The following is a 197,911-nucleotide window of genomic DNA, read 5'->3' as shown; positions in this document are numbered from 1 at the left end:
ACTTTGTGTAAAACTCCCCCGCCACTAGGGCGCCGCGGGGGCGGGCGTGGGGGCAATCGTCCACCGGCCCTATGCGGCCCTGCCATTCGCCCGTCTTTTGCGCTTCGGTTGAGGACAGATCGTAGCGGCCGATGCCGGCATGGGTGTCGATGACCCGAAACGCCTTGTCCTTCTGCTTCAGATATTCGATCAGCCGGCTGAGCACGGCATGCTTGACGACGTCGGCGAAGTTCCCGGCATGGTAGGCGTGGCGATAGTTCAATTGGAGCCCCTGCCCCAGCGCGGCGGTGGCGGCTGCGAGTTCGGATTTTCCGGCCGGCGGCCGCCGAAACGGAATGCCAGCGCCAGCCCGGCCAGGCCGGCCGCCATCAGGGAAAAACCGACCGGCCGCGCCCGGCGGTCGACCTCGCCGGCAGCCGAGCGCAGGACGAGGTCGACGGCCCGCATCGGAATGCCCTCGGCGTCGCCCGGACCGACGGTGAAGATGTAGGAACCGGGGGTAACGCTCGGGATCAGGCCGGCCTCGTCGCGAAAGATCCTGTCCGGCAGCTGTGGGCTGACCTGGCGCGGATTGTCGGAGTGATTGAACTGCAGCGTCGAGGCGAGCACCGTCCTGCCGCCGGTGGCGGCGGTCAGGGTCAGCACGGTGCGCTGCTGCGAGACGATGCGCTCGGCTCTTGCAGTAAGATCGACCAGCACGCGTAGCGGCCCGTCGCGTGCGCTCAGGGCCACCGTCACCGGCTTGAACCGGCCCTGGTCGTAAACCCGCCAGGTGCCGATCTCACGGCCGGAGAAATTGGTCATCGCCCAGGGATAGACGACGCCGATGCCGGTACCGATGAGCAGGATCAGAAGAAACAAAAAGCGCATGCGGACAATGCCCCGTTGATGCAACTACCTCGCATTGGCACCGTCGCGGATACGCTCCATCTCGTCCAGCAACATGTCGAGGCCTATATCGAAGGTCTTGTCAAAACCGGCTGTGCCGAAATATGCCCCGGCAGCCATGACGCCGGGGAAATCCCGCGCTAGCGCTTCATCGCTCACCGTGGTGACCGCCGAAGGCCCCTTGGCGTAGCCGGCCGTCTCGTCAAGGATCGCGCCCATCAGATAGTAGCTCGTGGCTCGGAACAACCGGGCGCTGAGTTCCAAACCGAAACCGCCGGCTTCGAACAGGCCGATCACGTGGTTCAGCTTGGCGAGACATGCCGGCGAATTCATGCGGTAGACCACAATGAACGGCGCAAAGGCGGGATGTTCGGTGGCGACCCGGCGGTATTCCTTCACGGCGACGTGGATCCGCTGGCGCCAAGGCATGCCGTCGTCAGGAATCTTGATCGAGCTGATCTGTCGATCGACCAGTGCCTCGTAAAGATGCGCCTGGGAGGGGAAATGATGGTAGATGCTCATCGCTTCGCAGCCGAGTTCTGCCGCCAGCTTGCGCATCGAAAAGCCGGAAAGCCCCTCCCTCTCGATTACCTCGAAAGCCGCATCCTCGATCATCTCGCGAGACAGCCGGCCGCGCGTTCGCTTTTTTTTGACTGATATGTCCATGGTGCCGCTTGACAACTTACGCTGTAAGGTTAATTTTCGACATTACCTTACATCGTAAGGCCAACAAAAACCAGAGGAGAACGCCATGAACAGCTTCCATATCGTTTTCATCCACGCCCTCTTCGCTTCATCATGCATCCTTGCTCGCCTCCACGGTCCACGCGCTGACCCTGACGCTGGCCTCCGCACCGGCCCGTGCCGACGACTATGACGCAACCATCAAGGACATCCAGTCGACCATGGGCGCTTGGAGCTCTATCTTCAACGGCATGCAGGTCGATTTCGACACGTTCAGGAGGGAGACGGGCGGGCAGTAATGCTTTCGTTTTTGGAGCGGGATGCGTTCAAACTGAATTCTCCATCCCGCTCTAACTGTTTGTGTGATCCGCCAGCACCTCATTGATAACCCGCCACGATTTTTCCGCCTCGCGCTGGTTGCCGTCATGTCCCGAAGCGACGATCAGCGCCTTCCAGAGCGCCCAGCCCCGAGCGCGCGCCCAGCTGTGCTCGTCAAGGGAAATGGCGTCGCGGAACGCCTGGCGGCTCTCGCCGTAAAATTCCGTCCATGCGATCACCAGGTCACAGGCAGGATCGCCGATAGCCGAACTGCCGAAATCGACGACCGCGCAGAGCTTGCCATCTTCGACGAGCAGATTGCCTGAGGCAACGTCGCCATGGACCCAGACCGGCGGCCCTTGCCATCGCGAGCCGAGCGCGGTCGCCCACACCGCCTCGGCGGTTGCCTTGTCGATGCGGCCGCCGAGCGCCGAAAGCGCGGCTCGGGTCTGGGCGTCGTAGACTGAAAGCTGGCCACCGCGGTGGAAATTATGCTGACCTGCCGGTGGTCCGCCAGCGGCGTCGATCCGGTAGAGCGCAACCAGAAAGCCGGCCAGCGAACGAGCGAATTCATTGAGATCGGCAATCAGCCCACCAGCCGCCGGCCGGCCGCGAAGCCAGCGATAGACGGACCAAGGCCATGGATAGCCTTCACCGGGCGCGCCTCTGGCCAGTGGCACCGGTATCGGCAGAGGCAAGTGAGGCGCGAGGCGAGGCAGCCAGCGATGCTCCTTCTCGACCTGGGCAACATAGGCGGCAGCGCTGGGCAGCCGCACCGACATTCGATCGCCCAGCCGGAAGGTGCGGTTGTCCCAGCCGCCAGGCTCGACCGGCTCTACCGGCAGGTCCGCCCATTCAGGGAACTGCGCGGCAATCAAGCGGCGAACAAGTGCGGCATCTATCGATATGCTTCGTGTTTGATCATCAGGCGGCATCGGGCTTGCTCAGGTCTTCTAAGCCTTGCGTTCCCAGCGCCGGTCCGGTGTTTGCTGCCAGTAGGTCACGGTGTGGCCGGCCTCCTTCATTGTCTTCCAGTGCGTGCGTGCCGCCTCTAGCTGGGCTGCATCGTGGCCGTCGAACAGGAACACGGCGCGCTGGTAGCCGCCAAGCTCCGGCGGCACCGCGCCATCGACCAGGAAGCGTATCTGCGCCTGGTTCGGATTGTCAGGTCCGACGGTCAGAAGCACCGGCTGCTCGGCGGGATGGGCTTCGCGGTCCGTTGCATGGGCCAGGAACGAATCGTCCCGGAAAGTCCACAGATGCTGGTCCAGCGCGTCGCGCCGTTCCTCGGTGCCGGTCTGCACCACGGCGCGCCAGCCGCGATCGATGCTGCGCTCCAGGAGGCCGGGCAGCGCGTCCTCCAGGGTCGATTCGGTCAGGTGATAGAACAGGATTTCGGCCATGACTTCAGTCTAAATCATTTGGCGCGCCGCTCATTGCTCGTAATGATCGCGCACCAATCGGTCGAGCAATCTGACGCCGAATCCGGAAGCCCATGACTGGTTGATCTCGTTGGAGGGCGAGCCCATCGCGGTGCCGGCAATGTCGAGATGCGCCCAGGGCGTGTCCTTGACGAAGCGCTGCAGGAACTGCGCGGCGATGATGGCGCCGCCATAACGGCCGCCAATATTCTTCATGTCGGCATTCTTGGACTCGATCAGCTTGTCGTATTCGGCGCCGAGCGGCATGCGCCACAACCGCTCCTGCGTCGCCTGACCGGCCGCCGTCAGCCGGTCCGCTAGCTCGTCATTATTAGAGAACAGGCCAGCATAATGCTGGCCGAGCGCGACCATGATGGCGCCGGTCAGCGTCGCCAGATTGATCATGAATTTCGGCTGGAAGCGGTCGTTGCAGTACCACAGCGCATCGGCCAGCACGAGGCGGCCCTCGGCGTCGGTGTTGAGCACTTCGATGGTCTGGCCAGACATCGAGGTGACGATGTCGCCCGGTCGTTGAGCGTGGCCGTCGACGGCGTTTTCGACCAGCCCGACAATGCCCACGACATTGACCTTCGCCTTGCGCGCGGCCAGCGCGTGCATCAGCCCGGTGACGGCAGCAGCGCCGCCCATGTCGCCCTTCATGTCCTCCATACCGGAGGCCGGCTTGATCGAATTGCCGCCGGTGTCGAAGGTGACTCCCTTGCCGACGAAGGCGACCGGGCTTTCCTTGGCCTTGCCGCCGTCCCACCGCATGACGGCGATGCGGGCGCCACGCGGCGAGCCCTGCGCTACGCCCAGCAGCGAACCCATGCCGAGCTTCTTCATCTCCTTCTCGGCCAGGATCTCGACCGTGACGCCGAGCGCCTCCAGTTGGGCGATGCGGGCGGCGAATTCCACCGGTCCCAACACATTGGCCGGTTCATTGACCAAATCGCGCGCCAGCAAGACGCCGTCGATCACCGCCGCTTCATCGGCAAAGGCCTTCTTTGCGGCCGCCGGATCGGCCGTGTGAATGGTCACCTTTACCGGCTTTTTTGGCTCACGCTTGCCGTCACCATTGTCCTTTTTGGTCTTGTACTTGTCGAAGGAATAGCTGCGCAGCAGGATGCCCGCGGCAAGCTGAACGGCTTGCCTGCCGCTGACGGCGGCGCCGGGAAGATCGAGCACGACGGCCACTTCGGTTGCCTTGCGAAAGGATGCGGCAATCGTGCCGCCGAGTTTCAGCCAGGCGTAGTCATCGAGATTGGAGCCCTTGCCGGCGCCGACCGCCACCAGCCGCTCGAGCGACGTCCCTTCCGGTGCCAGCACTTCGACCTGGCTGGCGAATTTGCCGGTGAAGTCGGCGACGGGAAAGGCCCGCTCGAGGGTCTTTGCCGGATCGCAGGCCCTGACCGCATCACCGAGGCCGCCCTCGTCGGCCGCCAGAACGAAAACGCTGCCCTTTTTGGGCGCGGCGAATTTGGCGAAGGCGATCGAGGGTCTCGAATTCATCATGTCCTGCTTTCGGGGAAATGCGTTGGATTATCGGGGAGAGGCGTTCGATTGGGCAGATCGGATCTAAGATGCCGTGTTATTGCGTCAGTGAGCGGCGGGTTGAAACAGCTCGATGACATTGCCGGATGGGTCTTCGAGCAGGGTCTGGGAACCGCCGACGCCCGTTATGATATCGTTGCGAAAGACAAGTCCAGCACTCTTGAGACGCGCAACCTCTTCTTTCAGGTCCGGCACCACCAGCAGGATGCGGTTCCAGCCTCCCGGCACCGGCTGCCGGCCGTCGGGCATCGCCCGAGCACCCGAACTGCCGGGTCCGCTTAGAAGGAGCCGTAACGCGCCGCGCGTGACGGAGGCAAAAGCCGGTCGCGCGTCCTGTTGGACGGCGAAGCCCAGATGTCCGCAATAGAAGTCGATCGAGGCGGCGACATCATCGACAATGTAGCGAATGCTGACTGGCGTCATGATCATTGACCTTTCGGTTCGAGCACGTTCCAACAAGGCGTGTCTATTGCGGGCGGAACAGTCGGCATAGTCCTGCTCATTATCGCCGCTTGATCCGCGCCGCTATCGCCCTAGCCTGAATGCGGGCATTGGCGAAACAACCGCGAATGCTCGGCCGCATGCCGGTAAACCACAGACCGGGCAATCGCGGGTCGGCTTCGCCGCCGTTGAAAAGCGGAACGCCCTTGCCGTCGAGAACGCCGAGCTTGCCGACCATCTGCTCCAGCCCGGTCCGGTAGCCGGTCGCTGAGATGACGATATCGGGCGTGATAAACCTGCCGTCGTTCAATATGATGCCGTCGCGAGTAAATTCTCGCAATGGCGGCACCACCACGATCATGCCTGCCTTGATGGCGCGAACCGCGCCGTCATCGGCTGCAATCGCAGTGTAGTCGGCGCTCAGACGGCTCGCACCTCCTATGGAGGCCGGCGGAAGCCCGAATTTCGTCAGGTCGCCGAAAACCAGGCGCTGGGTTGTCGCCATCACCGCATCGGCAATCCGTACCGGCAAGCGCGCCATGAAAGGCGAAAGCCTGTGGACGGCGATCTTGCAGATGCGTTTCGGCAGCAATGACGGACCATTGCGGGCCGACAGCCAGATGCTTTCGGCGTCTGCATCCGCAAGATGATTGAGGACGTCGAAACCCGAATTGCCGGCACCGACCACCAGCACCTTTTTGCCGGCATAGTCTTTCGCCTCGCCAAAATCTGCCGAATGGACGATCCGGCCGGCAAAATCCTTCATGCCTTTCCATGCGGGAATAAACGGCTGCCGGTCGCGCCCGGTGGCGACGACGACATGGCGCGCCGGACGGGATCCGGAATTGGTCTGTACGGTCCAGTGATCGCCATCGAACGTGATCTCTTCGACGGCAACGCCGAATGTGACAGGCAGCCGGTGCACTTGGCTGAAATCGTTCAGATGGCGAATGACGGCGGTTCTGTGCGGGAAGGCCGGGGTGCCTGCGGGATAGCCGATGCCGGGCAGCGTCGAGAGATCGCGATGCGTGTTGAGGTGCAGACGTTGGTGCCGCCGATGCCAGGGCTCGGCAAGCCGGCTCTCCTTTTCCAGGACGAGCGTCGGTACGCCGGCCTTCATCAGGGCGTGGGCGGCGGCAAGGCCGGCCGCGCCGGCGCCGATCACAATCGCGCCATCAAAGACCGCTTCCCAACCGGTTTGACTGCGCAATTTTTCCGCTTCCATGCTGGGGCTCAACAGATCCTGACCCGTCTTATCACGCCGCCGCGGCGGCGATCGGCGCGACATTTGGTCGTTTTGCCGCATTTGACAAGACTTTGGCCGAAATCGCTCCCATATGCGACATTGAACCATCCACGATTCGTCGCGGCACGGCCCCGCTTCCCGCCGCAACCTGTTGTTAACCAACAATGTTCGCCCTTTCTTATCCATTGCCGCCGACACTCCGGCCCAGCGGAATTTGCGATACGGAACCCAGATCGAACCGCCAAACTGAGCCAGTTGTGCAGCCGGCGCCGGACGACTACCTTATTCCAAGGCATGATGCCGTTCGAAACCGCCGAGAAAAGCCTTCATGAAGGTCGTTGAACGTTACATCATGCGCCGTGCTTTCGCGGTATTCGCGCTGGCGCTCGTTTGGACGCTGGCGATCGTCTGGACGACTCAGGTGCTCGCCCGCATCGACCTCGTCACCGATAGCGGTCAGTCGGCCCTCACCTTCTTCGAAGTCGCAGCGCTGATCGTCCCGTCGATCGTTCCGATCGTCGTGCCGTTCGCCCTAGTCGTCGCGGTCGCGCAGATCCTCAGCGTGATGAATTCGGATTCGGAGCTGGCCGTCATCAATGCCGCCGGCGCTTCACGCTGGACCATCGTCAGGCCGATCATGCTTCTGGCACTCGCAGCCAGCGTTTTTTCGTTTGCTGTCGACAATGGCGTCGACCCTTACGCACGCCAGAAGAACCGCGAGTTGATTGCTTCGTCGCGTGCCGACCTGTTGTCGTTGATCATCCAGGAAGGCACCTTCCGCAAGATCGATGATGGCCTGTTCCTGCAGGTTGGCGAACGGCTTCCCGACAATCGCCTCGGCGGCATCTTCGTCGCCGACTCGCGCGAAGAAGGCGTCAATCTCATCTATTATGCCAAGACCGGCAGCATCATCGAACGCGGCGACGAGAAGGTGCTGATGATGAATGACGGCGTCATCCATCGCAAAACCATGACCGGCGACCTCTCGGTAATCCGGTTCACCTCCTACGCCTTCGACTTGTCCGCTTTCTTGTCGGCGTCATCTGACATTCTGCTTTTGCCGAAGGACCGGACGACCCAGTACCTGCTCAATCCCAGTCCGAACGACAAGATGTACCAGCAAAAGCCGAACAGGTACCTGGCCGAGCTCAACCAGCGTTTTTCCGAGTGGTCCTATTCGCTCGTCTTTGCGCTGATCGCGCTTGCGGTCGCCGGAGATGCGCGCTCGCATCGCGAGGCGCGCGTGCACCCGCTGATCACGGCAATCGCGATCGCGCTGTTCGTGCGCTGGCTCGGGTTCTTTGCCGCCGGCAAGGCCGACAAGGTGCCGCAATATGCCTATATGGTCTACGGCGTCCCGATCGTGGCATCGGCGATCGCTATCTGGTTCATCGTTTCCAACCGGACGATGGAACTGCCGGTTGCTTGGGCCGATTGGATAACCAATCTTGCCGGCCGCTTCAATGACGGCTGGAGCGCCGTCAAGCTCCGCTTTGCCCGGCGTGGCGCATCCGGACAGGGAGCCGGCTGATGGGCTGGACTCTGGGTCGGTACTTCTTCTTTCGCTATGTGACGATCACCATCTGGTTCTTCATCGGCCTTTTGGCGCTGGTGTTCCTGATCGATTTCACCGAGCTTTCCGGCCGCACGACCGGCGTGCCGGGCTTCACCTACGCAACTGCGTTCGCCATTTCGGGGCTCCGGATGCCGATGATCATGCTGCAGACGGTGCCGTTCGTCGGCCTGTTCTCGGCGATGGCGACCCTGGTGTCGCTCAACCGCAAATATGAATTGGTCATCGCCCGTTCCGCCGGGGTTTCCGCATGGCAGTTCCTGCTGCCGTGCTGCATCGGGGCGCTGCTGTTTGGGGCCTTGTCGGTTGGCGTCATCAATCCGATAGCCGCGCACGCCTATTCCTGGTCCGAGCAGATCGAGACCCAGCTCCGTTCGGGCAAGTCGAACACCGTCTCGGCCGACGCCGCGCCCTGGATCAGGCAGAAAACCAGCTCCGGCGATACCATCATCGGCGCGCGCGCCATTCTCAATCAAGGCCTGGAGATGGCCGACGCGGTCTTCTTCAGTTTCAGCCCGCAAGGCGACATCATCGAGCGCAAGGATGCCGCGCACGCCTTTTTGCGGGACGGCTACTGGGAATTGCGGGACGTCAAGGTGTTCCGGGACGGCACCATCCAGTCGTTACCCAGCGATCGGCTGCCGACCGATCTCAAGCCGGAATTCGTGCAAGAGCGGTTGGCGCGCCCTGAGACCATCCCCTTCTACGATCTGCCCGGCAAGATCGAGGTGGCCCGCTCCTTCGGCCTCAAGGCAAATGCCTTCGCCATGCAGTTCGATTCCCTGATTGCGCTGCCCTTCCTGCTCGTCGCGATGACGCTGATTGCGGCAACGGTATCAATGCGATTTGCGAGGATGGGGCAGTCGGCGACGATGATTCTGGGTGGCATCGTGGCCGGCTTTCTGCTTTATGTCGTTTCGGTGCTGGTCAAGGCATTCGGCGTAGCGGGATTCGTACCCACTGCCGTAGCGGCTTGGGTCCCGGTTGTCGTGGCTATGTTCTTCGGGGTGACATTCCTGCTATACAAGGAAGACGGCTAGTGAGGGAGGCGGTTTTGCGCAGCCATAGGCACGCCGGTTTGGCACGCCTCTCTGCGGCGAGCGCCTTGGCATGCCTGCTTGCCGGCGCTGCCCCGGTTGCTCCGGTTTTCGCCCAGGACGTCAGTGAGCTGGCAACGAAGGTTCCGAGCGGCACGCAGATGCTGCTGGCAGCCGATACGCTGGTCTACGACAACGACAAGCAGACTGTGACGGCCGTCGGCGGCGTCCAGATCGACTATGGCGGCAACCGTCTCGTCGCCCAGCGGGTCGAATACAACCGCAACACCAAACGCCTCGTCGCCAGCGGCAATGTCGAGCTCGTCAACAGCGACGGCACCAAAATCTATTCGCAGCATGCCGACATCACCGACGATTTCGCCGACGGCTTCGTCAACGCGCTGCGTGTCGAGACCGTCGACAAGGCGTATTTCGCCGCCGAAAGCGCGGAGCGCATGGGCGGCGTGCTGACGACGTTCCACAATGGCGTCTACACCGCCTGCGAGCCGTGCGAGGACAAGCCCGACAAAGCGCCGACCTGGCGTATCAAGGCCAGGAAGATCATCTGGAACGGCGAGAAGAAGACGGTTCGCTTCGAGAATTCGAATTTCGAGTTCTTCGGCTTTCCACTGGCCTATCTGCCGGCTTTCGAGATCGCCGACCCGACGGTCAAGCGCAAGAGCGGCTTCCTGATCCCCGGCGTCGCCTACAAGAGCGATCTCGGCGTCGGTGTTAGAGTTCCCTATTATTTCGCGCTCTCGCCGACCTACGATCTAACTGTCACCGGCAGCGGCTATACCAGACAGGGTTTCCTCGGTGAGGCCGAGTGGAGGCAGCGCTTCAACAACGGTCAGTACAGCCTGAAGATTGCGGGCATCCGTCAAGAGAATCCCGATGCCTTCATCGACGACAATGGCCACAACGTCAGTTCGGGTACCGAGGGCGATCCGAACAGGTTCCGCGGCATGATGGGCACCCAAGGCCAGTTCGCCATCAACCCGCGCTGGGACTTCGGCTGGGACATCCTGCTGCAGAGCGACAAGAGTTTCTCGCGCACCTACGATATCGATGGCTTCAACGATAGCGTACACCGCTCCGAGGTGTACCTGACGGGGCTCAACGATCGCAATTATTTCGATGTGCGCGCCATGCACTTCGACGTTCAAGAAGACACCCTCGCTAGCGATCCGACCGCCCGCGCCGCCAAGCAGCCCTGGGTGCTGCCCTCGCTCGACTACGCCTATATCCCCGACATGCCGGTGGCCGGCGGGCAGCTGTCGTTCGACGTCAACGCGCGGATCATAGACCGCGACAGGCTCGATACGGCTCTTGCAGATTCGGGCATCCCTTCGTCCGTCAACAACGTCCGCGGCATCGACGGTCAATCCGGCCGCGTTACCGCTGAGGCCGAATGGAAGCGCACCTTCACCACCGATGGCGGGCTGCTGCTGACGCCGCTGCTGGCGCTGCGCGGCGACGCCGGCTATGTCAACGCCTCCTCGGCCTCGCTCGACGCCGTCAACCAGATGGCGACCAATCTCGGCGTTGACGACGACATGCGTTCGTCGCTTGCCCGCTACATGGCGACCGCCGGCCTTGAGATGCGCTGGCCGGTACTGTTCTCGATGACCAGTTCCAGCCATGTCTTCGAACCGATGGCGCAAGTGTTCATGCGTCCGAACGAGCAATATGTCGGCGGGCTGGCGGTCCCCAACGAGGACGCCCAGAGCTTCGTCTTCGACGCCACGACGCTGTTCGAGCGCGACAAATTCTCCGGCTATGACCGCATGGAAGGCGGCACGCGCGCCAATGTCGGGCTGCGCTATTCCGGCGCGTACGACAATGGCTGGAGCACCAATGCGGTGTTCGGCCAATCCTACCAACTCGGCGGCCAGAACTCGTTCGGCACGCCGGATCTGGTCAATGTCGGCGCCTATTCGGGTCTTGAAACCGCAACCTCCGACTATGTCGGCCTTGTCGGCTTCAATAGCCCCAGCGGATTTTCCGGCTCGGTCAGCGGCCGTTTCGACGAGCAAAGCTTCGAGGTCCGCCGCGCTGAGGTAAAGGCCGCCTTTTCAGGCCTGCCCGTATCGCTGAGCGCCAAATACGCCTTCATCCAGGCGCAGCCGCTCTATGGCTTCTCCACGGATCGCCATGAGATCACGCTCGGCGCCTCGACGCATCTTGCTGAGAATTGGCGCGTCTTTGGCACCGGCACGTATGATCTGGAGCAGAGCATCCTGGTCAAGGACGGGGTCGGCTTTGCCTATAGCGATTCGTGCTTTACCTATTTGATGACGTTTTCGGAAAGACGTGACCTGAACACCAAGGAAGTATCGCAGAACGTCGGCTTCAACCTGTCGTTCCGCACGCTCGGCGATTTCGGCTCGTCGCAACGCTCCATCGACACCATCCAATAAGGGGAGCAGCAGTCGGCAACGGGGCGGCTGGCGGACGACATTGTTTCGCCGCATAGAGCAGGCACGAATTTCCGCGGCCTGAACTGGGACAGGTTGGGCCGAATCGAGATGGAATTGGGATGCTTTCGATGAGGAAATACCTCTTTTCGGCAGGCTTCGCGCTGCTGGTGGCGGTCTCGATCACCGCAGTGACGCGGCCGGTTTTCGCCAGCGAGATCAAATACGTCGTCAACAATATACCGATCACCACCGGCGACATCCAGCATCGCGCGGCTTTCCTGCGCCTGCAGCACAAAAAGGGCGATGCCGGCCAGGAAATGATCGACCAGACGCTGCGCATGGCCGAAGCCAGGCGGCTCGGCATCCGCATCAGCGACGCGCAGGTCGATGCCGCTTATCAGCGTTTCGCCACGAGCAACAAGATGCCGCTCAAGCAGCTTGACGGCGCCATGGCGCAATCCGGCGTCTCCAAGGAGCATTTCAAGGAGTTTATCCGGGCGCAGATGGCCTGGAACCAGGCGCTGACCGCGCGTCACCGTTCTAGCGACGGCGGCGGCGCCATAAGCGAGCAGGACCTCGTCAAGCGCATGCTCGAGAAAGGCGGTAGCAAACCGAGTGCCACCGAGTACATGCTGCAGCAGGTCATTTTCGTGGTGCCGGCCGCCGAGCGAAGCGCGACGCTGGCCAAGCGCAAACGCGAAGCCGACGCCATGCGCGCCCGCTTCAACGGCTGCAACACCACGCGCGAATTCGCCAAGGGCCTGATGGATGTCACCGTTCGCGATCTCGGCCGGGTGCTGGCGCCGCAATTGCCGCTGGACTGGGCCGAGCAGATAAAAGCTACAAAGGTTGGCGGCGCCACCACGACGCGCGAAACCGACCGCGGCGTCGAATTCATCGGCATCTGCTCGTCGCGCGAGGTGTCAGACGACAAAGTCGCGCAGATGGTGTTCCAGAATGAAGGTTCGAGCGACAAGAACGCCGACGAGCTCTCGAAGAAATATGTCGAGGAGTTGCGGAAGAAAGCCCGCATCATCGAGCGCTGAAGTCGCGATAGCCGTGCCTCACGCAGAGCTTCCGCTGGCGCTGAGCGTCGGCGATCCGTCCGGTGTGGGGCCGGACATCGCCATCGCCGCTTGGCAGGCCCGCGATACCGCCGGCGTTCCGTCTTTCTATCTTCTTGCCGATCCGGCACTGATTGCCGCGCGGGCGCACAGGCTCGGCGCCGATATTGCGATGGCCGAGACAACGCCGGCGCTAGCGCCGGAGATGTTTTCGCGCGCGCTGCCGGTGGTGGCGCTTGCCGCCCGTTTCATCGACAGTCCCGGCCGCCCTGATCCAGCCAACGCCGCCGGCATCGTCGAGGCGATCGACCGCGCCGTCGCCGACTGCCTGGCCGGCCGCGCTGCCGCGGTCGTCACCTGCCCCATTGCCAAGAAGCCGCTCTACGATGCCGGCTTTCGCTTTCCCGGCCACACCGAATATCTGGCGCATCTGGCATCGCTTCATACCGGTACCGAGGTGACGCCGGTGATGCTGCTTGCCGGACCGGACCTGCGCACCGTGCCGGTCACCATCCACATCGCGCTGGCCGAGGTGCCGAAGGCGCTGACGACCGACCTGATCGTCACCACCGGCCGCATCACCGCCGCCGACCTTGCAAACCGCTTCGGAATTGCCAAGCCGCGGCTCGCCATTACCGGCCTCAACCCGCACGCCGGCGAAGGCGGCGCGATGGGCACCGAAGATGAGCGCATCGTACGCCCGGCGGTCGACAGGCTGAGGCAGGAAGGGATCGACGCCTTCGGGCCATTGCCCGCCGACACGCTGTTTCATGCTCGCGCCCGCGCCGGCTACGACGTGGCGCTCTGCATGTATCACGACCAGGCGCTGATCCCGGCCAAGGCGCTGGCGTTTGACGAGGCTGTCAACGTCACGCTCGGCCTGCCCTTCATCCGCACCTCGCCCGACCATGGCACCGCCTTCGACATCGCCGGCAAGGGCATCGCCCGCGCCGACAGTCTGATTGGCGCACTGAAGCTCGCTCGCCTACTTGCCGATACTGGGACAAAAACTGCAGGCCAATGAGCCCAATCCGATGATCCTAACCCAATGAGCCCAGCCCGATGAGCATAGACGGGCTGCCGCCGCTGCGTGAGGTGATCGAGCGCCATGGGCTGCAGGCGAAAAAGGCGCTCGGCCAGAATTTTCTGCTCGACCTTAACCTGACAAGCAAGATTGCGCGGACCGCCGGCGACCTGAGCGACGTTACGGTTATCGAGGTCGGTCCCGGTCCGGGCGGGCTGACTAGGGCCCTGCTCCTCAACGGCGCCCGGCGGGTCGTCGCGATCGAGCGCGACGAGCGCTGCCTGGCGGCCTTGGCCGAGATCGCGAACCACTATCCGGGTCGGCTCGAGATCGTGGCCGGCGATGCGCTGAAAACTGATTTTGCAGCGCTTGCCAAAGGAGTGCCGGGAAGCAGCGGGTCGGCGAAAATCGTCGCCAACCTGCCTTACAATATCGGCACCGAATTGCTGATCCGTTGGCTGACCGTCACCGAGTGGCCGCCTTTCTACACATCGATGACGCTGATGTTCCAGCGCGAGGTCGCCGAACGCATTGCAGCCAGCCCCGGCAGCGAGGCCTATGGCCGGCTCGGCGTGCTGGCAGGGTGGCGGACGGAGGCGAGGATTGCCTTCGACGTGCCGCCGCAGGCGTTCACGCCGCCACCCAAGGTGACGTCCTCGGTTGTGCATCTGGTGCCACGCGCCAGCCCCTTGCCGGCAGAGGTGAAACGGCTCAGCCGCGTCACCGAAGCGGCGTTCGGCCAGCGCCGGAAAATGCTGCGGCAGAGCGTGAAAAGCCTTGGCGGCGAGGCGCTGCTCACCCGCGCCGGCATCGATCCGACCAGGCGTGCGGAGACGCTCAGCGTCGAGGAATTCGTGCGGCTGACGAATGCGGTGTGAGGCTGTGATGCAGGAACTTGGAGTGGTCGCTCGGCTTTTCCCACTTATCGAGGCAGGCGAGAAAATATCCACCATACGCTGGCGCGAAATATCGATTTTGCCGGGCTATATGCGCTATGTTTGTGACGGCGATGCCAGCAGGATCGCGATTGTGTGGGTCACGCGCTGCACCGATCTGCGCCTGTCCGAGGCGGCAGCGTTCCTTGGAGAGAATCGGAATGGCCCCAAGAGGTCACGGGGATGCGAGAGCACTATCCGCAGATCGGACGGACCGACATTGTACAGATCATTGAACACTTGACACCCGCCCAGACAAAGCGTCGCCCCGACTACCCGCCTGAAGTCCGATAAAAGTGTGCTATCTGGTAAACTTCGATCGCACAGAGGAATGCCAGTCGTGACGCTGCAGGAGCCGACCAACACCCGCACGCTAGGTGGATCATGCCAGTGCGGTGCAGTCACCTATAAGGTGACGGACGAGTTCATATTTGCCGTGAATTGCCATTGCTCGATCTGCCGTCGCGCAACCGGCGCAGCGTTCAAGCCACTCGCAGGCATAGAGCGTGTCAAATTGCGCATCACGAGTGGGGAGGACAAAATCCAGATCGTCGACGGCAATAGCTGGCATGACGAGCGATGCAAGCTATGCGGGTCGTTCCTTTTTGCGGTTGGTCGTGACGGCGCGTTCGCCCACATCGCTATGGGGACCCTCGTCGACGACCCAAACATTCGCCCAAGCGCGCACATTTTCGTCGGCTCCAAGGCACCTTGGTTCACCATTACAGACGACCTGCCGCAATATGACGAAAATATTGTCGAAGACAGGAGCGAATTCACGGAAGCGTCGAGCTTCGTGTCGTTCCATCAGGAGAGCGATACCGCAAAGCCGCGTTGAACCCCCGGCCGTGCCATCATAGTCCCATACCAGCGCTCAACATTCGGAAATTCGGCAAGATCGACTTGATGCCGCTCGTGCCGCCATGCCCAGCCGAGAATAGCAAAATCGGCGATCGACAGCTCGCCCGAGAAATACTCGACCTCCGCCAGCCTCCGATCGGCGACTCCGTACAGGCGTCGGGTCTCTGCGCTATAGCGTGCCAGTCCGTAGCGGCGGTCCTGGTCGTCGGTCACGCCAAGAAAGTGGTGCACCTAGCCCGGCATCGGACCGAAACCACCCACCTGCCACATCAGCCATTCCAACACAGGGACTTGCGCGCTGAGTCTGGACGGCCAAAAGTGGCCGGTCTTCTGGCCTAGGTAAATTAGGATGGCACCCGACTCGAACACGCTGATCGGTCTACCGTCCGGTCCGGCGGGATCGACGATGGCGGGGATGCGATTGTTGGGGCTAATACGCAGAAACCCAGAGGCATGCTGTTCGCCCTTCGTGATGTCGACCACCTTCACCGTGTAGGGCAGCCCCATCTCCTCGAGCGCGACGCTGATCTTTCGGCCATTCGGTGTGTCAAAAGCCCCATAATTCAATCGGCATGCCAACTCTCTATCGCGTTTTATGCCGACGTTGATCGCTGGTACGAGGGCGTCTCTCTCGTCAACCAACATCGGCAAATGTCAATTATCCCGACAAGTGGACACTATCTTCGTGTGATCGCCACCGTCCCGAAAGACGCCGCAGGCCGGACGCTTACGATAAAGGTGCTCAATCCGTCTTCTCATCGAGCAGCCCCGAGACGAAATCGAACAAGCCCGGCCGGCGATCGCGTCTGAGCCGTTCGGCCGTGACGATGCCGCGCACCTCGGCGAAAGCGCGGTCAAGATCGTCGTTGACGATGACGAAATCATATTCCTTCCAGTGCTCGATCTCATTACGGGCGTTCTTGAGCCGCGTCTCGATTACCGCTTCCTGGTCCTCGGCGCGACGCTTCAGCCGCGCCTTCAATTCCTTCATCGACGGCGGCAGGATGAAGATCGAGACGATGTCGGCGCGCATCTTCTCCTTGAGCTGCTGAGCGCCTTGCCAATCGATGTCGAACAGCATGTCGCGGCCTTCTGCCAGCGCCTGTTCGGCCGGCTCGCGCGGCGTCGCGTAGCAATTGCCGTGCACCTCCGCCCATTCGAGCAGCGCATCGGAATCGCGCAGCCGCTCGAACTCGCGCATCGTGCGGAAGTGGTAATGGACACCCTCGATCTCGCTGCCGCGGCGTGGCCGCGTGGTGACCGAGACCGACAATTCCAGGCTGGAATCGCTCTCCAGCAGGTTGCGCGCGATCGTCGACTTGCCGGCGCCTGAGGGCGACGACAACACCAGCATCAGCCCGCGGCGCCGAATGCGGGAACCCACATCCCTAGTGGTCATGGGGCTTGGCAGTCATGTGGCTTGGCATCGGGATCATTCCAGATTCTGGACCTGTTCGCGAAACTGGTCGACGACCGCCTTCAGTTCCAGTCCGATGGCGGTGACCGCGGCAGCATTCGACTTGGAACACAGCGTATTCGATTCGCGGTTGAATTCCTGCGCCAGGAAATCGAGCTTGCGGCCGACGGCGCCACCGCCGGCGAGCAGCGCCCGGCCCGACGCCACGTGCGTCTTCAGCCGGTCGATCTCCTCGCGTATGTCGGCCTTGGTGGCCAGGAACGCCGCTTCCATATGCAGCCGGCTGGCATCCAGATTGGCTGATGCGTCCATCAGCAGCCGGATCTGCTCTGCAAGCCTTTCGCGGATCGTGGCCGGCTCGCGTGATGGATCGGCCTCGGCCCGCAGTGTCAGCGCCTCGATGGCATCGATATGGCCGGACAGCAGGGAACGAAGCGCCGCACCTTCGCCTTGGCGCGCCTGCTGCAGCCCGTCCAGTGCTGCTTCCAGCGCCGACAATATCGCGGTATCGAGCGCACTGCGCGCCTCTTCGGTTTCGATGGCTTCGGGAATGTCGAGCACGCCGCGCAGCGCAAGCAGTCCGTCGGCCGCCGCAGGCGCTACTCCGAACTGCTCCTGCAGCCGCTTGGCCAACCCCGCCAGATCCTTCAGGAAAGCCTCGTTGACCACGGGTTGCGCTTGCGCGCCGGCGGCGCGGCCAATGGTCAGCGTCATCTGGAAATTACCGCGCCCAAAACGCTTTTGCACCGTCTGCCTGACTGCCGGCTCCAGCCGGTCGAAACCTTGCGGCAGCCGCAGCCTGACCTCGACGCTCTTGCCGTTGACGGACTTGGCTTCCCAGGCAATCGAAGTGCCTTCGTGTTCGGCGACACTGCGCGCAAAACCGGTCATACTCTGCAAGTTCATGTTGCCGTGCGTCCCCTTGCCGAATGCCCCTCAAGCCGGAACGATTGCTCCGGACAGGATCATGTGAATTTCAATGCCATAGCAGCCCTTGCACATCCACCCGGACATGCACAGGGCCGACCTGATGGCGTCTGGCCCTACTGGGCGGCGGTAGCCCCCGCATCGTCAACGATGGCTCCCGCCGGCGTGTCGGCTCCGGTATTGGTTGCCCCGGCCTTGGCGGCGTCCTGCGCCTGCTTTTTCAGCAGTGCCCGGTAGCGAGCGACATTCTCGTTATGCTCATCGAGCGTCGCGGCAAAGACGTGGCCGCCGCTGCCGTCGGCGACGAAGTAAAGATCGCTGGTCTTCGACGGATTGGCGACTGCCTCCAGCGCCGCACGGCCGGGATTGGCGATCGGCGTCGGCGGCAAGCCGTTGATCAGATAGGTGTTGTAGGGCGTCGGCTTCTGGATGTCCGACTGATAGATCGGGCGGTCGATGGGTTTGCCCTTGCCGCCGAACAGGCCGTAGATGATGGTCGGGTCCGACTGCAGCCGCATACCCTTGGCCAGCCGGTTGAGGAAAACGGCCGCTACCCGCGAGCGTTCATCGCCCTTACCTGTCTCCTTCTCGACGATCGAGGCCAGGGTGACAAAATCCTCAATGTTGGCGATCGGCAGATCCGGCGCTCGGCGCTGCCAGACTTCGTCGACCAGTCTTTTCTGGTCGGCCAGAAGCTTGTCGACCATCTGCTGGCGTGTTGCGCCGCGGGTGAAGCGCAGCGTGTCGGTGGCGAGGCTGCCCTCGGGTGGAGTGGTCGACGGCATATCGCCGGCCAGTGCGTCCTGCTCAGCGATCCGTTGCAGTGCCTGCTCGACCGTCAGCCCCTCGGGGATGGTCAGCGAATACATCACCGACTTGCCGCTCTTCAGCAGTTCCATGATATCGTGCATCGAAGCCTGCGGCTTGATCTCGTATTCGCCAGCCTTCAGGGCGGAATCATTGCCGAAGGCGCGTACGCCAAGGCGGAAGATGCGGGCGTCGCTGATCAGCCCTCGCCGCTCAAGCTGGTCGGCGATCTCCTGGACGCCGCTATTCGGCTTGACCAGGAAAGTGTCGCCATTGGCCGACGGGCCCGGCTCGTTGAATTCCTGCTTGCCGAAATACAGCGCAACGCCTGCCGCCAGAACCATCAGCATCACCGAAGAGATGACGAAGTTCATGAACACGACGAACTGGCTGCGCGAGGCACGCGAGCGCTTCGGCGGCGGCGTGCCGGCCTCGGGCCGCAACGCCTCGCTGGCCGTCTTCGGCACGATCGGGCCGGGGGTTGCTGCCCGTTGCTCGAATTCCCCGTTATCGGCCGGATTTGTGTTCATAGCGCCCTACCAATTGATCTTGCGACGAATCCCCTCGGGCAGAGTAGGGGCGAATATGGCAAAATTGACGGCAGACGCAAACCGGCGGAGCGGTCAGCCATTGTAGCGCTGGAAGACGAGCGAGGCGTTGGTGCCACCGAAGCCGAAGGAGTTGGACAGCGCCACGTCGATCTGCCGGGCTCGCGGCTTGTGCGGCACAAGGTCAATCGCCGTTTCGCGCTCCGGATTGTCGAGATTGATGGTCGGCGGCGCGATGTTGTCGCGAATGGCGAGGATCGAAAAGATCGCCTCGGCAGCACCAGCCGCGCCCAGCAGGTGGCCAATCGACGATTTCGTCGACGACATCGATATCTTCGAGGCGGCGTTGCCGACCAGCCGCTCGACGGCGCCGAGTTCGATCGTATCGGCCATGGTCGAGGTGCCGTGGGCGTTGATGTAGTCGACATCGGCGGGCGTCAGCTTCGCCCGGTTCAGCGCCGCCGTCATGCAACGGAAAGCGCCGTCGCCGTCCTCGGCTGGCGCGGTGATGTGATAGGCGTCACCGGTCAGGCCGTAGCCGGTGACCTCGGCATAGATCTTGGCGCCGCGGGCCTTGGCGTGTTCGAGTTCCTCGAGCACGACAACACCGGCGCCCTCGCCCATGACGAAACCGTCGCGATCGCGATCATAGGGGCGCGAGGCCGTTTGCGGCGCGTCGTTGCGGTCGGTGGAGAGCGCGCGGCAAGCCGCGAACCCAGCGATCGAAAGCCTCGTCACCGGCGCTTCGGCGCCGCCTGCGACCATAACGTCGGCATCGCCCCATATGATCAGCCGGGCGGCATCGCCGATGGCGTGCGCACCGGTCGAGCAAGCGGTGACGACGGCATGGTTGGGGCCTTTCAGCCCATGCCGGATCGAGACCTGGCCGGACACGAGGTTGATGATTTGGCCGGGGATGAAGAACGGGCTGATGCGGCGCGGACCGCGTTCCTTGAGGATCATCGCATTCTCGGCGATGCCTTCGATGCCGCCGATGCCGGAACCGATCAGCACGCCGGTGGCGCACTGTTCCTCATGCGTCTTCGGCTGCCAGCCGGAATCCTTGAGCGCCTCGTCGGCGGCCGCGATCCCGTACAGGATGAAGTCGCCGATCTTGCGCAGTTCCTTCGGCTCGAGAACGGCTTCAGGATTGAAAGTGGCATTGGAGCCGTCACCGCGCGGAATGACGTGGGCGACCTTGCAGGCAAGGTCTTCCACCTCGAATTCGGTGATGCGCTTGGCTGCACTGCGGCCGGTCAGAAGCTCATTCCAGCTGTGCTCGAAGCCCATGCCGAACGGCGAAAGCAGCCCAAGGCCCGTGACGACGACACGCCTCATCGCAGGTCCTCCCCGGTGATGACTGCAAATAGCGTCAGGCCGAGGCCTTGTCGATGTATTTCACCGCATCGCCAACAGTCAGGATGGTCTCGGCCGCATCGTCGGGGATTTCGACGCCGAACTCTTCTTCGAACGCCATGACAAGTTCGACCGTGTCGAGGCTGTCCGCGCCCAGATCATCGATGAAGCTCGCCTGCTCCGTCACCTTGTCGGCATCGACGCCAAGGTGCTCGATGACAATCTTCTTGACGCGCTCTGCGGTGTCACTCATTTGGGCATCCTCGTCTTTTGGTTGTCTGTCTTCGTTAGCGGGCAGAATGCCGCTAATCAAGCTGAAAGATGGTCCTGCCGGAAACGCAGCGGAACAGGACCGGTTTTTGCCCGAACCGCCGGGTTGCGGGCGGCATTACACGAAAAATCCCGTGCATCCAAGACGGAATGAAGCGTTTTCCCAAGTGTTAGATCATTGCCATGCCGCCATTGACATGAACGGTCTGGCCGGTGACGTAGGCCGCCTCATTGGAAGCGAGGTAGGCGACGGCAGAGGCGACTTCGGCGCCCGTGCCCATGCGCCGCGTCGGGATCGCCGCCATGATCGCCTCTTTCTGCTTGTCGTTGAGCTTGTCGGTCATCGCCGATTCGATGAAGCCCGGGGCGACGCAGTTGACGGTTATATTGCGGGTGGCGATCTCCTGCGCCAGCGATTTGGAAAAGCCGATCATTCCGGCTTTGGAGGCGCAATAATTGGCCTGGCCGGGATTGCCGGTGACGCCGACCACTGAAGTGATGTTGATGATGCGGCCATGGCGGCGCCGCATCATCGGATGGGTAAGCTCGCGGGTCAGCCGGAACACGGCGGTCAAGTTGACCTCGATCACGCTATCCCAGTCGGCATCAGCCATGCGTACGAACAACCCGTCCTTCGTGATGCCGGCATTGTTGACGAGGATGTCGACGCCTTCGAGATCGGCCTCCGCCTTCTGGCCAAGCGCCTTGACCTCGTCGCGATTGGAAAGATTGGCCGGAAACAGCTTGACCCGGTCGCCCAGTTCGGCGGCCAGCGCCTCCAGTTTCTCGATACGCGTGCCGTGCAGGCCGACGATGGCGCCCTGGCCATGCAGCACGCGGGCGATCGCCTCGCCGATGCCCCCCGATGCGCCGGTGACGAGCGCCTTGCGGCCGGTCAATTCGAACATTTTTGTCTCCTGATCTGAGCGAACACCCTTCGCACGGAGCGGGGTCAAATCGCCAGTTGATTATGCAAGCGCCGCCAGCGCCGCCTCGACATCCGCCGCGGATCCGATTGCACTGGTGGCAATATCGCGGTTAATGCGCCGCGCCAGCCCCGACAGAACCTTGCCGGCGCCTACTTCATATAGCGTCGCAACGCCATTCGCGCCGAACCACTCCACCGTTTCGCGCCAGCGCACGCGCCCGATCACCTGTTCGACGAGGCGGCGGGCGATCTCGTCGGGATCGCTCGTCGGGGTCACCGTAACATTGGAGACCAGCGGCACGGCCGGTGCACTCTTCGTCACGGCGGCCAGTGCCTCCCGCATGATCTCGGCCGCCGGCTTCATCAATGCCGAATGGAAGGGCGCCGAAACCTGCAGCATGAGCGCCCGCTTGGCGCCCTTCTCCGTGCATAGCTTCGCCGCCAGTTCGACCGCCGACCTGGCGCCGGAGATTACCAGCTGGCCGCCGCCATTATCATTGGCGATCTGGCAAACCAAGGCTTGCGCGGGATCTTTGGCCGCGCCTTGGGCAGCCTCTGCGCAGGCGGCTTCGACGTCGGCTTGTTCCAGCCCGATGATCGCCGCCATGGCGCCCTCGCCGGCCGGTACCGCCGCCTGCATGGCGTTACCCCGGATGCGCAACAGTCGGGCGGCGTCGGCGACCGAAACGAAACCGGCGGCCGCAAGTGCCGAATATTCGCCAAGCGAGTGGCCGGCGACATAGGTGACCTTGCCTTTCAGGGAGAAGCCGCGCGCCTCCAACGCCCGGATTGCGGCAAGCGACACCGCCATCAGCGCCGGCTGGGCATTGGCGGTCAGCGTCAGCGTCTCTTCCGGGCCTTCCCAGATAAGCTTCGATAGATTTTCGCCGAGCGCATCATCGACTTCCTCGAAGATCCGCCGCGATTCAACAAAGGTATCGGCAAGGTCCTTGCCCATGCCGACAGCCTGGCTGCCCTGCCCCGGAAAGGTGAATGCGATGGCCATCGGCGGCTCCCAGCTGCTGGTTCTCGTTGCCTGTGACGCAAGGCGTGCGGCCAAGTCAAGTCCAACCTTGACCGCGCAACGTCGGCCGAGTGCCTGTTTCGGCAGGCTTTTTGGCGATCACTCATGATGAAAACCGCTCACGATTTGTTTGCTGGCTCTTCTTATTTCCGCCACAGGCGCTAGCTTTGCGTGACAGTTCGATGACAGTCGAGTGACGCTTTTGTTGCGGGCCGGGGAACTATCGCAGTGGCAAAGACCAAGAAGAGCGCAGCCGAGGCCGCGCCACAGTTTCTCGAAGGCGATCCGGCCACCGGCTATCTGCCAGGGCGCAAATGGCCTGTCATCCGCTATGGCTTCATCAGCCTGTTGGCCGCGGCCATCCTGGTGTTCGCTATCGAATTGATCGTGCGCGGCAACTTTGCCGGCACCATCGACTTCTTTCTGCAGCCCTTCAAACCCGGCTGGACCACAATCATCATTTTTGCGTTGATCCTCATAGGGCTCGACGCCGTGCTCGGCCGCAGCCATCAGAGCCTGATGATCCTCGCGCCGCTGACGTTGTCGCTGGCGTTCGTCGGCCACCAGAAGTCGCTCTATCTCGGCGATCCGCTCTATCCGACCGATTTCCTCTATTCCCGGCAGATCGTGGCGCTGATGCCGCTCCTGGTACGCGATCGCCCGGGAACCGCCATTGCCCTGGCGATCGGCATCGTCGGCGGGCTGTCGCTTCTCGTCTATGGCTGGCGGCTATGGCGCCGCCGCGTTCCGGCGCTCAGCCACAAGGGCCGCCTTGCCCGGCTGACGCTGACAGTGCCGCTGATCGCCTTCTTCGTCTCCATCATGGACTATGCCACTTTCTCATGGACGCGCGACCGGCTGCAGATCATCCCGATCATGTGGGACCAGAAGGAAAACTATGCCTCGAACGGTTTTGCGCTCGCATTCGCGCTGAACGTCCCGATGGCCCATGTCTCGGCGCCGCCCGGCTATTCCGGCAAGGCGATCGAAGCGATCGGCAAACCGCAGGTGACGGTCTCGGTACCCGCCGAGAAGCCCGACATCATCGTCGTCATGAGCGAATCCTTCTGGGATCCGACCAAGCTGCCCGGCGTCACCATCACGCCCGACCCTATCCCCAATGTGCGGGCACTGCGCACGGGCTACATGTTCTCGCCCGAATTCGGCGGCATGACGGCCAACATCGAGTTCGAGGCCCTGACCGGCTTTTCCAACGCCTTCCTGCCGGCGGGCAGTATTCCTTACCAGCAATATGTGCGGACACCGACCCCGTCACTGGCGACCTTCCTGAAAAGTCAGGGCTATCGGGCACGCGCCATCCACCCCGGCACCAACTGGTTCTGGAACCGGGGAGCCGTCTATGCCGATTTCGGCTTCAACGACTTCAAGTCCGAGGAGACGTTGCCGCCCATGCAAAAACGCGGACCGCTCGCGTCGGACGCGGCGATGACCGACGAGATCATCCACGAGGCCGATACCAGCGCCGAGCCGGTGTTCTTTTTCGCCGTCAGCCTGCAGAACCACGGGCCGTATGAGCCGTATCGCTATAACAATCCGACCCATAAGGTGCAGGCGCCGATCAGCCAATGGGCGCGTGAATCGCTGTTGAGCTACGCCGAAGGCTCTTCCGACGCGGACCGCGGCCTCGAGCGGCTGATCGAATGGGCGAAGAAACGCCAGCGGCCGACGGTCATCGCCTTCTTCGGCGACCATCTGCCGCCGCTTGGGCCGGTCTACGTCGAGACCGGTTTCATGAAGGACAATGTCGCGCCGCGCAAGGAGGCGGCCGACCAGATGCTGCTGCATCACCAGACGCCGCTGATCGTCTGGTCGAACCGCAGCGGCCCGGCCGAGGATCTCGGCGCCGTCAGCCCAGCCTTCCTGCCCTACCATATCCTGAAGACTGCCGGCATCAGTCATCCCTATTATACCGGCTTCCTCGGCCAGTTGCGGGAGCACTACCGCGTCATCGACCGCAATTTGCTGTTGGCACCGGCGGGCGACGCCACCCCCGATTGGTCGCGTCAGAAAGAGATCGACCCGGCAATCCGCGACTTCCGTCTGCTGCAGTACGACATGATGTTCGGCAAGCGCCATGCGGCGCCCGACTTCTTCCCCGAAACCACAGGCAAAGTGGCTGCGCACACGAGTTGAGCAGCGGCGGCGGAACGGCCGTTGGGCGACTGACGTCGTTCAGTTCGTCAAGTGCAGTTGCGAAATCGAGCTTCCGATTTTCAGGAAGACGCTTTCGAGCTGACTGACGTCGTTGGTCGGGTAATAATCCGACGGCGACGACGCGCAGGCCTCGTAGAGCTTGCGGTTGGCTGCGGTGTCGGCCTGCAGCAGTACTGTGAAGATCTGCACGTCCTGTTTCTTCAACGTGTTGCAGACATTGGTTGTCCAGTCGTCGACATTGCGCGCGGCCGCGGTCTGGTCGCTGGATCCGAACCGACCCGAAGCCAGGAACCCGTAAGAACCATAGTCCGACTTCTGTGGCGTATCCTTCGCGCCATAGACAACATTTTCGCCGTCGGTGAGCAGCAGCACCGTTTTGGTCGTGCCTGACGCCCTGAACGGCGCGCCGTCACTGTAGGGCGGTTCCGGCGAGAGTACCCGCATCCCCCATGACAACCCTTCCGAAACATTGGTCCCCGAGCCGTTCCATTCGATCATCTCACTGACGGCCTTACGCAATTTGTCGAAATCGTCGGTCAGCGGCACTATCGGCGTCGGACAGGCCCGGTTTGGGCCGATGGTCAGGGGGCCTTTCTTGTCGTTGATCAGCTTCATCGTCGAAACACTGTACTTCGCGATGTCGCCGGTGAGGCCGGGAAGCAGGGTGATAACCGTATCGTCGAGATAGGAATTATTGTAGCCGGTCGCCGAATTGCCATAGGAGCTGTTCGGATTTTTGGCGTTACCTGGATCGTCCGGCGCGAAATAAGGTACGAACAGGGTGTCCGGTTTGTTTTGGTCGGGCGGTCGGAAACATTGTTGGTTCCGGGCCGCGCCTCGACGCAGCCTCTCCATTCGACGCCCAATTGCTTGAACAGGTCCATATGGGTGATGCGCTTGCCGCCGACCAAGGGGAAATTGGCGCCATTGTTCGGCGATTTGCCGGCCATGTCGATCCAGGACGGATCGTAGTCCTCGCCCTTGACGTTGACCGCGGTGACGAACGGCACCACTGCGACACGTACGCTGCGTGTCGGCGACTTCGCGGCTTCGAGCATATCGATCAAGCCCGTCGCCGCCGTCCGCAATGCGCCGATGCGATCGTTGCTGGCCATCGACCCGGTATTGTCGAGCACCAGTACGACTTCGAGCTGATTGGTCGATTCGACGGCGCCAGCATCGACCGTGATGCGCTTGTCGTTGCCGAACAGGAAAGCGAAGTTCAAGTTGACGTCCGCCGCGGCGACAGCCTTTGTCTGGATGTAATTGAGGCCCCTTTCGACGGTAAGCGTCGCTTCGGCGTTCCTCAACTCGCTGTGGCCGGCGACATTGGTCTGGAAATAGCGGTCGAACATGTCCTTGCGCGTGGCCTCGATGTCGCCGAGATGCGAAGATGCAAGGTTCGCGGCATCGAGCGCGTTCTGCAAGCTGACCTTGGCCCTCATCAAGGTGGACACGTCCACGGCAAAGGCGACGGCCGTCAGAACCGCAGGCAACCCGAACGCCAGCATCAGGGCAAAGTTGCCGCTCTTCGAACGGCAGAACTTGTCGAACAGCATTTTACCCCCAAACCGCCTTGCTGGCGGCCGCGCGCGAACTGTTTCGTTTTGCATTCGCATGATGAACGGCGGGTTGCCACCACGCCCGCCGGCACGGGGAACTTCGCATGATGGTTAAGGTCAGGTTTCAGGAAATCCGTAAAACCTTGCCATCGAGGTCCGTTGTGCTCTGGAAGGTAGGGCGCTAGTCGAGCCGTTTGGCCTGTCGTTTGGCCTTGCTTTGCGGTCAAATTCCTGTATAGACGCCCGCAATCTGCCGGTCCTTGCTGGGGGCTGAACGGAGGGCCGGAGGTTTTCGAAACCTTCGCGTGGAGCCAGAAGCGCTTCCGCCTCCCGTGTCTCCGCTCTCGACCGTCTCGTCATGCTCCTTTCTTCCCCGTCTTCACAAGGATTGCGGGTCAGAGAAGTTGCAGAGGCTTTTGCCGCCGGGAACCGGGAGAGAAACGAAGAAAGGCACGAACACTATGGCTCTATACGAACATGTGTTTCTTGCCCGGCAGGACCTCTCGCAGCAGCAGGTCGATGCACTTGTCGAACAGTACAAGGGCGTCCTCACCGCGAATGGCGGGTCCGTCGGCCGGGTCGAGAACTGGGGACTGAAGTCCCTCACCTACCGGGTCAACAAGAACCGGAAGGCATATTATACACTCATGGACATCACCTGCCCGCCGGCCGCGCTCAATGAGATGGAGCGCCAGATGGGCCTGTCCGAGGACGTGCTGCGTTTCCTGACCATCAAGGTCGATGCGCATGAGGAAGGCCCGTCGGCAATGATGCAGAAGCGCGAAGAGCGCTCGGAACGCGGCGGCTTCGGCGACCGCGACCGTGGCGATCGTGGCCCGCGCTCATTCGGCGACCGCGATCGCGGTGACCGTGGTGATCGTCCGCCGCGCAGCTTCGGCGATGGCGGGGCCGATCGTGGCCCGCGCCGTCCGCGCGAAGGCTTTGAAGGAGCCGCAGAATAATGGTCGACATCAACCAGATCCCAACCCGGCGCCCCTTCCACCGTCGCCGCAAGACTTGCCCGTTCTCCGGCGCCAACGCGCCGAAGATCGACTACAAGGACGTGCGGCTTCTGCAGCGCTACATTTCCGAGCGCGGCAAGATCGTGCCGTCGCGCATTACCGCCGTCAGCCAGAAGAAGCAGCGCGAACTCGCCAAGGCGATCAAGCGCGCCCGCTTCCTCGGCCTGCTGCCCTACGTGGTCCGCTAAGACTGATTAGTTGACCATGATCTTATCCGAAAACCGGTTTTCACTTTTCGGGATCATGGTCTAGCCAGCGGGCGGTTCGCCGCCCGCTTTTTTCACCGGCCACGACGGGCGTAGCTGGATCGAACACCAAATCCCGGGTTGGATTTCGACAAGAGATCCTAACTGCCGCGACAGGCAGGACAGCGACACAGGCGGCGACGCCCCAGCTTCCTGACCTGTTCCAGACAATTCGGCGCCGATCCTGAGGATAGGCGCCCAACCGAAGGAACAAAACCATGGAAGTCATTCTTCTCGAACGCGTTTCCCGGCTCGGCCAGATGGGCGACACCGTCAGGGTCAAGGACGGGTTCGCCCGAAATTTCCTGCTGCCGCAGGGCAAGGCGCTGCGCGCCAACGAAGGTAACAAGAAGAAGTTCGAGGGACAGCGCGCCCAGCTCGAAGCTCGGAACCTGGAGCGCAAGTCCGAGGCCGCGCAGATTGCTGAAAAGCTCGACGGCAAGAGCTTCATCGCCGTGCGCTCGGCCGGCGAGACCGGTCAGCTCTATGGTTCGGTGTCGACGCGCGACATCGCCGAGCTGTTGACGGCGGAAGGTTTTTCGGTGAACCGCAACCAGATCCTTCTCAATCAGCCGATCAAGACCATCGGCGTCACCAACGTGGCGATCGCGCTGCACCCGGAAGTCGAGGTCACCATCACGCTCAACATTGCCCGCACGGCCGACGAAGCCGAGCGCCAGGCCAAGGGCGAAACGCTGACCACCGCCGAAGCCATCTACGGCGAAGACATCAACGACAATGCGCGGCCGGAAAATTTCTTCGATCCGAACGCGGAGTTCGAGGGCGGCGAAGACAACGGCTGATCGTTGTTCGCCGGCATTCGTCGGCTAATACCTATCTGGACCAATGCCCGGGCCTCGCACCCGGGCATTTTTATGCCAAATGGAACTTTTCGAACCCCTATATCTTGATGCAGAATAGGACAGCATGTCTGGCCGAGAGGGGACAATTGGTCATGAATATTCTGCTTAAGCGCGTTCTCGACCGCCTGGTCCGCACAGGCAATCTCAAGGTGACAGGGCCGCAAGGCTCGATGGTGACTTTTGGTGACGGCAGCGGCGAGCCGGTGCACATGCACATCAAGACAAGGCATGCCGAGCGCGCCATCACTTTCGATCCGATGCTGGCGGTGCCGGAAGCCTACATGGACGGTGAACTCGACATTATCGAGGGCGGCGTGCTGGGGGTGATGCGCATTGCGTTCCAGAACATGGGCAGCGGCGGCATCGATGCCACCTGGTCGAAGGCGATCGAGGGTCTTCGCCACGCCTTCCGGCGCCTGCAGCAGATCAACACGGCGTCGCGGGCGCGCCGCAACGTGCAGCGCCACTACGATCTGTCGGGCGACCTCTATCGCCTCTTCCTCGATGAAGACATGCAGTATTCCTGCGCCTATTTCGAGCAGCCGGACATGACGCTCGATGAGGCCCAGGCAGCCAAGAAGCGCCACATCGCCGCCAAGCTCAGGTTGAAAGCGGGCCAGACGGTACTCGACATCGGCTCCGGCTGGGGCGGGCTTGGCCTCTATCTCGCCAAGGCGTTCGACGTCGACGTGCAAGGCGTGACGCTGTCGACCGAGCAGCACGGCGTCGCCACCGACCGCGCGCACGCGCAAGGCCTGCAAAACCGGGTGCATTTCGACCTCAAGGACTATCGCGAGCTCAATGAGCGTTTCGACCGCATCGTCTCGGTCGGCATGTTCGAGCATGTCGGCGTCAATCATTTCCGTACCTTCTTCGACAAGTCGGCGACGCTGCTGAAGCCGGACGGTGTCATGCTGCTGCACACGATCGGCCGTTCCGGTGTGCCGTGGGCGACCAGCGCCTTCATTCGCAAATACATCTTCCCGGGCGGCTATATCCCGTCGCTCTCCGAAGTGATGCCGGCTATCGAAAAGTCGGGGCTCGTCGTCACCGACATCGAGGTTCTGCGGCTGCATTATGCCGAGACGCTGAAGCATTGGGGCGAGCGCTTTGCCGCCAACCGCGACAAGGCCAAGGCGATCTATGACGAGCGCTTCTGCCGCATGTGGGAGTTCTATCTTGCCGCCTCGGAAGCTGCCTTCCGATGGCAGGATCTGGTGATCTTCCAGATCCAGATTGCCAAGAAGAACGACACGCTGCCGGTGACGCGCGACTACATGGCCAGTTGCGAGAAGGCGCTGGAGATGCGCGATCTTGGACGTCGTGAAAAGGCTCCTGCCGCCAAGCCCACTCGCCGCCGCAAGGTGGCGGATCCGGAGTAGACTGCCGGCGATCGCGCCATTGCCGCTTGCCATTGCCGGCTGGCACGCTGAAAAAGGTCTCGTCAACGCGGGACCTTTTTTCATGACCTACCTCCTCTACGTCGCCGCCGCACTTGCCGAGATCGCCGGCTGCTTCTCGTTCTGGGCGTGGTGGCGGCTGGATAAGTCGCCGCTGTGGTTGGCGCCCGGTCTCGTCTCACTGGTGCTATTCGCGTGGCTGTTGGCGCTTGTCGACACCAGTGCGGTGGGCCGGGCCTATGCCGCCTATGGCGGCATCTACATTGCCGCCTCGCTGGTCTGGCTATGGTTGGCGGAAGGCGTGCACCCCGACAGTTGGGATCTTGCCGGTGCCACGATGTGCATCATTGGCGCCTCGGTCATCGTGCTCGCACCTCGGGCTGCGTAGACCATGGAACTGCCCGCCCCGCTTAGACAAGGCGTCGACCGCCTTCTCGAACAGGTGCCGTTGCCGATGATCAAGCAAGCGGCCAAGACGCTGTCGGACCGCTACCGCGCCGAGTTGCGCGATGGCCGCCTGCACATGGCCGAAGAAATGGCGGTTAAGGCCTATCTGGCAACGCGGCTTCCGGCGACCTATGCGGCCGTCCGTGCCAGCCTCGATGCGGTGGGCGAGTCTCGGCCCGACTATGCTCCGAAGACCTTGCTCGATGTCGGCGCCGGCCCTGGCACGGTGCTTTGGGCCACAATCGATCTCTGGCCCGATCTCGAACAGGCAGTGCTGCTCGAGGCCGGTGCCGCGGTGCGGCGGGTCGGCGAGGCGCTTGCCGCCGAGACAATCCATGCCAAGACCGCCTGGCTGACCGGCGACGTCACCATCGACCTGGTCGATCTGGAGCCGGCCGAGCTGGTGACTTCGGCCTATGTGCTGGATGAGATCGCGCCGGCATCGCTGGCAAAACTAATCGACCGGCTCTGGCAGCTGACCGCCGACACGCTGCTGGTCGTCGAGCCAGGCACGCCGGCCGGCTGGCAGCGCATCCTTGCCGTGCGGCGGCAGCTGATCGAGGCGGGGGCGCACGTGCTCGCGCCCTGCCCGCATGAGGCGCCCTGCCCACTTGTCGCTCCCGACTGGTGCCATTTCGCCCGCCGCGTCGCCCGCTCGCGCCTGCACCGTCTGGCCAAGGATGCCGAGGTGCCGTGGGAGGACGAAAAGTTCATCTTTGTCGCCGCTTCCCGTCATCCGGCCGCTCCGCCCCGCGCGCGGGTGATCGCACCGCCGAAATCGGGCTCCGGCAAGGTCTTGCTGAAGCTTTGCCAACAGGATGGTCATGCCGCCGAGCGACTGTTCACGAAGCGCGACGGCGAGACGTTCAAGGCCGCGCGGCGACTGGACTGGGGTGACGCCTTGCCGGAATGATCGGCAGCTATTTTCCTGTTTTGTTCTCGCCCAAGAACGGTTAGGCTCGCCATCTTGATTCGAGTCAATCGAGATTCTTTCCACCGAAGTATCTTGGCTGTGAATCGCGGGCATCAAAGTTGGTTGGTTGGGGACTGATGCAGATAAGTCATCACCGACTTGTCTCGTTCTGATATCGAGAGACCGGGATCAGGACCGGGGACATCATGGCAGAGGCAGCACGAAAATTCGGCGTGGCGGAAACACCGCTCTATCGCGAGGCGCCGAACAACATCGAGGCCGAGCAGGCGCTGCTCGGCGCCATACTGGTCAACAACGATGCGTTCTACCGCGTCTCCGACTTTCTGAAGCCTGGCCATTTCTACGAGCCGCTGCACAGGAAGATCTTCGAGGTCGCGGCCGAGCTCATCCGCATGGGCAAGATCGCGACGCCGATCACGCTGAAGACCTTCCTGCCGGCCGACGAGAAGGTCGGCGACATGACGGTGGCGCAATATGTCGTGCGGCTGGCGGTCGAGGCCGTCACCGTCGTCAACGCCACCGACTATGGCCGCGCCATCTACGATCTGGCCACGCGCCGCGCGCTGATCACCGTCGGCGAGGACATGGTCAACATCGCCTATGACGCGCCGGTCGACATGTCGCCCTCCGACCAGATCGAGGACGCCGAGCGGCGGCTGTTCGAACTGGCCGAGACCGGCCGCTACGACGGCGGCTTCGAGAGCTTCACCGACGCTGTCAAGACGGCGGTCGACATGGCCAATGCCGCCTATATGCGCGACGGGCATTTGTCGGGCGTCGCCACCGGCTTGCGCGACCTCGACCGTCGCATGGGCGGCCTGCAGTCGTCCGACTTGATCATCATTGCCGGCCGCCCCGGCATGGGTAAAACCTCGCTCGCCACCAACATCGCCTTCAATATCGCGGAGGCGTATGTCCCGGCGCAGCAGGCCGACGGCTCGTTCAAGGCGGCCAATGGCGGCGTCGTCGGCTTCTTTTCGCTCGAAATGTCATCCGAACAGCTCGCCACCCGCATTATTTCCGAACAGACCGAAATCCCGTCGTCGAAAATCCGCCGCGGCGAGATCAGCGAGATGGATTTCGAAAAGCTCGTCGCCTGTTCGCAGACCATGCAGAAAATCCCGCTGTTCATCGACCAGACCGGCGGTATTTCCATCGCTCAGCTGTCCGCCCGCGCGCGTCGCTTGAAGCGCCAGCGCGGCCTCGACGTCATCGTCATCGACTATATCCAGCTGATGCAGGGATCGAGCGCGAAATCATCGCAAAACCGCGTCCAGGAAATCACCGAGATCACCACCGGGCTCAAGGCACTGGCCAAGGAGCTGGCGGTGCCGATCATCGCGCTGTCGCAGCTGTCGCGCCAGGTCGAGAGCCGCGACGACAAGCGCCCGCAGCTTTCGGATCTGCGCGAATCGGGCTCCATCGAGCAGGACGCCGACGTGGTGCTGTTCGTCTACCGCGAGGAATATTATCTGAAGAACCGCGAGCCGAAGCCAGGTACCGACGAATACATCAAGTGGGAACACGAGATGAACGAGATGCGCGGCAAGGCCGAGGTAATCGTCGCCAAGCAGCGCCACGGCCCAACGGGATCGGTCAGCCTCGCCTTCCAGGGCGAGTTCACCCGCTTCTCGGACCTCGCGGAAGAGCATCATTTGCCGGATCGGTTCGAGTAGCTTGTTGGCCAACCGTCGCGTTCCGTCACACCCCCCTCTGGCCTGCCGGCCATCTCCCCCGCAAGGGGGGAGATCGGCAGTTTTGTCGCCGGCTCTCTTCTTGCGGCATCGGCGATTGGCGAAAGCATCAATGACAGCCAATCTCCCCCCTTGCGGGGGAGATGTCCGGCAGGACAGAGGGGGGTGGGCAGGATCGACGAGCCTTGGCAATTGGCAAGCGACGCGACGCTGATGGCCAAATCCCGTATCCAGTTCATCTGTCAGAATTGCGGTTCGGTGCATCAGCGTTGGGCCGGCAAATGTGATGCCTGCGGCGAGTGGAACACGCTGGTCGAGGAAGGCACGTCGGGCGGCATCGGCTCCGGCCCGGCCAACACCCGCAACGCCCGCAAGGGCCGCGCGGTGGTGCTGACCAGCCTCTCCGGCGACATCGAGGACGCCCCGCGCATCGTCTCCGGCATCGGCGAACTCGACCGCGCCACCGGCGGCGGCTTCGTGCGCGGCTCGGCGCTTTTGGTCGGCGGCGATCCCGGCATCGGCAAGTCGACGCTGCTCACCCAGGCTGCAGCCGCACTGGCGGCAAAGGGCCACCGCATCGTCTACGTCTCCGGTGAAGAAGCGGTCGCCCAGATCAGGCTGCGCGCCCAGCGGCTCGGCGTCGCCGACACCCCGGTCGAACTCGCCGCCGAGACCAACGTCGAGGACATCCTCGCCACCATTGCCGATGGCAAGCGGCCGGACCTGGTCATTCTCGATTCGATCCAGACGCTATGGACCGACATGGCCGATTCAGCGCCCGGCACGGTGACCCAGGTGCGTGCCGCCGCCCAAGCGATGATCCGCTATGCAAAATCCACAGGGGCGGCGATCGTTCTGGTCGGCCATGTCACCAAGGAGGGCCAGATCGCCGGCCCACGCGTCGTCGAGCACATGGTCGACGCGGTGCTCTATTTCGAGGGCGAAGGCGGCCACCACTACCGCATCCTGCGAACGGTCAAGAACCGCTTCGGGCCAACCGACGAGATCGGCGTCTTCGAAATGTCGGACAAGGGCTTGCGGGAAGTCGCCAACCCGTCCGAGCTTTTCCTCGGTGAACGTCACGCGAAGTCGCCGGGTGCCGCGGTTTTCGCCGGCATGGAAGGCACACGGCCGGTGCTGGTCGAGATCCAGGCGCTGGTAGCACCTTCGACGCTCGGCACGCCACGCCGCGCCGTCGTCGGCTGGGACGGCGCCCGGCTGTCGATGATCCTGGCGGTTCTGGAAGCCCATTGCGGCGTTCGCTTCGGCACGCACGACGTCTATCTCAACGTTGCCGGCGGCTACCGCATTTCAGAGCCGGCGGCCGACCTGGCGGTGGCGGCGGCACTGGTTTCCTCGCTCACCGGTCTTGCCCTTCCCGCCGATTGCGTCTATTTCGGCGAAATCAGCCTTTCGGGGGCGGTGAGGCCGGTTGCGCATGCGCAGCAGCGCCTCAAGGAAGCCGAAAAGCTGGGTTTCGGAAGCGCGGTTCTGCCCTTGGGCAGCGAGGAACTTGTTGGTGGTAATGGGGCCGGGGGGATCGGAGCCGGCGCTTTCCAGCCCACCGAGCTTGCCGATCTCGTGGCGCGCATAGCCGGCTCTCGGCGCAGCCGCGCCGACGAGCAAGACTGATGCGGCTCGTCGAGTCGTGAAAAAGAGATCGGAGCGGGGCGAAAAACATGCCGATTACGCTGCTTGACGGAATTCTCGTCGGCTTCACCCTGGTCTCGGCGATGCTCGCCATGGTTCGCGGCTTTTCGCGCGAGATCCTGTCGATCATCTCCTGGGCAGTTGCCGCTGCGGCGGCCTTCTTCTTCTACAAGCCGGTGCTGCCTTACATTCAGCCCTATATCGACAACGAAAAGGCAGCCATGGCGGCGGCCGCCGGTATCGTCTTCATTGTCGCGCTGATCGTCGTTTCCGTCATCACCATGAAGCTCGCCGACTGGATCATCGATTCCAGGATCGGCGCGCTCGATCGCACACTTGGCTTCCTCTATGGCGCGGCGCGCGGCATCCTGGTGGTCGCGGTCGCACTGCTGTTTTTCAATTGGCTGGCCGGCGCCAAAGCTCCAGGCTGGATTGCCAACGCCAAGTCAAAGCCGCTGCTCGAATCGATCGGTGCCAAGCTGGAAAGCCTGCTGCCCGAGGATCCGGAAAACGCCATCCTCAACAAGCTCAATCCGAATCGGCCGGCCACCGAGACGCCTCTGGCCCCCGACGCGCCTGCAGCGGAAGCACCTGCCGCCGGCGACGACGCCACTGCTCCGGCACCCGATGACAGCGACGCTCCGCCGGCCGACAATGCGCCCGCGACGCCGGCACCTGCAAACCCGGCGCCGGCAAACTGATTTCGGCAGACTTGCTCGCCTCGAGACTGTCGATCATGTGAACGTCGCACGACGTGCGTTGCTTTCGATGCGCTATGACCTTATATGGCGACTTTAGCGGAGCTTGAGCCCCCAATGGCAGCCTCAGTGGCAGACGCAGACGACGTGCTTTCCGCCGAAGCCGACGACCATTTCCACGACGAATGCGGCGTGTTCGGCATTTTCGGCCGGCAGGACGCCGCAGCCATCGTAACACTCGGCCTGCATGCGTTGCAGCATCGCGGCCAGGAAGCGGCCGGCATCGTTTCCTATGACGGCACCCAATTCCATGTCGAACGCCATGTCGGCCTGATCGGCGACACCTTCACCAAGCAGCGTGTCATCGACAGCCTGCAAGGCAACCGTGCCATCGGCCACACACGCTATGCCACCACCGGTGGCGCTGGCTTGCGCAACATCCAGCCTTTCTTCGCCGAACTTGCCGATGGCGGCTTTGCCGTCGCCCATAACGGCAATCTCACCAACGCCATGACCGTTCAGCGCGCCCTGCAGAAGCAGGGCGCCATCTTCTCTTCCACCTCCGACACCGAGACGCTCTTGCATCTGGTCGCCACCAGCAAGGAGCGCGACCTGAATTCGCGTTTCATCGATGCGGTGCGCCAGGTCGAAGGTGCCTTCTCGCTGGTGGCAATGACGTCCAAGAAGATGATCGGCTGCCGCGACCCGCTCGGTATCCGGCCGCTGGTGCTTGGCGATCTCGACGGCGCCTGGATTCTCGCCTCCGAAACCTGTGCGCTCGACATTATCGGGGCGCGTTTCGTGCGCGACCTGAAGCCCGGCGAAATGGTCGTCGTCACCAGCAAGGGAATCGAGAGCCTGTTCCCGTTCGAGCCGCAGAAGACCCGCTTCTGCATTTTCGAATATGTCTACTTCGCCCGGCCGGATTCTTCGGTCGAAGGCCGCAATGTCTACGAGGTACGCAAGCGCATCGGCGCCGAGCTGGCACTGGAGAGCCCGGTCGAGGCCGACATTGTCGTGCCGGTGCCGGATTCGGGCACACCGGCGGCGATCGGCTTTTCGCAGGCCGCGGGCATTCCGTTCGAGCTCGGCATCATCCGCAATCACTATGTCGGCCGCACCTTCATCCAGCCCGGCGATTCGATCCGCCACATGGGCGTCAAGCTCAAGCACAACGCCAATCGCCGCATGATCGAAGGCAAGCGTGTGGTGCTGGTCGACGATTCGATCGTACGCGGCACCACCAGCCAGAAGATCGTGCAGATGGTGCGCGATGCCGGCGCCAAGGAGGTGCATATGCGCATCGCCTCGCCGCCGACGCGCGCCTCGTGCTTTTACGGCGTCGACACACCGGAAAAGTCGAAGTTGCTGGCCTCGCGCATGTCGGTGGAGGAGATGGCCGAGTTCATCCGCGTCGATTCGCTCGGCTTCCTCTCGATCGACGGGCTCTACCGGGCCGTCGGCGAAGCCGGCCGCGACAACGAGCAGCCGCAATTCTGCGACGCCTGCTTCACCGGCCAGTATCCGACCCGGCTTGCCGATTTCGAAGGCTCCGACAATGTCCGCACGCTTTCGCTCTTGGCGGCGGGCGGGTCGTAAGGTTGCCGGATCGCCATTTGTCTTCGCCAGGTTACCCCCCTCTGCCCTGCCGGGCATCTCCCCCTCAAGGGGGGAGATCGGCTGAACTGTCGACTTTCGCCAATCGCGACGGTCGCAGAACAGGCGCTGAGCCTGATGAGGGCCAATCTCCCCCCTTGAGGGGGAGATGCCCGGCAAGGCAGAGGGGGGTGCTTCACGCCGACCTCATGGAAGTTCAAGCATGACCCTCGATCTCTCCGGCCGCGTTGCGGTCGTCACCGGCGCCTCGCGCGGTATCGGCTATTTCATCGCCAGGGAGCTTGCCGCAGCCGGTGCGCATGTGATTGCGGTTGCCCGCACCGTCGGCGGGCTGGAAGAGCTCGACGACCAGATCAAAGCAGGCGGCGGACAAGCGACGCTCGTCCCGCTCGATCTTGCCGACATGGCGGGGATCGACCGGCTGGGCGGCGCCATCCACGAGCGCTGGGGCAAGCTCGACATACTGGTCGCCAACGCCGCTGTGCTCGGCGTCATCGCCCCGATCGGCCATGTCGAGGCAAAGACCTTCGAGAAGGTGATGACCATCAACGTCACCGCAACATGGCGGCTGATCCGCTCGGTCGACCCGCTGCTGAGGCTTTCCGATGCCGGCCGCGCTATCGTGCTGAGCTCCAGCCTGGCCCACTCCGCACGCGCCTTCTGGGCGCCTTATGCGGCGTCGAAGGCGGCGGTCGAGGCCATGACGCGTTCGTGGGCCCATGAGACCGAAAACCTGCCGCTCAGGGTCAACGCCGCCGATCCCGGGGCAACGCGCACCGCGATGCGGGCGCAGGCCGTACCCGGCGAGTATCCGGAAACGCTGCCGCACCCTTCGGAGATCGCCAAGCGTATCGTGCCGTTGGCCAGCCCTGCGCTCAAGGAGACGGGGCTGATCTTCCAGGCCAAGCACAACCGCTTTGTCGCCTACCGGCAGCCGGAGTAAGCGGCCTTGCATCACGCGGCTGTGATGCCGTGGCTTAACGCCGCGCTTCGGCCCAGCTTTCGCCGCTTGGCCGGAGTTGCTAGGATCGCACCGACTCCCAAAACAAGCAGAGCGAGGAAACACCCATGGCGGCACCGAGCGTAGCGTTGGTCTGGTATCTGGTGATCGCCGGCCCGCAAGGCGGCATGGTCGTGCTGCCCAGCACCTTCGACACCCGCGAACAGTGCACCTCCGCCGTCACCGAATACCAGAAGCAGCCGACGCCGGCCGGCTGGTCGGTGCAGTGCGTGCCGAGTGCCTCGCCGTTCGCGGACGAGGGCGACGCCGAGGAGCCGTCGGCGCAGTAGGAGCGTCATCTCCTCCCTTGAGGGGGAGAGATTGGCACATCAGCGTCGCGCGCTTACCGTCAATTCGGGCTTCTGGCTGATGGTCTGGAGCACCACGCAGTAGCGCTCGGTCAACTTGATCAGCGCATCGATGCGCTCCTGCGGCTCGTCGGTGTCGAGGCCGAATGTCAGCCGGATGGCGCGGAAGCCAACAGGCGCATCCCTCGCCACGCCAAGCGTGCCGCGAAAGTCGAGATCGCCTTCGGCTTCCAATGTGGCGGCCCCAAGCTTGAATTCCAGCGCCGTGGCCACCGCCTTCAGCGTGACGCCGGCGCAAGCCACCAGCGCCTCCAGCAGCATGTCGCCGGAGCAGAGTTCGAGCCCGGTGCCGCCGGTCGCCGGATGCAGCCCGGCAATGGCGATCGCCCTGCCCGTCTCGACCTTGCAGGCGATCGATTGGTCGTCGATCGAGCCTTTGGCGCGGAGAGTAATCAGCGCGCGCGAGGCGTCGTCGCGATAGGCCTCCTTCAGCGGCGCCTGCATGGCCTTCAATGCAATCGCGTCCATTTCATTTCTCTCCCATAGTTGCCTGGCTTCGCTGCTTAACGGCGGTGTCGCCTGCCCCAAACGCAAGTCCCCGCTGGCGTAGCGCTTGGCAGGGTTTCGCCCGTATAGCCTGACGATACGGGGAGCATCCAACGCCTTCACACCCTCTCTCGCAACACATTCGTAAGGCCGCCGGACATATGGCCGATAACGCCATCCTGGAAACCCGCGAAAGGGCTTCGCCGGCAGCCTGTTCACCGGGGCTGCCGGTCTGCTGTTTCGATGCACGACGCCTCGATCAAGCTGACACTATGGTGTCAGGACGGGGCAGCGTAGGCTGGTGAAATGACGGAATCGCTGGACATGTCAGGCACAGTGGAAAGCGCCCGCGAACGTACCCTTGGCATCATCCTGGTCTCGGCGTCGGCGGCCGTCTTCGGCCTCACCGGCGTGCTGACCAAATCGATCCATTCCGACCCGCTGACCATCACCTGCTGGCGCGGCTTCGTCGGCTCGATCCTGATCAGCCTCTATGTGCTATGGCGCCGCCAGCGCTCCGGCGGTCGCGACAGCCTGCGGCTCGGCTGGCGCGGCTGGCTGCTGGCGATCGAGGGCGCGCTCGCCAGCATCGCCTTCATCTCGGCGTTCAAGTTCACCTTTGTCGCCAATGTCGCCATCATCTATGCCACCGCCCCCTTCGTCACCGCGCTGCTGGCCCTCCTGTTGGTCCGCGAACCGTTCCGGCTGCAGACGCTTGCTGCCGCTGCCGTGTCACTATGCGGGGTGGCGATCATGGTCTGGTCGGGCTTCGGCACCGGCCATCTGTTCGGCGACGGGCTGGCGCTGCTGATGACGATCGGCAGCGCCCTCTACATGATCATGGTGCGCACCTTCCGCGATACGCCGGTGGTGTGGGCGGGTGCGGTGTCGGCATTCCTTTTGTTCGTGCTCGGCTGGTTCGTCACCGATCCGCTGGCCGTCTCGGCCAGGGACGCATTGCTTCTAGCCAACTTCGGCTCCTCGTTCGCGCTTGCCTCGATCCTGTGGACGGAGGGCGCCCGGCTCATTCCGGCGGCCGAGTCTGGACTGCTTGGTTCGGCCGAAGTGCCATTCGCGATCCTGTTCGCCTTCCTGTTCCTGGCGGAGATCCCGCCGGCGGCCAGCATGGTCGGCGGCGCAATCGTGCTTTGCGCGGTGTTCGCTCACGCCGGCCGTGACTGGCTGATGGCCAGGCAGCGCGCAGCGGATGCATGACCAAAATCCTCGCCACGCCCGAGGGCGAGTTGGAGGTCCGATCACGCGAAATCCGTGCCTGAAAATAAATTTTGAAAAGTCATGGAACCATCATCGGGCTCAGGCATTATGGCTGCGACGGGCCACCCCCAAGTCCCCCCAAACCCCTCGGCCCGTCCTACTCAGAAGCCGACCGCAAGGTCGGCTTTTTCTTTGCTGACTCAACTGGCCAAGCCCAGGTTGCCGCTGAACAACGCGGCCAGATCCTGCGCCGGCCGGTCGGCATCCTCACGCAAGCGGATGGCGAATTCGGCGACCGGCACCGGCGGCAGATCAAGATCGCGCGGCGCCTCGACGATGCCGGAATGAGCGAAGCGCGCCGTCCTCAACGTCAAAGCGATGCCAGCGTGTACCGCCGTACGCAGGCCGGCAAGGCTGGCACTGCCGGCAGCAATGCGATAGCGGCGGCCGGCCGCATCCAGTGCACTGGTCGCTGCATCGCGAAACCCGCAATGGGGATCGAGCAGCGCCAAGGGCAATTCCTCTTGGCGGGTGGCCAAGCCGTTTTGTGAGCAAAGCCAGATCATTGGCTCTTTGAGCACGCCGACTTCGTCCCGCGTCGGCGCCTGTCGCATGGCAATGGCCAGATCAAGGGTGCCGGCTTGCAAAGCCTGCGCCAGTTCGGCGGAGCGGCCGACGCGCAATTCGATCCTGACGCGCGGATGGCTGACAGCGAAGGCCCTGAGAAGCTGCGGCAAGCCGCTGTCGGCGAAATCCTGCGTCGTGCCGATGGCGACGCGCCCATCGGCATGCGCCCCTTTGAGGGCCAGCCACGCCTCGCGGTGCGCAGCAAGAATGCGCCGCGCGTGGCCGACCAGATCCTCGCCTGCCGGCGTCAGGCCACGCCCTCGCCCCTGCGGCACCAGCAGCGGTTCGCCAACTATATCCTCCAGCCGCTGCATCTGCGCGGTCACCGCCGACGGCGAGCGGCCGACGATCGACGCCGCCTGCGCCAGCGAGCCGCTATCGACGAAAGCCAGGAAAGTTTTGAGAAGGTCGGGATCGAGCGCCTGCATAATTCGATAATATCTAAGTGTTTATCAAAAACAATTCGATTTTTCTGACTCAAGAACGATGGCATGATTTTCTCGACGGCGAAGAGACGCCGCTTGAAACCGAGGAGAAGAAACATGCCGATCATCAATGTCAGCGTTACCGGCAAGCCCGATGCCGCTTTGTCCGCCGCTATTGCCAAGGAGGTGACCGAACTGACGGCCACGCATCTGCGCAAGGACGCGACGATCACAGCTGTCGCGATTTCCTATCTCGACCCCGAGCACTGGTTCGCCGGCGGCAAGTCGCTGGCCGAGCACGGCGCCAACACGGCTTGGCTCGACATCAAGGTCGTCGACGGCACCAACACCAAGCTCGAACTGGAGGCCTATCTCCAGGCAATCTTTGCAGCATTCGGCCGGCTGCTAGGCAAGGTCCATGAGGAAAGCTATGCCCTCGTGCACGAAGTGCCGGCGGCCGCGTATGGCTTTGGCGGCAAGACGCAGGAATTCCGCTTCATCAGCGGGAGGATGAAGGCGGCGTAGCTGCGATTTGTGGAGAAGGCAGCCGAGCCCACTGATAGCAGGAGAGACGGAAAAATGAAGCCGCATTGACGTTGATCCAACTTCGGCTAGGTTCTCACCCGAAGCGGCCACTGAAGAGCCGCGACGTGAGATTGTTGGGAGATGCGGCGATGATCCTGACACTGGCGCTGCTTGCGGGTCTTGTCACGGCCTGGCTGCTGATCGGCGTGGTGGAGAAGTTCCGCCTCGGCCTGCGCTTGAGCCAGGCGCTGCTCTACGTGCCGTTCAAGCTCGCCTACCGGATCAACGACGAGCGAATCAAGATTGCCCGCAAGTCGGCGGCTCCGGTCATCTACGTCGTCTGGCATCAGTCGCGCCTCGAGCCGGCATTGATGCTGTCGCTGCTGCCGGAGGACACGCTGCACATTCTCGACCCGGCTTCGGCCAGATCGCCCTGGCTGGAACCATGGCGCGAGCTTGGCCGCACCATCGCCTTCAACGCCGAGCACGTCTTCGTCAGCCGCAGACTGGTGCGGGTGCTGAAGGGCAAGGGCCGGCTCGCGGTTTACCTTCCGAATGCGGTCGAGCCCGACGTCAAGTCGTTTCGATTGTTCCGCGCCATCACCCGTATCGCCATGCAGGCCGACGCTCGCATCGTGCCGATCTTCGTTGCCGGCGCGCGCAGCCTGCCGGCGTCGCTGACGCCGGCAGACAAGGCGCCGCGCCACTGGTTCCCGCAGCTGTCGATCAGCGCGCTGGAGCCGATGACCATCGCCGAGTTGGTGGCGCGGAACCCCAATCAGGCCTCCAATACCAATGCGCTGTTCGATCGCTTCGCCGAGGCCAGGCTTTTTGGCAGTGATCTCGACCGAGGGCTGTTCCTTGCCATGCGTGATGCCGCCGACCGTGTCGGCGCTTCGCACCCAATTATCGAAGACATCATCGGCGGTGCGCTGAGCTACCGGAAAATGTTTATCGGTGCCAGGGTTTTGGGCCGCCGCTTCGAGGCAATGACAGCGCCGAGCGAAGCGGTTGGGCTGCTCCTGCCCAACGCCAATGGCCTCGTGCTGGCGTTCGTCGGTGTTTTGTCGGCTGGGCGAGTGGCAGCAATGATCAACTATACCGCCGGCACAGCGAGCGTCACCGCCGCCATCCGCACGGCGGTGATCCGCACCGTGGTCTCCTCACGCGCCTTTGTCGAAAAGGCCAACCTCGCCGACATAGTCGAGGCGGTGGAAAAGGGCGGAGCCAAACTGCTCTGGCTGGAGGATGTTCGCGCAAGCGTGACCGCGCTGGACAAGCTCGCTGCCGCCTTGCTGTGGCGATGGCCGTTGCAGCGCCAGAATGCAGCCAAGCCGGCGGTGATCCTGTTCACCTCCGGCTCGGAAGGCACACCCAAGGCAGTTGTGCTGTCGCACCGGAACCTTCTTGCCAATGCCATGCAGGCCGAAGCCCGCATCACCATCTCGCCGGTCGACATCCTGCTCAACGTGCTGCCGGTGTTCCACTCGTTCGGCCTGACCGGTGGCACCATCCTGCCGCTGGTCACCGGCGTAAAACTGTTCCTCTACCCCTCACCGCTCCACTACAAGCTTATTCCGGAGGTGGCGCGCAAGGTCCGGCCAACGGTGATGTTCGGCACCGACACGTTCCTCGCCAACTATGCCCGCACCGCCAAGGACGGCGATTTTTCCAGCCTGCGCTTTGTCGTCGCCGGTGCCGAGGCGGTGAAGCCGGAGACGCGCCGGGTTTATCGCGAACGCTTCCAGGCCGAGATCATCGAAGGTTTTGGCTTGACCGAGGCCGCACCGGTGGTCGCCGTCAACACCGCCATCCACGGTCGCGACGGCACGGTCGGGCGGCTGCTGCCGGCCATGCGCATGAAACTCGAACCGGTCGAAGGCATTAGCGACGCCGGCCGGCTGTGGCTCGACGGGCCGAACCTGATGATGGGCTACATGACCGCCGATCGGCCGGGCGAGCTACTGCCGCTCGAAGGCTGGCACGACACCGGCGATATCGTCTCGGTCGATCGCGAAGGCTTCATCACCATTCGCGGCCGCGCCAAGCGCTTCGCCAAGATCGCCGGCGAGATGGTATCGCTTGGTGCGGTCGAGATGCTGGTGCAGTCGCTGTGGCCGGAAGAGCATCACGCCGTGGTGGCGGTGCCGGACAGACGGCGCGGCGAGCGCCTCGTCCTGGTCACCACCGCCGACAGTGCCAATCCCGACGAATTGCGCGAATTCGGCAAGAAGGCCGGGGCGGCCGAACTGATGGTACCGAACGACATCGTCAAGGTCGAGGAAATCCCGGTGCTGGGCTCGGGCAAGACCGACTATGTCTCGACAAGAAAGCTGGCGCTCGAGAGGCTGGGAGTGAGCGCTGCCGCCTGAGGTTTTCCAGACCTTTCCAAAACTCTAGAGGACCACTACCGATAACAGCAGAATGACGCCGACGGCCATCATCAGCAGGCCCGGCCAATTCTGTGACAAGCCGAGAAAACGGAGCCCGCGCCGCCGCGGCTCCAGAGTCGGACCTGGTGTTGCGAGATTGGGCCTCGGGCTATCCGGCGCGGTAGAGACAGCGGCCGGCTCACTGAGCCGCCCGCGCATGATGGCTGCAACCGCCATATATACGAGGCCGGCGACAGTCAGTAATGCGCCAATGAGGATGACAGCCATTTCTCGTATTCCGATGATTCTGGGCCCGATGCGGCCGCTTGCGCGACGTTGACGATCACGAGCAGTCGCTCAAACGGACCTACCGACACAAACGGTCAGGCGCCCAGCAAGTTCCGAAAACGTGGTTTTGAAGGGCGTTCCACAGCGCCGCGTGCGAAATTGGCACCAAATCTGTCAGCCGATGTCCGAGGACGGTACCTTCTCGCCTTCGCGCTTGGCGCGTCTGGAATAGGCGCGCACGCTGAATGGCAAAAACAGCAAATAGCCGGCAACCGAAGCCGTCAGCGTATACCAGGGATAGGTCATCAAAAGCAGGACGTAGAGGACGACTGCGAGGATGATCGGCAGCACTCTGTCGCCCGGTATCCTGACGCTCTTGCCGGAATAGACGGGCAGTCGGCTGACCAGCAGGAACGCCACCAATATTGTAAAGCCGGTGGCAATGAAGGCCGCCAGGCGGCTGGGTTCAAGGCCAAGCCTGAGGAAGAACAGATAGAGCGGCAGCATCACCAGCACCGCACCCGCCGGCGCCGGCACGCCAACGAAATATTCGGTTTGCCACTGCGGACGGTCGAGCTCTTCGTCGAGCACGTTGAAGCGGGCAAGCCTCATCCCACAGGCGATGGTAAACAGCAGCGCCGCGATCCAACCCGGCGAACCTGCCCTGTCGAGCAGAAAGGCATAAAGCACTAGCGCCGGTGCCACGCCGAAATTCACGATATCGGCCAGCGAATCCATCTGGGCGCCGAATTTGGAGGTCGCCTTCAGCATTCGCGCCAGGCGGCCGTCGATACCATCGAGGAAGGCGGCGAGCAGTACCATCACCACCGCCGGCTCGAAGCGGCCTTCGAAGCCGAAGCGGATGCCGGACAGGCCGGCGCAGATGGCAAGCACGGTGACCAGATTGGGCAGCACCATGCGCATCGGGATTTCACGGATGCGCGGGCCGCCGCCGCCATGCGCCTCGAATTTCTTGAACGGCGGGGCCACCGGTCAGGATATCCGCACGAGCGGCGTTGCGGCAACGCCGCCGAATTCCGCCAGCACCGTCTCACCGCCTACCGCCGTCTGGCCGACGGCAACGCGCGGCGTCGCCGTCGAGGGCAGGAATACGTCCACGCGCGAGCCAAAGCGGATCAGCCCGAAGCGCTCGCCGGTGCCGATGGCGCCGCCGGTCTCGGCCCAGCAGACGATCCGCCGCGCCACCAGGCCGGCGATCTGCACCGCAGCCACCGTGCCGTTGGGGCTCTCTATGACCAGCCCGTTGCGTTCGTTCTCGGTGCTTGCCTTGTCGAGTTCGGCGTTGAGGAATTTTCCTGGCCGATGCTCGATCCTGGAGATGCGGCCACGCACCGGGGCGCGGTTCACGTGGCAGGAAAAGACATTCATGAATACCGAGATGCGGGTCATTTCGCCGCCGCCGAGGCCAAGCTCGCGCGGCGGCACGGCCGGGCCGACGGCCGAGACGATGCCGTCCGCCGGGCTGACAACCAGCCGGTCGTCGATCGGCGTGACACGCTCGGGATCGCGGAAGAAATAAGCGCACCACGCGGTCAGAATGAGACCGATCCAGAACAGGGTCGAGGAGAAATAGCCAAGAAAAAGCGTCGCCGCGCCGAACGCAGCGATAAAGGGATAACCCTCGCGATGGATCGGAACGAACGCATTTTTGATCGTGTCAACGAGGCTCATGGGATGAGGGCAACCTTGGTTCCAAGTCCGGCCTCAATAGCGGAAACACCCCTTCGCCGCAACGCGACAATCAGGCGGTCGGGTGTTGGCGGTCGTGCCGCCTCAGGGGCGTCCTTGGCAGCATCCGGACTGCCGAAGTGGTCAACCGGAAATATGTTGATTGCGATTGTCGGCACGAAGCCCCCACGCCCGTCCTTGGCAAGACAGCGCCTCTCATCGGCCTTTCGGCCGTGACGATTTGCGCAAACCCGGAGGTTCTCGGCCCATGCAGAAATCAGCAGCCAGGCAAGCGCAAGTGGTGATGAACGGTCTGGCCTTTGGCGAGTCGCCTCGCTGGCACGATGGCCGGCTGTGGTTCTGCAACTGGGGCACAGGCCAGATCATCGCCATTGACGCCCTAGGCAACAGCGAGATCGCGCTCATCGTGCCGGCCACCCTGCCCTACTCCATCGACTGGCTGCCGGACGGGCGGCTGCTTGTCGTGTCCGGCCGCGAAGGGCTGATCCTCAGGCAGGAGGCTGACGGGACATTGGTCACCCATGCCGATCTGAGACATCTGTCGAAGAGCCCATGGAACGAGATCGTCGTCGACGGGCGCGGCAACATCTACGTCAATGGTGGTGGGCCGGCTCCGGCTTCCGGCCAGCATTTCGGCCCCGGCACCGTCGTGCTGGTTGCACCTGACGGCTCGGCTCGGCAGGTGGCTGAGAATCTCGCCTTCGCCAATGGCATGGCAGTGACGCCCGACAACAAGACGCTTGTCGTTGCCGAATCCCACGCCAACCGGCTGACCGCCTTCGACATCGCTGCCGATGGCCACCTTTCCAATCGGAGAGTCTGGGCCAATCTTGGCAACGGTTTTCCCGACGGCATCTGCCTCGATGCCGAAGGTGCCGCCTGGTACGCCGACGTTCCGAACAGGCATTGCGTGCGGGTGCGCGAGGGCGGCACAATGCTCGAAAGCGTCGACGTCGATCGCGGCTGTTTTGCCTGCATGCTCGGCGGCAGCGAGGGAAAAACGCTGTTCATCGTGGCCGCCGAATGGCGCGGCTTCGAACATATGATCAGCGATGCCCGTACCGGCCAGGTGCTCAGCATCGAGGCTACCGCGCCGGGAGCAGGCTGGCCATAGAGAGCTTACACCGCGGGAATCCGCTGGTAATTGGCGATATCGGCCCTGACGCCAAGTCGCGCAATGGTCTCCTGAGGATTGAAGCCGATGCGCTCATGCGCGGCCTTGATGATCGGCACGACCTTATCGACAGCGGCCTGCCCTTCCCATTCGACAATGGTCACGAGGTTGAACTCCCCCGGCCCCGAGAATTGCTCGAGCAGGAAATCCTGGACGAACCCTTGCTGCTGGCGCAGCAATTCATGCGTCATCCGGACCTTGGCAAGAATCTCCTCGCGAGCGTTGGCCGGAACGACAAACTTGTCCACCCGGAATACGCTGCCGCCACTAACTGCCTGATTTATCCCATTCATATCGATTGTCTCCGTTTTTGAACGACGCATCTTGCTACGATCCAAAACGGCCTACGATCTCAACTTAAGTTGAGGTCAAGCACGAATTTCAGCTCACCTCCGAGGTGCGGCGGCGGACGACGACGCCGAACTCGTCGCTTTCGCGGGCAATGCGCAGCCGCTCCTCGGCCTCGCTTGCCTCGCGCTGCCGGTCCCACATCGATGCATAAAGGCCGCGCTTGGCCATCAAGGCGGCATGGGTGCCGCGCTCGGCGATCTGGCCGTCCTGCAGGACGATGATCTCGTCGGCCGAAATCACTGTAGACAGTCGATGGGCGATGACGAGGGTGGTGCGGCCCTGGCTGACCAGGTCCAGTGCCGCCTGGATCTCCTGCTCGGTGTGGCTGTCCAGCGCCGAGGTCGCCTCGTCGAGCATCAGGATCGGCGGTGCCTTCAAGATGGTGCGGGCAATCGCCACCCGCTGCTTCTCACCGCCGGACAGTTTCAGCCCGCGCTCGCCCACCATTGAGCAATAGCCGTCGGGCAGCCGCTCGATGAACGGTCCGATCTGGGCCAGTTCTGCCGCCTTGCGCACATCCTCCTCGCTGGCGCCGATGCGGCCGTAGCGGATGTTGTAGGCGATGGTGTCGTTAAACAGCACCGTGTCCTGCGGCACCATGCCGATGGCGGCGCGCAAGCTCTCCTGCGTCACGTCGCGAATATCCTGGCCGTCGATCAGAATCTTGCCGCGCTGGATGTCGTAGAAGCGAAACAAAAGCCGCGAAATGGTCGACTTGCCGGCTCCGGAGGGGCCGACGATGGCCACCGTCTTGCCGGCCGGCACCTCGAAGCTGATGCCCTTCAGTATCTTGCGGTTGGGGTCGTAGGAAAAATGCACGTCACGAAACTCGACCTTACCGGCATCGACGACCAGTGGCTTGGCGCCCGCCCGATCGACGATCTCGCGCTTGACGTCGAGCAGATCGAACATGTTTTCGATGTCGGTCAGGCCCTGGCGAATTTCGCGGTAGATCATGCCGATGAAATTCAGCGGCACCGAAAGCTGCATGAGCATGGCGTTGACGAAGACGAAATCGCCGACGCTCTGCGTGCCTGCCTTCACCTCAAGCGCCGACAGCACCATGACGACGGTCATGCCGATGCCGAAGATCACGCCTTGGCCGAAGTTCAGCCAGCCAAGCGAGGTCCAGGTCCTGGTCGCCGCCACCTCATAGCGCGCCGTGGAACGGTCGAAGCGCTCGGCCTCCATGGCTTCGTTGTTGAAATATTTGACTGTTTCGTAGTTAAGCAGCGAATCGATCGCCTTCGTGCTGGCTTCATTATCGCTGTCGTTCATCTCTCGGCGGATCGAAATACGCCAATCGCTCGCCCTGACGGTGAACCACACATAGAGCCAGACCGTGACCGCGATCACCAGCACGTAAAGCCAGCCATAGGTGACGGCGAAGATGCCGGCGGTGAGCGCGAATTCGACGATCGTCGGCGCCGTCGCCAGCATGGTGAAGCGGACGATCGTCTCGATGCCCTTGGTGCCGCGCTCGATGACACGCGACAGGCCGCCGGTGCGCCGTTCGAGGTGGAAGCGCAGTGACAATTCATGCATGTGTACGAAGGTGCGGAAGGCGAGCCGGCGCACGGCATGCTGGCCGACCCGTGCAAACAGGGCGTCGCGCAACTGGTTGAAGCCGAGTTGCACCAGCCGCACGGCATTGTAGGCGACGACCAGCATGACCGGCGCCAGCAGGAAGGCCGGCAGCGGCGGCGGAGATTTGGCGTCGCCGGCCAGTGCGTCGGTCGCCCATTTGAAGAAATAGGGTCCGGCCACCAGGGTCAGCTTGGCGGCAACCAGCAGCACGGTTGCCCACACCACCCGCGCCCTCAGGTCGGCGCGGTCGGCCGGCCACATATAGGGCCAGAGATTGCGCAACGTTCTGAAGGTCGAGCCGGAATCGGCGGAAACGGTTTTCTCGGCCATTCTTGTTTACCTTTTTATATCTTAGCGGCCGGAGCAGCAGGAATCGACCAGCGCGGCCAGCGACGCGGAAACATCGGCGAGCGCAGCACGGTCGAGCTCATAGCGCGAGCGCTGGCGGTCAGGCTCGAAGCGGATAAGCCCGGCTTCGACCAGAATCTTCAAATGCTGGGAAACGGTGGACTGCGCCAGGTCGAGATGCTCGACGACCTCGCGACAGCAGCAGGAACGGCTTGCGGAAAGGTGTTTGAGAATTTCGATCCGCGCCGGATGCGAAAGGGCCGCGAGCCGGACAGCGACGGAGCGGCTATCCGGCGTACAGTTGGCCGGCGTGCAGTTGGCCGGCGCGTGTTCATCTGCCGCGCGGCGTCGGTCCGTTACGAGGGAGGATTCGGTCATCGTCCATCGGCGATAAACGATGACTGGCCCTGCCGCAAGCTATCCTGATGGGCAGAACGGCTACTCAGTCTTGACTGGCGCCGTCGTCATCTGGTCGCCCATTGCCTTGAGATCGGCGGGCTCGCCTTCTTTCGATTTCTCCGGCACCTTGAACACCTGCCCCGGCCAGATGCGGTTCGGATTGCTGATCTGGTCCTGGTTGGCGAGATAGATGGTCGAGTAGCGCATGCCCTGGCCATAGACCCGCCGCGAAATCCGCCACAGCGTGTCATGGCGGCGGATAATGACTGCGCCATCGGCATGTTCGAGCTTGGGGCCTACGGTCTCGGGAGCTTCGCCCGGAGGCGTCGCGACGGCCATTTCGGCCGGGGCCTCGGTGGCAGGAATGGGGGCAGTTGCGGGCGTTTCGGCGGCTGTCGCCGGTGCGGCTTCGGTGGCCGGAGCGTTCGGCTCGGCTGGTTTTACCTCGGCAGGCTTTGGCTCGGCGGGTGCGACGGCGGCAACCGCCTCGCCCGGCTCGCGTTCGAACGGCACGGCGGCACGAGCCACCACCGTCACCCCGTCGGCGTCGAGCGCGTCGACATGGATGGTGTAGGTGCCGACCGGGACGTCGCGTGTCGCTTCGACCAGGAAGTGGCGGTCGGGCGAGGTCTTCGCGTCGCCGAGCAGGATATCATTGGCATAGGCGCGCACCTTGCGGCCGGGATCGGCGACCCCGGCAACGAAAATCTTGTTGCCGTCGATTTCGACGGCTTCGACGACGACCTTGGGCTCCGCCGTGGAAGTAGCAGGCGCTGCCGGTGTGGCGGGCGCTGCCGGAGCCGGTGCGGCTTCAACAGCGGCCGGCGCGGCAGAAGCAGGCGCTGCTGGAACATCAGCCGCCGGGGCGGCCGGCGCTGCGGCAGCCGGCAATTCGGTGCCGGTGGCGGGTGGCTGAACGGCCGCCTGTTCGCCGGTTGGCGGCGAGGCGTCAGATTTTGCCTCAGGGGCGGGAACAGTGAGCAGTTCGGACGGCTTTCCCGGCTCCTCGACCATTGCCAGCACTTGACCGGTGGAATTCTGGGGAATCGAAACGACGGCGGTCTGCGCCGAGGCGGTCACGACATTGTCGGCCGTAGAGCGAAGCGTGATCGTATAGTCGCCGGGCTTCAGCGGATCGTCGAGAATAATGGCAAAGGCGCCGTCGGGACCGGCGACCGTCGAGCCGAGCACAGTCGAACCGTTGAGAATCTCGACCTTGGCGTTGGGCGCTGCATTGCCGGCGACGACGATCGAGCCGTTGCTTTCGACGCGCACGATGTCGAAGGTCGGCACGATCGCACCTGCAGCGGCCGGCGCGGCGGGCGTCGCCGCATCGGTGGACGCGGCGGGCGCAGACGGCAGCCGCCCCTCGGTTGCCGGAGCGACCGGTTTCGAAACCGGCGGCGTCAGCGCCGCGACTTCCGCAGGCGGGGTAGAATTGAGATACGGGTCGAGTGCGCCCGATACATAGGCGGTTCCCGCCGCAGCGACGGAGCCGCCAGCCGCGAACAAAAACGCCTTCAACGGATTAATTGCCATGTTTCCCTGCCCCTTAGCCACCTAATTTCGGTCTAGCCTGTTTTGCCAAAGCCGACAAGAAAAAGCCCGCTCCGGGGCTTGACCATGCCAATAGTCCCTATCACCAATCATAACATGAACACGATTCGATCTGTCTGCGTCTATTGCGGCTCGTCCCCGGGCCGAGATGAAACCTATATCAAGGCCGGACACCTGCTTGGCCGCTCGATCGCCAAGTCCGGCCTGCGTCTGATTTATGGCGGCGGCACTAAAGGTATCATGGGTGCCGTCGCTGAAGGGGCATTAAAGGCCGGCGGCAAGGTAACGGGCATAATTCCACGTTTTCTGATCAACCGGGAGGCGACCGAAACCGCGCTTGACCGGCTCGACGAGCTCGTCATCACCGACAACATGCACGAGCGCAAACACAGGATGTTCGAGAAATCCGACGCCTTTGTGGCGTTGCCCGGCGGCATCGGCACCGTCGAGGAGATCGTCGAGATCATGACTTGGGCGCAGCTCGGACATCATCGTAAGCCGATCGTCTTCGGCAACGTCGGAGGGTTCTGGGATCCGATGCTGGCGCTGCTCGACCACATGGCAACGGAAGGCTTCATCCACACCGCGCAGCGGGTCAAGCCGCTGGTGGTCGAGGACCCGGAAGCGATCGTAGCCGCCATCATGGTGGCGGGATCCTCCGTCGATGCACCGACGGAGGGCGTGCAGTCGGTGATTGATAAAATGTAGAGTGAGTAGGGAGTAGGGATAGACACGCGCGCCGGTTCGGAAGGTGTTGTACTTTACTATTCACTATTCACTATTAACTCCTTCATTAACTCCTTCCCTACTGCCTTCCTTAAGTCCGCGATGACCGCCCGCTTGTCCTGACGTCGCCAGGCGAGATGGATCGAGACGGTGCGTTCGAACCACGGCAGATCGCGAAACACGATCTGAGGCGGCGCGGCACTCCGCAGGCTGGCCTGCACCGTCGCCAGCCCAAGCCCGGCGCTGACCAAGCCCAACGACGTCAACGGATCGGTCGTCTCATAGGCTATGTCGGGCAGGAAACCGGCCTTCGCACAGGCGGCGAGAAATTGGCTGCGGTTGGTGTCGTCAGGCTGGCGCACCACCGTGATCCAGGTGCGTCCGTCCAGTTGCTGCGGCAGTATCTCCGCGATTTCGGCCAATGGATCGCTTTCCGGCATCGCCAGAACCAGAGGCTCGCGCATGATGAGCAAGGCGGCGATGTCGGGATCGTCGGCAGAAGGAGGCGTGTAGACGAGGCCCAGATCGAGCGATCGTTCGCGCAGCGCTTCGATCTGCGCGGCGGAACGCTGGCCCTTCAGTTGAAGATGAAATTCGGGCCGGTCGCGGCGAAACTGGCGCAGCATCCGAGCGACAAGCCCGGCATGGACCGCACCTTCGACATAGCCGATGGCGAGACGGCCGACCGTACCGCTGGCGAGATTGCGGCCGAGCTCCTCCAGCCGTCTTGCATGGGCCAGCAGCGCACGCGCCTCGGTAAGAAAGGCGCGGCCTTCGGGATTGAGATGAACACGCTGCCTCGCCCTCTCGAATAATGTGATGCCCAGTTGCTGCTCCAGCTGCATGATCTGGCGGCTGAGCGGCGACTGCGAGATGTGGAGCAATTCGGCGGCACGCCCGACATTGCCGGTTTCGGCCACCGTGATGAAATAGCGGAGCTGGCGCAGGTCGAACATTGTTGCTCCGATGCTCAAGTCCCGTGAGGTCTCAACTTTAGCTTAATCAGTCTTGGACTGTCTGGCCAGCCGAAGCGAATATTTTCGCCATTCCAACGGCCAACATCAGGAGATTCCGATGCAGTTCTTTGCCCTTCTTGTGCGCAACACCGAAAAGTTCACCGACGCCGATTTCGCGCCTCTGCTGCCCGGCGAGGCCGAGCAGCGCCGCACGCTCTATGCCGAAGGCGCCGTGCGTCAGGTGTGGAATCGAGGCGACATTCCCGGCAGCGGCATGATGTTCGAGGCCGGCAGCGATGCCGACGTGCGCAGCCATCTCGCAACCTTGCCGCTGGTCAAGGCCGGCATGATGGACATTGCCGCCGTCGTGCCGCTGCAGCCCTATCCAGGCTTCGGGCCGAAGCGCTGAGCGACCGTGAAAGAGGCGGCTGCCGGCATTAGGCCCGCCAGCCGCCTTTCTTCGTTACGCGGATCGAGCGGATGCGGCGACGGTCTTGCGCGCCGAAGAAAACATCGACCAGGAGTACATCGCCAGCGCCGCCCAGATCAGGCCGAAGGCGATGGCCTGAACGCTGCCGAAGGGTTCGCCGAAAATCAGCACCGCGATCAAAAAGACGATTGTCGGCGCGATATATTGCATGATGCCGATGGTGGAGAGGCGCAGCAGCCTGGCGCCGAACGCAAACAACAGCAGCGGCACGGCGGTGACCGGTCCGCAGCCGACCAGCAAGGCGGTGTCGTTCAAGGAGCTGGAGACGAAATGATCCTGTCCTGTGGCGATCAGGAAGACGATGTAGCCGAGCGCCGGCACCGACAGTAGCAGCACTTCGAGCAGGAAGCCCTGGCTTGGACCAATTGGCAGCGTCTTGCGGAAGAAGCCATAGGCGGCAAAGGAAAAGGCCAGCACCAGCGACACCCAGGGCAGCTTGCCAGCGTCGATGGTTAGCACCGCGACGGCGATTGCCGCGAGCACCACCGCCGCGATCTGCAGGCGGTCGAGCCGTTCGCCGAGCAGCAGCGCGCCGACAACGACGCTGACCAGCGGGTTGATGTAATAGCCAAGCGCGGTCTCGATCGTGCGGTCGACCGCGATCGCCCAGACATAGATGCCCCAGTTGACCGAGATCAGCGCCGCCGTCAGCAGCGCCATCGAAATGATGCGCGGCGAACGAACGGCCGCTTTGAAATCGGCAGTGCGGCCCGCCCAGACCAGGACGGCGGCCGCGATCGGCACCGACCAGACGATGCGGTGGGCGATGACTTCGGCCAGCGGCAGATGCGCGACAGCCTTCATGTAGAAGGGCAGCAGCCCCCAAAGCAGGTAGGCGCCGAGCGCCAGCAAGAAGCCGCGACGAGCTTTGGTATCGGCCTCGATTTGAAGTACTTGGGTAGCCATGGCCCAAGGCTATGCGCCAGCGGCCCCGGCAAGACCATCGCAAAGTTCTGATGGATCAATGGAGTCTCGCTGATGGTTCAAGAACCCGGAGTTTTCACCAGTTCATTGAAATGCGCGAAGCCCGCAGTCATTTGGTCTCGCCGGGCGCAGGCACCAATTCCATGAATTCCGCTCCAACGGTGTCGTGACGAAAGCCCGTCACGCATTCTGCCACCTCGATCGGAATATCGGCGATAAAGTCTATGGCGGCAGCACCTGCGTCCTCGCGATCCTGATCTGCGAAGCGCTCGCGGCGGATCTCCTCGAAACAGGATGGAAGGTTTCCTGTCGCTTCCAGGTTGCGCGCACCGTCTGCGCTGGTGTGTCGTATGCTCCAGACTTCGTGCCCGTCGCGCCACTGTTCGGCCCATTGCAGCATGACCGTATCGATATTGTGAACGACGACAATGTCCCTGCCCGTCGAAAGGTTAGCCAGGCGCTTCTCGTCCACCAGGTCCATGTTCACGTCGTTAAAAATGACGACAGACCAATTTTGACCAACCGTCACACCATTGTAGTCAAAATCAAAAACCTCGTCCGATTGTCCGCTCTGAGCCAGACCGAAAGCCAGCGCTGCCTTCGCGAGTGGCAGACCATTGAATGCGACCCAGCTTATCGTGAAGCCCATTTCCTCACTCCGCCGCGATCAGCCCGGCCATGTCGCGGTTCTTCATCAGCTTGTAGACGATCGAATCCATCAGCGCCTGGAACGAAGCATCGATGATGTTTTCGGAGACGCCGACCGTCCACCAGCGCGCACCGGTGCCGTCATGCGATTCGATCAGCACGCGGGTAATCGCCTCGGTGCCACCATTGAGGATACGCACCTTGAAGTCGGCCAGCTCAAGATCGGCGATCTCGCTCTGGAATTTGCCGAGATCCTTGCGCAGCGCAATGTCGAGCGCGTTGACCGGGCCATGGCCTTCGGCGACCGACATCTTCTCCTCGCCCTCGACCAGCACTTTCACAATCGCCTCCGAGACCGTCTTCAGCTGGCCGTTGGCGTCGAAGCGGCGCTCGACCATGCAGCGGAATGAAGTGACGCGGAAGAATTCCGGCACGCCATGCAGCATCTTGCGCGCCAGAAGCTCGAAGCTGGCGTCGGCGCCTTCGTAAGCGTAGCCCTCCGCCTCACGCTCCTTGACCACGGCGATCAGCGCGTCGAGGCGATGGTCGTCCCGGGGCATGTCGATGCCGCGCCGTTTCAGCTCGGCCATGAAATTCGCCTTGCCGCCTTGGTCCGAAACCATGACGCGGCGGCGGTTGCCGACAGTCTCTGGCGGCACATGCTCGTAGGTCGCCGGCTCCTTGGCCAGCGCCGAGGCATGGATGCCGGCCTTGGTAGCGAATGCGGAGGCGCCGACATAGGGGGCCTGCGCTTCCGGCGCACGGTTCAGCAACTCGTCGAAGGCGCGGGACAAGCGCGATATACCGGTCAACGCCTCCGCTGAAATGCCTGTTGCAAAGCGGCCGGCAAAGGCAGGCTTCAACGACAATGTCGGCACGATCGAGATCAGATTGGCGTTGCCGCAGCGCTCGCCTATGCCATTCAGCGTGCCCTGGATATGGCGCACGCCGGCCTCCACGGCGGCAAGCGAATTCGCCACCGCCTGGCCGGTGTCGTCATGGGCGTGGATGCCGAGATGGTCGCCCGGTATGCCGGCCGCGATCACCTTTTCGACGATGGCGCGCACCTCGGAGGGCTGCGTGCCGCCATTGGTGTCGCATAGAACCACCCAGCGCGCGCCGGCATCGTAGGCCGTCCTGGCGCAGGCCAGCGCATAATCGGGGTTGGCCTTGAAGCCATCGAAGAAATGCTCGCAGTCGACCATCGCCTCCTTGCCGGCACTGAGCGCCGCCTCGACCGAGGCCTTGATCGCCTCGAGGTTCTCCTCATTGGTGCAGCCGAGCGCGACGCGGACATGGTAGTCCCAGCTCTTGGCGACGAAGCAGATGGCATCCGACTTCGACTGGACCAGCGCGGTGAGGCCGGGGTCGTTCGAGGCCGACACTCCTGCCCGCTTGGTCATGCCGAAGGCGACGAACTTGGCATCGGCCGTGCGACGCTCGGCGAAAAAGGCGGTGTCGGTTGGATTGGCGCCAGGGTAACCGCCCTCGACGTAGTCGATGCCGAACTCGTCGAGCAGCTTGGCGATGGCGATCTTGTCCTCGACGGAAAAGTCGATACCCGGCGTCTGCTGACCATCGCGCAGCGTCGTGTCGAACAGATAAAGGCGCTCGCGAGCCATCGTCATTTCCCGGCAAACACGTCCGTTGCGCGGATCAGCCTGTCGAGGATGCCCGGCTCCGAATAGGCGTGGCCGGCACCTTCGATCAGATGGAAATCCGCTTTCGGCCACGCCTTGTGCAGCGCCCAGGCATAGCGCGCCGGGCACGGCATGTCGTAGCGGCCGTGAACGATGCTACCCGGTATATCCTTAAGCTTCCATGCATCACGCAGCAGCTGTCCCTCTTCCAGCCAGCCGGCATGGACGAAATAGTGGTTCTCGATGCGGGCGAAGGCCAGGGCATAATCATCCTGGCCGAAGGGACCGCTGGTTTCCGGTTCCGGCAGCAAAGTGATCGTCTCGCCCTCCCACAGGCTCCAGGCGCGAGCGGCCTCGACCTGCGCCACAGGATCGCTACCGACCAGCCGTTTGCGGTAGGCGGCCATCATGTCGCCGCGCTCAGCCTCCGGAATGGGCGCCAAAAACCGCTCCCATTTGTCGGGGAACATCTCCGAGACGCCGAACTGGTAGTACCATTCGAGTTCGGCGCGGGTCAGCGTGTAGATGCCGCGCACGACCAGTTCGCTGACCCGCTCGGGGTGTGTCTCGGCATAGGCCAGCGCCAGCGTCGAACCCCACGAGCCGCCGAACACCAGCCATTTGTCGAAGCCGCACATGTCGCGCAGCCGCTCTATGTCGGCGACCAGATGCCAGGTGGTGTTGGCTTCGAGCGAGGCATTGGGCGTCGATTTTCCACAGCCACGCTGGTCGAACAGGATGACATCGTACAGCGTCGGATCGAACAGCCGCCGGTGCTTTGGCGAAATGGTGCCGCCCGGTCCGCCATGCAGGAATACCGCCGGCTTGGCACCGCGGGTGCCGGAGCGCTCCCAATAGACCTGATGGCCATCGCCAACGTCTAGCATGCCGGACTCGAAAGCCTCGATCTCGGGATAGAGGGTGCGGAATTCGCTGCTCATAGTTTCAGGCCCTGGTGCGGCCAGTTGGCCGTCTCGTGATCGGGATGCTGGAAGGAGATGATTGACTCCTGTCGCGCGTAGAAATCCGGATCGTCGTGGATTGGCGCGTCGAAGATCGTCTCCACCCAAGGCAGCCTGGCGGCGTAGTTGACCTGGATCTGCGGCGCCAGATCGGAACGGTCGTCGAAGGCGCCGATGGCGATCTCGAGCGCGCCGGGCTGGCGGTAGGTCAGCGGCGTGCCGCAGCGGGCGCAGAAGCCGCGATCGATGTTGACCGACGACTGAAAATAACTCGGCTCCTCGCGCAGCCATTCGACGCCGTCGCTCGGCACTGTCACAAGCGCGCCGAAAAACGAGCCGAACTGTTTCTGGCACATGCGGCAATGACAGATCGAGGGGCGGCCGAGCGCGCCGTGGATGCGGAAGCGCACGGCGCCGCACTGGCAGCCGCCGGTACGAACGGTTTCGGTCATGATCTTTCCTCCGGCGGCCATTGTTCGGTGTCATGGTCGGGATGTTGGTAGGAGACGAGGTCGGCGAGATAGGAGGCAGACGAGACGTCGGCCATCGTTTCCTCACCGGGCAATTCGCGGACATGATCCACATAGGGGAGCTTGGCTTCGACACCCCATTGGATCGTCGGCGCGATCTCCTCGGGGTGGTCGAATGCGGCGATGGCGAGCGCCACGCCGTCGGGCGCTTCGAAGGTCAGCGGCGTGCCGCATTCGGCGCAGAAACCGCGCAACGCCGCATTGGACGAGCGGAAGCGTTTGGGCTCGCCGCGCGTCCAGTCGAGTCCTGCGCCCCGCACCGACACCAGCGGCAGGTAAAAATTGCCGCTCGCCTTCTGGCACATGCGGCAATGGCAGACGGAGGCATCGCCGAGCGCGCCTTCGACGCGGAAGCGCACTGCGCCGCACTGGCAGCCGCCCGTATACACCGGTCTGTTGTCAAGGCTCATCGCATTTTACTCCGGAGCATGGCAGACCGCCTCGACATTGTTGCCGTCGGGATCGAAGACGAAGGCGCCATAATAGTTCGGATGATAGTGCGGGCGCAGGCCCGGCCCGCCATTGTCCTTGCCGCCGGCGGCGATTGCCGCCGCGTGAAAGGCATCGACCTCGGCACGGCTGCGCGCCGTGAAAGCGACGTGTTGATGATCCTTCGGCTTGTCCTTGCCGGCATGCAGCCAAAACACTGGCCGGTCGCGGCCGTAGCCGCCGACCTTGGCGCCGCCGGTATATTCCTGCGGCACCATGTAGAGCAGCGAGGCACCAAGCGGCGCCATCGCCCTGTCGTAAAAAGCTTTCGACACGTCGAAATCCAAAACGGTGATGCCGAGATGATCGATCATCTTTTTACCTCCCAGGTGGTGATGCGTTCGCCGGTGACAGGGTCCTTGCCGTCCTTCAACTGGATGCCTTGCGCCAGCAACTCGTCGCGGATGCGGTCGGCCTCGGCCCAGTTCTTGGCGGCGATCAGCGCGAGGCGTTTGGCGATCGCTTTGGCAATGGCGTCTTCATCCACCTTGGCTGTTGCGACGTCGAAGCCGAGGAACAGCAGCGATGCCTTCAGCAAAGTGGCAGCATCGTTGCCTTCGGCGGCTGCGTTGCTGCTACCAGCGTCGAAATCAACAGCATCGCCAGCCAACTGGGTCAGCAACTGGAATGCGGGATAGGTGGCGAGGTCATCCGACAGCACTTCGATCACATCCGCCGGCACCGATTTTGCCGTTGGCGGCGCCAGATCGGCCGCTCGCTTCCATTTGCGCAGCGTATTCTCCGCCTCTTCCAGCTTGCGTACGGAAAAGTCGATCGGCTCGCGGTAATGCGTCATCAGCATCGCCAGCCTGAGCACCTCGCCCGGCCATTTGCGGCCGCCAAAAGTCTCCGTCTCCAGCAGTTCGGTGATCGAATAGAAATTGCCCAGGCTCTTGGACATCTTCTGGCCCTCGACCTGCAGGAAACCGTTGTGCATCCACACCTTGGCCATCGTTTCGGTGCCGTGGGCGCAACGTGACTGGGCGATCTCGTTCTCGTGGTGTGGAAAGATCAGGTCGAGACCACCGCCATGGATGTCGAACACCTCGCCGAGATAGGCGGCCGACATCGCCGAGCACTCGATGTGCCAGCCCGGCCGACCCCTGCCCCACGGACTCTCCCAGCCCGGTTCCTCGGGCGAAGACAATTTCCACAGCACGAAATCCTGCGGGTTCTTCTTGTGCGCATCGACGGCGACGCGGGCGCCTGCCTGCTGCTCGTCGAGATTGCGCTTCGACAACTGTCCGTAGTCCGGCATGGAAGCGGTGTCGAACAGGACTTCTCCAGCCGCGACATAGGCATGGCCGCGTTCGATCAAGCGTTGAATCAAGAGGATCATGTCGACCTTGCCGTCGGGCCTAGGCTCGACGAACTCGGTGGCGCGCGGCTCGACCGTCGGTTCCAGGCAACCGAGCGCCGCCACGTCCTTGTGGAACTGATCGGCGGTCTTTTCGGTGACCCGCCTGATCGCTTCGTTCAGCGACAGCTTGCCCAAGGCAATCTCGCCGCCGAAATCGCGCAGCGCGCGAGCGTTGATCTTGTCGTCGACGTCGGTGATGTTGCGGACGTAAGTGACATGCGCTTGCCCGTAGAGATGGCGCAGCAAACGGAACAGCACGTCGAAGACGATCACCGGTCGCGCATTGCCGATATGGGCGAAGTCGTAGACCGTCGGGCCGCAGACATACATGCGCACGTTGCGCGGATCGATCGGGAAGAAATCCTCCTTGCTCCGCGTTAGCGTGTTGTAGAGGCGCAGGCTCTTCGATGCGTCAGACATATGTGCGTTCCGGTGCGTTACTTTGTTTGAGCATGATCTTTTGGGATCGTGCTCTGGATGGAGTCGGTCACGCCGAGGCGCAAAATCGAGCTCCAGCCTGCTGGCCGGGGCGTTTGTCCAATCTGGGAGGAGATGAGGCGAAAACGTCCAGGACCAGCGCGAGGCTAGTCGATAATGCAAATGCCACAAATGGCGAAAGACGTTTTCATGGCCGGCTTTATCGCCTTGCCCGGTGTTGCCGTCAAGTCGCTACCTTCGCCAAAAATATCGTTGGCTCACAGGAAATGAGCCACTGAAACATTTTATTAAACAGATCGGCACTGTCATGAAACATTCGCCGGCTAGATCAGCAAGCGTCACGATTTGGTCGGATTCGGCCAGCAAACGCAGACACGAAGACGTTACCAGGGAAGAGAATAATGCCTAAGCAAGAATCCAACCGCGCCAAGCAACCGGCGCTCGCCAGCCATTACCGGGCGATCGGCCCGGCAGCAATCGTCGCAGCTCTTCTGCACACCGCGAAGAAGAAGAAACCGGCACAGAAGATCGTGTCGCCACGCGCTGCCTGAGAATGCCGTCGGGTGAAGATTGAGGCGCTCACGGTGTCCTGGAAATAGTAGCTTTCGCTAAAATAATGTCATTTGACTGTCGTTCGCGCCGGACTTCTGGCGCTTGACCTTCTCGGGCTCAGGCTCGACGACGCCCTTCTCCTGAATCTCCGGCCCGGTATTGGCGACCTTGTTGACGAGGTCGGAAACCGGGATCGCTTCGAAGAAATCGGGCCGGGTGGGTCTCAGCAGATCGGCCACATCACGCGGCTCGAGCGTGCGGCAATCCAGCCAGCGCGCGAAATCCTCGGGATGGATCACCACCGGCATGCGGTCGTGGATATGGGCAGTATCGGCATTGGCGTGGGCGGTCAGAATGGCGCCGGTGTCCATTTCCGAGCCACCCGGCTCGGCATACGTCTCAATCAGCCCGGCGAAGGCGACAAGCCCTCCATGCTTTGGCCGCACCCAATAGGGCTGCCCTCTTCTGCCAGCGGTTTGGTGCCATTCGTAGAATCCCGAAGCCGGTACCAGGGCGCGGCGATGGCGCATGGCAGCGCGAAACGACGGCTTTTCCGAAGCCCCCTCAGAACGCGCGTTGAACAGCAGCGGGAAGTTACGCGTATCCTTGACCCAGGCCGGGATCAGGCCCCAGCGCACCAGCATCGAGCGGCGGTCGGGCAGGTTCGAGCCCGGCGCCTGCGGCAATCCGGCGAGCGCCATCAGCACCGGCTGCGTCGGCGCGATATTGTAGCGGGGCGGAAACTCCTCCAACTCCGCCAGACCGAGAAGGGCGGCGGTCTGGTCCGGAGTGGCGGTCAAGGCAAAGCGTCCGCACATGAATTCAGCTCTCGAATGGGTGACATGTGAAAGTGACCATGGAACCTGCCTTTCGTAACCGCTAAAGCTGTTCGCCGACGGCCGGTCCACAACGGGCTATGCCAATCGAGCGATCGGGAACCCATGGAAGCACGTAAGATCATTCCGGCAGTCTCGGTCTGCGTCGTGCGCGAGAACACGGTGCTGCTGGTCAAGCGGGCCAGACCGCCCTCGCAGGGCCTTTATGCCTTTCCCGGTGGCAAGGTCGAAGCCGGCGAGACGCTGGAACAGGCAGCAAGGCGCGAATTGCTGGAAGAGACCGGATTGCAGGCGCGCAACTACCGGCCGCTGCGGGAAATCCACATCGACGGCAGCGGCGACGGGCATCCGGTCGACTACCGGCTGACGGTGTTTGGGGCCAACTATGCCGGCGGCGAGGCGGTGGCCAGTGACGACGCCGAAACCGCCGCCTTCTATACACTGGCCGAAATGACAGCGATGCAGCTTGCCGATGCAGTGTTTGATATCGCCGACGACCTGCTGGCCACCAGCAAGGGCGACGCGAACTGAGCTTGAGAATCGCCTTGCAGGCAACAAATTGTTTCAGCACAAGGGCTCATGAACCGCACATCACCGTTTCTCGCCGCCTGCCTCGCCGTTAGTGTGGTTGTCGGCTTGCGTCCTGCCATTGCCGCCGAGGCGCCGTTCGAGCCCGGGCTGTTGCGGCTGGCGGAAGTGCTCGGCTCGTTGCATTTCCTGCGCAATCTATGCGGCGAGAAGGGCGACCGGTGGCGGGCCGAGATGGAAAAACTGATCGCATCAGAAAATCCGAACCCTGAGCGGCGCGCCCGCTTCATCGCCAGCTTCAACCGCGGCTACCGATCCTTCGGCGGCAGTTATACGCAATGCACCGCCTCGGCGACGGAAGCCATCAGCCGCTACATGAAGGAAGGCGAGACGCTGTCTCGCGACATCGCCTCGCGCTACGGGAACTGACGGCGGCAGCTGCCGTTCCGGCAAAGCGGAATCAAGCGTCGGCGCTGTTGGCGGCGGACGCGTTCGACACTTCTCCGCTTGCCTCGGGTGAGGTCTTGGTGCAAACCTGATGTTGCACTTTTGCAACTATGTTAACGAAACGTTAGCGCGCAGATGTGAAATTAACTCAAACTGAAGGTTTCCGTCCCCTTGGCCGGCCTAATCGGCTAAGTTTGAAACGGATCGGACGCAGGTTTGCTTAATGCGACGGGTTTTGTAGAAAACGACCAAAAAAATGTCGCATTTACAAGTACTTACTTCGCCTGCGTGTAAAAGGGACAACTCAAGCTTGATCCCTATCCAACGGATCACCGCTTGAAAGGGTGGACATCGCAATGGAACATGGCGTCAACGACATCGACGCGCTGGTCAGGGAAGAAAAGCGCCTGACCGCCGTGGAAAGCCACAGCGAAGCCTGGGCGGAAGGATTGTCGGCGGGGATCGAGCCGGAAATCATCGCCGAGGCAGCCCTCGAAACGGCATTCGGCGAGATGCTGCGAACCAATGGCGAGACCTCGGCGCTTGCCCTGCTCGATCGCATGCGCGAAAAGGTGATTGCCGGGGCCTTCGAGCCCGAAAGGCTGCGGCACTGACCCCGGTTCTTTGACGACGGCGCGTCGCCGGACATCATGTCCGGGCACATCATGTCCGGGCACATGAGTGGGCCTGGAACCAGGGAGTAGCAGGCGGTGAATTTTTCGATATCAGGCAAGCCGCGCGGCCTGGTCCTCAGCATTTGGCTTATCGCCTCCTGCGCCACGATTCCCCTTGCACTGTTTCTTGCGAGCAGTCCCGCTCACGCCCTCAGCGAGATCAAGCGCGAAGACCTGCCTTCGCCGGTCACGCCGCCGCCCGACGGCGACATGTCGCCGCCCGGAAGTACCATGCCGATGCCCGGCCCGCTCGGCACGACGCCACCTGCAGCCAGCCAGCCGACTCCGTCCGACGAGCCAAGGCAAACCGAACCGAAAGGGCCAGCGGACGATGGCGGCATGGCCAATCCGCATGTCGATCCGGACGCGCCTGTGCCCGAAGTCGTTTACGACCTTGCCAAGTTACCGGAACCGGTCAGGCGCATGCACGATCTGATCGTCGAGGCGTGCAAAAGCGGCGACATCGAAAGACTGCGGCCGCTGATCGGCACGGGCGACATGATGACCCAATTGTCGCTGGGCGACATGGACGGCGACCCGATCGCCTTCCTGAAAGGCCTTTCGGGCGACACGGAGGGCCAGGAAATCCTCGCCATCCTGGAAGAGGTGCTCAATGCCGGCTATGTCCATGTCGATGCAGGCACGCCGCAGGATCTCTACGTCTGGCCGTATTTTTTCGCCCTGCCGCTGGACAAGCTCGATGCCAGGCAGCGGGTCGAGTTATTCAAGATCGTCACCGCCAGCGACTATGACAACATGAAGCAGTTCGGCGCCTACATCTTCTACCGCGTCGGCATCACGCCGACCGGGCAATGGACGTTCTTCGTCGCCGGGGATTGAGTGGTCTGGCCTGGCTCTTATCGAGGCAGGGAGCTTAGCCCGCCAGCGCCTCGGAAAACTCCACCGCCCTACCCTGGCCTGGCGTGACGATCTCGCCTTCCCACATCACGCGCCGGCCCCGAACGATAGTGCCGACCGGCCAGCCGGTCACCTGCCTGCCGTCATAAGGCGTCCAACCGGCCTTGGAGCCTTGCTGGGCGTTGGCGATGATCTCGCGGCGCTTCAGGTCGACGATGGTCAGATCGGCATCGTAGCCGGCGGCAATACGGCCTTTCCTGGCGATGCCGAAAATGCGTTGTGGGCCATGGCTGGTCAGGTCGACAAAGCGCTGCAACGTCAGCCGGCCGGCGTTGACATGATCCAGCATGATCGGCACCAAAGTCTGCACGCCGGTCATGCCTGACGGCGACGCCGGATAAGGTTTTGCCTTCTCGGCCAGCGTGTGCGGCGCATGGTCGGAGCCGAGGACATCGACAACGCCTTGCGCAATGCCCTGCCAGACCCCCTCGCGATGGCGCGCGGCGCGCACCGGCGGGTTCATCTGGATCAGCGTGCCTAACTGCGCATAGTCATCTGCGCTCAGCGTCAGATGATGCGGCGTCGCCTCGCAAGTCGCGACATCCTTGTGCTGTTCGAGGAAGCCTATCTCTTCGGCGGTCGAGATGTGCAGCACATGGATCCGGGCACGGACCTGGCGCGCGATGCGCACCAGGCGCTCGGTGCAGCGCAATGCGGCGATCTCGTCGCGCCACACCGGATGTGAGGACGGATCGCCCTCGATGCGCTCGCCGAGCCGCTCGCGCAGCCGGAACTCGTCCTCGGAGTGAAAGGCGGCGCGGCGGCGTGTGTTCCTCAGGATCGAGGCAACGCCTTCGTCGTCCTCGACCAGCAGGTCGCCGGTGGACGAGCCCATGAACACTTTTATGCCGGCCGCACCCGGCAGCCGCTCGAGATCGCCGGCGTCTTTTGCATTGTCGCGGGTCCCGCCGACCCAGAAGGCAAAGTCGCAATGCATGCGGCCGGTGGCTCGCCGCACCTTGTCGGCAAGAGTCGCCTCGCTGGTGGTCAGCGGATTGGTGTTCGGCATCTCGAAGACGGCGGTGACGCCGCCAAGCACCGCCGCCCGCGAGCCCGTCCCCAAATCTTCCTTGTGCTCCAGTCCCGGCTCGCGGAAATGCACCTGGCTATCGACGACGCCCGGCAGGATATGCAGTCCGCGGCAGTCGATTGTCTCGCCGGCCGACGCCTGGCGGAGATCGCCGATGGCAGCGACGCGCCCACCATTGATGCCGACGTCGCGAAAACCCTCGCCATCGTGGTTGACCACGGTGCCACCTGTCAGGATGAGATCGTAGATGGGGGCCATGCGGATCAGGTCTCTTGCGGGGGAAGTGCCAGCGGCTTACGTAATGGCCGACAGTTTTGCAAGATCAGGCTCGTTTTCCCACCATGCCCTTTGCCTCGCTCAGAGATCGCGCACTCCTTTCCGTGTCCGGGCCGGATGCCGAGCACTTCTTGCAGAACATCCTGACTACCGACCTCGACGTGCTCGGCAGCAGCGAAGCAAAGCCCGGCGCCCTGCTGACGCCGCAAGGCAAGGTCCTTTTCGACTTCCTGATCTCGCGCGCCGGCGAAAATGCTTTCCGCCTCGAGTGCCGTGCCGAGACCGCCGACGATTTCATGCGCCGGCTGACGCTCTACAAGTTGCGCGCCAAAGTCCAAATTTCCAAGCTGGATCAGCCGGTTGTGACCGTCCTATGGGAAAGCGCTTCAACTGCCTCGCAATTTGAATCAGCACCGTTTGCCGATGCGCGGTTCGTCGATGCTATCGTCAAGCGCTCCTATGATGGCACCGCAGAAGGCGGCGACCTTGCCGCATGGCAAGCCTTTCGCATCGCCCATGGCATTGCCGAAAGCGGCAGCGACTATCAGCTCGGCGATGCGTTTCCGCATGACGTGCTGCTCGACGAGATCGGCGGCGTCGGCTTCAAGAAGGGCTGCTATGTCGGCCAGGAGGTTGTCTCGCGCATGCAGCATCGCGGCACTGCCAGACGCCGGGTGTTGATCGTCTCGGCCGAACGCTCCCTGCCCGCCTCGGGCGCAGAGTTGACCGTGGAGGGGCGGCCGGTCGGCACGCTTGGCTCGACCGCCGGCACGACAGGCCTCGCCATTGCCCGCATCGACCGGGTCAAGGCAGCGTTGGACGCCGGCCTGCCGATCCTGGCTGACGATGTCGCCGTGTCGCTCACCATCCCGCCCTGGGCGAAATTCAGCTTTCCGCAGGAAGCCGTCGGCGCGGAGGAGGCCTGATGGCGGCCGATCGCGCCGGGGCGCCGCCGCGCGCCTGGCAACGCATGCTGTCCGGGCGACGGCTCGATCTCCTCGACCCCTCGCCGCTCGACATCGAGATCTCGGATATCGCTCACGGCCTTGCCCGCGTCGCGCGCTGGAACGGCCAGACCAGAGGCGAGCACGCCTTTTCGGTCGCCCAGCATTCGCTGCTCGTCGAAACGCTTGTCGGCGAGCTGATGCCGGATGCCGACGCCGATGCGCGGTTGGCGGCGCTGCTGCACGACGCGCCGGAATATGTCATCGGCGACATGATCTCGCCGTTCAAGTCCGTGATGGGCGGCAGCTACAGGGACTGCGAGATCAGGCTGCAGCGCGCCATCCATCTGCGCTTTTCGCTGCCAGCGGAACTCGACGCGGGACTGCGCAAGGAGATCAAGCGAGCGGATCAGATCGCCGCTTATTTCGAAGCGACGCTGCTTGCGGGTTTTTCAACGGCAGAGGCGACGGAGTTCTTCGGCCGGCCGCGCGGCTTCAATGCCGAGCGCTTCGATGTCACGCCGCGCTCGGTGACCTGGGCGCAGAATGCCTTTCTCAAACGGTTTGCGGCGATCGAGAAGTCGCGACGCCAGACTGCCGTTCCAGCCGGCTGAAAACGGTAAATTAACCGGCAAGGACAAGAGTGCCGTGGTTAACCACGGTCCATAGGCGCGCTACATGCCCGTTGCCGGTATCAAGGCAGGTTCGTCCGTCCGCCGACGACGGGTCAAAGGCGTTGGTCTGCCGCAACGGATTGAAGACGAACTGCGCGAACAGAACGAGCGTTTTTCGGCAGCGGTCGAGAACATGTCGCATGGCCTGTGCATGTTCGATGCCGATGAACGGATGATCATCTGCAATAGGAACTACATCAGCATCTTTCGCCTCGACGCCGAAGTGGTACGGCCCGGCATCCGGTTTTTCGACATCCTCCAGCACAGCGTGGACATCGGCATCGCCTCGCAAAGCGCTGAGCAACTCTATGCCATTCGCAAGCCCTATATCGACCAGGCAAAACCTTCCACCTATGAGGAAACGCTTGCAGACGGGCGTATCGTCAACATTTCGCACCGGCCGCTGGCGTCGGGCGGTTGGGTATCGATCTACGAGGATATCACCGAGCAACGGCGCGCCGAGCAGGAGTTGAAGGAGCAGCACCGCCGTTTCGACGCGGCACTTGCCAACATGTCGCAAGGACTTTTGATGTACGACGCGGACGGCAAGCTGATCGTGCGCAACGAACGTTTTCTGGAACTTTACCATGTCAGGCCGGCCGACCTCCCGCTTGGCATGAGCCACCGTGATGCCTTTAAGCGGCTGCTGGAACTGGGCATTTACACAAAGCTCGACCCCGACAGCGAAATTTCGCAAATCGAAGCCTGCCTGCGGGCGGGCAAAACACACGTAACGCATCGCCATCTTGCCGATGGCAGAACGCTGCTGGTTGCACGCCGGCCGATGAGCGGCGGCGGCTGGGTCGCGACATTCGACGACGTGACCGAGCGCAGGCGCGTGGAAGAGCGCATGACCCACCTTGCGCATCACGACACACTGACCAACCTGCCCAATCGCTCGATGCTTCGCGAACGGCTCGACCAAGCCCTTAGCGAGACGAAAGACGGATCGCTGGCGATATTCTCGCTCGACCTCGATCACTTCAAGGCGGTCAACGATACTTGGGGCCACCCTTCCGGCGACTGGCTGCTGAAATGCGTGGCCGAACGGCTGCAACGGTGCCTGCGCAATGAAACGGACGTTGTCGCTCGCTTCGGCGGCGATGAATTCGTCATAATCCAGTTCAATCTCAAAAGCCCGGGCGATGCGGAAAAACTGGCCAAACGCATCGTCGAGATCATCGGAAAGCCGTTTCGCGACAAGCGACATGACATGCGCGTCGGCATCAGTCTCGGCATCGCGCTGTTTCCGAATGACGGCAAGGACGCCGACACGCTGCTGAAAAATGCCGATATGGCGCTCTATCGGGCAAAGAGCGAAGGGCGCAACCTCTACCGCTTCTTCGAACCAGCCATGGATGCGATGGTGCGGGCACGCCGGGCACTCGAAATCGATCTCAGGGCAGCGCTGTCGCGCCGGGAATTCGAGCTGGATTTCCAGCCAATCATGAATATCGCCTCCGGCGAAATCGTCGGCGCCGAAGCTTTGATGCGCTGGCGTTCGCCGGTGCGCGGCCTGGTGCGGCCGGACGACTTCATTCCGGCCGCCGAGGAGACCGGGCTGATCGTGCCGCTTGGAGAATGGGCGCTGCGGAAAGCCTGCACGACCGCGGCAGGCTGGGCGCCTTTGCGCATCGCAGTCAATGTCTCCGCCGTGCAGATCAAAAGCGGCACCTTTGCCCGCAGCGTCATCTCGGCGCTGGCGTTCTCGGGGGTGCCGGCCAACCGGCTTGAACTGGAAATCACCGAAACGGTGCTGATGGACGAGAGCGATCTGGTGCTCAAGACACTGAGGCAGCTGCGCGATCTGGGTGTCCGCATAGCGCTGGACGATTTCGGCACCGGCTATTCCTCGCTGGGCTACCTCAGGCGCTTTCCCGTCGACAAGATCAAGATCGATCGCTCTTTCACCCGTGACATCGACAGTCGCGATACCGCGGCGATCGTGCGCACCATCATCGGGCTTGGCGCACAGCTGGGCATCACCGTCACCGCCGAGGGTGTCGAGACCGAAGCGCAGCTTGAATTCCTGCAAAAGGAGGGCTGCGTCGAGGCCCAGGGCTATTTGATCGGCGTGCCATCGAAAGCGTCGGACATCAACCGGCTGCTGAAGTCGAACGCGACGATCAGGCAATCCGGCTAAGTGCGACAGCCGGGCGAGCCAGTCATCGGCTCAGCCTGGACATCTGCCATCAATACAATGTCTGGATATACCTCGTCGAAGCGCGCGCAGGTCAGAGATGTCCGCTCAACGCCTCCACCATATCCTTGTTCGTCGCCACGGGAACGATCTCGAATTCGACCAGATCCGCCCATTCGATGACCCACCGCTGCAGGAGTGTGACGTCATCGGCCTCCACCAGCAGGAAGCAGCGGCTCATATCCGCTGCGATCCAGCTGTGGTGCACGAGCAGCGCGTCCGGCTTCAGGCGGCCCTGGTCGCGGAAACGGCGGTAGATCTTCTTACGGTCGCAGCCGCGAAAATCCTCGGTTACGAAGAACAGCATCTTTTTCCCCTCAATTCGGATGTCATCGGCCCGGCCGGTCCAATCGCTCCAGGAACCACTGCGTCAGCCGCACCCAGACCTCGTCTTTTTCGCCGGAGTCTTCCCAGCCGTGGTCGAGGTTGGGGTTATCGTTGACCTCGATGACGAAGACGCCGTCCCTGGTCTCCTTGAGGTCGACCCCGTAGAGGCCGTCGCCGATGCAGCGCGCCGCGCTCACCGCCGTCTCGACGACATGGGCCGGCGCTTCCTTCAGGGTGAAGGTCTTGATGCCGCCCTGGTCGGGCTTGCCGTTGGCCTTATGATTGACGATCTGCCAATGCTTCTTGGCCATCAGATAATGGACGGCAAACAAGGGTTGGCCGCCGAGGACACCGACGCGCCAATCATATTCCGTCGGAATGAATTTTTGCGCGATCAGGAGGTCGGAATCCTCCAGCCATTCGGTTGCGAGCGTCTTTAACTCTTCGAAGGTGCCGCATTTCTTGACGCCGCGCGAAAACGAGGAGTCCGGGATCTTCAGCACCAGGGGGAAGCCCAGCGTCTGCGCCGCAACTTCCAGATCCGAGATGCCGGCTATCATCACCGTCGGCGGCACCGGTACCTTGTTGTAGGTCATCAGCTCGTTGAGATAGACCTTATTGGTGCAGCGGATCATCGACAGCGGATCGTCGATGACCGGCATACCTTCCTGCTGGGCGCGGCGGGCAAAGCGGTAGGTGTGGTTGGAGATCGAGGTGGTCTCGCGGATGAACAGCGCGTCGTAGTTGGCGAGCTTGGCCAGATCCCGCTTGGTGATCGGCTCGATTTCGACGCCCATCTTTTCAGCGATCTTGGCCCAGTGGCGCAGCGACGAAATCTCCGACGGCGGCAGTTCCTCATGCGGATCGACCAGCGTGGCGAAAGTGTAGCGCGCCGGCGTGCGGCCCTTGGTGTCACGCCACTCGCGGTTGGTGTAGGTCTCCAGGCACTGGAGAAAGTGCGTTTCCTCGTCCTCGGTCATCCTGGCCAGGGGATGGAAGCCAATCTTGCGGATCGAGGCCCATTCGGCGCTGTCCCTGATGTGGACCTCAAGCGCCGGGGCACGGAACCAGTCGAACAGCAGTTTGGCGAAGCGGTCCCAGATCCTGGACGGTCCGATGCCGAAGAAGATGCAGACCTTCTGCGGGAAAGCGCCGCCCAGGTCCTTGCGGCACTTGTTGAGTGCGAGTTCGAGTTCCGGCAACGCGTGCTCATAGAGCTTGCGCTCCGACAGGTCGATCATCGTTTCGACCGTCGGGATGACCTTATGGCCGCGCGAACCGGCGAGCAGCGAGGCGTAATAGCCGCGGCTCTGGTAGCCGTAATTGTTCGACAGGTTGATGACCTTCGGCCGCTGCCCGCGAAACAGTGCCGGATGGGCAAGGTAGTCGCGATTGGTGATGATCTTGTGCGGCGTCGCCACTTGGTCGAGATCGTTCTGCCGGCCGGTAAGGATGACCCAGGTCATTGGCTGTCGCGCTTTCCGAGAGTGATGGCGGCGCGCAATCCGTCGCGGCCGAATTGCGCCATGTTCATGAAGATGCCGTAAGGCACGGGAATGTTGGCAGCATCGAGGATCGTCTCCTGCCGCTCGTCCTCGACCCAAGGGTCGTGGATCAGGATGTGATCGCCGTCGTCACCGATGGCCAATACCCAGTGCGGAACCTTTTTGCCGAACATCAGGAAGCCGCTGATCAGGACCAGTACCAGTTTTCCCTCTGCGATCGCGGTGCGAATGTCGTCAAGCCCGAATGAACGGTAATTCACCGGGATGCCGTAAAGTTCCGCGCGGCGGCGAAAGTCGACCTGCGCCAGCTCCATCACCCGGCGCTTGTCTTCGCTGCGCACCGATTGCAGGAAAAGCGCGCCATAGAAGGACACATAGATCTCAGCAGCAAGCCCGCTCTCATAGCCGGCGACGGCCAGCCCGAACGGCTCGCAGCCGCCGGGGCCGGACATCATGAAAACGGTCGTCGCCTCACGCCACAGCCGGATTTCCATCACCGGGTCCGGCACGAAGCCGGGGCCGAAGTAAGCCATCGCCATCATCAGGCAGCATGGTCCGCAAGTGAATTCGCAAGTCTGCTGATAAAACGGCACTTCGGTGGCGACCGGAATGTCGCCACGCAAGGTCTTTTCATAGCGCAGCGCCGTGGCGCCATCCTCGTAATAGTCCGGTTCGCGGCCGATCTTGCGGTAGCCGCTCCGCTCGTAGATCTGGATCGCGCGCGGGTTGTCCTCGCGGACTTCCAAACGAAGCATCATGCGGCCGTGCTCGAAAGCAGCGGTCTCGGCCTCTTCCAGCAGAAGGCGGCCAACGCCACGGCCGCCGAAAAATGGACCGACGGCGATCGAATAGAGCCGCGCGACGCCGCTGCCCTTGCGAAACAGCACGACTGCATAGCCGGCGACGCGGCCATCGCTTTCGCCAACCAGCAGTTCGGCGGTGTCGCGTTCGATCAGTTGGCGAAAGGAACGACGAGAAATGCGGTCGCTCGAGAAAACAGCTTTTTCGATGGCGGCGAGGTCATCGACGTCGGACGCGCGGGCCTTGCGAATCTCGGCAGGCATGCGGGCTCAGAAAACCTCGATTGGGTTGTGGAAACGACCCTAGTCTAAACATCGGTCACACCAGCCGAAGTGCCAGCATTAAGCAAGCGCTATCGCACCTCGATTAGGGCCGAATTGTGACAGTTTTGACAGCAGGCAGGTCGCGCAAAGGCTTTGAGCGACCTCCGTGTTTCGGCATCGGCGCGGCTCCGGAAAAATGAGATCCTGCTCAGCTTTGCAAGGCCGCCAGAAGCTGGCCATAGGCGCTCTTGGCCACCGCGGCCAGCCGCTCGCGCGGCAGCGAGCCGACGACGGCGCAGCCATAACCCTTGTCCAGCCAGTAGACAGCCGCAGGACCATCTTCTTCCGACCCATAGGTGCCCTTGGCCTTGGCAGCCGATTCGGCGGTGACGAAGAGCGAAATGCGCGCGCCCTTGTCGTCCTCGTAAAGCAGCATCGCGGCCTTGCCCTGGCCGGCAGGCAGCAGCCGGCCACCGACCAGTTGGAATCCCTGCGCTGCCAGATCCGGCGCGACGAGCTTCAAACCCACCTGGTTCGACAACCAGCTCTGCAAATGATCCTTGTCGCTTGCCGGCACTTCCACCGCATGCCGCTTTTCGGCGGCATAGATGACGTGGGCGGCGATCGCTTCTTCGGCAAGCTGGTCCTCGGCCGTATTTTCCAGGCCGAGGCCGCCGATGCCGGCAAGATAGCCGCCAGCACCGCCAATCACCAGCATGGCGGCAGCGGCGACCGCAAGCCACCAACGCGAGCGCGACGGCGCCGCTCTGACCACCGACGCCTCGCCAAGCACCACCTTGTTCAGCCGCACCGGTACGGGTTCGTCCAGCACGCCGTTAAAGGCTGCGCGCAATGCTGCCCGGTCGGCGGCGTAGCGTGCACTCTTGGCCTTCATCTCGGCATTGGCCTCGAGCCATGCCTCATAGGCCGTTCGCTCGTCGCCCGGCAACTCGCCATCGAGAGCCATGTGGATGTCGCGTTCGGAGAAATCGCGCCGGCTCATTTCTCGACGATCCTTATCGAGCGGCGGCGCGCGGTATCATCCAGCAGCGCTCGCAGTTCCTCACGCCCGCGCGCGATGCGCGACATCAAAGTGCCGGCGGGGACTCCAAGGATGTTGGCTGCTTCGGCATAGGAAAACCCTTCGATGGCGACCATCACAAGTGCCGCGCGCCGGTCCGGGCTGATCGCCTGCAGCGCGTCGATGATCTCGCGCGAGGCGATGCTCTCGACCTGCTCGGCGGGTGCTGCCTGCGCCTCGCTCGCCTCGAGCGGCAGCATCGCCGCCTCGCCGCGCCGGTTCACCTTGCGCATCTGGTCGATGAACAAATGATGCATGATCGTAAACAGCCACCTCCTGGGGCTTTCTCCTGTCTGCCAATTGTCGAGCCGCACAAGCGCCCGCTCGAGACAATCCTGGACGAGATCGTCGGCGGAATCGCGGTCGCGCAACAGCGAGCGTGCATAGCGGCGCAAACGCGGTATTTCACCAAGGATTGCTGCCTTCTTTTCGTCCATGACCGCTGGTTCTGGAGCCCCTGTCCGTGGTGATTGAACGCGCCTTTGCAGCGCGGCGCAAGCGGCCAGCGCGAAGCGGTCCGCCGCCCCGGTCACCCAAGCAACTGAATAACGCTGCCGATGCCAGCTTTATTCCCGGCCAAATTGAAATCGTCAGCTATTGCTCGTCTCGAGCTTTTCTTTCGCCGCCCTTGTCAGCAGCCGCTGATAAAACAAGCCGATGCCGATGAGCACCGCGCCGAGGCCGATGAAGGACAGCGCCCGCAACACGCCTTCCAGCTCCGACATATCGAAGACGAAGACCTTGAGCACGGCGACCGCGATCAGCGCCGCAGACGCTATGCGCAGCACCTGCGACTTCAGCCAGACACCGGCGGTGAGCAGCACCACGCCGATGGCCAACCAGAGCGCCGAATAGGTATAGGTCTCGACCTGGCCGAGGCCGCTCCACAGGCCGATGAACTCGCCCTTGAACAGCCTCCTGACCGACAGCGTGGCATAGACGAAGGCGAGCACCGCCGCCACAACCGCAAGCATGGCCGCATACCATTTCGGCCGCTTGTCGCGGGTATAGAGCGCCAGTGCGCCTGTCGCGACGGCCGGCAACAGATAGGCCAGGAACAGAAGGTTGAACACCGGAATGCCGCCGGTCGATTCATCCGTCAGCAGCGGGTTCAGCACCACAAAATGCCGGATGACGATGAAGGCGACCGAGAGCACCCCGGCAGCCATCGAGCCGTAACGCAGCACAGAGCTTGGCGAGCGCATGTCGATGGCGACCAGGATTGCACCGGCGCCGATGGCGATCAGCGTATAGATCGCCTGTTCGGCAAGTGTCATCGAGCCGCTGTCGATGACGCCACCATGCATGGCATGGCGCACCAGCATGGCAACGGCGAGCAGAGCAAACAGCGCGGCGCCGGCCTCCATGGCGAGGCGCGGCCGGCCATTGGTTGTGCGGGCGAGTTGCCAGGCGGCAAAGCCGAAGGCGAGCGCCGGCACGCCATATCCGAGCAGCAGCCAGTTGAACACGGGTGTTTTCGACAGGAACTCGGCACCGACGATGGTCGGGTCGAAGGCGGCACGGCCGAGCACTGCGATCACCGCACCGACCGAAATCCAGCCAAGCACCGGATAGCTACGCCAGCGCGTCGCCAGTGCCGGCACAACGGCGGCTGCTCCGAGCAGGACGGTTGTCCAGCCGGAGCCAAAGGCCATGTGCAGCATCAGCAGGCCGGCGATCGCCGCGCCGGCGAGCGCGAAGGAGACGGCAGCGCCGCCGGTCAGCGGCGGCGCTTCGCCGCGCGCTGTCCATTCGCCGCCGGCGACGAAGATCCCGACCAAAACGGCCGCTGCGGCCGCATAAGCAAGGTCACGGTCGAGATTGCCGAAGGTGAACCAGAGCGCCAGCAGGATGACCAGTGGCGCGACAGCGCTCCAGGCCGCCCATGTGGCGGCGCGCAGCCAGCCAGGAGCCGCAAAACGGCGCGCGGCCCAAAAGCCGGCGCCGATGAAGACCAGGCCCAGCGCGATGCCGATCCTGAGCATCAAGGCATCAGACGCCACAACCGGCACGCCATCGACACCGAGAGCGCCGCCCGAAAAATCGGCGGCGACCGTGGTCGGCGGAATGATGCCGAGATAGACCAGCACCGTCGCCAGCCCGGCGGCGTGCAGCAGTGCAAGCGCTCGCGGCCGGTAGAGCGCTATCGCCACCAGGGCTACGATAAGGGCTGCTCCCTGCAAGGCATCGCCGGCGGCGGCAAAGACCGGATCGACGAACAGGGCCAGCGCTGAAAGAGCGACGAAGAACCCCGGCGCGATCGACGGCCAGTCGAAGCCGGTGTCGGCGACCGCTTCGCTGCGACGGCCAAGCCAGACGAAGGCGAGCACGGCCAGTGTCACCGCGTCTATAAAGAGGATGACGGAAAGGTTCGTCCCCGGCGCTTCGGTCATGTAGAAGATGGTCCAGATGCCGGTGGCGACGAAGGCTGCGGCCATCAAGAGCCTCCAGTCGCGGATGCGGGCAATGACGCCGGTGGCGGCGAGCACGATCGCCAGATAGCCAAACAGCGCCCACGGATTGGGCGCCTGCGAGGCGACGAGTAGCGGCGTCACCATGGCGCCGAGCAGGCCGACGCCGGCCAGCGCCTGACCGTGGACCAGGCTTGCCGCGATCGTCGCCACCCCGATGGCGCCGAGCAGCGTGAAAGCGAGCGCCGGGCCGATGAAACCGTAAATGCTGTACGCGGCGTAGACGGTGCCGAAGAGGATGAAAGCGCCGGCCGCCGTCAGGATCGCCGGGATATAGGCACCGGCGGCACCTTGCACCGGCACCCTGAAGCCGGTGCGCCGGATGAACTCGCCGCCGGCGACCAGCACCAGCCCAAGTGCCGCCGCCATGGCAAGCCGCACGCGTGGCCCGAAAATGCCGGCCTCAATGGTGTAGCGGATGAGGAACAGGCCGCCCAGCGCCAACGCGATGCCACCAACCCATACCGCCCAGCGGGTACCGAGCGCCGTTTCGACGTCGGATTGGCGGGCGGCTTTCGCCGCTGCCGCCGGTTGCGCCGGCTCGGGTGCGGACGGCGCCGCGGTATCGGCTTCTGCCTCTGTGGCTGATGCGACCGCTGCGGTCTCGGCCCCTGGCGATGCGGCCATGTCGGCTGCCGCCGCCGGCGGGATTGCGCCATCCGCCGGTTTGCTGTCGTTTGCAGCCGGTTCCTTGGCTTGCGGCGGCAGGACAGGTACGCCCGAAAGCACGAGGCTGCGCAACGCGCCAAGCTCGCGCTCGATCAGGCCGATACGGCTCTGCTGGCGTGAAATGATGACGAACAGCGCGATGATGGCGACGAGGCCAATCAGGCTTTCAAACATGGCGGTTCCCCCAAACCAGGCCAGTCGTCACTGACATTCAATGTTCAGTGACATTCAAATGCGGCGGCCAGACGGCCGGTCCATTCAACGTGCCGCCAGATTGGCCGCCGGAAAGATCGAGCATGTTTCGGTGCCGAAAGCCAGCAGCTTGCCATTGGCATCCTTCAGCGCCGCTTCCGAAACCGCCAGCGTGCGGCCCTTGTGCACCACTTTGCCCTCGCACACCACCTCGCCGGTCCCTGGGGTGATCGGCCGCGTCAAATGATGTCGAGGCCGAGCAGCGAAACCCGACCGGGATAGGAGTTCCATTTCGCTCACCTGATGGCTTCGCCGATGGCGGTTTCCCCGGCAAATGCCTTGCCGCCCGCATAATGCTTGCGCAAGGCGGCGAGGAAGCCGGCGCGGGAGCCGGGTGGTTCGATACCGCGCGGCTCGTAGACATGGCGGGTCAAAAAGAAGCCGGTCAGCCGGAAGGCGTCGTCGATCGCCGCCGGATCGGCGCGCAGGCCCGAACCGCGCTGCAGGAAGGCAGGCAGCGCCAGCATCTTGTCGCGCCACGGCGCGCCCGCCGCCCGCGACACGGCGCGGCCGGATTTCGGCGAGACGTAGGCAAGGTCCTGCCTGGTGCCGGTCGCCGCACACTGGCTGAGATCGAGGCCGAAACCGAGTTCGTCGAGAACCAGCAGCTCGAAGCGGGCCACCAGCTCGCCGGCGGCATCGGCATCGTCGAGATGGGCGATCATGACCGCGAGCGTCTCATAGAGACCGCGATGGGCATCGCGCTCGGGCAGAAGACGCAAATGCGCGGCCATTGTCTGCAAGCCGTAAACGGCAACGGCGCTGTCCATCAGCCGGGCGGCGTTCATTTCGATGGCCTCGGCCTGGAAGGTGCCGAGATGTTCGTCGAGCCGCGCCCGCCACAACAGGTCGACGCGGTTGCCGGGCTGCAAGACCGGCTGCTGCTTGCGCGAACGGCCGCCGCGCACGAGACCGAGATGGCGGCCATGCGCACGTGTCATCACCTCGAGAATGGCGCTGGTTTCGCCATGCTTGCGGGTGCCGAGAATGATTCCCTCGTCGCGCCATTCCATGACCAGAGCTTGTCACCGGTTGCATGGCGAAATCAAGATGAGCGACGTATCCGCCGCAAGCCAAAACGGCCCGTAGCGTATCGCTACGGGCCGTTTTTGCGAGATCGTCGTTTGATCAGAACGAGCGCTGGAAGCGGAAGATGCCGCCGATTGCGTCGGCATCGTCGGCATCGAAATTGTCGTAATAATCGACTTCGGCGGTGATCGTGTAACCAGGAACGATGGTGTAGGCGACGTTGGCCGCAACGGCGAAGTCTTTGTCGTCGGTATAGGAGACCTGGGCGTTCAAAGAGGTCTTCTTGTTGACGGCATAGCTGCCGCCGCCCCAGACGGCAAAGTTGCCAGTCCACGGCTTGTAGAAGTTCTTTGCGACGTTGTCGTCGCTGCCGTAGCCCGCCATCACGAACAAGGTCAGGTCAGTAATCGGCTTGACGTCGAGGCGAGCTTTGCCGGCCCATTCTTCCGACGTGCTGTTATAGGCGCCGACGGCGGTGATCGCACCCCAGTCACCCTTGTATTTCACGCCGCCGACGACAAACGGAACGTAGCTGTCAATCGACTGGTCAGCGCCGGAGCCTGTTTCGACCGAGGCGACTGCCGTAAAGCCGTTACCGCCGTCGAAATAGTAACTGATCAGGTTGGTGTCCTTGGTGCCGTACGGGATGATGGTGTCCTGGACGACGTTGCCGGCGTAGCCGATGAACGAATCATAGACAGTTTCATCCTTGCCGACGCGGAAACCTCCAAGCTGGATCCAGGCGAAGTTCAGGGTAACCGCCTTGTTGTCCTGCACGCTGAAATCAACACCGCTCACGGTGTGTTTGGTATTGCCGAAGTTGAAACGGGTCTCGGTGTAGGTCTTCAACGTGCCGAGCTCGGTTTCCTGGCCGGTCCACGTCTTCAAATTGAAGCGGGCATTCTTGTTCCAGGTCTGCTGTTCGTCACCGTCCATAAGGTCGTGTGTCGTCGTGCCGTCGAAAACGCGGCCACCGTCGCCGAAGCTGGCGTCATAGCGGACATAGCCGCCGATGCGCAGGCAGGTTTCGGTGCCGGGGATATAGAAGTAGCCGGCGCCGTAGACGTCGCAGATCTTGACGTATTCGGCGGGTTCCGGCTCGGCGACCACAACAGCGTCGGCGGCGCGCGCGCCGGAGACCGCGACGAATGCCGCGGCTGAGCCGAGAAGAAGGCTCTTGATATTCATTTTCTGACCTCTCCAGTCAAAGTTAAAAATGGCTTTGGATTCATGGGTTGAACGGCTGAACGCCTCACCCACGTCGAAAAAGGCGCGCACCGCACCCCCTCTTCAGGCGGCGAACATACTCATCCGCATTCCAGTCTCAATGACGATTCCAAAAATAATCAATGTTTGCATAACAGAAGAAATCCATGTTGCACAAATATCACTTCATATTTTCTTCACGTTTGCTCCCGGCATAAACGAGACATTGTCACAATTGTACGAAACTATACTTATTCCATTAGCCGGCAAACCGGTCATAGTCCGGATGACATTCCTTTTACCTGTTATTTTTTGGAATAGACTTCTAACGTTGGCGGCGAAAATCAAGCCAACTTCGCCATCGCTGCGTTCTGTGCGGCAAGAACGACTTCCGCCACCAGATCCTGTTTGAGCATTTCAATGGGAATACGTCCGGCAAGGCCGGGCGCGGGGCCGACCAGCCACGACCAGGCACGCCGCGGATCGGGCATCGCGGATAACACTTCGTTGATACCCGGAGCCGGCCTGCCGTCGACGAACTGCGCCAGAGGAAATACATGTTTGCGGCCACCGGTGCGCAACGCAACGACCGTGCCGCTCCGCTGCCAGCGATGCAGGGTCGAGCGCGATATGCCGAGATTTTCCTGCAGGAAGGTCGACCCGGCGACCCGACCGGCCCAGTCCTCGACCCGCATCGCGTCGAGGTCGCCCGTTCCGGCCAGGGGTTGGATGTCTGCCCCTTGGCCTTCGTGCGCCGTCGACAGAGGCGTCCGGGTACGGCGTTCCGTCGCTTCGGCCGCCAATATCCGCACGAACCGCGACGCCATGCCGGGCAATCTTTCCTGCATGGTGTCGAGCGCCCTGATGTCGGTCGGCGCAAGCAGGGCGACGGCGGCGGCAACGGCCCCGGTGACCCTGCCCGCTGCGACGACCGCATCGCTGTTCGTCACCTTGCCTTGCCGCGCCAGCACGCGCTCGATCTCAACAGCGACGGCGTTTGCAAACTCGATCTGACGGATGGGGTCGATGCGATTCCAAGTCCCGGTCATGTCCTAATCTGGCTGTTTGCCCGCCTGTTCCGCTTTGCTCGGAAGCGGGTCTTTCGCACAGCCTATAGGCAGGGTGTATGACGGAGAGACGACAAACGGGAACCACGCACGGTCGCAGTGTCGGCAGGTGCTCCAGCCGATCTAACTGACCGATTTTGCATGAAATATCGGAAATTTCTCAGAACCCGCTCAGGATTTCGGGTCGCGCCGGTGCCAATAAGAAACGGGTCGACCGACGTGGTCCACGCATAGCCTTCCCGGAATGATTCGGCCGGCTGTTCAAGATGCAAGTCGACCGATTGGGCAGCCCGGCGACCTCTCATTGTCATCTGCCCGTGAGAGGACCGACATGACTTCTTTCCTGCACCTGGTGCGACAGCATCAGTTGGCTGCCTTCTTTTCGTTGGCGCTTGCCCTGAGCTGGTTTGCCTTCATCCCGTTCTACCTGTCGAATGGCGATACCATTCCCTGGTTTACCTTCGGCCCGATGGTCTCCGGATTCGTTGTCGCAGCCCTTTCCGGAGGCTGGGCTTCGGTCAAGGCCATTCTCGCTTCCGTGGTGAAGTGGCGGGTATCTCCGCTGTGGTATCTGGTGGCATTCGGCCTGCCATTCGGCACGCAGCTTGCCTCGATCCTGGTCAATCCGCTGTTCGGCTCGGCGACGCCGGTCTGGAGCAACATTCCTGCTGTCACTGAGATACTGCCGATCATCGCGCTGTATGCGGTCTTCAGCGGCCCGCTTGGCGAAGAGCCGGGATGGCGCGGCTTTGCGACACCGCGTCTGCTAGCCAGCCATTCGGCGCTGGCCGGAAGCCTGATCCTCGGCGCGATCTGGGCAATCTGGCATTTTCCGCTCGGCCTGGTCGGCGATCTCAGCGTCTACGGCACGATCAACGTCGTGCTGGCGGCAGTGGTGTTCACCTGGCTCTATCAGAACACCGGCAGTGTGCTTCTCGCCATTCTCATGCATGTCACTCATCAGAACAGCGTACGCTTCCTGGGCAAGGTGTTCATCGACGCCGACTATGTCCAGCAGCAATGGATCGGTGTTGCGATCTGGGCGGTGGCTGCGATCGCCATCGTTGCCCTCTACGGCACCGAGAGCTTCGTCCGCAGGTCGGCAACGCAGCCCGCCCTCGCTGGCACCGTCTAATTTGCGGCGCGCAAATCCAAAGCGCCGCTTTCGGAGGCGACAGACCTTGACCCAGCCCTCCAGCCGTAGGCCAATACAGGCACGGCTTCAGGGAGCGGGCCGTTTCGATGCCGGGTTCGGCCACTGACCAGGTTTTTCAGTTTGGCGGTTTCACGCTCGATCTGGGCAAAGGTACGCTCGGCCGGGCCGAACAGCCGGCCTTCCTGCGGCCGAAAGCCTACGCATTGCTGACGCATCTCGCCCGCCATATCGGCCGTGTGGTGCCGAAGTCGGAACTGATGGATGCGGTCTGGCCGGGTGTTTTCGTCACCGAGGATTCGCTGACGCAGTCGATTCGCGAGATCCGCAAGGTGCTCGGCGAGGAAACGATACGGACCGTATCGAAGCGCGGCTACATGCTGATGCCTGAAATCGAACCGGTGCCCGAACCCGGCGCACAGCCGATCGTGGCGGTGCTCAGGTTCCGCAATGACAGCGCCGATCCGGCCGACGAAGCAATCGTCGACCGTATTGCCGAAGACATTATCAACGGCCTCGCCCGCTTCGACACGCTGACGGGTCATGGCGCGCAATTCGAGCTTCTCGTTTGCCTCATATTCGCCCAGCGAATGGCCTGTCGTACGCTCGCGCATCGGCGCCGACTATCTCGTCGAGGGTTCGGTGCGGCGGCAGCAGACAGCATCGTGTGTGCGGTCAATCTGGTTGACGCAGCCAGCGCTTCCCAGCTCTGGGGCGATCGCTACCAGGCCAATTACGCCGGGCTGTCCGCAATCCAGCAGGAGATCGTCGAAAAGATCGTCGGCCGGCTGGTGGTTCGGGTGAACAATGCCGGCCTGCAACGTGCCTCGCGGCAGCCGGTAGCCAGCCTCGCCGCCCGTGAACTGGTGCTGCGCGGCGTCGCTTTGCTGCGCGATCCGGCGCAAAGCGAACTGAAAGAAGCGGCAGCGTTTTTCGAAGCGGCGATCGTCAGAGACCCGGCCTATGGCCTCGCTTACACCTATCTGGCGCTGTCGCATGTGCTTAACAGCGAATTCGGTCCCATCAGCGACGCCGTTCTGACGAAGGCCCGCGACCTGGCCGACCGGGGCATCGCATTGTCGCCGGACCAGGCAACGGCACACCGCATCCAGTCGCTGGTGCGGCTCAATATGCGTGAGCACGAGGCGGCCGAGCATCATTTGCGCATCGCGCTCGAGCTCAATCCGGGCGACGCGGACTGTATCGAGCAGATGGGGCATCTGTTGACGATGCGCGGCCGGCCGCTCGACGCGCTCGCCTGGCTGGTACGCGCCATCCGCATCAACCCGCTGCACCCTCATTGGTACCAGTACGATCGCGCGCTCGCGCTATACATGCTGGGCGAATACCGCACGGCTGCCGAGGCGCTGGAGCTGGCGACGCGACCGACGCCGTGGATCCGCACCCGGCTTGCCGCCTGTTACGCTCAGTTCGGTGATATGCAGGCGGCAAGGCGCCAGGCTGCGCTGATCAACGCCGACGGCTCCGATTTCTCGCCGCTCGACTATGCAAGAGCGGGCATCCCGTTCGAAAACGCCTCCGACGCCGAACATCTTGCCGACGGCGTGTCGCTGGCACTTGGGTATCGCTCAAAATCCTGAGGCGGCCAACAGGCCGCTCGGTGGATCGCCCAAACAGGCTCAGTGCGGAAATTCGAGCCCCATTTCGCGGTAGCGCTCAGGATCGTCGCCCCAGTTCTCGCGCACCTTGACGAACAGGAAGAGGTGCACCTTTTGCTCGAGTATGCCTGCGATTTCCATGCGCGCGGCCTGGCCGATGGCGCGGATCGTCTCGCCCTTATGGCCGAGCACGATCTTCTTCTGGCTGTCGCGCTCGACATAGATGGTCTGGTCGATGCGCACCGAGCCGTCCTTCTTCTCTTCCCATTTCTCGGTCTCGATGTGGGAGGAATAGGGCAGTTCCTGATGCAGCCTGAGATAGAGCTTTTCGCGGGTGATCTCGGCCGCGAGCTGGCGCATCGGCAGGTCGGAGATCTGGTCTTCCGGGTAGTACCAGGGTCCGGCCGGCAAGGCCTCGGCGAGATAGTCGAGCAGGTCCTTGCAGCCGGATCCGGTCAGCGCCGAAACCATGAAGGTGCGCTTGAACGGCACCCTTTCGTTGGCTGCCGCCGACAATGCCAGCAACGTCTCGTGCTTGACCCGATCGACCTTGTTGAGGATCAACACCATCGGCTGCCGGACATCCTTCAGCCGCTCGAGGATGGCGTCGGCATCGCCCCGGATACCGCGCTCTGCATCGATCAAGAGCAACACGATATCGGCGTCCTTGGCACCGCCCCAGGCTGTGGTCACCATCGCGGTGTCCAACCGGCGCTTCGGCTTGAATATGCCCGGCGTGTCGACGAAGACGATCTGCGCGTTGTTGTGGGTGGCAATGCCGCGCACGATGGCGCGCGTGGTCTGCACCTTGTGCGTCACGATCGATACCTTGGCGCCGACCAATTGGTTGACCAGCGTCGATTTCCCCGCATTGGGCGCGCCGATCAGCGCGACGAAGCCGGAGCGGGTAGCGGGAGCTTCTGTTGCCGGAGCTTCGGTGGCGGTCATGCGGCACTCCCTTGATTGAGCCAGACGCCTTCCCGCTGCAGAAGTGCCGCGGCTGCAGCTTGCTCCGCCTCGCGCTTGGAGCGCCCGCTGCCGGTCGCTGGCGGATAGGCGCCGACCTTGACGCTGACGGTGAACAGCGGATCGTGGTCCGGTCCCTCGCGGCTGTCGATTATGTAAACCGGCACCGCGCCTGCCGCCTGATGCGCCCATTCCTGAAGTTCGGTCTTCGCATCGCGGCGGGCGGCGTCGATGGCTTGTGAGCGCGGTTGCCAGTACCTGTGGATGAAGGCACGGGCCGCTTCCAACCCGCCGTCGAGATAGAGTACGGCGATGAGCGATTCCAGTGCGTCGGCGCGCAGATTGACGCGCTTGCGCCCATCGAGGCCGCGTACGTCCGAACCGGCGCGAATGAGTTCCGGCAGGCCGATCTCCTCGGCGATTTCCGCCAGGGCCTCGGCGTTGACCAGGGCGTTCAATCTGAGCGACAGCTCACCCTCGGCAGCGTCGGGAAATGCCGCCAGCAGCATATCGGCAACGACAAGGCCGAGAACGCGGTCGCCCAGGAATTCGAAGCGTTCGTAGTCGATGCCGGCATGACTGCCGCGAGCGCTGGCATGGGTCAGCGCCCGCTGCAGGCGTTGGTGGTCGCCAAAACTGTGGCCGGTGCGCTCCTTGAGCGCCTCGGCGAGCGCATCAGCGGTCAGCCGTTTTGTCGCCGCCATGGTCCTAATTGACGAAATGGAACAGGCGCGAGGCGCGCATCTGCGACGGCCATTTCCAGATTTCGAGCGGGCTGGCGCTGCCGCCGATCGAGAAGAAGATGAGGTTGGCGCGGCCGACCAAATTCTCTTCCGGCACGAAGCCGACGGTGAAGCGGCTGTCGGACGAGTTGTCGCGATTGTCGCCCATCATGAAATAGTGACCGGGCGGCACCTTGAACTCTTTGGTGTTGTCGCCGATCGAAGCCTGTGTCAGGTCGAGCGTGTCGTAGGTGACGCCGTTCGGCAGCGTCTCGCGATAGACATCGACCGGCCCGTTCTCCTCGGTGATGTCGTGGTTGTCGATCTGCCCGACCTTGACGCGTGGCACAGCGACGTCGTTGATGAAGAGCTGGCCATCCTTGACCTGGATCTTGTCGCCCGGCAGGCCGACGACGCGCTTGATGTAGTCGACGGAAGGGTCCGGCGGAAACTTGAACACCACCACGTCGCCGCGCTTCGGCTCGGAGCCCCAGATGCGGCCCGAAAAGATGTTCGGCCCGAACGGCAGCGAGTAGCGGGAGAAGCCGTAAGACCATTTGGTGACGAAGAGATAGTCGCCTTCGAGCAAAGTCGGCCGCATCGAACCGGACGGGATCGAGAACGGCTGGAACAGGAGCGTGCGGATGACCAGCGCAAGCAGCAGGGCCTGGACGATGACGCTGACGGTTTCGCCAAGTCCGCCGGATTTCTTCTGGGTTTTTTCAGCCACGCTCATGTCGTCCTCGATTGTGCGTTGGATGGTATAGAGTCTCGGCGCGCGCTGGGCAACGTCATGCCGGTCGTCAGATGCAATCAATGTGGCGCTTCTTCGACCGGCAACGCTTCAATGATCACAAAGGCTTGAGCGAGCGGAAAATCATCGGTGATGGTGAGGTGGATCACGGCGCGGTGCCCTTCAGGCAGGATTTCGTCCAGCCGCGCTGCCGCCCCGTTGGTCAGCGCCATGGTCGGCTTGCCGCTGGCCAGGTTGACGACGCCCATGTCGCGCCAGAACACACCCTGCGCCAGACCGGTGCCCAATGCCTTGGCGCAGGCCTCCTTGGCAGCGAAACGCTTGGCATAGGAGGCCGCACGCGCCGCGCGGTTTTCGGAGCGCGCCTGTTCGATCTCGGTGTAGATGCGTTGGATGAAGCGCTGGCCATGACGTTCCAGCGACTTCTCAATGCGTCTGATGTCGATGAGGTCGCTGCCGATACCGATAATCATTCGGCGGGAACTTCCGGCCCGGTTTTTCCGGTCTTTGCGGCTCTTTCGGCCAGGCGCTTGCGGCGCTGCTCGTGGAAAGTGACCATACCCCAGCGGGTAATGCCGTAAAACAGCAGGCCGAAAACCAAGCCAAGCGGTATTGCGCCAATGGTCATCGGCTTAAGCACCGGTCCCCACAACTGCGCAAAGGAAAGATTATGCAGCATGTCGCCGAGATGCGCGGGTGGGCCATGCGCCGGCAGGTGTTCATGCAGGATCAGCTTGCCGACCTCCCAGGAGGCGGCCCATAGCAGCGGAAAGGTCAGGGGATTGCCGAAGACCGTGCCGAGTGCTGCCGCCACCAGATTGCCGGCGATCAGCCAGCACAGCATGGCGGCAATGATGAAGTGGAAGCCAAGCGGGAAAAACGACGCGAATACGCCCGCCGCAACACCGGCGGCCACGGCATGCGGCGTGGCCCTAAGCCGCAGGATGCGCTTGGAAAAATACCGCAGCGAGCGCGAGAACGAGCGGCGCGGCCACAAATAAGTACGCACCCGCTCGAAAAAACCATCAGGCTTGCGCCGTCGAAAAAGCACTCTGTTCCTGTTCCTAGTTCCATCAATGGCTTCGCGCCGGCTTTTCCCAGCCGGGGCGCGACAGCCCTATGCTGCGCTTTGCGGTCACCGAAAGGCAACTACGACTTTGATATAGCGATGTGCTAGCCGAAGAACAACGAGGCCGACGGCATCCGCTCGGTCGCCACTGCGGCAGCCTTGGGTATCGCCATTCTGAACAGGGCATGATCGCGGCGAATTTGAGGAGCGCCACTCAGGAACGATACTCGCTGACCTCGACGAGGTTGCCGTCCGGGTCACGGAAATAGACCGACATCATCGGGCCACGGGCGCCGATACGCTCGACCGGGCCGACCTCTATGGCTACGCCGTTGGCCGCGAGGCTGGCGCATATCTCGGTGAGCGGCCGGGCGGCAACGAGACAGAAATCCCCAGAGCCGGGAGTCGGCGCCTTGGCCTTCGGCTCGAAGGTGCGCCCGACCTCATGCACATTGATCTTTTGCGTTCCAAACAGCAGCGCCGTTGGTCGGTCCGGCTCGTCGAGGCGCTTGAAGCCAAGCACGCGCTGATAGAAGGCGCAGCTATCGTCTACCGAACGAACTGTCAGCACGAAATGATCGATGCCGGTGATCACGGCGGCGGCTCCGTTATAAATTGCGGCTGCCCGGCTTGATCGCCGGTATGGCGGCAAGCTCGGGCGGCAGCCTGTCGGCCGGATAGGCCGGAACCTCGTATTCGGCGAGCGCGATCAGCGGCACGCCGACATCGGTCTTGCCGGCCGAGCGGTCGATAATGCATGCAGCGGCAACGACTTCGGCGCCAAGGCCGCGCAGGCAGTCGATGGTCTCGCGGATCGACAGGCCGGTGGTGACGATGTCCTCGACAATGACAACGCGCGACCCCTTGGCGATTTCGAAACGGCGGAGCCTGAATTCGCCCCCTTCCCGCTCGACCCAGATCGCCGGCGCACCAAGATGGCGCGAGGTCTCATAGGCCGGGATCAGCCCGCCGATCGCTGGGCCGACGACATAGTCGATCCTGCCGGGAACGCCAGCGCGGATCTTTTCGGCCAGCGCCTTGCACAAGCGCTCGGTCTTGTCGGCATGCATGAAAACGCGCGCCTTTTGCAAAAAGACCGGGCTGCGCAGGCCGGACGTCAGGATGAAATGCCCTTCGAGAACGGCGCCGGCCTCGCGGAAAATGCCCAGCACTTCATCGGTGTTCATCGTTCGCTCCATGCCCATGGTGAATGGTGAATGGTAGTGAGTAGTGAGTAGTGAGTAGTGAGTAGTGAGTAGTGAGAGCACCCTCTTTCACTATTCACTATTCACTATTCACTATTCACTATTCACCCATTCACGCGTCGCGCGTCGCTGACGCTCGAATTGTCCTTTAGCTGCGACAGCAGCCGGTTCAAGTGCTTCAGATCCCACACTTCGAGATCAATCAGCATTTCGGTGAAATCGGGCGCGGTGCGCACCATCGACAAGGTGTGGATGTTGGCGTCGTTGGATGCGACGACCTGCGCAATGTCGGCCAGCGAACCCGGTGCGTTGATGGCGGTGACCGAGACACGCGCCGGGAACCGCTCCTTGGTGCGCTCGTCAATATCCCAGCGCACGTCGATCCAGCGCTCAGGCTGGTCGTCAAAGGCCTGCAACGCCGGCGACTGGATCGGATAGATGGTGATGCCGGTTCCCGGCTGCACGATGCCGACGATGCGGTCGCCGGGCACTGCCCCCTCCGGCGCGAAGCGCACCGGCAGATCGCCGCGCACGCCGCGGATCGGCACCGCATCGTCACGCGGCTGGTTCTTGTCCTTGCGTGCGGCGCGGCCCGGAATCTGGAACAGCATGCCGGCGGCGTTGCGGATCTTCGACCAGCCCTCCTCGCGCTGCTTGGGCGCGACCAGCGTGACGCGCTCGTCCTTGTAGTCAGGAAATACCGCCTTCATGACGTCGCTGGAGGCGAGTTCGCCACGGCCGACCGAGGCCAGCACATCCTCGATGTCCTTGCGCGCCAGCCGGTGCAGCACCGGCTTCAGGTTTTCCTTGGTGAAGGTCTTGCCGGACCGTTCGAAGGCGCGCTCCAGAATGCGGATACCGAGACCCGAATATTGCTTGCGGATAGCGTTCTTGGTGGCACGGCGGATGGCCGAGCGCGCCTTGCCGGTAACGACCACCGATTCCCACGCCGCCGGCGGCACCTGCGCCTTCGAGCGGATGATCTCGACCTCGTCGCCGTTCTTCAGCTCCGTCATCAGCGGCATGATGCGGCCATTGACCTTGGCGCCGACGCAAGTGTCGCCGACATCGGTGTGGACGGCATAGGCAAAGTCAATCGGCGTGGCGCCGCGCGGCAGCGCGATCAGCATGCCTTTCGGGGTAAAGCAGAACACCTGGTCCTGAAACAGTTCCAGCTTGGTGTTTTCGAGGAAGTCCTCGGGATTGTCGCCTTCGGCAAGCTGCTCGATGGTGCGCCGCAGCCAGGCATAGGCATTGGTCTCCTTCGAGATCGCATGGACGGCACCATTCATCTTGCCGCCGGTATCTTTATAGATCGAATGAGCGGCGACACCGTATTCAGCGATCTTGTTCATCTGGTAGGTGCGGATCTGCAATTCGACGCGCTGGCGCGACGGGCCGACGATGGTGGTGTGGATCGAGCGGTAGTCGTTCTGCTTCGGTGTCGAGATATAGTCCTTGAAGCGTCCGGGCACCATCGACCAAGTGGTGTGGATGGCGCCGAGCGCGCGATAGCAGTCCTCGACCGTCTCGACAACGACGCGGAAGCCGAAAATGTCGGACAGTTGCTCGAACGACAGCGCCTTGGCTTCCATCTTGCGGAACACCGACCACGGCTTCTTCTGCCGGCTCTTGACCTCGGCCTTGATCGAATATTTGTCGAACAGTGTGGACAGTGCCTTCTCGATCTCGGACAGCACGCCCTTGTTGCGCTCGAAAATTTCGACGAGGCGCGCGGTGACGGCGCGGTAGGCTTCGGGATTGATGAAGCGGAAGGCGATCTCCTCCAACTCCTCGCGCATGCCTTGCATGCCCATGCGGCCGGCCAGCGGCGCGTAGATGTCCATCGTCTCTTCGGCAATGCGCAGGCGCTTGGCTTCCGGCACATGGTCGAGGGTGCGCATATTGTGCAGGCGGTCGGCGAGCTTGACCAGAAGCACGCGCACGTCTTCCGAGATCGCCAGCAACAGCTTGCGCAGGTTCTCCGCCTGCTCGGCCTTCTTCGAGACGAGGTCGAGCTTCTTCAGCTTGGTCAGTCCTTCGACCAGCTTGCCCATTTCCGGACCGAACAATTCGTCGATCTCGGCCCTGGTCGCCGTGGTGTCCTCGATCGTGTCGTGCAGCAAGGCAACGGCAATCGTCGCCTCGTCCATGTGCATTTCGGTGAGGATGGCGGCGACTTCGAGCGGATGCGAGAAATAGGGATCGCCGGAGGCGCGCTTCTGGTGGCCATGCTTCTGCATGGCGTAGACATAGGCCTTGTTGAGCAGCGCCTCGTTGACGTCAGGCTTGTAGCGCTGGACGCGCTCGACAAGCTCATACTGACGCATCATGGCGGGATCTCGCAATGCTGAAATGAATCATGCGCCGCACTGGCGTACGGCGCATGTCATAGATAGCCACGAAACTGCCGACGCGAAAGTGTCGGCAGTTGTTGCTAAGATCAATAATCGTCGCTTTTTTCCGGCGGTACCAGCCCTTCGATGCCGGCCAACAGGTCTTCTTCGGTCATGCGATCGAAGGTGACGTTGTCCTCGGCGTCGTCGGCATCGGTGGCCGCAACAGTGCTGCCGGTCTGGTCGGCAATCGCCTCACCATCGGCTTCCGGCTCGTCGACCTCGACATGCTTCTGCAGCGAATGGATGAGATCTTCCTTGAGGTCGTCCGGCGATAGCGTCTCGTCGGCGATTTCGCGGAGCGCAACGACCGGATTCTTGTCGTTGTCGCGAGGTACGGTAATCTGCGCGCCCTGGCTGATTTGACGGGCGCGGTGGCCGGCCAGGAGCACCAGCTCGAAGCGGTTGTCGACCTTGTCGATGCAATCTTCAACGGTTACGCGGGCCATGAGTTGCCCCTTTCATGCCTGGATTTGATGGAAAACAGGCGCGGTCCATAACCCGAACGCCGCCAAAATACAAGCTTTTATGGCGGTGCCCAGCTCTGACGCGGGCCGCCTGCGACGACGCAGCGCCGATCACAATTGCTTGCGGTGCCGCATGGTGCCTTGGATTGCCGTAAAACTGGCGTTATCTCGAACGATGAAGGCCAACAGGTCTATTATCAGACCGGCCGATAGTCGCCACGCATTTAGACGACCGCTTATTTCGAAAAAGGACATTTTTCCATGTTCGATCCTCGTGAAAAAATCGCTCTCTTTATCGACGGTGCCAATCTCTACGCCACCTCGCGCGCGCTGGGCTTTGACATCGACTACCGCAAACTTCTGTCGAGCTTCCAGAAACGCGGCTATCTGCTGCGCGCTTATTACTACACCGCGCTGGTCGAGGATCAGGAATACTCCTCGATTCGGCCGCTGATCGACTGGCTAGATTATAACGGCTTCAAGGTGGTGACCAAGCCAGCCAAGGAATTCACCGACTCGACCGGCCGCCGCAAGATCAAGGGCAATATGGATATCGAGCTGACCGTCGATGCGCTCGAGCTCGCCGATGTCGTCGACCATTATGTCATCTTCTCAGGTGACGGCGATTTCCGCACGCTGGTCGAGGCGCTGCAGCGGCGTGGGCGCAAGGTCTCGATCGTCTCGACCATGGCATCGCAGCCGCCGATGATCTCCGATGACCTGCGCCGCCAGGCCGACCATTTCATCGACTTGATGGCGCTCAAGAATGAAGTCGGCCGCGATCCGTCGGAGCGGCCGGTACGCCGGTCCGAGCCGGCCGAAGTCGACGAGGAAGACTATTGACGGTCGTTGCCTTGACCGCGCCCCTGGCCGCCTCTCCCGAACCCGATCGCGACTGCCCGCTTTGTCCGCGGCTGCACGACTTCATCGCCGAGTGGCGGCAGCGCGAGCCGTCCTGGTTCAACGCGCCAGTGCCGACCTTTTTGCCGCCGGAAGGCGAGGATGCGGTGCGCTTGCTGATCGTCGGGCTGGCGCCTGGCCTCCGCGGCGCGAACCGGACGGGGCGCCCCTTCACCGGCGATTTTGCCGGTGATCTGCTCTACAATACGCTGATCGCGCACGGCTTTGCGCGCGGCGAATTCAAAGCGCGACCAGATGACGGGCTGGAGCTTGTCGGTACGGCGATTACCAATGCGGTGCGCTGCGTGCCGCCGGAGAACAAGCCGGTTGGTGCCGAGATAGCCACCTGCCGGACGTTCCTGGTACCGACGATCGCCCGATTTCCAAACCTGCGCGCCGTGCTGGCGCTGGGCTCGATCGCGCACCAGTCGACCGTGCGGGCGCTCGGCCAGCGCGTCGCCGCCTATCCGTTCCAGCATGGTGGGCAGCAGCAGGCCAATGGCATCGCGCTGTTTTCCAGCTATCATTGCTCGCGCTACAACACCAATACGGGCGTACTGACGCAAGCCATGTTCGTCAACGTTTTCAGTCAGATAGAAGCTTTTCTGAAGACTGAGAGCCGGACGACGCCGCCGGCGCACAAGCCCTAGATTCGGGTGATCGCGAACAACCAGGCCAAGAGATCCAGCAACCATAGTAACAGTGCAAGCTGCAACGCGACGCGCAGGCGTTGGATGATCCGCCAATTGCTGGCCATGTCGGATTTGATGCGCAGCGCAAGCGCTCGGTGCATCCCATCCATGGTTGCGGGAGGATGCTGATCGACGAAATCCTGGAGCAGCTTCTCGGGATCGAAACGGAACGTATAGTTATAATATGGCCACACCATAATCGCGACCAGCAGTCCGATAAGAAAAAGCAATGTCAGCGCCAGCCAGTCCCAAGGTCCTATGCCATCCAGGAGCGCCCTGCCTCCAAGGAGAGAACTCGCGAACGCAGTTGCAAAAATCAGATTTCCAGCGCGCGTATTGAGACTTTCAACCACGCCCTGCTGGTGTTGGAGGCCACGCACCGCCTCCGCATAGACAAACGCCAGGCGGGGATCCCCACCGTCCGTCGCAGCAGGCGGGGCGTTGCTGTCATTGGCTGATGAAGGGCGCTCCGGCATCAAATGTACTTAGCACGGCGCCGCCTGCGATATGAATAGCCACCTTGGCGAAGGCTTCGTCGTTCCCGTCATCGCCCACTGAGGGTGCTCTCGCTGGACAGGAATAGCGTCAATCCGACGCCGTCGCTTCAGGCGCTGCGGCAAACAACGCGGCCAGCGTCGCCGGCCCGCCTTGGAGAACATTCAGGTCGACGTCGCCGCTGATGCCGTCGACGCGGCCCCGGTTGTGGTACTGCCAGTAAATCCAGTCGTCATGGCCTGGCCGCAGCGCCAGCGAACGCAGCCAGCGCGGGCGGCCGGCTACCTGCCCGGCATAGGCTTGCGCGGCCTCGTCGGTCACATAGAGGATCGCCGTCTTGCCGAACGCTGCTTCGACCGGGCCGAGGAAGGCTGAGAGTTCGGCGCTCAGCTGTTCGGGAGTTGGCCGCTGCGGGCAATTGCCGCCGAACTCGATGTCTACCACCGGCGGCAGCAAAGGCTGATCGCGCGGCACCACCGAGATGAAGTTGCGTGCCTGATCGGCACCCGGCCTGCAGAAGGTGAAGAAGTGATAGGCGCCGACGGCAAGGCCGGCGGCGCGGGCCGCACGCAAATTGGCGGCGAAGGCATCGTCGACATGGTCGCCGCCTTCCGTTGCCTTGATAACGGCGAAGGCGACATCGTCGGCTGCAACACGCCGCCAGTCGATCTGCCGCTGATGATGGGAAACGTCGATGCCCCTGACCGGATATTTGCCGCGATCCGGAGAAAATGTCTGGAAGTAGGTATAGCCGCCGGCCAGGACGAGGCCCACCAGGAGCAGACCGGCCGCGCCCCATGAGACGATCCGGTTTTTCAAACGAGACCTATCCCTATTGGTCCGCCCTGCCCTCCGCCATGGCTCCGGGCGTTCGTCGCTCGAAAAGCCAAATCACTGGCTTTTCGTCCGCTTCGCGGACCTCTGCTCACCCTCGCTCTTTCAGCAGCCGGCCCTTCTCGCGCGACCAGTCGCGCTGCTTTTCGGTCTCACGCTTGTCGTGCAGCTTCTTGCCACGGCCGACGGCGAGCAGCACCTTCGCCCGCCCTTGGTCGTTGAAATAGATCTTCAGCGGCACCAGCGTCATGCCTTCGCGGTCGACGCTCTGCGACAGCTTGGCCATCTCGCGCTTGTTGAGCAGGAGTTTGCGGCGTCGGCGCGGCTCGTGGTTGAAGCGGTTGGCCTGCAGATATTCCGGCAAATAGGAGTTGATCAGCCAAATCTCGCCGCCCTCGACCGAGGCATAGCTGTCCTGGATATTGGCCTGGCCCTGACGCAGCGACTTCACTTCCGTACCGGTCAGCACCAGGCCGGCCTCGATCGTGTCGAGCACCTCATAGGAAAACCGCGCCTTGCGGTTTTCCGCAACGGTCTTGTTGTTGGGATCGGCTTTTCTGACTTGATTCATGATGCGGAGAGGTGGCGCCTCATCCCTAATTTATCAAGCCGGCGTGCTTCATCGCCGCGTCGATCTTCTCGGCGGTCGACAGCTCGACCGTCATTAGCGGCGAGCGCAGCACGTTCTCGACCTTGCCCAGCTTCGACAGCGCATATTTCGCGCCGGAAACGCCGGGTTCCAGGAAAATTGCTTTGTGCAGCGGCAACAGACGGTCCTGCAGGTCGAGCGCCTTGGCGCTGTCGCCGGAAAGCGTTGCCTCCTGGAATTCGGCGCAGAGCCTGGGCGCGACATTTGCCGTCACCGAGATGCAGCCGACGCCGCCATGCGCGTTGAAGCCGAGGGCCGAGGCGTCCTCGCCGGAGAGCTGGATGAAATCCTTGCCGCAGGTGGCGCGCTGCTCCGAAACCCGCTCGACCTTGCCGGTGGCATCCTTGACGCCGACGATGTTCTTGAAGTCGTGCACCAATTGCCCCATCGTCTCCGGGCTCATGTCGACCACCGAGCGGGGCGGAATGTTGTAGATGATGATCGGCAGGCTGGTAGCCTTGGCGACGGCGGCGAAATGCGCGTAGAGGCCGCGCTGCGTCGGCCTGTTGTAATAGGGCGTGACGACAAGGGCCGCGTCGGCGCCCGCCTTCTCGGCATACTGGACCAGGCCAACCGCCTCTTCGGTGTTGTTGGAGCCGGCGCCGGCAACGATAGGAACCCGGCCCTTGGCGACCTCGATGCAGACCTTGACGACTTGGCGGTGCTCGTCATGCGACAGCGTCGGCGACTCGCCGGTGGTGCCGACCGGGACCACGCCCGTCGTGCCCTCGGCGATCTGCCAGGCGATGAAGGCGCGAAAGGCTTTCTCGTCGAAACGGCCGCTCTTTTCGAACGGTGTGACGAGCGCGGTCAGCGAGCCTCTCAGCATGTCGTCCAACTCCTTGGGGACTTTCGGGTTTGTCGTGCGCGCCTTCTAGCCGAAAGCGAAGCGGCGCACCATAGTCTCGACATTGTTGCGCGGCAAGCATTGCGCCAGCAATTGCAATTCGAATGACCTCGAGAAGGTTTTCTTTACGGGCCCTTCATCACAGACGAGTAAGCTTCAATTCATCTGTGTCTGTTGTAGCGTCGAAGAACGGGGATGACCAAATCCATGCCGATCAGGCGGCCTCATCTTTTCGCGCTTATCGGCGCGATCGTCGCCCTGATTCCCGGCGCGGCGATCGGCAGCAGCGTCGATGTGCAGGTTACGTCGGCGATTCCGATGACCGAGCCGCAGAACGATGCGGTGCAGCAGTCCCCGTCCGCGAGCGTCGCGGTGCTGAAGAGCGGTCTCGATGCGCTGGCGGCAAACGACATTGCGCGCGCGCGCCAGGTGCGCGAAGCGCTGCCGGCCAAATCGCTCGACCGGCACATCCTTGCCTGGGCGATCGCGCTCTATGGCGGCGACCAGGTGCCGAGCGGCGACATCGCCGATGCGGCAAAGATGCTGCCGAACTGGCCGGGTACAATCGCCTTGCGCAAGAACAGCGAGCGCGCGCTCTATCGCGAGAACCCCACGCCGCAGATCGTGGTGCGGGCGTTCGACGGCAGCCAGCCGCTGACCTTCGAGGGCGTGGTGATCCTAGCCCGCTCCTATGTAGCACTGGGCGATACCAAGGCGGCGCGCTCGGTGCTGTCGCCATTCTGGCGGACCGAAAAGCTCGAAGCCAGGGACGAGGCGGCGGTCATTCGCGAGTTCGGTGCGCTGATTCCGGCCGCCGACCATCGCTTCCGCATGGAGCGGATGTTTTATGCCGACCGGGTCGCTTCGGCGCTGCGCGTCGCCGGTCTCGCCCGCGCCCAGCAATTGGCCGATGCCTGGGCGGCAGTCACCAAAGGCGACAAGAACGCGGCCAAGCTGCTGAAGGCGGTGCCGGCAGCGCAGCGGGCGGCCGGCTATCTCTTTGCCGAAGCCGAATATCTGCGCAAGCAGCAGAAATTTTCCGACGCCGCCGCGCTGGTGATGAAGGCGCCGGGCGACCGCGACGCTCTGGTCGATCCGGACGCCTGGTGGGTCGAGCGCCGGGTGCTGTCGCGCGAGCTGGTCGACCAGGGCGACATGAAGACCGCCTACAGAATAGTCGCCGCGCATGCCGCCGAAAGTCCCGCCAATGCTGCCGAGGCGGAATTCCATGCAGGCTGGTACGCGCTGCGCGGCCTCAACGACCCGAGCATCGCCGCCAAGCATTTTGCGCGAATCGCGGAGCTCGCCCAAGGGCCGATGTCGCTGTCGCGCGCCTATTATTGGCTCGGCCGCGCCGCCGAAGTCGGCGGCCCCGGCAATGCCAAGGATTATTTCAGCCGCGCCGCAAGCTACGGCACGACCTTTTACGGCCAACTCGCCGGCGAGCGCGTCGGCCGGCAGACCCTCAACATCGTCTACCCACAGCCAAGTGCCGCCGACCGCCAGAATTTCGCCACCCGCGAGGCGGTCAGCGCCATCAAGCGGCTGCAGGAGGCCGGCTATGACCGCTATGCCGAGACGCTCTACCGCGACCTCGCCGGGCAGCTGAACAACCCCGGCGAACTGGCGCTGCTTGCGGTGTTGGCGGAAAGACAAGGCAACCATTTCATGGCGCTGAAGATCGGCAAGATCGCCGGCGCCCGCGGCATCGATGTCGGCGCGCTGTCGCATCCGCTCGGCGTCATTCCCGACACCGCCAACATCTCCGGCTCGGGCAAGGCGCTGGCCTATGCGATTGCCCGCCAGGAAAGCGAGTTCAACATCGGCGCAATCTCCAGCGCCGGCGCGCGCGGACTGCTGCAACTAATGCCAGGCACCGCCAAGCAATTGGCGAAGAAGGCCGGCATGACATTTTCTCAGGCCCGGCTAACCACCGATGCCGGCTACAATGCAACGCTGGGCGCTGCCTTTCTCGGCGAGCAACTCGGCCGTTTCGACGGCTCCTACGTGCTGACCTTCGCCGGCTACAATGCCGGCCCCGCCCGCGCCGCCCAGTGGGTGGCGAAATACGGCGATCCGCGCGGCAAGGACGTCGATGCCGTCGTCGACTGGATCGAGCGGATTCCCTATACGGAAACAAGAAGTTACGTCCAGCGCGTGATGGAGAATTATGAGGTCTACAAGATGCGTATCTCCGGCAAGTACGACATTGTCGGGGATCTGGTGAACGGCCGGGGGTGACGGCCGGGCTTCAAGCCAGGTTTGCCGGTCACAGCGTATTTTGTTCTTGCTTTGTGCCGGCAGCTATGCTACTAATTTAAATATGGTGTTGATTCGCACCGACGACCCGCCCAACGAGGCGGGTTTTTGTTTCAGGCTTTGAAAGTTCCGGACGTCGAGTTGGCGGACAGCGGCCCGCCCTGTCCTGCCGGACATCTCCCCAAGGGTCCCACCAGGGGGAGATCGGCAGCTTCGTGGACAGTGCCTTTCTGCATCCGACGAAACTTGGCGAAAGCGACGATGACAGCCAATCTCCCCCTTGAGGGACCCTGCAACTTCGGCGCCTCCCCTATTTGACCCTACCGGCCCCTCGCCTGTAGCAGTTGAAACAAGCCAGCAGCGAGAGGAACGGAGTCCACATGGCAACCGAGCAGGGTTTCTCCGATTTCTTCTACGCCGCGCCGGACGGGCTGTCCCTGTACGCCCGCATCTACGGCGAAGCGAATTCCGGCCGCTGGCCAGTCGTTTGCCTGCCCGGCCTGACCCGCAATTGCCGTGATTTTCACGAGCTGGCGCTTTATCTGTCGACGCAGGCGAAGCGCAAGGTCGTCGCTTTCGACTATCGCGGGCGCGGGCAGTCCGCCTACGATGCCGATATCGGCCATTACAATATCGGCATCGAAGCTGGCGATATTCTCGCCGGGCTGGCGGCGCTGAGCATCGAGGAGGCTGCCTTCATCGGCACGTCGCGCGGCGGACTGATCATCCATGTGCTCGGGGCGATGCGGCCGGCCGTGCTGAAGGCCGTCGTCCTCAACGACATCGGCCCGGTGATCGAGACGCAAGGGCTCGCCCATATCCGCTCCTATCTCGACCCCGCGCCCAGGCCGAAGGCGTACGCAGAGGTGGTCCGCGGCCTGCGCAGCACCCATGGCGCCGATTTTGCGGCGCTGACCGATGCGGATTGGGAGCGGATGGCGTCAGCCCTCTACCGCGAGACCGAGGAGGGATTTCTGCCCGATTTCGATCCGAAACTGGTCGATACGCTGGCGGGCCTCGATCCCAGCCGGCCGATGCCCGATCTTTGGCCACAGTTCGACGCGCTGGCGGCCATCCCAATGCTCGTCATACGCGGCGCCAACTCGAAGCTGCTGTCCGCCGAAACGCTCGAGCAGATGCGGACGCGCCATACCGATATCGAGACGATCACCGCTGACGGCCAGGGGCATGCACCGTTTTTGGAGTCCGGGATCCTGCCGGGCAGGATCGCTGGTTTTTTCGATCGGGTGGAGCGGCGGAGCGGTTGGAAGTAAAACCACGGTAAGTTTAAGTAACTCTCTGCCTTATCTTGTACCTGTGAAGCATTCTGGCAGCGATTAACAGCTCTGCTGGCGTCCCGGAGAATAATTGTTGGATGTCGGCGCCGCCCCTCATCCGCCTGCTGGCACCTTCTCCCCGTGTAGTGACGGGAGAAGGACAGACGGCCGCAACGCTGACGAACTCCCCTCTCCCCGTTTTTTCACGGGGAGAGGGTGAGGGGCAGCGCCGACTTGATGTATTGGCCTGCAATCCGTTGTCAGATCGACCGACTTACGCCAGATCCACCCAAACCGTCAGGATTTGGCGCTTCTCTTCGCGGGCTTTGGTGCCTTGCTTGCGGCCGGCTCACCTTTTGGTTCCCGCCTTGCCGAAGGTGGAGAGGACAACGGACTTGCCCCGCCGCCGTCCGAACCACTGTACCGCGGCGTCTCAAGCACGGTGACGCAACCGTCGAGATCGTTGGTGGCCAGATGGGCGTAGCGCATGGTCATGGACAGCGTCTGGTGGCCGAGCCACATCTGCACACGCCTGATATCGATGCCGCCCTGGACGAGACGCGAGGCGCATGTATGGCGCAATATGTGCGGCACGACCTGATTGTCGGCGCCAAGCCCGACTTCGGCCTTGGCATCGTTCCAGATGGCACGAAACTGCGCCTGGCTAAGCTTGGTGAACGGGCCTTTAGGCCGGCGGCCCTCGGTGGCCGGCAGCTTGATCACCTCTTTTACCCGCTCGGTCATCGGGATGGTGCGGCTGCGGCCGGACTTGGTGATCCAGAAACTGACGCGGTGCTCCTGGATATCGTTCCAGATCAAGCCCAGCGCTTCGCCGAGGCGGCAACCGGTGTCGACGAGAAAGACGGAAAGCCGATAAGCGTCCTCGCTGCGGCTTTTGATAGCGGCAAACAGCCGGGCCTCCTCTTCCCTTTCGAGGAAACGAATCCGTCCCGCCCGCTCTTTCTGGCGGCGGAACTCGGGCAGGCTATGGATATCCCCCATCTTGTGAGCCTTGCGCAGCAGTTTGCTGAGGGCAGCCATCTTCCGGTTGATGGTTGCGTTGCTGTTGCCGCGCTGGCGCAAGGTGCCGATAAGGTTGTCGAGGGTGCTTTGGTCAAAGGCGCTGAAACGCTCCCCAAGGAGAATCTCGTCTATTTCGCCGATGAACGAGCTGACATTGTACTTATGCCGCCCATCATCCCAAAGTATATCCCGGTATGCTGAAAAAAGTTCTCCGATCCTATGCGACTTTACTTCTCGTATCTTGTTATAGCTGTATTTTATCTTTGCAGTCTGAGAAGAAAACATCGAAAAATGATCAGAGGTTCCTCCCTCTTGAATCGCATCGTTCGTCATTATTCGCCACACCCCCGAGTGGATAGGCCTAGACCTACCTGCTTGGCGGTGCCCTTTCAAGAGTTTTAAGCGTTGCGGCCGATTTCATCCACCAGTGGTGGATCCCAACGACATCGTTCCACAACCCTGTTCAGCTACCGAACCCCCTTTTCCTTCTGTTTGCTACCAGTCGCGAAAATAAAACAGCCCGGGCGTTGAAGCGCCCGGGCTGGATTTCAGTTGCTTAAGTCCAGCCCTTAGAACGAGCGCTGGAAGCGGAGGACACCGCCGATGCTGTTTTCGTCGGTAGCACCGGTCCAATTGTCGAAATTGTTGTCACCGAAGTGCAGGTAGTCGACTTCGGCCGTGATCGTGAAGCCGGGAACGATGTCGTAGGCAATGTTCGCCGCGATGCCGACGTTCTCGCCTTCGTCATACGCCGCCTGAAGGTTGAACGAGGTCTTCTCGTTGATGGTGTAAGTGCCACCACCCCAAACTGCCCAGTTGCCGCTCCACTGCTTGTAGAAGTTGCGTGGGATATTGTCGTCCGAACCGTAGCCGGCCATCAGGAACAGCGTCAGGTTCTGCATCGGCGTCACGTCCAGGCGAGCCTTGCCTGTCCATTCTTCCACTGCGCTGTCATAGGCAATGACACCCGAGATCGAACCCCAGCCCTGCGTGTATTTCACGCCGCCGACGACATATGGAACATAGCTGTCGATCGAATCGTGACCCAGGTGGAGCGCGGTGTTGTCGTCGTTGAGGATAAAGCCTTCACCGGTTTCCAACGACGCCACGGCCGAGAAGCCGTTGCCGGCATCGAAGTAGTACTGGATGACGTTGGTGTCGAAGCCGCCGTAGGGAACCAGCGTATCGTTGATGACGTTGCCGGCGTAACCGGTGAACGTATTGAAGGCCGTTTCGTCCTTACCGACGCGGAGACCACCGAGCTGGATCCAGGCGAAGTTCAGCGAAACGCCTCTGCTGCCAAAGCTGGAGAATTGTGCATCAGGGGTGGCCGGGTTGCCGTCGAGATCGACCCCGTGATAACCGGTTCCCCAGTTGAAGCGGGTCTCGGTGTAGGTCTTCAAGGTGCCCATCTCGGTTTCCTGGCCGGTATAGGTCCTCAGCGTGAAGCGAGCCTGCTTGAAATAGCCGTCGTTGACATCGTCCCTGCCTTCCAAGGCCTCCGAAAGGTCTTGGTAACGGGCACCGGTGAACGCGCCCGCATCGCCGGCGGAGATGTCATAGCGGACATAGCCACCGATGCGCATGCAGATTTCGGTGCCGGGGATGTAGAAGTAGCCAGCGCCGTAGACGTCGCAAATCTTGACGTATTCAGCGGGTTCCGGCTCGGCGACGACGACGGCGTCGGCGGCGCGCGCACCGGAAACTGCGATCAGTGCCGCAGCGGAGCCGAGAAGAAGGCTCTTGATGTTCATTTTCTGACCTCCAGTCAAAAGTTAAAAAACGGGTCTGGGTATTCTTTGCTGAAGGACAGCGTTCCCTGCCCCATCCCCACTACCGAAAAAGATGCGCACCGCGCCGCTCCTTCAAACCCGACATTACCCATGAGGCGGCGGCGTTCAACCACGATCGTACCGGCAAAAGGTTTGTGTTGGCGCTATACCCCGGCGTTGTTGCACAAATGACACGATTTGGCCTCACTCCGAAAGCTCCCGTTAACCAACAGCCCTTCGCAAGCCGTTGCAAACGGCGGATTCCGGCGATGGTCGGCCCGAAATGTGACCATGGCGCGGGTCGCGAACCAGGGAATCGCCGCAGAATCGCCACATCGCTGGGCGGCGCTTTGGCGAAGGGTCGATTTTTCAAGGATAATAGCGCCAGCTTGTTGATTGTGCCGGCGCTTTTCTTTATCCACCGGCGCAACGGAGAGGTGGCCGAGTGGTCGAAGGCGCTCCCCTGCTAAGGGAGTAGAGGTCAAAAGCTTCTCGTGGGTTCGAATCCCATCCTCTCCGCCATCCTGCTTCGCGCTGCGCGCTTCGCAGGACAAGTCCAGCGAATCCCTCTCCGCGCGAAGCAGGATGCCCTCCGAAGCCGTAGCGAAGGAGGGCCGCTAGCCCCGAAAACCCTGCTGCGCGCTTCGCAGCGAATCCCTCTCCGCGTGAAGCAGGATGCCCTCCGAAGCCGTAGCGAAGGAGGGCCGCTAGGCCCGAAACCCTGCTGCGCGCTTCGCAGCGAATCCCTCTCCGCGTGAAGCAGGATGCCCTCCGAAGCCGTAGCGAAGGAGGGCGCAACCCCTTGGAACGGTTGCAAAATCAGGTTGGCATATCCTTCCTCGCGAAGGAGGATGTACTCCGATGCCTTGGCGAGGGAGGGCCGGTTCGTGTGGTATGTGTACCTGCTGGAAAGCAAGAGCGCGGAAGGCGAGCGCTATATCGGTGTGACCTCGGACCTGAAGCGACGGATCGCCGAGCACAACGCCGGAAAATCCAGCCATACGTCCAAATTCCTGCCGTGGCGGATCGTGACCTGTATCGCCTTCTCGAACCAAGCCAAGGCGACTTCATTCGAGCGTTATCTCAAATCCGGTTCCGGGCATGCTTTTGCCAGCAAACGCCTCTGGTGAACATCCGCGGCTGCTCACGTGATCGTGCAAAAATCAACGATTTTCCGAAATAATATCGCAATCTCAGCTACTTACTACAGAAACACACGGCGCCAACTCCGCTCTTTTGTTCGATTCTGACTGGAGGTCAGAAAATGAACATCAAGAGCCTTCTTCTCGGCTCCGCTGCGGCACTGATCGCAGTTTCCGGTGCGCGCGCCGCCGACGCCGTCGTCGTCGCCGAGCCGGAACCCGCTGAATACGTCAAGATTTGCGACGTCTACGGCGCTGGCTACTTCTACATCCCCGGCACCGAAACCTGCCTGCGCATCGGTGGCTATGTCCGCTATGACATCGGCATCGGCGACGTCGGCTCCTTCGACGGTGCGAAGACCACGGACCAGATGGACGGCGGCTCGCAGGATACCTACTACAAGCACGCCCGCTTCACGCTGAAGACCTGGACCGGCCAGGAAACCGAGCTCGGCACCTTGAAGACCTACACCGAGACCCGTTTCAACTGGGGTAACCACAACGATTACCTTGATGACAACTTTAATGGCGGTACGAGTGTTTCGCTGAACTTTGCCTGGGTCCAACTCGGTGGTTTGCGCGTCGGCAAAGACGAATCGGCCTTTGACACGTTCATCGGCTACGCCGGCAACGTCATCCAGGATACGCTGGTCCCCTATGGCGGCTTCGACACCAATGTCGTCCAGTACTACTTCGACGCCGGCAACGGCTTCTCGGCCGTTGCTTCGTTAGAAACGGGCTCAGGCAGTGCCGATGCGGATCCTGGCATTTTCCAAGACAGCAACAGCGGCAATGATTCGATCGACAGCTATGTTCCATATGTGGTCGGCGGTATTAAATACACGCAGGGTTGGGGCTCGATCACCGGTGTTGCTGCCTATGACAGCACTTGGGAAGAGTGGGCCGGCAAGGTTCGCGTCGACGTTACGCCGATACAGAACCTGACACTGTTCGTCATGGCCGGTTACGGTTCGGACGACAACATCGACCGCAACTTCTATAAGCAGTGGGGCGGCAACTGGGCAGTTTGGGGTGGTGGCACCTACACCATCAACGAGAAGACCTCGTTCAACCTCCAGGCATCGGTTGACGACGACAAGAACTACGGCGTCGCTGCGAACATCGCCTACGATATCGTTCCCGGCTTCACGATCACTGCCGAAGTCGATTGGGCCCGCGACGGTCAGTTTGATAAAGCCTACGATCGCAACTGGACCAACGCCGACGACAAGGACAGCGTCGGCGGGATGCTGCGCTTCCAGCGCTCATTCTAACAATCCGAACCTGATTGAGATCGAACCCGGCGGGCCAACCGCCGGGTTTTTCGTATCGGGCGACGCAGGTAACAACTCTCGGTGCATGAATGCAGGCTGCCACTGAATACCTATCGCAGGGCTGAGCTGGTCAATTGCAATGCTCGCCGCGCCCGCTTGTCCGAACATGCAAAAAATGAAGATCTTGGCACGATCTGAAGGGCTGGCCTACAGGATCAACGGATATCGACAGCAAGTCACCGTCGACCGCGGCCTGCCGACGCCACCCACTCGTTCAAAGTTCGGCTAGATCTCCCAAGGCGTGAATCAGCGGCTGGATTGTGCTCTCATATTTTTTCCAGCGCTTGACCGATGATGTATAGATCGGCTGCCGCACCTGCCAGCGGCTGGGGGTATTGACCGACCTGTCCTTCTCGAAAAAGCGCAGGCAGGAATCGTCCCAAGGCAAGCCGAGATGATCGATGAGACGGCGCGACTGCGCCTCCTGATCCGCAATCAGCGTCTCGTAGCGGCTTTCGAAAATACGTCCGGGAAAGACCTTATTCCAATGCCGCATCAAGCGATCATATTCGCGGTAGTATAGGCCGAGTGTCTCAAGGTCGGCGTTATAGCCGTGGTCCTTGGTGAAATGCAAGACGAAGCAGGACACGCAATTGTCGATGGCATCGCGCCGGCAATGAATGATGCGCGCGTGGGGAAAAAGAATTCCAATCACTCCGATAAACTCGAAGTTGTGCGGCATCTTGTCGACTATGCGGAGCGCGGCAGGCGCGTGCTGGCGCAGATAAGACAGGTATTCTTCGGCCAGCGCCCTCGACTGATCCCTCGTCATCGACATGATCGAACTGCGCAGGTCCTCATCCGATTGTGTTCTAAAGCCCATCGAGTTCGCGATTCGCCGCAGCTTCGTAAGCTCCCCGGCGCCATGGACATCCGGATGGCTCGCGCAGATCTGCTCGGTCAGCGTCGTCCCCGACCGGGGCATGCCCAGCACAAACACAGGCACTTCGGACGGACTGCCGTGGCCAGCCTTGGCTTCCAATAGTGACGGGCTGAATATCTCGATCATGGAATCGACACTTCGGCGGTAGTACTCCAGGTCGAAATCGTGACCAGCGGCCTTTTTTGCCTTCTGGAAGTGATCCATCGCCTCATCGTAGCGCTCGAGATCGTTCAGCACTTTGCCTGCGGCGTGATGGAGCTGGGATGCAGCAACCGGTTCGAGCCTGGGATTGGAGAGTTCGCGCAGGATAGAGTCGAGCTCGGCAGGTTTTTCGGTGAACTTTTGCGTGTCGACCAGGTAGTTGTAGGCTGCCCCAACATCGACGCGACGTTCTATTGCCTGATTGAGATAGGCTCTGGCTTCGTCCATGCGACCGAGGCTGGCGAGCGCACCAGCCAGACCAATTCGGACCATGGGATGGTCGCCGTTGATCTTCAGTGCCTTCTCGTAAAGGGGCAAAGCCATCTCGGCCTTGTCGAAGTTGACGTAGGCACGCGCCAGTCCGCAAAGCGCTTCCACCAGATCGGGCTTCAATTCGCAGGCGCGCTGCAGGTGCCTGATCGCAAGCAAGCTGTCGCCAAGCTTCAGACCGGCCTCTCCCAGGCTAAGGTGGAAATATGGATTTTGAGGCGTCTGGCTTACTGCTCGTGCAAAATATTTGAGAGCCAACTCATCGTCGATACCGAGCCCCAGCGTGCCGAGGATGTACAGCGAAAGCGGGTGGTTTGGCGTGCGGGCGAGAACGCGATGGCATAACTCCTCGGCCTCCGGGAGCCGCTTGGCTTGCTGGAGTTCGAGCGCCTGTCGCAACAGCATGTCGTCAGCTTGCGCGCGCGACTGCGGTTTCACTTTCGGCGGTTCCACTTTCGGCGCCGGGCGGGACTTTATGTGCTTGGACCAAGCGGGCGGCAGTCGGTTGCTCATCATGTCTCGCTAGCAAAATGATCCGCGAGAATCCAGCCTAACTGTTCCCGCCGGCCGCGGAACTTGCGCCAGCCAAGCCGGCAGGTTAGCAAGAGGCCCCTTTCGAACGAGCCTTTACCATGCGCCTGCGCCCTCCCCTTACGCCGCTTATCGCCGCGCTTCCCTCTACGGTGCCGTTTGTCGGCCCGGAGGCGCAGGAGCGTGATCGCGGCCGCGCCTTTCGCGCCCGCATCGGCGCCAATGAGAGCAGCTTTGGCCCTTCGCCGCGCGTCGTTGCCCGCATGGCCGAGATTGCCGGGGACATGTGGATGTATTGCGACCCCGACAACCACGATCTGAAGGTGGCCGCCGCCGGGCATCTCGGCGTCGGCGCCGAAAACGTTGTCGTCGGCGAAGGCATAGACGGGCTGCTCAGCCTGGTGGCGCGCATGTATGTGGCGCCCGGCGACGCGGTGGTGACCTCGCTCGGCGCCTACCCGACCTTCAACTTCCATATCGCCGGCGTCGGCGGCCGGCTGGTCGCGGTGCCTTACGAGAACGACCGGGAAAACCTCGACGGCCTGCTGGCGGCAGTCGCCAGGGAGAAGGCGCCGCTGGTCTACCTGTCCAACCCGGACAATCCGATGGGCAGCTGGTGGGAAGCGTCTGAGCTCAGCCGCTTCATTGAAGCCTTGCCGGAAACCACCATGCTGGTGCTTGACGAGGCCTATGGGGAATTAGGGCCAGCCTCAGCGCTGCCGCCGATCGATGTGGCGCGGCCGAACGTCATCCGCATGCGCACCTTTTCGAAAGCCTATGGACTGGCGGGCATACGCTGCGGCTATGCGGTGACTGAGGCCCAGGTGATTCGCGATTTCGAGAAGATTCGCAACCACTATGGCGTCAGCCGCATGGCGCAGATCGCCGGTGTCGAGGCGCTTGCCGATCAAGACTGGCTGGAGAGCGTGGTGGCGCGGGTCGCCGCCGGCCGCCTGCGCATCGCCGGAATAGCCGAGGCGAACGGGCTGAAGCCGCTGGCTTCGGCGTCCAATTTCGTCACCATCGATTGCGGCCGCGACGGCGCCTTCGCGCTGAAGGTGTTGCAGGCGCTGTTGTCGCGCGACGTGTTCATCCGCAAGCCGATAGTGCCGGTGCTCGACCGCTGCATCCGGGTCAGCGTCGGCCTCGACCACGAGCTCGACATTTTTGCCGAGGCACTGCCGGGCGCACTGGCGGCAGCACGGGGGAACTGAGGGGCGCAACGCCCCGATTCCAGTGCTGCCCGCTATTTCTCCCCGAGCAGGCGCATGACCCGCTTCAGCGTGTCCGATAGTTCGGCAGCCTGTTCATCGGCCAGGCCGGCCGTCAGCCGGGCGAGATCGCGATCCGCCGCAGCCTGAAGCCTGGCGAGCTCAGCACTTCCGCGAGCGGTCAGCGACAGGATGCGTCGACGCCGATCGGACGGGTCAGTGCGTATCTCGGTCAGGCCGGCGGCGGCGAATTTCCTCAGGACGCGTGTGACATAGGCCGGATCGAGCCGGAGTTCGGCAGCGATTTCGGAGGCCGCCGGCCCGAGATCGAGGTGGAACGCCCGCGCAAGAAACCCTGCCTCACCGTCGCTGTTGGCGGCAGCACGGGATCGGTGGCCCAATTCGAACAGCAGCCTCGCCTCGCCCAGCGTATAGGCGCTGTGCGTCAAGGTCTCGTCGAGCAGCCCAATCAGGCACGTATAGTAGCGGTTGAAGCCGCGGATCTCGGTAACAAGGGCATTCCGTTCGGCCGGCATGTCGACCTCCTTCGGGGGAAGACCGCTCCCGTCGAACTATGATCGCCTATTATTTGACTTACTCAATCATTTGATGGAGCACGCCGCCTGTCTCGCAATGCGAAGCTGGCGAACCGCGACCGGGAGAGACCTTCGATCCACGCTGCGCGGTTGAATTTGCATGGCGATGCGCCAGACTCGACTCAAAGGATGGAGAGCGCGATGAACGACCGGACGGTGCAGGTACGCATATATGGCAAGGTGCAAGGCGTCAGCTATCGGGTCTGGGCGCGGCGCGAGGCGTCTGGACTTGGCCTTGCCGGTTGGGTGCGCAACGAAATTGACGGCTCGGTGACAGCCTTGATTGCAGGGGCCGATGCGGCGGTCTCGACAATGATCGAACGGCTTCGGCAAGGGCCGCCAGGGGCAGCGGTTTCGAAAGTTGACGTCGAGGAGATCGAGGCACGCGACATGTCCGCGGGTTTCAGGATTGTTGCCTAGAAAGGCATGATCCTGCTCATTCGCTTCCATCGCACAAAATCTCCAGGGTGCAGATAGAGCAAACCTGAAGCCATTGCCTTACCCGAACACACTCCTTGAATTAATTGAACGTTTGTTTTATTGTTCTGAAAAGGCGGCTTGTCATGGCGCGTACGACCGGTTCCGACGGAGAGAAGACCGAAGCTGCGGTCCGCGAGGCGGCGGTCAGCCTGATTGCGCGTCTCGGCTACGAGGCGATGTCGATGCGCCAACTGGCGGCCGAGGTCGGCGTCCAGGCAGCGGCGCTTTACCGCTATTTCCCGACCAAGCAGGACCTTCTGTTCACGCTGATGCGCGAGCATATGGAAGGCCTGATCGAGGCGTGGCGCACAACACGCCCTGTCGGCGCCGATCCGGCAGCGCGGCTCGCCGCCTATGTCGAAAACCACATCGCTTTCCACGTCGAACGCCGCCATTCCACCCATGTCTCGAACATGGAGCTGCGCAGCCTGTCGCACGAAAGACTCACGCAGATCCTGCGCATGCGCACCGCTTACGAGAAGGAGCTGCGCGCCATTCTGCGCGACGGCGTCGAAGCGGGCTTGTTCAGCGTCGAGGACACCGGGCTCACCGCCATGGCGCTGATCCAGATGATGACCGGCGTCATCGTGTGGTTCCGGCCGGGCGAACGGCTGTCGATCGCCGAAGTCACCGCTACATATCTAGCAATGACAATGCGCCTTGCTGGAGCAAAGAGCGATGGCGCGAGGACGAGCCACGGCACCGTGCGTCCATTCGAGCGCGCAAAGGACGCTGTAGCACTTTGATTTCGCGCATGATCCCGATTTCGGGGTCGTGCGCCGGGAGGAACGGCATGTACACGCAGACGCTCAACTTCGGGCTTGACGAAGACATCGAGGCGCTGCGCGATCTGGTGCGGCGCTTCGCCCAGGAGAAAATCGCGCCAATAGCCGCCGAGATCGACCGCTCGAACGAATTCCCGGCACATCTGTGGGCGGAGCTCGGCGGGCTCGGCCTGCTCGGCATCACCGCCGATCCCGATTTCGGCGGCAGCGGCATGGGCTACCTCGCCCATGTCGTGGCGATGGAGGAGATTTCGCGCGCCTCGGCCTCGGTCGGCCTCTCTTACGGCGCCCATTCCAACCTCTGCGTCAATCAGATCAACCGCTGGGCGACGCAGGCGCAGAAAGAAAAATATCTGCCTTCGCTCTGCAGCGGCGAAAAGGTCGGGGCACTGGCGATGTCGGAATCGGGTGCCGGCTCAGATGTCGTGTCGCTGCGCCTGCGCGCCGAAAAGCGCAATGATCGCTACGTGCTCAACGGCACCAAAATGTGGATCACCAACGGGCCGGATGCCGAGACGCTGGTCGTCTACGCCAAGACCGATCCGGAACTCCATTCGCGCGGCATCACCGCTTTCATCGTCGAAAAGGCTTTTGCCGGTTTTTCCGTTGCGCAAAAGCTCGACAAGCTCGGCATGCGCGGCTCGAACACCGGCGAGCTGGTGTTCGAGGATGTCGAAGTGCCGTTCGACAATGTGCTGCACGAGGAAGGGCGCGGCGTCGAGGTGCTGATGTCGGGCCTCGACTACGAACGCGCCGTGCTGGCCGGCGGCCCGATCGGGCTGATGGCTGCGTGCCTCGACGTGGCGATACCTTACGTGCACGAACGCAAGCAGTTCGGCCAGCCGATCGGCGAATTCCAGCTGGTGCAAGGCAAGCTCGCCGACATGTATGCGACGATGAATGCGGCGCGTGCTTACGTCTATGCCGTAGCCGCCGCCTGCGATCGCGGTGAGACGACGCGCAAGGACGCCGCCGGGTGCGTGCTGTTCGCCGCCGAAAAGGCGACGCTGATGGCGCTCGACGCCATCCAGCTTTTGGGCGGCAACGGCTACATCAACGATTACCCTACCGGCCGGCTGCTGCGCGACGCCAAGCTCTACGAGATCGGCGCCGGCACCAGCGAAATCCGTCGCTGGCTGATCGGGCGGGAAATCATGGCGGAGGGCGCCTAATGGCATTCTTTTGAGATTTGCCAGAAGCCGCACGATATGGCATACTTCTGGACATATGCCATAAATACAAGCGAGACGGACCATGGCGGGCAGAACGGGAAAGTCCGGATTTGATGAAGATCCGCAAGCACAGTTCGATGCTGGCGCTCGCAAAACGCGGCTTCGGGTTCCGGCGAAACGCGAGCGCGTCAAGCTTGGCGAGGGCGGGCGCTTCGTCATCCCTGCTGCGATGCGCGAGGAGATGGGCGTGAAGCCTGGCGAGGACATGATCCTTCATGTCGAAAACGGCGAGTTGCGGGTAAGATCGTGGCTGCAGAATCTGCGACGCGTTCAGGCCGAATTGTCGGCGCTGAAACAGCCCGGTGAAAGCGTCGTCGACGAATTTCTGAAGGAGCGGCGGGAAGAGCAGCGTCGAAGCGACAAGCGTCTCGACCGGCTTCACGCCGAAGGGACGACAGGAAAGCGGGTGAAATGAAGCCCTACGTCATGGACAGTTCGGCGGCGCTCGCAATCCTGCTCAACGAGCAAGGCACCGAGAATGCTTTGGGGTTCGCGCCGGATGCACAATGCAGTTCAGTCAATGCGGCCGAGATCATTGCCAAGCTGATCGACAAGGGACGCAGCTTGGAACAGGCTGCCGACGACCTCGGAAGTCTCGGCATGCCGATCGCCGTTTTCGACCAAGCGATGGGCATCGCCGCCGGCCAGCTTCGCCAACTGACGCGGCATCGCGGCTTGTCGCTGGGCGATCGGGCCTGCCTGGCGCTGGCGATTCGCGAGAACGCCATTGCCGTCACCGCCGATCGCGACTGGGGCGACCTGGATGTCGGCTGCAAGATCGAGCTGATCCGGTAGCGCCATGGCCCCCCTCACCTCGCAGATCTCGCCCGTCTCCGATATTTTCCGCGCCAATGCCGAGCGCATGCGGGCGCTGGTCGCCGATATTGCGGAAAAGGCTGCTACGGTCGAACACGGCGGCTCGGAGGAAGCGCGTGAGCGGCATGTTTCGCGCGGCAAGCTCCTGCCGCGGCAACGTCTTGCCCAATTGCTCGATACCGGCTCGCCCTTCCTCGAGATCGGCCAGTTCGCGGCGTGGTCGATGTATGGCGAGGACATCTCCTCGGCCGGCCTCATCGCCGGCGTCGGCCGCGTCGAAGGCACCGAAGTCATGGTCGTCGTCAATGACGCCACGGTGAAGGGCGGCACCTATTATCCACTGACGGTGAAGAAGCATCTGCGTGCACAGGAGATCGCATTGCAGAACAATCTGCCTTGCGTCTATCTGGTCGACAGCGGCGGCGCCAATCTGCCCAATCAGGACGAGGTGTTTCCCGACCGCGATCATTTCGGCCGCATCTTCTACAACCAGGCCAACATGTCGGCCGCCGGCATTCCGCAGATCGCCTGCGTCATGGGTTCATGCACGGCCGGCGGCGCCTATGTGCCTGCGATGTCGGACGAGACAATCATGGTGCGCAACCAGGCGACCATCTTTCTCGGCGGGCCGCCGCTGGTGAAAGCGGCCACCGGCGAGGACGTCACCGCCGAGGACCTCGGTGGTGCCGACGTGCACACAAGGCTTTCCGGCGTTGCCGATCACTATGCGCTCGACGACGAGCATGCGCTGGCAATATGCCGGCGTATCGTCAAAAACCTGAATCGGAACAAGACTGTAAGCCTGGCCCTGAAGAAATCGATCCCACCGCTTCACGATCCACATGAACTCTACGGCATCGTACCGACGGATCTGCGCCAGCCTTACGACGTGCGCGAGGTGATCGCCCGCATCGTCGACGGCTCCGAGTTCGATGAGTTCAAGCAGAATTACGGCACCACGCTGGTCACCGGTTTTGCCCATCTCAACGGCATGCCGGTCGGCATCGTCGCCAACAATGGCGTGCTGTTTTCGGAAAGCGCGCTGAAGGGCGCGCACTTCATCGAACTGTGCTGCCAGCGCAAGATCCCGCTGGTCTTCCTGCAAAACATCACCGGTTTCATGGTCGGGCGAAAATACGAGGCCGGCGGCATCGCCAAGGATGGCGCCAAGCTGGTCATGGCGGTCGCAACGGCCAAGGTGCCGAAGGTGACCGTGATCATCGGCGGCTCGTTCGGCGCCGGCAATTACGGTATGTGCGGACGCGCCTATTCGCCACGCTTCCTGTGGATGTGGCCGAATGCCCGCATCTCGGTGATGGGCGGCGAACAGGCAGCAACGGTGCTGGCCGTGGTCAAGCGCGAAGGCATCGAGCGCAAGGGTGGCGAGTGGAGCGCCGAAGAGGAAGCAAAATTCAAGAAGCCGATCCTGATGAAGTACGAGCATGAAGGTCACCCGCTCTATTCGTCGGCAAGGCTCTGGGACGACGGCATCATCGATCCGGCGAAGACCCGCGAGGTGCTGGCGCTAAGCCTGTCGGCCGCGCTGAACGCCGGGATCGAGGAGACCCGGTTCGGCGTGTTCAGGATGTGAGATGAGCGAAATCGACCAGAGGATTCGCGTTCACACCGGCGACATCACGAAGCTGGCGGTCGATGCAATCGTCAACGCCGCCAACACCTCGCTTCTCGGCGGCGGCGGCGTGGACGGCGCCATCCACCGGGCGGCCGGCCCCGAGCTTGAGTTCGAATGCCGGATGCTGAATGGCTGCAAGGTTGGCGAGGCAAAACTCACCAAGGGCTACAGGCTGCCGGCACACTACATCATCCACACGGTCGGACCGGTCTGGCAAGGCGGCAGCAAAGGAGAGGCCGAGCTGCTCGCCTCCTGCTATCGCCGGTCACTCGAAATCGCCGCCGCAAAGGACTGCCGGACGGTGGCGTTTCCAGCGATCTCGACCGGTGTCTACCGCTATCCTAAGGATCAGGCGACGCAAATTGCTGTCGGTGCCGTGAGTGCCTTCATCGGCCAGAACATCGTTCCGGAAACCGTCATTTTCTGCTGCTTCGACGAGCCGACGGCCGAACTGTATCAGCGGGTCGTTGCTGCACTCGGCAGGGTGTGACCCTGCGCGGGCGACGAACCCGTCCACACCTCCAGACCATTTTTTTGCTTCTTCATCTGGCCAGCCGAAAGAATTACGGCTATTGGTCATCGCAAATACCAATGGGGATTGGGCGAAGATGAAACGGCGGCTTTTCAAGGAAACAACTGCGTCTATACTTGCGGGGTTGCCTATATTAGCGACGCCTGGCGTCAGTGCAGCGGCGTCGCTGGCTGGGAAAGTCGGCGACAAGCGTTCCTTCGTGTATCTCCCTCAGCAAGGCTCGGAAGGCAATTGCAGGCAGGCCTACAACGCCTATGTGGCTGCGGCCGGTCATTCCGCCTACGCATCGACCATCACCGGAGCAAGGGTCCTGTATTTCGTCTGCGGCGTGCACATTAACGCACCGTCCCAGAAGGCTGCCGAAGCGCTCGCGCTTAAGTCATGCGAATCCGGTCGCAAGAAGTTCAAAGTGGACATGGTCGGCGGCTGCGGCGTAGTCGCTTCCAAGTAGCTTTCGGCATCAAAGGGCCAGATAGCAATGGGGGATAGGGCGAAGATGAGACTTCAGCTTTTTCAGAAAACAACTGTATCCATATTTGCAGGGTTGCTCGTGTTGGGGGCGCCCGGTATCGGAGCAGCGGAGTCGCTGGCGGGAAGCAAGGGCGACAGCCGCTATCCCGTCTATTTCGCACCTGGCTCGACGGGAGGCTGTCAGAAGGCATACAGGGCCTATGTGGCGACCGGCAGCCATTCCGCTTATGCGTCGACTCCATTCAATTGGGCGACCGAGTTCATGATTTGCGCGCGTGCAAATGCAACGTCGCAAAAGGCTGCAGAGGCGCAGGCGCTGAAATCCTGCCAGTCAGCCAAGAGGAGCTACAAGGTCACAACCGCGGGAGCTTGCAGCATCGCTGCCTCCAAGTAGGAGATGCTGTTGGCGTTCGCTCTTCCAGGGGGAAAAATGACACCGAGACACGTCAAAAGTACAATCGCTTCGATACTTGCCGGCTTTCTTGTATTCACGGCACCTGGCATAGGAACGGCGGAATCGCTGGCGGGAAGCAAGGGCGAGACCCGTTTCTACCCCTATTTGCCGAAGAATCCGAAGGATCCATGCACCATGGCTTACAAGGCCTATGTAGCGGCCGGTGGCCATTCGGCCTATGCAAGCACTCCGTATTCCCGGGTGCGTTCGCTGTACATCATATGCGGCTCGCGCTTGAATGCACCATCACAGCAAGCTGCCGAAGAGTTGGCGTTAAAATCCTGTCAGGCCACCCGCAACAGTTATAAGGTTACGACAGGCGGAGGCTGCGAAATAGCCGCCTCCAAATAGCTGAATATCTACCAGTCTTGGGTTTTTCAAATGGGTTGGGCAATGAAATCTTTATCCATCAGGCGAGCAACCATATTGGTACTTGCACTGTTCGTGGCCTCTGCACCGAATATTGGCGCCGCCGAGTCGCTAGCTGGAAGCAAGGGCGACGTCCGTTTCTACCCGTATTTGCCGGCAACCGCGGATCGGCCGTGTACCAAGGCATATAAGGCGTATGTGGCGGCCAGCGGCCATTCAGCCTATGCGACCACTCCGTATTCCAGAGTGCGTTCGTTGTACATCATGTGCGGCTCGCGCTTGAATGCGCCCTCGCAAAAGGCTGCCGAGGATATGGCTATGAAATCCTGCCAGGCCACCCGCAGCCATTACAAGGTCACGACCGGTGGAGCTTGCGAAATCGCGGCCTCCAAGTAGGCAGGCCTCGCTTGCCTATCCTTTGACGGCCAGATTACAAAGCGGGGTATTGCCGCAGCTCGCGTGAAGAGAATTCGCGCCGTTGGCGGCGAGCTCTGCCTGTGGAGGCCCGATGTTCGCCAAGATCCTGATCGCCAACCGTGGCGAGATCGCCTGCCGGGTGATCCGCACGGCACGCAGGATGGGTGTGCGCAGCGTCGCCGTCTATTCTGACGCCGACGCTCGCGCCTTGCATGTCGAGACGGCGGACGAGGCGGTGCATATCGGTCCCTCGCCTGCCGGCGAAAGCTATCTGCGGGGTAACAAGATCATCGCGGCGGCCTTGGCCACGGGTGCCGAGGCCATTCATCCGGGCTACGGCTTTCTCTCGGAAAATCCCGACTTCGTCGACCAGGTGGTCGCGGCGGGGCTGATCTTCATCGGGCCGTCGGCGGCCTCGATCCGCGCCATGGGATTGAAGGACGCGGCCAAGCGTCTGATGGAAAAGGCCGGCGTGCCGGTGGTGCCGGGCTATCATGGCGAGGCGCAGGAGATCGTGTTGCTCGCCTCCAAGGCGCGCGAGATCGGCTACCCCGTATTGATCAAGGCGCGCGCCGGTGGCGGCGGCAAGGGCATGCGGCGCGTCGAGCATCCTGATGATTTTTCGGAAGCACTGTCTGGCGCGCGGCGCGAGGCGAAGGCCGCCTTCGGTGACGACCGCGTTTTGGTGGAAAAATATGTCGACAAGCCGCGCCACATCGAAGTGCAGATATTCGGCGACAGTTTCGGCAATGTCGTGCACCTCTACGAGCGCGACTGCTCGGCGCAACGCCGCCACCAGAAGGTGATCGAGGAGGCGCCTGCCCCCGGCATGACGCCGGCGTTGCGCAAGGCGATGACCGAGGCGGCGGTGAAGGCCGCCAAGGCAATCCACTATTCCGGCGCCGGCACCATCGAGTTCATCGTCGATGCCTCGCAAGGTCTGAAGGCCGACCGTTTCTGGTTCATGGAAATGAACACCCGCCTGCAGGTCGAGCACCCGGTCACCGAAATGGTCACCGGCATCGACTTGGTCGAGTGGCAGTTGCGGGTGGCCTCCGGCGAAAAACTGCCGAAGACGCAGAGCGAGATCGCGCTCTCCGGCCACGCCTTCGAGGCGCGCATCTATGCCGAGGACGCAGCAAGAGGGTTTTTGCCGGCGACCGGCACCTTGCACCATCTGAAATTTCCGCAACCGGCGCCCGAAGGTGCGAGCATGCGCATCGAAACCGGTGTGCGCGCCGGCGATGCGATCTCGCCGTTTTACGATCCGATGATCGCCAAGCTGGTCATCCATGGCAAGGACAGGCGGGCGGCGCTCACGGCACTCGGCGCGGCGCTGTCGCAGACCGAAATCGCCGGCTCGACGGTCAACACCGCCTTTCTTGCCGCGCTGGCCGCTGATGCGGATTTTGCGGCGGGCGATGTCGATACCGACCTGATCGCCAGGCATCAGCAGGCGTTGACGGCGGTTCCGCCGCCGAGCGGTGAGACGATTGCCGCCGCGGCACTTGCCGCGTCTGGTGCGGGCGACTTGCCGTCCTCCGACGATCCCTGGTCGTCACTGGCCGGCTACGCGCATTTCCACGCTGTAGCGCGGCGCACCCTGCTGAAATTTGGCGAGCAGGAGATCGGCGCGCGCGTGTCGGTGCGGCCGGACGGACGGTTCGAGGTGGCGCTGGATGCCCCCTATGACAGCGCCAATTCACATGATCTCCGCGCCGCGCCTCGCCTCGCCCGCTGGCCGGGCCACGTCACGATCTTCAAAGGCGCCATCGGCTACGGTTTTGCCGTGCCGGATCCGCTGGCGCGGGCCGACGAAGCCGCAGCCGCTTCCGGCAGCCTACGCGCGCCAATGCCGGGACTGGTCAAATTGGTTCGTGCTGGCAAAGGCGAGGCTGTGATCAAGGGGCAGCCGCTGCTGATCCTGGAGGCGATGAAGATGGAGCACACCATTGCCGCCCCCCATGACGGGGTAATCGCCGAGATCGCTGCCGAAGGCGCGCAGGTCACCGACGGAACCGTGCTGGTTCGCTTTGCCGAGGAACCACAGCTGACTGCTGTTTCCCTATCCACGAAGTGATCTCGAACGCGTCACAAAGGCATCGCCAAGAACAACATGGCCGGGTTTGACCCCGGCCATGTTCGATTACACCAGCGCAGCTTGCGGCGCCGCGGCCATTACGGCTGGATCGGGGCGTATTTGCCGTCGTGCCACTGGTTGATGTCGTAGCTGGCGTTCTTGAGGTCGCCTTTCTCGTCGAAGGTGACCGGACCGACAACCGTGCTGATCGGCTGGCCGTTCTTCAACGCTTCAGCGACCTTGGCCGGGTCGTCGCTGCCGGCGCGCTTGATGCCTTCGGCGAAGGCCTGGATCACCGCATAGGAAAACAGCGTGAAGCCCTCCGGCACGAAGCCGCCGGCCTTGATCTTGGCGATGGCTTCCTTGGCTTCGGGCTTCGCCTGCGGATCCGATGGGAAGACGAACATGGTGCCTTCACCGGCCGGACCGGCAACCTGCCAGAATTCCGGCGAAGCGATCGAGTCCGGCATGATCAGCTGGAACTTGAGGTTCTGCTCTGCCGACTGGCGCAGGATGAGGCCCGCTTCGGGATGATAGCCGCCGAAATAGACGACATCAGCTTTCAGTTCCTTGAGCTTGGTAACAAGCGCGGAGTAGTCCTTCTCGCCGGCGTTGATGCCCTCGTAGAGGATCTCCTTGAGACCGTTCTGGTTCATCGTTGCCTTGACGGCATCGGCCACACCCTGCCCATAGGCGCTCTTGTCGTGCATGATGACGACGTTCTTGCCGGCATATTTCTTGGCGATCCATGGACCGATGAAAGCGCCCTGCGCATCGTCGCGCGTATAGAGGCGCATGATCGTCGGCCAGCCGGCCTTCGCCGCTGCGTCGGTCAGCACCGGGTTCGAGGAAGCCGGACTCATCATCAGCGCACCGGCTTCGGCGTAGACAGCGGAGGCCGGGATGCTGGAGCCCGAGCAGGCATGGCCATCGATGAACTTGACACCATTGGCGATGATGCGGTTCGCGACCGAAACTGCCTGCTTCGGATCGCACTGGTCATCCTCGATGTCGAGCTTGATCTGGCGGCCGTCGACGCCGCCCGCCGCGTTGATCGCGTCGGTGGCGGCTTGCGCGCCCTGCTTGAACTGGTCGCCGATGGTGGCAAGCTGACCGGTCATCGGTCCGACCACCGAAAAGGTGATGTCGTCGGCGAAGGCGACCGGCGCGGTCATCATCAGGCCAAATATGGCGGCGCTCAAAATACTGAATTTCTTCATGGTGACACAACTCCTCCACTCTCGCGCGACCGTCCCGGCCGCGCCTCTTCCAGAGTGGCGGGAGAATTTCATCCTTCACCGGAGCTGTCTAGGCGCATCGTCGGCACTCGATTGGGCCTGCAACACGCGGTCCCAAAGACAAAGCCGCGCCAGCCTTGTTCCGGCCGGTCGCGGCTTTTGCCATCGAGCTTCCCAACGCATCGGCGCCAGGAACCGCTCGCCTTCCCTGTCTATTGCACAGCTCGCTGCCGTGTTCTTGATCTTGTTAGCCCAGCCGTCTTGCGCGGCCTTGATTTTTCGGGCCTAACCGTCTGCGCGGCTTTGACCCGAAGCGTCCCTGTCGTGAACTCCGTACCCCGTGAAGTCGACGTTGACGAATTCAGTGCATCGTCATCCATTCGCGGGCTTCGCGGAGCGCCTTGGCGATCTCGACCTTCGACATGGCGGCCGACAATTCAGAGCGCAGTTCCGCGGCGCGGGCCGAACCCTTGATCGCGGCGATATTGAACCATTTGTGGGCGGCGACGACATCGGTCTCGCAATCGCGGCCGGTCGCATACATCATGCCCAACTCGAAAAGAATATCGGCCTGGGCAGTTGCCCCCATGGCGCCGAAGCCGGCTTCAAGCATTTCAAAACGTGCCATTTCAAATCCCCTGTTCTGGCTCCCGAGAGGTGTCTCCGTCTGTCCCTCGGTGTCCTTGACTACCTTCGGGGCGGCTCTCTTTCGATGCTTTCGAGAATGCCGCGGAGGCTTGAATCCGTCGTTAAATGGCGTGCTTAATTTGAGGAAAACAAAGCTAAAACAAGAGGTAAACGCGAAAATTCGTTAAGGATACAAAGCCAGCAATCGCGCCGGTTTGCACAAAATTTGAAGAAAACTTGCGAGGCGCGGATCAAGACTCCGCTAACCACGGAACACAAGACGTGTGCGGCCCGTTTCATTTTTCGCCGGCGCGGCCGTTCGGGAGCGGGCAAAAACCCGCAACCCTTCCGTCGCGGCACCGCTTTTGTTTTTCCGAGAGCTGGACTAGCTTACGTTTGCGTAAGGGGCAGACGGCCGGGGCGGAGCCCGATTGACTTGCCTGAGGGAGGAGAGACATGTTTCGACAAGTGAGCCTGGCCCTCGCGGCCGCAATAACGATGACCGGCGCGGCATGGGCCGATCCGATCGAAGGCAATTGGAAAACGCAAGCCGGATCGACTGCCGCCATTTCGGGTGGCGGCGGGGCATTTTCGATTACGCTCAAATCCGGCAAATTTGCCGGCAAGAACATCGGTTCACTGAAGGTGGCCGGCGACAACAAATATGCCGGCACGATAACCGACCCGGAAACCGACAAGACCTATTCGGGCAAGGCGTCGCTTTCCGGCAGTTCGCTCAAGATGAGCGGCTGCGTGCTCGGCGGGCTGATCTGCAAGAGCCAGACCTGGCATAAGCTCTGATCGAGCCATTCCTGCCGGGATGAGCGGGGCCAGTTGGCCCCGTTTTCATGTTATCGGTCTCGCAGCCACGGCGTCGCCATCGGTCGCTGCTTTCAAGGCGGCCCGTCCAGAGATCATCAACCATTTTGAACCCCAGATGAACGCCGGCATCAGAGCTGGTTCAGCCGGGGCAAGGCATTGTCATGCGTGTTGAAGGAGACACCGCGCAATGCTTGCCCGCCGCTTCACCATCGTCTGCCTGCTGATGAGCCTGTTCGGCATGTTGTTTGCTGTCCTTGTCGCCGAAGCCGGCCGTCCGGCCCGCGCCTGGGACGTCGCCATTTCCTGCCGGCTCGGTTGCCCGAACCAGCTTCGCCACTGAACCCGACAGCGAGAATCTAGAAAACCACGCCATGACCCACCTCACCGCCAACGTCCTCAAGACCCTTCGGCTTCTGCCGCGGACGGCGCTCATCCTAATGCTTCTGGCGGCCCCGGTTCTGGCCGTACCGACGATGCGAGCCGACGCCGGTTCGACCATCGAGGCGCCTGCGCTGAGGAAGTCCGGTCTCGGCTTTGTGCTGCTGGTCAGCCTGCGGCGCGGTTGAATCGCAGGAAAGAAAACGCCCAACAGCGTTCTGAGACCGCCTTACCCCCTCCCAACCGCGCGCCCAACTCTCTATATTGGGTCATGGAAAAGCGAATCTATCCCCAAGCCATTGAATCGGTCGTCACGCCGGAGCCGTTTGGCCGACAGAGCTTCAACGACGCCAAGAAGGCGGTCGCCGCCCTGCAGGTGCTTTACGACCGCAATACCAAGTTCCTGCGCGATTCATTTGCCGCGCTCGCCGCGGGCGGCGACAACAACAAACGCTACCGGGCCTTCTATCCGGAGATCGGCGTCACCACGAGTTCGTTCACCCAGATCGACTCGCGGCAGGCCTATGGCCACATGCCGACGCCGGGGCATTTCTCGACCACCGTCACCCAGCCTGCCCTTTTCGAAAGCTATCTCACCGAACAGCTTCGGCTGATCATGCGCAACCACGGCGTTCCGGTCACGGTTTCGGAATCGACCACTCCCATCCCGCTGCATTTCGCCTTTCTCGAAGGCACGCATGTCGACGGCACTGCTGCCGAGCGCATTAAACGGCCGATCCGTGACCTGTTCGACGTGCCGGATCTCGACGGCACCGACGACCAGATCGCCAACGGCACGTTCGAAGTGGCATTGGGCGAGGCACGGCCGCTGGCACCGTTCACCGCGCAACGGATCGACTATTCGCTGCATCGGATGTCGCATTACACCGCGACCAGTCCCCAGCATTTCCAGAACTTCGTGCTGTTCACCAATTACCAGTTCTATATCGACGAATTCGTCGCCCGTGCACGCGATTTGATGGCCAATGGCGGTGACGGATACGTCGAGTTCGTCGAGCCGGGCAATATTGTGACCAAAGTCGGGGACAGCGCGCCCGGTGAGGGTGCCGCGCCGCCTCGCCTGCCGCAGATGCCGGCCTATCATCTGAAGAAGCCGAACCATGGCGGCATCACCATGGTCAATATTGGCGTTGGCCCTTCCAACGCCAAGACGATCACCGACCATATCGCGGTGCTCCGGCCGCATGCCTGGGTGATGCTCGGCCATTGCGCCGGTCTGCGCAACACGCAGGCGCTGGGGGATTATGTGCTGGCGCATGCGTATGTACGGGAAGACCATGTCCTCGACGACGACCTTCCGGTCTGGGTGCCGATTCCGCCGTTGGCTGAAATCCAGGTGGCGCTGCAGGAAGCGGTCGCCGAGGTCACCGGGCTTTCCGGCTACGACCTCAAGCGCATCATGCGCACCGGCACCGTCGCCACCATCGACAACCGCAATTGGGAGCTGCGCGACCAGCGCGGGCCGGTGCAGCGGCTGTCGCAGTCGCGGGCGATCGCGCTCGATATGGAATCGGCGACGATCGCCGCCAACGGCTTTCGCTTCCGGGTGCCCTATGGCACGCTGCTTTGCGTCTCCGACAAGCCCCTGCATGGCGAATTGAAGCTGCCTGGCATGGCGACCGAATTCTACAAGCGGCAAGTGGCGCAGCATTTGACCATCGGCATCAGGGCGATGGAGAAGCTGGCCGAAATGCCGATGGAGCGGCTGCATTCGCGCAAGCTCAGGAGCTTTTCGGAAACTGCCTTCCAGTAGCTGCCGATCGCACGTGTCGGTCCACGGCAGGACGTTTCGTCATCTTGATTGAGCCGCATTTCTGCCGATAGACAAAGCGATGGCACGTGTTCGAGACATGACGGTTGCACTGGCGTTCGTCGCAATGCTTGCACTCTCGGTCGCGCTGGTGGCCGGGTTCTTCGGATCGCTGCATCCGGCCTTCGATTCTTTTGCTCATTTCCGCGTTCATTTTGCCTTCTTGATGGCGCTTTGCGCGCTGCCGCTGCTCGCCACCTCGTTTCGCCTGCAGGCCGCCGCCGGATTGCTGTTTGCGGTGGCCGCCTTTGCCACCACGTCGAATGCCTTGCCGCTTTCGCGGCTATGGCAGGTGCAGGCCGCCTACGACGCCAGGCCCGGCGGCGAGGCGGTCTACCGCCTGCTGCAGATGAACCTCAGGTTCAACAATCCAACGCCTGAGAAGGTGCTGTCGCTGATCGGCCGGACCCAGCCTGATGTGATCACCCTCGATGAGGTGTCCGAACTGTGGAAGGCAAAGCTTGGGCTGCTGTCCGGCGCTTATCCCTACCGGATCCTCTGCCCGTATCCCAATGGCGTGTTCGGCGTTGCGCTGCTGTCCAGACGACCGTTTGCCGCGGGCACAGAGCCGCACTGCGACAGCCGCGGCGCGATGGCAATCGCTACGGTCGATTTCGGCGGAACCGACGTCGATGTCGCCGCCATCCACCTCACCTGGCCATGGCCGCACAACCAATCACGGCAGATTGACGGACTGTCGAACGAAATCGTCTCGCTTGGCGAGACGTCGATCCTGGCGGGCGACTGCAACGCAGCGCCATGGAGCGCCGCTGTCCGGCGCGTCGCATCGCTTGGCAAGCTGACTGTAATGCCATCGGTCGGGCCGACCTGGCTCTACAGAAAGCTGCCGGATTTCCTGCGCTTCGCCGGACTGCCGATCGACCAGGTTTTCAGCAAGGGCGCTATCGCCATCCGTTCGGCGTCGACCCTTGGGGACACCGGCTCAGACCATCTGCCGGTGCTGGTGGAATTTTCGCTGCGCTCGGGTGGACAAGAGCCGCTCGACGAGCACCAGACGGCGACCGCATTTGCGGCGCTGCCTGGCGGGGCCCGAAGCTGAAAAATCCGCAGTCCAATCTCTACCCTGGCTTATTATTGGCCCACAAAAGCGCGGACGAGGTGCTCGACGGGGCCGCCGTCGCGATGCTCGCGCGCATCGAAGGCCTTCTGCTTTGCTTCATATTCGGCATAGATGGCATTGATCCGGCGCTTTGCCTCGCGACGTGCCTCGAAACAGTGCGGGTCATCACCGACTGCCAGCCCTCGAACCGACTTTTCGGTGGCCCGCATCATCTGTCTGGCGATGCGGCCATGGGTCTCTTCATGGGCGCGGACGCCAGCGAAGAACCGCTTCCACCGCTTCTGCAGTGCCGGCGACGTGGCTGAGGCTAGTTTGGGATAGGTATAGAAGAGATTGAGCGTCCCGTTGGCCTGGTGCAGGCGGCAGACGCCGTTTTCCGTATGGGCGTCGAAGGTCCAATCATCGACGCTGTAGCCGGTCTGCGCGATGGCGTGGGTCATGAAGCCGTGCTTCGGCCCACTGCGATCCATGGCCTCGATCAGGGCCGCGCCGGTGGTTCCGGCAATGTTATAAGTTCGTGTCTTGACCAATACTTTAGTGTCGGCCAAGGCTAAAGAGGTGCACAACGCCCCGATCGCCACAGCGCTCGTCAGAACTGCCAGACGCATTTTCCTTCCTCCCTGTCGTCACAGAAAGGAAACACAGGCAGGCGGTCTATTCAACAATCCTATGGTTGCGCTGCTCCTCATCTTGTTTGGTCCGGAGCAAACCTTGTGACTTACATGTTCTGGTAGACCGGGCCCTCGCCGCCCTGTGGCGGCACCCAATTTATGTTCTGGTTCGGGTCCTTGATATCGCAAGTCTTGCAGTGCACACAGTTCTGCGCGTTGATGACGAAGCGCACATCCTTGGCCGCAGGATCGGCGGCGGCATTGCCGTCCTTGTCGACCCATTCGTAGACGCTAGCCGGGCAGTAACGCGTCGAGGGCCCGGCATAGACGTCATGTTCGGAGCGCTTCTGCAGGTCCATGTCGGCGACGAGCAGATGGACCGGCTCGTTTTCCTCGTGGTTGGTGTTGGACAGGAACACCGACGACAGCCGGTCGAAGGTCAGCACCCCGTCCGGCTTCGGGTAGGCGATCTTCTGGTGCGCGGCGGCCGGTTCCAGCGTGGCGTAGTCAGCCTTGCCGTGCTTCATCGTGCCGAAGGGCGAGAAGCCGAACAGCGTGTTCAGCCACATGTCGAGCCCGCCAAGGCCGACGCCGACAATGGTGCCGAAGCGCGACCATAGCGGCTTGACGTTGCGCACTTTCTTCAGGTCCTTGCCGATATCGGTGGCGCGCCAGGCGGCCTCATAGGAGGCCAGTTCGTCATTGGCGCGGCCGGCGGCTATCGCATCACAGACATGCTCGGCGGCCAGCATTCCGGAGAGCACGGCATTGTGCGAGCCCTTGATGCGCGGCACGTTGACGAAGCCGGCCGCGCAGCCGATCAGCGCACCGCCGGGGAAGGACAGTTTCGGCACCGACTGCCAGCCACCTTCGGTGATGGCGCGGGCACCATAGCCCAGCCGCTTGGCGCCCTCGAAGGTGCCGCGGATCGCCGGATGGGTCTTGAAGCGTTGGAACTCGTCAAAGGGCGACAGATAGGGGTTCTTGTAGTTCAGGTGAACGACGAAGCCGACTGCCACCTGATTGTCCTCGAGATGGTAGAGAAAGGAGCCGCCGCCGGTCTTCATATCGAGCGGCCAGCCGAAGGAATGCTGGACAAGGCCCGGCCGGTGGTTTTCCGGTTTGACCTGCCAGAGTTCCTTGAGGCCGATGCCGTATTTTCCGGGCTCACGACCGTCGGAAAGGTGATATTTGGCGATCAGTTGCTTGGCCAGCGAGCCGCGCGCGCCCTCGCCGATCAAGACATATTTGCCCATCAGCGCCATGCCCGGCGCAAAGCCCGGGCCGTGCGTGCCGTCCTTCTCGACGCCCATGTCGCCGGTGACGACGCCGGTGACCGCACCGGCCTCGTTGTAGAGCAGGCCGACCGCGGCAAAGCCCGGATAGATCTCGACGCCCAGCGCCTCGGCCTTTGTCGCCAGCCAGCGGCAGACATTGCCGAGCGAGACGACATAGTTGCCGTGATTGTTCATCAGCGGCGGCATCAGGATATTGGGCAGACGGAACGAACCGGCGGCGCCGAGAACCAAGAAATGGTCGTCGGTGACCGGTGTCCTGAAGGGATGACCCTCCTCTTCGCGCCAGCCGGGCAACAGCCGGTCGATGCCGATCGGATCGACGACGGCGCCGGACAGGATGTGCGCGCCGATTTCGCCGCCCTTTTCCAGCACGACGACGGAAAGCTCGGGATTGACCTGCTTGAGACGGATCGCGGCGGCGAGGCCGGCCGGGCCGGCGCCGACGATGACCACGTCGAATTCCATGCTTTCGCGTTCGATATCGCTCATCGACCCCTCACTGGCTCGCTATTCCCGGCATCTTGCTGGCTCACGCGCTGCATAGCGCATCAAATAGCGACGGGAAACCGGCGCGGACGTGACAATACCGATTTCGTCAAAAAGTCGCGTACTGCCGCACAGATTCGCGGTGGCGAGCACCAATCTTCAATCCTATTCCGTTTGTAAGGATATGTCGCACTGATGTTTTTAATTGTTCGACGGCTTGCTTATCGGCCATACTTCCCGCCATGCGCATATTCGGGCCGGCTGGCTTTTCATCGACGCGCTTTTTTTTCACGCCCGGCCGGATTTGCCGTGCGGCGTTCTTGGCGCTTCTGCCGCTGGCGGCCGTCGATGCCCGCGCCGACCCACGACTGGTCTGGGCGACCGGCGCCTACTCCTTTTCCGACGAGCGCGGCGGCTTCCGCATCACCGGGGCTTCGGGCGTCGGCACGAAGGAGGATCCGCTCGTCATCACCGAAGAGCTGAATTCAGCGACGCCGGTAACGCTAGCCATTCGCACGACCAAGCCGATCCAGCCGTTCGGCAAGGCTGGAGACTTCGCCAATGGGCTGATGTACATGCGCATCGACGTGCTCAACAATAGCGGCCAGGCCTGGGTCGAGTTCCAGTTCGAACTCCAGGAGATCCTCGACCAGCCGAGCGTGTTCGGCGACGGCCTGTCGTTCGACCAGCGCAACAAAACGCCCGAAAATATCTGGTCGAGCAGCTACGCCGATTTCGACCGCAATTTCGAACCGTATGACCGCCTGCTGTTCAAGAACGGCAAGATCGACCCGCTGAAGACCGCCAGCTTCTATTTCCTGATCACCGACTATACGCCGCGCTGGACGTTCTATCTGGTGCAGGATCCGCGCATACCGTCGAGCTGAACTTGCAAATTCAAGCTCCGCGGCCGAATGTGAAACCATGACTGCCGCCCCCCACAATAACCGAGCCGATCTCGCCGAGCTGCTGGCCTTCTACGCCAGCGCTGGCGTCGATGAGGCACTTGAAGAACAGCCGGTAAACAGGTTTGCAGAAGCCAGGCCGCCGGAGCGGGTACCCGCGGCGGCCGCTCTGCCGGCCGGTGAAAATGCGGCGCCGCAACGCTCGACGAGCGTGTCGCGCGCCGAAATGGGCGAGAGACCGAACACGGCACCGGTAGTGCGAACGCCTCCGGCCACCGCAACGGTGCCCGACGAGGCGCAGGCGGCGTTGGCGCGGCAACTGGCGAGGTCGGCGGCAAACCTCGACGAGCTTCGCCAGCACATGGCGGCATTCGACGGCTGCAATCTCAAATTCACGGCCAAGAACCTGGTGTTCGCCGACGGCAATCCGACTGCCGAGGTGATGCTGGTCGGCGAAGCGCCGGGCCGCGACGAGGACATAGAGGGCCTGCCGTTCGTCGGCCGCTCTGGCCGGCTGCTCGACCACATCCTGGCCGCGATCGGTCTTGATCGAAATTCAGTCTACATCGCCAATGTCATTCCCTGGCGGCCACCGGGCAATCGCACGCCGACGCCGCACGAGACCGAGATATGCCGGCCGTTCATCGAACGGCAGATCGAGTTGGTTGCTCCGAAAGTGCTGGTCAATCTCGGCGGCCCGTCGGCAAAGACCCTGCTCAACATCTCCGAAGGCATATTGCGGCTGCGCGGCAACTGGCGCGTCCACACGACCCCATCCGGCGTCGCAATTCCCGCCATGCCGACCCTGCATCCGGCCTATCTCCTGAGGACGCCGGCGCACAAGAAGCTGGCGTGGCGGGATTTCCTCGAAGTGAAGGCGAAGTTGCGGGCGCTGAGTTGAGGTTCGCGCGCCTCTTCCTTCTCTCTGTGGTGGAGAAGGGAAAGACAGTGCCGATGACTTCCCAGGTAATTGAAATCCCTCTCCCACCGGCCTAGTCATCTCGTCATGACAGCAGTCCAGATTTCCGCCGGCAGTCTCATTCGCGAATGGCGTACACGCCGGCGCATGAGCCAGCTCGACCTCGCCATGGAGGCCGAGATCTCGCAGCGGCATCTGAGCTTCGTCGAAAGCGGCCGCGCCGCACCCTCGCGCGATATGGTGCTGCATCTGGCCGAGCAGCTTTCGATCCCGCTCAGGCAGCGCAACCAGCTGCTGCTGGCCGCCGGCTTTGCCCCGAGCTTCAGTGAGCGGCCGCTTGACGATGCCTCGATGGCGCCGGCGATGGCGGCGGTCGAGACCGTGCTCAAGGCGCACGAGCCGTTCCCGGCGCTTGCCGTCGACCGGCACTGGAACCTGGTGTCGGCGAACGCCGCCATAGGCCCGTTCCTCGCCAATGTCGCCGATGCCTCATTGCTGACGCCGCCGGTCAACGTGCTGCGCCTCAGCCTGCATCCGGGCGGCATCGCGCCGCGCATCGTCAACCTTGCGGAATGGCGGACGCATCTTCTGGAGCGGCTGAAGCAGCAGAACGATGCTACCGCCGATCCGGTGCTGGTCGAGCTCGAGCGCGAGCTTCGGGCCTATCCGTCCGGCCTCAAAGGCAGCCGGCCGGCGCCGGTCGAACCGAATGCGATTGTCCATCCGCTCAAGCTTGCCCATGGCGACGCGATGCTGTCGTTCATCAGCACCATCACCGTATTCGGCACGCCGCTCGACGTGACGTTGTCGGAGCTGGCGATCGAATCCTTTTTCCCGGCCGACGAGCAGACGCGGGCGGTGCTGGTGCGGCTGGCGAAAGGGCGGGCCGACGCGGCGAAAGGCTGATCACCCCTGTGGCGCGATCGCCTTGCGCGTGCGGGTGCGTTCGAGGCCGAGCTGGCGCTCACGCCAGATGATGAAAATGCCCGCTGCGACGACGATAATGCCGCCGACCAGCATGTTGATCGTGGCGACGTCGCCAAAGACCAGATAGCCGACCACGACGCCGAGGATCATCGAGGTGTATTCGAACGGTGCGACGACCGAAGCTTCGGCATGGCGATAGGCCGAGGTCATCAGGATCTGGCCGAGCCCGCCGCAAAAACCCGCGGCAATCAGAAGCCCCGCCTGCACTGGCGTCAGCGCCTGCCAGCCGAATGGCAGCGAAAGCAGCGCCATGACGCTCGCCGTCACAGAGAACCACAGCACGATGGTCGCCGTCCGCTCGCTCTGGATGAGGTTGCGCACCAGGAGCATGGCGATGGCCGAGATCGCCGCGGCCATGAGGGCGGCGATGACGCCGAGCACCTCCTGGTCGCCAAGGGCAGCGCCCGAGCCCAGCAGCGTCAGTTCCGGCCACGAGATGATCAGCACCCCGACCAGGCCGACGGCAACCGCGCTCCAGCGATAGATGCGGATGGCTTCGCCGAGGAAGATCGAACTGAACACCACGACCAGCAGCGGCTGCGCGTAGTTCAGCGTAATCGCCTCGGGCAGCGGCAGCCGCGTCAGCGCGAAGAAGCCGAGCCCCATGGCGCAAACCCCGACAACACCGCGCGCAATGTGGTTGAGCGGGCGCTTTGTCGAAAAGGCGGTGCCGAGTTTCCCCTGGAAGGCGAGGAAGGCGATGATCGGAAAGATGGCAAAGAAGGAGCGGAAAAAGACGATCTGGCCCGCCGGCACCGTGCCTGCCGCCTTGATGCAGGACGACATGCCGACGAAGACCGCCACCGATACGATCTTGAGCACGATCCCGGTTAGCGTGCTGTGTTCGCCGGCGTGGTCGCCGGCAGCAAGCACTGGCAAGTCCCGTTCGGCTGTCACGCCCCTTTTGCTTCCTGGATCGCCGCCAAGATGCGCGCCGGCGTTGCGGGCATGTCGATATGTCTGATGCCGTAGGCGCTATAGAGAGCGTCGGTCACCTCATTGAGCGCGGCACGCGTCGACCCGATCGTACTCGCCTCCCCGGCGCCCTTGAAGGCCTCGCGACGCAGCACCGAGGCGCCCATCCCGAATTTCGGCGTGACGACGGTCATGGAAGCCTCGCGATGATGCTTGGGAAATGATCGCCTGAAATAGACGTCGCTGCAGTTTTGTCGAGGGAGTGTTTCGTGTAAAGAGCGCAGACTTCAATTTATTTGGACCAGCGGACCCGCCCGCCACTCCCGGATCGACAGGAAAAATCAAGGAATGCGCACCGATACCGGCCAGGTCTTCAAGCTCGAAGACTATCGCCCCAGCGATTATCTCATTCCGGAAACCAGCCTGACTTTCCGCCTTTCACCTGAAGCAACGCATGTCACCGCCGTGCTGGCGGTCGAACGCCGCGACGGGATTGCGGCATCAGTGCCGCTGGTGCTCGATGGCGACGGGCTGACGCTCAGCAGCATCGCCATCGACGGCCAGGAAACGAGCCCTGCGGATTTTCTCGCCACGCCCGATCAACTGACAATCGTCAGCCCCCCTGCGGCAAGGCGCTTCCAACTGAGAATCGAAACCGTGCTGGCGCCGGCGCGGAACGAAGCGCTTATGGGCCTCTATCGCTCCAGCGACGTCTATTGCACGCAGTGCGAGGCCGAAGGCTTTCGCCGCATCACTTATTTCCTCGACCGCCCCGACATCCTGTCGGTCTATACGGTGCGCATCGAAGCTCAGCGCCGTGAGGCGCCGCTGCTTTTGTCCAACGGCAACCCGGCCGGCAGCGGCGAACTTGCCGGCGGCAGGCACTATGCGGTCTGGCACGACCCGTTCCCCAAGCCGTCCTATTTGTTTGCGCTGGTGGCGGGCGACCTCGGCAAGATCTCGGACAGTTTCGTTACCCTGTCTGGCCGCAACGTCGAGCTCGGAATCTATGTCGAACCGGGCAAGGAGAGGCTCGCCGGCTACGCCATGGATGCCTTGAAACGCTCGATGAAATGGGACGAGGAGGCGTTCGGCCGCGAATACGACCTCGATGTCTTCAACATCGTCGCCGTGTCCGACTTCAATATGGGCGCGATGGAGAACAAGGGTCTCAACATCTTCAACGACAAGTATGTGCTGGCCGACCAGGAAACCGCGACGGACGCCGATTTCGCCAATATCGAAGCCATCATTGCCCATGAGTATTTCCACAATTGGACAGGTAACAGAATCACTTGCCGCGACTGGTTCCAGCTTTGCCTGAAGGAAGGCCTGACCGTTTTCCGCGACCACGAATTCTCCGCCGATCAGCGCTCGCGCGCCGTCAAGCGCATCGCCGAGGTGCGTACGCTGCGCGCCCATCAGTTTCCCGAGGACCAGGGGCCGCTGGCGCATCCCGTGCGGCCGCGCCGCTACCGCGAGATCAACAATTTCTACACGGCGACGGTCTACGAAAAGGGCTCGGAAGTCGTGCGCATGATCCATACCATCCTCGGCGCCGAGACGTTCCGCGCCGGCATGGACCTGTACTTCGAACGTCACGACGGCCAGGCGGCGACGATCGAAGACTTCATCAAGGTGTTCGAAGACGTCTCCGGTCGCGACCTGTCGCAGTTTTCGCTGTGGTACCATCAGGCCGGTACGCCGAACCTGACCGTCAGTTCGGCATATAATCCGGCGGCGCGAGAATTCACGCTCGAAATCGAGCAGTCGGTGCCGCCAACACCGGCGGAAAGCCGCAAGCGGCTGATGCACATTCCGCTTGCCTTCGGCCTGGTTGGCGCCGGTGGCGAGGCGATAGCGCATAGCGGCGTCGAAGGGGCGAACGTCGAGGACAGTGTCATCCATATCCGCAAACGTCGCCATGTCGTCAGGTTTTCCGGGATTGCCGAGCGTCCGGCCATGTCGCTCAACCGTGGCTTTTCGGCGCCGGTGACGCTTTCGGTCGAGCAACGGCCCGACGACCAGTTTTTTCTGGCTGGCCATGACAGCGACGCCTTCTCGCGCTGGCAGGCGTTCAACACGCTTTTGACCGATGCCCTGATTGCAGCCTTCCGTCAGATCCTGGACCACAGGCAACCCGAGTTCAGCGCCCGGCTGACCGAGCTTGCGGGCAAGATAGCCGGCGACGAAGCACTCGAACCCGCCTATCGGGCATTGGCGCTGGCGCTGCCCGGCGAGGCCGATATCGCCCGCGACATTGGCAAGAACATCGACCCCGACGCCATTTTCGCGGCGCGCGAGGCGCTAGTGGTTGCGATCGCCGAGACCAACAGCGAGATATTCTCCAAACTTTACGATCGGCTCGCCGACAATGGTCCGTTCAGCCCGGATGCGACCAGTGCCGGGCGGCGTGCACTGCGCAATGTCCTGCTGGATTATCTCTGCTTGCTGCCGGGAGGCGCGGAACTCGCTGCCCGGCACTTCCAGTCGGCGACCAACATGACCGACCGGGCCGCGGCGTTGACCGTGCTTGCGCACCGTCACCACGGCTCACCGGAGGCGACCAAGGCGCTGGCCGATTTCGAGGCGAGATATGCAACCGATGCGCTGGTCATGGACAAATGGTTGCAGATCCAGGCCAGTGTGCCCGGCCCGCAAACCGTCGATGCGGTGCGCGCTTTGACCGGCCACCCGACGTTCTCGATGGCCAACCCGAACCGGGTGCGCTCACTCATCGGTACGTTTTCCAGCGCCAACCAGACCGGCTTCCATAGCGCCGACGGCGAGGGCTACCGGCTTTTCGTCGAAACGGTGCTGCAGGTGGAAAAGCGCAACCCGCAGGTGGCCGCCAGGCTGGCGACGGCGCTCAGGTCTTGGCGGTCGCTCGAACCGGTGCGGCAGGCCAAGGCAAGGGAGGCGCTGCTTTCGATCGCCAATGCAGAGAAGCTGTCGGCCGATTTGCGAGACATCGTCGAGCGCACGCTGGCCTGACAACGCGCCGGCTCACCACCACAATGGCGTCTCGCCCGAAAACCGCATTATTTTAGTCGATTTTTAATCTTTTTTCGCCGCGCCTCTGGACAAGGCGAATCACCTTTGATTCTTTACAGACGATTCGGAAGTGCGGCGTTGCCGGATCGTCAAGCAGATTGAAAATCGGGGAGTGCCATTTATGGCGAAGGCGGACGCGTGGGGCGCGCCCGGTGGGACGGCTTTTGAGCGACGCGAGGCGCGAAGCGACGGTCTCGCCGGCAATACGCGGCTCATCGCCGAACCTGCCTACCGACGGCTGCTGGCAGCCGAGCCGCTGTTGCGGCGATCGATACCGGCCCTCATCATCATCTTTCTGTTGATCATTGCAGTATTGCGCTTTCTGTCGCTGATGAACGAGCGCGACGAGATCGAGCGCGACGCCAAGGCGATCCTTGCGCTGGCCGCGGGCCAACTGGCCAGTTCGATCGCTGCCGACGCGACCATGGTTTCGACGCCCGGCGCGATCCAGGACCTGCTGGAGGGAACCGGCCGTCAGGGCGCGATGGGCCGAAGCCACGTACTGGCGATCACCGACAGCGCCTTCAAGATCATTGCCGTATCGCCGCAGTCGACGCACTGGGAGGGGCGATCGCTCGATGGCGTCGTGCAGGGCGGGCAGCCGCTGTTCATGTTCGGCGACCGCGCCGGGGTGATGGAGGTCAGCATCGGCGGACAGGACTGGTACGCGGCGGTGAGCCTGGCGAATGGCCGAAGGGGTGCCGCGGCAGCCTTTGTGCCGCAGGAGGCAGTTTTTGACACCTGGCGCAAGACGGTCTCGCTCAACGTCACGCTGTTTGTGCTGACGGCCGGCGTGCTGATCATTATCCTCTACGCCTATTTCGGCCAGGCGGCGCGCGCCCAGGCCGCCGACCGCATCTATCTCGAAGCCCACCAGCGCATCGACATGGCCCTGGTGCGCGGCCGCTGCGGCCTGTGGGACTGGGACATGGTGCGCGGCAAGATGTACTGGTCGCGCTCGATGTACGACATGCTAGGCTACGAGCCTTGCGACACGATGCTGTCGTTCGGCGAAGTCGACGAAATCATCCATCCCGAGGACGGCGATTTGTTTGAACTCGCCAACAGGATCGTCGGGCGCGAGATCGACCACATCGACCAGGTGTTCCGGATGCGTCATGCCGACGGGCAATGGGTCTGGATGCGGGCAAGAGCACAGGTTATCGACCCGGAAGCCCCGGAGATCCAGCTGATCGGCATCGCCGTCGACGTCACCGAGCAGCGGCACCTGGCGCTGCGCTCCGAAGCCGCGGACCTGCGCCTGAGGACAGCCATCGAAAACATCAACGAATCCTTCGTGCTGTGGGATTCGTCCGAGCGCCTGATCATGTGCAATTCCAAATACCAGCAGGATAACGGCCTGTCGGATCGCGACGTGATGCCGGGCGCCCCGCGCGCCGTGCTGGATGAACGCATGTTGGCGTTCGCCTCGGAGCGGCGGCTTGCCAATACCAACGGACCGCAGGGGGGCGTGACCTTCGAGCGCCAGCTTGCCGACGGCCGCTGGCTTCAGGTGAACGAATTGCGGACAAGGGACGGCGGCACCGTCTCGGTCGGCTCCGACATCACCCAGATCAAGCTGCACCAGGAGAAGCTGGTCGACAGCGAGCGCCGTTTGATGGCAACGATCCACGACCTCAGCCTTGCCCGTCGGGCGGAAGAAGAACGGGCCCGCGAACTCGTCGAGCTCAATCGCAAATACATGAAGGAAACCGAGCGGGCGGAAGCGGCGAACCGGGCCAAATCTGAATTCCTGGCCAATATGTCGCACGAGTTGCGCACGCCGCTCAACGCGATCATCGGCTTTTCGGAACTGATGGAACGGGGCCTGTTCGGGCCGCTGGGTTCGCCGCGCTACGAAGAGTATGCCACCGACATCAACGGCAGCGGCAAATATCTTCTCGGCGTCATCAACGATATCCTCGACATGTCGAAGATCGAGGCCGGCCAGTTCGCGCTGGATCAGGAACAAATCGATCTCTGCCCGCTGATCAGGGAAACGGTTCGCGTCGTTTCGCTGCAGGCGGCGGAAAAATCGATCACCGTCGAAACCCGCATCGCCGATTCGCTGACGCTGTTCGCCGACCGCAGGGCGATCAAGCAGATCCTCATCAATTTGTTATCGAATGCCGTGAAGTTCACCGGGCAAGGCGGCCACATCTCGGTCAGGGCCCGCAGCATTTCCAGCGCGCTGATCCTGACGATCGAGGACAATGGCTGCGGCATCCCGAAGGCGGCGCTGAGCAAGCTCGGGCGGCCGTTCGAACAGGTGCAAAACCAGTTCTCCAAGAGCCATGCCGGCTCCGGCCTCGGCCTCGCCATCTCGCGCTCGCTGGCCGAGCTTCAGGGTGGCGCGTTGAAGATCCGCTCGACCGAAAGCGTCGGCACGATCGTCTCGGTACGCATCCCGATCAAGAAAGCCACGCAGGCGGTCAAGGCCGCTGCCTGAAACGACAAAATAAGTCTCCGGCGGCTCGCGCCGCCGGAGAGGTTATTAATTCTCACTGCATGCCGTCATTGCCGTCGCCGCCCCATTGGTGGTGACGGCCGGGACCCTTCGGCAGTTCGTTCTTCTCGATCTTGCCGTCATTGTCGCGGTCGAGCATGGCGAACACCTTCTTCTGGCGGCTGGTGATGTCGTCGGCGGTCAGCGTGCCGTCGCCCTTGGTGTCGTAGCGGGCGATGATGCGCCTGGCCATCTGCTCGAAGCGTGCCTTCTCCAGCGCGTCGGCGAGCTGTGCCACGGTCAGCTTGCCGCCATTGTCGGCGACCATCTTCTTCAGCCGCGCGTTCATGGCGTCGGAGAACTGGTCGAAGGTGATGGTGCCGTCATTGTCCTTCATGACCTTACCGAGGCGCATCATCATGCCCTCGCGCGGCCCGGCGCCGGAGTGCTCGTCTGCATAGGCAGCGGTGCCGACGGCGCCGGCCAGGGCTGCGAAAACGAGTGCAAGTCTGGTCGTCTTTCTCATGGTCTTCTCCTGTTGCATCGTCACCCCCGATGCTAGAGCGGCAGATCTTCAATCCCCGCTCTATCTCCTTGTTTGAGCATCGGAAGCTCCCAAAGCAGGTCGCCACTTTTGGCTCCGATGCTCTCGCCCGTTCGGCCGATTGCCGTCACGGTTATTTCGCACGAAGCAAAAGGTCAAAATCCTTTCTGACCTTCTGCGACGTCTCCTTGAGGTGCGCTTCAAGCACACCGAAATCCGGCAGGTCGGTGACCGCCAGAAGCAGATCCGAAAGCCCTGGCGGAACGTCGTCGCGTTCGAACGCGCCGGTAAGGCAAAGCCGTATTATCTGGGTCAGCGCCAGATAGAGCGAATAGGCATCCACCAGTTCCTGCCTGACCTGGGCGCTGGCGAAATCCGGCGCCAGGCGCGACAGGATGTCAGCCGTGCCGGTGGCCCTGCGGCCTGCCTCGATCTTTCCGGTAATCACCGCAACCTGGGCGATGAATTCGAGATCGATGAGGCCGCCCGGGATCAGCTTGATGTCCCAGGTATCGCGCGGCGGCTTCTCCTTGTCGACCATGGCGCGCATCTCGGATGCCTCGGCCATCACCTTGACTGGATCACGCGGCAGAGCGAGCACTGCGGCAACTTCCCCTTCGACCTCGCGGCAGAGCTCGGCATCGCCGCCGATCGCGCGGGCTCGCGCCAGCGCCATGTGCTCCCATGTCCAGGCGTCCTGGCGCTGATACTTCTTGAAGGCGTCGACATGGGTGGCCACCGGCCCCTTGTTGCCGGACGGCCGCAGGCGAAGGTCGAGCTCATAGAGCACGCCCTCGGCCGTCGGCGCGGAAACGGCGGCGATCAGCCGCTGCGTCAGTCGGCTGTAGTAATGCGACGGGGCAAGCGGCTTGTCGCCGTCGGACTCCTCGGCATCGGCGTCGTGATCGTAGAGCAGGATGAGGTCGACGTCGGAACCTGCCGTCAGTTCGCGGCTGCCGAGCTTCCCCATGCCGAGCAGTGCGACCCTGCCGCCGGCAATACGGCCATGACGCAGCACAAATTCCGCCGTCACCGTCTGCAATGCCGCCTTGATGGTCAGATCGGCGAGGTCGGAAAAAGCGCGGCCGGCGCGCGGTGGATCGATCGACCCGGCAAGCAGTCTGACGCCGATCAGGAACTTTTGCTCCGAAGCAAAGATGCGCAGTCGGTCGAGCACGTCCTCATAGGCCCTGTCGCCTTCGAGGAAGGCGGCAAGACGCGCCGACAGATAGGCGCGGTTGGGCAGTTCACTCAGCAGCGCCGGATCGAGCAGGCCGTCGAAGACATGTGGCCGGCGCGTGATGATGGCGGCCAGCCGCGGTGCCGCGCCCATGATTGTCGCCATCAGCTTCAGCAAAGCCGGGTTCGAATGCAGCAGCGAAAACAGCTGGATGCCGGCAGGCAGGCCGGCAAGGAATTCGTCGAAGCGGATCACTGCCTCGTCCGCCCGCCGCGTCTGGCCGAAGGCTTGCAGCAGCGCCGGCGTCAGTTCGGTCAGCCGCTCGCGCGCTTCCGCCGACCGGGTGACGCGATACCGGCCGAAGTGCCAGCCGCGGATAACCCGGCAGATGTCGCTCGGCCGCTGGAAGCCGAGCCGCTTCAGGGTCTGCAAGGTGTCGGGATCGTCGACGTCGCCGGTAAAGACCAGATTGCCGATGCCTGCCGAAAGCTCCGGCGCGGTTTCAAACAGCGCTGCATAGTGGCGCTCGACCTGGTGCAGCGCCGCGCGAAACGCTTCGGCAAAGCCTGCCGCATCGGCAAAGCCCAGCATGCGGGCGACGCGCTCCAGCCCCTCTTCGTCCTCCGGCAGGATGTGCGTCTGCTGGTCGGCAACCATCTGGATGGCGTGCTCGACGCCGCGCAGGAACCAGTATTGCCTGGTGAGGGCATCGCGCGCATCGGCAGTGATCCAGCCACGCGCGGAGAGTTCGCCAAGCATCGGCACGGTCTCGCGGCCGCGCAGTTCGGGAAAGCGACCGCCGGCGATGAGTTGCTGGGTCTGGACGAAGAACTCGATCTCGCGGATGCCGCCGCGGCCGAGCTTGACGTTGTGACCTTTGACCGCGACCTCGCCATGGCCCTTGTGGGCGTGGATCTGGCGCTTTATCGAATGGACGTCGGCGATCGCCGCATAGTCCATGTATTTGCGCCAGATATAGGGCTGCAGTTCCTTCAGGAACGCGGCGCCGGCGGCAAGATCGCCAGCCACCGGGCGCGCCTTGATCATGGCGGCGCGCTCCCAGTTCTGGCCGCGCGCCTCATAGTAGCGCAGCGCCGCCTCGACCGGGATCGCCAGCGGCGTCGAGCCGGGGTCGGGACGAAGCCTGAGATCGGTGCGGAAGACGTAACCGTGCTCGGTGCGGTCCTGGAGAATGCGGACCAGCCGGCGGGTCAGGCGCGAAAACAGCTCGGTGGCATCGAGCGAATCGACGACGGCAGGCGCATCGGGGTCGAAGAAGACGACGAGGTCGATGTCGGAGGAGAAGTTCAGCTCATGCGCACCGAGCTTGCCCATGCCAAGCAAGATCCAGCCCGAGCGTTGCGCCGGATTTTTCGGATCCGGCAAACTGAGCTTGCCTTGCTCATGCGCGTCGCGGAGCAGGAAATCGACGGCTGCACGCGTGCAGGCGTCGGCAAGATCGCTCAGTCGCCGCACCGTCAGCGAGGTCTCGGCCTCGCCGGCGAGATCGGCCAAGGCGATCAGGAAATGCGCCTCCGCCTTGCATCGGCGCAGCTCCATCATCAGGCTGCCTTCGGAGACGGCCTCTGCGCGCGCTGCCTTGTCGACCGCGGCGCAGATCGATGACAGCCGCGCCTCGATGGTCTCGTCGAAAAGCGCATCGACTATCCGCGGCCGGCGGCGCGCGGTATCGCGCAGGAACGGCGACAGGTCGAAAACGGCGGCGAGGAAATCCTGGACGACCCCCTTGCCGGCGAGAAATTTCGCCAGTCGCGGCAGTTCTTCCTGCCGCGCGGCGTCGGCGATCTCCGCCAATTCCTGCCTGGCGCGGCTTGCATCCAGCGGAACGAGCTTTACCGCCGGCTTCAAAAGCCAGTCCGTCTCGCGGCGTCGCGCTGCCATCCTCGCCACCATCAGCGATCCTCCCGCCCGGGAAAACTCATGACGACGGACAATCCGGGATTGCCGGGCAGAAGCTCAAGCCGTCCATTGTGGAACGTCATGATCGCCTTGGCGAGGCTCAAGCCAAGGCCGGAACCCGGCTGCGAGCGGCTCTTTTCCAGCCGCACGAAACGCTCGGTCACCCTGGCGCGGTCGACATCGTCGGGAATGCCCTGGCCGTTGTCGGAAACAGCAAGCCTGATCTCGCCATCGATACGCTCCAGCGTCACGCGAACCGTAGGCCTGGAGGTCGAGTCGGTCGAATATTTGATCGCGTTGTCGACGATATTGGACAGCGCCTGGCCGATCAGCTCGCGATTGCCGTTGACGGCGAAGGCACCCTGTACCGAGGTTTCGAGCGTCACACCCGCCTCTTCCGCCACAGGCTCGTAGAGTTCGACGACGTCGTGCACGGCAGCGGCCAGGTCGACCCTGGTGGTGCTTTCGGAGGAATAGCCGGCCTCCAGCCGTGAGATCATCAGGATGGCGTTGAAGGTCTTTATCAGCTGATCGGATTCGGCGATCGTTCCTTCCAGCGCCTGTCGGTAGTCGCTGGTGTTGTGCTTGCCGGAAAGCGTCGCTTCGGCGCGATTGCGCAGCCTGGTCAGCGGCGTTTTCAGGTCGTGGGCGATGTTGTCGGAGACCTGCTTCAGCCCCTCGTTCAACGTGGCGATCCTGGCCAGCATGGAATTGAGGTTTTCCGACAGCCGGTCGAACTCGTCGCCGGCGCCGGTGACCGGCAGCCGGCCGGAAAGATCGCCGCCCATGATGCGGCGGCTCGCCTCCGACACGCTGTCGATGCGCTTCAGCGCCGCGCGCCCGACGAAGAACCAGATCAGCAGCCCGCCGACGCCCATCATGCCGAGCGCCAGCATCAAGGCGCGGCGAATGACGGCGCGGAAGCGCTCCGGCTCGCCGAGGTCGCGGCCAACCAGCATGATCATCTGGTTGGGCAGGCGCAGCACCAGGGCGATGGCATTATGGCCCTTCTCGCCTTCGGCCTGTACTTCGCTCTGGGCGGGCTCGTTCGGGTCGGAGACCGGGTTGCGCTGCCGCTCGAGCTCGCCCTCGCCGAAGCGGCGGTAGGAGAACGGTTCGGTGGTCCAGCCCTCGGCCTCAATCACGCCCGGCTCCAGGCTCTGCACGTTGCCGGTCAGGATCTGGCCGTTGGCATCGGCGATCAGATAGAGATTGGCGCCGGGCTGGCGGGAGCGCTGCTCGACGACGCGGACCAGCACCGGCAGGCCGCCGCGCTGATAGGCGCGGGCAAGGCCGAGTACCTCGTCGTTGATCGTCTCCTGCGTCTGGGCAGTCAGCATGCGCGCCGAGAGCGAGGTCATGTACAAGACCAGCAGCACAGCGCACAGCGCAAAAAGCAGAAGATAAAGCGCTGAAAGCCGCGCTGCCGTCGTCCTCATGATGGCCGGCACGGAAAGGGCCATGGGGTTCTAGCCGCTTTTCAGCATATAGCCGGCGCCGCGAACCGTGTGCAGGATCGGCTTGTCGAAGCCCTTCTCAATCTTGCCGCGCAGCCGCGAGATATGAACGTCGATGACGTTGGTCTGCGGATCGAAATGGTAGTCCCAGACGTTCTCGAGCAGCATGGTGCGCGTCACTACCTGGCCGGCATGGCGCATCAAATATTCGAGCAGGCGGAACTCGCGCGGCTGCAGCGTTATCTCGCGCCCGGCGCGCCGCACCGAATGCGACAGCCGGTCGAGTTCGAGATCACCGACCCGGTAGACGGTTTCTGCCTCCCTGGCGCTGGCGCGGCGGTTCAGCACCTCGACGCGGGCGAGCAGTTCGGAAAAGGCGTAGGGCTTGGTCAGATAGTCGTCGCCGCCGGCACGCAGACCGGTGACCCGGTCGTCGACTTCGCCGAGCGCCGACAGGATCAGCACGGGCGTCGTATTGCCTCTGGACCTGAGCCCGGCAATGACGGACAGGCCGTCGCGGCGCGGCATCATGCGGTCGACGACCATGACGTCATAGTCGCCGGAATCAGCGAGTGCGAAGCCGGTTTCGCCGTCTCCGGCGACATGGGCGGTATGGCCGGCCTCGGCGAACGCCTTCTGCAGGTAGTCGGCCGCCTCGCGATCGTCTTCTATGACGAGAATCTTCATAGAACCGTTATACGCGATTTCGCTGGAAGATTGAGTGGCCGGCATATGCATCGTGGCCGTCTCCATGGCGTATCGCGAACAAGGTGATTCAGGGATACGCGGTAAGTCTTTGTTTTAGCATGCCGTAGCCTAAACCGCTTCACGCTTTGAGCGGCATGTTCGAGCGGCAGCGGGCGATCGGAAGCCCGCTGCCGCTGGGGCGGAACACGATGACTGACTAACGTATTCAGGCCCCGTGCTTTCCCGTGCGGCGGCTCGGGGGTGTGAAAACCGCCGCACCGGAAAAGTCGAGCCGGTCGTCAGCCCTTGGCGACAGGCAGCGCGACGAAGCGGTTGCTGTCGTCGCGGGTGATCTGCATCAGCACCGCCTTGCGTCCGGACTTCACCGCGTCGGCCATCGCCTTGTCGATGTCGCCGGTGCCGGTCACTTCCGTCGAATTGACGGAGGTGATGACGTCACCGGGCTGGATGCCGCGATCGGCGGCATCGCTGTCGGGGTCGACATCGGTCACCACAAGACCCTTGCCATTGTCGGACTTGGTGACGGTCAGGCCGAGATCGGCCAGCGTGTCGGTCTTCGGCGCGGGTGCAGGCTGCTGGTCGGCCGAGGCCTGCTTGTCGCTCGACGGCAGCTTGCCGAGATCGACCTTGACCGCCTCGCTCTTACCGTTGCGCCACACCGTGACATCGACCGATTTGCCGGGCGGGTAAGCGCCGATCAGACGGGCGAGTTCCTTCGGCGAAGCAACGTCCTTGCCGTCCACCTGAGTGATCACGTCACCGGCAGTGATGCCGGCCTTCTTGCCGGGACTGTTGTCCTGCGCGCTGGCAACGAGCGCGCCCTTGCCGGACCCAAGGCCAAGCGACTCGGCGATTTCGGGCGTGACCGGCTGGATTTCGACGCCGAGCCAGCCGCGCTGGACTGTGCCGTTCTTCATCAGATCCTGCACGACCTGCTTGGCGGTCGAAGCGGGAATATCGAAGGCAATGCCGACGCTGCCGCCTGACGGCGAGAAAATCGCGGTGTTGATGCCGACGACCTGGCCGTTGAGATTGAAGGTCGGGCCGCCCGAATTGCCGCGGTTCACCGAGGCGTCGATCTGGATGAAGTCGTCATAGGGACCGGCGCCGATATCGCGGCCGCGGGCCGAAACTATGCCTGCGGTAACCGTGCCGCCGAGGCCGAACGGATTGCCTACCGCCACCACCCAGTCGCCGACGCGAACCTTGGAATCATCGGCGAAGTCGACATAGGTGAACTTGCTGCCATCATTGACCTTGAGCACGGCAAGGTCGGTGCGCGGATCGGTGCCGATCAGCTTGGCGTCGAGTTCCTTGCCGTCATTGGTCACCACGGTGAAGGCGGTGCCTTCCTCGACGACATGGTTGTTGGTGACGAGATAGCCGTCATCGGAGATGAAGAAGCCCGACCCTTGCGCCACCGGCCGCGGCTGGTCGTTGTTGCGGTCACGGTGCCCAAAACGGCGCATTCCGTTCGGACCCTGGTCGCCGCCTTGGTCGCCAAAGCCGCGGAATTCGCGGAAGAACCGGCGCAGCTGCGGATTGTCGGGAAGATTGCCTAGGCCGTCCTCGTCGTCCATCTGGCCGGAACCGTCATCGGCCGTCGACTGGATCTTGGCCTTGACGCGCACGCTGACGACCGCCGGCGAAACGCGCTCGACCACATCGGCGAAGCTCGGGACCTGCGGTGCCTCGACACGCACGGCGTCGGCCAGAACCGGGGCTGTCCCGGTAGCAACAGCACCAAAGCCGATCGCGCCGGCAATGGCCAGGGATGCGGCTGCGGCCAGCAGGCGTTTGCGGGTGCGAAGATATGAATTGGGGGCAACATTCATGGTTCTCGTATCCTCTTTTCAAGGGACGCCCCTTGATTGGCATCCTCGACAAAGGAAATAGAGAACCGCACATTACGGCGCCATTTCCGGTACATGAAACTTTCGTAATGTTAGGATCAATCGCGGCGGAGTATCGCGTCCAGCGCCGCCTTCTCGTCCGCGGTCAGGGCATTGGTCGCCGTCGAGCGGCGCGAGCGGGCGGCCAGCAGGATGAACGTCCCGCCAACGAGCAGCAGAAGAACTGGCGTCCCCCAGAGCAAGGCGTTGCGCAGATTGAAGCGTGGCTTCAGCAGCACGAATTCGCCGTAGCGCGAAACGACATAGTCCATCACCTGCCGGTCGGTATCGCCGGCGACCAGGCGCTGGCGCACAAGGATGCGCAGGTCACGGGCAAGGTCGGCATCGGACTCGTCGATCGACTGATTCTGGCAGACCATGCAGCGCAAGCCTTCCGACAAAGCGCGCGCCCTCGCCTCGAGCGCCGGGTCGGCGAGCACCTCGTCGGGCTTGACCGCCTGCGCGGCGCCGGCGAACAACAGCGCCAGCAAGAGGACCAGCGAGGCCAGCGTGACCCTTTGGCTCATGGCGGGCTCGCCGATGGCACGGCGCCCGCCGGCTTGCGGGACGACGGCGCGCCGACACGCAGGCGGCGGTCGAGCAGCGACATCGCCGCACCCGCCATCATCACCAGGCCGCCACCCCAGATCAGCGTCACCAGCGGCTTCCACCACAGACGAACGACTACAGAGCCGTCGCTGGCCTCGTCGCCAAGCGAGAGATAGAGCTGGCTGAAGCCGATCGTGCTGATGCCGGATTCGGTCGTTGTCATCTGGCGCACCGGGTATGAGCGCTTGGCTGAGGTGATCTCGCCAGCGATGCTGCCGTCAGCGCCAAGCAGGGCGAAGCGGCCGCGATCCTCGCTGTAGTTAGGCCCCTGGGCCGGGTAGAGCCCCTCGAAGCGCAGGGTGTGGCCGGACAGTTCGACTGTATCGCCGGCATGCATCGACAGGATTTTTTCGGTGCCGAAGCAAAGCGTGCCGACAATGCCGAGCGTCGTCAGGCCGAGGCCGAGATGCGCAAGCGCTGTGCCGAAGACCGAGCGCGGCAGGCCGGCGAAGCGCCTGAGCACGGTGGCGGGCGCGACGGTGCCGAAGCCGGATTTGACGGCGAGATCGGTGAACGCGCCGCAGATCAGCCAGAAGGCAAGGCCGACACCGAGTGCCGCCAACACCGAAGCGCCATCGATGAACAGGGCGGTCACCAGCACGGCGAGCAGCGCCGCCGCGAAAGCCGCCATCAGGCGTTGGGCGACCGCGAAAATGTCGCCGCGCTTCCAGGCGAGCAGTGGCCCGAACGGCACGACGACCAGCAGCGGCACCATCAGCGGGCCGAATGTCAGGTTGAAGAACGGCGCGCCGACAGAAATCTTGTCGGCCGAAAGCGCTTCGACTACGAGCGGGTAGAGCGTGCCGACCAGCACGGTGGCGGTGGCGGTGGTCAGGAACAGATTGTTGAGGACCAGCGCGCCTTCGCGCGAGATCGGGTGAAACAGGCCGCCGGCCGTCAGCCGGGAGGCGCGCAAGGCAAACAGCGCCAGCGAGCCGCCAATGAACAGCGTCAGGATGCAGAGGATGAAAACGCCGCGCGTCGGATCGGTGGCGAAGGCGTGGACTGAGGTCAGCACGCCGGAGCGCACCAGGAAGGTGCCGAGCAGCGACAGCGAGAAGGTCAGGATCGCCAGCAGCAGCGTCCAGATCTTCAGCGCCGAGCGCTTTTCCATGACAATCGCCGAATGCAGCAGCGCCGTGCCCGCCAGCCACGGCATGAAGGACGCGTTCTCGACCGGATCCCAGAACCAGAAGCCGCCCCAGCCGAGCTCGTAGTAGGCCCAGTAGGAGCCCATGGCGATGCCGCCGGTGAGGAACATCCAGGCGACCAGCGTCCACGGCCGCACCCAGCGCGCCCACGATGCGTCGATGCGGCCCTCGATGAGGGCGGCGACCGAGAAGGAAAAGCATATCGAAAAGCCGACATAGCCGAGATAGAGCAGCGGCGGATGGATGGCGAGGCCGAGATCCTGCAGGATCGGATTGAGATCGCGGCCCTCGATGGGCGCCGGATTGAGCCTGACGAACGGGTTCGACGTCGTCAGGATGAACAGCAAGAAAGTAGCGCCGATCGCTCCCTGCACCGCAAGCACATTGGCCCGGAGCGTCGCCGGAAGATTGCCGCCGAAGACGGCGACAAGCGCGCCGAAGAAGGTCAGGATCAGCACCCAGAGCAGCATCGAACCTTCGTGATTGCCCCAAGTGCCGGTGATCTTGTAGATCAGCGGCTGCAGCGAATGCGAGTTCTCCCAGACGCTCTCCACCGAAAAGTCGGAGCCTGCATACGCGGTCGCCAGCGCCACGAAGGACAGCGCTGTCAAGGCAAAGCCGGTCAGCGCGGCGGGTGCGCCGACGGCCATCATCTTGTGGTTGCCGGTGCGCGCACCGAACAGCGGCACCACCGTCTGCACCAGGGCCAGCGCAAACGCCAGGACCAGGGCGAAATGTCCGGTTTCAACCATTGTCGCCGCGCTCGCCAGGTTTTGCCGCAGGTTCTTGCCGCAAAACCGTGGAACACTTTTGCGGAACCTCTCTAGTCACTCTTGCTCTCCTGCCAGACGCCCTTGGCCTTGAGGCCGTCGGCCACTTCCTTGGGCATATAGGTCTCATCATGCTTGGCGAGCACGCTGTCGGCGACAAAGATTCCGTCAGGGCCGAACGAGCCTTCGGTGATCACGCCCTGCCCTTCCCGGAAAAGGTCGGGAAGAATGCCGGTATAGGTAACCTTGACGTCCTTCTGGTTGTCGGTCACCGAAAAGGCGACGGTGGCGCCCTGGCTACGCTCTACTGTGCCTTTTTCGACGAGGCCGCCGAGCCTGATACGCTGGCCCGGCTGAAGGCTGGCGGTGGCCAGATCGGCCGGCATGTAGAAGTAGGAGGCCTTCTGGCCGAGCGCATAGAAGGTCAGCCCGGTGGCAACCCCGAGGAAGGCCAGCCCCGCAGCGATCACCGACAGTCGTTTCTGCTTGCGCGTCATCGTCTACTCCGTCGCCGTCACGCCGAGCGAGGCGGCAAAGGCGGTGAATTTCCTGGCCTGGTCGCTGTCCGCGCCAAAGACGGCGATACCGCGATTGAGTGCGTCACGCGCCTGATCTGTCTTGCCCAGCACGGCATAGGAACGAACGAGCTGCATCCACCCTTCCTCGTCGCGCGGATTTTGCCGAAGCTTTTCGTCGAGGCCGGCAACCATGGTGCTGATCATGGCTTGCCGGTCCTGCGGCGACATCGAGGAGGCAGCATCGATATCGTCGGCGCTCGGCCCTTTCGCGGGCGCCTCCGAAGCGACGTTGCGGGCGGCGGATTCAGCGAGCGCCTGCTCGACGGCACCGCGCCACGGCGAGCCCTGCGGCAAGGCGGCAAGCATCTTTTGCCAAGCCGCCGTCGCTTCAGCTGTGCGGCCTTCCTGCGCTAAGCCCATGGCGAGATAGAACGAGGCCTTCGGGTTTGCCGGATCGAGCTTCAGCGCCGCCTCGAAAGCAGCCTGGGCGTCGGCTGAAACGATGCCGCCGGCCGCATTGGCGATCGCCTCGCCGAGGCCGGCTTGACGGGCGGCACTGTCGCCGTCAAGGCGAATGGCATTGCGGTAGGCGGTTACCGCATCGGCGTATCGCTGCATGCGCAGATAGACCGGCGCCAGCACGTCCCAGCCGCGGCCATCGGACGGGTTGGCCGCAAGGTGCGCTTCGGCGCGTGCCACCAGCTCGTCCACCGAGCTGTCGGCGGGGTTCTTGGCCAGGCGTTCGCTGAGCGGCTGCGACGGCAGGTCGGGTGAGCCGAGCTGGCCGTAAAGGCCCCAGCTAACCAGCGGAACCACCAGCACGGCAGCGGTCGCCACCAGCCTTGTCGACCGCTGTGTCGCCGTCGTGCCGGCCGGGCCGGCATTGCTCAGGCGAAGGATGCGGCGGGCGATCTCGGCGCGCGCCTCTTCGGCCTCCATTGGCCGGATCAGGCCACGCGCCACGTCGCGGTCAAGCTCGGCCAATTGGTCGCGATAGACTTCAAGGTCGTGATCGCCGGCAGCGGACGTGTTCTTTGTTTCGCCCGCCAACGGCAGCAGCACCGCCAGGCTTGCGCCCAGCGTCAGGATTGCGGCTATGACCCAGAACAGCATGGCTCTTCCAATAGAACGAGACCCTTGCCCTGCCAACACAAGCGTGCTGCGACGCTTTGACGGGACCGCTCCGATCGATAGTGCCGGACCGGGATCGGTGTATCAACGGCCGGCGAGCTACGTCAGCGGGGTCCAGCTGCCGTCGGCATTGCGACAGGCGGTTCCGCGCGCGGTGGCGCCGGCAGCGCCGGTAAACACCGTATGGGTGTATTGCCGGCAGTCCTGCGAGCCGACGCGATAGGGCTGGGCGGCGACAACTTCGCCGCGATGGGCCGAACTGTCGCTCTTCCACGCCACCTTCTGGCCGCTCGCCGTATATTCAAGCGCCTTGTATTCCGCCTCGAGCGCGCTGCGCTTCTCGGTCTCGCTCAAGCCGGTGCCGATCGAACCACCGACGAGGCCGCCGCCCATGGCGGCGATGATCGTCGTCGCGACCTTGGCGCCACTGGGAGGCGTGGCGGCCGGTGTCACCGTAACGGCTGGGCCCTTGCCGAGCGTCGTACAGCCGGAGACGGCGAGCAGGGCGGAAACGAGCGCGACGCGAATCTTCATGCCAATACCGGCTTTCTTGAGCTGGACCGCCGCGCTGTCAGCAGGCTGGCGCGGCCATAATGTCGATGTTTATCGGAAATTTGGCCGCAGCCAGCCGCCCGGAAAAGCATTACTGAAGGCTCCGCAATCGAACCACCGCCTTCAATCCACCCATGACGGATCGTTCCAGCGCCAGAACGCCTCCATACTCGTTGATAAGGTCGGCGACAATGGCAAGTCCGAGCCCGCTGCCGGGTTTTGTCTCGTCGAGACGCCGTCCGCGCTGCAATGCCTCGCGCGCCTTGTCTTCGGGAATGCCGGGGCCGTCATCCTCGATGGCTATCTCGAACAGATTGGCCGCCCCTTCCCTGCCGGCGATGGGCTTGACGGAAACGGCGACCGCGCTCCTTGCCCATTTCATCGCATTGTCGAGCAGATTGCCGAGCAGCTCCTCAAGGTCCTCACGTTCGCCGGCAAAGACGATGTCGGTGGCCGGCAGCGAGAGCGAGAGCGCGGTCCGCGGGTTGAGCTTCTGCAGCACGCGCACCATGCGCTGGACCAGCGGGGCCACCGGCGTGCGGTAAACGACGCTGTCGCGCTGCGCGGCAACGCGGGCACGTTGCAGATAGTGGTCGACCTGCTTCTGCATGGAAGCGGCCTGCTCGGCGATGAGCTGGCCCTTGGCGCCACCCAGCGCCCGCCCCTCGTTGAGCAGCACGGCCAGCGGCGTCTTCAGCGAGTGCGCGAGGTTGCCGACCTGCGTGCGCGACCGCTCGACGATACGCCTGTTGTTCTCGATCAGCGCATTCGTCTCGTTGGCGAGCGGCTCGATCTCGGCCGGGAAGCGGCCGTCGAGCCGTTGCGCAGTTCCTTCGCGCACCATGGCAAGGGCATTCCTGACCCGGCGCAGCGGCTGCAGGCCGAGCAGGATGGCGATTGCATTGATGGCGATCATGCCGACGCCGAACAGCGACAGATAGGTCAAAAGGCGCCGCTGGAAGGTGGCGATTTCCTGCTCGAGCTCGGTCTGGTTGCCCATGACACGGAAGCGCGCGGCGCGGTTTTTCGCATCGAGGACGAACTCGCTCTCGAACACCTCCAGTTGCTCGCCTTCGATGCCGTCCGCCGAATAACTGCGCTGGAAGCTGGCATTGAATGGCACCTCGGCAACGCTTGGCGACGGGATCGCCTTGGTCATCGACGACGAATGGAGATCGCCGTGCACGCCTTCCGAGGCGGGCTCGACCGACCAGTACCAGCCGGAATTCGGCTCCGAGAACCTCAAATCGCCAAGGTCGGGAGCGCCGGTCAATTGGCCGCTTTCGGAAACGCCGACCGAGCCGATCAGGTTGAACAGATGCGCCGAGAGCAGGCTGTCGAAACCGCGCTCGCTGGCCTGGCGATAGAGCGTGGTGATCAAGGTGAAGATGACGACCAGAGTGAGGATCGCCCAGACCGTGGAAAAGGCGATGACGCGAAACGCCAGCGAACGCGGCCATGACCGCAGCGACGGCGTGTTCGAGACGGCGGGTTTTGTAGGCAGCGGTTCCGCGTTACGCCTCCGGCTTACGCATGCGGTAGCCCATGCCGCGAACGGTTTCGATCATGTCGATGCCCATCTTCTTGCGAAGCCGTCCGACGAAGACCTCGATCGTATTGGAATCGCGGTCGAAATCCTGATCGTAGAGATGCTCGACCAGTTCGGTCCGGGACACGACCTCGCCCATATGGTGCATCAAATAGGCAAGCAGGCGGAATTCATGCGATGTCAGCTTCAGCGGTACACCATCGACGTCGGCCTTGGAGGCCTTGGTGTCGAGGCGCAGCGGTCCGCAGGTCAGCTCCGACGAGGCATGCCCGGCGGCACGCCGGATCAAGGCCCGCACCCTGGCCAGGATTTCCTCGATGTGGAAAGGTTTGGTGACGTAGTCGTCGGCGCCTGCGTCGATACCGGCAACCTTGTCGCTCCAGCGGTCGCGTGCCGTCAGGATCAGCACCGGCATCTTGCGGCCGCCACGCCGCCAGCGCTCGACCACGCTGATGCCGTCCATCTGCGGCAGGCCGATGTCGAGCACGACGGCATCGTAGGGCTCGGTGTCGCCGAGAAAGTGCCCTTCCTCGCCGTCGAAAGCGCGGTCGACGACATAGCCGGCATCGACCAGCGCGTCGCCGATCTGACGGTTGAGATCCTTGTCATCTTCGACGACGAGTACGCGCATGCCGGAGGCCTGTTGAAGCTGTTCAGATATAGGCCGATTCCGGCAGACTGGGAAACGGCACGGTTCAGTTCAGCGGAACGACGATCTCCGAGCGACGCGGACGCTGCCCTTCTTTGCCCGGAACGAGCACGACGATGACGCAGACCGGCTGGCCGCCGCGTGTCGACTGCGAGGCCTTGGCCAAGGTCCCGCCATTCTGCTCGGCCACCTGCTGGCCGATCGCATAGCAGTCGGAGGCGGCGAGGACGACCGGTTGGGGCTGCTCGGGCACGACAACGGGGATCGCCATCGCCTGCGACGCAAGCAGACCGGCGGCTGAGAGCGCCAGTGCCGCGGTCCGGAAGTGGGAGCAAAGGATGTTCATGGTCAGCGTTCTAACGCGCTGGTGCTGAACGTGATATGAACGGTGAACGCTCGAATGCATGCCCGCCACACCCCTGAAGCGCGAGATTACCGGATTGCCATCTCGCCGCCCGTCTCGCGAAATCGCCAAAGTTTAACCTAGCCCTCCGATCCTTCGCCGACAACCGGCATCATTTGGCGGAGAAGGCAATCGCTTCAGGTGTGCGCCGACTTCGACAATCGATCCGGGACAATCGATCCGGCAACCGAAGGCAGGTTCAGGCGAACCGACCTGAAACAAAAAAACCCGCTCGGCGGCGGGTCGTTGGCGCCAATCAGCACCATAGTGAAATTAGTAGCATAGCTGCCGGCACAAAGCAAGAACAAAATTGCCCGATTCTTACGGAAAGTGCCCGGCGGTCAGCCCTCATCCTCGATCATGGCGCGGAAACGCAGCAGCCCGTGATGGGCCGAAAGGTCCTCGTCGTAGCGGGCTTCGGCGAATTCGAGCTTGAGATAGGCGCGGCGATGTTCGCCAAGCGAGAGTGCCGCATCTCGCAAGCGGGCGCTGACCAGGTCCATGATGTCGAGCGTTTCCTTGCTGGCCTCGGACTTCGACCAGACATGCAGCGTCAGCAACTGCTCGGCGTTGTTCTCCGTGCCCGTAGCCCAGTCGTAAACGCTGGTGCGGCCGAAGGTCATGTGGGGAAACGCAACATTTTCCGGTGCACGGTCGAACAATCTTGCGTCGCCCAGTGCCGCCGATAAATCGGGATCGCCATTCACTGCCTCGAATATGGCCTTCTGCAATTCGACGGGTGGCGCGGTCATTGTCTTTCCCCTCGCCCGTCGCGTCGACCTCCCTGCTGCGTAGCTGCGTTGCATGGCGGCATCCCGGCAAAGCGCGAATCAGCGCGTCTCATACGGATTATGAACCTTCATGATCTCGGGAATAAGCCCTGCTACTGGAACCCGCGACGCCGCGGCCTTTCGCGTCACGGACGCCCTTGAGGGTGACGCGAATTCATTTGGCGTGCAGAGCGTTCGAAGAACGATGCTATGAAGATGTCTGGTTTCCAAACATTCGAGGTCGTTTTCGTGCGCGAGCCATCGCTGCTGCCTGTTTTCGGAAAGCTTGGGGTCAGGGCGCGGCCGGTCGCGATTGCGGCGCCGACCATGTCGATGACCATCAAGAATTTGGTCAACCGCACTCGGGAGCTGCTCTCGGCGCACGGTAGCCTGGCCCTGAAGCTGTTCGTCGTTTTGTGGACGGTGCTTGTCCTGGCGGCAATATTCTTCGTCGCCCAAGCCTGACCGAGCGACATTCATCGATCGGGCGGAAACTAAAGGATGCCAAGATGGCAAACCGCTACGCGCTGCGTATGGAACGTCCTCACAGCTCGACCGTCTTCTACGTCTTCACCGGCCAGCCTGTCGAGCTCAAGCAGCAATCCATGGTCGGCATGAACACGTGCGATGCGCACGCGATGGTCGATCGGCTGAACAGTCGTGACATCGCGGCGGGCGAAGGCGGACCGGAAGCCCCGAGAAAGCGTCTTGTGGACGGATCGCGACGGATCTAGCGAAAATCTGCCGCAGTCAGCACATATATGCTCCTGCGGGTGCGGGCATAGGCATTCCTGGCGACATCGTGGATCGAGCTGGAAGCCGTGTCGAAGGCCGCCAGATAGGTAGCTTCCGAGGCCGCCGTTCCCGGCTGCACTTTGGAGATGGCATCGGTTGCGACAGAGAAGGAAATCTGGAACATGCCGTCATGGCCGACGAAGCGGATGCGTTTGCTTGCCTCGTCGTAGCTGCGGCTGGGATTGGGAAATGTCAGGCTCATGATTTGGCCTCCGTCGATGCGGATACGGCCTGCTTGACTGTCCGCGCCGCCCGCTTCTTCTTTGGGGCGACCGGATTCAGAGCTGCCGCCGCGCGATCCGCCTCTTCCTTGGCCAGTCGCAATTCCCTCAGTCTTGCCGTTTTGATAGCCCTGGCCTTGGCCTCCGAGAGATATTCGGCAGTTGCTTTGTTCCGCTCCGCCGTTTTCTTTTGATTTTCCATGAAGCGAGCCTGAGCTTTTTCCATGATGTTCTGATTGCCTTCGGCCATCGGTAAAATCTCCCTTGCAGCGAAAGTCGTGAGTGTGAACTTCACCGTAAAATAGGTGTTCAAAGACAGAAATTCAATTTCATTAATATTCGGCAATGCCCGAACACCAAGGGATAGCCAGGCAAAATAATTAATTCAATATTTGACATACCCCATGAATATTTTTTGGCACTCCTATCAATCGAGTGCCAAGGCGCCTATAGAGAGGGGCGGCCGCCTAAGCCGGCCCCAGAAAGAGTCCCCATGAAATTCCGGCCACTCCACGATCGCGTCGTCATTCGGCGCGCCGAAAGCGACACCAAATCCAAGGGCGGCATCATCATCCCCGACAATGCCAAGGAAAAACCGCAGGAAGGCGAAGTGATCGCCGTCGGGCCGGGCGCGCGGGACGAAAGCGGCGTGCTGATGGCGCTCGACGTCAAGGCCGGCGACCTCATCCTGTTCGGCAAATGGTCCGGCACCGAGGTCAAGATAGACGGCGAGGACCTTGTGATCATGAAGGAGGCCGACATCATGGGCATCATCGACAAGAGCGAGATGGGTATCATCGACAAGAGCGTGGCTACCAAGAAGGCCGCCTGATTGGAATGCCGCGCGCCCTGCCGGGCGCGCAAAGGATGCTCCAAGCTTTGATTCAGGCGCGCTGCAAGCGTCTTGCCACACCAACCGAACTGGAAAAAATCATGTCTGCCAAAGAAATCAAATTTTCCACCGACGCGCGTGACCGCATGCTGCGCGGTGTCGAAATCCTCAACAACGCCGTCAAGGTGACGCTCGGCCCTAAGGGCCGCAACGTCATCATCGACAAGGCCTATGGCGCGCCGCGCATCACCAAGGACGGGGTGACGGTGGCCAAGGAAATCGAACTTTCCGACAAGTTCGAGAACATGGGCGCACAGATGGTGCGCGAAGTGGCCTCGAAGACCAACGACCTCGCCGGCGACGGCACCACCACCGCCACGGTGCTTGCCGCTTCCATCCTGCGCGAGGGCGCCAAATTCGTTGCCGCCGGCATGAACCCGATGGACCTCAAGCGCGGCATCGACCTTGCCGTCACCGCCGTCGTCAAGGAAATCCAGGCTCGAGCCAAGAAGGTCAAGTCCTCAGGCGAGATCGCGCAGGTCGGCACCATTGCCGCCAATGGCGACACCAGCGTCGGTGCCATGATCGCCGAGGCGATGGACAAGGTCGGCAATGACGGCGTCATCACCGTCGAGGAGGCCAAGACCGCCGAAACCGAACTCGACGTCGTCGAAGGCATGCAGTTCGACCGCGGCTATCTCTCGCCCTATTTCGTCACCAATGCCGAGAAGATGCGCGCCGAGCTGGAAGACCCTTACGTGCTCATCCACGAAAAGAAGCTCGGCAATCTGCAGGCGCTGCTGCCCATCCTCGAAGCCGTGGTGCAAAGCGGCAGGCCGCTGTTGATCATCTCCGAGGACGTCGAGGGCGAAGCGCTGGCGACGCTGGTCGTCAACAAGCTGCGCGGCGGCCTCAAGGTCGCGGCCGTCAAGGCGCCTGGCTTCGGTGACCGCCGCAAGGCGATGCTGGAAGACATCGCCGTGCTCACCGCCGGACAGATGATTTCCGAGGATCTCGGCATCAAGCTGGAGAACATCACCATAGACATGCTCGGCCGCGCCAAGCGCGTGCTGATCGAGAAGGACACCACCACGATCATCGACGGCGCCGGCGAGAAGGCCACCATCCAGGCGCGCGTCCAGCAGATCAAGGGGCAGATCGAGGAAACCACTTCCGACTACGACAAGGAGAAGCTGCAGGAACGTCTCGCCAAGCTGGCGGGCGGCGTTGCCGTCATCCGCGTCGGCGGCGCCACCGAATCCGAGGTCAAGGAAAAGAAGGACCGCATCGACGATGCGCTGAACGCCACCCGCGCGGCCGTCGAGGAAGGCATCGTTCCCGGCGGCGGCGTCGCGTTGCTGCGCGCCAAGGCTGTGCTGAACGGGCTGACCGGAGCCAATGCCGATGTAACGGCGGGCATTTCGATCGTGTCGAGAGCGCTCGAAGCGCCGATCCGGCAGATCGCCGAGAATTCCGGCGTCGAAGGTTCGATTGTCGTCGGCAAACTCGCCGACAGCAAGGACCACAATCAGGGCTTCGATGCCCAGAACGAGGTCTATGTCGACATGATCAAGGCCGGCATCGTCGACCCCGCGAAGGTGGTGCGGACGGCGCTGCAGGACGCGGGCTCGATTGCGGCGCTACTGATCACTGCTGAGGCCATGATCACAGACGTTTCAGCCAAGGAAGCCGCTGCTTCGCCCGGCGGCATGGGCTATTGACCAGCCGCTGCCGGAAACAAGCCTGAAAGACAGCCGCCGGGGGATATTCCCCGGCGCGCGCCATCGGCAAGGAGATCGATCCATGATCGCATTCGTCCCGAAGCCAAATGCAGCCACGAAGACCAAAGTGGCAGAGGAAAGCCGCTTCGATCGCATTCGCAGGCTTGCCGACAAGCACAGGAAAGCCGACGCCGGCACGATAGGCCGCGACCCGAAAAAGATCGCGGACAAGCGTCCCATGTGACGATTGCCAATCCTCGGCACCCCGCGCAAGCGCGGCACCAGACCCTTATCGCGTCTCGTCGCTGATCAGCGCCAGCTGAATGCGATTCTTGCCCGAACGCACAAGCGCCGTCAGTGCCTGCATGGTGCGGTCAAGCTTATCTCCGAGCGGCGGCAACTGGGGCCGCTACTTGGCGGCGTCATCGTACCGTTGGTTCTGCGCCATGAGGTGGCGGACCACGAGGTGAAGGAAAGCCTGATCGTTCAATCCAGGCTCGACTGGACCATCGTGGAGCCGCCCAGGTTGAGCCGCCCAAGTTGAGCAATGGAGCGGCAACGGGTGAATTCCGCACGGCAAACGGCATCCGGTCGGCGTCGCTGCTGCCGACGCTGGCGCGTGCCGACCTTCATGCTAGCCCAACTCGACGGCACCACCTACTCGCGCAGGGCAGCCAACATCCTGCGCTGACGCCTCGCGGGAGCCGTCTTCCCCTCGACGAACCGCCCGCTATATCTTCATCGCCCTTACCTTCATCGCCCTTGTCGGCAGCACCAAAATGGACGAATAGTCTTGCAAGGCGCGCCGCCCTGAAATTGCCGGCATGCGGTTTCTCAGTTGGCGGCATCGCCACAGCCGGATCCTGGAATGGCCAGTCCTTTGGAACCACGCAAGAGAAGAGGTCCGATCGCGGCAAGGCTGCTGGCGGTGGATGCGTGGATCGATTCCTCGGTCTACGAAATCGGCTTCAGGGCGCGTCAGTTCTGGGAAGCGGCGACCATCTTCTCGCGGCGTTTCCGCGTCGGCGGCTGGCGCCGCGGCATGATCGAACTGTTGAGTGAAGGGTTTACGCTCGGTGCCGGCGGCATCGTCGTGCTTTTGGCGCTGGCCTTGCCGGCCTTTCAGATAACCGCCGGCGACTGGCGCACGCAGGGCGATTTCGCCGTCACCTTCCTTGACCGCTACGGCAACGAGATCGGCCAGCGCGGCATCATCCAGCGCGATTCGGTGCCGGTCGACGAGATGCCCGACCATGTCATCAAGGCGGTGCTGGCCACCGAGGACCGGCGCTTCTTCGACCATTACGGCATCGACGTGCTTGGCCTGTCGCGGGCCATATTCGAGAACGTGCGGGCGAATTCCGTCGTCCAGGGCGGCTCGAGCATCACCCAGCAGCTGGCCAAGAACCTGTTCTTGACCAATGAGCGGACATTCGAGCGCAAGATCAAGGAAGCCTTCCTGTCGCTATGGCTCGAAGCCAATCTGTCGAAGAAGGAAATCCTGCAGCTTTACCTCGACCGCGCCTATATGGGCGGCGGCACCTTCGGCATCGAGGCGGCGGCAGATTTCTATTTCGGCAAGAGCGTCAAGGACCTGAACCTTGCCGAGGCGGCGATGCTGGCCGGCCTGTTCAAGGCACCGACCAAATATGCGCCGCACATAAACCTGCCCGCCGCCCGGGCGCGCGCCAATGTCGTGCTGTCCAACCTGGTCGATTCCGGCTTCATGACCGAAGGCCAGGTGCTGCAGGCAAGATTACACCCGGCCGAAATCGTTGATCGCGGCGAGCAGAAAAGCCCCGACTACTATCTCGATTGGGCCTTCGAAGAGGTCAAGAAGATCGCCGCCAAAGGCGGCCCGCACTCGCTTGTCGCCCACACCACCTTCGACGCCAACATCCAGAAGGCGGCCGAAGAATCGATGGAGTTCCACCTCCGCCAGTTCGGCAAGGAATACAACGTCACCGAGGGCGCCATCGTCGTCATCGAGACCAACGGCGCGGTCCGGGCGATCGTCGGCGGCCGCGACTACGGCGCCAGCCAGTTCAACCGCGCCACCAAGGCACTTCGCCAGACCGGCTCCTCGTTCAAGCCCTATGTCTATGCGACGGCGATGGAGCATGGCTTCACGCCGGATTCGGTGGTTTCCGGCGGACCCATCTCCTGGGGCAGTTGGTCGCCCCACAATTACAATGGCGGGTCGGCCGGCAAGGTGACGCTGATCACGGCGATGGCCAAATCGATCAACACCGTGCCGGTGCGGCTGGCCAAGGATTATCTCGGCATCAAGCCGATCAAGGCGATGGCCGAGGCGATGGGCGTCGAGTCGCCGCTGGAATCACACAAGACCATGGTGCTCGGCACGTCGGGCATGACCGTGATGGACCAGGCGACGGGCTACAGCGTGTTCGCCCAGAACGGCTTTGCCGGAACCCGGCACGGCGTCAGCCAACTCTTCACCCGCACCGGCGAGGTGGTCTACGACTTCGCCAAGGATGCGCCGCCGCCGCACCGGGTGCTGTCGGAGCAGGCGCTCAAATACATGAACACCATGCTGGCCGCCGTTCCGGTGATCGGTACGGCCCGGCGCGCGGCCCTTCCAAACATCGTCGTCGCCGGCAAGACCGGCACGACCCAGTCCTACCGCGATGCCTGGTTTGTCGGCTTTACCGGCAACTACACGGCCGCCGTCTGGCTTGGCAATGACGACTTCACCGCGACCAACAAGATGACCGGCGGCACCCTGCCGGCCATGGTGTGGCAGCGCCTGATGCTCTATGCGCACCAGAATATCGACCTCAGACCGATCCCTGGCCTCGATCACCCCTTCGTCGATGCCGAAATCGCTGCCAAGGCCGAGGAAGCGGAAAAGAAGAGCGCCGAACAGGCAGCAGCCGATGCCGCCGCCGAGCGTCCGCCGGTGCTGTCCAGCCGGACCACCCAGACCCTGAAGGAACTCACCAAGCTGTTCCAGGCGGCACCCGTGCTCGACGCGCCCGCTGCACCGGAGACCCTCTCGGCGCTCTGAGCGGTCAATTCCACAGGGCCGCTTGCCACAAGCCCCCGCACCGCGATATCCCGAGCGACAGTCTTTCAGTCCCCGGCCTTCGGTTCCCCGGCTCCTCATGCTCAAGAATGCCTTCCTGACACTGCTTTCGCTTGCCATCGCCGTCGTCGGCGGTGGCGGCAGCGTCTGGTATGCACTGAAGCTGCAGGACGGCGTCGGCGCCATCAGGATCGGCCAATGGACCGCCTTCCCCGATATCGGCACGCCGACGGCGGATCCTTATTCGAAGGCCCGCGTGGCGCGCGAAGGCGTGCTGGCGCTCGGACAGGCGGAAGGACTGTCCTTCATCGCCGAGCGCGATTCCGGCGGCGAGCAACTCAAGCGGCAATGTGCCTACAAGATTGCGGGCGGCTTTCCCACCGCCCGGTTCTGGACCCTCTATGCCGCAGATCGGTCGCTTGGCGTGATCGAGACCGGCAAGCCGAGGCTGGCTGCGCTGCAGTCCTATCAAGTGCTGCGCGAGGCCGACAATTCGGTGATCATTTCCGTCGGCAGCCGCCCGGCGCCCGACAACTGGCTGCTGACCAGCGGCGCCGGCGGGATGTACTTCGTGCTCACGTTCTATGACACGCCGATCGCCAGCAGCACCGGCCTCTCGGACGTCACGCTGCCGCAGATCCAGAAGGTCGGCTGCAATGCGTAGCCTGCTGCATGCCGTGCTGCTCGGCCTGCTTGGCGGCGGCATCGTGCACATCATCGTGCTGCTGCTCGTCCCCGAGTTTTCCGAACGCGACGCCTGGTCGCGATTGGCCATGGCTTCGGATCTCTACAAGATGACCAGGCTCGACGCCGAAGCCGGCGGCGCGCCGGTGGTGAAATCGGTCGATCCGCTGTTTTATGCGGCGGCTTGCCGCTTCGACCTTGCCGAGGGGATGGTGCGGGTCAAGGCGCCGGGAAAGGTGCCGTTCTGGTCGATATCGGTCTATGACCGCGGCGGCCACAACATCTACTCGTTCAACGACCGCAGCGCGACCGCAGGCGTGCTCGACACCGTGGTGCTGACGCCGGCGCAGATGATCGAGGTCCGCAAGAATCTTCCCGCGGAACTGCAAGGGGCGATCTTCGTCGAAGCGCCGATAGCGGAAGGCATGTTCGTCATCCGCTCGTTCGTGCCCGACGACAGCTGGAAGCCGATCGTCTCGCGGTTTCTCGAACAGAGTTCCTGCGAACTGCAGGATTTTTAACCCACTTCCGATGCTCAGTGATGCGGTACCGGCAATGTCCCCGAAGGTCCCGGCTTATCGGGGCCGACCGGCCGCGTCTCGCCGGTCAGCGGCCGCTGCTCGTAGCGGACCCCGGGAAAGATGATCACCGCCGCCGGCGTTCCCGCGGTTTGTTGTGCTCGATTGGTTGCCGCCGTTCGCGGCACGAAAGACAGTACCATGCCCATGGTTCGCGTATTCCTCTCGGTTGCCCCGGAGCACAACGCAACGCCTCCATAGTCGATTAAGGAGGCAGTAGGTTAACGGAGCGCTAACGGATCGCCGCTAAATTGATCTTTGTTCTTGGGAAACGCGAAACCGGTACAGCCCGGCAGAGCGCAGTCCAGATCGTGTCGAGTGTCGGGCGTATCCTTCGTGTCAGCTTCGGATTTCAGGCAAATCGCAGCAGGAGCTGAATCGGGAAAGGCCGAGAGGCTGTTCCGCGCCGCGGTGTCGGCGTTCTGTTCGCTCACCCGACCTTCACGCCGCGAGATCGCGCAGCTCGAAGACCTGACGCTGCCGCTTTTCGACAATGTCTCGGTCGAATCGCGCCGCTACGTCGCGGCAGCCCTTTCCGAATGCGAATATGCACCCGCCGCGCTGGTGCGGCGGCTTTGCCAGGAGCGGGTCGATATCGCCGCTCCGCTGCTCATCCGCTCGCGTGCCCTCAGCGACGTCGACCTCATCGCGCTGATCGGGCGCCACGGGCTGCCGCATGCCCGTGCCATTGCCCGCCGCAAGGATCTCAATCAAACGATCGCGGATCTCATCAAAGTGCTCGAAAGGCCGACGCTGGTGCGGTCGCAACAGCAGCCGGAAACAACCGCCAAAGCCGCGTCCGAAAACGCCGAAGTGGTTGCGAGCGATGCCAACAGGCAAGAGGCTTCCGATGCCGCCGAAACAGTACGCCGCCGGTTGCGATCCATGATGCGCGCCGAGAGCGGCACCGCTATCGGTCCGTTCGTCGAGCCGCAAACCTATGTCAAGCTGCGCGAGACCGCGCTGACCGGCAATGCGGCATTCTTCCAGACAGCGCTCGCCGATGCGCTCGAAGTCGATTTTTCAACGGCGCGGACGCTCACCACGAGCCAAAATTACACACCGCTGCTGGCCGCCTTGCGCGCGCTCGACCTCAGCGAAGACAAGGCGTTCCTGATCACGGCCACCATCTATCCGACCGAGTTTCCGCACCCGCAGGCGATCCGCATCTTCCTCGACCGCTACCGCCTGCTGCACCGCGACGCGGCGTTGGACAGGCTCCGCGGCTGGAAGGCCGACACCGTGTCGAAAATCGTTCGCAAGCCCGGGCGCGTCGCCGCAAACGCCGACCTGCGCAAGCCGAACAGCGCCGATGTTGCCGCTGTCCCAAAGGCGCGTCGCGTCTGAAAAGTTACGGCAACTTGACCGAGATAAGCTCCTCAACGGGAATGGCGCCCGCCTCGACCTCGACCACCCAGATATCGGGATCGAATTTCTTCTCGCGCTCCAGCCGCGCGTCGAAGATGGCGGCATCGTCGCCCTCGCCGAGAAGGCTGAAGAAACGGTCGTCCGGCCTGGCCGAATCGTAGCTCGTCTGCGGCGCCGGCCCGAACAGCGCCATCTCCCCCAGCCTGCCCCGCGCCAGCACGAAAACCGCGCCGGCTTCCGTCGCGCCGCGCTTGACCACGGCGGCAAAGCCGCCGGCGCTGAAAACCCGACGCAACAGCGCCGATACCCACAGGTCGGTGGTTACCCGCATGGAGAATTCCTGGCCATGCGGCGGTCCTTACAGCATTGGCCGGAAGACTGTAACCGGTCTTTGCCGAGCGACCGGCGTGCGGCCGTCACGACCCTCAGTTGGTCAGGCCGATCTCGCGCATCTTGACGTAGACGATCTCGTCGGGCTCGCCGGTCTCGGGCAGGCCGAAAAGCGCCTGGAATTCCTTGATCGCGGCCTTGGTGCGTGCGCCGACGACGCCGTCCAATTGCATGTCGTCATTGCCGAAAGCTTTCAGTCCGGCCTGGATCTTGACGATGCGGGGATCAGGTGCCGCCGCATTTGCCGGTGCGGACGCTGGAATGGCGGCTGGAACAGCGGCCGTTTCGACCGGCCGCGGCACGGGATGCGGCACCACGGCCGCGGTCGTCGGCGTGGCACCCAGTTGATCCAGCAGAATGCTGTCGATCTCGCCGGAGGCATTCAATCCGACCTTCTGCTGATAGGCCTGGATGGCCTTGCGCGTATTCGGTCCGGGAATGCCGTCGACGGGGCCGGAATAGAAATCGAGATCCTTCAATATGCCCTGGACCTGCTCGACGACCGGGTCGCTCTTGATCGGCGCAGCCGCCGGACGCACGATGTTGATGGTGGTTTCGGGCTCGTCGCTGTCCGCCCGGGGAAAGCGCTCGATGCTCCTGGTGACGAAAAACGCGCCGGCGTGCGGAAAGGGCTGGTACCAAAGAGCGTTCGCCGAGACGTAGAACAGCGTCACCAGGAATGCGGTGGAGCCGCCGACCACAACTGGGTTGCGCGAGATCAGGCTGCCCAGAGCCATCGCTCCGTGCTCGAAGGCATTGCCGCGGCGTTTGACCGCCTTAGGCTGTTTTGCGGAGCGACCCATTGCTCTCCCCTTTGCCACCGTCCGCTCTGGCTTTGGCCGCGGACATCGGCACCACGCCGGTCTTCTCCGCCGAGTGGCCCGTCGGGCCGTTCACGGGAAGGCTGATCGTTACCGTGGTGCCCTCGCCCGGCATGCTTTCGATCGACATGGTGCCGTCGTGCAGCGCCACCAGCCCCTTCACCAGCGAAAGCCCAAGCCCGGTGCCTTCGAACCGACGGGTATAGTCGTTCTGTATCTGCATGAACGGCTTGCCGAGATTGGCAAAATCTTCCTCGGCGATGCCAATTCCGGTGTCCCGGACCCAGAAATGCAGCCGCGAGCCGATCCGCTTGGCGCCGATGACGACGTTGCCGCCTTCGGGCGTGAACTTGATCGCGTTGGAGACGAGATTGATCAGGATCTGCTGCACGGCGCGACGGTCGGCATTTATTTCACCTGCGTCCGGCGCGATCTGGGCCTGCAGATCAATGGCTTTTGCCTCGGCTTGCAGGCGCATCATCGACTGGCACATCTCGACCGCTTCGCGGAAGCGGAACGGTTCCGGTTCGGTCGCATAGGCGCCCGATTCGATCCGCGATACGTCGAGTATCGAGGTGACGACGGCAAGCAGGTGCTGGCCCGAATCCCGTACCAAGCCGACATATTCCTTCTGGCGCGGATCCTTGAAGGTGCCGAACATCTCGTGCAGCAGCATGTCCGAAAAACCGATGATGGCATTGAGCGGGGTGCGCAGCTCGTGGCTGACGACGGCAAGGAAGCGTCCTTTCGCCACCTCGGCCGAGGCAGCCGCTTCATTGGCGGCGGCAAGCTCCTGGCGCAGTCCGGCCAGTTCATCATTCTCGCGCAGAACGAGCGTGAAGACAGTCTCCTGCCCCGGCGCGCGCATCATCTCGAGCGAGAACGGCCGGTAATTGTCGGCCGTCACGCCGCTGTTCTGCGGCAGCCGGACGCGAAGGTCGAGCCGGCGCGACAGAGCGCCATCGCGCATATCGGCCAGCGCGCTGAGATACGGGACGCGGTCGGACAGATGGATGCGATCGAAAAGCCCGGCGCCGAAAAGCAACTCCGGCGGCAGCCTCAGCATCGTGCGCGCCTTGGTCGAGGCGTCCAGAACCTCGCCATGCGCCGCTATTCGCAGCACGACAGCGTCGATCAGGTCTTCGAGCCGGTCGCTGCCGGCAGGATCGAGCTGTGCGTTGGCGGCGCCACGAAGTGGAGCGACACGCGGAAAGAGCGTGAGCGCCCAGGCCAGTGGTACCAGCCAGTGCCATGCGGCGATTTCGGTCTGGCCGAGCGGCAAGACGGAACCGGCGAAAGGCTGCAGCAAGACTGCGACAAGGGCCGATATGGCGCCCCAGATCACGGCACGGCGCGACTGGCCGATCCACCAGGCTTCAAACGGCAGCGCCACCGCAAGCACGGCAACCGGCGAGGCCACACCGCCGGCGGCAGCGACAAGGGCACCCAGGGCAACACTGCTCACGACCAAGGCTAGTTGGCCGGCCAGGGTGATCTTACCCGATGCAGCCACCAGCAGGGCGGCGAACCAGCAAAGGCCGAACGCGGCAAAGATCGCAGCCACAGTCACGGCCGCGCCCATGCCCGACGTGACCAGCGTCACCGCTGCACCTGCGCTGAAGAACGGAGCCGCCAGCATGACGCCAATGAACCGGCTGTGGCGGCGGCGGTCGTCCTGGCCGAGGACGGACGGATGAACCATCCGTTCGCAACCGGCGGCTATCGCGCCCGGCAACTCGGCGTATCTGGCCTTGATCGCACTCAACTCAACGCACCCGGTCGTGAACGGCCCTGCTTTGCAGGTGGCTTTTGTCGATCCGAAACTCGCATCCAGCGTTTAAGGAATGGATAAGGCTGGGCCGATCGTCCCCCGGCCGGCTGCAAATATCGGGATACCGGCGGCGAAAAACCGGGGCAATTGCCGCCATAGTAAACGGAGCGTTATCCGGACCGCCCGCGCCTGGACCTGCGGCCGAGGCCGCCAAACTGTCGCCGGTTCAAAAAATGAGCAGGAAAAACAACAGGTTGGATGGTTACCCTTTGCTGAATAAAATCTAAGTCGTTCGAGGCAAATGAATTTCAAAACGCTTCGTTTCGAATCTGCCTAAAATTTGAGGAAAACTGTTGCTTTCGGGACAAGCCGTCCTTTGCGCGTCCGTGCCAATATCGCCGTACAGGGGTCGTGCGGTTCGGATGCATGACCGTCATAAAGGACAGACAGATGGGCTTTCTGATAAGAGCTGCTTTCTGGTTTTCGCTGGTGCTTCTGGCGCTGCCGCTGGGTGTCGGCTCCGATGATGCGGGCCGTGAAAGCGTCGGACCGCTCCAGGCGCTGTTTGCCGCGCGCGAAGCCGTCGGCGACATCGCCGGCATCTGCGAGCGCAAGCCGGACGTGTGCGAGACCGGCAAATCGGCAATGCACACCATCACCGCCCGCGCAAAGGAGACCGCCAAGATCGCGGCCGCCATGCTGGACGACAAGGCCGCTGAACCCGATACGGTGACGACCACCGGCAGCGTGCCCGAGGAAATCGTCTTGCCGGCGAAAGTCGATTTGCCGGCGAAAGTGCACTTGCCGGCAAAGAACTGAGACTGTTTCGGCCGAATCCATCGCTAAACCGCAGGGCGCCCCGCTCTCGGCGCCTGCGGCGTTTCTCCTCTTTTTCCGTGACGCGGCCGCGCCGGATGACTATATCCGGGGAAATGACCACGACGATCCAGACCATCCGCGACGACTTTTCCCTGCTCGACGAGTGGGAAGACCGCTATCGCTATGTGATTGAACTGGGTGAAGCGCTGCCGCCATTTCCCGACGAGCAACGCATACAAGCCAACAAGGTGCCCGGCTGCGTCAGCCAGGTCTGGCTGACCACCGAGCAAGGCGAGGGTGCCAATCCCGTTATCACCTTCAAGGGCGATTCCGACGCCCATATCGTGCGCGGCCTGGTTGCCATCATGCTGGCGCTGTTTTCGGGACGGCCCGCCAGCGAAATCCAGAGGACCGACGCAGAGGCAACGCTAAAGGCACTCGGACTTGACGAGCACCTGTCGCCGCAGCGCGCCAATGGTCTTCGCTCGATGGTCAAGCGTATCAAGCGTGACGCCGAGGCAGCGCTGAAGCAGACCGCCTGACCGGACGGCAATTACCAGCAGTATGAAGAACTGGCGGCCCGAGCTTGGTCTCCCCACAATACAAAACGGCGCCCGAAGGCGCCGCTTGAGTGTCAAACCGGAAGAGCCGCTTGTCAGCGTCCCTTGCGCTTGCGACCGAGACCCATCTTCTTGGCGAGTTGCGAACGGGCGGCCGCATAATTGGGCGCAACCATCGGATAGCTCGGGTCCAGGTTCCACTTTTCGCGATACTGGTCGGGCGTCAGATCATAGTGGGTCATCAAGTGACGCTTGAGCGACTTGAACTTCTTGCCGTCTTCGAGACAGATGATGTAGTCGTCATGCACCGAACGCTTCGGATTTACCGCCGGCTTCTGCTTGTCGGCAGGCGGCTGCTCGGCGGCCCCGCCGACGCGCCCGAGAGCGGCATGGACATCGGCGATGAGGTTCGGCAATTCGCCGACCGGCACGGGATTGTTGCTGACATAGGCGGCCACCACATCGGCGGTGAGCTCGATCAGCGCGTCACTGTTTCTGGAAGGTGTTTCGGTAATATCCATGGCGTTCAGGCCCCAACGAGAATTGTTTCTGTTTGCGCCCGTTTCGATAGTTGGGCATCGCGCGAACTTGTGCAGGAAAAAGCCTCCGCGATTCGCGTCGCGGCATCTTAATGGGCCTGAGCGTCAAGTAAGTCAATTCGCTTCTTGCGCTCTATTCAGCGATACAAGTCAAATCTTTCATATTCAGCTTCACTCTTTCGTGCAGAGTGTAACTTTGCCGTTTTTTCTGGTCAGACCAGCATCGACTGACGCCGCGGCAACCAGCCATTACACAGACGGTGCCAGGTAAATAGAGCTCAATGCTTGATCCTGCCGGCAGCATTACAGCCTGGCCGATCGGCGGATTCAGTAAAATCATAGGTTGCGAAGCGTTACTGTTGCTCGTGAGCCGTCGGCCGGAACGGCGTGCTGCGTCACTGAAACGGGGTGATGTATTTTCCGTAGACCCAGCCCGTGACGAACTGGCCGTTCTGTGCCGGATCGTGCCAGACTTCGCACCAGCGATGGCGGATCTTCTGTTTCTGCTGCCAGTAGGTCTGCATGGTCATGTCGAGCAGGTTTATCCGGCCGGTGCATTTGCCGGTCATCTGCAGAACCGTCCCGTTGGGATAGGCGGCCTGCTTCTGCGAAGTTCCTGAAGGATATTTGCGCACATTGAGCGTGTCGCCGAACGGCACATTGGCCACTTGCCAAGCCGCAAAGGCAGTTGCATGAGATTGACCGGCATTGGCCAGGGTCATCGCAGCGACGGCGAGGGCTGCGGCAGTCCGAGAAAAAATATTCATTGTCCTCTCCTCCAGCCCGTCCCCTCAGGCCACCACGACAATAGATCATAGCCCTTGAACCCGCGCTGATCGGCGTGTTCATTCGCCATTCAAGTAACTTCCACAGCGAGACGCAATGACCAGAACTCCAGTGTTTCCGACCGCCACCCCGCCACAGCCGGAGAAGCGGCCGATCTTCGACACGCATCACGGCATGACGCGGACGGACGACTATGCCTGGCTGAGGGCCGTGAATTGGCAAGAGATGTTCAGGGATCCGTCGCTGCTCGACGGCCAGATCCGCGCCCACCTCGAAGCCGAGAATGCTTACCAGGCGGCGCTGATGGCCGATACGGTCCAACTGCAGAAACAGCTTTTCGCGGAAATGAAGGGACGCATCAAGGAAGACGATTCTTCCGTGCCGATGAAGGACGGGCCTTACGCCTACGGCTCCTCCTTCAAGCTTGGCGGCCAGCAGCCGCGTTATTTCCGCACGGCGCGCGACGGCGGCGACAAGCAGATCTTGCTCGACGGCGATGCCGAGGCCGAGGGCAAGCCCTATTTCCGCCTGGGCGGCGTCGATCATTCGGACGACCACCGCAAGCTGCTCTGGGCCTTCGACGACAAGGGTTCCGAATTCTACACGCTGCGCGTCCGCGATCTCGCCGGCGGCAACGATCTGGCGGACAGGGTCCCCGACACCGGCGGCGGCGGTGTGTGGGATGCCGGCAATGACGGTTTTTTCTACACCCGCCTCGACCCCAACCACCGTCCTTCCAAAGTGCTGTTCCATGCGCTTGGCGATAGTCCTGAAAACGACCGGCTGATCTACGAGGAAACCGATCCGGGCTTCTTCATGGATGTCGGCGGCACACGCTCCAACGAGTGGATCATGATCGGCATCAACGACCATGAGACCTCGGAATATCGCATCATGAACGCCAACGAACCGTCCGCAGAGCCGAAGCTGGTTGCGGCACGCCAGACCGGCTTGCAGTACGACCTTGAGGAAGGCGGCGACATCTTCTTCATCCTCACAAATGCCGACGGCGCCAAGGACTTCAAGATCATGACGGCGCCGGCCCATGATCCGGTGCGCGCCAACTGGCAGGAACTGGTGCCGCACGAAGCGGGCCGGCTGATCCTTTCGGTAATCGGCTTCAAGGACCACATGGTCCGGCTGGAGCGCAAGGAAGGCCTGCCACGCATCGTCGTGCGCGATCGCAAGAGCGGCGAAGAGCACCTGATCTCCTTCGACGAGGAAGCCTTCTCGCTCGGCCTGTCCGGCTCCTACGAATACGACACCGAAATCATGCGCTTTTCCTATTCGTCGATGACGACGCCGGCGCAGGTCTTCGATTACAACATGCGCACCCGCGAGCGCGTGCTGCTCAAGACCCAGGAAGTGCCGTCCGGCCACGACCCGGAGCACTATGTCACGCGCCGGCTGATGGCGCCTGCCGCCGACGGCGAACTGGTGCCGATCTCGCTCCTCCACCACCGCGACACGCCGCTCGACGGATCGGCGCCTTGCCTGCTTTACGGCTATGGCTCTTACGGCATAGCGGTGCCGGCCGCGTTCAACACCAATTTGTTTTCGCTGGTCGACCGCGGCTTTGTCTACGCGATTGCCCATGTCCGCGGCGGCAAGGACAAGGGCTATGGCTGGTACGACGACGGCAAGCGGGCGAACAAGATGAATACGTTCACCGATTTTGTCGCTGCCGCCCACCACCTCGTCGCCGAACGCTACACGCAGCATGACCGCATCGTTGCGCAAGGCGGTTCGGCCGGCGGCATGCTGATGGGCGCGGTCGCCAACATGGCGCCGCAATGCTTCGGCGGCATCGTCGCCGAGGTTCCCTTCGTCGACGTGCTCACCACCATGCTCGACGCTAGCTTGCCGCTGACGCCGCCGGAATGGCCGGAATGGGGCAACCCGATCGCCTCGGCGGAGGATTACCGGACCATCGCCGCCTACTCGCCCTACGACAATGTCGCCGCACTCGACTATCCGCCGATCCTGGCGCTGGCCGGCCTGACCGACCCGCGCGTCACCTATTGGGAGCCGGCCAAATGGGTGGCGCGGTTGCGCGACCGCAAGACAGGTGGGAATCCGGTTCTGTTCAAGATCAACATGGATTCAGGCCACGCCGGCGCCTCCGGCCGGTTTTCTAGGCTGGAGGAAATCGCCTTCACCTACGCCTTCGCGCTCAAGGTAACAGGCAAGGCCGAGCTTGCCGCGTGAAGTCGGGGGAGAGCGGTCATTGCCCTCCGTTCCGAGACGTGGCTTTCATTCGCGGTAAGAGTTGCGGAGACGCCCACCAATGATCGATCTCGCCACATTGATTGCGTATGTCGCGGTTGTGCTTGGCTTTGTCTTCATCCCCGGTCCGGCCACCCTTCTGACCGTGGCGCGGGCTACCAGTTCCGGAACCAGGGTTGGCATCGCGACCGGCGCGGGGATCGCGGCCGGCGACGTGGTTCACACCTTCATGGCGATCGTCGGCATTTCGGCGATCATTGCCACGTCGGCGGCGCTTTTCAACATCGTGAAGTACATCGGCGCAGCCTACCTCATTTATCTCGGCATTCGCGCGATCATCGAGAAAACGCCTGCCTATCCGGCCGCCGGCGCACTTGCGATCCCCGCTGCCAAAGCATTTCGGCAGGCTGTTTTGACCGAGGTTCTCAACCCCAAGACCGCGCTTTTCTTCCTTGCATTTCTTCCGCAGTTCGTGCGGCCTGAAAACGGATCGGTGATGCTTCAACTGGCGACATTGGGCGTGATCTTTGTTCTGTTGGGCCTCATCAGCACGCTGGTTTTCGCCGTGGGTGCGGGCGGCCTCGGTGCATTCCTGCGCCGAAATCCGACGGTGCTGAGATGGCAAGGCAAGGCTGTCGGCGGCATCTATTGCGCCTTGGGCATCCGGCTGGCACTGCAACAGCGCTAGGCCTCGACAGGCGACGCCGTATGAGGCTTCGGATAATGGCCAGGCACAGCTGATTTTCCGCTCGCAATTGCAAGGGCCGCGCGCTACCCAGTGCGCGGCTTTTCGCAGCCGCGCCAACACACAATCACCCAGGGATCTGCCATGTTGCTCGTCGATGTCTATCTCGACAAATCGCCCATCCAGGGCATCGGCGTCTTTGCCAAGAACCACATTGCCCGCGGCACGCTGGTCTGGAAGCTCGACCCGAAATACGACCGGCGCATCGAGGTGGAGACCTACGAGCGGGAAACCGGGCCGGTCAAAACCTATCTCGACCGCTACGCCTATCCGGACCGGCGCGACCCGAATTACATCGTCTTCGAAGCCGACGATGCGCGCTACATGAACCATGCCGACAGCCCGAATTGCGACGTCTCGCAGCCGGAGGAGACCTATGCCTTGCGCGACATTGCGCCCGGCGAGGAAATGACCTGCGACTACAATCACTTCTTCGAAACCGGCTTCGACTTCCTCGGCGACCGCTGACCCAACAGCCCGTCAGCTCGCCGGCTTCTTGCGCGCCGGATAGCCGTTGGGATGCGGCGGCACGGCTTTCAGGTACGCGGCAATCGCCGCGCGGTCCTCTGGCGTCAGCGCGGTCATGTTCCGTTGCACGTCGACCATGGCACCGCCGACCGTATCAAAATCCGGCGTGAAGCCGGTTTCGAGATAGTTGGCGATGTCGGCTTCGGACCAGTCGGCGATGCCGCCCTCGCCCGACGTGATGTTGGGCACGATGCCGCTGCCTTCCGCGGCCGCGGCGCCTGCCAGCCACTGGCTCTTCCTGGTACCGCCGGTAAGGTCCCGCGGAGTGTGGCATTCGCCGCAATGGCCGGGGCCTTCGACCAGATAGCGGCCGGCCTGCACCGGCTGCGGCGTGCCATCGGGAAAGGAAACGACCGGCTTGTCGCTCAGATAGAGCAATTTCCACAGACCAAGGCCGCGTCGGACGTTGAAGGGAAACCCCAGCGAATTGGCGGGTGCCTTGCCGGCGACCGCGGGCAAGGTCTTCAGGAACGCATAGAGATCGGCAATGTCGGCCGGCTTCATGCGCGCGTATGAAATATAGGGAAATGCTGGATAAAGATGCTCGCCCGACGGCGACACGCCCTTCAGCATGGCGTTGGCAAAGTCTTCGACCGACCAGGCGCCGATGCCGTCCTTGGTATCCTGCGAGATATTCGGCGGCACGAAGGTGCCGAATGGCGTCTTGAGCTCGAGGCCGCCGACCAGCTGAAGGCGAGCGTCGCCTTGCGAGCCAGGCTTGGCATGACAGGATGTGCAGCCGCCAGCGTAGAAGATGCGCTTGCCCCTGTCAGCGTCACCGGGGCCAAGCTGCGCCAGCGTGGCGGCACCGAGCCTGACCGGAGCCGACAGGAACCAGCCGGCAATCGCGGCGACGCCGCCCAGAACGAGGGCGGCGCCGACGAGTTTCTTCAGCAAGGGCATTGCCCGCTATCAGCCTTTTTTCACCCTGTAGCTTTGATGACAGTTGCCGCAGCCGCCGCCGATGGTGTTGAACTGTGCCTTCAACGCGTCGGCATCCGCAGGTGCCGCGGCGACCGCCGCCTTGACGTCGGCGAGGTACTTGCCTTCAGCCGTCTTGAAGCCGGCCATGTCCTGCCAGATCTTGGGAGACGCCGTGGTGTCGCCGATGTCGCTGCCCGCCGGGAACAGCGCGTCGACGCCGGCATGGAATTTCTCGGCATTGGCCTGCAGTGCCTGCAACGCCGTCAGCACCGAAGCTGCGTCGTAGGGCGTCTCGCCCTTGACCACTTTCGACAAGCCGGCGGCGATCTTGCCACGTTCCTTCATCAGGGCCTGCCGGTCAGCGACCGGGTCGGCAAATGCCGCCGAACCGGCGAAGGCGAGCATCGAGATGGCGAGGATAAGCTTTCTCATTCACTTGGCTCCATGTTGAAGGCAATTCAGGGTGCGGTCCCACCCCGATGACAAACGGCAAGGATGGCTTAAAAATTCCGACGCTTCGCCTCACGCTTGCGTGAAATTTTTGCAACTGTCGTTCTGATGCTGAAAAAGAAAAGCCCCGGTTCTGCCGGGGCTTTCTGGAACGGATCAGGCCTTTTCGTAGAGTTCGAGCACATAGTCCCAGTTGATGAGACTGTCGACGAAGGCTTCGAGATATTTCGGCCGGGCGTTGCGATAATCGATGTAGTAGGAATGTTCCCAGACATCGACGCCAAGGATCGGCGTCGCGCCATGGACGAGCGGGTTCTCGCCATTCGGCGTCTTCGAGATCGCCAGCTTGCCGTCCTTGACCGAGACCCAGGCCCAGCCCGAACCGAACTGGGTGGTGCCGGCGGCGATGAAGTCGGCCTTGAACTTGTCGTAGCCGCCAAGATCGCTGTCGACCGCTTTTTGCAAGGCGCCCGGCAGCTTGTTGCCGCCGCCGCCCTTCTTCATCCATTTCCAGAAATGGATATGATTGTAGTGCTGGGCGGCATTGTTGAAGAGCCCCGCATTCTTGCCGAAGGACTGTTTGACGGCCTCTTCGACCGACAAATCGCCCAGGCCCGCCTCGGCGGCCAGCTTGTTGCCGTTGTCGACGTAGGCCTTGTGGTGCTTGTCGTGATGATATTCCAGCGTTTCCTTGGACATGTAAGGCTGCAAAGCCTCGTAATCATAGGGCAAGGCGGGCAATTCAAAAGCCATCGGTCGTACTCCCTCGTGGAAAAATCCGGTGTCGATACCGGACTAACATAGGACTGGATTGGTCTGGAACAACTCCGGAAACGAAGCGCCGGGCCGCTTTTTAGCGGGTCAGCCGGGCGAAGTCGAATGCGCCCATTCCCAATAGAGTTCGCGCGCCTTCTTGGCCACCGGCCCGGGCTGCAGATTGCGATCCTCGATACGGGTGACCGGCACGACTTTCGAGTGGTTTCCGGTCGAGAAGATTTCGTCCGCCTCCAGGAAATCGCGGATCGACAGCGTCTTTTCCGTCGTCGTGAAACCGTATTCGCCAAGCAGGGCCATGGTGCGCGCGCGGGTGATGCCGGACAGGAAGGTCCCGTTCGGCGCCGGCGTCAGGACATGGCCGTCCTTGACCAGGAAAATATTCGAGGTCCCGGTCTCGGCGACATTGCCCAGCATGTCGAGCACGAGCGCATTGTCGAAGCCGCGCATCTTGGCTTCGAGGATGGCCCGGCCGTTGTTGGGATAAAGGCAGCCGGCCTTGGCGTTAGTCGGCATGGTTTCGATTGTCGGGCGGCGGAACGGCGACACCGTCACCGAAAAACCCACTGGCGAGATCATCGGCGATTCATAGAGGCAAAGGCAGAAACGCGTCGAGGCCGGGTCGGCCGGCACGCCCATATAGCCGCCATGCTCGGCCCAATACATCGGCCTGATGTAGACCGCCGTGTTGCCGCCGAACTTCTTCAGCCCATCCCAGGTCAGGCCGACGATCTTGTCGGTGCTCATCGTCGGTTTCAGGCCGAGCGCGATCGCCGAGGCGTTCACCCTTGCTGCATGGCGATCGAGATCGGGAGCGACGCCCTCGAACCAGCGGGCGCCGTCGAATACGCTGGTGCCGAGCCACATGGCGTGGCTGCGCGGCCCGAGGATGGCAACGTTGCCCTCGTACCAGTCGCCGTCGACGAAGGTCCATGTCGCGGATTGCGCCGCAGTCGCCAGTGTCATTGCCAGGTTCCGTTCGATGCTTGTTGCGGCGCATTGGAAGATGCTTTGGCGGCCGCCGTCAACCGGTTTGGCTGAGATTTGTTGAGGCCAGCGGGCTGGCGGACTGCAATCGGCGCTTGCGCCTTGCCTTGCGCAGCCTCAAAACTGTCGCATGCACCATGCAGCTTACGTTTTCGACGCCTATGGCACGCTGTTCGACGTGCATGCGGCCGTGCGCCGTCACGCCGACCAGATCGGGCCGGACGGCCAGTTGCTGTCCGATATCTGGCGCGCCAAGCAGCTGGAATATTCCTGGGTCAGGACGCTGATGGGGGCCTATGCCGATTTCTGGCAGCTCACCGAGCAGGCCCTCGATTTCGCCCTGCGCAAGGTTCCATCCGCCGATGCCGGGCTGAAGGCGAAGCTGCTCGAGGCCTATTGGCGGCTGGACTGCTATCCGGAGGTGCCAGCCGTGCTCAAGGCGCTCAAGGCATCGGGAGCAAGGCTGGCGATCCTGTCCAACGGTTCGCCTGAAATGCTGGAGGCGGCCGTCAAGTCCGCCGCGCTCGACCAGGTCCTGGACGACGTCTTTTCCGTCGACAGCGTCAGGCGCTTCAAGACCGACCCGTCGGTCTACGACATAGTCACCACGGGCTGGCGCCTCTATCCAGGCGCTGTCTCTTTCCAGTCCTCCAACCGCTGGGACGTTGCCGGCGCCACCAAATTCGGCTTCCGGACGGTGTGGATCAACCGCGCCAATCACCCAGAGGAATACCGGGATTTCCCACCGGCCCTGATCCTGCCGTCCCTTGAAGGTCTGGTTGCCGCGGTTTGACACCGGAAATGTTGCGTCGGCGCAACAGTGGCGATCCAGTCACAGCTTTGCCTTTGTTTGTCCACCCTGCGGCCAGAATTGGAACCGCCTATCGCGCCGAGCATTGCTCGAGCACCTGCGCACAACCGGACGCATTCATGCTTTGTTGCGATTTGAGACTTAAAAAAGGCAATCATGTTCACACCTCCATCGTCCTCTCTGCGCCTTAGCCGTCGCGGTTTCCTCAACGCCGCAGCCCTTGGCGCCGCCTCGGTCGCGGTCTCCAGTTGCACCACGCTGTCGCAACAGCCGGTCGAGCCACCGCCGCCGACCTATGTCGAGCCGGCGCTCGGCGACTATATGACGATGTATGGGCCGATGTCTGATGGCGGCTTCGAGCTGCCGGCGATACCGGTCGACAAAATCGACCCGCAGTTCCTGCGCCAGATCGTGGACGATCCGACCGGGCAGCAGCCGGGCACCATCGTCGTCGACACCACCAATCACTTCCTCTACTTGGTGCGCCCGGGCGGCCAGGCTATCCGCTACGGCGTCGGCCTCGGCCGCGCCGGCTTCGAATGGTCGGGCGATGCCGTGGTCCAATGGAAGCAGAAATGGCCGAAATGGACGCCGCCGGATGAAATGATCTCCCGGCAGCCGGAGTTGAAGCCGTACAGCGCCGATAATGGCGGCATGCCCGGCGGGCTCAAGAACCCGCTTGGCGCGCGGGCGCTCTATCTCTTCCAGGGCAACCAGGACACGCTCTACCGCTTGCACGGTTCGCCGGAATGGCGGTCGATCGGCAAGTCGGTGTCGTCGGGCTGTGTTCGCCTGATGAACCAGGACATTATCGATCTCTACGACCGTGTGCCGAACAAGACCCCGGTCGTGGTGACGGCCGATATCGGCCAGCCGATGGTGGCGACCGCAAACCGCAAAGCCATTCCGATCGACGCCGGCGTGCCGGAAGGATCGATCCTGCTCGGCCCGATAAAATCGATCACAAACTCGATCTTCTGAATTGGTCGAAAGCGCTGGAGCGGGATCTTCCTCGCTCCTGCTGATTTTGCTGCGCGTTGGCTTGCCCGTGCCGGTGCCCGCCTTCAGGTCCGATGTTTACGCCGAGCAGCGGATTTTGCCGCGCTCTGTGCAGACGCCGCCGGTGGACAGCTCATGACCCAAATACGTCTTCCGCAGGCCAGGTCGGATGACCGCTTTGCGCCGCGATGCCGGCAGCAACGACGTTGATTGCGGTTGCCCAAAAGCAGACATCTGAATGCGGCGTCGCGTTGGACGCGTTGCGCTATAAGCGGACATCGGGTCCGCAGTCTGGACCGGGAACTCGCACCGACACCACAGTCTCACCGACCGAGACTTCCGAGCGTGGCCCGCTGCTTATTGTCCCGTGTCTTGTCGGGATCTTCGATCGCCTCAACCGACTGGATGTATTCGGCAATATACTCCGGCGACAGGGCGTGTTCCCTGCCACCTGCAAGGACAAAGTCCTTATACCAGCTATAGGGTTTGAGACTGTCGTCGATGTAGTCGGGGGTGGCGAGATAGGTAAGGACCTTTCGCCTGCGACCTTTGGCGTTAATGACCGTGACCGTCGCATGCTCGTAGCCGCTTCCGGCGCCTTCGGCCTTATCTAGCTCGGCACGTTCGGCAGGATCGAAGCTGAACAGGACTCCGATCACGCTATTCTCATTGCCAGTGGCCAATGCGTTGCACTTCCCGGACTTGTCCACGCTACGTTTATGAAAACGGAGCGCATGACCCGGCAAGGTAGCGATGCCGAGTGGCTTGCAGCTCGGCATGCGTTCGCGCAGCCGGGCGGTCGACATGTTGGACCCGTAGGCAAAATAGACGACGTGCTCTGGGGGGCCGGTCTCTGTGTTCTTCAGCGCCTCGATGGTGGGATTTCCCGGCCTCAGGATCGTGCGTAGCGGTACCGTCATTATGCTGCACTCTTCGGTTTCTTCGCCTTCGCGTGTGATGATGGGCTGTCCATCCTGGAGGTCGAGGATTGGAACCGGCCTGCCGGCCCATCCGCAGTCGGCGCAGCGCGGTCGTTCCCAGAGTATACCGGGTGCCTCAGTATTCTCGCCATGTTCGGGTTCGAGATGCGGCGAGCCGCAGTTCGGGCATTCCCGAGGCACCCCGCGTAATTCGCGAATGATCAATGATGTCGCCATGCCGATGGCGTGTTGGATCAACGAGTGCGCCATCTCGGCATCAATCCAGGTGGCCGACTTTGAATGCGTCAGCCAGTTTGAAAACGTCCATGCGGACTCAAGCGCACTCTTGAGGGCCCCGCGACGCTCTTTGTTGGTGTCGCCCGGCAGAAGATCGTTGCAGATGATCTCCGTCCACGCGCGGAAGTTCGCACGTTGTGGCGGTGTATCTGTCCATATTGCCGAGTCCTGCGCGACGCCGATCAGTTCGAGAAGCGCCTCACGGCAGCGGACGCCTACGGCCTGATAGTCCGCGAGATTATGCGCCTGTGTCACGGCGGTGCCGGCTTCTTCCATCTTCTCGAATACGGGACCGAACGGGAGTATGCGTAGATCGTCTTCCTGTTGTTTTGCCGTACGCGGGATGCGAAGCATCAGGCCAATATGGAAGGTCAGAGCAAGGTCCATATTTGGGAACTGCTCCTGAGAGTAGAGGTTTGTGCCGCCGGTTATGACCCACCAGCGATCCTTGTTGGTGTGAATGTCCCACACGTCGTGACGGGTATTCAGGACGACTTCCGAGTAGACCTTCTGCATAAAGGTCACTTCGAGGTCGGGCGCCTGCCATTCAAAGTATTCTCGGACTTCCTCGACCTCCTCTTCGGTAACTTTCAACATGATCGTCTCCCGCGAAGGCTCGTCGCGCCGCGCTGCAAAGGATTGCGAAAGCCTCAACAATAGCCCGATGTCGCTAACTTTCAAAATCCGGCACGGCTACGCGGGATGTCCGCTTTGGGCTAATTCTGAGACGTTGTTCCGACCGGATTCAGCGTCCGTTGCCCCTTGCGGAGGTGCTGGAACCTGCCGGTCCGCTTCCGGCCCCGATCAAGACCTTCGGCGCATCGCCGCCAAGCGGCCGCTCTTTCCGCATAGCCCCTGTCCGCTGTCCTCCAGATCTGGCTACTGGCGCTTGATGCCAAGACAGAAGTTGCCAACACTGATCCCGCCCTTCGGTCCGATGCCCCTCACCGCCCCCTGGACAGGCTCCCCAAAATCCCGCGGACGATCGCCCGTCCGACCGACGAACCGACCGAGCGCACCACCGACTTGATTGCCGCCTCCGCCACCGTCTGGCGGTTGGATGGCCGCGGCGCCCGCCGGCCACCGCTGGGCTGAGGAGCGGGATCGTCATTGCCGAAGCCGGGAATGGTCCAGCGCGAACGGCCGCTCTCCTGCTGCTGCGCTTGTGCCTCCTGGGCGTCCTTGGCCTTTTTTTGCAGCATCTCGAAAGCCGATTCGCGATCGACGGTCTGGTCGTACTGTCCCGAAACCGGGCTCTCAGTGATCAGCTTGCGGCGCTCTTCGGGCGTGATCGGGCCAAGCCGCGAGGATGGCGGGCGGATCAGCGTGCGCTGTACCATGGACGGCACGCCCTTGGCTTCCAGCGTGGAGACGAGTGCCTCGCCGGTGCCGAGCTGCGTGATCACGGTTGCACAGTCGAAATCGGGATTGGGCCTGAACGTCTCGGCCGCCGTCTTGACGGCCTTCTGTTCGCGCGGCGTATAGGCACGCAGTGCGTGCTGCACGCGGTTGCCCAACTGCGCCAGCACCGTTTCAGGGATATCCAGCGGATTTTGCGTGACGAAATAAACGCCGACGCCCTTCGAACGGATCAGCCGGACCACCTGTTCGACGCGGTCGATCAGCACCTTCGGCGCGTCGTCGAACAGAAGATGCGCCTCGTCGAAGAAGAAGACCAGCTTCGGCTTGTCCGGGTCGCCGACCTCGGGCAGTTCCTCGAACAGTTCCGACATCAGCCACAGAAGGAACGTCGCATAGAGCCGCGGATTCAGCATCAATTTGTCGGCGGCGAGCACGCTGATAGCGCCGCGTCCATCACGCGTGGTGCGCATGATGTCGGCGATCCGCAATGCCGGCTCGCCGAAGAAATTGGCAGCGCCCTGCTGCTCCAGGACCAGCAGCGTGCGCTGGATGGCGCCGACCGAAGGTTTCGTCACATTGCCGTAGCGGGCGCCGATCTCTTCGGCGCGGTCGGCGATGTTGGCAAGCAATGACTGCAGGTCCTTCAAGTCGAGCAGCAAAAGGCCTTCCTCGTCGGCGATGCGGAAGGCGATGTTCATAATGCCTTCCTGCGCCTCGGAGAGGTTCATTAGCCGCGACAGAAGCAGCGGCCCCATCTCCGAGATGGTGGCGCGGATCGGGTGACCCTGCTCGCCGAACAGATCCCAGAAGATGACCGGGAATTCCTGGAACTCATAGGGATCGAGCTTGACCTGCTCGGCCCGCTTGACCAGAAAATCCTGCGCTGTGCCCATCATGGCGATACCCGACAGGTCGCCCTTGATGTCGGCGCAGAATACCGGCACGCCGGCATTGGAGAAACCCTCGGCCAATATCTGCAGGGTCACCGTCTTGCCGGTACCGGTCGCGCCGGTGACCAGGCCGTGACGATTGCCATATTGCAGCAAAAGCTGTTCGGGTCGCTGATAGCTGTCGTCCGGCTTGCGGCTGGCTCCCATGAAGATACTGGTGTCGTCGGCCATGTGTCCGGTCTCCGCAAACCTATAGGGTTGAATGCCCTGATCCCTTGAAGAAAAGGGAGCCCCGCCGCAGGTATAGTGAGGCCATTGCGCAGCGACAATGGGCATCGTCGAAAATGGCTTTTGGAGCTTGCGGAACCTGCCCATGTTTGGCAATCGGTTGACGGTCACCGTCACGGAAGGCGAGTTGCACGGCATGTGTGCTGCATTGTGATATGGGACAGGGGACCGTAGACTGACATAGTAGGCTGATGCGGCCGCTAGAACGAGGAGAACGGATGGGCGCCGGTGCCTTGACCCATGATGCCGACCTTCCGAACGCCGACCGGCAACGATGGCTGGCGTTGGCGGAGAAGGCGCTGGCCGGCGGTTCCTTCGAGGAAAAGCTCGTCTCGCATACGGACGACGCCATCCGCATCGAGCCGCTCTACGAGCGTTCGGTAACCGCCGAGCCTGTCGTGCGCGCCAACCCGGGATCACCGTGGATCGTCAGCCAGCGCATCGACGATCCGGACATAGGCCGCGCCAGTGCGCAGGCGCTGGAAGACGTCGCGCAGGGTGCCACCGGACTGTCGCTTGTCTTCGAGGGTGCGCCGAACGCCTTCGGCTATGGCTTGCCGAGGACGGCGGAGGCGCTGGAGGGCGTGCTCGACGGCGTGCCGCTCAACCGCATCCAGATCCGCATCGACGCCCATCCCTGGAGCCGTGCCGTGGCCGATTGGCTGGTGGCGTTCTTGACCAAGCGCCGCTCCGACCCGGCAAAGCTCAACCTCTCCTTCGGCATCGATCCGGCGGCGATATTTGCCGGGACCGGCAGGCTGCGCATGTCGATCGAAGCTTTGCAGGCTTCGATGCCGCAGTCGCTGGCGCATTTCTTTTCGATGGGGGTGCCCGGCGTGCTGCTGGAGGCCGACGGGCGGGTATTCCACAATGCCGGCGCCACCGAGGCGCAGGAGCTTGGCACTATGCTCGCCTCGGCCGTCTCCTATTTGAGGCTGTTCGAGAAGGCGCGCCAGCCGCTCGTCTACGCGGCGCCGCATATCGGTTTTGCGCTCAGCGTCGACCAGGACCAGTTCGTTTCGACGGCCAAGGTCAGGGCGTTGCGCAGGCTGTGGGCGCGTGTCCAGGAGGCCTGCTCGATACCGCCCTCCACCGCCAGCATCCATGCCGAAACCTCCTTCCGGATGATGACGGCGGCCGACCCGGAAACCAACATCCTGCGCACCACCATCGCCGCTTTCGCGGCTGCCGCCGGCGGCGCGGATTCGATCGCCATCCTGCCGCACACGATAGCGCACGGCCTGCCTGCGGGTTTTGCCCGCCGCGTTGCCCGCAACGCGCAACTGATCATGGCCAATGAAAGCCACATCGACCACGTCGCCGATCCGGTTTGCGGTTCGGGTGCGGTCGAAGCGCTGACTGCGGAGCTCTGCGCCGCGGCCTGGCAGGAGTTCCAGCAGATCGAGGCGGAAGGCGGCGTGCTGACCAGCCTTGAGCAAGGCCACATCCAGAGGCGCGTCCAGGCAGCTTCCGCCCGCCGCAACGCAGCCTACCAGGCGGACGAACGGGCGATCGTCGGCACGACGCTGCACCCGTCGAAGACCGAGCGTCCGGTCGAGACGCTGGCGGCGGAGCGGCGGCCTGCCTTCACCGAAGGCGTTGCGGTGTGCGAGCCGCTGTTTCCGATCCGCATCGATCAGTCGATCGGAGCCGTGCCATGATCCCGGATTTCAGCCAGATCGCCTGGTCGCCGCCACGGCGGGCGCCGGTCGAGGTCAAAGGCCAGCGGATGACGCCGGAAGGCATCGCCGTCAAGCATCTCTACAACCAGGGCGATCTCAAGGGCTTGCCGCATCTCGATACCTATCCGGGCCTGCCGCCCTTCGTGCGCGGCCCCTATCCGACGATGTATGTCCAGCAACCCTGGACGATCCGGCAATATGCCGGCTTCTCGACGGCCGAAGAGTCCAACGCCTTCTACCGGCGCAACCTTGCCGCCGGCCAGAAAGGCCTGTCGGTCGCCTTCGATCTCGCCACGCATCGCGGCTACGACAGCGACCATCCGCGCGTCGCTGGCGATGTCGGAATGGCCGGCGTCGCCATCGATTCCATTCTCGACATGCGCCAGCTGTTCGAGGGCATCCCGCTTAACGAGATGACGGTATCGATGACGATGAACGGCGCGGTGCTGCCGATCATGGCGCTCTATATCGTGGCGGCGGAGGAACAGGGCGTCGCGCAGAAGGACCTCACTGGGACCATTCAGAACGACATCCTGAAAGAGTTCATGGTGCGCAACACCTACATCTATCCGCCCAAACCTTCGATGCGGATCGTGTCGGACATTTTTTCCTACACGTCGACGCATATGCCGAAGTTCAATTCGATCTCGATCTCCGGCTACCACATGCAGGAGGCGGGAGCGACGGCGGACCTCGAGCTCGCCTACACGATTGCCGACGGTATCGAATATGCCCGCGCCGGCGTCGCGGCCGGCCTCGACATCGACCGTTTCGCGCCGCGCCTCTCGTTTTTCTGGGCGATCGGCATGAATTTCTTCATGGAAGTCGCGAAGCTGAGAGCAGCGCGCCTTTTGTGGGCCAGCCTGATGCTGAAGAACTTTTCGCCGAAGGACGAGCGCTCGCTGTCGCTGCGCACCCATTGCCAGACTTCGGGCTGGTCGCTGACGGCGCAGGACCCCTACAACAACATCATCCGCACCATGATAGAGGCGATGGCGGCGACTCAAGGCCACACGCAGTCGCTGCACACCAATTCCTTCGACGAGGCAATGGCGCTGCCGACCGATCATTCGGCCCGCATCGCCCGCAACACACAGCTCATCCTGCAGAAGGAATCCGGCACGACCCGGAGCATCGACCCGTGGGGCGGCTCTGCCTATGTCGAGCGGCTGACGCATGATCTGGCGGCGCGCGCGCTCGCCCATATCGAGGAGGTCGAGAGCCTCGGGGGCATGGCCGCGGCGATCGAAAAGGGCCTACCGAAGCTGCGCATCGAAGAGGCTGCCGCGCGCACCCAGGCGCGCATCGATTCCGGCGAACAGATCGTGGTCGGCGTCAATGCCCACCGTCCCGGCACGGACATCGAAGTCGACGTGCTGAGGATCGACAACGCGGAAGTCAGGGCGCGGCAATTGTCGAAGCTGCAGCGGCTGAAAGGCACGCGTGACGTCGCCGCCGTCGAGAGCGCGCTCGATGCGCTGACCCGTGCTGCCGGGAGTAACGAAAACCTGCTGGAATTCGCCATCCGGGCGGCGCGCGCCAATGCCACGGTCGGCGAGATTTCGCTGGCGCTGGAAAAGGTCTTCGGCCGCCATGTCGCCTCGGTGCAGACGATCTCCGGCGTCTATCGCAAGGCGCTCGGCGACAATCCGGTGGTCGACCGGCTGCAGGACAAGATCGTAGCGTTCGAGGAAAAGTCCGGCGGCAAGCCGCGCATTCTGGTCGCCAAGATGGGCCAGGACGGCCATGATCGCGGCCAGAAAGTGATCGCCACCGCCTTTGCCGACCTCGGCTTCGACGTTACCGTCGGGCCGATGTTCCAGACGCCGGACGAGATCGCCAAGCTCGCGGTCGAGCATGACGTGCACATCGTCGGCGCCTCGTCGCTGGCGGCCGGCCATTTGACGCTCATTCCCGAACTCAAGCATGCGCTGAAGAAGCTCGGCCGCGACGATATGCTGATCGTCGCCGGCGGCGTCATCCCACCACAGGATTATGATGCAGTCCGGCAGGCAGGCGCCACCGAAATCTTCCCGCCCGGCACGGTCATCCCGGAAGCGGCGGACCGGCTGATGGACCGCCTGCTGCAGGCCGGCTGACGCGGGTTATAATGTCTGTTGCAACGGCCATCGCGCTGAGTTATAATTAGCGTTGCAACAGGATGTCTCACCATGAACACGACCATTCGCAAGATCGGCAATTCCGAAGGCGTCATCCTGCCGAGGGAGCTTCTCGATCGTCTGAACCTGAAGGCCGGCGACCAGCTTCAAATCATTGAAACAGGTGACGGTCTTGCGCTGAAGCCGGTGGACGATAGCTTCGAGCGGCAAATGAAAGCTGCCCGCGAGGTCATGGACAAATACAAGGTCGCGCTTCAGAAGCTCGCCGAATGAGCCGTGAGTTTCTGACGCGGCGTGCAGTCGAAGCGACGCACGCCGAGCAGTTGCGCCGACACGGCGGAGCACAAGGCTTGAGGGATGAAAATGCCCTCGAATCGGCGCTCGCCCGCGCCGAGAACAAGGCCAATTACGGGGACCCGTCGGTTGAAGATCTCGCAGCCGCCTATGTCTTCGGCGTTACCAGAAATCATGCATTTGTCGACGGCAACAAGCGCACCGCTATTGTCGCGGCCGGTGCATTTCTGATCGTTAACGGTTATGCCCTGACGGCTGACAATGGCACGATCTACGAATTCGTCATGGGCGTTGCCGGCGGCGAGATCGACGAGGCTGGTGCCGCGGCGTTCTTCCGCGACCATGTCGTCAAGATCGAGGCCTAACTGGCAGTCAGCTTGACGATCTCCCACTCCTTGCCGTTGACCACGGCAATTTCGCCGACCCTCTTGCCGTACAAGGCCAAGGCCATCGGCGAAACATGGGAAATTGTGCCCTTGGCCGGATCGGCCTCATCCTCGCCGACGATCTTCCAATGTACCTTTTTGCCGTCATCGCTTTCCAGCGTGACGCCCATGCCGAAGCGAACAAGGTCGCTACCCGGCTCCGGCACGGAAAGCTCGGCGCTTTCACGTCGCGCGGTCCAATAGCGCAGGTCGCGCGAGATGAGCGCGATGCGCTCGCGGTCGGCCCTCTTCTCCGCTCTGCCCAGTTCATCGCGCAGGGCAGCCAGTTCGGCGTCGATCAGCGTCAGGCCGCGTTCCGTCACAAGATTGCGGTGCTGACTGATCGGCCGCTCGCCGATGCCGGCGATGGCGTTTTCGCTGTCTTCCTCGCGGGTGAAAGCCCTGCTCATCCGATGAACTTAGGCTCGGAATGGCAACTCCACAAGCCATTGCTGAAGAAGAGGCTAGTGGTGAAGATCTGAGCTCAATACCCGAGATTAGACAGCTGCTTGGGGTGGAAAGCGGACCATGCGAATGCCCCAACTTGACGTACCTATCGCGCGCCGAGGGCCGCAAGGCTAAGGTCCGGTTGCGCTATTAGATAGCGGAGCCCTTTGGTTCCGACGTCGCCTCGCTCAACGGTATTGAAGCCGTGCCGGCCGAGATCCGCTGCAACTTTGTCCAAATCGACGTAACCATGCCGGTGGAGCCGAAAGGTGCTCTTCTGGCGCGGCGGCTTCGCAAAATCGACAATAAGCACACGACCGCCCGGCTTCAGGACGCGGAAGGCTTCTCTGCCGAATTCCTCGCGGCCTTTCTTTGGAAGATGGTGGAACATCAGCGTGCTGAGGACGACATCGAATTCCCCATCCTTGAAAGGCAGTTCCTGAGCGGTGGCGGTCGAGAACCCGACTTGTAACCCTGCTCGCCGGGCCTTTGCCGCTGCGCGCGCAACCATTTCGGCGGAGGCGTCGACGCCGTCCACACGCCCCTCCGGCCCCACCTTCTGTCTGGCGAGGAGCGCGGTGGTGCCGGTGCCGCACCCGACATCCAGGACCACTTCTCCCGGTTTCAGCTTGGCAAAGCTTAGTATCCTTTCGCGAAAAGTACGTTCGCGGCCGAAAGTCAGAAGCCACGCGAGCGTGTCGTATAGGGCGGCGGAATGAAGCGTGATGCCGACATGCGGCGCCTTCTCGTCTGCGGCGGCCGGTCTGCGGGCCTTGGCGGACAGCCGCCCGTGAGCGCTTTGCCAAATCAATAGGCTTGCGATCACGACGAGTACACCAGCATGAAGCAGAAGGACGGGAATTCCCAAGGAAAAGCCCGCATTTGCCTGTCCCAACGAGAAAAATGCCGCAAGCACCACGGCCACTTTGACGAGCGCGACTAGCGCATGCCCGCCAACTATTGTTCCAAAAAGGCGTTGGTGCATTGCTTTATCTCCTGCCAGCCGGCCCCGCGCTGGGCCTTTCGCAACAGCATATGATACTGGACAGTGTGTCCAGTATCGGTTTTACTGGCCAGATCGCACCTGCCCGCCCAATACTGGACGGTTTGGTGTCCTATGACCGGAAAAAGGATGTTGCCGATGCCAGCCGGATCGATCGACCGTCGGGTCGCCAGGACCCGCAGCCGACTGCAGCAGGCGCTTTTCAGACTGACCGCCGAGAAGGGGTATACGGCGATCACGGTCGAGGACATCTGCAGGGACGCCGATGTCGGCCGCTCGACTTTCTACACGCACTATCCCGACAAGGACTGCTTGAGGAAAGCAACGATCGACGAGCATATGAAGGGCTTGCAGGCACGCGGTGACGAACGCCATTCGCAGAGAAATGCCAAGGGTTTTTCCTTCAGCGGTCCGGTGTTCGAGCATGCTCATGCCACGCGGGAGATGCACCGTGCGCTGATGGGCGGGAAAAAGCGCGAAATGCCAGAAGAGATCCGCGGCTGGATAAGCAAGCAGGTTCGCCACGAATTGGCGAATATCCAAGGTGATGACGGCGGAGCCAGACTTGAGATCGCCACACGCTTCATCGTTGGCGCGTTCTTTGAAGTGATGCACTGGTGGCTTGAGAGGGATACGAAGCTGTCCCCCGCGGAGATCGACCAGACATTCCTGCAACTTGCCTTCAACGGGATAAATGCGGTGTTCGCTGAACCGACGAGGATCGAATAGAGGCCAAAAGGGGCTTCGTTTGATCGCCCACAGAAGGGCGCAAGCGATATTCCGTCTTGGCTAGCAAGCTTCAGGTTTTCACCACGAGTTCGACCGGGCTAGTCTGGCACGAATCCTGCAGCGTGACCGTTGAACGCAATGGATCTGTGCCGATGTTGAACAGAAGAACGCTGCTTGCGCAGACCGCCGGCTTTGCGGTCATGGGGCTTTCGCTCGGCAAAGCAGCGGCGAAAAACCTGCCCGGCATCGAGAAAGCCGCGATGCGCGGGGCGATTAACGCGACCGAGCTCGGCGTCCGGCCCGGCGCGCTTGACGACCAGAGCAAGGCTTTCGCCAAGCTGCTGCGCGATGCGCACGACCGCGACATGCCGGTGTTCCTGCCACCGGGGACCTATATAGTTTCCAACCTGTCGCTGCCCGGCCGCGTGCGCCTTTCCGGCGTGCCGGGCGCATCGCGGATCGTCTATGGCGGCAATGGCCATCTCATCATGTCGGAACAGGCCGAGCATGTCGAACTCAGCGGGCTGGTGTTCGACGGCAGCAACCGCTGGATAGGCGACTACACGCAAGGCCTGCTCGATCTGCGCCGCATCGCCCATCTGGTCGTCGACAATTGCCAGCTTACCGGCAGCGGCAAGAACGGCCTGGCGCTCGAGCACGCCTCGGGCCGCATCGAGCGCTCGGAGATTTCCGGCGCAGCCGACGCCGGCATCTATTCGGTCGAGGCCGATGGCCTGGAAATATCAGGCAATAGCGTCTCCGACTGCGCCAATGGCGGCATTCTCGTGCACCGCTGGCAGGCGGCGGAAGACGGCACCATCGTCAGCGGCAACCGGATCGAGCGCATCCAGGCGCGCAGCGGCGGAACCGGCCAGAACGGCAACGGCATCAATGCGTTCCGCGCCGGCAATGTCGTCATCTCCGGTAATATTGTCTCGGATTGCGCGTTCTCGGCGATCCGCGCCAACAGTTCCAGCAATTTGCAGATCACCGGCAACACCTGCTCGCGTTCGGGCGAGACGGCCGTGTATTCCGAATTCTCGTTCGAAGGCGCCGTCATCGGCAACAACATCGTCGATGGCGCCGCCAATGGTATTTCGATCGTCAATTTCAACGAAGGCGGCCGCATGGGCGTGTGCTCCGGCAACATTGTCCGCAATCTGTCGACCAGCGGCCCCTACCCTGCCGATGCGCCCGGCTTCGGCGTCGGCATCAGCGTCGAGGCGGACACCACCGTTTCCGGCAATGTCGTCGAGAATGCGCCGCTCTACGGCATGCAGATCGGCTGGGGACCGTTCATGCGCAACGTGGTCGCCACGGGAAATATCATCCGCAAGGCCGGAACCGGCATCGTCGTCACCGTGGTCGAAGGTGCCGGAACGGCAATCATTTCCGACAATGTCATCGACGGGGTCCAGAACGGCGCGATCGTCGGCCAGCGCTGGGCCGAGCCGGTGACCGGCGACCTCGCCGCGTCAGGCAATGCCGGCTATGCGCATTTGACCGTCGAGCGCAATCACGTCAGTTGAGGGCGGCGGTGGGCCGGAGCGCGCCGACTTTGGCGCCGATCCGGCTTTCGATAGGCGGATTTGCCTGTTCGATCAGCTTTCCCGCCAGCGGCTGGTCTGCGTGCAAAAGCTTTGACAGCACGACCGCGAGCATGACTTCAGTTGCGCGGCCGGCGCCGTCGTCGCATTTCAGCGCGATGCCAAGGCCAAGCTCTGGAAGGGCGGCACAATGGACGCCCTCGGCGCCCCCCTTGGCAAAGATCCGGCCGGGCGCGGCCTCCATCATCGCGACGTCGGACCTGCCAGTGCCGGCGACGAAAAACGGCTCAGCCATGCAGGCGGAAAGCAGCCGCTTCGCCGCCCGGGCGCGCACCGGCTCGAAGCTGGCGCCTGTCGCCATGCGGGCAAAGCCAAGCGCAAAGCTGCGCAGCGGCACGGCATAGGTCGGAATCGAGCAGCCGTCAGTGCCACGGTGATCGGCGTCATGGGCAGCACCGGTCACCGCCTGCATCGCTTCGCGCACCATCTCCTGCGAAGCATGGCCAGCCTTGACGTAACCGCGATGGGCGATGCCGCTGTGAACGCAGGTGCATAGGAAGCCTGAGTGCTTGCCGGAACAATTGTTGTGCAGCGCGTTCGGCACGCTGCCGGCGCGGGCAAGCGCCAGCGTCGCCCCATGGCTCGACGGCCAATGCGCGCCGCATTCGAGTGCCGTCTCGTCCAGGCCGGCCTTCGCCAGCATAGCCCTCGCGAGCTCGACATGTGGCGGCTCGCCGGAATGCGAGGCGCAGGCCAGTGCCAGCTCCCGGTCACCGAAGCCGTAGGCATCGGCAGCGCCGCTCTCGACCAGCGGCAACGCCTGGATCGCCTTGACCGCCGAACGCGGGAACACCGGTTGTGCCGTGTCGCCGATCTCCCAAACAGGCTTGCCGTCGGCGTCGAAGACGGCAACAGCGCCGCGATGCGCGCTCTCGACGATAGCGCCGCGCAAAACTTCGACCAGAACCGGATTTGTCATGAATTCCCCGCTAGCGCATGATCTCGAAACTCGGAATCAATTTTCGAAAAGGATCATGCGCAAAATCAAAGCGATATAGCGCCCTTTTGCGCGCGCGAAGCGGCGCGCGCGCTGTAATGCGGGGCCGCTTTTATCTGATCCGGTCGAGAATGGAAACGTAGTTGGCGACCGCCGCGCCGCCCATGTTGAAGATGCCGCCGAGCTTTGCTCCCGGCACCTGGATGCCGCCCGCCTCGCCGACGAGTTGCATGGCGGTAAGCACATGCATCGATACGCCGGTGGCACCGATCGGGTGGCCCTTGGCCTTCAGCCCGCCGGACGGATTGACCGGCAGCCTTCCGTCTTTCGCCGTATCGCCATCCAAGGCCAGCTTGGCGCCCTCGCCCGGCTTGGCCAGGCCCATCGCCTCATACTCGATCAGCTCGGCGATGGTGAAACAGTCATGCGTCTCGACGAAGGACAGGTCGCCGAGCGTCACGCCGGCCTGCTTCAGCGCCTGATTCCAGGCCTGCTCGCAACCTTCGAACGCGAGGATGTCGCGCTTCGACATCGGCAGGAAATCCTGCACATGCTCATTGGCGCGGAAGGCGACGGCGCGGCGCATCTTCAGCGCCGTCGCCGTGTCGGCGAGGACAAGGGCGGCGGCGCCGTCCGAAACCAGCGAGCAGTCTGTGCGCTTCAGCGGACCGGCGACGAAGGGGTTTTTTTCGCTTTCCTGCCGGCAGAACTCGTAGCCGAAATCCTTGCGCATCTGCGCGTAGGGATTGTCGACGCCGTTCTTATGGTTCTTGGCGGCGATCATCGCCAGCGCATCCGACTGGTCGCCGTAGCGCTGGAAATAGGCTTGAGCGATCTTGCCGAAGACGCCAGCGAAGCCTGCCGGCGTGTCACCATCCTCCGGCAGATACGAGGCCTTGAGCAGGTTCTTGCCGATCTCAGGACCGGGCGTCGTCGTCATCTGCTCGGCGCCGACCACCAGCACGATACGGGCGGCATTTGCGTCGATGGCGCGGATGCCTTGCCTGACCGCCGCCGAGCCGGTGGCGCAGGCGTTCTCGACGCGGGTCGCCGGCTTGAAGCGCAGCCGGTCGTCTGCCTGGAGGACCAGGCTCGCGGTGAAATCCTGGGCGGAAAACCCGGCGTTGAAGTGGCCGAGCACGATCTCGTCGACGTCATCTGGACCGATGCCGGCATGATCGAGCGCCTCGACCGCCACCTTGGTGATCAGGCCCTCCAGCGTCTCGCCTTCGAGCTTGCCGAAGCGCGAATGCGCCCAACCGACGATGCATGCTGTCATGGCGATCCCCATCCTGCAGGCCCGGCTGCGCGATGTCGCGGCCGCTCGGCATTATTCAAGGATGAACCGTTCCGCCGGTTTCGTGAAGGGGCCAGAACCGCACAATCGCTTGATCTTGATATCTGGTCATAACGCCTGGCATTTGCCAGCAAATCAGGCTGAATTTTTGTTGATTGATGCGTCAATAAAAAATAAACTTACCCAACAGGCCGGAGCAAGAATGCCGAAACTCGGAATGGAGCCGTTGCGCCGCAAGGCGCTCATCGACGCAACGATCTCGGCGATCGGCGAGCGCGGTTCGCTTGATGTCACGATGTCGGAAATCGCCGGGCGCGCCGGCGTGTCCTCGGCGCTTGCCCACCATTATTTCGGCGCCAAGGACGAATTGCTGTTGGCGACGATGCGGCACATCCTGAGCGGGCTCACCGCCGATACGCGGCGCGCGCTTCGCACGGCCGGCACGGCGCGCCAGCGCGTCTCGGCAGTGGTCGCGGTCAATTTCTCCGACGTCCAGTTCCAGCCGGAAACGATCGCCGCCTGGCTCGCCTTCTATGTCGAGGCGCAGAAATCGGCAGCACTTCGCCGGCTGCTCAAGGTCTATGCACGGCGGCTGCATTCCAATCTGCTCAGCGGGCTGACCGGCATCCTGCCGAGAAGCGAGGCCGACCGGGTTGCCGAAGCGACGGCGGCGCTGATCGACGGGCTCTATATCAGGCGCGCGCTGAAGGACGGCGTGCCCGATGCCGCGACCGCGATCGCACTGGTTGAGGACTATCTCGAAATGAAGCTTAGCGGACGGCAGAAGCAGTGACATCCAAGCGACCCAACATCCTGATCGTTATGGTCGATCAGCTCAACGGAACGCTGTTTCCAGACGGGCCGGCAGACTTCCTGCACGCGCCGCATCTGAAGGCGCTCGCCGCGCGTTCGGCGCGTTTTTGCAACAACTACACGGCCTCGCCGCTCTGCGCGCCGGGCCGCGCCGCATTCATGAGCGGCCAATTGCCGTCACGCACCGGGGTCTATGACAACGCCGCCGAATTCACCTCGTCGATCCCGACCTTTGCCCATCATCTGCGCGCCGCCGGCTATCACACCTGCCTCTCCGGCAAGATGCATTTCGTCGGGCCGGACCAGTTGCACGGCTTCGAGGAACGGCTGACTACCGACATCTATCCGGCCGATTTCGGCTGGACGCCGGACTATCGCAAGCCCGGCGAGCGGATCGACTGGTGGTATCACAATCTGGGCTCAGTGAGCGGTGCCGGAACTGCCGAAATCACCAACCAGCTGGAATATGACGACGAGGTCGCCTTCCATGCGGTGCAGAAGCTCTACGATCTTGCCCGCGTCTCCGACGACGTCGCACATCGGCCCTGGTGCTTGACGGTTTCCTTCACCCATCCGCACGATCCCTACGTCGCACGGCGGCGCTACTGGGACCTCTACGAGGATTGCCCGGCGCTCGAGCCCGAGATCGGCTTCATTCCCTACGACAGGCAGGACCCGCATTCGCAGCGGCTCTACCGCGCCAGCGACTATGATAGTTTTGACATCACCGCGGAGCAGATCCGCCGCGCGCGGCGCGGCTATTTCGCCAATATCTCCTATCTCGACGACAAGCTCGGCGAGTTGCTGTCGGTGCTCGAGCGCACGCACATGCTCGACGACACGGTCATCCTGTTCTGCTCGGACCACGGCGACATGCTCGGCGAGCGCGGCCTGTGGTTCAAGATGTGCTTCTTCGAAGGTTCGGCGCGGGTGCCGCTGATGATCGCCGGCAAGAGCATACACACCGGGCTGATCGACACGCCGGTCTCCAACCTCGACGTGACGCCGACGCTTTGCGATCTCGCCGGCATCGACATCAGCGCGATTGCGCCGTGGACCGACGGCCAGTCGCTACTGCCGCTGCTGAACGGAAGGAAACGCTCCGCGCCGGTGCTGATGGAATATGCAGCCGAAGGCTCGAACGCGCCGATGGTGGCGATGCGCGAGGGCCGCTACAAATTCATCCATTGCGAGATCGATCCGACGCAACTGTTTGATCTTGAATCGGATCCGCTGGAATTGACCAACCTCGCCGCCGATCCGGCCAATGCGGCTTTGGTGGCGGCTTTCACCGGCAAGGTGCGGGAGCGCTGGGACATGGCGGCGTTCGATGCCGCGGTGCGTGCCAGCCAGGCACGCCGCTGGGTGGTCTACCCGGCGCTGCGCAACGGCACCCACTACCCTTGGGAATTCCAGCCGCTGCAGAAAGCATCGGATCGCTACATGCGCAATCACATGAACCTCGACCTGCTCGAAGAGCAGAAGCGCTTTCCGCGAGGCAAATGATGGCAGACAGTCTCGTCCCCTCGCTCGACCATCTCAGGCAGGCCTATGCCGCCACCTCCAAGGCGACGCAGATCACGCCGCTGCTGGAATCGGCGGCACTCGCCCGCGAGACCGGCGCCGCCCGCGTCTTCGTCAAGGCCGAGTCGCTGCAATGGGCCGGATCGTTCAAGGTGCGCGGCGCCTATTGGCGGCTGAAGCGGCTATCGCCCGATGAAGCCAAAAAGGGCGTCGTCGCCTATTCCTCCGGCAATTTTGCGCAAGGGCTAGCGGCGGCTGGCCAAGCGCTTGGCATTCCCGTCACCATCGTCATGCCGATCGACGCGCCGGCCGCCAAGCGCGACGCCACATCGGGCTACGGCGCGCGCGTCGTGCTGACCGACCATGGCGAGCGCGCGCGTGAGGAGGTTGCCGCTGCCAAGGCTCGCGAGATCGCCGCGAGCAACGGCCTGGCGCTGCTGCACCCGTTCGACGATCCGGAGATCGTCGCCGGCCAGGCCGGAGCCGGACTGGAGGCACTCGACCAGCTCGCCGCCAGGCAAGCGGAGGCCGATCTCTTGTTATGCTCGGTCGGCGGTGGCGGGCTGATCGGTGGCGTTTCGCTGGCCTTCCACTATCTGTCGCCCGCCACCGAGATCATTGGCGTCGAGCCCGAAGGTTTTGACGGCATGGGCTCGTCGCTGGCGCATGGCGCCATCGAAACCATGCCGATCGGGCCGAAATCGATCTGCGACGGGCTGATGTCGCGGCGGCCTGGCGACGCGCCGTTCGCAGCGGTGAAGACCGCCGGCGTTCGCGGCGTCACCGTCGACGATGCTTCGGTGCGGCGCGCTATGCGGATCGCCTTCGAGCGGCTGAAGCTGGTGCTCGAGCCTTCGGGCGCTGCTTCACTCGCGGCGTTGCTCGGCGGCAAGGTCGACGTGACCGGCAAGACCGTTCTCGTAGTGGCAACCGGCGGCAACGTCTCGCTGGCCGATTTCATTGCGCATATGAACCATGGGCGCGCATGAACCATGCTTGAAGCGGATTTCGTCATCATCGGCTCCGGCTCGGCCGGCTCGGCCATGGCCTACCGGCTGTCGGAGGACGGCAAGCATTCGGTGATCGTCATCGAATATGGCGGCAGCGATATCGGGCCGCTGATCCAGATGCCGTCGGCGCTGTCGATCCCGCTCAACATGAGCCTCTACGACTGGGGCTTTGCCAGCGAGCCGGAGCCGCATCTCGGCGGCCGCGTGCTGGCAACGCCTCGCGGCAAGGTCATCGGCGGCTCATCCTCGATCAACGGCATGGTCTATGTGCGCGGGCATGCCCGCGACTTCGACCATTGGGCCGAACAGGGCGCGGCCGGCTGGGGCTTCGCAGACGTGCTCCCGTACTTCAAGCGAATGGAGGACAGCAATGGCGGCGAGAATGGCTGGCGCGGCCATGGCGGCCCGCTGACTGTGCAGCGCGGCTCGCGGACCAATCCACTCTACGGCGCCTTTGTCAAGGCAGGCCGTCAGGCCGGTTTCGAGCTAACCGATGATTACAATGGCGCGAAGCAGGAAGGTTTTGGGCCGATGGAGCAGACCATTCGTGGCGGTCGCCGCTGGTCGGCGGCGAGCGCCTATCTCAGGCCGGCACTCAGGCGGAAAAATGTCAGCTTGGTCAAGGGGTTCGCCCGACGGGTAATCATCGAGAATCAACGCGCCACCGGAGTCGAGATCGAAGCGCGCAAGCGGATTCAGGTGATCAGAGCGCGGCGTGAGGTGATCGTTGCCGCGTCCTCGATCAACTCGCCCAAGATCCTGATGCTGTCCGGCATCGGCCCCGGCCAGCACCTCAAAGAGAACGGCATTCCGGTGATTGTCGACCGGCCCGGCGTCGGCCGCAATCTGCAGGACCACATGGAACTCTACATCCAGCAGGAATCGACAAAGCCGATCACGCTGAACTCCATCTTGAACCCGTTCTCGAAGGCATTGATCGGCGCGCAGTGGCTGTTCTTCAAGTCCGGCCTCGGCGCCACCAATCATTTCGAGGCGGCCGCCTTTGTGCGCTCGCGCGCCGGCGTCGATTATCCCGATATCCAGTATCACTTCATACCGGCAGCAGTCCGCTATGACGGCAAGGCGGCGGCGAAGGCGCATGGCTTCCAGGCGCATGTCGGGCCGATGCGGTCGAAGTCGCGCGGTTCGGTCACGCTGCGCTCGCCCGATCCCAAATCGACGCCGGTGATCCGCTTCAACTACATGTCGCATCCGGACGACTGGACGGAGTTCCGCCACTGCATCCGGCTGACCCGTGAGATCTTCGGGCAAGCGGCCTTCGATCCTTACCGCGGCAAGGAACTGTCGCCGGGTTCGCACGTACAATCGGACGACGAGCTCGACGCCTTCATCCGCGACCACGCCGAAAGCGCCTATCACCCTTGCGGCACCTGCAAGATGGGCCGTGCCGACGATGCGATGAGCGTCGTCGATCCGGAATGCCGCGTCATCGGCGTCGAAGGGCTGCGGGTCGCCGATTCCTCGATCTTCCCGCGCGTCACCAATGGCAATCTCAACGCGCCGTCGATCATGACTGGCGAGAAGGCCGCCGACCACGTTCTCGGGCGCTCGCCGCTGGCGCCGTCCAACCAGGAACCATGGATCAATCCGCGCTGGCAGGCGTCGGACAGATAGGCCATGATCCGGCGGACGCACATTCCGCCTGCCGCGAAAGACGATTGGAGAACAGTCATGCGCGCCCAGCCAACGGCATCGCATTATGTCAATGGCCGCTATATCGACGACGAGCGCGGCGCGCCGCTGCCGGTCATCTATCCGGCGACCGGCGAGACCATTGCCATGCTGCGCTCGGCGACGCCGAACGTGCTTGAACTCGCGATCGAAGCCGCGCGTGCGGCACAGCCGGCCTGGGCACGGCTGAAGCCGGTCGAGCGCGGCCGCATACTGCGCCGTGCCGCCGACATTTTGCGCGCCCGCAATGCCGATTTGGCGCGTATCGAGACGCTCGACACCGGCAAGCCGATCCAGGAGACGCTGGTTGCGGACGCCCCTTCGGCGGCGGATTGCCTCGAATATTTCGGCGGCGCGGTCGCCGCCTTTAATGGCGAGGCCGTCGATCTCGGCGGTCCCTTTGCCTATACCAGGCGCGAGGCGCTCGGCGTCTGCGTCGGCATCGGCGCGTGGAACTACCCGATCCAGATCGCCGGCTGGAAATCCGCACCCGCCCTCGCCATGGGCAATGCGATGGTGTTCAAACCGTCGGAAAACACGCCGCTTTCAGCGCTGGCGCTCGCCGAAATCTACACCGAGGCCGGGCTGCCCGACGGGCTGTTCAATGTCGTGCAAGGTTTTGGCGATGTCGGCGCCGGCCTTGTCGGCCATGAGGTCGTCGCCAAAGTCTCGGTGACCGGCTCAGTGCCGACCGGCCGCAAGGTGCTGTCGCTCGCCGGCTCGAAGATGAAGCACGCGACGATGGAGCTCGGCGGCAAGTCGCCGCTGATCGTCTTCGAAGACGCCAACCTCGAAAACGCCATCGGCGGCGCGATGCTCGGCAATTTCTATTCGACCGGTCAGATCTGCTCCAACGGCACACGGGTCTTCGTGCAGCGCAGCATCCATGACCGTTTCGTCGAAAGGCTGACCGAGCGGACCAAGAAAATCCGCATCGGCGACCCGCTCGACCAGGACACGCAGATGGGGCCGCTGGTCTCGAAGGCGCAGCACGACAAGGTCGTCTCATACATCGAGGCCGGCAAGCAGGATGGTGCGGTGCTCGCCTGCGGCGGCAATGTGCCTTCGCTGCAGGGTTTTCAGGGCGGCTTCTTCGTCGAGCCGACGGTGTTCACCGGTGTCACCGACACGATGCGCATCGCCCGCGAGGAGATTTTCGGGCCTGTCATGAGCGTGCTGAAGTTCGACAGCGAGGACGAGGTGATCGAGCGCGCCAACGACACCGAATTCGGCCTCGCTGCAGGCGTGTTCACGCGCGACCTGGCGCGCGCCCACCGTGTCATCGCCGAATTGCAGGCCGGCACCTGCTGGATCAACGCCTACAATCTGACGCCGGTCGAAATCCCGTTCGGCGGCTTCAAGCAGTCCGGCATCGGCCGCGAGAATTCGCTCGCGGCATTGGCACTCTATTCGCAGCTAAAGTCGGTCTACGTCGAGACCGGTGATGTCGCCAGCCCGTACTGATCCTTGCGGGCCGTACCGTCCAGATACTGCGTCAGCGCACAGACCAGATGGTAGAAGATGCTGGCCGGCACCTCGCTTGCCAGCGAGCGGCCACGCTCGTCGATGCGGTCGATCCACAGGCCGAGCGGTGCCGGATTGATGTGCCAGCGGAACAGCCGGCCGACACGCGCCTCGATTTCCGGCTTCAGGTCGGGACCGCCCGAGCCGTCCAGCGCGATCGCTGCCTTGATTGCTTCGGCCTGCGGCCAACTGCGCGAGACGCGGTCGAGCGGCAGCCCTTGCCGCGAGACGGCGCCGTAGGCGAGGCCTGTGGCGCGGTTCAGGCCATTGGCAATCGCCGACGCGTAGAGTTTCCTGGCGAGGCCGGTCAAGCCGCTTTGGCCGCTGCGGCCCGCGAAGTCGACCAGCAGCGAGGCCCATTCGAAATGATGGCCCGGTTCGGTCCACGTGCCTTTCTCGCCAGGGGCTGGCCGCCATTCATTGTCGAAATACTCACCCAGCGTCCAGCTTTCCGGGTCGAAGAAATGGCTGCGGAACAGATCGACGATGCGCGCGGCGCGGCGAAGATAGGCGCGCTCGCCGGTCGCCTGATGCCAGGCCAAAAACGCCTCGAGCAGATGCATGTGCGGGTTGGAGCGGCGTTCGCCCTCGCCGCTCGAGGTCTCGCGGAAGCCGGTCAGGCGTTCGTCCTCGAGATGCGCGTCGATGAACGCAAAGGTCTCCTCGCCAAGCCGCAATGCATCCGGATTGCCGCACATATGGGCATGCGCCAGCGCCAGAAGCACGCAGGAATGGTCATAGGCATCCTCGGCGGCATCGGCGACGGTGCCGTCGACGTTGAGCGTGCGCACCCAGCCGCCATTATCGGTGCGGCCGTTCCTGGCCATGAATTCGAGGCCGTGGCTAATCAGCCGATCGGCCGGGCCGTTCCAGCCGCGCGCCTTGGCGACGGCGAAGGCATAGATCTGCCTGGCCTGCGTGCGCATGCGCTTGGGTTTCATCAGCGGGGTGGCGTCGAAACCGAGCGCCTCATGGAACCCGCCATGGCGCTCATCGACGCCGATCGTCGACCACAGCGGCACCGTCTCCTCGAACAGCCAATGGTGCACGCGGCGTTGCCAGGCGCCGCTTTCGATGACGCGATCGTCGGCGGGCGTGAACCTGGTCTCCAGGCGGCCGCTCTTTTCGAGCTGCTCGACGATCTTCTTGACGTTCTGGCTGTGGCTGACCGGCGCGACGAAAGTGGCGTCGGCGGTCGAGACGATGGCGACGTCCTTCAGGCCAATGGCCGACAGCAGGCGGCCGTCGCTGCGGATATAGGAGTTCTCGCAATCGATGGCGACGACGTCGCCGACAATGACGTTGCCCTGCTTGTCGGACGGCCCGACATCGAGCAGCGATTGCCAGGAACCGAGATCGTTCCAGCGAAAGCCGGCCGGCACCATGGCGATGCCGCTGGCGCGCTCCATGATCGCATAGTCGATCGATGTCGAAGGGATGGCGGCATAGAGCTCCAGAGGCATGTAGAGGCCGGAAAGATCCGATGTCGCAGCCTGGTAGGCAGCCTCTGTGGCGCTCCAGATGTCTGGCTGGAAAGCCATGAACGCGTCGCGCATGGCACTGGCGCGAAACAGGAAGATGCCGGTGTTCCAGTAGAAATTGCCGGCCTCAAGATAGCTCTGCGCGGTGGCGAGATCGGGTTTTTCGACGAAACGCGAGACATCGCAGATGCCATCGCGCTCGCCGGCCACCTCGATGTAGCCATACCCGGTCTCCGGTTGGGTGGGCTTGATGCCGAACACCACCAGCCTGCCTTCGCGCGCCGCCGCCGTGCCGGCCTCGACGCTCCGCCAGAATTGCTGCGCGGTCGCGATCTCATGGTCGGACGGCACCACCAGCACCAGGCTGTCGCCGAATTCGGACAAAGTGCGCAGGCTTGCCAAAGCGACGGCCGCGGCAGTGTTGCGTCCGGTCGGCTCGAACAGCGGGCCGCCGCCGGAAAGCTCGTGGCCGGCAATGTCGGCATGAACGCGGTCGGCGTGCCTTTCCGAGGCAATCAGGAAAACCGGCGTTTCGCCTTCCGGCCGCGCAGTCAGCCGGCGTAGCGTCTTGGCCAGCATCGAGCCGTCGCCGGAGAAATCATGGAACTGCTTGGGATTGTCCTCGCGCGACAGCGGCCACAGCCGCGAGCCGATGCCGCCGCTCATCACAAAACTGACGATCCGTTCGGTCATGAAAATAAGTCCCGCTCAAAAGGTCTGATTGTAGGCGCCGACTTCCGGGCTGCGGCGCAGCACCGCGTCGACGGCTTCGAACATCTGGCGACGCCGCTCGGACGATACCGGGCTTTCGACCACCACCACAAGCTCCGGCTTGTTCGATGATGCCCGCACCAGCCCCCAAGTACCATCCTCCGCCACGACCCTGACGCCGTTGACGGTGATCAGCTCGGCGATCTTCTGGCCGGCGAAGACTGCGCCCTCGTCCTTCATCTTGCGAACATCGCCTACGACCCGCTCGACGACGCCGTATTTGAGCTCGTCGGCGCAGTGTGGCGACATGGTCGGCGTGCCGAACGTCAGCGGCAGATCGCGGTAGAGGTCGGCCATGCTGCTTTGCGGGCTGCGATCCAGCATCTGGCATATAGCAATGGCCGTGACCAGGCCATCGTCATAACCGCGGCCAATCGGCGGATTGAAGAAGAAGTGGCCCGATTTCTCAAAACCGGCGACAGCGCCGAGTTCGGCGACGCGCCGTTTGATGTAGGAATGACCGGTTTTCCAATAGTCGGTGACCGCGCCATTTTCCCGCAACACCTTGTCGGTCATGAACAATCCGGTCGACTTGACGTCGACGACGAAAGTCGAGCCGGGATAGAGGTGTGAGATGTCGCGCGCAAGCATGACGCCGACCTTGTCGGCGAAGATCTCGTTGCCTTCATTGTCGACCACGCCGCAGCGGTCGCCGTCGCCGTCGAAGCCGAGCCCAACATCGGCGCCAGTTTCCAGCACCTTGTCGCGAATGGCGTGCAGCATCTTCATGTCTTCGGGGTTGGGATTGTAATTCGGAAACGTATGATCGAGCGCGACGTCGAGCGGAATCACCTCGCAGCCGATCCTTTTCAGTGCCTCGGGAGCGAAAGCCCCGGCGGTGCCGTTGCCGCAGGCGGCCACCACCTTGAGCTTCCTCGAGATACGCTTTCCCGCTGTCAGATCGTCGAGGTAGGTTTTGCGGAAATCCGCAACGAAGTCATAGGAGCCGCCACCGACAAGGTCGAAATCGCCTGAGAGCACGATCGCCTTCAGCGCGCTCATCTCCTCCGTACCAAAAGTCAGCGGGCGCGCCGCGCCCATCTTGACGCCGGTCCAGCCATTCTCGTTATGCGAGGCGGTGACCATGGCGACGG

Annotated in this window: 198 protein-coding genes, 1 tRNA gene and 1 pseudogene (1 of these 200 running past the window's edge); 95 read left to right on the top strand and 105 right to left on the bottom strand. The window is 62.7% G+C overall.

What is annotated here, in order from left to right:
• The 3 genes from rlmJ to NKH37_RS09535 form a co-directional block, all read right to left on the bottom strand.
• A partial coding sequence (gene rlmJ / locus NKH37_RS09545; RefSeq protein WP_353040950.1) for a 23S rRNA (adenine(2030)-N(6))-methyltransferase RlmJ occupies positions 1 to 262 on the bottom strand: 262 nt, incomplete at its 3' end.
• Complete coding sequence (locus NKH37_RS09540) at positions 259 to 870, bottom strand: hypothetical protein (protein WP_023719807.1); 612 nt, start codon at positions 868 to 870, stop codon at positions 259 to 261. The genes rlmJ and NKH37_RS09540, both read right to left, overlap by 4 nt.
• A gap of 24 nt (positions 871 to 894) precedes the next feature.
• Entirely contained in the window at positions 895 to 1,554 is a 660-nt protein-coding gene (locus tag NKH37_RS09535) for a TetR/AcrR family transcriptional regulator (RefSeq protein WP_352481795.1), read from the bottom strand.
• Positions 1,555 to 1,694: 140 nt separating this feature from the next.
• On the opposite strand from NKH37_RS09535, the gene NKH37_RS09530 reads away from it, so the two are divergent.
• Positions 1,695 to 1,871 (top strand): hypothetical protein, encoded by a 177-nt coding sequence (locus tag NKH37_RS09530; RefSeq protein WP_352481796.1) that lies wholly within the window; start codon positions 1,695 to 1,697, stop codon positions 1,869 to 1,871.
• Positions 1,872 to 1,922: 51 nt separating this feature from the next.
• Here NKH37_RS09530 and NKH37_RS09525 read toward each other — a convergent pair whose 3' ends face one another.
• The 5 genes from NKH37_RS09525 to NKH37_RS09505 form a co-directional block, all read right to left on the bottom strand.
• Entirely contained in the window at positions 1,923 to 2,825 is a 903-nt protein-coding gene (locus tag NKH37_RS09525) for an aminoglycoside phosphotransferase family protein (protein WP_353005234.1), read from the bottom strand.
• Between the two features lie 18 nt (positions 2,826 to 2,843).
• Positions 2,844 to 3,293 (bottom strand): DNA polymerase III subunit chi, encoded by a 450-nt coding sequence (locus NKH37_RS09520; protein ID WP_023719810.1) that lies wholly within the window; start codon positions 3,291 to 3,293, stop codon positions 2,844 to 2,846.
• A gap of 30 nt (positions 3,294 to 3,323) precedes the next feature.
• Positions 3,324 to 4,820 carry a leucyl aminopeptidase gene (locus NKH37_RS09515; RefSeq protein ID WP_023719811.1) on the bottom strand — a complete coding sequence of 499 codons (1,497 nt, stop codon included), beginning with the start codon at positions 4,818 to 4,820 and terminating at the stop codon, positions 3,324 to 3,326.
• A gap of 87 nt (positions 4,821 to 4,907) precedes the next feature.
• A complete protein-coding gene (locus NKH37_RS09510; RefSeq protein WP_352494878.1) occupies positions 4,908 to 5,291 on the bottom strand; it encodes a VOC family protein in 384 nt (127 codons plus the stop codon).
• 73 nt (positions 5,292 to 5,364) lie between these two features.
• The gene (locus NKH37_RS09505) at positions 5,365 to 6,528 is read right to left on the bottom strand and encodes a flavin-containing monooxygenase (RefSeq protein WP_353005232.1); all 1,164 of its coding nucleotides are present in this window, start codon (positions 6,526 to 6,528) and stop codon (positions 5,365 to 5,367) included.
• Between the two features lie 349 nt (positions 6,529 to 6,877).
• Here NKH37_RS09505 and lptF point away from each other — a divergent pair, with 349 nt between their 5' ends.
• The 7 genes from lptF to NKH37_RS09470 all read left to right on the top strand — a co-directional run bounded on the left by lptF (position 6,878) and on the right by NKH37_RS09470 (position 15,440).
• Positions 6,878 to 8,080 carry an LPS export ABC transporter permease LptF gene (gene lptF, locus NKH37_RS09500; protein ID WP_352494877.1) on the top strand — a complete coding sequence of 401 codons (1,203 nt, stop codon included), beginning with the start codon at positions 6,878 to 6,880 and terminating at the stop codon, positions 8,078 to 8,080.
• Positions 8,077 to 9,162 (top strand): LPS export ABC transporter permease LptG, encoded by a 1,086-nt coding sequence (lptG, locus tag NKH37_RS09495; protein WP_023719815.1) that lies wholly within the window; start codon positions 8,077 to 8,079, stop codon positions 9,160 to 9,162. The genes lptF and lptG overlap by 4 nt, the downstream gene beginning before the upstream one ends.
• Complete coding sequence (locus tag NKH37_RS09490; RefSeq protein ID WP_352494876.1) at positions 9,162 to 11,579, top strand: LPS-assembly protein LptD; 2,418 nt, start codon at positions 9,162 to 9,164, stop codon at positions 11,577 to 11,579. The genes lptG and NKH37_RS09490 overlap by 1 nt, the downstream gene beginning before the upstream one ends.
• 119 nt (positions 11,580 to 11,698) lie before the next feature.
• A complete protein-coding gene (locus tag NKH37_RS09485; RefSeq protein WP_023719817.1) occupies positions 11,699 to 12,625 on the top strand; it encodes a peptidylprolyl isomerase in 927 nt (308 codons plus the stop codon).
• Positions 12,626 to 12,638: 13 nt separating this feature from the next.
• A complete protein-coding gene (pdxA, locus tag NKH37_RS09480; protein WP_352494875.1) occupies positions 12,639 to 13,667 on the top strand; it encodes a 4-hydroxythreonine-4-phosphate dehydrogenase PdxA in 1,029 nt (342 codons plus the stop codon).
• Between the two features lie 38 nt (positions 13,668 to 13,705).
• The gene (rsmA, locus tag NKH37_RS09475) at positions 13,706 to 14,545 is read left to right on the top strand and encodes a 16S rRNA (adenine(1518)-N(6)/adenine(1519)-N(6))-dimethyltransferase RsmA (protein ID WP_023719819.1); all 840 of its coding nucleotides are present in this window, start codon (positions 13,706 to 13,708) and stop codon (positions 14,543 to 14,545) included.
• Between the two features lie 397 nt (positions 14,546 to 14,942).
• Complete coding sequence (locus tag NKH37_RS09470; protein ID WP_353000626.1) at positions 14,943 to 15,440, top strand: GFA family protein; 498 nt, start codon at positions 14,943 to 14,945, stop codon at positions 15,438 to 15,440.
• On the opposite strand, the pseudogene NKH37_RS09465 reads toward NKH37_RS09470, so the two are convergent.
• From NKH37_RS09465 to fabD, 8 genes and pseudogenes are all read right to left on the bottom strand, one after another.
• Positions 15,410 to 16,030: pseudogene (locus tag NKH37_RS09465) on the bottom strand (glutathione S-transferase family protein). The gene NKH37_RS09470 and the pseudogene NKH37_RS09465 sit on opposite strands and share 31 nt — an antisense overlap.
• 175 nt (positions 16,031 to 16,205) lie before the next feature.
• Entirely contained in the window at positions 16,206 to 16,862 is a 657-nt protein-coding gene (gmk, locus tag NKH37_RS09460) for a guanylate kinase (protein WP_023719822.1), read from the bottom strand.
• Between the two features lie 33 nt (positions 16,863 to 16,895).
• Positions 16,896 to 17,786 (bottom strand): YicC/YloC family endoribonuclease, encoded by an 891-nt coding sequence (locus NKH37_RS09455; RefSeq protein ID WP_023719823.1) that lies wholly within the window; start codon positions 17,784 to 17,786, stop codon positions 16,896 to 16,898.
• A 137-nt stretch (positions 17,787 to 17,923) separates the two neighbouring features.
• Positions 17,924 to 19,144 carry an endolytic transglycosylase MltG gene (gene mltG / locus NKH37_RS09450; RefSeq protein WP_353005230.1) on the bottom strand — a complete coding sequence of 407 codons (1,221 nt, stop codon included), beginning with the start codon at positions 19,142 to 19,144 and terminating at the stop codon, positions 17,924 to 17,926.
• A 93-nt stretch (positions 19,145 to 19,237) separates the two neighbouring features.
• Positions 19,238 to 20,500 (bottom strand): beta-ketoacyl-ACP synthase II, encoded by a 1,263-nt coding sequence (gene fabF / locus NKH37_RS09445; protein ID WP_023719825.1) that lies wholly within the window; start codon positions 20,498 to 20,500, stop codon positions 19,238 to 19,240.
• A gap of 34 nt (positions 20,501 to 20,534) precedes the next feature.
• Positions 20,535 to 20,771, bottom strand: coding sequence for an acyl carrier protein (locus NKH37_RS09440; RefSeq protein ID WP_006203723.1), 237 nt, complete (start codon positions 20,769 to 20,771; stop codon positions 20,535 to 20,537).
• Positions 20,772 to 20,958: 187 nt separating this feature from the next.
• On the bottom strand, positions 20,959 to 21,696 hold the full coding sequence (gene fabG, locus NKH37_RS09435; RefSeq protein WP_023719826.1) for a 3-oxoacyl-[acyl-carrier-protein] reductase: 738 nt from the start codon (positions 21,694 to 21,696) through the stop codon (positions 20,959 to 20,961).
• Between the two features lie 60 nt (positions 21,697 to 21,756).
• Complete coding sequence (fabD, locus tag NKH37_RS09430) at positions 21,757 to 22,722, bottom strand: ACP S-malonyltransferase (protein ID WP_352814843.1); 966 nt, start codon at positions 22,720 to 22,722, stop codon at positions 21,757 to 21,759.
• Positions 22,723 to 22,968: 246 nt separating this feature from the next.
• Here fabD and NKH37_RS09425 point away from each other — a divergent pair, with 246 nt between their 5' ends.
• On the top strand, positions 22,969 to 24,894 hold the full coding sequence (locus NKH37_RS09425) for an LTA synthase family protein (protein ID WP_352494869.1): 1,926 nt from the start codon (positions 22,969 to 22,971) through the stop codon (positions 24,892 to 24,894).
• A 39-nt stretch (positions 24,895 to 24,933) separates the two neighbouring features.
• Here the strand turns inward: NKH37_RS09425 and NKH37_RS09420 are convergent, their stop codons facing one another.
• The gene (locus NKH37_RS09420) at positions 24,934 to 25,530 is read right to left on the bottom strand and encodes a vWA domain-containing protein (RefSeq protein ID WP_353040947.1); all 597 of its coding nucleotides are present in this window, start codon (positions 25,528 to 25,530) and stop codon (positions 24,934 to 24,936) included.
• Complete coding sequence (locus tag NKH37_RS09415; RefSeq protein WP_353005227.1) at positions 25,527 to 26,474, bottom strand: pilus assembly protein TadG-related protein; 948 nt, start codon at positions 26,472 to 26,474, stop codon at positions 25,527 to 25,529. The genes NKH37_RS09420 and NKH37_RS09415 overlap by 4 nt, the downstream gene beginning before the upstream one ends.
• Before the next feature lie 464 nt (positions 26,475 to 26,938).
• On the opposite strand from NKH37_RS09415, the gene rpsF reads away from it, so the two are divergent.
• The 12 genes from rpsF to NKH37_RS09355 all read left to right on the top strand — a co-directional run bounded on the left by rpsF (position 26,939) and on the right by NKH37_RS09355 (position 38,337).
• Positions 26,939 to 27,439, top strand: coding sequence for a 30S ribosomal protein S6 (gene rpsF / locus NKH37_RS09410; protein ID WP_352481813.1), 501 nt, complete (start codon positions 26,939 to 26,941; stop codon positions 27,437 to 27,439).
• Positions 27,439 to 27,687, top strand: a complete 249-nt coding sequence (gene rpsR, locus NKH37_RS09405; protein WP_006203718.1) for a 30S ribosomal protein S18 — start codon at positions 27,439 to 27,441, stop codon at positions 27,685 to 27,687. Before rpsF ends, rpsR begins: the two co-directional genes overlap by 1 nt.
• Positions 27,688 to 27,962: 275 nt before the next feature.
• Positions 27,963 to 28,547 carry a 50S ribosomal protein L9 gene (gene rplI / locus NKH37_RS09400; protein ID WP_352481815.1) on the top strand — a complete coding sequence of 195 codons (585 nt, stop codon included), beginning with the start codon at positions 27,963 to 27,965 and terminating at the stop codon, positions 28,545 to 28,547.
• A gap of 152 nt (positions 28,548 to 28,699) precedes the next feature.
• Positions 28,700 to 29,989, top strand: a complete 1,290-nt coding sequence (locus NKH37_RS09395) for a cyclopropane fatty acid synthase (RefSeq protein ID WP_023719832.1) — start codon at positions 28,700 to 28,702, stop codon at positions 29,987 to 29,989.
• An 82-nt stretch (positions 29,990 to 30,071) separates the two neighbouring features.
• Positions 30,072 to 30,395, top strand: coding sequence for a YnfA family protein (locus NKH37_RS09390; RefSeq protein WP_353005225.1), 324 nt, complete (start codon positions 30,072 to 30,074; stop codon positions 30,393 to 30,395).
• Between the two features lie 3 nt (positions 30,396 to 30,398).
• Positions 30,399 to 31,367, top strand: coding sequence for a small ribosomal subunit Rsm22 family protein (locus NKH37_RS09385; RefSeq protein WP_023719834.1), 969 nt, complete (start codon positions 30,399 to 30,401; stop codon positions 31,365 to 31,367).
• A 206-nt stretch (positions 31,368 to 31,573) separates the two neighbouring features.
• On the top strand, positions 31,574 to 33,064 hold the full coding sequence (locus tag NKH37_RS09380) for a replicative DNA helicase (RefSeq protein WP_023677714.1): 1,491 nt from the start codon (positions 31,574 to 31,576) through the stop codon (positions 33,062 to 33,064).
• 231 nt (positions 33,065 to 33,295) lie between these two features.
• Positions 33,296 to 34,714, top strand: coding sequence for a DNA repair protein RadA (gene radA, locus NKH37_RS09375; RefSeq protein WP_023719836.1), 1,419 nt, complete (start codon positions 33,296 to 33,298; stop codon positions 34,712 to 34,714).
• Positions 34,715 to 34,761: 47 nt separating this feature from the next.
• On the top strand, positions 34,762 to 35,433 hold the full coding sequence (locus tag NKH37_RS09370; protein WP_352481821.1) for a CvpA family protein: 672 nt from the start codon (positions 34,762 to 34,764) through the stop codon (positions 35,431 to 35,433).
• Between the two features lie 114 nt (positions 35,434 to 35,547).
• Positions 35,548 to 37,029, top strand: coding sequence for an amidophosphoribosyltransferase (gene purF, locus NKH37_RS09365; RefSeq protein WP_036244955.1), 1,482 nt, complete (start codon positions 35,548 to 35,550; stop codon positions 37,027 to 37,029).
• Between the two features lie 220 nt (positions 37,030 to 37,249).
• Positions 37,250 to 37,990, top strand: coding sequence for an SDR family NAD(P)-dependent oxidoreductase (locus tag NKH37_RS09360; protein ID WP_023719839.1), 741 nt, complete (start codon positions 37,250 to 37,252; stop codon positions 37,988 to 37,990).
• A gap of 125 nt (positions 37,991 to 38,115) precedes the next feature.
• The gene (locus NKH37_RS09355) at positions 38,116 to 38,337 is read left to right on the top strand and encodes a hypothetical protein (RefSeq protein WP_023719840.1); all 222 of its coding nucleotides are present in this window, start codon (positions 38,116 to 38,118) and stop codon (positions 38,335 to 38,337) included.
• A gap of 39 nt (positions 38,338 to 38,376) precedes the next feature.
• On the opposite strand, the gene NKH37_RS09350 is transcribed toward NKH37_RS09355, so the two are convergent.
• Entirely contained in the window at positions 38,377 to 38,883 is a 507-nt protein-coding gene (locus NKH37_RS09350) for an OsmC family protein (RefSeq protein WP_353040945.1), read from the bottom strand.
• Between the two features lie 324 nt (positions 38,884 to 39,207).
• Between NKH37_RS09350 and NKH37_RS09345 the strand changes: the two genes are divergently transcribed.
• Positions 39,208 to 40,116: a DMT family transporter gene (locus NKH37_RS09345; protein ID WP_353040943.1), complete on the top strand. Its 909-nt coding sequence runs from the start codon at positions 39,208 to 39,210 to the stop codon at positions 40,114 to 40,116.
• A gap of 200 nt (positions 40,117 to 40,316) precedes the next feature.
• Here the strand turns inward: NKH37_RS09345 and NKH37_RS09340 are convergent, their stop codons facing one another.
• A complete protein-coding gene (locus tag NKH37_RS09340; RefSeq protein ID WP_352548981.1) occupies positions 40,317 to 41,171 on the bottom strand; it encodes a LysR substrate-binding domain-containing protein in 855 nt (284 codons plus the stop codon).
• Between the two features lie 114 nt (positions 41,172 to 41,285).
• On the opposite strand from NKH37_RS09340, the gene NKH37_RS09335 reads away from it, so the two are divergent.
• Both NKH37_RS09335 and NKH37_RS09330 read left to right on the top strand, forming a co-directional pair.
• Positions 41,286 to 41,693, top strand: a complete 408-nt coding sequence (locus tag NKH37_RS09335; RefSeq protein ID WP_023719843.1) for a tautomerase family protein — start codon at positions 41,286 to 41,288, stop codon at positions 41,691 to 41,693.
• 149 nt (positions 41,694 to 41,842) lie between these two features.
• Entirely contained in the window at positions 41,843 to 44,065 is a 2,223-nt protein-coding gene (locus tag NKH37_RS09330; protein ID WP_353005221.1) for an AMP-binding protein, read from the top strand.
• Positions 44,066 to 44,089: 24 nt separating this feature from the next.
• Here NKH37_RS09330 and NKH37_RS09325 read toward each other — a convergent pair whose 3' ends face one another.
• The 3 genes from NKH37_RS09325 to NKH37_RS09315 form a co-directional block, all read right to left on the bottom strand.
• On the bottom strand, positions 44,090 to 44,353 hold the full coding sequence (locus NKH37_RS09325) for a hypothetical protein (RefSeq protein WP_023719845.1): 264 nt from the start codon (positions 44,351 to 44,353) through the stop codon (positions 44,090 to 44,092).
• A 174-nt stretch (positions 44,354 to 44,527) separates the two neighbouring features.
• Positions 44,528 to 45,343 carry a CDP-alcohol phosphatidyltransferase family protein gene (locus NKH37_RS09320; protein WP_023719846.1) on the bottom strand — a complete coding sequence of 272 codons (816 nt, stop codon included), beginning with the start codon at positions 45,341 to 45,343 and terminating at the stop codon, positions 44,528 to 44,530.
• 3 nt (positions 45,344 to 45,346) lie between these two features.
• Positions 45,347 to 46,045, bottom strand: a complete 699-nt coding sequence (locus NKH37_RS09315) for a phosphatidylserine decarboxylase (protein WP_023719847.1) — start codon at positions 46,043 to 46,045, stop codon at positions 45,347 to 45,349.
• Between the two features lie 265 nt (positions 46,046 to 46,310).
• Between NKH37_RS09315 and NKH37_RS09310 the strand changes: the two genes are divergently transcribed.
• The gene (locus NKH37_RS09310) at positions 46,311 to 47,177 is read left to right on the top strand and encodes an SMP-30/gluconolactonase/LRE family protein (protein ID WP_353005219.1); all 867 of its coding nucleotides are present in this window, start codon (positions 46,311 to 46,313) and stop codon (positions 47,175 to 47,177) included.
• Positions 47,178 to 47,182: 5 nt separating this feature from the next.
• On the opposite strand, the gene NKH37_RS09305 is transcribed toward NKH37_RS09310, so the two are convergent.
• From NKH37_RS09305 to NKH37_RS09290, 4 genes are all read right to left on the bottom strand, one after another.
• Positions 47,183 to 47,530: a hypothetical protein gene (locus NKH37_RS09305; RefSeq protein WP_023719849.1), complete on the bottom strand. Its 348-nt coding sequence runs from the start codon at positions 47,528 to 47,530 to the stop codon at positions 47,183 to 47,185.
• A gap of 88 nt (positions 47,531 to 47,618) precedes the next feature.
• Positions 47,619 to 49,505 (bottom strand): ABCB family ABC transporter ATP-binding protein/permease, encoded by a 1,887-nt coding sequence (locus NKH37_RS09300; protein WP_353005218.1) that lies wholly within the window; start codon positions 49,503 to 49,505, stop codon positions 47,619 to 47,621.
• A 21-nt stretch (positions 49,506 to 49,526) separates the two neighbouring features.
• Complete coding sequence (locus NKH37_RS09295; protein WP_352494862.1) at positions 49,527 to 49,901, bottom strand: ArsR/SmtB family transcription factor; 375 nt, start codon at positions 49,899 to 49,901, stop codon at positions 49,527 to 49,529.
• Between the two features lie 60 nt (positions 49,902 to 49,961).
• A complete protein-coding gene (locus NKH37_RS09290) occupies positions 49,962 to 51,461 on the bottom strand; it encodes a LysM peptidoglycan-binding domain-containing protein (protein ID WP_352814827.1) in 1,500 nt (499 codons plus the stop codon).
• Positions 51,462 to 51,575: 114 nt separating this feature from the next.
• On the opposite strand from NKH37_RS09290, the gene NKH37_RS09285 reads away from it, so the two are divergent.
• A complete protein-coding gene (locus NKH37_RS09285) occupies positions 51,576 to 52,187 on the top strand; it encodes an LOG family protein (RefSeq protein WP_023719853.1) in 612 nt (203 codons plus the stop codon).
• A gap of 56 nt (positions 52,188 to 52,243) precedes the next feature.
• Here the strand turns inward: NKH37_RS09285 and NKH37_RS09280 are convergent, their stop codons facing one another.
• Positions 52,244 to 53,161, bottom strand: coding sequence for a LysR family transcriptional regulator (locus NKH37_RS09280; protein ID WP_352481839.1), 918 nt, complete (start codon positions 53,159 to 53,161; stop codon positions 52,244 to 52,246).
• A gap of 118 nt (positions 53,162 to 53,279) precedes the next feature.
• Between NKH37_RS09280 and NKH37_RS09275 the strand changes: the two genes are divergently transcribed.
• Positions 53,280 to 53,570, top strand: coding sequence for a muconolactone Delta-isomerase family protein (locus NKH37_RS09275; RefSeq protein WP_023719855.1), 291 nt, complete (start codon positions 53,280 to 53,282; stop codon positions 53,568 to 53,570).
• A 54-nt stretch (positions 53,571 to 53,624) separates the two neighbouring features.
• On the opposite strand, the gene rarD is transcribed toward NKH37_RS09275, so the two are convergent.
• The 8 genes from rarD to cysS all read right to left on the bottom strand — a co-directional run bounded on the left by rarD (position 53,625) and on the right by cysS (position 60,624).
• A complete protein-coding gene (gene rarD, locus NKH37_RS09270) occupies positions 53,625 to 54,557 on the bottom strand; it encodes an EamA family transporter RarD (RefSeq protein ID WP_352481840.1) in 933 nt (310 codons plus the stop codon).
• Between the two features lie 127 nt (positions 54,558 to 54,684).
• Entirely contained in the window at positions 54,685 to 55,224 is a 540-nt protein-coding gene (locus NKH37_RS09265) for a hypothetical protein (protein ID WP_051409686.1), read from the bottom strand.
• A 4-nt stretch (positions 55,225 to 55,228) separates the two neighbouring features.
• The gene (cimA, locus tag NKH37_RS09260) at positions 55,229 to 56,851 is read right to left on the bottom strand and encodes a citramalate synthase (RefSeq protein WP_198030508.1); all 1,623 of its coding nucleotides are present in this window, start codon (positions 56,849 to 56,851) and stop codon (positions 55,229 to 55,231) included.
• Positions 56,848 to 57,804 (bottom strand): prolyl aminopeptidase, encoded by a 957-nt coding sequence (gene pip / locus NKH37_RS09255; protein WP_023719859.1) that lies wholly within the window; start codon positions 57,802 to 57,804, stop codon positions 56,848 to 56,850. The genes cimA and pip overlap by 4 nt, the downstream gene beginning before the upstream one ends.
• Positions 57,801 to 58,277, bottom strand: coding sequence for a GFA family protein (locus NKH37_RS09250; RefSeq protein ID WP_023719860.1), 477 nt, complete (start codon positions 58,275 to 58,277; stop codon positions 57,801 to 57,803). The genes pip and NKH37_RS09250 overlap by 4 nt, the downstream gene beginning before the upstream one ends.
• Entirely contained in the window at positions 58,274 to 58,765 is a 492-nt protein-coding gene (locus NKH37_RS09245) for a GFA family protein (RefSeq protein WP_353001232.1), read from the bottom strand. The genes NKH37_RS09250 and NKH37_RS09245 overlap by 4 nt, the downstream gene beginning before the upstream one ends.
• Positions 58,766 to 58,771: 6 nt before the next feature.
• Positions 58,772 to 59,158 (bottom strand): VOC family protein, encoded by a 387-nt coding sequence (locus tag NKH37_RS09240; RefSeq protein WP_352856679.1) that lies wholly within the window; start codon positions 59,156 to 59,158, stop codon positions 58,772 to 58,774.
• The gene (gene cysS, locus NKH37_RS09235; protein WP_353005217.1) at positions 59,155 to 60,624 is read right to left on the bottom strand and encodes a cysteine--tRNA ligase; all 1,470 of its coding nucleotides are present in this window, start codon (positions 60,622 to 60,624) and stop codon (positions 59,155 to 59,157) included. The genes NKH37_RS09240 and cysS overlap by 4 nt, the downstream gene beginning before the upstream one ends.
• Positions 60,625 to 61,043: 419 nt before the next feature.
• On the opposite strand from cysS, the gene NKH37_RS09230 reads away from it, so the two are divergent.
• Positions 61,044 to 61,193, top strand: coding sequence for a hypothetical protein (locus NKH37_RS09230; RefSeq protein WP_023677745.1), 150 nt, complete (start codon positions 61,044 to 61,046; stop codon positions 61,191 to 61,193).
• 57 nt (positions 61,194 to 61,250) lie between these two features.
• On the opposite strand, the gene NKH37_RS09225 is transcribed toward NKH37_RS09230, so the two are convergent.
• Positions 61,251 to 62,012 (bottom strand): SOS response-associated peptidase, encoded by a 762-nt coding sequence (locus tag NKH37_RS09225; protein ID WP_352848731.1) that lies wholly within the window; start codon positions 62,010 to 62,012, stop codon positions 61,251 to 61,253.
• 123 nt (positions 62,013 to 62,135) lie between these two features.
• Here NKH37_RS09225 and NKH37_RS09220 point away from each other — a divergent pair, with 123 nt between their 5' ends.
• The 4 genes from NKH37_RS09220 to NKH37_RS09205 all read left to right on the top strand — a co-directional run bounded on the left by NKH37_RS09220 (position 62,136) and on the right by NKH37_RS09205 (position 64,519).
• Positions 62,136 to 62,561 carry an NUDIX hydrolase gene (locus NKH37_RS09220; protein ID WP_353040941.1) on the top strand — a complete coding sequence of 142 codons (426 nt, stop codon included), beginning with the start codon at positions 62,136 to 62,138 and terminating at the stop codon, positions 62,559 to 62,561.
• A 48-nt stretch (positions 62,562 to 62,609) separates the two neighbouring features.
• Positions 62,610 to 62,987, top strand: coding sequence for a TIGR02301 family protein (locus NKH37_RS09215; RefSeq protein WP_023719865.1), 378 nt, complete (start codon positions 62,610 to 62,612; stop codon positions 62,985 to 62,987).
• 374 nt (positions 62,988 to 63,361) lie between these two features.
• Positions 63,362 to 63,619: a hypothetical protein gene (locus NKH37_RS09210; protein WP_023677749.1), complete on the top strand. Its 258-nt coding sequence runs from the start codon at positions 63,362 to 63,364 to the stop codon at positions 63,617 to 63,619.
• 96 nt (positions 63,620 to 63,715) lie between these two features.
• Positions 63,716 to 64,519, top strand: coding sequence for a hypothetical protein (locus tag NKH37_RS09205; RefSeq protein ID WP_352494855.1), 804 nt, complete (start codon positions 63,716 to 63,718; stop codon positions 64,517 to 64,519).
• A gap of 34 nt (positions 64,520 to 64,553) precedes the next feature.
• On the opposite strand, the gene NKH37_RS09200 is transcribed toward NKH37_RS09205, so the two are convergent.
• Positions 64,554 to 65,885: a dihydroorotase gene (locus NKH37_RS09200; RefSeq protein WP_352494854.1), complete on the bottom strand. Its 1,332-nt coding sequence runs from the start codon at positions 65,883 to 65,885 to the stop codon at positions 64,554 to 64,556.
• An 83-nt stretch (positions 65,886 to 65,968) separates the two neighbouring features.
• Between NKH37_RS09200 and ygfZ the strand changes: the two genes are divergently transcribed.
• The 3 genes from ygfZ to NKH37_RS09185 all read left to right on the top strand — a co-directional run bounded on the left by ygfZ (position 65,969) and on the right by NKH37_RS09185 (position 69,664).
• On the top strand, positions 65,969 to 66,829 hold the full coding sequence (ygfZ, locus tag NKH37_RS09195) for a CAF17-like 4Fe-4S cluster assembly/insertion protein YgfZ (protein ID WP_353005214.1): 861 nt from the start codon (positions 65,969 to 65,971) through the stop codon (positions 66,827 to 66,829).
• Entirely contained in the window at positions 66,829 to 67,461 is a 633-nt protein-coding gene (locus tag NKH37_RS09190; protein WP_023719870.1) for a YfbR-like 5'-deoxynucleotidase, read from the top strand. Before ygfZ ends, NKH37_RS09190 begins: the two co-directional genes overlap by 1 nt.
• Positions 67,462 to 67,525: 64 nt before the next feature.
• A complete protein-coding gene (locus NKH37_RS09185) occupies positions 67,526 to 69,664 on the top strand; it encodes a putative bifunctional diguanylate cyclase/phosphodiesterase (RefSeq protein WP_353005212.1) in 2,139 nt (712 codons plus the stop codon).
• A gap of 91 nt (positions 69,665 to 69,755) precedes the next feature.
• Here the strand turns inward: NKH37_RS09185 and NKH37_RS09180 are convergent, their stop codons facing one another.
• The 10 genes from NKH37_RS09180 to NKH37_RS09135 all read right to left on the bottom strand — a co-directional run bounded on the left by NKH37_RS09180 (position 69,756) and on the right by NKH37_RS09135 (position 80,374).
• A complete protein-coding gene (locus tag NKH37_RS09180) occupies positions 69,756 to 70,028 on the bottom strand; it encodes a DUF3303 domain-containing protein (protein WP_353005210.1) in 273 nt (90 codons plus the stop codon).
• A 22-nt stretch (positions 70,029 to 70,050) separates the two neighbouring features.
• Complete coding sequence (locus NKH37_RS09175; protein ID WP_023719872.1) at positions 70,051 to 71,514, bottom strand: RimK family ATP-grasp domain-containing protein; 1,464 nt, start codon at positions 71,512 to 71,514, stop codon at positions 70,051 to 70,053.
• Positions 71,511 to 72,617 (bottom strand): peptidase C39 family protein, encoded by a 1,107-nt coding sequence (locus NKH37_RS09170; RefSeq protein WP_023719873.1) that lies wholly within the window; start codon positions 72,615 to 72,617, stop codon positions 71,511 to 71,513. The genes NKH37_RS09175 and NKH37_RS09170 overlap by 4 nt, the downstream gene beginning before the upstream one ends.
• A 208-nt stretch (positions 72,618 to 72,825) precedes the next feature.
• Positions 72,826 to 73,620 carry an anti-sigma factor family protein gene (locus NKH37_RS09165; protein ID WP_352481851.1) on the bottom strand — a complete coding sequence of 265 codons (795 nt, stop codon included), beginning with the start codon at positions 73,618 to 73,620 and terminating at the stop codon, positions 72,826 to 72,828.
• On the bottom strand, positions 73,617 to 74,135 hold the full coding sequence (locus tag NKH37_RS09160) for a sigma-70 family RNA polymerase sigma factor (RefSeq protein WP_353040939.1): 519 nt from the start codon (positions 74,133 to 74,135) through the stop codon (positions 73,617 to 73,619). The genes NKH37_RS09165 and NKH37_RS09160 overlap by 4 nt, the downstream gene beginning before the upstream one ends.
• A gap of 153 nt (positions 74,136 to 74,288) precedes the next feature.
• Complete coding sequence (locus NKH37_RS09155; RefSeq protein ID WP_353005208.1) at positions 74,289 to 77,012, bottom strand: DUF2339 domain-containing protein; 2,724 nt, start codon at positions 77,010 to 77,012, stop codon at positions 74,289 to 74,291.
• Positions 77,013 to 77,096: 84 nt separating this feature from the next.
• Positions 77,097 to 77,321, bottom strand: coding sequence for a PaaI family thioesterase (locus tag NKH37_RS09150; RefSeq protein ID WP_352494851.1), 225 nt, complete (start codon positions 77,319 to 77,321; stop codon positions 77,097 to 77,099).
• Between the two features lie 5 nt (positions 77,322 to 77,326).
• On the bottom strand, positions 77,327 to 78,103 hold the full coding sequence (gene recO / locus NKH37_RS09145; RefSeq protein WP_353005205.1) for a DNA repair protein RecO: 777 nt from the start codon (positions 78,101 to 78,103) through the stop codon (positions 77,327 to 77,329).
• A 115-nt stretch (positions 78,104 to 78,218) separates the two neighbouring features.
• The gene (locus tag NKH37_RS09140) at positions 78,219 to 79,307 is read right to left on the bottom strand and encodes a porin (RefSeq protein WP_353005204.1); all 1,089 of its coding nucleotides are present in this window, start codon (positions 79,305 to 79,307) and stop codon (positions 78,219 to 78,221) included.
• Positions 79,308 to 79,669: 362 nt separating this feature from the next.
• Positions 79,670 to 80,374 (bottom strand): antitoxin Xre/MbcA/ParS-like domain-containing protein, encoded by a 705-nt coding sequence (locus tag NKH37_RS09135; RefSeq protein WP_353005202.1) that lies wholly within the window; start codon positions 80,372 to 80,374, stop codon positions 79,670 to 79,672.
• Positions 80,375 to 80,723: 349 nt separating this feature from the next.
• On the opposite strand from NKH37_RS09135, the gene NKH37_RS09130 reads away from it, so the two are divergent.
• Entirely contained in the window at positions 80,724 to 81,527 is an 804-nt protein-coding gene (locus NKH37_RS09130) for a CPBP family intramembrane glutamic endopeptidase (RefSeq protein WP_352481856.1), read from the top strand.
• Between the two features lie 107 nt (positions 81,528 to 81,634).
• Positions 81,635 to 83,146: a winged helix-turn-helix domain-containing tetratricopeptide repeat protein gene (locus tag NKH37_RS09125; RefSeq protein ID WP_353040936.1), complete on the top strand. Its 1,512-nt coding sequence runs from the start codon at positions 81,635 to 81,637 to the stop codon at positions 83,144 to 83,146.
• 39 nt (positions 83,147 to 83,185) lie between these two features.
• On the opposite strand, the gene era is transcribed toward NKH37_RS09125, so the two are convergent.
• From era to rpoZ, 9 genes are all read right to left on the bottom strand, one after another.
• Positions 83,186 to 84,112, bottom strand: coding sequence for a GTPase Era (era, locus tag NKH37_RS09120; RefSeq protein WP_353005198.1), 927 nt, complete (start codon positions 84,110 to 84,112; stop codon positions 83,186 to 83,188).
• A complete protein-coding gene (gene rnc / locus NKH37_RS09115) occupies positions 84,109 to 84,834 on the bottom strand; it encodes a ribonuclease III (protein WP_031194250.1) in 726 nt (241 codons plus the stop codon). Before rnc ends, era begins: the two co-directional genes overlap by 4 nt.
• A gap of 4 nt (positions 84,835 to 84,838) precedes the next feature.
• Entirely contained in the window at positions 84,839 to 85,588 is a 750-nt protein-coding gene (gene lepB / locus NKH37_RS09110; RefSeq protein ID WP_023719884.1) for a signal peptidase I, read from the bottom strand.
• Positions 85,589 to 85,665: 77 nt separating this feature from the next.
• Positions 85,666 to 86,079, bottom strand: coding sequence for a holo-ACP synthase (gene acpS / locus NKH37_RS09105; RefSeq protein ID WP_023719885.1), 414 nt, complete (start codon positions 86,077 to 86,079; stop codon positions 85,666 to 85,668).
• A complete protein-coding gene (locus NKH37_RS09100) occupies positions 86,076 to 86,657 on the bottom strand; it encodes a DUF2062 domain-containing protein (RefSeq protein WP_352494847.1) in 582 nt (193 codons plus the stop codon). The genes acpS and NKH37_RS09100 overlap by 4 nt, the downstream gene beginning before the upstream one ends.
• A gap of 232 nt (positions 86,658 to 86,889) precedes the next feature.
• Complete coding sequence (locus NKH37_RS09095; RefSeq protein WP_352481860.1) at positions 86,890 to 87,270, bottom strand: VOC family protein; 381 nt, start codon at positions 87,268 to 87,270, stop codon at positions 86,890 to 86,892.
• 13 nt (positions 87,271 to 87,283) lie between these two features.
• Entirely contained in the window at positions 87,284 to 87,862 is a 579-nt protein-coding gene (gene pyrE / locus NKH37_RS09090; protein WP_023719888.1) for an orotate phosphoribosyltransferase, read from the bottom strand.
• A gap of 122 nt (positions 87,863 to 87,984) precedes the next feature.
• On the bottom strand, positions 87,985 to 90,213 hold the full coding sequence (locus NKH37_RS09085) for a RelA/SpoT family protein (RefSeq protein WP_352814808.1): 2,229 nt from the start codon (positions 90,211 to 90,213) through the stop codon (positions 87,985 to 87,987).
• A gap of 110 nt (positions 90,214 to 90,323) precedes the next feature.
• Positions 90,324 to 90,725 (bottom strand): DNA-directed RNA polymerase subunit omega, encoded by a 402-nt coding sequence (gene rpoZ / locus NKH37_RS09080; RefSeq protein ID WP_352481861.1) that lies wholly within the window; start codon positions 90,723 to 90,725, stop codon positions 90,324 to 90,326.
• A 279-nt stretch (positions 90,726 to 91,004) separates the two neighbouring features.
• Between rpoZ and NKH37_RS09075 the strand changes: the two genes are divergently transcribed.
• Positions 91,005 to 91,586, top strand: coding sequence for a LabA-like NYN domain-containing protein (locus NKH37_RS09075; protein ID WP_023719891.1), 582 nt, complete (start codon positions 91,005 to 91,007; stop codon positions 91,584 to 91,586).
• Positions 91,583 to 92,293 carry a uracil-DNA glycosylase gene (locus NKH37_RS09070; protein WP_353005196.1) on the top strand — a complete coding sequence of 237 codons (711 nt, stop codon included), beginning with the start codon at positions 91,583 to 91,585 and terminating at the stop codon, positions 92,291 to 92,293. Before NKH37_RS09075 ends, NKH37_RS09070 begins: the two co-directional genes overlap by 4 nt.
• Here the strand turns inward: NKH37_RS09070 and NKH37_RS09065 are convergent.
• From NKH37_RS09065 to dapA, 4 genes are all read right to left on the bottom strand, one after another.
• Positions 92,290 to 92,811, bottom strand: coding sequence for a hypothetical protein (locus NKH37_RS09065; protein WP_352494844.1), 522 nt, complete (start codon positions 92,809 to 92,811; stop codon positions 92,290 to 92,292). The two genes, NKH37_RS09070 and NKH37_RS09065, sit on opposite strands and share 4 nt — an antisense overlap.
• Before the next feature lie 109 nt (positions 92,812 to 92,920).
• Positions 92,921 to 93,649: a GH25 family lysozyme gene (locus tag NKH37_RS09060; RefSeq protein ID WP_353005194.1), complete on the bottom strand. Its 729-nt coding sequence runs from the start codon at positions 93,647 to 93,649 to the stop codon at positions 92,921 to 92,923.
• A gap of 106 nt (positions 93,650 to 93,755) precedes the next feature.
• The gene (smpB, locus tag NKH37_RS09055; RefSeq protein WP_023719895.1) at positions 93,756 to 94,235 is read right to left on the bottom strand and encodes an SsrA-binding protein SmpB; all 480 of its coding nucleotides are present in this window, start codon (positions 94,233 to 94,235) and stop codon (positions 93,756 to 93,758) included.
• A gap of 25 nt (positions 94,236 to 94,260) precedes the next feature.
• Positions 94,261 to 95,142, bottom strand: coding sequence for a 4-hydroxy-tetrahydrodipicolinate synthase (gene dapA / locus NKH37_RS09050; protein WP_353005193.1), 882 nt, complete (start codon positions 95,140 to 95,142; stop codon positions 94,261 to 94,263).
• A gap of 225 nt (positions 95,143 to 95,367) precedes the next feature.
• Here dapA and NKH37_RS09045 point away from each other — a divergent pair, with 225 nt between their 5' ends.
• The gene (locus NKH37_RS09045) at positions 95,368 to 97,401 is read left to right on the top strand and encodes a lytic transglycosylase domain-containing protein (RefSeq protein ID WP_352856850.1); all 2,034 of its coding nucleotides are present in this window, start codon (positions 95,368 to 95,370) and stop codon (positions 97,399 to 97,401) included.
• A gap of 398 nt (positions 97,402 to 97,799) precedes the next feature.
• The gene (locus NKH37_RS09040; RefSeq protein ID WP_353005191.1) at positions 97,800 to 98,693 is read left to right on the top strand and encodes an alpha/beta fold hydrolase; all 894 of its coding nucleotides are present in this window, start codon (positions 97,800 to 97,802) and stop codon (positions 98,691 to 98,693) included.
• 300 nt (positions 98,694 to 98,993) lie between these two features.
• Here the strand turns inward: NKH37_RS09040 and NKH37_RS09035 are convergent, their stop codons facing one another.
• Together NKH37_RS09035 and NKH37_RS09030 are read right to left on the bottom strand one after the other, a co-directional pair.
• Positions 98,994 to 100,052: a tyrosine-type recombinase/integrase gene (locus NKH37_RS09035; protein WP_502905991.1), complete on the bottom strand. Its 1,059-nt coding sequence runs from the start codon at positions 100,050 to 100,052 to the stop codon at positions 98,994 to 98,996.
• 236 nt (positions 100,053 to 100,288) lie between these two features.
• Complete coding sequence (locus NKH37_RS09030; RefSeq protein WP_023719899.1) at positions 100,289 to 101,473, bottom strand: porin; 1,185 nt, start codon at positions 101,471 to 101,473, stop codon at positions 100,289 to 100,291.
• Positions 101,474 to 101,922: 449 nt separating this feature from the next.
• Between NKH37_RS09030 and NKH37_RS09025 the strand changes: the two genes are divergently transcribed.
• The 3 genes from NKH37_RS09025 (at position 101,923) to NKH37_RS09015 (ending at position 103,907) form a co-directional block, all read left to right on the top strand.
• Positions 101,923 to 102,013 (top strand) — tRNA-Ser (locus NKH37_RS09025).
• A gap of 365 nt (positions 102,014 to 102,378) precedes the next feature.
• The gene (locus tag NKH37_RS09020; RefSeq protein WP_353005262.1) at positions 102,379 to 102,621 is read left to right on the top strand and encodes a GIY-YIG nuclease family protein; all 243 of its coding nucleotides are present in this window, start codon (positions 102,379 to 102,381) and stop codon (positions 102,619 to 102,621) included.
• A 134-nt stretch (positions 102,622 to 102,755) separates the two neighbouring features.
• A complete protein-coding gene (locus tag NKH37_RS09015; RefSeq protein ID WP_352481864.1) occupies positions 102,756 to 103,907 on the top strand; it encodes a porin in 1,152 nt (383 codons plus the stop codon).
• A gap of 274 nt (positions 103,908 to 104,181) precedes the next feature.
• Here the strand turns inward: NKH37_RS09015 and NKH37_RS09010 are convergent, their stop codons facing one another.
• Positions 104,182 to 105,834 carry a tetratricopeptide repeat-containing sulfotransferase family protein gene (locus NKH37_RS09010; protein ID WP_353005189.1) on the bottom strand — a complete coding sequence of 551 codons (1,653 nt, stop codon included), beginning with the start codon at positions 105,832 to 105,834 and terminating at the stop codon, positions 104,182 to 104,184.
• A 119-nt stretch (positions 105,835 to 105,953) separates the two neighbouring features.
• Here NKH37_RS09010 and NKH37_RS09005 point away from each other — a divergent pair, with 119 nt between their 5' ends.
• Positions 105,954 to 107,066, top strand: a complete 1,113-nt coding sequence (locus NKH37_RS09005; protein ID WP_353005187.1) for a pyridoxal phosphate-dependent aminotransferase — start codon at positions 105,954 to 105,956, stop codon at positions 107,064 to 107,066.
• A 32-nt stretch (positions 107,067 to 107,098) separates the two neighbouring features.
• Here the strand turns inward: NKH37_RS09005 and NKH37_RS09000 are convergent, their stop codons facing one another.
• Positions 107,099 to 107,599, bottom strand: a complete 501-nt coding sequence (locus NKH37_RS09000; protein ID WP_352588702.1) for a MarR family winged helix-turn-helix transcriptional regulator — start codon at positions 107,597 to 107,599, stop codon at positions 107,099 to 107,101.
• 201 nt (positions 107,600 to 107,800) lie between these two features.
• Here NKH37_RS09000 and NKH37_RS08995 point away from each other — a divergent pair, with 201 nt between their 5' ends.
• The 12 genes from NKH37_RS08995 (at position 107,801) to NKH37_RS08940 (ending at position 116,928) form a co-directional block, all read left to right on the top strand.
• Complete coding sequence (locus NKH37_RS08995) at positions 107,801 to 108,079, top strand: acylphosphatase (protein ID WP_023718353.1); 279 nt, start codon at positions 107,801 to 107,803, stop codon at positions 108,077 to 108,079.
• A 143-nt stretch (positions 108,080 to 108,222) separates the two neighbouring features.
• Positions 108,223 to 108,885, top strand: coding sequence for a TetR/AcrR family transcriptional regulator (locus NKH37_RS08990; RefSeq protein WP_023718354.1), 663 nt, complete (start codon positions 108,223 to 108,225; stop codon positions 108,883 to 108,885).
• A 47-nt stretch (positions 108,886 to 108,932) separates the two neighbouring features.
• Entirely contained in the window at positions 108,933 to 110,096 is a 1,164-nt protein-coding gene (locus NKH37_RS08985) for an isovaleryl-CoA dehydrogenase (RefSeq protein WP_023718355.1), read from the top strand.
• Between the two features lie 82 nt (positions 110,097 to 110,178).
• Positions 110,179 to 110,571 carry an AbrB/MazE/SpoVT family DNA-binding domain-containing protein gene (locus tag NKH37_RS08980; protein WP_023718356.1) on the top strand — a complete coding sequence of 131 codons (393 nt, stop codon included), beginning with the start codon at positions 110,179 to 110,181 and terminating at the stop codon, positions 110,569 to 110,571.
• Entirely contained in the window at positions 110,568 to 110,951 is a 384-nt protein-coding gene (locus NKH37_RS08975; protein ID WP_023718357.1) for a type II toxin-antitoxin system VapC family toxin, read from the top strand. Before NKH37_RS08980 ends, NKH37_RS08975 begins: the two co-directional genes overlap by 4 nt.
• A 4-nt stretch (positions 110,952 to 110,955) precedes the next feature.
• Positions 110,956 to 112,563, top strand: a complete 1,608-nt coding sequence (locus tag NKH37_RS08970) for a carboxyl transferase domain-containing protein (RefSeq protein WP_352481873.1) — start codon at positions 110,956 to 110,958, stop codon at positions 112,561 to 112,563.
• A gap of 1 nt (position 112,564) precedes the next feature.
• Complete coding sequence (locus tag NKH37_RS08965; protein WP_023718359.1) at positions 112,565 to 113,095, top strand: O-acetyl-ADP-ribose deacetylase; 531 nt, start codon at positions 112,565 to 112,567, stop codon at positions 113,093 to 113,095.
• A gap of 118 nt (positions 113,096 to 113,213) precedes the next feature.
• On the top strand, positions 113,214 to 113,588 hold the full coding sequence (locus NKH37_RS08960; RefSeq protein ID WP_353005184.1) for a hypothetical protein: 375 nt from the start codon (positions 113,214 to 113,216) through the stop codon (positions 113,586 to 113,588).
• 45 nt (positions 113,589 to 113,633) lie between these two features.
• Positions 113,634 to 114,002 (top strand): hypothetical protein, encoded by a 369-nt coding sequence (locus NKH37_RS08955; protein WP_023718361.1) that lies wholly within the window; start codon positions 113,634 to 113,636, stop codon positions 114,000 to 114,002.
• Positions 114,003 to 114,038: 36 nt separating this feature from the next.
• On the top strand, positions 114,039 to 114,413 hold the full coding sequence (locus NKH37_RS08950) for a hypothetical protein (protein WP_023718362.1): 375 nt from the start codon (positions 114,039 to 114,041) through the stop codon (positions 114,411 to 114,413).
• Between the two features lie 42 nt (positions 114,414 to 114,455).
• Entirely contained in the window at positions 114,456 to 114,827 is a 372-nt protein-coding gene (locus NKH37_RS08945; protein WP_023718363.1) for a hypothetical protein, read from the top strand.
• Positions 114,828 to 114,939: 112 nt separating this feature from the next.
• Positions 114,940 to 116,928, top strand: a complete 1,989-nt coding sequence (locus NKH37_RS08940; protein WP_352885410.1) for an acetyl/propionyl/methylcrotonyl-CoA carboxylase subunit alpha — start codon at positions 114,940 to 114,942, stop codon at positions 116,926 to 116,928.
• A 98-nt stretch (positions 116,929 to 117,026) separates the two neighbouring features.
• On the opposite strand, the gene NKH37_RS08935 is transcribed toward NKH37_RS08940, so the two are convergent.
• Both NKH37_RS08935 and NKH37_RS08930 read right to left on the bottom strand, forming a co-directional pair.
• Positions 117,027 to 118,148: a branched-chain amino acid ABC transporter substrate-binding protein gene (locus tag NKH37_RS08935; RefSeq protein ID WP_352788973.1), complete on the bottom strand. Its 1,122-nt coding sequence runs from the start codon at positions 118,146 to 118,148 to the stop codon at positions 117,027 to 117,029.
• Between the two features lie 379 nt (positions 118,149 to 118,527).
• Positions 118,528 to 118,794, bottom strand: coding sequence for an SEL1-like repeat protein (locus NKH37_RS08930; RefSeq protein ID WP_010915070.1), 267 nt, complete (start codon positions 118,792 to 118,794; stop codon positions 118,528 to 118,530).
• A gap of 455 nt (positions 118,795 to 119,249) precedes the next feature.
• Between NKH37_RS08930 and NKH37_RS08925 the strand changes: the two genes are divergently transcribed.
• The 5 genes from NKH37_RS08925 to NKH37_RS08905 all read left to right on the top strand — a co-directional run bounded on the left by NKH37_RS08925 (position 119,250) and on the right by NKH37_RS08905 (position 122,884).
• On the top strand, positions 119,250 to 119,594 hold the full coding sequence (locus NKH37_RS08925) for a DUF2147 domain-containing protein (RefSeq protein WP_023718366.1): 345 nt from the start codon (positions 119,250 to 119,252) through the stop codon (positions 119,592 to 119,594).
• 208 nt (positions 119,595 to 119,802) lie between these two features.
• Positions 119,803 to 119,955 (top strand): hypothetical protein, encoded by a 153-nt coding sequence (locus tag NKH37_RS08920; protein WP_023718367.1) that lies wholly within the window; start codon positions 119,803 to 119,805, stop codon positions 119,953 to 119,955.
• Positions 119,956 to 119,986: 31 nt separating this feature from the next.
• Positions 119,987 to 120,181: a hypothetical protein gene (locus NKH37_RS08915; RefSeq protein WP_352494833.1), complete on the top strand. Its 195-nt coding sequence runs from the start codon at positions 119,987 to 119,989 to the stop codon at positions 120,179 to 120,181.
• Positions 120,182 to 120,264: 83 nt separating this feature from the next.
• Complete coding sequence (locus NKH37_RS08910) at positions 120,265 to 121,767, top strand: AMP nucleosidase (protein WP_352494832.1); 1,503 nt, start codon at positions 120,265 to 120,267, stop codon at positions 121,765 to 121,767.
• 79 nt (positions 121,768 to 121,846) lie between these two features.
• Entirely contained in the window at positions 121,847 to 122,884 is a 1,038-nt protein-coding gene (locus NKH37_RS08905; protein ID WP_353005181.1) for an endonuclease/exonuclease/phosphatase family protein, read from the top strand.
• A 32-nt stretch (positions 122,885 to 122,916) separates the two neighbouring features.
• Here NKH37_RS08905 and NKH37_RS08900 read toward each other — a convergent pair whose 3' ends face one another.
• Positions 122,917 to 123,513 carry a DUF922 domain-containing protein gene (locus NKH37_RS08900; protein WP_353005178.1) on the bottom strand — a complete coding sequence of 199 codons (597 nt, stop codon included), beginning with the start codon at positions 123,511 to 123,513 and terminating at the stop codon, positions 122,917 to 122,919.
• Positions 123,514 to 123,623: 110 nt separating this feature from the next.
• A complete protein-coding gene (locus tag NKH37_RS08895) occupies positions 123,624 to 125,303 on the bottom strand; it encodes an electron transfer flavoprotein-ubiquinone oxidoreductase (protein WP_353040934.1) in 1,680 nt (559 codons plus the stop codon).
• Positions 125,304 to 125,542: 239 nt separating this feature from the next.
• Here NKH37_RS08895 and NKH37_RS08890 point away from each other — a divergent pair, with 239 nt between their 5' ends.
• From NKH37_RS08890 to NKH37_RS08880, 3 genes are all read left to right on the top strand, one after another.
• On the top strand, positions 125,543 to 126,187 hold the full coding sequence (locus NKH37_RS08890) for a hypothetical protein (protein ID WP_023718372.1): 645 nt from the start codon (positions 125,543 to 125,545) through the stop codon (positions 126,185 to 126,187).
• Positions 126,188 to 126,224: 37 nt separating this feature from the next.
• A complete protein-coding gene (locus tag NKH37_RS08885; RefSeq protein ID WP_353005174.1) occupies positions 126,225 to 127,106 on the top strand; it encodes a uracil-DNA glycosylase in 882 nt (293 codons plus the stop codon).
• Positions 127,107 to 127,211: 105 nt separating this feature from the next.
• Complete coding sequence (locus NKH37_RS08880) at positions 127,212 to 128,030, top strand: helix-turn-helix domain-containing protein (RefSeq protein WP_352481886.1); 819 nt, start codon at positions 127,212 to 127,214, stop codon at positions 128,028 to 128,030.
• Here the strand turns inward: NKH37_RS08880 and NKH37_RS08875 are convergent, their stop codons facing one another.
• Together NKH37_RS08875 and NKH37_RS08870 are read right to left on the bottom strand one after the other, a co-directional pair.
• Positions 128,031 to 129,008: a DMT family transporter gene (locus NKH37_RS08875; protein ID WP_502895883.1), complete on the bottom strand. Its 978-nt coding sequence runs from the start codon at positions 129,006 to 129,008 to the stop codon at positions 128,031 to 128,033.
• Positions 129,005 to 129,220 carry a hypothetical protein gene (locus NKH37_RS08870; RefSeq protein WP_023718376.1) on the bottom strand — a complete coding sequence of 72 codons (216 nt, stop codon included), beginning with the start codon at positions 129,218 to 129,220 and terminating at the stop codon, positions 129,005 to 129,007. The genes NKH37_RS08875 and NKH37_RS08870 overlap by 4 nt, the downstream gene beginning before the upstream one ends.
• Positions 129,221 to 129,374: 154 nt before the next feature.
• On the opposite strand from NKH37_RS08870, the gene pepN reads away from it, so the two are divergent.
• On the top strand, positions 129,375 to 132,020 hold the full coding sequence (pepN, locus tag NKH37_RS08865) for an aminopeptidase N (protein ID WP_353005173.1): 2,646 nt from the start codon (positions 129,375 to 129,377) through the stop codon (positions 132,018 to 132,020).
• Positions 132,021 to 132,201: 181 nt separating this feature from the next.
• Positions 132,202 to 134,529: a PAS domain-containing sensor histidine kinase gene (locus NKH37_RS08860; RefSeq protein WP_023718378.1), complete on the top strand. Its 2,328-nt coding sequence runs from the start codon at positions 132,202 to 132,204 to the stop codon at positions 134,527 to 134,529.
• A 52-nt stretch (positions 134,530 to 134,581) separates the two neighbouring features.
• Here NKH37_RS08860 and NKH37_RS08855 read toward each other — a convergent pair whose 3' ends face one another.
• The 14 genes from NKH37_RS08855 to NKH37_RS08790 all read right to left on the bottom strand — a co-directional run bounded on the left by NKH37_RS08855 (position 134,582) and on the right by NKH37_RS08790 (position 150,311).
• Positions 134,582 to 135,052 carry an EF-hand domain-containing protein gene (locus NKH37_RS08855; protein ID WP_352481890.1) on the bottom strand — a complete coding sequence of 157 codons (471 nt, stop codon included), beginning with the start codon at positions 135,050 to 135,052 and terminating at the stop codon, positions 134,582 to 134,584.
• 151 nt (positions 135,053 to 135,203) lie between these two features.
• Positions 135,204 to 138,164, bottom strand: a complete 2,961-nt coding sequence (locus tag NKH37_RS08850; protein ID WP_353005171.1) for a bifunctional [glutamine synthetase] adenylyltransferase/[glutamine synthetase]-adenylyl-L-tyrosine phosphorylase — start codon at positions 138,162 to 138,164, stop codon at positions 135,204 to 135,206.
• Entirely contained in the window at positions 138,164 to 139,633 is a 1,470-nt protein-coding gene (locus tag NKH37_RS08845; protein ID WP_352481892.1) for a sensor histidine kinase, read from the bottom strand. The genes NKH37_RS08850 and NKH37_RS08845 overlap by 1 nt, the downstream gene beginning before the upstream one ends.
• Before the next feature lie 6 nt (positions 139,634 to 139,639).
• Positions 139,640 to 140,314, bottom strand: coding sequence for a response regulator transcription factor (locus tag NKH37_RS08840; RefSeq protein ID WP_254819962.1), 675 nt, complete (start codon positions 140,312 to 140,314; stop codon positions 139,640 to 139,642).
• Between the two features lie 299 nt (positions 140,315 to 140,613).
• Positions 140,614 to 142,170 (bottom strand): Do family serine endopeptidase, encoded by a 1,557-nt coding sequence (locus NKH37_RS08835; protein WP_352481893.1) that lies wholly within the window; start codon positions 142,168 to 142,170, stop codon positions 140,614 to 140,616.
• A gap of 116 nt (positions 142,171 to 142,286) precedes the next feature.
• The gene (locus NKH37_RS08830; RefSeq protein ID WP_352588740.1) at positions 142,287 to 142,754 is read right to left on the bottom strand and encodes a cytochrome c-type biogenesis protein; all 468 of its coding nucleotides are present in this window, start codon (positions 142,752 to 142,754) and stop codon (positions 142,287 to 142,289) included.
• Positions 142,751 to 144,739, bottom strand: coding sequence for a heme lyase CcmF/NrfE family subunit (locus NKH37_RS08825; protein ID WP_023718385.1), 1,989 nt, complete (start codon positions 144,737 to 144,739; stop codon positions 142,751 to 142,753). Before NKH37_RS08825 ends, NKH37_RS08830 begins: the two co-directional genes overlap by 4 nt.
• A 71-nt stretch (positions 144,740 to 144,810) precedes the next feature.
• Positions 144,811 to 145,254 carry a cytochrome c maturation protein CcmE gene (gene ccmE, locus NKH37_RS08820; RefSeq protein ID WP_023718386.1) on the bottom strand — a complete coding sequence of 148 codons (444 nt, stop codon included), beginning with the start codon at positions 145,252 to 145,254 and terminating at the stop codon, positions 144,811 to 144,813.
• 3 nt (positions 145,255 to 145,257) lie between these two features.
• A complete protein-coding gene (ccmI, locus tag NKH37_RS08815) occupies positions 145,258 to 146,388 on the bottom strand; it encodes a c-type cytochrome biogenesis protein CcmI (RefSeq protein WP_023718387.1) in 1,131 nt (376 codons plus the stop codon).
• Between the two features lie 117 nt (positions 146,389 to 146,505).
• Positions 146,506 to 146,940 carry an RT0821/Lpp0805 family surface protein gene (locus tag NKH37_RS08810; RefSeq protein ID WP_023718388.1) on the bottom strand — a complete coding sequence of 145 codons (435 nt, stop codon included), beginning with the start codon at positions 146,938 to 146,940 and terminating at the stop codon, positions 146,506 to 146,508.
• 109 nt (positions 146,941 to 147,049) lie between these two features.
• A complete protein-coding gene (locus NKH37_RS08805; protein ID WP_051409642.1) occupies positions 147,050 to 148,462 on the bottom strand; it encodes an ATP-binding protein in 1,413 nt (470 codons plus the stop codon).
• Positions 148,463 to 148,472: 10 nt separating this feature from the next.
• Positions 148,473 to 149,138: a response regulator transcription factor gene (locus NKH37_RS08800; protein ID WP_023718390.1), complete on the bottom strand. Its 666-nt coding sequence runs from the start codon at positions 149,136 to 149,138 to the stop codon at positions 148,473 to 148,475.
• 64 nt (positions 149,139 to 149,202) lie between these two features.
• Complete coding sequence (locus NKH37_RS08795; RefSeq protein ID WP_023718391.1) at positions 149,203 to 149,502, bottom strand: hypothetical protein; 300 nt, start codon at positions 149,500 to 149,502, stop codon at positions 149,203 to 149,205.
• A 398-nt stretch (positions 149,503 to 149,900) separates the two neighbouring features.
• Positions 149,901 to 150,311, bottom strand: a complete 411-nt coding sequence (locus NKH37_RS08790; protein WP_023718393.1) for a DUF3168 domain-containing protein — start codon at positions 150,309 to 150,311, stop codon at positions 149,901 to 149,903.
• A 234-nt stretch (positions 150,312 to 150,545) separates the two neighbouring features.
• Between NKH37_RS08790 and NKH37_RS08785 the strand changes: the two genes are divergently transcribed.
• Positions 150,546 to 150,794 (top strand): hypothetical protein, encoded by a 249-nt coding sequence (locus tag NKH37_RS08785; RefSeq protein ID WP_353005169.1) that lies wholly within the window; start codon positions 150,546 to 150,548, stop codon positions 150,792 to 150,794.
• A gap of 44 nt (positions 150,795 to 150,838) precedes the next feature.
• Positions 150,839 to 151,063 (top strand): hypothetical protein, encoded by a 225-nt coding sequence (locus NKH37_RS08780; RefSeq protein WP_353005167.1) that lies wholly within the window; start codon positions 150,839 to 150,841, stop codon positions 151,061 to 151,063.
• Here NKH37_RS08780 and NKH37_RS08775 read toward each other — a convergent pair.
• The gene (locus tag NKH37_RS08775; protein WP_023718394.1) at positions 151,060 to 151,326 is read right to left on the bottom strand and encodes a DUF1488 family protein; all 267 of its coding nucleotides are present in this window, start codon (positions 151,324 to 151,326) and stop codon (positions 151,060 to 151,062) included. The two genes, NKH37_RS08780 and NKH37_RS08775, sit on opposite strands and share 4 nt — an antisense overlap.
• Positions 151,323 to 151,595: a hypothetical protein gene (locus tag NKH37_RS08770; protein WP_023718395.1), complete on the bottom strand. Its 273-nt coding sequence runs from the start codon at positions 151,593 to 151,595 to the stop codon at positions 151,323 to 151,325. Before NKH37_RS08770 ends, NKH37_RS08775 begins: the two co-directional genes overlap by 4 nt.
• Before the next feature lie 243 nt (positions 151,596 to 151,838).
• On the opposite strand from NKH37_RS08770, the gene NKH37_RS08765 reads away from it, so the two are divergent.
• The 7 genes from NKH37_RS08765 (at position 151,839) to NKH37_RS08735 (ending at position 158,149) form a co-directional block, all read left to right on the top strand.
• Complete coding sequence (locus NKH37_RS08765; protein WP_023718396.1) at positions 151,839 to 152,177, top strand: co-chaperone GroES; 339 nt, start codon at positions 151,839 to 151,841, stop codon at positions 152,175 to 152,177.
• A 101-nt stretch (positions 152,178 to 152,278) separates the two neighbouring features.
• Positions 152,279 to 153,898 carry a chaperonin GroEL gene (groL, locus tag NKH37_RS08760; RefSeq protein WP_353005165.1) on the top strand — a complete coding sequence of 540 codons (1,620 nt, stop codon included), beginning with the start codon at positions 152,279 to 152,281 and terminating at the stop codon, positions 153,896 to 153,898.
• Positions 153,899 to 153,980: 82 nt separating this feature from the next.
• The gene (locus NKH37_RS08755) at positions 153,981 to 154,142 is read left to right on the top strand and encodes a hypothetical protein (RefSeq protein WP_023718397.1); all 162 of its coding nucleotides are present in this window, start codon (positions 153,981 to 153,983) and stop codon (positions 154,140 to 154,142) included.
• A gap of 3 nt (positions 154,143 to 154,145) precedes the next feature.
• The gene (locus NKH37_RS08750) at positions 154,146 to 154,442 is read left to right on the top strand and encodes a hypothetical protein (protein WP_352814766.1); all 297 of its coding nucleotides are present in this window, start codon (positions 154,146 to 154,148) and stop codon (positions 154,440 to 154,442) included.
• A gap of 324 nt (positions 154,443 to 154,766) precedes the next feature.
• On the top strand, positions 154,767 to 156,926 hold the full coding sequence (locus NKH37_RS08745; RefSeq protein ID WP_023718399.1) for a transglycosylase domain-containing protein: 2,160 nt from the start codon (positions 154,767 to 154,769) through the stop codon (positions 156,924 to 156,926).
• 97 nt (positions 156,927 to 157,023) lie between these two features.
• On the top strand, positions 157,024 to 157,608 hold the full coding sequence (locus NKH37_RS08740) for a DUF1214 domain-containing protein (protein WP_023718400.1): 585 nt from the start codon (positions 157,024 to 157,026) through the stop codon (positions 157,606 to 157,608).
• Entirely contained in the window at positions 157,601 to 158,149 is a 549-nt protein-coding gene (locus NKH37_RS08735) for a DUF1254 domain-containing protein (RefSeq protein ID WP_023718401.1), read from the top strand. Before NKH37_RS08740 ends, NKH37_RS08735 begins: the two co-directional genes overlap by 8 nt.
• A gap of 14 nt (positions 158,150 to 158,163) precedes the next feature.
• Here NKH37_RS08735 and NKH37_RS08730 read toward each other — a convergent pair whose 3' ends face one another.
• On the bottom strand, positions 158,164 to 158,355 hold the full coding sequence (locus NKH37_RS08730) for a hypothetical protein (protein WP_031193791.1): 192 nt from the start codon (positions 158,353 to 158,355) through the stop codon (positions 158,164 to 158,166).
• Positions 158,356 to 158,542: 187 nt separating this feature from the next.
• Between NKH37_RS08730 and NKH37_RS08725 the strand changes: the two genes are divergently transcribed.
• Complete coding sequence (locus NKH37_RS08725) at positions 158,543 to 159,553, top strand: DUF2336 domain-containing protein (RefSeq protein ID WP_023718402.1); 1,011 nt, start codon at positions 158,543 to 158,545, stop codon at positions 159,551 to 159,553.
• Positions 159,554 to 159,557: 4 nt separating this feature from the next.
• Here the strand turns inward: NKH37_RS08725 and NKH37_RS08720 are convergent, their stop codons facing one another.
• The 3 genes from NKH37_RS08720 to NKH37_RS08710 all read right to left on the bottom strand — a co-directional run bounded on the left by NKH37_RS08720 (position 159,558) and on the right by NKH37_RS08710 (position 162,487).
• Positions 159,558 to 159,905: a DUF1491 family protein gene (locus tag NKH37_RS08720; protein WP_023718403.1), complete on the bottom strand. Its 348-nt coding sequence runs from the start codon at positions 159,903 to 159,905 to the stop codon at positions 159,558 to 159,560.
• 94 nt (positions 159,906 to 159,999) lie between these two features.
• Complete coding sequence (locus tag NKH37_RS08715) at positions 160,000 to 160,767, bottom strand: peptidoglycan-binding domain-containing protein (RefSeq protein ID WP_353005163.1); 768 nt, start codon at positions 160,765 to 160,767, stop codon at positions 160,000 to 160,002.
• Positions 160,742 to 162,487 carry an ATP-binding protein gene (locus NKH37_RS08710; protein WP_023718405.1) on the bottom strand — a complete coding sequence of 582 codons (1,746 nt, stop codon included), beginning with the start codon at positions 162,485 to 162,487 and terminating at the stop codon, positions 160,742 to 160,744. The genes NKH37_RS08715 and NKH37_RS08710 overlap by 26 nt, the downstream gene beginning before the upstream one ends.
• A 519-nt stretch (positions 162,488 to 163,006) precedes the next feature.
• Here NKH37_RS08710 and NKH37_RS08705 point away from each other — a divergent pair.
• Together NKH37_RS08705 and NKH37_RS08700 are read left to right on the top strand one after the other, a co-directional pair.
• Positions 163,007 to 163,375 carry a DUF5330 domain-containing protein gene (locus tag NKH37_RS08705; protein ID WP_023718406.1) on the top strand — a complete coding sequence of 123 codons (369 nt, stop codon included), beginning with the start codon at positions 163,007 to 163,009 and terminating at the stop codon, positions 163,373 to 163,375.
• Between the two features lie 113 nt (positions 163,376 to 163,488).
• Complete coding sequence (locus NKH37_RS08700; protein WP_023718407.1) at positions 163,489 to 163,917, top strand: SufE family protein; 429 nt, start codon at positions 163,489 to 163,491, stop codon at positions 163,915 to 163,917.
• 113 nt (positions 163,918 to 164,030) lie between these two features.
• Here the strand turns inward: NKH37_RS08700 and NKH37_RS08695 are convergent, their stop codons facing one another.
• Both NKH37_RS08695 and NKH37_RS08690 read right to left on the bottom strand, forming a co-directional pair.
• On the bottom strand, positions 164,031 to 164,456 hold the full coding sequence (locus NKH37_RS08695; RefSeq protein WP_023677844.1) for a Ros/MucR family transcriptional regulator: 426 nt from the start codon (positions 164,454 to 164,456) through the stop codon (positions 164,031 to 164,033).
• A 413-nt stretch (positions 164,457 to 164,869) separates the two neighbouring features.
• On the bottom strand, positions 164,870 to 165,241 hold the full coding sequence (locus NKH37_RS08690) for an SH3 domain-containing protein (protein ID WP_353005161.1): 372 nt from the start codon (positions 165,239 to 165,241) through the stop codon (positions 164,870 to 164,872).
• A gap of 115 nt (positions 165,242 to 165,356) precedes the next feature.
• Here NKH37_RS08690 and NKH37_RS08685 point away from each other — a divergent pair, with 115 nt between their 5' ends.
• From NKH37_RS08685 to NKH37_RS08675, 3 genes are all read left to right on the top strand, one after another.
• Positions 165,357 to 167,468: a S9 family peptidase gene (locus tag NKH37_RS08685; protein WP_353005159.1), complete on the top strand. Its 2,112-nt coding sequence runs from the start codon at positions 165,357 to 165,359 to the stop codon at positions 167,466 to 167,468.
• 79 nt (positions 167,469 to 167,547) lie between these two features.
• Entirely contained in the window at positions 167,548 to 168,174 is a 627-nt protein-coding gene (locus NKH37_RS08680) for a LysE family translocator (protein ID WP_353005158.1), read from the top strand.
• 141 nt (positions 168,175 to 168,315) lie between these two features.
• Positions 168,316 to 168,699 carry an SET domain-containing protein gene (locus tag NKH37_RS08675; protein ID WP_023718410.1) on the top strand — a complete coding sequence of 128 codons (384 nt, stop codon included), beginning with the start codon at positions 168,316 to 168,318 and terminating at the stop codon, positions 168,697 to 168,699.
• Between the two features lie 12 nt (positions 168,700 to 168,711).
• On the opposite strand, the gene NKH37_RS08670 is transcribed toward NKH37_RS08675, so the two are convergent.
• The 4 genes from NKH37_RS08670 to NKH37_RS08655 form a co-directional block, all read right to left on the bottom strand.
• The gene (locus NKH37_RS08670) at positions 168,712 to 169,662 is read right to left on the bottom strand and encodes a cytochrome c (RefSeq protein ID WP_353005155.1); all 951 of its coding nucleotides are present in this window, start codon (positions 169,660 to 169,662) and stop codon (positions 168,712 to 168,714) included.
• Positions 169,663 to 169,671: 9 nt separating this feature from the next.
• Complete coding sequence (locus tag NKH37_RS08665) at positions 169,672 to 170,115, bottom strand: c-type cytochrome (protein WP_023718412.1); 444 nt, start codon at positions 170,113 to 170,115, stop codon at positions 169,672 to 169,674.
• A 174-nt stretch (positions 170,116 to 170,289) separates the two neighbouring features.
• Positions 170,290 to 170,886 (bottom strand): superoxide dismutase, encoded by a 597-nt coding sequence (locus NKH37_RS08660; RefSeq protein ID WP_023718413.1) that lies wholly within the window; start codon positions 170,884 to 170,886, stop codon positions 170,290 to 170,292.
• Positions 170,887 to 170,994: 108 nt separating this feature from the next.
• Positions 170,995 to 171,873, bottom strand: coding sequence for a branched-chain amino acid aminotransferase (locus tag NKH37_RS08655; RefSeq protein ID WP_353005153.1), 879 nt, complete (start codon positions 171,871 to 171,873; stop codon positions 170,995 to 170,997).
• Between the two features lie 151 nt (positions 171,874 to 172,024).
• Here NKH37_RS08655 and NKH37_RS08650 point away from each other — a divergent pair, with 151 nt between their 5' ends.
• Positions 172,025 to 172,687: a haloacid dehalogenase type II gene (locus NKH37_RS08650; RefSeq protein WP_352856780.1), complete on the top strand. Its 663-nt coding sequence runs from the start codon at positions 172,025 to 172,027 to the stop codon at positions 172,685 to 172,687.
• A 174-nt stretch (positions 172,688 to 172,861) separates the two neighbouring features.
• Positions 172,862 to 173,686: a L,D-transpeptidase gene (locus NKH37_RS08645; RefSeq protein ID WP_352856192.1), complete on the top strand. Its 825-nt coding sequence runs from the start codon at positions 172,862 to 172,864 to the stop codon at positions 173,684 to 173,686.
• 341 nt (positions 173,687 to 174,027) lie between these two features.
• On the opposite strand, the gene NKH37_RS08640 is transcribed toward NKH37_RS08645, so the two are convergent.
• Both NKH37_RS08640 and NKH37_RS08635 read right to left on the bottom strand, forming a co-directional pair.
• Positions 174,028 to 175,518 (bottom strand): gamma-glutamylcyclotransferase, encoded by a 1,491-nt coding sequence (locus NKH37_RS08640; protein ID WP_353005151.1) that lies wholly within the window; start codon positions 175,516 to 175,518, stop codon positions 174,028 to 174,030.
• 347 nt (positions 175,519 to 175,865) lie between these two features.
• Positions 175,866 to 177,404 carry a helicase HerA-like C-terminal domain-containing protein gene (locus NKH37_RS08635; protein ID WP_353005149.1) on the bottom strand — a complete coding sequence of 513 codons (1,539 nt, stop codon included), beginning with the start codon at positions 177,402 to 177,404 and terminating at the stop codon, positions 175,866 to 175,868.
• A gap of 275 nt (positions 177,405 to 177,679) precedes the next feature.
• On the opposite strand from NKH37_RS08635, the gene NKH37_RS08630 reads away from it, so the two are divergent.
• The 4 genes from NKH37_RS08630 (at position 177,680) to NKH37_RS08615 (ending at position 181,922) form a co-directional block, all read left to right on the top strand.
• Positions 177,680 to 179,122, top strand: coding sequence for a methylmalonyl-CoA mutase subunit beta (locus NKH37_RS08630; protein WP_353005147.1), 1,443 nt, complete (start codon positions 177,680 to 177,682; stop codon positions 179,120 to 179,122).
• Positions 179,119 to 181,242 carry a methylmalonyl-CoA mutase gene (gene scpA / locus NKH37_RS08625; protein ID WP_353005146.1) on the top strand — a complete coding sequence of 708 codons (2,124 nt, stop codon included), beginning with the start codon at positions 179,119 to 179,121 and terminating at the stop codon, positions 181,240 to 181,242. The genes NKH37_RS08630 and scpA overlap by 4 nt, the downstream gene beginning before the upstream one ends.
• 72 nt (positions 181,243 to 181,314) lie before the next feature.
• The gene (locus NKH37_RS08620; protein WP_352782374.1) at positions 181,315 to 181,536 is read left to right on the top strand and encodes an AbrB/MazE/SpoVT family DNA-binding domain-containing protein; all 222 of its coding nucleotides are present in this window, start codon (positions 181,315 to 181,317) and stop codon (positions 181,534 to 181,536) included.
• Positions 181,533 to 181,922, top strand: a complete 390-nt coding sequence (locus NKH37_RS08615) for a type II toxin-antitoxin system death-on-curing family toxin (RefSeq protein WP_353005143.1) — start codon at positions 181,533 to 181,535, stop codon at positions 181,920 to 181,922. The genes NKH37_RS08620 and NKH37_RS08615 overlap by 4 nt, the downstream gene beginning before the upstream one ends.
• Here NKH37_RS08615 and NKH37_RS08610 read toward each other — a convergent pair.
• Complete coding sequence (locus tag NKH37_RS08610; protein ID WP_353005141.1) at positions 181,919 to 182,392, bottom strand: GreA/GreB family elongation factor; 474 nt, start codon at positions 182,390 to 182,392, stop codon at positions 181,919 to 181,921. The genes NKH37_RS08615 and NKH37_RS08610 overlap by 4 nt on opposite strands.
• 143 nt (positions 182,393 to 182,535) lie before the next feature.
• Positions 182,536 to 183,414 carry a class I SAM-dependent methyltransferase gene (locus tag NKH37_RS08605; protein WP_353005138.1) on the bottom strand — a complete coding sequence of 293 codons (879 nt, stop codon included), beginning with the start codon at positions 183,412 to 183,414 and terminating at the stop codon, positions 182,536 to 182,538.
• 156 nt (positions 183,415 to 183,570) lie between these two features.
• Here NKH37_RS08605 and NKH37_RS08600 point away from each other — a divergent pair, with 156 nt between their 5' ends.
• Both NKH37_RS08600 and NKH37_RS08595 read left to right on the top strand, forming a co-directional pair.
• Positions 183,571 to 184,161, top strand: a complete 591-nt coding sequence (locus NKH37_RS08600) for a TetR/AcrR family transcriptional regulator (protein WP_353005136.1) — start codon at positions 183,571 to 183,573, stop codon at positions 184,159 to 184,161.
• Between the two features lie 152 nt (positions 184,162 to 184,313).
• Positions 184,314 to 185,690 (top strand): TIGR03808 family TAT-translocated repetitive protein, encoded by a 1,377-nt coding sequence (locus tag NKH37_RS08595; RefSeq protein WP_353005134.1) that lies wholly within the window; start codon positions 184,314 to 184,316, stop codon positions 185,688 to 185,690.
• On the opposite strand, the gene NKH37_RS08590 is transcribed toward NKH37_RS08595, so the two are convergent.
• Positions 185,683 to 186,687, bottom strand: coding sequence for an asparaginase (locus tag NKH37_RS08590; RefSeq protein ID WP_352814759.1), 1,005 nt, complete (start codon positions 186,685 to 186,687; stop codon positions 185,683 to 185,685). The two genes, NKH37_RS08595 and NKH37_RS08590, sit on opposite strands and share 8 nt — an antisense overlap.
• A 130-nt stretch (positions 186,688 to 186,817) precedes the next feature.
• A complete protein-coding gene (locus NKH37_RS08585; protein ID WP_352483649.1) occupies positions 186,818 to 187,984 on the bottom strand; it encodes an acetyl-CoA acetyltransferase in 1,167 nt (388 codons plus the stop codon).
• Positions 187,985 to 188,204: 220 nt separating this feature from the next.
• On the opposite strand from NKH37_RS08585, the gene betI reads away from it, so the two are divergent.
• From betI to betB, 5 genes are read left to right on the top strand one after another with little or no spacing between them, the layout of a single operon-like run.
• Positions 188,205 to 188,795: a choline-binding transcriptional repressor BetI gene (gene betI / locus NKH37_RS08580; RefSeq protein WP_023718431.1), complete on the top strand. Its 591-nt coding sequence runs from the start codon at positions 188,205 to 188,207 to the stop codon at positions 188,793 to 188,795.
• Positions 188,792 to 190,321, top strand: a complete 1,530-nt coding sequence (betC, locus tag NKH37_RS08575) for a choline-sulfatase (protein WP_353005132.1) — start codon at positions 188,792 to 188,794, stop codon at positions 190,319 to 190,321. Before betI ends, betC begins: the two co-directional genes overlap by 4 nt.
• Positions 190,321 to 191,328, top strand: a complete 1,008-nt coding sequence (locus NKH37_RS08570) for a threonine/serine dehydratase family protein (protein ID WP_502895882.1) — start codon at positions 190,321 to 190,323, stop codon at positions 191,326 to 191,328. Before betC ends, NKH37_RS08570 begins: the two co-directional genes overlap by 1 nt.
• A gap of 3 nt (positions 191,329 to 191,331) precedes the next feature.
• Complete coding sequence (gene betA / locus NKH37_RS08565; RefSeq protein ID WP_353040931.1) at positions 191,332 to 192,984, top strand: choline dehydrogenase; 1,653 nt, start codon at positions 191,332 to 191,334, stop codon at positions 192,982 to 192,984.
• Positions 192,985 to 193,041: 57 nt separating this feature from the next.
• The gene (gene betB / locus NKH37_RS08560) at positions 193,042 to 194,505 is read left to right on the top strand and encodes a betaine-aldehyde dehydrogenase (protein ID WP_023718435.1); all 1,464 of its coding nucleotides are present in this window, start codon (positions 193,042 to 193,044) and stop codon (positions 194,503 to 194,505) included.
• Here the strand turns inward: betB and NKH37_RS08555 are convergent.
• Positions 194,469 to 196,739 (bottom strand): AGE family epimerase/isomerase, encoded by a 2,271-nt coding sequence (locus NKH37_RS08555; protein WP_023718436.1) that lies wholly within the window; start codon positions 196,737 to 196,739, stop codon positions 194,469 to 194,471. The two genes, betB and NKH37_RS08555, sit on opposite strands and share 37 nt — an antisense overlap.
• 15 nt (positions 196,740 to 196,754) lie before the next feature.
• Positions 196,755 to 197,911, bottom strand: partial view of a phosphomannomutase/phosphoglucomutase gene (locus NKH37_RS08550; RefSeq protein ID WP_502895881.1) — the 3' portion only. 358 nt of this gene lie beyond the right edge of the window; 1,157 of the gene's 1,515 nt are visible here — the last part of the coding sequence; the start codon falls outside the window, past its right edge; it ends in the stop codon at positions 196,755 to 196,757.

It is taken from the genome of Mesorhizobium sp. M1217 (assembly GCF_040318275.1).
Taxonomy (GTDB): Bacteria; Pseudomonadota; Alphaproteobacteria; order Rhizobiales; family Rhizobiaceae; genus Mesorhizobium.
The sequence above is the reverse complement of the archived record's forward strand: the minus strand, read 5'-3'. Positions and strand labels throughout refer to the sequence as shown.

Coding starts and splice junctions, on each gene's coding strand:
- NKH37_RS08590 (WP_352814759.1), bottom strand. CDS start 186,687: ATGACAAATCCGGTTCTGGTCGAAGTTTTGCGCGGCGCTATCGTCGAG.
- NKH37_RS08975 (WP_023718357.1), top strand. CDS start 110,568: ATGAAGCCCTACGTCATGGACAGTTCGGCGGCGCTCGCAATCCTGCTC.
- NKH37_RS08980 (WP_023718356.1), top strand. CDS start 110,179: ATGGCGGGCAGAACGGGAAAGTCCGGATTTGATGAAGATCCGCAAGCA.
- NKH37_RS08775 (WP_023718394.1), bottom strand. CDS start 151,326: ATGAGCCTGACATTTCCCAATCCCAGCCGCAGCTACGACGAGGCAAGC.
- NKH37_RS08755 (WP_023718397.1), top strand. CDS start 153,981: ATGATCGCATTCGTCCCGAAGCCAAATGCAGCCACGAAGACCAAAGTG.
- pip (WP_023719859.1), bottom strand. CDS start 57,804: ATGAGCAGCGAATTCCGCACCCTCTATCCCGAGATCGAGGCTTTCGAG.
- ygfZ (WP_353005214.1), top strand. CDS start 65,969: ATGCCCTTTGCCTCGCTCAGAGATCGCGCACTCCTTTCCGTGTCCGGG.
- NKH37_RS09140 (WP_353005204.1), bottom strand. CDS start 79,307: ATGAATATCAAGAGCCTTCTTCTCGGCTCAGCCGCGGCATTCGTCGCG.
- NKH37_RS08645 (WP_352856192.1), top strand. CDS start 172,862: ATGTTCACACCTCCATCGTCCTCTCTGCGCCTTAGCCGTCGCGGTTTC.
- rplI (WP_352481815.1), top strand. CDS start 27,963: ATGGAAGTCATTCTTCTCGAACGCGTTTCCCGGCTCGGCCAGATGGGC.
- NKH37_RS08990 (WP_023718354.1), top strand. CDS start 108,223: ATGGCGCGTACGACCGGTTCCGACGGAGAGAAGACCGAAGCTGCGGTC.
- NKH37_RS09440 (WP_006203723.1), bottom strand. CDS start 20,771: ATGAGTGACACCGCAGAGCGCGTCAAGAAGATTGTCATCGAGCACCTT.
- rnc (WP_031194250.1), bottom strand. CDS start 84,834: ATGGCGGCGACAAAACGGCTGACCGCTGATGCGCTCGCCGAGGCGCTC.
- NKH37_RS09305 (WP_023719849.1), bottom strand. CDS start 47,530: ATGAATGGGATAAATCAGGCAGTTAGTGGCGGCAGCGTATTCCGGGTG.
- NKH37_RS08910 (WP_352494832.1), top strand. CDS start 120,265: ATGGAAAAGCGAATCTATCCCCAAGCCATTGAATCGGTCGTCACGCCG.
- NKH37_RS08740 (WP_023718400.1), top strand. CDS start 157,024: ATGCTCAAGAATGCCTTCCTGACACTGCTTTCGCTTGCCATCGCCGTC.
- NKH37_RS09155 (WP_353005208.1), bottom strand. CDS start 77,012: ATGTTTGAAAGCCTGATTGGCCTCGTCGCCATCATCGCGCTGTTCGTC.
- fabD (WP_352814843.1), bottom strand. CDS start 22,722: ATGGCCATCGCATTCACCTTTCCGGGGCAGGGCAGCCAGGCTGTCGGC.
- NKH37_RS08955 (WP_023718361.1), top strand. CDS start 113,634: ATGAGACTTCAGCTTTTTCAGAAAACAACTGTATCCATATTTGCAGGG.
- NKH37_RS09280 (WP_352481839.1), bottom strand. CDS start 53,161: ATGTTCGACCTGCGCCAGCTCCGCTATTTCATCACGGTGGCCGAAACC.
- NKH37_RS08770 (WP_023718395.1), bottom strand. CDS start 151,595: ATGGCCGAAGGCAATCAGAACATCATGGAAAAAGCTCAGGCTCGCTTC.
- lptF (WP_352494877.1), top strand. CDS start 6,878: ATGAAGGTCGTTGAACGTTACATCATGCGCCGTGCTTTCGCGGTATTC.
- NKH37_RS08650 (WP_352856780.1), top strand. CDS start 172,025: ATGCACCATGCAGCTTACGTTTTCGACGCCTATGGCACGCTGTTCGAC.
- NKH37_RS08670 (WP_353005155.1), bottom strand. CDS start 169,662: ATGCCCTTGCTGAAGAAACTCGTCGGCGCCGCCCTCGTTCTGGGCGGC.
- NKH37_RS08950 (WP_023718362.1), top strand. CDS start 114,039: ATGACACCGAGACACGTCAAAAGTACAATCGCTTCGATACTTGCCGGC.
- purF (WP_036244955.1), top strand. CDS start 35,548: ATGGCAGCCTCAGTGGCAGACGCAGACGACGTGCTTTCCGCCGAAGCC.
- NKH37_RS09520 (WP_023719810.1), bottom strand. CDS start 3,293: ATGGCCGAAATCCTGTTCTATCACCTGACCGAATCGACCCTGGAGGAC.
- cysS (WP_353005217.1), bottom strand. CDS start 60,624: ATGTCTGACGCATCGAAGAGCCTGCGCCTCTACAACACGCTAACGCGG.
- era (WP_353005198.1), bottom strand. CDS start 84,112: ATGACCGCCACCGAAGCTCCGGCAACAGAAGCTCCCGCTACCCGCTCC.
- NKH37_RS08845 (WP_352481892.1), bottom strand. CDS start 139,633: ATGGCCCTTTCCGTGCCGGCCATCATGAGGACGACGGCAGCGCGGCTT.
- NKH37_RS09340 (WP_352548981.1), bottom strand. CDS start 41,171: ATGCAGGCGCTCGATCCCGACCTTCTCAAAACTTTCCTGGCTTTCGTC.
- NKH37_RS09385 (WP_023719834.1), top strand. CDS start 30,399: ATGGAACTGCCCGCCCCGCTTAGACAAGGCGTCGACCGCCTTCTCGAA.
- NKH37_RS09390 (WP_353005225.1), top strand. CDS start 30,072: ATGACCTACCTCCTCTACGTCGCCGCCGCACTTGCCGAGATCGCCGGC.
- NKH37_RS09000 (WP_352588702.1), bottom strand. CDS start 107,599: ATGCCGGCCGAACGGAATGCCCTTGTTACCGAGATCCGCGGCTTCAAC.
- NKH37_RS08610 (WP_353005141.1), bottom strand. CDS start 182,392: ATGAGCAGGGCTTTCACCCGCGAGGAAGACAGCGAAAACGCCATCGCC.
- NKH37_RS09180 (WP_353005210.1), bottom strand. CDS start 70,028: ATGCTGTTCTTCGTAACCGAGGATTTTCGCGGCTGCGACCGTAAGAAG.
- NKH37_RS09225 (WP_352848731.1), bottom strand. CDS start 62,012: ATGTGCGGACGCTTTGCCTTGACCGCCACTCCGGACCAGACCGCCGCC.
- fabF (WP_023719825.1), bottom strand. CDS start 20,500: ATGAGGCGTGTCGTCGTCACGGGCCTTGGGCTGCTTTCGCCGTTCGGC.
- NKH37_RS09170 (WP_023719873.1), bottom strand. CDS start 72,617: ATGCCTGCCGAGATTCGCAAGGCCCGCGCGTCCGACGTCGATGACCTC.
- NKH37_RS08960 (WP_353005184.1), top strand. CDS start 113,214: ATGAAACGGCGGCTTTTCAAGGAAACAACTGCGTCTATACTTGCGGGG.
- NKH37_RS08635 (WP_353005149.1), bottom strand. CDS start 177,404: ATGGCCGACGACACCAGTATCTTCATGGGAGCCAGCCGCAAGCCGGAC.
- NKH37_RS08985 (WP_023718355.1), top strand. CDS start 108,933: ATGTACACGCAGACGCTCAACTTCGGGCTTGACGAAGACATCGAGGCG.
- betB (WP_023718435.1), top strand. CDS start 193,042: ATGCGCGCCCAGCCAACGGCATCGCATTATGTCAATGGCCGCTATATC.
- NKH37_RS08785 (WP_353005169.1), top strand. CDS start 150,546: ATGTCTGGTTTCCAAACATTCGAGGTCGTTTTCGTGCGCGAGCCATCG.
- NKH37_RS08605 (WP_353005138.1), bottom strand. CDS start 183,414: ATGCACCAACGCCTTTTTGGAACAATAGTTGGCGGGCATGCGCTAGTC.
- NKH37_RS09005 (WP_353005187.1), top strand. CDS start 105,954: ATGCGCCTGCGCCCTCCCCTTACGCCGCTTATCGCCGCGCTTCCCTCT.
- NKH37_RS08915 (WP_352494833.1), top strand. CDS start 119,987: ATGACCCACCTCACCGCCAACGTCCTCAAGACCCTTCGGCTTCTGCCG.
- rarD (WP_352481840.1), bottom strand. CDS start 54,557: ATGGCTACCCAAGTACTTCAAATCGAGGCCGATACCAAAGCTCGTCGC.
- rsmA (WP_023719819.1), top strand. CDS start 13,706: ATGAGCATAGACGGGCTGCCGCCGCTGCGTGAGGTGATCGAGCGCCAT.
- NKH37_RS08765 (WP_023718396.1), top strand. CDS start 151,839: ATGAAATTCCGGCCACTCCACGATCGCGTCGTCATTCGGCGCGCCGAA.
- NKH37_RS08945 (WP_023718363.1), top strand. CDS start 114,456: ATGAAATCTTTATCCATCAGGCGAGCAACCATATTGGTACTTGCACTG.
- NKH37_RS08730 (WP_031193791.1), bottom strand. CDS start 158,355: ATGGGCATGGTACTGTCTTTCGTGCCGCGAACGGCGGCAACCAATCGA.
- pepN (WP_353005173.1), top strand. CDS start 129,375: ATGCGCACCGATACCGGCCAGGTCTTCAAGCTCGAAGACTATCGCCCC.
- NKH37_RS09075 (WP_023719891.1), top strand. CDS start 91,005: ATGTTCGATCCTCGTGAAAAAATCGCTCTCTTTATCGACGGTGCCAAT.
- NKH37_RS09540 (WP_023719807.1), bottom strand. CDS start 870: ATGCGCTTTTTGTTTCTTCTGATCCTGCTCATCGGTACCGGCATCGGC.
- NKH37_RS09535 (WP_352481795.1), bottom strand. CDS start 1,554: ATGGACATATCAGTCAAAAAAAAGCGAACGCGCGGCCGGCTGTCTCGC.
- NKH37_RS08890 (WP_023718372.1), top strand. CDS start 125,543: ATGCGCATATTCGGGCCGGCTGGCTTTTCATCGACGCGCTTTTTTTTC.
- scpA (WP_353005146.1), top strand. CDS start 179,119: ATGATCCCGGATTTCAGCCAGATCGCCTGGTCGCCGCCACGGCGGGCG.
- NKH37_RS09215 (WP_023719865.1), top strand. CDS start 62,610: ATGAACCGCACATCACCGTTTCTCGCCGCCTGCCTCGCCGTTAGTGTG.
- NKH37_RS09200 (WP_352494854.1), bottom strand. CDS start 65,885: ATGGCCCCCATCTACGATCTCATCCTGACAGGTGGCACCGTGGTCAAC.
- NKH37_RS09330 (WP_353005221.1), top strand. CDS start 41,843: ATGATCCTGACACTGGCGCTGCTTGCGGGTCTTGTCACGGCCTGGCTG.
- NKH37_RS08835 (WP_352481893.1), bottom strand. CDS start 142,170: ATGAATGTTGCCCCCAATTCATATCTTCGCACCCGCAAACGCCTGCTG.
- NKH37_RS08970 (WP_352481873.1), top strand. CDS start 110,956: ATGGCCCCCCTCACCTCGCAGATCTCGCCCGTCTCCGATATTTTCCGC.
- NKH37_RS08880 (WP_352481886.1), top strand. CDS start 127,212: ATGACAGCAGTCCAGATTTCCGCCGGCAGTCTCATTCGCGAATGGCGT.
- NKH37_RS08690 (WP_353005161.1), bottom strand. CDS start 165,241: ATGAATATTTTTTCTCGGACTGCCGCAGCCCTCGCCGTCGCTGCGATG.
- NKH37_RS08935 (WP_352788973.1), bottom strand. CDS start 118,148: ATGAAGAAATTCAGTATTTTGAGCGCCGCCATATTTGGCCTGATGATG.
- NKH37_RS08965 (WP_023718359.1), top strand. CDS start 112,565: ATGAGCGAAATCGACCAGAGGATTCGCGTTCACACCGGCGACATCACG.
- NKH37_RS09220 (WP_353040941.1), top strand. CDS start 62,136: ATGGAAGCACGTAAGATCATTCCGGCAGTCTCGGTCTGCGTCGTGCGC.
- lepB (WP_023719884.1), bottom strand. CDS start 85,588: ATGAGCGTGGCTGAAAAAACCCAGAAGAAATCCGGCGGACTTGGCGAA.
- NKH37_RS08680 (WP_353005158.1), top strand. CDS start 167,548: ATGATCGATCTCGCCACATTGATTGCGTATGTCGCGGTTGTGCTTGGC.
- NKH37_RS09250 (WP_023719860.1), bottom strand. CDS start 58,277: ATGACCGAAACCGTTCGTACCGGCGGCTGCCAGTGCGGCGCCGTGCGC.
- NKH37_RS08585 (WP_352483649.1), bottom strand. CDS start 187,984: ATGACAGCATGCATCGTCGGTTGGGCGCATTCGCGCTTCGGCAAGCTC.
- NKH37_RS09265 (WP_051409686.1), bottom strand. CDS start 55,224: ATGGGCTTCACGATAAGCTGGGTCGCATTCAATGGTCTGCCACTCGCG.
- NKH37_RS08895 (WP_353040934.1), bottom strand. CDS start 125,303: ATGAGCGATATCGAACGCGAAAGCATGGAATTCGACGTGGTCATCGTC.
- NKH37_RS09415 (WP_353005227.1), bottom strand. CDS start 26,474: ATGCTGTTCGACAAGTTCTGCCGTTCGAAGAGCGGCAACTTTGCCCTG.
- NKH37_RS09510 (WP_352494878.1), bottom strand. CDS start 5,291: ATGATCATGACGCCAGTCAGCATTCGCTACATTGTCGATGATGTCGCC.
- NKH37_RS08995 (WP_023718353.1), top strand. CDS start 107,801: ATGAACGACCGGACGGTGCAGGTACGCATATATGGCAAGGTGCAAGGC.
- rpsF (WP_352481813.1), top strand. CDS start 26,939: ATGGCTCTATACGAACATGTGTTTCTTGCCCGGCAGGACCTCTCGCAG.
- NKH37_RS08715 (WP_353005163.1), bottom strand. CDS start 160,767: ATGGGTCGCTCCGCAAAACAGCCTAAGGCGGTCAAACGCCGCGGCAAT.
- NKH37_RS08655 (WP_353005153.1), bottom strand. CDS start 171,873: ATGACACTGGCGACTGCGGCGCAATCCGCGACATGGACCTTCGTCGAC.
- NKH37_RS09040 (WP_353005191.1), top strand. CDS start 97,800: ATGGCAACCGAGCAGGGTTTCTCCGATTTCTTCTACGCCGCGCCGGAC.
- NKH37_RS08640 (WP_353005151.1), bottom strand. CDS start 175,518: ATGTTGAAAGTTACCGAAGAGGAGGTCGAGGAAGTCCGAGAATACTTT.
- NKH37_RS08925 (WP_023718366.1), top strand. CDS start 119,250: ATGTTTCGACAAGTGAGCCTGGCCCTCGCGGCCGCAATAACGATGACC.
- fabG (WP_023719826.1), bottom strand. CDS start 21,696: ATGTTCGAATTGACCGGCCGCAAGGCGCTCGTCACCGGCGCATCGGGG.
- NKH37_RS09335 (WP_023719843.1), top strand. CDS start 41,286: ATGCCGATCATCAATGTCAGCGTTACCGGCAAGCCCGATGCCGCTTTG.
- NKH37_RS09325 (WP_023719845.1), bottom strand. CDS start 44,353: ATGGCTGTCATCCTCATTGGCGCATTACTGACTGTCGCCGGCCTCGTA.
- radA (WP_023719836.1), top strand. CDS start 33,296: ATGGCCAAATCCCGTATCCAGTTCATCTGTCAGAATTGCGGTTCGGTG.
- NKH37_RS08885 (WP_353005174.1), top strand. CDS start 126,225: ATGACTGCCGCCCCCCACAATAACCGAGCCGATCTCGCCGAGCTGCTG.
- NKH37_RS09035 (WP_502905991.1), bottom strand. CDS start 100,052: ATGACGAACGATGCGATTCAAGAGGGAGGAACCTCTGATCATTTTTCG.
- betA (WP_353040931.1), top strand. CDS start 191,332: ATGCTTGAAGCGGATTTCGTCATCATCGGCTCCGGCTCGGCCGGCTCG.
- NKH37_RS09240 (WP_352856679.1), bottom strand. CDS start 59,158: ATGATCGATCATCTCGGCATCACCGTTTTGGATTTCGACGTGTCGAAA.
- NKH37_RS09395 (WP_023719832.1), top strand. CDS start 28,700: ATGAATATTCTGCTTAAGCGCGTTCTCGACCGCCTGGTCCGCACAGGC.
- NKH37_RS09275 (WP_023719855.1), top strand. CDS start 53,280: ATGCAGTTCTTTGCCCTTCTTGTGCGCAACACCGAAAAGTTCACCGAC.
- NKH37_RS08855 (WP_352481890.1), bottom strand. CDS start 135,052: ATGAGAAAGACGACCAGACTTGCACTCGTTTTCGCAGCCCTGGCCGGC.
- NKH37_RS09525 (WP_353005234.1), bottom strand. CDS start 2,825: ATGCCGCCTGATGATCAAACACGAAGCATATCGATAGATGCCGCACTT.
- NKH37_RS09045 (WP_352856850.1), top strand. CDS start 95,368: ATGCCGATCAGGCGGCCTCATCTTTTCGCGCTTATCGGCGCGATCGTC.
- NKH37_RS09210 (WP_023677749.1), top strand. CDS start 63,362: ATGGAACATGGCGTCAACGACATCGACGCGCTGGTCAGGGAAGAAAAG.
- ccmI (WP_023718387.1), bottom strand. CDS start 146,388: ATGCTGTTCTGGGTCATAGCCGCAATCCTGACGCTGGGCGCAAGCCTG.
- rpoZ (WP_352481861.1), bottom strand. CDS start 90,725: ATGGCCCGCGTAACCGTTGAAGATTGCATCGACAAGGTCGACAACCGC.
- NKH37_RS08940 (WP_352885410.1), top strand. CDS start 114,940: ATGTTCGCCAAGATCCTGATCGCCAACCGTGGCGAGATCGCCTGCCGG.
- NKH37_RS08695 (WP_023677844.1), bottom strand. CDS start 164,456: ATGGATATTACCGAAACACCTTCCAGAAACAGTGACGCGCTGATCGAG.
- NKH37_RS08620 (WP_352782374.1), top strand. CDS start 181,315: ATGAACACGACCATTCGCAAGATCGGCAATTCCGAAGGCGTCATCCTG.
- NKH37_RS08870 (WP_023718376.1), bottom strand. CDS start 129,220: ATGACCGTCGTCACGCCGAAATTCGGGATGGGCGCCTCGGTGCTGCGT.
- NKH37_RS09455 (WP_023719823.1), bottom strand. CDS start 17,786: ATGAACTTGCAGAGTATGACCGGTTTTGCGCGCAGTGTCGCCGAACAC.
- NKH37_RS09285 (WP_023719853.1), top strand. CDS start 51,576: ATGAACACGATTCGATCTGTCTGCGTCTATTGCGGCTCGTCCCCGGGC.
- acpS (WP_023719885.1), bottom strand. CDS start 86,079: ATGATTATCGGTATCGGCAGCGACCTCATCGACATCAGACGCATTGAG.
- NKH37_RS09420 (WP_353040947.1), bottom strand. CDS start 25,530: ATGAAGCTGATCAACGACAAGAAAGGCCCCCTGACCATCGGCCCAAAC.
- NKH37_RS08705 (WP_023718406.1), top strand. CDS start 163,007: ATGGGCTTTCTGATAAGAGCTGCTTTCTGGTTTTCGCTGGTGCTTCTG.
- NKH37_RS08795 (WP_023718391.1), bottom strand. CDS start 149,502: ATGAACATCCTTTGCTCCCACTTCCGGACCGCGGCACTGGCGCTCTCA.
- NKH37_RS09230 (WP_023677745.1), top strand. CDS start 61,044: ATGCCTAAGCAAGAATCCAACCGCGCCAAGCAACCGGCGCTCGCCAGC.
- NKH37_RS08800 (WP_023718390.1), bottom strand. CDS start 149,138: ATGCGCGTACTCGTCGTCGAAGATGACAAGGATCTCAACCGTCAGATC.
- NKH37_RS09185 (WP_353005212.1), top strand. CDS start 67,526: ATGCCCGTTGCCGGTATCAAGGCAGGTTCGTCCGTCCGCCGACGACGG.
- ccmE (WP_023718386.1), bottom strand. CDS start 145,254: ATGACGCGCAAGCAGAAACGACTGTCGGTGATCGCTGCGGGGCTGGCC.
- NKH37_RS09485 (WP_023719817.1), top strand. CDS start 11,699: ATGCTTTCGATGAGGAAATACCTCTTTTCGGCAGGCTTCGCGCTGCTG.
- NKH37_RS08700 (WP_023718407.1), top strand. CDS start 163,489: ATGACCACGACGATCCAGACCATCCGCGACGACTTTTCCCTGCTCGAC.
- NKH37_RS08810 (WP_023718388.1), bottom strand. CDS start 146,940: ATGAAGATTCGCGTCGCGCTCGTTTCCGCCCTGCTCGCCGTCTCCGGC.
- NKH37_RS09360 (WP_023719839.1), top strand. CDS start 37,250: ATGACCCTCGATCTCTCCGGCCGCGTTGCGGTCGTCACCGGCGCCTCG.
- NKH37_RS09290 (WP_352814827.1), bottom strand. CDS start 51,461: ATGGCAATTAATCCGTTGAAGGCGTTTTTGTTCGCGGCTGGCGGCTCC.
- NKH37_RS09160 (WP_353040939.1), bottom strand. CDS start 74,135: ATGGACGAAAAGAAGGCAGCAATCCTTGGTGAAATACCGCGTTTGCGC.
- NKH37_RS09310 (WP_353005219.1), top strand. CDS start 46,311: ATGCAGAAATCAGCAGCCAGGCAAGCGCAAGTGGTGATGAACGGTCTG.
- NKH37_RS08830 (WP_352588740.1), bottom strand. CDS start 142,754: ATGAGCCAAAGGGTCACGCTGGCCTCGCTGGTCCTCTTGCTGGCGCTG.
- NKH37_RS08745 (WP_023718399.1), top strand. CDS start 154,767: ATGGCCAGTCCTTTGGAACCACGCAAGAGAAGAGGTCCGATCGCGGCA.
- NKH37_RS09350 (WP_353040945.1), bottom strand. CDS start 38,883: ATGGACGCGATTGCATTGAAGGCCATGCAGGCGCCGCTGAAGGAGGCC.
- NKH37_RS08920 (WP_023718367.1), top strand. CDS start 119,803: ATGCTTGCCCGCCGCTTCACCATCGTCTGCCTGCTGATGAGCCTGTTC.
- NKH37_RS08780 (WP_353005167.1), top strand. CDS start 150,839: ATGGCAAACCGCTACGCGCTGCGTATGGAACGTCCTCACAGCTCGACC.
- recO (WP_353005205.1), bottom strand. CDS start 78,103: ATGGAATGGCGCGACGAGGGAATCATTCTCGGCACCCGCAAGCATGGC.
- mltG (WP_353005230.1), bottom strand. CDS start 19,144: ATGAACACAAATCCGGCCGATAACGGGGAATTCGAGCAACGGGCAGCA.
- NKH37_RS08840 (WP_254819962.1), bottom strand. CDS start 140,314: ATGAAGATTCTCGTCATAGAAGACGATCGCGAGGCGGCCGACTACCTG.
- betI (WP_023718431.1), top strand. CDS start 188,205: ATGCCGAAACTCGGAATGGAGCCGTTGCGCCGCAAGGCGCTCATCGAC.
- NKH37_RS08675 (WP_023718410.1), top strand. CDS start 168,316: ATGTTGCTCGTCGATGTCTATCTCGACAAATCGCCCATCCAGGGCATC.
- NKH37_RS09380 (WP_023677714.1), top strand. CDS start 31,574: ATGGCAGAGGCAGCACGAAAATTCGGCGTGGCGGAAACACCGCTCTAT.
- NKH37_RS08665 (WP_023718412.1), bottom strand. CDS start 170,115: ATGAGAAAGCTTATCCTCGCCATCTCGATGCTCGCCTTCGCCGGTTCG.
- NKH37_RS09190 (WP_023719870.1), top strand. CDS start 66,829: ATGGCGGCCGATCGCGCCGGGGCGCCGCCGCGCGCCTGGCAACGCATG.
- NKH37_RS09030 (WP_023719899.1), bottom strand. CDS start 101,473: ATGAACATCAAGAGCCTTCTTCTCGGCTCCGCTGCGGCACTGATCGCA.
- NKH37_RS08630 (WP_353005147.1), top strand. CDS start 177,680: ATGGGCGCCGGTGCCTTGACCCATGATGCCGACCTTCCGAACGCCGAC.
- NKH37_RS09010 (WP_353005189.1), bottom strand. CDS start 105,834: ATGAGCAACCGACTGCCGCCCGCTTGGTCCAAGCACATAAAGTCCCGC.
- NKH37_RS08860 (WP_023718378.1), top strand. CDS start 132,202: ATGGCGAAGGCGGACGCGTGGGGCGCGCCCGGTGGGACGGCTTTTGAG.
- NKH37_RS08825 (WP_023718385.1), bottom strand. CDS start 144,739: ATGGTTGAAACCGGACATTTCGCCCTGGTCCTGGCGTTTGCGCTGGCC.
- NKH37_RS08905 (WP_353005181.1), top strand. CDS start 121,847: ATGGCACGTGTTCGAGACATGACGGTTGCACTGGCGTTCGTCGCAATG.
- rpsR (WP_006203718.1), top strand. CDS start 27,439: ATGGTCGACATCAACCAGATCCCAACCCGGCGCCCCTTCCACCGTCGC.
- NKH37_RS08570 (WP_502895882.1), top strand. CDS start 190,321: ATGGCAGACAGTCTCGTCCCCTCGCTCGACCATCTCAGGCAGGCCTAT.
- NKH37_RS08710 (WP_023718405.1), bottom strand. CDS start 162,487: ATGGTTCATCCGTCCGTCCTCGGCCAGGACGACCGCCGCCGCCACAGC.
- NKH37_RS09370 (WP_352481821.1), top strand. CDS start 34,762: ATGCCGATTACGCTGCTTGACGGAATTCTCGTCGGCTTCACCCTGGTC.
- smpB (WP_023719895.1), bottom strand. CDS start 94,235: ATGAATCAAGTCAGAAAAGCCGATCCCAACAACAAGACCGTTGCGGAA.
- NKH37_RS08900 (WP_353005178.1), bottom strand. CDS start 123,513: ATGCGTCTGGCAGTTCTGACGAGCGCTGTGGCGATCGGGGCGTTGTGC.
- NKH37_RS09165 (WP_352481851.1), bottom strand. CDS start 73,620: ATGAGCCGGCGCGATTTCTCCGAACGCGACATCCACATGGCTCTCGAT.
- NKH37_RS09345 (WP_353040943.1), top strand. CDS start 39,208: ATGACGGAATCGCTGGACATGTCAGGCACAGTGGAAAGCGCCCGCGAA.
- NKH37_RS09515 (WP_023719811.1), bottom strand. CDS start 4,820: ATGAATTCGAGACCCTCGATCGCCTTCGCCAAATTCGCCGCGCCCAAA.
- NKH37_RS09300 (WP_353005218.1), bottom strand. CDS start 49,505: ATGGCCGAGAAAACCGTTTCCGCCGATTCCGGCTCGACCTTCAGAACG.
- NKH37_RS08850 (WP_353005171.1), bottom strand. CDS start 138,164: ATGGTGGCGAGGATGGCAGCGCGACGCCGCGAGACGGACTGGCTTTTG.
- NKH37_RS08685 (WP_353005159.1), top strand. CDS start 165,357: ATGACCAGAACTCCAGTGTTTCCGACCGCCACCCCGCCACAGCCGGAG.
- NKH37_RS08615 (WP_353005143.1), top strand. CDS start 181,533: ATGAGCCGTGAGTTTCTGACGCGGCGTGCAGTCGAAGCGACGCACGCC.
- NKH37_RS09175 (WP_023719872.1), bottom strand. CDS start 71,514: ATGACCTGGGTCATCCTTACCGGCCGGCAGAACGATCTCGACCAAGTG.
- NKH37_RS08660 (WP_023718413.1), bottom strand. CDS start 170,886: ATGGCTTTTGAATTGCCCGCCTTGCCCTATGATTACGAGGCTTTGCAG.
- NKH37_RS09135 (WP_353005202.1), bottom strand. CDS start 80,374: ATGACCGGGACTTGGAATCGCATCGACCCCATCCGTCAGATCGAGTTT.
- dapA (WP_353005193.1), bottom strand. CDS start 95,142: ATGCTGAGAGGCTCGCTGACCGCGCTCGTCACACCGTTCGAAAAGAGC.
- NKH37_RS08600 (WP_353005136.1), top strand. CDS start 183,571: ATGCCAGCCGGATCGATCGACCGTCGGGTCGCCAGGACCCGCAGCCGA.
- NKH37_RS09245 (WP_353001232.1), bottom strand. CDS start 58,765: ATGAGCCTTGACAACAGACCGGTGTATACGGGCGGCTGCCAGTGCGGC.
- NKH37_RS09065 (WP_352494844.1), bottom strand. CDS start 92,811: ATGCCGGAGCGCCCTTCATCAGCCAATGACAGCAACGCCCCGCCTGCT.
- NKH37_RS09150 (WP_352494851.1), bottom strand. CDS start 77,321: ATGGAACTCCTATCCCGGTCGGGTTTCGCTGCTCGGCCTCGACATCAT.
- NKH37_RS08555 (WP_023718436.1), bottom strand. CDS start 196,739: ATGACCGAACGGATCGTCAGTTTTGTGATGAGCGGCGGCATCGGCTCG.
- gmk (WP_023719822.1), bottom strand. CDS start 16,862: ATGACCACTAGGGATGTGGGTTCCCGCATTCGGCGCCGCGGGCTGATG.
- NKH37_RS09125 (WP_353040936.1), top strand. CDS start 81,635: ATGCCGGGTTCGGCCACTGACCAGGTTTTTCAGTTTGGCGGTTTCACG.
- NKH37_RS09085 (WP_352814808.1), bottom strand. CDS start 90,213: ATGATGCGTCAGTATGAGCTTGTCGAGCGCGTCCAGCGCTACAAGCCT.
- NKH37_RS08720 (WP_023718403.1), bottom strand. CDS start 159,905: ATGCGGGTAACCACCGACCTGTGGGTATCGGCGCTGTTGCGTCGGGTT.
- NKH37_RS09015 (WP_352481864.1), top strand. CDS start 102,756: ATGAACATCAAGAGCCTTCTTCTCGGCTCCGCTGCGGCACTGATCGCA.
- NKH37_RS08735 (WP_023718401.1), top strand. CDS start 157,601: ATGCGTAGCCTGCTGCATGCCGTGCTGCTCGGCCTGCTTGGCGGCGGC.
- pyrE (WP_023719888.1), bottom strand. CDS start 87,862: ATGAACACCGATGAAGTGCTGGGCATTTTCCGCGAGGCCGGCGCCGTT.
- NKH37_RS09355 (WP_023719840.1), top strand. CDS start 38,116: ATGGCGGCACCGAGCGTAGCGTTGGTCTGGTATCTGGTGATCGCCGGC.
- NKH37_RS09130 (WP_352481856.1), top strand. CDS start 80,724: ATGACTTCTTTCCTGCACCTGGTGCGACAGCATCAGTTGGCTGCCTTC.
- NKH37_RS09505 (WP_353005232.1), bottom strand. CDS start 6,528: ATGGAAGCGGAAAAATTGCGCAGTCAAACCGGTTGGGAAGCGGTCTTT.
- groL (WP_353005165.1), top strand. CDS start 152,279: ATGTCTGCCAAAGAAATCAAATTTTCCACCGACGCGCGTGACCGCATG.
- NKH37_RS08790 (WP_023718393.1), bottom strand. CDS start 150,311: ATGACCGCGCCACCCGTCGAATTGCAGAAGGCCATATTCGAGGCAGTG.
- NKH37_RS09315 (WP_023719847.1), bottom strand. CDS start 46,045: ATGAGCCTCGTTGACACGATCAAAAATGCGTTCGTTCCGATCCATCGC.
- NKH37_RS09295 (WP_352494862.1), bottom strand. CDS start 49,901: ATGACCGAATCCTCCCTCGTAACGGACCGACGCCGCGCGGCAGATGAA.
- NKH37_RS08595 (WP_353005134.1), top strand. CDS start 184,314: ATGTTGAACAGAAGAACGCTGCTTGCGCAGACCGCCGGCTTTGCGGTC.
- NKH37_RS08930 (WP_010915070.1), bottom strand. CDS start 118,794: ATGGCACGTTTTGAAATGCTTGAAGCCGGCTTCGGCGCCATGGGGGCA.
- cimA (WP_198030508.1), bottom strand. CDS start 56,851: ATGACGATGGCTCGCGAGCGCCTTTATCTGTTCGACACGACGCTGCGC.